Source organism: Paenarthrobacter sp. NPDC091711, from assembly GCF_044756605.1.
Lineage (GTDB): Bacteria > Actinomycetota > Actinomycetes > Actinomycetales > Micrococcaceae > Arthrobacter.
The window spans coordinates 112,155-342,840 of sequence record NZ_JBIVTF010000001.1 but is presented as its reverse complement, the minus strand read 5'-3'; the positions used below and the strand labels follow the sequence as shown (position 1 = coordinate 342,840).

Annotated in this window: 208 protein-coding genes and 1 tRNA gene (2 of these 209 only partly in view); 96 read left to right on the top strand and 113 right to left on the bottom strand. The window is 61.6% G+C overall.

Going from position 1 to position 230,686, the window contains the following annotated elements; translation table 11 throughout:
• Both ACIQH5_RS01625 and ACIQH5_RS01620 read left to right on the top strand, forming a co-directional pair.
• On the top strand, positions 1-1,095 hold the 3' portion of the coding sequence (locus tag ACIQH5_RS01625; protein WP_400399673.1) for a hypothetical protein. It extends 90 nt beyond the left edge of the window; the window shows 1,095 of its 1,185 coding nt (coding positions 91-1,185); its start codon lies beyond the left edge, outside the window; the stop codon is at positions 1,093-1,095.
• Positions 1,092-3,053, top strand: coding sequence for an ATP-binding cassette domain-containing protein (locus ACIQH5_RS01620; RefSeq protein WP_400399671.1), 1,962 nt, complete (start codon positions 1,092-1,094; stop codon positions 3,051-3,053). Before ACIQH5_RS01625 ends, ACIQH5_RS01620 begins: the two co-directional genes overlap by 4 nt.
• A gap of 6 nt (positions 3,054-3,059) precedes the next feature.
• Here ACIQH5_RS01620 and ACIQH5_RS01615 read toward each other — a convergent pair whose 3' ends face one another.
• From ACIQH5_RS01615 to ACIQH5_RS01605, 3 genes are read right to left on the bottom strand one after another with little or no spacing between them, the layout of a single operon-like run.
• Positions 3,060-4,004, bottom strand: a complete 945-nt coding sequence (locus ACIQH5_RS01615) for a heme A synthase (RefSeq protein WP_400399669.1) — start codon at positions 4,002-4,004, stop codon at positions 3,060-3,062.
• A gap of 48 nt (positions 4,005-4,052) precedes the next feature.
• Positions 4,053-4,817, bottom strand: a complete 765-nt coding sequence (locus ACIQH5_RS01610) for an ABC transporter permease (protein WP_400399667.1) — start codon at positions 4,815-4,817, stop codon at positions 4,053-4,055.
• On the bottom strand, positions 4,814-5,779 hold the full coding sequence (locus ACIQH5_RS01605; RefSeq protein ID WP_400399665.1) for an ABC transporter ATP-binding protein: 966 nt from the start codon (positions 5,777-5,779) through the stop codon (positions 4,814-4,816). The genes ACIQH5_RS01610 and ACIQH5_RS01605 overlap by 4 nt, the downstream gene beginning before the upstream one ends.
• 109 nt (positions 5,780-5,888) lie before the next feature.
• Here ACIQH5_RS01605 and ACIQH5_RS01600 point away from each other — a divergent pair, with 109 nt between their 5' ends.
• Genes ACIQH5_RS01600 through ACIQH5_RS01575 form a run of 6 tightly spaced genes read left to right on the top strand, consistent with a single transcriptional unit; the run spans position 5,889 to position 11,039 of the window.
• A complete protein-coding gene (locus ACIQH5_RS01600; RefSeq protein ID WP_400399663.1) occupies positions 5,889-6,707 on the top strand; it encodes a helix-turn-helix transcriptional regulator in 819 nt (272 codons plus the stop codon).
• Positions 6,707-8,170 (top strand): Fe-S cluster assembly protein SufB, encoded by a 1,464-nt coding sequence (gene sufB, locus ACIQH5_RS01595; protein WP_062068692.1) that lies wholly within the window; start codon positions 6,707-6,709, stop codon positions 8,168-8,170. Before ACIQH5_RS01600 ends, sufB begins: the two co-directional genes overlap by 1 nt.
• A 2-nt stretch (positions 8,171-8,172) precedes the next feature.
• Entirely contained in the window at positions 8,173-9,486 is a 1,314-nt protein-coding gene (gene sufD / locus ACIQH5_RS01590; protein WP_400399661.1) for a Fe-S cluster assembly protein SufD, read from the top strand.
• A 21-nt stretch (positions 9,487-9,507) separates the two neighbouring features.
• Entirely contained in the window at positions 9,508-9,864 is a 357-nt protein-coding gene (locus ACIQH5_RS01585) for a non-heme iron oxygenase ferredoxin subunit (RefSeq protein WP_089595076.1), read from the top strand.
• Positions 9,865-9,907: 43 nt separating this feature from the next.
• Positions 9,908-10,693, top strand: a complete 786-nt coding sequence (sufC, locus tag ACIQH5_RS01580; protein WP_014921882.1) for a Fe-S cluster assembly ATPase SufC — start codon at positions 9,908-9,910, stop codon at positions 10,691-10,693.
• 13 nt (positions 10,694-10,706) lie between these two features.
• Positions 10,707-11,039 (top strand): metal-sulfur cluster assembly factor, encoded by a 333-nt coding sequence (locus ACIQH5_RS01575; RefSeq protein WP_024816678.1) that lies wholly within the window; start codon positions 10,707-10,709, stop codon positions 11,037-11,039.
• A gap of 107 nt (positions 11,040-11,146) precedes the next feature.
• Here ACIQH5_RS01575 and ACIQH5_RS01570 read toward each other — a convergent pair whose 3' ends face one another.
• Positions 11,147-12,052, bottom strand: coding sequence for a neutral zinc metallopeptidase (locus tag ACIQH5_RS01570; RefSeq protein WP_400399659.1), 906 nt, complete (start codon positions 12,050-12,052; stop codon positions 11,147-11,149).
• Positions 12,053-12,113: 61 nt separating this feature from the next.
• Between ACIQH5_RS01570 and ACIQH5_RS01565 the strand changes: the two genes are divergently transcribed.
• Positions 12,114-13,505: a class I adenylate-forming enzyme family protein gene (locus ACIQH5_RS01565; protein WP_400399657.1), complete on the top strand. Its 1,392-nt coding sequence runs from the start codon at positions 12,114-12,116 to the stop codon at positions 13,503-13,505.
• 10 nt (positions 13,506-13,515) lie between these two features.
• Entirely contained in the window at positions 13,516-14,718 is a 1,203-nt protein-coding gene (locus ACIQH5_RS01560; protein WP_400399655.1) for a thiolase family protein, read from the top strand.
• Positions 14,719-14,731: 13 nt separating this feature from the next.
• Here the strand turns inward: ACIQH5_RS01560 and ACIQH5_RS01555 are convergent, their stop codons facing one another.
• The 3 genes from ACIQH5_RS01555 to ACIQH5_RS01545 are packed head-to-tail and all read right to left on the bottom strand — an operon-like array spanning position 14,732 to position 16,739.
• Positions 14,732-15,358: an energy-coupling factor transporter transmembrane component T family protein gene (locus ACIQH5_RS01555; RefSeq protein ID WP_400399653.1), complete on the bottom strand. Its 627-nt coding sequence runs from the start codon at positions 15,356-15,358 to the stop codon at positions 14,732-14,734.
• The gene (locus ACIQH5_RS01550) at positions 15,355-16,092 is read right to left on the bottom strand and encodes an energy-coupling factor ABC transporter ATP-binding protein (RefSeq protein WP_400399651.1); all 738 of its coding nucleotides are present in this window, start codon (positions 16,090-16,092) and stop codon (positions 15,355-15,357) included. Before ACIQH5_RS01550 ends, ACIQH5_RS01555 begins: the two co-directional genes overlap by 4 nt.
• Positions 16,093-16,109: 17 nt before the next feature.
• Positions 16,110-16,739 carry a biotin transporter BioY gene (locus ACIQH5_RS01545; protein WP_400399649.1) on the bottom strand — a complete coding sequence of 210 codons (630 nt, stop codon included), beginning with the start codon at positions 16,737-16,739 and terminating at the stop codon, positions 16,110-16,112.
• Positions 16,740-17,014: 275 nt separating this feature from the next.
• Here ACIQH5_RS01545 and ACIQH5_RS01540 point away from each other — a divergent pair, with 275 nt between their 5' ends.
• Complete coding sequence (locus ACIQH5_RS01540) at positions 17,015-18,613, top strand: ABC-F family ATP-binding cassette domain-containing protein (protein ID WP_062068715.1); 1,599 nt, start codon at positions 17,015-17,017, stop codon at positions 18,611-18,613.
• 81 nt (positions 18,614-18,694) lie between these two features.
• Here the strand turns inward: ACIQH5_RS01540 and ACIQH5_RS01535 are convergent, their stop codons facing one another.
• The 4 genes from ACIQH5_RS01535 to ACIQH5_RS01520 are packed head-to-tail and all read right to left on the bottom strand — an operon-like array spanning position 18,695 to position 20,800.
• Positions 18,695-19,180, bottom strand: coding sequence for a YbaK/EbsC family protein (locus ACIQH5_RS01535; protein WP_400399648.1), 486 nt, complete (start codon positions 19,178-19,180; stop codon positions 18,695-18,697).
• A complete protein-coding gene (locus tag ACIQH5_RS01530) occupies positions 19,164-20,030 on the bottom strand; it encodes an SURF1 family protein (protein WP_400399646.1) in 867 nt (288 codons plus the stop codon). Before ACIQH5_RS01530 ends, ACIQH5_RS01535 begins: the two co-directional genes overlap by 17 nt.
• On the bottom strand, positions 20,031-20,306 hold the full coding sequence (locus ACIQH5_RS01525) for a hypothetical protein (RefSeq protein ID WP_400399644.1): 276 nt from the start codon (positions 20,304-20,306) through the stop codon (positions 20,031-20,033).
• On the bottom strand, positions 20,303-20,800 hold the full coding sequence (locus ACIQH5_RS01520; protein WP_400399642.1) for a DUF3099 domain-containing protein: 498 nt from the start codon (positions 20,798-20,800) through the stop codon (positions 20,303-20,305). Before ACIQH5_RS01520 ends, ACIQH5_RS01525 begins: the two co-directional genes overlap by 4 nt.
• 154 nt (positions 20,801-20,954) lie before the next feature.
• Between ACIQH5_RS01520 and ACIQH5_RS01515 the strand changes: the two genes are divergently transcribed.
• From ACIQH5_RS01515 to ACIQH5_RS01505, 3 genes are all read left to right on the top strand, one after another.
• Positions 20,955-21,680, top strand: coding sequence for a beta-ketoacyl-ACP reductase (locus ACIQH5_RS01515; RefSeq protein ID WP_062068726.1), 726 nt, complete (start codon positions 20,955-20,957; stop codon positions 21,678-21,680).
• A gap of 116 nt (positions 21,681-21,796) precedes the next feature.
• Positions 21,797-22,549: an SDR family oxidoreductase gene (locus ACIQH5_RS01510; RefSeq protein WP_400399640.1), complete on the top strand. Its 753-nt coding sequence runs from the start codon at positions 21,797-21,799 to the stop codon at positions 22,547-22,549.
• A gap of 333 nt (positions 22,550-22,882) precedes the next feature.
• Positions 22,883-24,373, top strand: coding sequence for an ATP-binding cassette domain-containing protein (locus ACIQH5_RS01505; RefSeq protein ID WP_400399638.1), 1,491 nt, complete (start codon positions 22,883-22,885; stop codon positions 24,371-24,373).
• Between the two features lie 75 nt (positions 24,374-24,448).
• Here the strand turns inward: ACIQH5_RS01505 and ACIQH5_RS01500 are convergent, their stop codons facing one another.
• Complete coding sequence (locus tag ACIQH5_RS01500) at positions 24,449-24,964, bottom strand: hypothetical protein (protein ID WP_400399636.1); 516 nt, start codon at positions 24,962-24,964, stop codon at positions 24,449-24,451.
• Between the two features lie 379 nt (positions 24,965-25,343).
• A complete protein-coding gene (gene serB, locus ACIQH5_RS01495; RefSeq protein ID WP_400399634.1) occupies positions 25,344-26,231 on the bottom strand; it encodes a phosphoserine phosphatase SerB in 888 nt (295 codons plus the stop codon).
• A gap of 111 nt (positions 26,232-26,342) precedes the next feature.
• Between serB and ACIQH5_RS01490 the strand changes: the two genes are divergently transcribed.
• From ACIQH5_RS01490 to ACIQH5_RS01470, 5 genes are all read left to right on the top strand, one after another.
• The gene (locus ACIQH5_RS01490) at positions 26,343-27,128 is read left to right on the top strand and encodes an ABC transporter ATP-binding protein (RefSeq protein ID WP_400399632.1); all 786 of its coding nucleotides are present in this window, start codon (positions 26,343-26,345) and stop codon (positions 27,126-27,128) included.
• Positions 27,129-27,148: 20 nt separating this feature from the next.
• Complete coding sequence (locus ACIQH5_RS01485) at positions 27,149-27,934, top strand: sulfite exporter TauE/SafE family protein (protein ID WP_400399630.1); 786 nt, start codon at positions 27,149-27,151, stop codon at positions 27,932-27,934.
• A 7-nt stretch (positions 27,935-27,941) separates the two neighbouring features.
• Entirely contained in the window at positions 27,942-28,751 is an 810-nt protein-coding gene (locus ACIQH5_RS01480; RefSeq protein ID WP_400399628.1) for a TrmH family RNA methyltransferase, read from the top strand.
• A gap of 141 nt (positions 28,752-28,892) precedes the next feature.
• On the top strand, positions 28,893-29,150 hold the full coding sequence (locus tag ACIQH5_RS01475) for a type B 50S ribosomal protein L31 (RefSeq protein ID WP_017200906.1): 258 nt from the start codon (positions 28,893-28,895) through the stop codon (positions 29,148-29,150).
• 85 nt (positions 29,151-29,235) lie between these two features.
• Positions 29,236-30,336, top strand: a complete 1,101-nt coding sequence (locus tag ACIQH5_RS01470) for a biotin/lipoate A/B protein ligase family protein (RefSeq protein ID WP_400399626.1) — start codon at positions 29,236-29,238, stop codon at positions 30,334-30,336.
• 27 nt (positions 30,337-30,363) lie between these two features.
• On the opposite strand, the gene pepN is transcribed toward ACIQH5_RS01470, so the two are convergent.
• Both pepN and ACIQH5_RS01460 read right to left on the bottom strand, forming a co-directional pair.
• The gene (gene pepN, locus ACIQH5_RS01465) at positions 30,364-32,967 is read right to left on the bottom strand and encodes an aminopeptidase N (RefSeq protein ID WP_400399625.1); all 2,604 of its coding nucleotides are present in this window, start codon (positions 32,965-32,967) and stop codon (positions 30,364-30,366) included.
• A 4-nt stretch (positions 32,968-32,971) separates the two neighbouring features.
• Positions 32,972-34,021 carry a YeiH family protein gene (locus ACIQH5_RS01460; protein ID WP_400399623.1) on the bottom strand — a complete coding sequence of 350 codons (1,050 nt, stop codon included), beginning with the start codon at positions 34,019-34,021 and terminating at the stop codon, positions 32,972-32,974.
• Between the two features lie 110 nt (positions 34,022-34,131).
• Here ACIQH5_RS01460 and ACIQH5_RS01455 point away from each other — a divergent pair, with 110 nt between their 5' ends.
• From ACIQH5_RS01455 to ACIQH5_RS01445, 3 genes are read left to right on the top strand one after another with little or no spacing between them, the layout of a single operon-like run.
• Entirely contained in the window at positions 34,132-35,688 is a 1,557-nt protein-coding gene (locus ACIQH5_RS01455) for a circularly permuted type 2 ATP-grasp protein (protein WP_062068747.1), read from the top strand.
• Positions 35,689-35,743: 55 nt separating this feature from the next.
• Positions 35,744-36,670 carry an alpha-E domain-containing protein gene (locus ACIQH5_RS01450; RefSeq protein ID WP_062068749.1) on the top strand — a complete coding sequence of 309 codons (927 nt, stop codon included), beginning with the start codon at positions 35,744-35,746 and terminating at the stop codon, positions 36,668-36,670.
• A complete protein-coding gene (locus ACIQH5_RS01445) occupies positions 36,667-37,518 on the top strand; it encodes a transglutaminase N-terminal domain-containing protein (RefSeq protein WP_400399621.1) in 852 nt (283 codons plus the stop codon). Before ACIQH5_RS01450 ends, ACIQH5_RS01445 begins: the two co-directional genes overlap by 4 nt.
• An 85-nt stretch (positions 37,519-37,603) precedes the next feature.
• On the opposite strand, the gene ACIQH5_RS01440 is transcribed toward ACIQH5_RS01445, so the two are convergent.
• Together ACIQH5_RS01440 and glgC are read right to left on the bottom strand one after the other, a co-directional pair.
• The gene (locus tag ACIQH5_RS01440; RefSeq protein ID WP_400399619.1) at positions 37,604-39,055 is read right to left on the bottom strand and encodes an SDR family NAD(P)-dependent oxidoreductase; all 1,452 of its coding nucleotides are present in this window, start codon (positions 39,053-39,055) and stop codon (positions 37,604-37,606) included.
• 73 nt (positions 39,056-39,128) lie between these two features.
• Positions 39,129-40,541 carry a glucose-1-phosphate adenylyltransferase gene (glgC, locus tag ACIQH5_RS01435; protein ID WP_197412834.1) on the bottom strand — a complete coding sequence of 471 codons (1,413 nt, stop codon included), beginning with the start codon at positions 40,539-40,541 and terminating at the stop codon, positions 39,129-39,131.
• A gap of 93 nt (positions 40,542-40,634) precedes the next feature.
• Here glgC and glgA point away from each other — a divergent pair, with 93 nt between their 5' ends.
• Positions 40,635-41,831: a glycogen synthase gene (gene glgA / locus ACIQH5_RS01430; protein ID WP_400399617.1), complete on the top strand. Its 1,197-nt coding sequence runs from the start codon at positions 40,635-40,637 to the stop codon at positions 41,829-41,831.
• A gap of 122 nt (positions 41,832-41,953) precedes the next feature.
• Here glgA and ACIQH5_RS01425 read toward each other — a convergent pair whose 3' ends face one another.
• Together ACIQH5_RS01425 and ACIQH5_RS01420 are read right to left on the bottom strand one after the other, a co-directional pair.
• A complete protein-coding gene (locus ACIQH5_RS01425; protein WP_400399615.1) occupies positions 41,954-44,053 on the bottom strand; it encodes an acyl-CoA dehydrogenase in 2,100 nt (699 codons plus the stop codon).
• Positions 44,054-44,099: 46 nt separating this feature from the next.
• Positions 44,100-44,864, bottom strand: a complete 765-nt coding sequence (locus tag ACIQH5_RS01420; RefSeq protein ID WP_400400230.1) for a TetR/AcrR family transcriptional regulator — start codon at positions 44,862-44,864, stop codon at positions 44,100-44,102.
• Between ACIQH5_RS01420 and ACIQH5_RS01415 the strand changes: the two genes are divergently transcribed.
• Genes ACIQH5_RS01415 through ACIQH5_RS01405 form a run of 3 tightly spaced genes read left to right on the top strand, consistent with a single transcriptional unit; the run spans position 44,863 to position 48,501 of the window.
• Entirely contained in the window at positions 44,863-46,215 is a 1,353-nt protein-coding gene (locus ACIQH5_RS01415) for an acetyl-CoA C-acetyltransferase (protein ID WP_400399613.1), read from the top strand. The two genes, ACIQH5_RS01420 and ACIQH5_RS01415, sit on opposite strands and share 2 nt — an antisense overlap.
• A gap of 10 nt (positions 46,216-46,225) precedes the next feature.
• Complete coding sequence (locus tag ACIQH5_RS01410; protein ID WP_400399611.1) at positions 46,226-47,578, top strand: 3-oxoacyl-ACP reductase; 1,353 nt, start codon at positions 46,226-46,228, stop codon at positions 47,576-47,578.
• Positions 47,575-48,501 carry a MaoC/PaaZ C-terminal domain-containing protein gene (locus ACIQH5_RS01405; RefSeq protein WP_400399609.1) on the top strand — a complete coding sequence of 309 codons (927 nt, stop codon included), beginning with the start codon at positions 47,575-47,577 and terminating at the stop codon, positions 48,499-48,501. The genes ACIQH5_RS01410 and ACIQH5_RS01405 overlap by 4 nt, the downstream gene beginning before the upstream one ends.
• A gap of 187 nt (positions 48,502-48,688) precedes the next feature.
• Here ACIQH5_RS01405 and ACIQH5_RS01400 read toward each other — a convergent pair.
• Positions 48,689-48,774, bottom strand: a tRNA-Leu gene (locus ACIQH5_RS01400).
• Between the two features lie 269 nt (positions 48,775-49,043).
• Between ACIQH5_RS01400 and ACIQH5_RS01395 the strand changes: the two genes are divergently transcribed.
• Positions 49,044-50,348, top strand: coding sequence for a M20/M25/M40 family metallo-hydrolase (locus tag ACIQH5_RS01395; RefSeq protein ID WP_024816709.1), 1,305 nt, complete (start codon positions 49,044-49,046; stop codon positions 50,346-50,348).
• Between the two features lie 37 nt (positions 50,349-50,385).
• A complete protein-coding gene (locus ACIQH5_RS01390) occupies positions 50,386-51,546 on the top strand; it encodes an acyl-CoA dehydrogenase family protein (protein ID WP_400399608.1) in 1,161 nt (386 codons plus the stop codon).
• 33 nt (positions 51,547-51,579) lie between these two features.
• Here the strand turns inward: ACIQH5_RS01390 and ACIQH5_RS01385 are convergent, their stop codons facing one another.
• On the bottom strand, positions 51,580-51,813 hold the full coding sequence (locus ACIQH5_RS01385) for a DUF5703 family protein (RefSeq protein ID WP_024816711.1): 234 nt from the start codon (positions 51,811-51,813) through the stop codon (positions 51,580-51,582).
• A gap of 39 nt (positions 51,814-51,852) precedes the next feature.
• On the opposite strand from ACIQH5_RS01385, the gene ACIQH5_RS01380 reads away from it, so the two are divergent.
• The 13 genes from ACIQH5_RS01380 to ACIQH5_RS01320 all read left to right on the top strand — a co-directional run bounded on the left by ACIQH5_RS01380 (position 51,853) and on the right by ACIQH5_RS01320 (position 66,414).
• Positions 51,853-52,110: a hypothetical protein gene (locus tag ACIQH5_RS01380; RefSeq protein WP_400399606.1), complete on the top strand. Its 258-nt coding sequence runs from the start codon at positions 51,853-51,855 to the stop codon at positions 52,108-52,110.
• 268 nt (positions 52,111-52,378) lie between these two features.
• Entirely contained in the window at positions 52,379-54,058 is a 1,680-nt protein-coding gene (locus tag ACIQH5_RS01375; RefSeq protein WP_400399604.1) for a sugar transferase, read from the top strand.
• A gap of 57 nt (positions 54,059-54,115) precedes the next feature.
• Positions 54,116-55,225: a Gfo/Idh/MocA family protein gene (locus ACIQH5_RS01370; RefSeq protein WP_400399602.1), complete on the top strand. Its 1,110-nt coding sequence runs from the start codon at positions 54,116-54,118 to the stop codon at positions 55,223-55,225.
• Positions 55,222-56,229 carry an NAD-dependent epimerase/dehydratase family protein gene (locus ACIQH5_RS01365; protein WP_400399600.1) on the top strand — a complete coding sequence of 336 codons (1,008 nt, stop codon included), beginning with the start codon at positions 55,222-55,224 and terminating at the stop codon, positions 56,227-56,229. The genes ACIQH5_RS01370 and ACIQH5_RS01365 overlap by 4 nt, the downstream gene beginning before the upstream one ends.
• Positions 56,226-57,389 carry a DegT/DnrJ/EryC1/StrS family aminotransferase gene (locus ACIQH5_RS01360; protein ID WP_400399598.1) on the top strand — a complete coding sequence of 388 codons (1,164 nt, stop codon included), beginning with the start codon at positions 56,226-56,228 and terminating at the stop codon, positions 57,387-57,389. The genes ACIQH5_RS01365 and ACIQH5_RS01360 overlap by 4 nt, the downstream gene beginning before the upstream one ends.
• Positions 57,386-58,048, top strand: a complete 663-nt coding sequence (locus ACIQH5_RS01355; RefSeq protein ID WP_400399596.1) for an acetyltransferase — start codon at positions 57,386-57,388, stop codon at positions 58,046-58,048. Before ACIQH5_RS01360 ends, ACIQH5_RS01355 begins: the two co-directional genes overlap by 4 nt.
• Before the next feature lie 23 nt (positions 58,049-58,071).
• Entirely contained in the window at positions 58,072-59,118 is a 1,047-nt protein-coding gene (locus ACIQH5_RS01350) for a glycosyltransferase family 2 protein (RefSeq protein WP_400399594.1), read from the top strand.
• Positions 59,115-60,605: an oligosaccharide flippase family protein gene (locus tag ACIQH5_RS01345; protein WP_400399592.1), complete on the top strand. Its 1,491-nt coding sequence runs from the start codon at positions 59,115-59,117 to the stop codon at positions 60,603-60,605. The genes ACIQH5_RS01350 and ACIQH5_RS01345 overlap by 4 nt, the downstream gene beginning before the upstream one ends.
• A complete protein-coding gene (locus tag ACIQH5_RS01340; RefSeq protein ID WP_400399590.1) occupies positions 60,602-61,510 on the top strand; it encodes a DUF6492 family protein in 909 nt (302 codons plus the stop codon). The genes ACIQH5_RS01345 and ACIQH5_RS01340 overlap by 4 nt, the downstream gene beginning before the upstream one ends.
• A complete protein-coding gene (locus ACIQH5_RS01335; RefSeq protein WP_400399588.1) occupies positions 61,507-62,754 on the top strand; it encodes a glycosyltransferase family 1 protein in 1,248 nt (415 codons plus the stop codon). The genes ACIQH5_RS01340 and ACIQH5_RS01335 overlap by 4 nt, the downstream gene beginning before the upstream one ends.
• The gene (locus tag ACIQH5_RS01330; RefSeq protein WP_400399586.1) at positions 62,751-64,220 is read left to right on the top strand and encodes an O-antigen ligase family protein; all 1,470 of its coding nucleotides are present in this window, start codon (positions 62,751-62,753) and stop codon (positions 64,218-64,220) included. The genes ACIQH5_RS01335 and ACIQH5_RS01330 overlap by 4 nt, the downstream gene beginning before the upstream one ends.
• Positions 64,202-65,080 carry a chain-length determining protein gene (locus ACIQH5_RS01325; protein WP_400399584.1) on the top strand — a complete coding sequence of 293 codons (879 nt, stop codon included), beginning with the start codon at positions 64,202-64,204 and terminating at the stop codon, positions 65,078-65,080. Before ACIQH5_RS01330 ends, ACIQH5_RS01325 begins: the two co-directional genes overlap by 19 nt.
• A complete protein-coding gene (locus ACIQH5_RS01320) occupies positions 65,077-66,414 on the top strand; it encodes a hypothetical protein (protein WP_400399582.1) in 1,338 nt (445 codons plus the stop codon). Before ACIQH5_RS01325 ends, ACIQH5_RS01320 begins: the two co-directional genes overlap by 4 nt.
• Here the strand turns inward: ACIQH5_RS01320 and ACIQH5_RS01315 are convergent, their stop codons facing one another.
• The 4 genes from ACIQH5_RS01315 to rfbB all read right to left on the bottom strand — a co-directional run bounded on the left by ACIQH5_RS01315 (position 66,415) and on the right by rfbB (position 71,749).
• Complete coding sequence (locus ACIQH5_RS01315; RefSeq protein WP_400399581.1) at positions 66,415-67,251, bottom strand: glycosyltransferase; 837 nt, start codon at positions 67,249-67,251, stop codon at positions 66,415-66,417.
• Positions 67,248-69,164, bottom strand: a complete 1,917-nt coding sequence (locus ACIQH5_RS01310; RefSeq protein WP_400399579.1) for a WecB/TagA/CpsF family glycosyltransferase — start codon at positions 69,162-69,164, stop codon at positions 67,248-67,250. Before ACIQH5_RS01310 ends, ACIQH5_RS01315 begins: the two co-directional genes overlap by 4 nt.
• A gap of 173 nt (positions 69,165-69,337) precedes the next feature.
• Complete coding sequence (locus ACIQH5_RS01305) at positions 69,338-70,747, bottom strand: sugar nucleotide-binding protein (protein ID WP_400399577.1); 1,410 nt, start codon at positions 70,745-70,747, stop codon at positions 69,338-69,340.
• 3 nt (positions 70,748-70,750) lie between these two features.
• The gene (gene rfbB, locus ACIQH5_RS01300) at positions 70,751-71,749 is read right to left on the bottom strand and encodes a dTDP-glucose 4,6-dehydratase (protein WP_400399575.1); all 999 of its coding nucleotides are present in this window, start codon (positions 71,747-71,749) and stop codon (positions 70,751-70,753) included.
• Positions 71,750-71,802: 53 nt separating this feature from the next.
• Between rfbB and rfbA the strand changes: the two genes are divergently transcribed.
• Complete coding sequence (gene rfbA, locus ACIQH5_RS01295) at positions 71,803-72,669, top strand: glucose-1-phosphate thymidylyltransferase RfbA (RefSeq protein ID WP_400399573.1); 867 nt, start codon at positions 71,803-71,805, stop codon at positions 72,667-72,669.
• 6 nt (positions 72,670-72,675) lie between these two features.
• Here rfbA and ACIQH5_RS01290 read toward each other — a convergent pair whose 3' ends face one another.
• Positions 72,676-73,608, bottom strand: a complete 933-nt coding sequence (locus ACIQH5_RS01290) for an aldo/keto reductase (RefSeq protein ID WP_400399571.1) — start codon at positions 73,606-73,608, stop codon at positions 72,676-72,678.
• A gap of 52 nt (positions 73,609-73,660) precedes the next feature.
• Between ACIQH5_RS01290 and ACIQH5_RS01285 the strand changes: the two genes are divergently transcribed.
• Positions 73,661-74,494, top strand: a complete 834-nt coding sequence (locus tag ACIQH5_RS01285; protein ID WP_062068807.1) for an undecaprenyl-diphosphate phosphatase — start codon at positions 73,661-73,663, stop codon at positions 74,492-74,494.
• Between the two features lie 15 nt (positions 74,495-74,509).
• Positions 74,510-75,787 carry a cysteine--1-D-myo-inosityl 2-amino-2-deoxy-alpha-D-glucopyranoside ligase gene (gene mshC, locus ACIQH5_RS01280; protein ID WP_400399569.1) on the top strand — a complete coding sequence of 426 codons (1,278 nt, stop codon included), beginning with the start codon at positions 74,510-74,512 and terminating at the stop codon, positions 75,785-75,787.
• Positions 75,788-75,859: 72 nt separating this feature from the next.
• Here mshC and ACIQH5_RS01275 read toward each other — a convergent pair whose 3' ends face one another.
• Positions 75,860-76,765: a PAC2 family protein gene (locus tag ACIQH5_RS01275; RefSeq protein ID WP_400399567.1), complete on the bottom strand. Its 906-nt coding sequence runs from the start codon at positions 76,763-76,765 to the stop codon at positions 75,860-75,862.
• A 30-nt stretch (positions 76,766-76,795) separates the two neighbouring features.
• On the opposite strand from ACIQH5_RS01275, the gene ACIQH5_RS01270 reads away from it, so the two are divergent.
• The 18 genes from ACIQH5_RS01270 to ACIQH5_RS01185 all read left to right on the top strand — a co-directional run bounded on the left by ACIQH5_RS01270 (position 76,796) and on the right by ACIQH5_RS01185 (position 97,583).
• Positions 76,796-77,608: an HAD family hydrolase gene (locus ACIQH5_RS01270; RefSeq protein ID WP_400399565.1), complete on the top strand. Its 813-nt coding sequence runs from the start codon at positions 76,796-76,798 to the stop codon at positions 77,606-77,608.
• Complete coding sequence (locus tag ACIQH5_RS01265; RefSeq protein ID WP_400399563.1) at positions 77,609-78,775, top strand: site-2 protease family protein; 1,167 nt, start codon at positions 77,609-77,611, stop codon at positions 78,773-78,775.
• A gap of 117 nt (positions 78,776-78,892) precedes the next feature.
• The gene (locus tag ACIQH5_RS01260; protein WP_400399561.1) at positions 78,893-79,957 is read left to right on the top strand and encodes a tRNA (adenine-N1)-methyltransferase; all 1,065 of its coding nucleotides are present in this window, start codon (positions 78,893-78,895) and stop codon (positions 79,955-79,957) included.
• Between the two features lie 97 nt (positions 79,958-80,054).
• Positions 80,055-81,863: a proteasome ATPase gene (arc, locus tag ACIQH5_RS01255; RefSeq protein WP_400399559.1), complete on the top strand. Its 1,809-nt coding sequence runs from the start codon at positions 80,055-80,057 to the stop codon at positions 81,861-81,863.
• Between the two features lie 50 nt (positions 81,864-81,913).
• On the top strand, positions 81,914-83,533 hold the full coding sequence (dop, locus tag ACIQH5_RS01250; RefSeq protein ID WP_400400228.1) for a depupylase/deamidase Dop: 1,620 nt from the start codon (positions 81,914-81,916) through the stop codon (positions 83,531-83,533).
• 119 nt (positions 83,534-83,652) lie between these two features.
• Positions 83,653-83,856, top strand: coding sequence for a ubiquitin-like protein Pup (locus ACIQH5_RS01245; RefSeq protein WP_024816739.1), 204 nt, complete (start codon positions 83,653-83,655; stop codon positions 83,854-83,856).
• 79 nt (positions 83,857-83,935) lie between these two features.
• A complete protein-coding gene (gene prcB, locus ACIQH5_RS01240) occupies positions 83,936-84,745 on the top strand; it encodes a proteasome subunit beta (protein WP_400399557.1) in 810 nt (269 codons plus the stop codon).
• A gap of 1 nt (position 84,746) precedes the next feature.
• Positions 84,747-85,454 (top strand): proteasome subunit alpha, encoded by a 708-nt coding sequence (gene prcA / locus ACIQH5_RS01235; RefSeq protein ID WP_400399555.1) that lies wholly within the window; start codon positions 84,747-84,749, stop codon positions 85,452-85,454.
• 1 nt (position 85,455) lies between these two features.
• The gene (gene pafA / locus ACIQH5_RS01230; protein WP_024816742.1) at positions 85,456-86,820 is read left to right on the top strand and encodes a Pup--protein ligase; all 1,365 of its coding nucleotides are present in this window, start codon (positions 85,456-85,458) and stop codon (positions 86,818-86,820) included.
• A gap of 129 nt (positions 86,821-86,949) precedes the next feature.
• Positions 86,950-87,882 carry an FKBP-type peptidyl-prolyl cis-trans isomerase gene (locus tag ACIQH5_RS01225; protein WP_400399553.1) on the top strand — a complete coding sequence of 311 codons (933 nt, stop codon included), beginning with the start codon at positions 86,950-86,952 and terminating at the stop codon, positions 87,880-87,882.
• A gap of 69 nt (positions 87,883-87,951) precedes the next feature.
• Positions 87,952-88,347: an FKBP-type peptidyl-prolyl cis-trans isomerase gene (locus ACIQH5_RS01220; protein ID WP_017200957.1), complete on the top strand. Its 396-nt coding sequence runs from the start codon at positions 87,952-87,954 to the stop codon at positions 88,345-88,347.
• Between the two features lie 96 nt (positions 88,348-88,443).
• The gene (locus ACIQH5_RS01215; RefSeq protein ID WP_400399550.1) at positions 88,444-90,462 is read left to right on the top strand and encodes a helix-turn-helix transcriptional regulator; all 2,019 of its coding nucleotides are present in this window, start codon (positions 88,444-88,446) and stop codon (positions 90,460-90,462) included.
• A 9-nt stretch (positions 90,463-90,471) separates the two neighbouring features.
• The gene (locus ACIQH5_RS01210; protein WP_400399548.1) at positions 90,472-90,822 is read left to right on the top strand and encodes a hypothetical protein; all 351 of its coding nucleotides are present in this window, start codon (positions 90,472-90,474) and stop codon (positions 90,820-90,822) included.
• A gap of 36 nt (positions 90,823-90,858) precedes the next feature.
• Positions 90,859-91,128 (top strand): Sec-independent protein translocase subunit TatA, encoded by a 270-nt coding sequence (gene tatA / locus ACIQH5_RS01205; protein ID WP_062068833.1) that lies wholly within the window; start codon positions 90,859-90,861, stop codon positions 91,126-91,128.
• Positions 91,129-91,134: 6 nt separating this feature from the next.
• A complete protein-coding gene (gene tatC, locus ACIQH5_RS01200) occupies positions 91,135-91,971 on the top strand; it encodes a twin-arginine translocase subunit TatC (protein WP_400399546.1) in 837 nt (278 codons plus the stop codon).
• Between the two features lie 24 nt (positions 91,972-91,995).
• Positions 91,996-94,968 (top strand): DEAD/DEAH box helicase, encoded by a 2,973-nt coding sequence (locus ACIQH5_RS01195; protein WP_400399544.1) that lies wholly within the window; start codon positions 91,996-91,998, stop codon positions 94,966-94,968.
• A 48-nt stretch (positions 94,969-95,016) separates the two neighbouring features.
• Positions 95,017-96,675 (top strand): amidohydrolase, encoded by a 1,659-nt coding sequence (locus tag ACIQH5_RS01190; RefSeq protein WP_400399542.1) that lies wholly within the window; start codon positions 95,017-95,019, stop codon positions 96,673-96,675.
• A 164-nt stretch (positions 96,676-96,839) separates the two neighbouring features.
• Entirely contained in the window at positions 96,840-97,583 is a 744-nt protein-coding gene (locus tag ACIQH5_RS01185; protein WP_400399540.1) for a polyprenol monophosphomannose synthase, read from the top strand.
• Positions 97,584-97,693: 110 nt separating this feature from the next.
• Here ACIQH5_RS01185 and ACIQH5_RS01180 read toward each other — a convergent pair whose 3' ends face one another.
• From ACIQH5_RS01180 to ACIQH5_RS01165, 4 genes are all read right to left on the bottom strand, one after another.
• Positions 97,694-98,041: an RNA polymerase-binding protein RbpA gene (locus tag ACIQH5_RS01180; RefSeq protein ID WP_011774875.1), complete on the bottom strand. Its 348-nt coding sequence runs from the start codon at positions 98,039-98,041 to the stop codon at positions 97,694-97,696.
• 256 nt (positions 98,042-98,297) lie between these two features.
• The gene (locus ACIQH5_RS01175; RefSeq protein WP_141283521.1) at positions 98,298-99,275 is read right to left on the bottom strand and encodes an SPFH domain-containing protein; all 978 of its coding nucleotides are present in this window, start codon (positions 99,273-99,275) and stop codon (positions 98,298-98,300) included.
• 92 nt (positions 99,276-99,367) lie between these two features.
• The gene (locus ACIQH5_RS01170; RefSeq protein WP_105691804.1) at positions 99,368-99,829 is read right to left on the bottom strand and encodes an NfeD family protein; all 462 of its coding nucleotides are present in this window, start codon (positions 99,827-99,829) and stop codon (positions 99,368-99,370) included.
• A gap of 80 nt (positions 99,830-99,909) precedes the next feature.
• Positions 99,910-100,752 carry a putative RNA methyltransferase gene (locus tag ACIQH5_RS01165; RefSeq protein ID WP_400399537.1) on the bottom strand — a complete coding sequence of 281 codons (843 nt, stop codon included), beginning with the start codon at positions 100,750-100,752 and terminating at the stop codon, positions 99,910-99,912.
• Between the two features lie 68 nt (positions 100,753-100,820).
• On the opposite strand from ACIQH5_RS01165, the gene ACIQH5_RS01160 reads away from it, so the two are divergent.
• A complete protein-coding gene (locus tag ACIQH5_RS01160; protein WP_400399535.1) occupies positions 100,821-102,836 on the top strand; it encodes a S9 family peptidase in 2,016 nt (671 codons plus the stop codon).
• A gap of 33 nt (positions 102,837-102,869) precedes the next feature.
• Here the strand turns inward: ACIQH5_RS01160 and ACIQH5_RS01155 are convergent, their stop codons facing one another.
• Positions 102,870-103,544 carry a peptide deformylase gene (locus ACIQH5_RS01155; RefSeq protein WP_400399533.1) on the bottom strand — a complete coding sequence of 225 codons (675 nt, stop codon included), beginning with the start codon at positions 103,542-103,544 and terminating at the stop codon, positions 102,870-102,872.
• A gap of 54 nt (positions 103,545-103,598) precedes the next feature.
• Between ACIQH5_RS01155 and ACIQH5_RS01150 the strand changes: the two genes are divergently transcribed.
• A complete protein-coding gene (locus tag ACIQH5_RS01150; RefSeq protein WP_400399531.1) occupies positions 103,599-104,006 on the top strand; it encodes a nuclear transport factor 2 family protein in 408 nt (135 codons plus the stop codon).
• Between the two features lie 10 nt (positions 104,007-104,016).
• Here ACIQH5_RS01150 and ACIQH5_RS01145 read toward each other — a convergent pair whose 3' ends face one another.
• The 3 genes from ACIQH5_RS01145 to ACIQH5_RS01135 are packed head-to-tail and all read right to left on the bottom strand — an operon-like array spanning position 104,017 to position 106,986.
• Entirely contained in the window at positions 104,017-105,147 is a 1,131-nt protein-coding gene (locus ACIQH5_RS01145) for an FAD-dependent oxidoreductase (RefSeq protein WP_400400226.1), read from the bottom strand.
• Positions 105,140-105,853, bottom strand: coding sequence for a class I SAM-dependent methyltransferase (locus ACIQH5_RS01140; RefSeq protein ID WP_400399529.1), 714 nt, complete (start codon positions 105,851-105,853; stop codon positions 105,140-105,142). The genes ACIQH5_RS01145 and ACIQH5_RS01140 overlap by 8 nt, the downstream gene beginning before the upstream one ends.
• Complete coding sequence (locus tag ACIQH5_RS01135) at positions 105,850-106,986, bottom strand: type III polyketide synthase (RefSeq protein ID WP_400399527.1); 1,137 nt, start codon at positions 106,984-106,986, stop codon at positions 105,850-105,852. The genes ACIQH5_RS01140 and ACIQH5_RS01135 overlap by 4 nt, the downstream gene beginning before the upstream one ends.
• A 130-nt stretch (positions 106,987-107,116) precedes the next feature.
• Here ACIQH5_RS01135 and ACIQH5_RS01130 point away from each other — a divergent pair, with 130 nt between their 5' ends.
• Complete coding sequence (locus ACIQH5_RS01130) at positions 107,117-109,510, top strand: ATP-binding cassette domain-containing protein (protein WP_400399525.1); 2,394 nt, start codon at positions 107,117-107,119, stop codon at positions 109,508-109,510.
• Positions 109,511-109,570: 60 nt separating this feature from the next.
• Here ACIQH5_RS01130 and ACIQH5_RS01125 read toward each other — a convergent pair whose 3' ends face one another.
• On the bottom strand, positions 109,571-110,785 hold the full coding sequence (locus ACIQH5_RS01125; protein ID WP_400399523.1) for an FAD-dependent oxidoreductase: 1,215 nt from the start codon (positions 110,783-110,785) through the stop codon (positions 109,571-109,573).
• A gap of 120 nt (positions 110,786-110,905) precedes the next feature.
• Here ACIQH5_RS01125 and ACIQH5_RS01120 point away from each other — a divergent pair, with 120 nt between their 5' ends.
• Positions 110,906-111,388, top strand: coding sequence for a MarR family transcriptional regulator (locus ACIQH5_RS01120; RefSeq protein WP_400399521.1), 483 nt, complete (start codon positions 110,906-110,908; stop codon positions 111,386-111,388).
• A 92-nt stretch (positions 111,389-111,480) separates the two neighbouring features.
• Here ACIQH5_RS01120 and ACIQH5_RS01115 read toward each other — a convergent pair whose 3' ends face one another.
• On the bottom strand, positions 111,481-112,338 hold the full coding sequence (locus tag ACIQH5_RS01115) for an RNA polymerase sigma factor (protein WP_400399519.1): 858 nt from the start codon (positions 112,336-112,338) through the stop codon (positions 111,481-111,483).
• A gap of 102 nt (positions 112,339-112,440) precedes the next feature.
• Between ACIQH5_RS01115 and ACIQH5_RS01110 the strand changes: the two genes are divergently transcribed.
• Positions 112,441-113,430: an Lrp/AsnC family transcriptional regulator gene (locus tag ACIQH5_RS01110; protein ID WP_400399517.1), complete on the top strand. Its 990-nt coding sequence runs from the start codon at positions 112,441-112,443 to the stop codon at positions 113,428-113,430.
• A 75-nt stretch (positions 113,431-113,505) separates the two neighbouring features.
• Here ACIQH5_RS01110 and ACIQH5_RS01105 read toward each other — a convergent pair whose 3' ends face one another.
• Together ACIQH5_RS01105 and ACIQH5_RS01100 are read right to left on the bottom strand one after the other, a co-directional pair.
• Positions 113,506-113,934: a VOC family protein gene (locus ACIQH5_RS01105; RefSeq protein WP_400399515.1), complete on the bottom strand. Its 429-nt coding sequence runs from the start codon at positions 113,932-113,934 to the stop codon at positions 113,506-113,508.
• A gap of 86 nt (positions 113,935-114,020) precedes the next feature.
• On the bottom strand, positions 114,021-114,476 hold the full coding sequence (locus ACIQH5_RS01100) for a VOC family protein (protein ID WP_400399513.1): 456 nt from the start codon (positions 114,474-114,476) through the stop codon (positions 114,021-114,023).
• 155 nt (positions 114,477-114,631) lie between these two features.
• Here ACIQH5_RS01100 and ACIQH5_RS01095 point away from each other — a divergent pair, with 155 nt between their 5' ends.
• Entirely contained in the window at positions 114,632-115,021 is a 390-nt protein-coding gene (locus ACIQH5_RS01095) for a DUF3054 domain-containing protein (RefSeq protein WP_400399511.1), read from the top strand.
• 72 nt (positions 115,022-115,093) lie between these two features.
• Positions 115,094-115,372: an Lrp/AsnC family transcriptional regulator gene (locus ACIQH5_RS01090; protein WP_014921945.1), complete on the top strand. Its 279-nt coding sequence runs from the start codon at positions 115,094-115,096 to the stop codon at positions 115,370-115,372.
• Between the two features lie 18 nt (positions 115,373-115,390).
• On the opposite strand, the gene trpD is transcribed toward ACIQH5_RS01090, so the two are convergent.
• Positions 115,391-116,449, bottom strand: coding sequence for an anthranilate phosphoribosyltransferase (trpD, locus tag ACIQH5_RS01085; protein ID WP_400399509.1), 1,059 nt, complete (start codon positions 116,447-116,449; stop codon positions 115,391-115,393).
• A gap of 148 nt (positions 116,450-116,597) precedes the next feature.
• Between trpD and ACIQH5_RS01080 the strand changes: the two genes are divergently transcribed.
• From ACIQH5_RS01080 to ACIQH5_RS01065, 4 genes are all read left to right on the top strand, one after another.
• Positions 116,598-117,236: a heme-copper oxidase subunit III gene (locus tag ACIQH5_RS01080; RefSeq protein ID WP_081589141.1), complete on the top strand. Its 639-nt coding sequence runs from the start codon at positions 116,598-116,600 to the stop codon at positions 117,234-117,236.
• Positions 117,237-117,324: 88 nt separating this feature from the next.
• On the top strand, positions 117,325-118,113 hold the full coding sequence (locus ACIQH5_RS01075) for a c-type cytochrome (RefSeq protein WP_400399506.1): 789 nt from the start codon (positions 117,325-117,327) through the stop codon (positions 118,111-118,113).
• A gap of 95 nt (positions 118,114-118,208) precedes the next feature.
• Positions 118,209-119,279 carry a ubiquinol-cytochrome c reductase iron-sulfur subunit gene (locus tag ACIQH5_RS01070; protein WP_024816770.1) on the top strand — a complete coding sequence of 357 codons (1,071 nt, stop codon included), beginning with the start codon at positions 118,209-118,211 and terminating at the stop codon, positions 119,277-119,279.
• The gene (locus ACIQH5_RS01065) at positions 119,257-120,930 is read left to right on the top strand and encodes a cytochrome bc complex cytochrome b subunit (RefSeq protein ID WP_400399504.1); all 1,674 of its coding nucleotides are present in this window, start codon (positions 119,257-119,259) and stop codon (positions 120,928-120,930) included. Before ACIQH5_RS01070 ends, ACIQH5_RS01065 begins: the two co-directional genes overlap by 23 nt.
• A gap of 128 nt (positions 120,931-121,058) precedes the next feature.
• On the opposite strand, the gene ACIQH5_RS01060 is transcribed toward ACIQH5_RS01065, so the two are convergent.
• Positions 121,059-121,847 (bottom strand): GntR family transcriptional regulator, encoded by a 789-nt coding sequence (locus ACIQH5_RS01060; RefSeq protein WP_400399502.1) that lies wholly within the window; start codon positions 121,845-121,847, stop codon positions 121,059-121,061.
• A 157-nt stretch (positions 121,848-122,004) separates the two neighbouring features.
• Between ACIQH5_RS01060 and ACIQH5_RS01055 the strand changes: the two genes are divergently transcribed.
• Positions 122,005-122,298: an HPr family phosphocarrier protein gene (locus tag ACIQH5_RS01055; protein WP_400399500.1), complete on the top strand. Its 294-nt coding sequence runs from the start codon at positions 122,005-122,007 to the stop codon at positions 122,296-122,298.
• 120 nt (positions 122,299-122,418) lie between these two features.
• Here ACIQH5_RS01055 and ACIQH5_RS01050 read toward each other — a convergent pair whose 3' ends face one another.
• From ACIQH5_RS01050 to ACIQH5_RS01030, 5 genes are all read right to left on the bottom strand, one after another.
• Positions 122,419-122,820 carry a cytochrome c oxidase subunit 4 gene (locus ACIQH5_RS01050; protein WP_024816774.1) on the bottom strand — a complete coding sequence of 134 codons (402 nt, stop codon included), beginning with the start codon at positions 122,818-122,820 and terminating at the stop codon, positions 122,419-122,421.
• A complete protein-coding gene (gene ctaD, locus ACIQH5_RS01045; protein ID WP_011774899.1) occupies positions 122,817-124,541 on the bottom strand; it encodes a cytochrome c oxidase subunit I in 1,725 nt (574 codons plus the stop codon). The genes ACIQH5_RS01050 and ctaD overlap by 4 nt, the downstream gene beginning before the upstream one ends.
• A 10-nt stretch (positions 124,542-124,551) precedes the next feature.
• Positions 124,552-125,424: a cytochrome c oxidase subunit II gene (gene coxB / locus ACIQH5_RS01040; RefSeq protein WP_400399497.1), complete on the bottom strand. Its 873-nt coding sequence runs from the start codon at positions 125,422-125,424 to the stop codon at positions 124,552-124,554.
• 183 nt (positions 125,425-125,607) lie between these two features.
• A complete protein-coding gene (locus ACIQH5_RS01035; RefSeq protein ID WP_011774901.1) occupies positions 125,608-126,000 on the bottom strand; it encodes an iron-sulfur cluster assembly accessory protein in 393 nt (130 codons plus the stop codon).
• A 164-nt stretch (positions 126,001-126,164) separates the two neighbouring features.
• Positions 126,165-127,598, bottom strand: a complete 1,434-nt coding sequence (locus ACIQH5_RS01030; RefSeq protein WP_400399495.1) for a dipeptidase — start codon at positions 127,596-127,598, stop codon at positions 126,165-126,167.
• 135 nt (positions 127,599-127,733) lie between these two features.
• On the opposite strand from ACIQH5_RS01030, the gene ACIQH5_RS01025 reads away from it, so the two are divergent.
• Positions 127,734-128,327 (top strand): DUF3043 domain-containing protein, encoded by a 594-nt coding sequence (locus ACIQH5_RS01025; RefSeq protein ID WP_400399493.1) that lies wholly within the window; start codon positions 127,734-127,736, stop codon positions 128,325-128,327.
• A 72-nt stretch (positions 128,328-128,399) separates the two neighbouring features.
• Here ACIQH5_RS01025 and ACIQH5_RS01020 read toward each other — a convergent pair whose 3' ends face one another.
• Positions 128,400-129,479, bottom strand: a complete 1,080-nt coding sequence (locus ACIQH5_RS01020; protein WP_400399491.1) for a quinone-dependent dihydroorotate dehydrogenase — start codon at positions 129,477-129,479, stop codon at positions 128,400-128,402.
• Between the two features lie 68 nt (positions 129,480-129,547).
• On the opposite strand from ACIQH5_RS01020, the gene ACIQH5_RS01015 reads away from it, so the two are divergent.
• Genes ACIQH5_RS01015 through ACIQH5_RS01005 form a run of 3 tightly spaced genes read left to right on the top strand, consistent with a single transcriptional unit; the run spans position 129,548 to position 133,335 of the window.
• Positions 129,548-131,230 (top strand): FAD-binding dehydrogenase, encoded by a 1,683-nt coding sequence (locus ACIQH5_RS01015; protein WP_400399489.1) that lies wholly within the window; start codon positions 129,548-129,550, stop codon positions 131,228-131,230.
• A 9-nt stretch (positions 131,231-131,239) separates the two neighbouring features.
• Positions 131,240-132,265 carry an alpha/beta hydrolase gene (locus ACIQH5_RS01010; RefSeq protein WP_400399487.1) on the top strand — a complete coding sequence of 342 codons (1,026 nt, stop codon included), beginning with the start codon at positions 131,240-131,242 and terminating at the stop codon, positions 132,263-132,265.
• Positions 132,262-133,335, top strand: coding sequence for an alpha/beta hydrolase (locus ACIQH5_RS01005; RefSeq protein ID WP_400399485.1), 1,074 nt, complete (start codon positions 132,262-132,264; stop codon positions 133,333-133,335). The genes ACIQH5_RS01010 and ACIQH5_RS01005 overlap by 4 nt, the downstream gene beginning before the upstream one ends.
• 33 nt (positions 133,336-133,368) lie before the next feature.
• Here the strand turns inward: ACIQH5_RS01005 and ACIQH5_RS01000 are convergent, their stop codons facing one another.
• From ACIQH5_RS01000 to leuA, 3 genes are all read right to left on the bottom strand, one after another.
• Positions 133,369-134,193, bottom strand: coding sequence for an isoprenyl transferase (locus ACIQH5_RS01000; protein ID WP_400400224.1), 825 nt, complete (start codon positions 134,191-134,193; stop codon positions 133,369-133,371).
• 2 nt (positions 134,194-134,195) lie between these two features.
• On the bottom strand, positions 134,196-134,948 hold the full coding sequence (gene recO, locus ACIQH5_RS00995; RefSeq protein WP_024816784.1) for a DNA repair protein RecO: 753 nt from the start codon (positions 134,946-134,948) through the stop codon (positions 134,196-134,198).
• Between the two features lie 85 nt (positions 134,949-135,033).
• Positions 135,034-136,773: a 2-isopropylmalate synthase gene (gene leuA / locus ACIQH5_RS00990; protein ID WP_062069585.1), complete on the bottom strand. Its 1,740-nt coding sequence runs from the start codon at positions 136,771-136,773 to the stop codon at positions 135,034-135,036.
• 249 nt (positions 136,774-137,022) lie between these two features.
• Here leuA and ACIQH5_RS00985 point away from each other — a divergent pair, with 249 nt between their 5' ends.
• Complete coding sequence (locus ACIQH5_RS00985) at positions 137,023-138,975, top strand: M13 family metallopeptidase (protein WP_400399482.1); 1,953 nt, start codon at positions 137,023-137,025, stop codon at positions 138,973-138,975.
• 75 nt (positions 138,976-139,050) lie between these two features.
• On the opposite strand, the gene ACIQH5_RS00980 is transcribed toward ACIQH5_RS00985, so the two are convergent.
• The 5 genes from ACIQH5_RS00980 to ACIQH5_RS00960 all read right to left on the bottom strand — a co-directional run bounded on the left by ACIQH5_RS00980 (position 139,051) and on the right by ACIQH5_RS00960 (position 144,543).
• Complete coding sequence (locus ACIQH5_RS00980; protein WP_400399480.1) at positions 139,051-140,601, bottom strand: LCP family protein; 1,551 nt, start codon at positions 140,599-140,601, stop codon at positions 139,051-139,053.
• 106 nt (positions 140,602-140,707) lie between these two features.
• Positions 140,708-141,670 carry a GTPase Era gene (gene era, locus ACIQH5_RS00975; RefSeq protein ID WP_062069579.1) on the bottom strand — a complete coding sequence of 321 codons (963 nt, stop codon included), beginning with the start codon at positions 141,668-141,670 and terminating at the stop codon, positions 140,708-140,710.
• Positions 141,654-142,985, bottom strand: coding sequence for a hemolysin family protein (locus ACIQH5_RS00970; RefSeq protein ID WP_400399478.1), 1,332 nt, complete (start codon positions 142,983-142,985; stop codon positions 141,654-141,656). The genes era and ACIQH5_RS00970 overlap by 17 nt, the downstream gene beginning before the upstream one ends.
• Entirely contained in the window at positions 142,982-143,455 is a 474-nt protein-coding gene (ybeY, locus tag ACIQH5_RS00965; protein WP_024816790.1) for an rRNA maturation RNase YbeY, read from the bottom strand. Before ybeY ends, ACIQH5_RS00970 begins: the two co-directional genes overlap by 4 nt.
• On the bottom strand, positions 143,452-144,543 hold the full coding sequence (locus tag ACIQH5_RS00960; protein WP_400399476.1) for a PhoH family protein: 1,092 nt from the start codon (positions 144,541-144,543) through the stop codon (positions 143,452-143,454). Before ACIQH5_RS00960 ends, ybeY begins: the two co-directional genes overlap by 4 nt.
• 426 nt (positions 144,544-144,969) lie before the next feature.
• Here ACIQH5_RS00960 and ACIQH5_RS00955 point away from each other — a divergent pair, with 426 nt between their 5' ends.
• A complete protein-coding gene (locus ACIQH5_RS00955) occupies positions 144,970-145,842 on the top strand; it encodes a GerMN domain-containing protein (protein ID WP_400399474.1) in 873 nt (290 codons plus the stop codon).
• Positions 145,843-145,870: 28 nt separating this feature from the next.
• Here ACIQH5_RS00955 and ACIQH5_RS00950 read toward each other — a convergent pair whose 3' ends face one another.
• The 3 genes from ACIQH5_RS00950 to hrcA are packed head-to-tail and all read right to left on the bottom strand — an operon-like array spanning position 145,871 to position 148,832.
• Complete coding sequence (locus ACIQH5_RS00950) at positions 145,871-146,644, bottom strand: 16S rRNA (uracil(1498)-N(3))-methyltransferase (protein WP_400399472.1); 774 nt, start codon at positions 146,642-146,644, stop codon at positions 145,871-145,873.
• A 2-nt stretch (positions 146,645-146,646) separates the two neighbouring features.
• A complete protein-coding gene (gene dnaJ / locus ACIQH5_RS00945) occupies positions 146,647-147,774 on the bottom strand; it encodes a molecular chaperone DnaJ (protein WP_062069566.1) in 1,128 nt (375 codons plus the stop codon).
• Positions 147,775-147,824: 50 nt separating this feature from the next.
• A complete protein-coding gene (gene hrcA / locus ACIQH5_RS00940; protein ID WP_400399470.1) occupies positions 147,825-148,832 on the bottom strand; it encodes a heat-inducible transcriptional repressor HrcA in 1,008 nt (335 codons plus the stop codon).
• A 191-nt stretch (positions 148,833-149,023) separates the two neighbouring features.
• On the opposite strand from hrcA, the gene ACIQH5_RS00935 reads away from it, so the two are divergent.
• Positions 149,024-149,875, top strand: a complete 852-nt coding sequence (locus tag ACIQH5_RS00935) for a DUF3097 domain-containing protein (protein ID WP_400399468.1) — start codon at positions 149,024-149,026, stop codon at positions 149,873-149,875.
• 122 nt (positions 149,876-149,997) lie between these two features.
• Positions 149,998-150,411 carry a DUF4870 domain-containing protein gene (locus tag ACIQH5_RS00930; RefSeq protein WP_062069557.1) on the top strand — a complete coding sequence of 138 codons (414 nt, stop codon included), beginning with the start codon at positions 149,998-150,000 and terminating at the stop codon, positions 150,409-150,411.
• A 3-nt stretch (positions 150,412-150,414) separates the two neighbouring features.
• Here the strand turns inward: ACIQH5_RS00930 and hemW are convergent, their stop codons facing one another.
• Positions 150,415-151,644, bottom strand: a complete 1,230-nt coding sequence (hemW, locus tag ACIQH5_RS00925) for a radical SAM family heme chaperone HemW (RefSeq protein ID WP_400399465.1) — start codon at positions 151,642-151,644, stop codon at positions 150,415-150,417.
• The gene (lepA, locus tag ACIQH5_RS00920; protein WP_011774924.1) at positions 151,645-153,498 is read right to left on the bottom strand and encodes a translation elongation factor 4; all 1,854 of its coding nucleotides are present in this window, start codon (positions 153,496-153,498) and stop codon (positions 151,645-151,647) included.
• 159 nt (positions 153,499-153,657) lie between these two features.
• Between lepA and ACIQH5_RS00915 the strand changes: the two genes are divergently transcribed.
• Together ACIQH5_RS00915 and rpsT are read left to right on the top strand one after the other, a co-directional pair.
• The gene (locus ACIQH5_RS00915; RefSeq protein ID WP_400399463.1) at positions 153,658-154,224 is read left to right on the top strand and encodes a type II toxin-antitoxin system PemK/MazF family toxin; all 567 of its coding nucleotides are present in this window, start codon (positions 153,658-153,660) and stop codon (positions 154,222-154,224) included.
• A gap of 169 nt (positions 154,225-154,393) precedes the next feature.
• Positions 154,394-154,654, top strand: coding sequence for a 30S ribosomal protein S20 (gene rpsT / locus ACIQH5_RS00910; protein ID WP_024816801.1), 261 nt, complete (start codon positions 154,394-154,396; stop codon positions 154,652-154,654).
• A gap of 162 nt (positions 154,655-154,816) precedes the next feature.
• Here the strand turns inward: rpsT and holA are convergent, their stop codons facing one another.
• The 8 genes from holA to ACIQH5_RS00870 form a co-directional block, all read right to left on the bottom strand.
• Complete coding sequence (holA, locus tag ACIQH5_RS00905) at positions 154,817-155,833, bottom strand: DNA polymerase III subunit delta (protein WP_400399461.1); 1,017 nt, start codon at positions 155,831-155,833, stop codon at positions 154,817-154,819.
• A 48-nt stretch (positions 155,834-155,881) separates the two neighbouring features.
• Positions 155,882-157,426 carry a ComEC/Rec2 family competence protein gene (locus ACIQH5_RS00900; protein ID WP_400399459.1) on the bottom strand — a complete coding sequence of 515 codons (1,545 nt, stop codon included), beginning with the start codon at positions 157,424-157,426 and terminating at the stop codon, positions 155,882-155,884.
• Between the two features lie 55 nt (positions 157,427-157,481).
• Positions 157,482-158,345 (bottom strand): helix-hairpin-helix domain-containing protein, encoded by an 864-nt coding sequence (locus ACIQH5_RS00895; protein WP_400399457.1) that lies wholly within the window; start codon positions 158,343-158,345, stop codon positions 157,482-157,484.
• A gap of 72 nt (positions 158,346-158,417) precedes the next feature.
• A complete protein-coding gene (locus ACIQH5_RS00890) occupies positions 158,418-159,401 on the bottom strand; it encodes a DegV family protein (protein ID WP_400399455.1) in 984 nt (327 codons plus the stop codon).
• Positions 159,402-159,460: 59 nt separating this feature from the next.
• On the bottom strand, positions 159,461-161,989 hold the full coding sequence (leuS, locus tag ACIQH5_RS00885; RefSeq protein ID WP_400399454.1) for a leucine--tRNA ligase: 2,529 nt from the start codon (positions 161,987-161,989) through the stop codon (positions 159,461-159,463).
• Positions 161,990-162,294: 305 nt separating this feature from the next.
• Positions 162,295-163,809 (bottom strand): glycerol kinase GlpK, encoded by a 1,515-nt coding sequence (glpK, locus tag ACIQH5_RS00880; RefSeq protein ID WP_062069539.1) that lies wholly within the window; start codon positions 163,807-163,809, stop codon positions 162,295-162,297.
• Positions 163,810-163,879: 70 nt separating this feature from the next.
• Complete coding sequence (locus ACIQH5_RS00875; protein ID WP_062069535.1) at positions 163,880-164,632, bottom strand: MIP/aquaporin family protein; 753 nt, start codon at positions 164,630-164,632, stop codon at positions 163,880-163,882.
• Positions 164,633-164,801: 169 nt separating this feature from the next.
• Positions 164,802-166,583, bottom strand: a complete 1,782-nt coding sequence (locus tag ACIQH5_RS00870) for a glycerol-3-phosphate dehydrogenase/oxidase (RefSeq protein ID WP_400399451.1) — start codon at positions 166,581-166,583, stop codon at positions 164,802-164,804.
• Positions 166,584-166,705: 122 nt separating this feature from the next.
• Here ACIQH5_RS00870 and ACIQH5_RS00865 point away from each other — a divergent pair, with 122 nt between their 5' ends.
• Genes ACIQH5_RS00865 through ACIQH5_RS00850 form a run of 4 tightly spaced genes read left to right on the top strand, consistent with a single transcriptional unit; the run spans position 166,706 to position 170,633 of the window.
• Entirely contained in the window at positions 166,706-167,668 is a 963-nt protein-coding gene (locus ACIQH5_RS00865; RefSeq protein ID WP_159734070.1) for a sugar-binding transcriptional regulator, read from the top strand.
• A 34-nt stretch (positions 167,669-167,702) separates the two neighbouring features.
• Positions 167,703-168,599, top strand: a complete 897-nt coding sequence (locus tag ACIQH5_RS00860; RefSeq protein WP_400399449.1) for an aldo/keto reductase — start codon at positions 167,703-167,705, stop codon at positions 168,597-168,599.
• Between the two features lie 10 nt (positions 168,600-168,609).
• Positions 168,610-169,554 carry an alpha/beta fold hydrolase gene (locus tag ACIQH5_RS00855; RefSeq protein WP_400399448.1) on the top strand — a complete coding sequence of 315 codons (945 nt, stop codon included), beginning with the start codon at positions 168,610-168,612 and terminating at the stop codon, positions 169,552-169,554.
• The gene (locus ACIQH5_RS00850) at positions 169,551-170,633 is read left to right on the top strand and encodes a glycosyltransferase family 4 protein (protein ID WP_400399446.1); all 1,083 of its coding nucleotides are present in this window, start codon (positions 169,551-169,553) and stop codon (positions 170,631-170,633) included. The genes ACIQH5_RS00855 and ACIQH5_RS00850 overlap by 4 nt, the downstream gene beginning before the upstream one ends.
• A gap of 18 nt (positions 170,634-170,651) precedes the next feature.
• On the opposite strand, the gene ACIQH5_RS00845 is transcribed toward ACIQH5_RS00850, so the two are convergent.
• The 13 genes from ACIQH5_RS00845 to pyrR form a co-directional block, all read right to left on the bottom strand.
• Positions 170,652-172,754 (bottom strand): primosomal protein N', encoded by a 2,103-nt coding sequence (locus tag ACIQH5_RS00845; protein ID WP_400399444.1) that lies wholly within the window; start codon positions 172,752-172,754, stop codon positions 170,652-170,654.
• A gap of 171 nt (positions 172,755-172,925) precedes the next feature.
• A complete protein-coding gene (gene metK, locus ACIQH5_RS00840; RefSeq protein WP_024816815.1) occupies positions 172,926-174,155 on the bottom strand; it encodes a methionine adenosyltransferase in 1,230 nt (409 codons plus the stop codon).
• Between the two features lie 76 nt (positions 174,156-174,231).
• Positions 174,232-175,479 (bottom strand): bifunctional phosphopantothenoylcysteine decarboxylase/phosphopantothenate--cysteine ligase CoaBC, encoded by a 1,248-nt coding sequence (gene coaBC / locus ACIQH5_RS00835; RefSeq protein ID WP_400399442.1) that lies wholly within the window; start codon positions 175,477-175,479, stop codon positions 174,232-174,234.
• Between the two features lie 27 nt (positions 175,480-175,506).
• On the bottom strand, positions 175,507-175,767 hold the full coding sequence (rpoZ, locus tag ACIQH5_RS00830) for a DNA-directed RNA polymerase subunit omega (RefSeq protein ID WP_017197559.1): 261 nt from the start codon (positions 175,765-175,767) through the stop codon (positions 175,507-175,509).
• Between the two features lie 39 nt (positions 175,768-175,806).
• Positions 175,807-176,379, bottom strand: coding sequence for a guanylate kinase (gene gmk, locus ACIQH5_RS00825; RefSeq protein WP_400399440.1), 573 nt, complete (start codon positions 176,377-176,379; stop codon positions 175,807-175,809).
• Between the two features lie 21 nt (positions 176,380-176,400).
• Positions 176,401-176,727 (bottom strand): integration host factor, actinobacterial type, encoded by a 327-nt coding sequence (gene mihF, locus ACIQH5_RS00820; RefSeq protein ID WP_024816819.1) that lies wholly within the window; start codon positions 176,725-176,727, stop codon positions 176,401-176,403.
• 97 nt (positions 176,728-176,824) lie between these two features.
• Complete coding sequence (gene pyrF / locus ACIQH5_RS00815; protein ID WP_400399438.1) at positions 176,825-177,700, bottom strand: orotidine-5'-phosphate decarboxylase; 876 nt, start codon at positions 177,698-177,700, stop codon at positions 176,825-176,827.
• Entirely contained in the window at positions 177,693-181,001 is a 3,309-nt protein-coding gene (gene carB, locus ACIQH5_RS00810; protein WP_400399436.1) for a carbamoyl-phosphate synthase large subunit, read from the bottom strand. Before carB ends, pyrF begins: the two co-directional genes overlap by 8 nt.
• Positions 181,001-182,257 carry a glutamine-hydrolyzing carbamoyl-phosphate synthase small subunit gene (carA, locus tag ACIQH5_RS00805; RefSeq protein ID WP_400399434.1) on the bottom strand — a complete coding sequence of 419 codons (1,257 nt, stop codon included), beginning with the start codon at positions 182,255-182,257 and terminating at the stop codon, positions 181,001-181,003. The genes carB and carA overlap by 1 nt, the downstream gene beginning before the upstream one ends.
• Positions 182,238-182,759 (bottom strand): hypothetical protein, encoded by a 522-nt coding sequence (locus tag ACIQH5_RS00800; protein WP_400399432.1) that lies wholly within the window; start codon positions 182,757-182,759, stop codon positions 182,238-182,240. The genes carA and ACIQH5_RS00800 overlap by 20 nt, the downstream gene beginning before the upstream one ends.
• Positions 182,759-184,084: a dihydroorotase gene (locus tag ACIQH5_RS00795; RefSeq protein ID WP_400399430.1), complete on the bottom strand. Its 1,326-nt coding sequence runs from the start codon at positions 184,082-184,084 to the stop codon at positions 182,759-182,761. The genes ACIQH5_RS00800 and ACIQH5_RS00795 overlap by 1 nt, the downstream gene beginning before the upstream one ends.
• Entirely contained in the window at positions 184,084-185,091 is a 1,008-nt protein-coding gene (locus ACIQH5_RS00790) for an aspartate carbamoyltransferase catalytic subunit (RefSeq protein ID WP_062069492.1), read from the bottom strand. The genes ACIQH5_RS00795 and ACIQH5_RS00790 overlap by 1 nt, the downstream gene beginning before the upstream one ends.
• Entirely contained in the window at positions 185,088-185,672 is a 585-nt protein-coding gene (gene pyrR, locus ACIQH5_RS00785; RefSeq protein WP_024816826.1) for a bifunctional pyr operon transcriptional regulator/uracil phosphoribosyltransferase PyrR, read from the bottom strand. The genes ACIQH5_RS00790 and pyrR overlap by 4 nt, the downstream gene beginning before the upstream one ends.
• 155 nt (positions 185,673-185,827) lie before the next feature.
• Here pyrR and ACIQH5_RS00780 point away from each other — a divergent pair, with 155 nt between their 5' ends.
• Entirely contained in the window at positions 185,828-187,078 is a 1,251-nt protein-coding gene (locus ACIQH5_RS00780; protein ID WP_400399427.1) for a PrsW family intramembrane metalloprotease, read from the top strand.
• 54 nt (positions 187,079-187,132) lie between these two features.
• Here ACIQH5_RS00780 and nusB read toward each other — a convergent pair whose 3' ends face one another.
• The 14 genes from nusB to ACIQH5_RS00710 form a co-directional block, all read right to left on the bottom strand.
• Positions 187,133-187,543 (bottom strand): transcription antitermination factor NusB, encoded by a 411-nt coding sequence (nusB, locus tag ACIQH5_RS00775; protein WP_011774956.1) that lies wholly within the window; start codon positions 187,541-187,543, stop codon positions 187,133-187,135.
• Positions 187,543-188,106: an elongation factor P gene (gene efp, locus ACIQH5_RS00770; protein WP_011774957.1), complete on the bottom strand. Its 564-nt coding sequence runs from the start codon at positions 188,104-188,106 to the stop codon at positions 187,543-187,545. Before efp ends, nusB begins: the two co-directional genes overlap by 1 nt.
• A 154-nt stretch (positions 188,107-188,260) precedes the next feature.
• Positions 188,261-188,782 (bottom strand): tetratricopeptide repeat protein, encoded by a 522-nt coding sequence (locus tag ACIQH5_RS00765; RefSeq protein WP_400399425.1) that lies wholly within the window; start codon positions 188,780-188,782, stop codon positions 188,261-188,263.
• A complete protein-coding gene (aroB, locus tag ACIQH5_RS00760) occupies positions 188,779-189,870 on the bottom strand; it encodes a 3-dehydroquinate synthase (RefSeq protein ID WP_400399424.1) in 1,092 nt (363 codons plus the stop codon). Before aroB ends, ACIQH5_RS00765 begins: the two co-directional genes overlap by 4 nt.
• Complete coding sequence (locus tag ACIQH5_RS00755; RefSeq protein ID WP_400399423.1) at positions 189,867-190,376, bottom strand: shikimate kinase; 510 nt, start codon at positions 190,374-190,376, stop codon at positions 189,867-189,869. The genes aroB and ACIQH5_RS00755 overlap by 4 nt, the downstream gene beginning before the upstream one ends.
• 47 nt (positions 190,377-190,423) lie before the next feature.
• Positions 190,424-191,623, bottom strand: coding sequence for a chorismate synthase (gene aroC / locus ACIQH5_RS00750; RefSeq protein ID WP_400399422.1), 1,200 nt, complete (start codon positions 191,621-191,623; stop codon positions 190,424-190,426).
• 26 nt (positions 191,624-191,649) lie between these two features.
• Positions 191,650-192,504: a shikimate dehydrogenase gene (locus tag ACIQH5_RS00745; RefSeq protein WP_400399420.1), complete on the bottom strand. Its 855-nt coding sequence runs from the start codon at positions 192,502-192,504 to the stop codon at positions 191,650-191,652.
• Positions 192,501-194,309: an endolytic transglycosylase MltG gene (gene mltG / locus ACIQH5_RS00740; protein ID WP_400399419.1), complete on the bottom strand. Its 1,809-nt coding sequence runs from the start codon at positions 194,307-194,309 to the stop codon at positions 192,501-192,503. The genes ACIQH5_RS00745 and mltG overlap by 4 nt, the downstream gene beginning before the upstream one ends.
• The gene (gene ruvX / locus ACIQH5_RS00735) at positions 194,306-194,896 is read right to left on the bottom strand and encodes a Holliday junction resolvase RuvX (RefSeq protein ID WP_400399418.1); all 591 of its coding nucleotides are present in this window, start codon (positions 194,894-194,896) and stop codon (positions 194,306-194,308) included. Before ruvX ends, mltG begins: the two co-directional genes overlap by 4 nt.
• Positions 194,897-194,898: 2 nt before the next feature.
• Complete coding sequence (gene alaS, locus ACIQH5_RS00730) at positions 194,899-197,577, bottom strand: alanine--tRNA ligase (RefSeq protein ID WP_400399417.1); 2,679 nt, start codon at positions 197,575-197,577, stop codon at positions 194,899-194,901.
• 115 nt (positions 197,578-197,692) lie between these two features.
• A complete protein-coding gene (locus ACIQH5_RS00725; protein ID WP_400399415.1) occupies positions 197,693-197,923 on the bottom strand; it encodes a hypothetical protein in 231 nt (76 codons plus the stop codon).
• A gap of 53 nt (positions 197,924-197,976) precedes the next feature.
• The gene (locus ACIQH5_RS00720; RefSeq protein WP_400399414.1) at positions 197,977-198,351 is read right to left on the bottom strand and encodes a DUF948 domain-containing protein; all 375 of its coding nucleotides are present in this window, start codon (positions 198,349-198,351) and stop codon (positions 197,977-197,979) included.
• A 158-nt stretch (positions 198,352-198,509) separates the two neighbouring features.
• Entirely contained in the window at positions 198,510-199,130 is a 621-nt protein-coding gene (rpsD, locus tag ACIQH5_RS00715) for a 30S ribosomal protein S4 (protein WP_011774968.1), read from the bottom strand.
• Between the two features lie 204 nt (positions 199,131-199,334).
• Positions 199,335-200,825: a replication-associated recombination protein A gene (locus tag ACIQH5_RS00710; protein WP_400399413.1), complete on the bottom strand. Its 1,491-nt coding sequence runs from the start codon at positions 200,823-200,825 to the stop codon at positions 199,335-199,337.
• A gap of 41 nt (positions 200,826-200,866) precedes the next feature.
• Between ACIQH5_RS00710 and ACIQH5_RS00705 the strand changes: the two genes are divergently transcribed.
• Positions 200,867-201,469 (top strand): Vms1/Ankzf1 family peptidyl-tRNA hydrolase, encoded by a 603-nt coding sequence (locus ACIQH5_RS00705; RefSeq protein WP_400399411.1) that lies wholly within the window; start codon positions 200,867-200,869, stop codon positions 201,467-201,469.
• An 11-nt stretch (positions 201,470-201,480) separates the two neighbouring features.
• On the opposite strand, the gene ACIQH5_RS00700 is transcribed toward ACIQH5_RS00705, so the two are convergent.
• The 3 genes from ACIQH5_RS00700 to hisS all read right to left on the bottom strand — a co-directional run bounded on the left by ACIQH5_RS00700 (position 201,481) and on the right by hisS (position 205,600).
• Positions 201,481-202,278, bottom strand: coding sequence for a GNAT family N-acetyltransferase (locus ACIQH5_RS00700; protein WP_400399410.1), 798 nt, complete (start codon positions 202,276-202,278; stop codon positions 201,481-201,483).
• Between the two features lie 71 nt (positions 202,279-202,349).
• Positions 202,350-204,143, bottom strand: a complete 1,794-nt coding sequence (aspS, locus tag ACIQH5_RS00695; RefSeq protein ID WP_400399409.1) for an aspartate--tRNA ligase — start codon at positions 204,141-204,143, stop codon at positions 202,350-202,352.
• Between the two features lie 110 nt (positions 204,144-204,253).
• Positions 204,254-205,600: a histidine--tRNA ligase gene (gene hisS, locus ACIQH5_RS00690; protein ID WP_400399407.1), complete on the bottom strand. Its 1,347-nt coding sequence runs from the start codon at positions 205,598-205,600 to the stop codon at positions 204,254-204,256.
• A 205-nt stretch (positions 205,601-205,805) separates the two neighbouring features.
• Between hisS and ACIQH5_RS00685 the strand changes: the two genes are divergently transcribed.
• From ACIQH5_RS00685 to ACIQH5_RS00675, 3 genes are all read left to right on the top strand, one after another.
• Complete coding sequence (locus ACIQH5_RS00685; protein WP_400399405.1) at positions 205,806-206,600, top strand: peptidylprolyl isomerase; 795 nt, start codon at positions 205,806-205,808, stop codon at positions 206,598-206,600.
• A gap of 66 nt (positions 206,601-206,666) precedes the next feature.
• Complete coding sequence (locus ACIQH5_RS00680) at positions 206,667-208,175, top strand: DUF349 domain-containing protein (RefSeq protein WP_400399403.1); 1,509 nt, start codon at positions 206,667-206,669, stop codon at positions 208,173-208,175.
• 100 nt (positions 208,176-208,275) lie between these two features.
• A complete protein-coding gene (locus tag ACIQH5_RS00675) occupies positions 208,276-208,884 on the top strand; it encodes a hypothetical protein (protein ID WP_400399401.1) in 609 nt (202 codons plus the stop codon).
• On the opposite strand, the gene ACIQH5_RS00670 is transcribed toward ACIQH5_RS00675, so the two are convergent.
• The 9 genes from ACIQH5_RS00670 to pdxT all read right to left on the bottom strand — a co-directional run bounded on the left by ACIQH5_RS00670 (position 208,881) and on the right by pdxT (position 218,760).
• A complete protein-coding gene (locus tag ACIQH5_RS00670; protein WP_400399399.1) occupies positions 208,881-211,274 on the bottom strand; it encodes a RelA/SpoT family protein in 2,394 nt (797 codons plus the stop codon). The two genes, ACIQH5_RS00675 and ACIQH5_RS00670, sit on opposite strands and share 4 nt — an antisense overlap.
• Before the next feature lie 165 nt (positions 211,275-211,439).
• Positions 211,440-212,435, bottom strand: a complete 996-nt coding sequence (secF, locus tag ACIQH5_RS00665) for a protein translocase subunit SecF (protein ID WP_400399397.1) — start codon at positions 212,433-212,435, stop codon at positions 211,440-211,442.
• Positions 212,435-214,186, bottom strand: a complete 1,752-nt coding sequence (gene secD / locus ACIQH5_RS00660) for a protein translocase subunit SecD (protein ID WP_400399395.1) — start codon at positions 214,184-214,186, stop codon at positions 212,435-212,437. Before secD ends, secF begins: the two co-directional genes overlap by 1 nt.
• Before the next feature lie 114 nt (positions 214,187-214,300).
• Positions 214,301-214,684 (bottom strand): preprotein translocase subunit YajC, encoded by a 384-nt coding sequence (gene yajC / locus ACIQH5_RS00655; RefSeq protein WP_197412852.1) that lies wholly within the window; start codon positions 214,682-214,684, stop codon positions 214,301-214,303.
• Between the two features lie 143 nt (positions 214,685-214,827).
• A complete protein-coding gene (gene ruvB, locus ACIQH5_RS00650; protein ID WP_024816851.1) occupies positions 214,828-215,904 on the bottom strand; it encodes a Holliday junction branch migration DNA helicase RuvB in 1,077 nt (358 codons plus the stop codon).
• A complete protein-coding gene (gene ruvA, locus ACIQH5_RS00645) occupies positions 215,897-216,541 on the bottom strand; it encodes a Holliday junction branch migration protein RuvA (protein WP_062069427.1) in 645 nt (214 codons plus the stop codon). The genes ruvB and ruvA overlap by 8 nt, the downstream gene beginning before the upstream one ends.
• A 114-nt stretch (positions 216,542-216,655) precedes the next feature.
• The gene (ruvC, locus tag ACIQH5_RS00640; RefSeq protein ID WP_400399393.1) at positions 216,656-217,234 is read right to left on the bottom strand and encodes a crossover junction endodeoxyribonuclease RuvC; all 579 of its coding nucleotides are present in this window, start codon (positions 217,232-217,234) and stop codon (positions 216,656-216,658) included.
• Between the two features lie 65 nt (positions 217,235-217,299).
• Complete coding sequence (locus ACIQH5_RS00635) at positions 217,300-218,055, bottom strand: YebC/PmpR family DNA-binding transcriptional regulator (RefSeq protein ID WP_062069420.1); 756 nt, start codon at positions 218,053-218,055, stop codon at positions 217,300-217,302.
• Between the two features lie 3 nt (positions 218,056-218,058).
• Positions 218,059-218,760: a pyridoxal 5'-phosphate synthase glutaminase subunit PdxT gene (gene pdxT / locus ACIQH5_RS00630; protein WP_400399391.1), complete on the bottom strand. Its 702-nt coding sequence runs from the start codon at positions 218,758-218,760 to the stop codon at positions 218,059-218,061.
• A gap of 102 nt (positions 218,761-218,862) precedes the next feature.
• Between pdxT and ACIQH5_RS00625 the strand changes: the two genes are divergently transcribed.
• A complete protein-coding gene (locus ACIQH5_RS00625) occupies positions 218,863-220,191 on the top strand; it encodes a MurT ligase domain-containing protein (RefSeq protein WP_400399389.1) in 1,329 nt (442 codons plus the stop codon).
• Positions 220,188-220,946, top strand: coding sequence for a type 1 glutamine amidotransferase (locus ACIQH5_RS00620; RefSeq protein WP_400399387.1), 759 nt, complete (start codon positions 220,188-220,190; stop codon positions 220,944-220,946). Before ACIQH5_RS00625 ends, ACIQH5_RS00620 begins: the two co-directional genes overlap by 4 nt.
• A gap of 3 nt (positions 220,947-220,949) precedes the next feature.
• On the opposite strand, the gene ACIQH5_RS00615 is transcribed toward ACIQH5_RS00620, so the two are convergent.
• Entirely contained in the window at positions 220,950-222,215 is a 1,266-nt protein-coding gene (locus ACIQH5_RS00615) for a CapA family protein (RefSeq protein ID WP_400399385.1), read from the bottom strand.
• 73 nt (positions 222,216-222,288) lie between these two features.
• Here ACIQH5_RS00615 and ACIQH5_RS00610 point away from each other — a divergent pair, with 73 nt between their 5' ends.
• Positions 222,289-224,298, top strand: a complete 2,010-nt coding sequence (locus ACIQH5_RS00610; protein ID WP_400399383.1) for a M3 family metallopeptidase — start codon at positions 222,289-222,291, stop codon at positions 224,296-224,298.
• Positions 224,299-224,359: 61 nt separating this feature from the next.
• Here ACIQH5_RS00610 and pdxS read toward each other — a convergent pair whose 3' ends face one another.
• From pdxS to ACIQH5_RS00585, 5 genes are all read right to left on the bottom strand, one after another.
• A complete protein-coding gene (gene pdxS, locus ACIQH5_RS00605) occupies positions 224,360-225,286 on the bottom strand; it encodes a pyridoxal 5'-phosphate synthase lyase subunit PdxS (protein ID WP_017197521.1) in 927 nt (308 codons plus the stop codon).
• A 254-nt stretch (positions 225,287-225,540) separates the two neighbouring features.
• Positions 225,541-226,170 carry a phosphatidylinositol phosphate synthase gene (gene pgsA / locus ACIQH5_RS00600; RefSeq protein WP_400399381.1) on the bottom strand — a complete coding sequence of 210 codons (630 nt, stop codon included), beginning with the start codon at positions 226,168-226,170 and terminating at the stop codon, positions 225,541-225,543.
• Positions 226,160-226,753 (bottom strand): HIT family protein, encoded by a 594-nt coding sequence (locus tag ACIQH5_RS00595; RefSeq protein ID WP_400399379.1) that lies wholly within the window; start codon positions 226,751-226,753, stop codon positions 226,160-226,162. The genes pgsA and ACIQH5_RS00595 overlap by 11 nt, the downstream gene beginning before the upstream one ends.
• Positions 226,754-226,772: 19 nt before the next feature.
• Positions 226,773-228,782, bottom strand: a complete 2,010-nt coding sequence (thrS, locus tag ACIQH5_RS00590; protein ID WP_400399377.1) for a threonine--tRNA ligase — start codon at positions 228,780-228,782, stop codon at positions 226,773-226,775.
• A 119-nt stretch (positions 228,783-228,901) separates the two neighbouring features.
• Positions 228,902-230,686, bottom strand: partial view of a DNA polymerase III subunit alpha gene (locus tag ACIQH5_RS00585; protein WP_400399375.1) — the 3' portion only. 1,716 nt of this gene lie beyond the right edge of the window; only the last 1,785 of its 3,501 coding nucleotides appear in the window; its start codon lies off the right edge, out of view; its stop codon occupies positions 228,902-228,904.

Sequence of the window (230,686 nt, the reverse complement as noted above, 5' to 3'; positions counted from 1 at the left end):
GCGGGCCTTGGCGCTGCGTACTGGACGGGCGCGAGCAGCGTTGCCGGCACAGAACCATCGGCGGCAACCCCCACGGTGATCCCCGTCTCCGCGACCGTAGAGCGTCGCGCCGTCATCAAACAGGTGGTGCTCTCAGGGAAGGTTGTGGCGGGTACGCAATTCGCGATCAAAGCGAGCCCCTCCGAAGGTGTTGACAGGTTGGTCCTAACGGCGACTCCAAAGGCGATCGGAAGCGTGGTGACTCCCGGCCAGCTGGTGGCCGCTGTGTCAGGGAGGCCGTTACTCCTGCTGCCCAGCAGTGTGCCGCTGTACCGCGACATCGAGCTGGGTGATTCGGGCCCGGACGTCACAGCATTGCACACCGCCCTGGCCAGTTTTGGCTACACCGTTTCCTCAACGGATACGTTCGACACGAGCACGCGACATGCCTTGATCGACTGGTATAAAGCCGCCGGTTACAAAGCGCCAACCGCGGCACCTTCGTCGAAAGCGATCAAACCCGGGGACGCGGACCCTCAGCCCCTTTCTATCAAGGAGTCTTCTGACGGCGTGGTTTTCCGATGGAAGGAATTCGTTCAAGTGCCTGGAGATACAGGGACAATCGCTGCCATGGCAGGCAACGGATCGGTCCTGGGTGAGGATGGCATTGTTGCCCAAGTGAGGATTGCTGACGACTCCATTGTTGCCCGTGCCGACGTTGTCCAGTCCGAGAGTTTTCCTGTAGGCGGGGCCGTAACTGTACGCGCCGGCTCCGCAGTACTCGAGACCAAGGTGGCGCACGTCAGCGACTTTTTAGAGGGAGACCACAGCAAGAACGAAATCCCCGGAAAGGACATTACGATTGCAGTCCCACCAGGCGCGCAGGGATTCGCCGCGGACCAGTCCGTCACCGTGACCGCAGGCAGCGCCGCCGCGGAGTCCCTGGCCGTACCCCTGATCGCGGTCCGGCAGGAAGAAGGTGCACCCTATGTGGTGCTGCAAAAGAGCGGTGAGCCGCAAAGAGTGAAGGTAAAGGTGTTGGCGCAGGCGGACGGGTGGGCGGCCATTGCCGACATTGACGGTTTGGCGCCCGGAGACGAAGTCCAGTTGCAATGACTTCACAGAGCCATGTCCGCGAAGTGGCCGCTCAACCACCACGCTGTCCGATTCTCAGCATGCGGGACGTCGAGCGCGGATTTTCCGGCGCGCAGGCCCTGGCCGGACTGCACCTCGACATTCATCAGGGCGAGTTCGTAGCCATTGTTGGCCCCTCCGGCTCGGGAAAGTCGACGCTACTCAATGTCCTCGGCCTTTTGGACACGGCTTCGGCAGGAACCTACTTGGTGGAGGGTAAGGACGTATCGGGCCTGAGCGAGCGGCAGAGAGCTGAGCGACGCGCAAGTCTCTTCGGTTTCGTTTTTCAGGACTCGCACATGGTGGGACGCGATACGGCCGCCCGTAATGCCGTCCTCGGACTCCGGTCACGGGGGATTGGTCTGTCCATCCAAAAGCGACTGGTGATGCCCGCACTTCACAGGTTTGGCCTAGCGCACAAGGCGGCCATCCCCGCTTCCCTGCTCTCCGGGGGCGAACGGCAGCGACTGGCAATTGCTCGTGCCGTCATAGGAAGCCCGAAAGTTGTGCTCGCTGATGAACCAACAGGCAGCCTGGACACCGTCAACGGCGGGATGGTCCTGGACCATCTCCGCGAGCTTCACGCCACAGGAACCACCGTTGTCCTGGTCACCCATGACCCTGGCATCGCTGCTGCTGCTGATCGGGTCGTCACCATGCGGGATGGGCTTATCGTGGGTGACACGCTCTCCGTTGCAGCCCACATCGAGGCGCCAATAGCGCCAAAGGACAGTTCTGCTCCCCATCACCTTGTCCGGCACATCCACCACGAAGCTGCAGATGTGATTGCGGACGCGCTTTCTGCTTTGACGGTCCGCCCGGCCAAGGCCCTTCTGCTGGTGCTGGCTTTCCTGCTGGGGAGCGGAGGACTCGTAGCGGCCATGGGGCTGAGCGAGAGTGCAGCCATCAAGGTGTCCGCGCGGATCGACGCGGCCGCCAGCGACGAAGTGCGGGCTACGCGTGAGGGCGGATACGCCTCGTGGGAAGAAGTGACCGCAGATCTTGAGCGGTCAAAGAAGCTGCCCGGTGTTCTGGAAGCCGGAGTCATTGCCGAGCTATCGGCGTCCATAGTGCAGCCTTCCACCTTCCGTCCTGGGTCTTTTCCCGGACAGCCTGTCTTCACCGGAGCAGTCCGGGTGGCAGATTCCGCCTATCTCCGACTCCAAGGGGCCACCATTTCCTACGGGGTTGCCAGCCTGCTTGATCAGTCTTTCGGAGGCCCGGTCGCGGTCCTTGGTCAAGACGCTGCCAGCCAGCTCGGAATCGCACGCCCGGGTCCCGGCGTCGTCTTGTGGCTGTATGGTGAGCCGGTACCGGTGGTGGGCATCATTGAGAATCCGGGGAGGGACCCGATACTTCCGGGGTCAGTGGTGGTGGGTGTCGGGTCTTATCCCGTGACCAACAAAGTTGCAGCCAGCTTGGTCCTCCGGACAGATCCCGGCATGCCGGCGGCCATCGCGGAGGCACTGCCTAAGGCTTTGAGCCCTACGGAGACAGGCGCCGTGAAAGTGCAGACCGTGGCAGACCTTAGGGACCTCAAACAAGGGATTGACGCTGATCTTGGCCGTCTGATTGCCATCGTCTCAAGTGTCCTTCTCGCCATCGCCTGCCTGAGCGCCGGAACCACGATGTACCTTGGTGTTTTGGCGAGATCGCACGAAATTGCGTTGCGGCTTGCCCTGGGCATGAGAAGGGGACCACTGGCCGCGATGTTCCTGCTCGAAGGTGCCGTGGTTGGCGTTTTGGGTGGTGCCGCCGGGGCAGCAGTGGGGATGGGCTCGGTCCTGCTCTATGCCTCCGCAGAGGGCTGGGCTGCCGTCATCCCTTGGTACGCCTCATTGTGGGGAATAGGAGCCGGCATGGCCAGCGGAACGCTGTCCGCTCTATACCCGGCTCTAGTGGCGTCGCGATCCAATCCGGCCCAACTCATCCGGGCCTAGAGAGAGCTAGCCAGCCGGGCTATGCTTCGCTAGGTCAGCCGCGTTGGTGGCTGCGCTCATCAGGACAGCGGCACCGAACATGTGTGCACCCACCAACAGTGCCGGGATGCCGTTGTAGTACTGGGTAAAGCCAATGACAGCCTGCAGCAAGGTCACGCCCAGCAGCAAATAGGCCGCCGTCCGGAACGGACCGCGGATCTTGTGGCGGAACACCAGGTAGACCGCGAGGAGAGTTCCAGCGGTGATGAGGTAGGCCGGTACTGCGTGGATGTGTGAGAAGAGGTCCCAGTCGAGATCGTTGCGGGGCGCGTCTGCGTCTCCGGCATGTGGTCCGGCTCCCGTCACGACGACGCCCAGCATCACCGAAAGCGCCGAGAAAATTGCAACGGCGAGCATCAAAGGGCGGGCGACCGACGGAAGGGACGGCAGGGTGCGGTTCATGAAGCGGCCGGTCCGCCCGTAAGCCCTGTTAACAAGGAGTGTTGCAAAGACCACCAGGGCCATGGAGACGAGGAAGTGCAGGCCGACAACCCAGGGGTTGAGGCCGGACAGAACGGTGATTCCGCCGATTACGGCCTGCGCCGGGATGCTGGCGAGCAGTCCCAAGGCGAGCATGAAGAGGTCTCGGCGTTCCTTGCGAAGGTTCCACAAGTACACCAACATCATGGCGGCAACAGCGGCGAGGGCAAAGGTCAGCAGGCGGTTGCCGAATTCAATGAACCCATGAATGCCCATTTCCGGCGTGTTGACCAGGGAGTCGCTGGTGCAGCGCGGCCATGTGGGGCAGCCCAGGCCGGAAGCGGTGAGTCGCACGGCGCCACCTGTTACCACCAGGACTGTCTGCCCAATGAGTGAGAACAATGCCAGGCGGCGCACGGTCTTGTTGACCTCGGTCGGCAGCTTGGACGTCAATCGCTGGACGGTTTTCGGTAGGCGCGATGCCGTGCTCACAGTTTTCTCACTTCTCAGTTCTGCGTTGGTGGTTGGTGCCTGGATTGGTTAGTTCCACTTGAACCATCGGATGGCCGCGGCTCCGGCCAGTACGGTCCACAGCAGGAGGACTAGAACGGCGGGGAAAGGAACGCTACCCAAGAGGAAGGCGTCCCTGAGTGCTTGGCCCAAGGCCCCGGAAGGAAGGAAATGGACCAGGCCCTGAAGCAAGGAGGGCAATCGATCGGCCGGAACCACAATGCCTCCCAAGGCCCCGAGGAGGATCCATAAAAGGTTGGTGATCGCCAACGTAGCTTCCGGGCGCACAGTACCAGCCACCAGCAAGCCCAATGCAGTAAAGGCGGCTGCGCCGAGAACCAACAGCCCAAGCCCCGGAAGCCATGCCTCTAACCGTGGTTGCCACCCCAGGAGACCGGCGACTGCACCCACTACCACTACCTGAAGAAGAAGGACTACCAGCACGGCGAGGATCTTGCCCGCGATGAGTCCGCCCCGGCCCAGGGGGGTGGTGGAAAGGAAGCGAAGAACTCCGTATCGCCGATCAAAACCGGTAGCGATTCCCTGGCCGGTAAATGCGGTGGACATGGCGCATAGCGCCAGAATCCCGGGCGTGGCGACGTCCACGCGGGATCCGCCGAGACCGTCAAGCAGTGGAGTCACGGCCAAGCCCACGAGTGCCATCAAAGGCAGGACGACAGCGAGGATGAGTTGCTCACCATTGCGCAGCATGGTGATGGTTTCGTAGCGCCCCTGCTGCATGATCCGGCGCGGCAGCGAAGCTGGTCCGGCGTTGGGGGAGAGAAGCTTGCTCATCGGAGGTCCCTTCCGGAAATGTCCAGGAACACGTCTTCCAAGCTCCGGGCTTCCAACCGCAGCGAGGCAGGCATGATGTTCCGTTCAGCCCACCACGCTGTCAGTGATGCAAGGTCTTTAGGTGTGATCGCGCCTGTGATGGAGTAGCTTCCGGATCGAGTCTCGGTCAGCTGGAGGCCGGCTCCCAAGGCTCCGGCAAAGTCGAGTCCGCCGGGCGCGTCGAAGTAGAGGGTCCTGTCCGTGATGGCAGAGTCCGCGGCGTGATCGTGCCGGAGCAGCTCGGCCACCGTTCCCTCCACCACGTTGTGACCGCCGTCGATGATGTAGACGTAGTCCGCCAGACGTTCCGCATCGTCCATCAGGTGGGTCGTCAGGACGATGCCCATCCCGGCGTCCCTGAGCTCGGCAATGAGGTCAAACACCATCTGCCGGGACTGTGGGTCCAAACCGGCGCTGGGCTCGTCGAGGAACAGGATTTCAGGATTGCCCACCAGTGCTGCAGCCAGTGCCAGCCGCTGCTTTTGGCCACCGGAAAGGCGGCGAACGCTGGTCCGGCTGAACTGGTTGATTCCCAACCGTTCCACCAAGGCGTCAACGTTCATGGGCTTCTGGTACATGCCGGCGACGTGCCGTAACAAGGGAATGGGACGGGCCGACGGCGGGAGGCCGCCGTCCTGGAGCATCACACCTACGCGGGATCTCAAGTCGGCACCGGCGGTATCCGGGTCCGCGCCAAGCAGGGAGATGTTGCCGCCGGTTCGCTTCTGCAGGCCTTGGGCGCATTCCAGGGTGGTTGTTTTTCCTGCACCGTTTGCCCCGAGCAAGGCAGTTACCTGCCCGCGTTCGGCCACGAGGGACAGTCCGCTGACCACCCTGAGCATTTTGCCGTCAAGAGAGGCCAGGGGGCCTACATCCTTGGTGAGTCCATCTATGGTGAGGACAGGGGAATCGGGGGATCGCACCAGAGTATTCTACGGGAAGTAGTACGGTCACAGTTGGCGGCTTGCTCAGGTCAGTCTTGCCTTACTGGATGCATGAAACAAATTACGACATGATTGTGTTGTGTATTCCATGAGCAGTCCACCATCCATGCCCTCACGGCATGCTGCAGCGGCAGAGGCATTCGTTGCCCCGCCTGCGCTGCCGGACGCGGATGACCGCACAAGGGACCGGGTCCTGAGCGCCGTTCTTGAGAACGGTCCGGTGAGCGCCGCGGAACTCGGCGATCTCCTCGGCTTCACCCCGGCTGCAGTCCGCCGCCACCTTGACCATTTGGAGCGCAACGGCGTGATCGAAGTCAAGCGCGTGGCCAAGGCCGGTTCCGGTGCGGGACGTCCCGCACGACGCTACGTACTGAGTTCCCAAGGGCAGTCCACTCTTGGCGATGACTACCTGAATATTGCCAGCTCGGCGCTCCGCCGCCTCCAGGAACTCGCCGGCGAGGAAGCAGTCCGTGAATATGCGGAGGAACGCTTCTCCGACATGGAAAGGCGGTACGCGCCCGAGGTCGAGGCCGCCGGAGATGACATCACTGCCCGGGCCATGGCACTTTCCAAGGCGCTCAGCCGCGATCGTTTCGTGGCTTCAGCCCATTCCATTGAGGCCAAGTCCCCGTTGCCCGCCGCATTGTCCAGCGTCCAGCTGTGCCAGGGTCACTGCCCGATTCAGCGGCTCGCCGCGGAGTTCCCGGTGTTTTGCGATACCGAGACCAAGGTTTTCTCCCGCCTGGTAGGCGTCGATGTCCGGCGCCTTTCCACGCTCGCGCAGGGCGGACACGTTTGCACCACCCACATACCTACCGGGCGCCCGGCTGCCACGGCATCTCCGGATGTCGCAGAGCAGTCCGGGAGTCCGTACCAGGAATCAAACAACCAGCAAGAAAGGCCGTGATGACGGACCAAATAGCAGAGAAAGCGGTAGCCGAAGGCACTGTGATCTCGGAGATTCTGGAAAAGAATCCCGAACTGCACGGTATCGGAAACTACGAGTACGGCTGGGCCGACAAGAACGACGTAGGCGCAAATGCCCGTCGTGGCCTCAACGAGGAGGTTGTCCGCGACATCTCCTCGAAGAAGAACGAGCCCGAATGGATGCTCGATCTGCGGCTTAAGGGCCTGAAGTACTTCGACCGCAAGCCCATGCCTACCTGGGGTGCAGACCTCTCAGGCATCGACTTCGACAACATCAAATACTTTGTGCGTTCCACCGAGAAGCAGGCGGCAACGTGGGAAGACCTTCCGGAAGACATCCGGAACACCTACGAAAAGCTGGGTATCCCCGAAGCTGAGCGCAGCCGCTTGGTTTCCGGTGTCGCAGCCCAGTACGAGTCCGAGGTTGTCTACCACCAGATCCGTGAGGACCTGGAAGCCCAGGGTGTCATCTTCCTTGATACTGACACTGCACTGCGCGAGCACCCGGAGATCTTCCAGGAATACTTCGGCACCATCATCCCGGTGGGCGACAACAAGTTCGCCTCATTGAACACGGCTGTATGGTCCGGCGGTTCGTTCGTGTATGTGCCCAAGGGCGTCCACGTGGACATCCCGCTGCAGGCATACTTCCGTATCAACACGGAGAACATGGGCCAGTTCGAGCGCACGCTGATCATTGCCGATGAGGACTCCTACGTTCACTACATCGAAGGCTGCACGGCTCCGATCTACACCTCGGATTCGCTGCACTCGGCTGTTGTGGAGATCATCGTGAAGAAGGGCGCCCGCGTCCGCTACACCACCATCCAGAACTGGTCCACCAACGTGTACAACCTGGTCACCAAGCGCGCCATCTGTGAGGAAGGCGCCACCATGGAGTGGATCGATGGCAACATCGGCTCCAAGGTGACCATGAAGTACCCGGCCGTCTACCTTGTTGGCGAGCACGCCAAGGGTGAGACGTTGTCCATCGCTTTCGCAGGCGAGGGCCAGCACCAGGACACCGGCTCCAAGATGGTGCACATCGCACCGAACACCAAGAGCTCCATCATTTCCAAGTCCGTGGCCCGTGGCGGCGGCCGTGCTGCTTACCGCGGCCTGGTCCAGGTGCGCGAAGGCGCCAAGCACTCGGCCAACACGGTCCGTTGCGACGCCCTCCTGGTGGACACCATTTCCCGTTCGGACACGTACCCGTACATCGATATCCGCGAGGATGACGTTGTCATGGGTCACGAGGCCACCGTTTCACGCGTCAGTGAAGAGCAGCTCTTCTATCTGATGTCCCGCGGAATGCCTGAAGACGAGGCCATGGCCATGATCGTGCGCGGCTTCATCGAGCCGATCGCCCGTGAACTGCCCATGGAATACGCTCTCGAGCTGAACCGCCTGATTGAACTGCAGATGGAAGGGTCCGTCGGTTAACAATGACTGATATCACTACTGAAAAGGCGCGCATCGGCGCGCCCTCGGCCCAGCCGTTTATTAACGGCTTCACCGAGGAAGGCGAGAACCTTTCGCCCGTCAACACCGGAACGAACACCAGCACGACGTCGGAACAGCCTTCGGCGGGTCCCCTCGGCGGCGCTTCGGCCAAGAGCCACTCACATGGCGGCGGCGTAGGCATCCCGGACAGCTCCCGCGCGGGCCGTCTCACCTCGTACAGGCTGGCGGACTTCAAGCCGTTGAACGGCCTTGAGGAAGACTGGCGCTTCACCCCGCTGAAGCGCCTGCGTGGCCTTCACACCGACGTCCTCAACGGTGCAGCCCCGGCTGTCAGCGTCACCGCACCGGCAGGCGTCGTCGTGGAAACCGTTGGCCGCGATGACCAGCGAATCGGCCAGGCGGCCATCCCGGAGGACCTTGTGTCTGCCAACGCCTGGGAGAACTTCGCCGAGGCCACGGTTGTTACCGTACCCGCTGAGTTGCAGGCCGAGAGTGAAGTTTCTGTCCTGATCACCGGTGCCGGCGAGGCACCGTCTGCACAGCACATCGTGATCGTCGCAGAGCGCTTCTCCAAGGCCGTTGTGGTTCTGGATCACCAGGGCTCCGCAGTCGTCTCCGAGAACGTGGAGATCATTGTTGAGGACGGTGCCGAGCTCACCGTTGTCTCCTTGCAGGAATGGGCAGACAACGCAGTTCACGCGTCATCGCAGCAGGCAAAGATTGGCCGCGATGCCAAGTTCAAGCACATCGTGGTCAGCCTTGGCGGCGACCTCGTTCGTGTCACGCCCTCCACGCGCTTCACGGCTCCCGGTGCCGACGTCGAAATGTTCGGCCTCTACTTCGCCGACGCCGGACAGCACCTTGAGCAGCGCCTGTTCGTTGACCACGCAGTGGCCAACTGCAAGTCGCGCGTTCTGTACAAGGGTGCCCTTCAGGGCCGCAACGCCCACAGCGTGTGGGTGGGAGACGTCCTGATCCGCAAGGAAGCAGAAGGCACGGATACTTACGAGGCCAACCGCAACCTGGTCCTCACGGACGGTGCCCGCGCGGACTCAGTTCCCAACCTTGAAATCGAAACCGGTTTGATTGAGGGCGCAGGCCACGCCAGCGCCACCGGACGTTTCGATGACGAGCACCTGTTCTACCTCATGGCCCGCGGCATTCCTGAGAAGGTTGCCCGCCGCCTGGTGGTCCGAGGCTTCCTCAACGAGATCATCCAGCAGATCAAGGTCCCGGCTATCGAAGATCGCCTGACCGCAGCTGTTGAGCGCGAACTCGCCGCGACCGACAACTAAGACAGGCCAGGCAGAGCAACAATGAGTGAAGAAACCAAGGGCGAACTGGTATGCAACGCCAATGACATCCAGGTCAAGCAAGCGCTGCGCGTCCTGATTGATGACTACCCCGTAGCCATCGTCAAGGACTCGATGGGCGAGATCCACGCCATCGCCGATACCTGCTCGCACGCGGACATCTCGTTGTCCGAGGGTGAGGTTGAAGGCTGCGCGATTGAATGCTGGGGACATGGTTCCCAGTTCGACCTCCGCAGTGGACAGCCCCTCCAGCTGCCTGCTTATGACCCCGTCCCGGTTTTCGCCGTCACCATCGACGGAGACGACGTTTACGTGGACGTGACCAACGTTGTGAACGGCGCGTCGGTAGATCACTACTGAGCGCCCAGTACCGCCAGACTTACGAACGGAAAGAAAGAAGAGCATGTCAACTCTTGAAATCAAGGACCTGCACGTCAGCATCGAGACGGAGCAGGGCACCAAGGAGATCCTGAAGGGCGTCAGCCTCACCATCAAGACCGGTGAAACGCACGCCATCATGGGCCCCAACGGCTCGGGCAAATCCACCCTCGCCTCCACCATCGCCGGACACCCGCGCTACAACGTCACCAGCGGCACCATCACGCTGGACGGCGAAGATGTGCTGGAAATGAGCGTCGACGAACGCGCCCGTGCAGGCGTCTTCCTGGCCATGCAGTACCCGGTGGAAGTTCCCGGCGTCACCATGACCAACTTCCTGCGCACCGCCAAGACCGCAATCGACGGCGAAGCACCCGCCCTGCGTACTTGGACCAAGGACGTCAAGGCCGCCATGCAGCAGCTCCGTATCGACGCCGACTTCGCACAGCGCAACGTCAACGAAGGCTTCTCCGGTGGTGAGAAGAAGCGTGTTGAAATCCTTCAGCTCGAACTCTTCAAGCCCAAGTTCGCCATCCTCGACGAGACCGACTCCGGCCTTGACGTGGATGCTTTGAAGGTTGTCTCCGAGGGCGTCAACCGCGCCCATGAAGAGGGCAACATGGGCACCTTGCTCATCACCCACTACACACGCATCCTGCGCTACATCAAGCCGGACTTCGTTCACGTGTTCGTTGACGGCAAGGTTGTTGAAGAGGGCGGCCCGGAGCTCGCAGACCGTCTCGAAGACGAGGGCTACGACCGCTACGCTCCAGGCGCCGGCGTTGCCGTTGCTCCTGCAGTGCAGGCCTAGTTAGGATCGTTCCATGACCGAAATCAACACGGCGCGAACCAGCCTCGAGGACGTCGAGGAAGCGCTCAAGGACGTCATTGACCCGGAACTCGGGGTCAACATTGTGGACTTGGGCCTTCTTTACGGACTCAAGTACTCTGACGACGACGGCGCGCTCCTGATCGACATGACACTGACCACTGCGGCTTGCCCGCTGACGGACGTGCTTGAAGAGCAGGTGGGCAAGTCCTTGGACGGAGTGGTTGATGAATGGCGCCTGAATTGGGTATGGATGCCGCCATGGGGTCCTGAGCGGATCACCGATGACGGCAAGGACCAGATGAGGGCCCTCGGCTTCAACATCTGATCAGCTTTCGCCTGCTCAGCGGGAAAAGGAAGGGTTCCGGGTACATCACCCGGAATCCTTCCTTTTTGTTGTACTGCTTTATGACGTGCTGCTGTTTTCGTCTTGCCTTAGGGCGCAGCCACACCGAAGGTGTCGCACTTGTTGATATCGCCCGTGGTGTACCCCTGGTAGAACCATTTCTGCCGTTGAGCGCTTGAGCCGTGCGTCCATGACTCAGGTGAGACCCGGCCCGTCGCAGCTTCCTGGATGCGGTCGTCTCCGACGGCGGACGCGGCGGAGAGCGCATCCTGCAGGTCCTGCTCGGTCAGGGGATCAAGGAAAGGTCTGCCGCTGGCGTCCGTCTGAGTCGTAGCGTGCCGGACCCACAAACCCGCGTAGCAGTCAGCCTGTAGTTCCACCCGGACGGCTCCTGATTGAGGCCCTTGAGGGTCCTGCTGTGCTTGGTCGAGGTTGCCGAGAATGTTTTGGACATGGTGTCCGAACTCGTGGGCCACCACGTACTCTTGCGCCAGCGGTCCTCCGGAAGAACCAAAGCGGGTCACCAGGTCATCGAAGAAGCCGGGGTCGAAATACGCTTTCACATCAGCAGGACAGTAGAAAGGGCCAACGGCAGTGGTGGCGGTCCCGCAACCTGTAGTGGTGGCTGAATCAAAGATGACAGTGCCGGGCCGTGTGTATTTCACGTTGTAGTCCGCCAGGTAATCAGGCCAGAACGCATTGAGGCTGTTCACCGTGCCGGTGATCCGGCAATCCAGCCGCTTGTCTGCGTCGGCTCCGGTCTGGCATTCCTGAACGCCTCCTGCTCCGGCGCTGCCACCTTCGACGGCGGGTGGCTGGCCTCCGCCCCCGGTCAGGTCCCCGAGGATGTTGGGATTGATACCGAAGAGTGCCAGCAGCAGCACCACTATGCCACCGCCAATGCCACCACCGATCTTGGTGCCGCGGCCCATACCTCCGCCACGTCGGTCTTCCACTTGCGAGGGGTCCAGCTGCGCGCCGTCATTGAAACTCATACAGTCAGAATAGACGTCACTTTTGGTGCCTGGTGCCGGACACTGCCGTAAAATTGTTTGGATGCCTTTCCTGGATAAACTTCAGCTCTGGGCCGAGGAGCGCCCCCACGACACCGCCGTCGTTGTGGGCAGCGACCGGCTCACCTGGGCGGGACTCCGCGACGCCGCAGCAGGCCTTGTTGGGGTCTCCGCTGCCACCACAGTCCTTGCCGAGCCCAACTCTGTTAGCTTCGTGGAGCACTACGCGGCCGCGGTGGCAGGGGAGCGGCGCTGCGCTGTGCTGGACCCCGAATGGCCTGCCCCCATGATCGAAGAAGTTTCCTCACGCATCCTGGGCACCCACACGCCAGCCGAGGCCGAACTGGTGGACGGGGACCCGTCAAGCACTTTCCTGGTGGGTCTCACCTCCGGAACCACGTCCGTCCCCAAAGCCTTCACCAGGTCCCGCCGTTCCTGGCAAGTGTCCTTCGATGCGTCCATCGGGTTTTTTGGCCTCTCACAGGATGACCGGACCCTTGCGCCGGGTCCCCTGTCGGCCAGCCTGAACTTGTACGCCCTCTCGGAGTGCCTGTATGCCGGTGCAGCTTTTCACACCTTTGAAGCCTTCGACGTCGGCGCCGCCCATGCTGCCATCAGTCACGACGGCATTACCCGCCTGGTCCTGGCGCCCACCGCGCTTAGATTGCTCAGCGAGCGGGGACTGGCAGGGGACGTTGATGCTTCCGGCATCCGCAGTATTATCTGTGCCGGCTCAAAGTTGGACGCCCGGACGTTGGAGGCAGCCCGGCGGTGGGCACCCCGTGCGGCCATCTACGAGTACTACGGCGCCTCGGAGTTGAGTTTCGTTTCCGGTACCCGCCTGGCCGCCGGTGAGCCGTTGGACGCTGGCGGGACCGGCATTGGGTTGCCTTTTCCGGGGGTTGAAGTGACCATACGTGACGACGCCGGCAGCCCTCTCCGGGACGGGGAACACGGGAATATCAGCGTTCGCAGCGGGATGGTCAGCAACGGCTACCTGTGGGGCGACGATGGGCAGGCCCTGCGGTGCCTTGATGGGTGGTACACCGTGGGGGATCAGGGCTTTCTGGAGAACGGCACCCTTCACATCCTTGGACGGCGCTCGGACATGATCATCACCTCGGGAAAGAACGTCTACCCGCATGAGGTTGAGCTGGCCGTTGCTTCCGTGCCGGGTGTGGAAGGGGCGGTTGCTGCCGGAGTGCCGGATGACATCCGCGGTCACAAGGTGATCGCCGGCGTCGTTCCTGCCTGTGGTGCGATCACCGCCACCCAGCTCCGCACAGGCCTGGATGGCCTGCTGGCGCGCGACAAATGGCCGTTGCAGTACTACGTGTTGTCAGAGCTGCCCATGACAGACCGTGGCAAGGTCAGCCGAAAGGTGCTCCTGGACTGGATCAAGAACCACGACCCCCGGGCGCGAGCCCTTGGATAGCCACAAGCCCTTGGATAGCGGGACCGGCTCAGCCCGAGGGTTCGACGAATCCCGCCAGCCTGTCATTATTGCCGCGCTCCGATCTCCTATTTGCCGTGCCAACGGTCAGTTGAAGCAGTTACGTGCTGCCGACCTCCTGGCACCCGTGCTGGCTTCCCTGGTTGAAAGGGCTGGCGTGGACCTGGCGGAGGTGGACGATGTCATTGTGGGCAATGCTGTGGGCGGCGGCGGGAATGTTGCCAGGTTCGCAGCTCTCCAGGCCGGTTTGCCCATCAGCGTTCCGGGCATCACCGTTGACCGGCAATGCGGTTCCGGCTTGGACGCCATCGCGTTGGCATCCAGGTTGGTGGCAGCCGGTGGTGACCCCCTGTATTTGGCCGGCGGCGTTGAAAGCATCAGTACCGCTCCGGCCCGGGCCAACAGAACCGACGACGGCGAACTCGACTTCTACTCGAGGGCCAGCTTTGTGCCGCCGCAGTTCGGCGACCCGGACATGGGTGTTGCGGCGGAGAACGTCGCCCGCGAATTCGGCGTGACACGTCAGAGGCAGGACGATTACGCGCTCCGGAGCCATCTCCGTGCCGTTGAAGCTGCCAGGACGGGGCTCTTTGAGGATGAAATTGTTCCGCTCAGGAGCAAGGGGAAACAGGTGGCGCTGGACGATGGTCCCCGAGCTTCACTGCGGGCCCCGCTGATGGCGAGGTTCCCAGCAGCATTCGTGGCGGGCGGATCGGTCACGGCAGCAAACTCATGCTTTGACGCGGACGCAGCGTCCGCCGTCGTCATGACGTCCCTGAAACGGGCACGCGCTCTGGGCGCGACGCACGGGATGCTGGTGCTGGGGTGCGACACCGTAGGCGTTGATCCGGAATTTCTTGGCATAGGGGCAGCCCACGCGGCCAAGCGGCTCCTGGACCGCCATGGTGTGGACGCAGATGACATTGATCTGGTGGAGTTCAATGAGGCATTCGCCTCCCAAACCATCGCATGCCTGGAGTATCTGGGCGTAGAGCCTGAGAAAGCCAACCTTGATGGCGGCGCGCTTGCCTTGGGTCATGGCTACGGAGCTTCGGGAGCGGTCCTGGTGACGAGGTTGATGGCTCAAGCGCGCCGCAGCTACGCAGAGCGGGGCGAGAGTTTGCTGGCATTGGCCATGATCAGTATTGCCGGGGGCATGGGAACCGCAGCGCTCTTTCAGTACGCCAAGCTCTAGCCCCCGCGCCGGTTTAGTCCCTCTCCGGTTCGCCCAATCCGCGGGCCGCCAAAGCATCACCGGTTTGGCGTGCATACGCAACAGTGGTGATGAAGACAGGGAGAACCAGTGCGCGGGGATTGCGTTCAAGCCCGCGTGCCCGCGCTGAGTCCCTTACGTCAGAGAAGGCACCGGCTATGAAGGGAATGCTCCTGAGCATCACTGCGATGGTCAAAGCGAATCGTTCAGGATCGGCACCGAAACGCCGGAACGGTTTTGCCAACGCCACCACGCCGTCCAGCAGATCCTGCACGGGAGTAGTTGCGGTGAGGACCGAAGCTGCCACTACGCAGACCAGCACATTCAACACGATGCGTGACGCGGTGGGCCCGCCGAGTTGCCACCATTGGAAGAGTCCGATGACCAGCAGGATGGGCGCCACCAACCAAATGGCCCTCAGCAGGCGGCCGAAACCGGCTCCCGTCAGCATGAATAATCCACACATGACGGCGAAGATCACCAGCGACACGGCCCAGTCCACAATGAGGAAAGACGCCGCTCCGCAGGCTGCTACAACCAGAAATTTCAGCCACAGTGGAGTGCGGTGGATGATCGAATGTCCACGGACGTAATTCGCAATCAGGAAGCCATGCCCTCTCACCTGGACACATCGCCCAAGCCGGCACCGGGCAGGGGAGCCGCGCAAAGCTCGCGGTAACGGGCGACGCCCTCAGCAGCGCCGCCGTCGAACACGATGCGGCCGGCCTCCACTACCAGCACCCTGTCCATGTCCAAGGCCAAGTCGAGATCGTGCGTGGACATGATGACTTGTTGATCCAGGCCAGCGACTGTGCGGCGCAGGAGTTCGCGGTTCCGGAGATCCAGGAGGGTGGACGGTTCGTCGAGAACCAGGACCGTGGGATCCACTGCAAGGACTGCGGCCAAGGCCAGTAGCTGCCTTTCACCACCGGACAGTTCATAGATGCTTTGATCGGCCAGATGCAGCAGGCCGAAGCGATCCAAGACGGCTTCGGCCCGGGCCGCGCGCTCCTTGGAGTTCTTGATTGAACGGCGCAGGGAAAGCTCAACGTCCTCCCGCCCCGTGGGCATGACCAGCTGGGACAGGGGATCGGTAAAAACAAAACCTACATTGCCCCGCACACGGCGGACGTCGGCAAGAGTGTCATCTCCGTGGACTACTACCGTGCCTTCGCTCGGTTCAACCAAGCCATTCACGAGCCGCAGCAGCGTGGACTTCCCTGAGCCGTTGGCGCCGATGACTCCGATCCTGCGTTCTGTGAGGTCCAGGGAAAAATGGTGCAGCAGGGTTTTGGGGGTGTCACTGCCATCGACTGCGACACGCACCGAAACCCTGCTGAAACTGATGGAATTCATGGAGTGATTGTTCCCGCTTACTTGACCCGGCGTACCAAGACATCCGGGAAGGCTTTGTGGATTGCCACGGCGATGATCACGGCCAGGACGTTCTTAATGATATCGCCGGGGACGAAGGGGAGGTCTGCGAGGAAGGCCTTGGTGAAATCCAACTTGGCATTGACCATCATGCCCAGGACGCCGAGGGCGTGAATAACTACGATGCTGCTCACCATCGTCGCTGCGAAGAGCCACAGCGCACGGAACTTGACCGTCCTGCGGATGACCACTGATGCCAGGTAGCCGGTCGCGGCTGCCGCCAGCGGGAACGCAATGATGTAACCGGCGGAGGGCGTGGCAAGGATGCCCAAACCGCTGCGGCCGCCACTGAAGATCGGCAGGCCGGCGAAGCCGAGCAACACGTAAAGCCCGACGGCGGCGAAACCGCGCCCGGCTCCGAGCACCAGTCCACTGAGCATCACCGTCAACGTCACCAAAGTGATGGGAACCCCAAGGGCACCTACCGGGATGCCCGGGACGATCGCCGAGGCCGCTACGAGGGCAGCGAAAACTGCGATGAGGCCCAGGTCTGTGGCGTTCCAGCGTTTTCGCGAGGACGCGGTTCGCTGCGGTGTGGCAGCGGAAGTGGAAGAATTGGTCTGGCTCATGACGGTCCTATCGGGTGTAATGCGATGCGATGAATGTTCTTGTTTCCCCTGTTGTCGAGAGTACGGAGGGAACGGATTCGGAATTTTGGAGTCTTTCCACAACACTGACCCGGAATTCTTTGGCCGTCAGCACAGTTTCCTGCTGGAAGGCCCGATGTCAGGCCGTGGCCTTGGTACCGGTAGACTTGAACAGGCTGTTCTCACGGCCGTCCCCGCCGCACTTATTGGACCCACCGGTCCCCGCGAGCGTTCCCCATTGAAAGGCATCACCCGAATTGATTACCGTCCAGGACCTCGAACTCCGCGCCGGCGCACGCCTGCTCATGGACCAGGTCAACTTCAGGGTGGACAAAGGGGACAAGATTGGACTCGTCGGACGTAACGGTGCCGGCAAAACCACCCTTACCCGGGTCCTCGCCGGCGAAGGGCTCCCCGCAGGCGGTAAGGTCACCCGCAGCGGTGAGATCGGCTACCTTCCGCAGGATCCACGGACTCCGGACATGGAACAGCTCGCCCGGGACCGCATCCTTTCGGCCCGCGGCCTGGATGTGGTGGTGGGCAAGCTGAAGAAGGCCCACGAGGATATGGCAAGCGATGACGCGGCCGTCCAGCGTAAAGCCATGAATCGCTATGACCGCCTGGAGGCCGAGTTTCTCTCAGGCGGTGGCTACGCAGCGGAAGCTGAAGCTGCTGCGATCTCCTCCAACCTTGCGTTGCCGGATCGCCTCCTCAACCAGCCGCTCAAGACCCTTTCCGGTGGCCAGCGCCGCCGTGTGGAGTTGGCGCGCATCCTGTACTCCGACGCCGAGACCCTGCTCTTGGACGAACCCACCAACCACCTCGACGCCGACTCCATCACGTGGTTGCGCGACTTCCTCAAGAACCACCAGGGTGGCCTGATCGTGATCAGCCACGACACGGACTTGCTCGAGGCGACGGTGAACAAAGTGTTCCTGTTGGATGCCAACCGCGCCCAGATCGACTACTACAACATGGACTGGAAGCGCTACTTGCTCCAGCGCGAAACAGACGAGCGCGCCCGGAAGCGCGAGAGGGCCAACGCCGAGAAGAAGGCCCAGGTCCTGATTGACCAAGCCAATAAGATGCGCGCCAAGGCCACCAAGGCCGTGGCTGCCCAGAACATGGCCAAGCGTGCTGAGCGGCTTCTGAGTGGCTTGGAAGCAGTGCGCGAAAACGATCGCGTAGCCGCACTGCGGTTCCCGGATCCCTCACCCTGCGGCAAGACCCCCTTGACCGCGGAAGGTCTGAGCAAGTCCTACGGTTCGCTGGAGATTTTCACCGACGTGGATCTGGCAATCGACCGTGGGTCCAAAGTGGTCATCCTCGGCCTCAACGGTGCCGGAAAAACCACCCTCCTGCGCATGCTCGCCGGTGTGGATAAGCCGGATACCGGCGACATCATCCCCGGCCACGGCCTCAAGGTGGGCTACTACGCCCAGGAGCATGAGACGCTCGACGTCGACCGCACGGTCCTCGAAAACATGCGGTCATCGGCTCCTGACATGAAAGACGCCGAAGTCCGCGGAATCCTGGGTTCGTTCCTGTTCTCCGGCGACGACGTGGACAAGCCCGCCGGCGTCCTCTCCGGCGGTGAAAAGACACGCCTGGCTCTGGCCACCATTGTGGCTTCCAGCGCCAACGTGCTGCTCCTTGACGAGCCCACCAACAACCTGGACCCTGCCAGCCGCGCAGAAATCCTGGGGGCGCTCAAGAACTACAGTGGCGCCGTCGTCATGGTCAGCCACGATGAAGGTGCCGTGTCAGCACTGAACCCGGAGCGCGTTGTGCTGCTCCCGGACGGTGTTGAAGACCACTGGAACGAGGACTACCTGGATCTCATCACGCTGGCGTAAGACTCGCTTGGCGGACCGCTGCGCGGCGCGCATGATCTGCCGCGTGCTCGCGATTGGATCACCCCCCGCAGGCTGATGCAGCTAACGGACTTGGAGTTCCTCAGCGTTGGTGATGGTCTTTAGTTCCTCGTAGCTGATGGAGAACATCGAGTTGTGATCTCCTGCGCCGGCCCAGAGGACCGGGTGCGCCACGAGTGAGACGTCCAGAAGCGTCCTGATCTTTCGGGGATGGCCCACTGGCGCTACTCCGCCTACTTCCTGGCCTGTGTGTTCCAGCACGAAGTCGGGTTTTGCGCGGCGGATCTTGCCGGTCCCCAGTTTCTCCGCCACAAGCCCCGTGTCCACCTTCGCCGCACCGCTGGCGAGGATGAGCAGGGGCTCGCCATCGAGTTCGAAAATCAGGCTGTTAGTGATCGCCGCTACATCGCAGCCCAGCGCCAATGCTGCGGCGGCCGCTGTAGGGACCTTGTCCTCGAAGGTCCGGACGGTGTCCTCGGCGCCGGCGGCGGTCAATGCGGACCGGACGTTGAGCACCGGATCGTGAACCGGATCAGTAGCCTTGTGCATCCAGAATTGCGTCTTCCTCTTCCTCGGACGTGGGACGTTTATTCTTCCGGGGAGCCGGCGCGCGTTTCTTGGGCGTGCCGCCTGCCGAGATGATCTGCTCGTCCTCTTCGTCTTCGGCATCGATGGCTGCGTTGCGGGCTTGTTGCCGTGCAGCGTATCCGAAGCCGATGAACATCAGGACTCCGAAAGCGAACCACTGCAGGGAGTAGGAGAGGTGCGTGCCCTCTTCAGTCGCTGGCTTGGGGAAGGGCGTGGGCATGGGCTGCACCGCAGGGCTTTCGCTGGCCAACTGTCCGTATGCACCTGTGGCGATTGGATAGGGGAGTTCTCCTGCGAAACTTGCGAGGTCGATGGAGGCCAGTTGGCCATCCACAGCGCCACGGTCCAGCTTGGGTTCGGCGGGCTTGAGGCGTGCCACCACAGTGATCTCGCCCACCGGAGGAGCAGGGATGACGTCAGGACGGCCTGGTGTGTTGTTGCCGATGGGCAGCCACCCGCGGTCGATCACTACGGCTTCTCCTGTAGTCAGCCTGAAAGGAACCACGACGTCGTAGCCTGGCTGGCCGTTCAACGGCCGGTTGCGCACAACCCGCTGCCCCTCGAGGTCGTAGCTGCCGCGCAGTTCAACCTGCGTCCATTCCCGCTCAGGGTCCAAGGCATTGAACTCGTCCTTGATCTCCGCGTAGGGCACCGGGGTGGCCGAGTAGTTACTCACCACGCGATTGATTTCCGCCAGCGTCTCAGCCCTGCGGTCCATCTGCCAGCGCCCCAGGAAAACGCAGGCTGTGGCGAAAATAACAGCCAGCACGAAGTACCCCAGCCATTTGCTGGAGAACAGAAAACGGTACATTCAGCCGGCCTCATTCACTGTTGCATCATTGGCCGCGAACGGCAGTGTTTCTTTCCAGAGCCCACGCGTCTGCAGGTAATCCTCAAGCCAGTCCCGGTGTTCGCTGCACGAAAGCCACACCTTGCGGCGGTCCGGGGTGTGGATGCGGGGATTGTTCCACAGAAGTTGCCACTGCGCGCCGGCCCGGCAACCTTTCCGGGAGCACAACGCCGGCCCGGTGGCGCGTTCGGAATCCCGGCCGGCCGAACTTGTGCCGCCGAGGTTGAAGATGTTCATGAAGCCGCCCGTTCGTCGCCGGGATCTCCGGCATCGCTTGCAAGACCCGTGCCAGGGTCAGATGGTTCGTCTGGTGCTTCGTCATCCACCAGTTCGCCTTGGAGCACTGTTGGCGCGTCCACAGAAGGTTCTTCAGGCTCAGGGGAACGTTCTATTTCAGGGACGGCCACGTAATCCAGCAAGGACTCGCTATGGTCCTCGGCTTTGTCGTTGCCGTTCGCTATGACCACCGCAATCCACGGCAGGAAGACAGCACCCGCGATCGCAATGATCTTGAACCAGCCGTCAACCACGAAAATCAGGACGATACAGACCATGCGGATACCCATGGCTACGGCGTACTTGATCATGCGATCACGCATGTCTTCGGAGTGCGCGGCAGCGGCATCTGTGATGCTGTGGACTTCGGGGTCGCCGGAAACAGCGTCCGGTTCCCCGGGCACTTGCTGCAGGGGACTGTTTTCTCGTGTCACAACTGAATCATCACGCTCCAAAGGCCTTCCTCAATTCTCTCACCAAGGCCCTAACCGCCCAAACCACGTTGATGGCCGGTTACCCGCGGGTTGCACCAGGCTGCAGATAGGATCAACACAGGAAAATCCCTCTCTCATAGCGGCATGGCATTGCCGCGGAACCTGGAGCGAAAGTATGTCTGAAGCAGTATCCACCGGCCGCAGCGTTCTTATTACCGGCGGCAACCGGGGCATCGGCCTCGCCATTGCCGAGTCCTTCCTTGCCAACGGCGACAAGGTTGCCGTCACCTACCGAAGTGAATCAGAACTGCCTGAGGGCATCCTGGGGGTGAAGGCCGATGTCACGGACGAGGCATCAATTGACGCTGCCTTCAAGATCGTCGAAGAGGCCCACGGGCCGGTGGAGGTGCTGGTTGCCAACGCTGGCATCACCAAAGACACGCTGCTGTTGCGAATGAGCGAGGACGACTTCACGTCAGTTCTGGACACCAACCTCACCGGCGCCTTTCGAGTCATCAAGCGCGCCTCGAAGGGCATGATCCGCTTGAGGAAGGGCCGCGTTGTCCTCATTTCCTCCGTCTCCGGCCTTTACGGCGCTCCCGGACAGATCAACTACTCCGCTTCCAAGGCAGGCATGGTGGGCATCGCCCGCTCCCTGACGCGTGAACTCGGCAGCCGCGGCATCACGGCCAACGTCGTTGCTCCCGGTTTCATCAACACAGACATGACTGCCGAATTGCCGGAGGATACCCAGAAGTCCTACCTGGCCAATGTTCCGGCCGGACGCTTCGCCGAAGCCTCCGAGGTAGCCAACGTTGTGCGCTGGGTTGCGAGTGACGAAGCCGCGTACATTTCCGGCGCCGTTATTCCGGTGGATGGCGGCTTGGGGATGGGCCACTAGGCAACTAGCTTGCAGAGCAGTTTTTGTGCGGGCCCGACAACGGATTTCTGACATGCCGCTGGCATGATGGAACCCGAGCCCATGGAATTTGGATGAAGTGAACAAAAGGAGCACGAATGGGAACGCTGGATAACAAGACTGCAATCGTCACGGGATCCTCCCGTGGAATCGGCGCCGAAGTTGCCAAGATCCTCGCCGGCCAGGGTGCCGCCGTCGTGGTCAACTACCGCCAGAAGGCCCCTCGCGCCAATAAGGTAGTTGCCGGGATCCAAGCAGCGGGTGGTCGTGCTGCCGCGGTCGGCGCAGACCTCACTACCGATGAAGGTGTTCACGCACTGGCAAGCACCGCCATGGAGGAATTCGGCTCCCTGGATATCCTGGTCCTCAACGCCTCCGGCGGGATGGAATCCGGCATGGAGGAAGGCTACGCACTCAAACTGAACCGCGATGCCCAGGTCAACATGCTCAATGCGGCAGTTCCCCTTATGCCCGAAGGCTCCCGGGTGGTCTTTGTAACCAGCCACCAGGCGCACTTTGTGGAGACCGTGCCCACCATGCCCGAGTACGAGCCTGTGGCGAAGAGCAAGCGCGCCGGTGAGGACGCCCTGCGCGCCCTTCTGCCCAACCTTGCAGACAAGGGCATCTCACTGGTGGTTGTATCCGGCGACATGATTGAGGGCACCGTTACGGCCACCTTGCTTGATCGCTCCAATCCAGGAGCCATCGAAGCGCGCCGCGCAGAAGCCGGGAAGCTGTACTCCGTAGAGGAGTTTGCTGCCGAGGTTGCCAAAATGGTGACCGCCGACGTCGAATCCGGCCACACTGAATACGTGGGCGGAGCCGACTACTTCGACAAGACGGCCGAGTAGCCGGCACACACCTTCAGCAGCGGCCCGGGACATGAGTCCCGGGCCGCTGCTGTTTCTCCAGCCCTGGGCCATCGAAAATGACAATTTCATAAATTATTCCAATTTTCGCGTCACGAATTGCGAATTGTTGTTCTACTTATGCCGCTTTGCATTAAGGGAATTCATCTGATTGACTCTCAAAGGCGCCCTCGTCCTTGATTACCAGACGGCAGCCCAATCCCGGGTGGGGAGTTTATGCCGCATCGGCCACCTTAGGCAGCAGATGGAAGCTTCAGGGTTGACGCAGGGGCGATTTTTATCCCTTTGCATTAGGAGCTTTCTTTGGACCTGTTATTGCACGCAGATGATATTCATGCCTCGTATGAACATCGGCGAATCCTCAAGGGCGTCGGGCTCTCGGTGCGACGCGGCGAGATACTGGGTTTAATCGGAACCAACGGAGCTGGAAAAACCACTCTGATGGGAGTGGTGGCCGGCTCGCATCAACACGACGCCGGGCTGATGACGCTCGCGGGGGAAAAGTACCGGCCGGAAACCGTTGAGGAAGCGCAAGCGTGCGGCGTCGGACTCATTCCGCAGAACTTCAGGATCGACCCCCAGCTAACCATTGCAAGCGCTATTTTTCGTGGAACTTTTCAAGCAGCCAAGCCCCACGCCGAACTCCGCGACCAAGCAAGCAAGCTGATACGGGACATCGGCGTCAGCTTGGATCCCGACACCAAGGTTGGTTCGCTCATTCGTGCCGAGCAAGCCCTCGTGGAGGTCCTGAGGATGGTTGCCGAAGAGGCCCAGCTGGTCATCATGGACGAGGTTGCCGCCTCGCTTCCGGACCATGACGTCGCCGTGCTGCATCAGGTGCTGCGCATGCTGGTCAGGCAGGGACGGGCCATCATCTACATCACGCATCGCCTGGATGAGGTCCGATCCATTGGGCACCGCATAGCTGTCCTTCGGGAAGGCCGGGTGCACAAAATTCTGGAAGCCAGCCATACCGACGTTGACGAACTTGCCTTCCTGTTGCTTCAGCACGAGCTGGAGGGCAGCCCCAGGCCCAGCGACCCCGCCGAGGGGGATGAGGTCCTGCGGGTAGTGAGCCTCAGTACGGGGGACAGGGTTCGGGACGTTACCTTCAACGTGGCCAAGGGCGAAATTTTTGGTTTGGTGGGAACGCATCGCTCGGGCGTCTACGAGTTGGTCGAAGCCCTGGCCGGCGTCCGCCCCAGTACCTCTGGGCAGATCCTGATGCACGGTCAAGAAGCGAAGATTCGGACCGTCCAGGATGCCCGACGTCTGAACATCGGCTATCTTTCCGACACTGTGAACGATGGCGAGGCTACGGGGACCATCGTTGAGGGCCTTCAGCGAAGTGGTGAAGAAGGGGAGCCGAGTCTTCGGGACGAGATCACACAGCTTCGTGGAGTTGCCGACCTCGTTCAACGCATGCGCATCAGCACTACCAACATCCATGGCAACCTCAGCACGCTTTCCGGCGGCGACCGCCAGAAAGTGCAGCTTGCCAAATGGATGACCACAGGTTGTGACCTCTTGATCCTCAGCCATCCGAGCCGCGGAATCGACATCGGCGCAAAGGAAGCCGTCTATCAGATGCTCAAGGAGCTCAGCCAGACAGGCGTAGCCGTCATACTCCTGTCCTCTGACTTGTCCGAACTGATCAGCTGGTGCCACCGGGTGGGCGTAATGCGCGACGGCGAACTTGTCACTATTGAAGCCAATGCCAATACCAATGAGGACGTCCTGGTGCACCATATGCTGGGTGTGAAGTTCGAATCGGGCCGCAGCGAGGCCCGCCGCGTGAGGACTTGACGTCTTGCATTCCCGAGACGGGAAAGGGGCGGTGGCGCATCATGCGCCACCGCCCCTTCGCCTTTACACCGGAAATCAGATGGTGATGTCCTTGGCCAGATTCTTGAGCTTGTGCCGGGCCAGCGCCAGGTTTGCGTAGGTACGGTCAAGCACCAGGTAGACGAAAAGGCCCTTGGATGCCGTTGAGTTCAGCACATTGATGAGGTGGTACTGGGTACCCAGGGTAATAAGAATGTCTTCGATGTCGCTGTCAAGACTTAAGTCGGCCATGGTCCGCAACTTGGCGCTCACCACGTTTGAGTTGCCCGCAGCAGCAACGCCGAGGTCGAAACCGGGATTTCCACCCTGGGCCAAGGCCATGCCGCTGGAGTAGTCCACCACCGCAGCACCAGTGGATCCTTCGATGGCCAGCAGTTGCTTAATAGCTTCGTCCAGTGTGCTCATATCGGGTTGTTCCTGTTCTGTTGAGTAATCAGCAGTGCTCGTGACGTTGGCAATTCGGGTCGGGTCATCTCCGTAGAGATCCAGGTGGAGAATCTCGTGGAAGGGTGATGGATACCCGTCAGGCTCGCCTTGGCCGGAGGCAGTCACTTCGAATCCTTCGTCGCGTTTCCACCATTTCCATGTACGCTCCGAACGATTCACTTCCTGCCCTCGCATTTCGTCATTCCTGACTGCCGCTTACTATGCGGAGATATTGATAATGGTCTTCACATTACACAACTTTTACCTCAACAGAACAAAAATCTATTGCAGTCCAGGCCAGGAATGAACCCATCAACAAATGAGCGAAAAATTAATTAATTCTTGCTGTTTTCGCGTCACGAAATTGGCTTTACTGACACACAGTTGCATTCCTACTTCGAGTGGACGTGCTGCAGCCTCCGGGTACGCGAAAGCACCGGCGGGTAACCGCGCCGGTGCTTTGGCGAGAGGAAATATGGTGACGTCAGGCTGCGACGCCGTGGGTTCAGACGTTGGCTATGTGCCGGACGGCGTCCAGATACGGCATGGTAATCACAGCGTCGGCCACCGCACGGACAGCAGGTTTTGCATTGAAGGCGACTCCGATGCCGGCAGCACTGAGCATGTCCAGGTCATTGGCACCGTCACCCACCGCAATAGTGTGCTCAAGGCTGATTCCTTCAGCGGCCGCCCACTCGCGCAAGTACTTTTCCTTGGCTGCTCTATCGATGACCGCACCCAGCACCTTACCGGTCAACGCGCCGTCGACGATTTCAAGCTCGTTGGCGATCCAGTAGTCCAAGCCGAGTTCATCAGCGATAGGACCCAGGATTTGGTTGAATCCTCCGGAGACAACCGCCACCACATGGCCTGCCTTCTTGAAGGCCGCCACAAGTTCTGCCGCGCCCAGGCTGAGGCGCACCTCCTGGCGAACAGAATCGACGACGGCGGCAGGCAGGCCCGCAAGGACGGCAACACGGGCGTGGAGGCTCTGGGCAAAGTCCAACTCGCCACGCATTGCAGCTTCGGTAACGGCAGCGACTTCCTCGCGTTTGCCTGCGTGCGCTGCCAGCAGTTCGATGACTTCTTGTTGTATCAGCGTGGAATCAACATCCATGATCAAGAGCTTCCGGGCGGCTTCGCGCAGGGCTTCAGGCACTATGGCTGTATCAACCCCTGCTTCTGCGGCCTCTGCCACCAGCCGCCGCAGGGTCCTGAGCTCCGTATCCGTCCCCACCGTGAGACCGGCCGTGTGTACTCCGAAGCGCTCGTCTCCACCATGTGATTCCGATGACACTGCCGCGCCGGCTTCGGCCAGCGTCTTCCGCACATTGTCGAGGGATTCGGGGGACAAGTTCACGCCATAGCTGACTGCAGCCAAGTTCGAAGTCATGGCCCCAATCCTACTGAGGGCGCCGCACGCGCCCGAATTCGTTTCGCGATACAAAGCCTGCACCGCCACCGGTTATCAGTCATATGGATTTTTGTCCTAGTGTCTACTGCTATGAGTGATGTTCTGGAATTGGCTTCCGTCAGCGTTGTCCGAGGCAAGAAGACCCTGCTGGACAAGGTTGACTGGCAGGTCAACGAAGGCGAACGCTGGGTCATCCTGGGACCCAATGGAGCCGGTAAAACCACCCTCCTCCAGATTGCCGCCGCCCGCCTGCACCCAAGCAGTGGCAAGGCCGGGATCCTCGATGAGACCCTGGGCCGCGTGGACGTGTTTGAGCTGCGGCCCCGGATCGGACTTTCCTCGGCAGCACTTGCCAACCAGATCCCCGAACACGAGAACGTTTTGAACGTCGTGGTCACAGCTGCCTATGGCGTCACCGGCCGCTGGCGTGAGGGCTACGAACGCGACGACGAACGCCGCGCCTTCGCTTTGCTCAACGACTGGGGGATGGGCCCCCTCTTGAACCGCACCTTTGCCACCCTGTCCGAGGGTGAGCGCAAGCGCGTCCAGATTGCCCGTGCACTGATGACCGACCCCGAGCTTCTGCTGCTCGACGAACCCGCAGCAGGCCTCGACTTGGGTGGCCGTGAAGAATTGGTTCATAAGCTGGGCGAACTCGCCAGTGACGAAGCAGCGCCTGCCATGGTCCTTGTTACCCATCACCTTGAGGAAGTGCCGCCGGGATTCACGCATGCCATGCTGCTCCGCGAAGGCGGAGTGGTCGCTGCCGGCACCATCAAGGAAGTCCTCACCGACGAGCACCTCAGCAACACCTTCGGCCTTGCCCTGGATGTTTCTGAAAACGCCGGCCGCTACACGGCCACTGCCCGACGCTAGGCGGGGTTCGGTAACTTACTGTGGAGATTCTTAGCAGCATCCTGATCTTTTTCGCGGGCTTGTGGGCCGGTACCATCAATGCCGTAGTCGGCTCCGGCACACTGGTGACGTTCCCCGTGCTCATAGCACTGGGCGTGACACCGGTTGTCGCGTCCATGAGCAACGCCATGGGCCTGGTGGCTGGAACGGCCGCAGGGGCATGGGGCTATCGGCGTGAGTTGGCAGGCAGGGGAAGGCAGCTGATGAAGCTGCTTCCGGCCTCCCTGCTGGGCGGCATCACGGGCGCATGGCTTTTGCTGCATCTGCCGGAGAAGGTCTTCCATTACGTGGCCCCCGTCCTCTTGGTGCTGGCCCTCCTGATGGTGCTGTTCCAGCCCAAGCTGCAGGCTTGGGTTCGCAGCCGGGAACAGAACCCCGAGCATGCCATCCGGGACCGGAGCCATGGCGTTCTCCTGGTGGTCCTGGTCTACTTCGCCGGTGTCTACGGCGGCTACTTCGTGGCTGCACAAGGGATCCTGCTGGTGGGGATTCTGGGTGTGTTCCTCTCCGGGACCATGCAAAATGCCAACGCCATGAAGAACTTCCTGGTGCTGGGCGTGAACATGGTGGCTGCCATTTCGTACCTGATCTTCGCCTTTGACCGCATCAACTGGCTGGTAGTCCTGCTCATCGCCGTAAGCTCCACCATCGGGGGGCTTGTGGGTTCCAAAGTGGGCCGGAAGTTGTCGCCCCGGGTTCTCAGGGCAGTCATCTTCACCCTCGGCATCGTGGCCCTTGGCTTCATGATCGCCAACCTGCTGAAATAATCAATCGGTGACGTTCCACTATCTCGAGTCCGCCAACGACCCCCGGGTGACGGACTACACCACCCTCACAGATGTACACCTCAGGAAGTTGCGCGAGCCACGCGAAGGCATGTACATCGCCGAATCCTCCAAGGTCCTCCGCAGGGCACTGGCGGCAGGCCATCAGCCCCGTTCCTTTTTCCTGGCGGAGAAGTGGCTGGAAGATCTTGACGACGTCTTCAAGGCCCATCCTGACGTTCCCGTATTCATTGGCAAAGCTTCGCTGTTGGAAGAGATCACCGGCTTCCACCTGCATCGCGGAGCGATGGCTGCGATGCACAGACCTGCCCCGGTCCCGCTAAAGGACCTCTTGGTCAACGCCAGGAGAATCGCCGTGCTGGAGGACATCGTGGACCACACCAACGTGGGCGCCATCTTCCGCTCAGCTGCGGCGCTGGGTGTGGACGCCGTGCTCGTCTCGCCCAGGTGCGGCGACCCGCTGTACAGGCGCAGCGTCCGCGTCAGCATGGGCACGGTCTTCCAAATACCGTGGGCACGCCTGGAAAGCTGGCCCGCCGGCTTGGCAAGCCTGCAGGAGCAAGGCTTCACGGTGGCCGCCATGGAGCTGACTGATGATGCGCTGAACCTGGACGAACTCGCCGCCAAGAACTACCCGAAACTCGCCTTGGTGCTGGGGACCGAGGGTGCCGGCATGAGTGAAGAGACGCTGGCCGCCGTCGACCTCGCTGTGAAGATACCCATGCGTGCAGGGGTGGACTCACTTAATGTCGCCGCCGCTTCGGCAGTGGCATTTTGGGAGCTTCGGCCGCAGGATTGACTCCGGTTCGTCGGGCATGGCCGTTTCGGCTATGATTGGTTGTTGGCCCGCCCGCTGGAATGTTCACATTGCAGCCAAGGACCACCTCCATTCATACCTGGCAGCTGGCAAAATCCAGTTGCGTGAACAAAAGGTCCCATTATGAAGTCTGATATCCACCCGAAGTACGAAGCTGTTGTCTTCAACGACCTGGCCTCCGGTACGCAGTTCCTGACCAAGTCCACCGTGTCTTCCTCGAAGACCATCGAGTGGGAAGACGGAAACACCTACCCGGTTATCGACGTCGAAATCTCTTCGGAGTCCCACCCGTTCTACACGGGCAAGCAGCGCATCATGGACTCCGCAGGCCGCGTCGAGCGCTTCAACGCTCGCTTCAAGGGCTTCGGCGGCAAGAAGTAACCACTTCACCCCAAGGCTTTTCGAAGGCCCGCATCGCCGGATTCCGGCAATGCGGGCCTTTGCGTTTTCCGGCAAGATGGGAAGCATGACTTCCCACCCCGCTCCGCAAGCACACCATCACGACGACGACACCCGCCTTCACGGGGAATATAAGGTCCCCGGGGGCAAACTCGTGGTGGTGGACCTGGAGGTGGCGGGCGGACGTTTCTCCAACGTCTCCCTGAGCGGGGATTTCTTCCTGGAGCCTGATGAGGCCCTGCAGGACATCAACCAGGCATTGACGGGACTCCCGGAAACCTCCACAGCAGCAGACATCGCCGCGGCTGTGGCAGGAGGCCTGCCCGAAGGGGCTGTGCTCTTTGGGTTCTCTGCAGAAGCCGTGGCTGTGACGGTCCGTAGGGCACTGTCCAAGGCGACGAGCTGGGCGGACCATCAGTGGGAAGTCATCCCGCCGTTAGTCCTGCCCACACAGGTTAATGTCGCCTTGGACGAAGTTCTCACCGAGGAAGTGGGCGCGGGGCAGCGGAACCCCACGCTGAGGTTCTGGGACTGGGAGGAGCCTTCCGTGGTGATCGGCAGCTTCCAATCCGTTCGGAACGAGGTGGATCCGGACGGCGTCGCGCGGCACGGTATTTCCGTGGTGCGTCGCATAAGCGGTGGCGGTGCCATGTTCATGGAGGCTGGCAACTGCATCACCTATTCGCTGTACCTGCCTCAGACGCTGGTGGACGGCATCAGCTTTGCCGACTCCTACGCTTTCCTGGATGCCTGGGTCATGGCCGCACTGAAGAAGCTGGGTATTACGGCCTTCTACGTGCCCCTGAATGACATTGCCACGGATCAAGGCAAGATCGGCGGCGCGGCACAGAAACGGCTCGCCAACGGCGGCATGCTCCATCACGTCACCATGAGCTATGACATCGACGCGGACAAGATGGTGGATGTCCTGCGCATCGGCAAGGAGAAGCTCTCGGACAAAGGAACCAGGAGCGCCAAGAAGCGCGTGGATCCCTTGCGTCGCCAGACGGGTCTCGCAAGGTCGGCAATCATCGCCGCCATGCAGGAAGTCTTCGCCGAGCGATATGGTGCGGTTGAATCCCGGCTCACCGACAGTGAACTCGACGAAGCCAGGAAGCTCGTGGAGGACAAGTTCGGCACAGAGGAATGGTTGAACCGGGTTCCCTAGGACATTTCCGCACAACGGCCTGTGCGGTCACCCAGCCGCTTGTGCGGTCAACGCCCTCAGCAAGTGGCTCCGTTGCTCGATGATGATGCGCCGCAGGGCACGGGGAGCACCTGGATGCTCATGAAGCCAACGATCCGTCCTCAGCAGGACCGGGTGCTCGGCGGGCCGCATGCCTTCGGTGAGATTCTGTGCTCCGGGAAAGAGGCCCCGGACAATCCGGCCCGCGATTTCAATGCTGCGTTCGGACCAAACACGTTCAAGGCAATCAAAGTAGGGCTCCACATAGCGTTCCAGGAGATTTCCGGGAGCAGCAACGAACCCCGCGATCGTGGCGCTGAGGATCTCGTTGGAAAGACCAGTGCTGTTGACGGTGGAGTCCCAGGCGGCTGCCTTGATTGATGCCTCCGGACGGGCGGCCGAGGCCAGAGCATGGCCTTCCCTGCCCGAGGCCGTGGTATCAGCGTCAAGCTCCCGGTCCAACTCAGCGAGAGTCGCCTGCCCATGGGCTGCCAGCGCCTGCCACAGGCTCCAGCGCAGTTCAGCGTCCACGGCCAGGCCTTCCACCACGGTGGTCCCTTCCAGGATTCCCCGCACCAGGGGGAGCTGGCTGTCACCGTGCCTGGAAACCTCGGCCACGGTCCTGGCCCAGGCAAGTTGCTGGTCAGAGCCGGGAACAGCAGTCATCAACTGCTCAGCGGCTACGCCCAGAAAATCCTTCCGCACGCCCTCGCGCGTGGCCGCGGGGACGTAGCGCTCGATGGCACTGGCAGCGTTGCCCAGCACGTTAAGCAGGACACCTATACCCGTTTCCGAAGGCGCGAATTGCTCGACGGCGGTCACGTAACGGGCCGCCGGTGTCACGCCATCCCTGGCCGAATCCCAGAGCGCAGTCCAGCAGAGAGCACGTGCCATAGGATCCGAAATCCTGTTCAGCGACGTCCGGACCGTGTGTTCGGACCCGCTGTCCAGCCGGACTTTGACGTAACTGAGGTCATCATCGTTAACCAGGAGCAGCGCCGGCCGGCGCTTTCCGCGCAATTCCGTCAGCAATGTGCTGGGCCCTGCAACGTCAACGTCGATGCTTTCGGTCCTTACCAAGGCACCGGTTGAATCGGCGTCATACAGGCCCAGCCGCATACGATGCGGGCGGAGTTCCTGGTGACCGGTGAGGGGATCTATGGCGTCCTGCCGGAGCGTTACCGCACCGAGCATCCCGTCGTCTTCCACCATCTCAGCCGAAATAGTGGAGATGCCGGATGTCTGCAGCCATTGCCGTGCCCATCCGGAAAGATCCCTGCCTGAGGCTACACTGAGGGCCGCCAGGAGATCCTGAAGGGAAGTGTTCCCGAAGGCATGATCCCGGAAGTACTGACGGGACCCCGCGATGAAGGCATCAAAACCGACATAGGCCACGAGCTGCTTCAGGACCGAAGCGCCCTTGGCGTAGGTAATGCCGTCGAAGTTTTGTTTGGCTGCCTCAAGGTCCGGGATGTCCGCCACGATCGGGTGGGTGGTGGGCAGTTGATCCTGCAGGTAGGCCCAGGCTTTGCGCTTGCTGGCGAAATTCACCCACGCGGTGTCCCAGTCCGTGGCGCGGTCCACGCCCAGGGTCCCCATGTAGTCGGCGAACGACTCTTTGAGCCAGAGGTCATCCCACCAGTTCATGGTCACCAGGTCCCCGAACCACATGTGGGCCATCTCGTGCATGAGGGTATTGGCGCGGGCTTGGTACTGGGCGTCGGTGGCCCGTGAGGCGTAGACGTACTTCTCTGTGAACGTCACCAGCCCGGGGTTTTCCATGGCACCGAGGTTGTATTCGGGCACAAACGCCTGATCGTATTTGCCCCAGGGATAGGGGTAGGCGAAGAGGTTGTTGAAGAACTCCAGTCCGCTCTTGGTCAAACGGAACAGCTGATCGGAATCGAACGAGCCGGCCAAGGAAGCCCGGCAGAAAAGTGCCAGCGGCACGTCCAGCCGGGTGCCGTCGTCGAGGTTTGCTCCCCAATGATCGGTGGCCTTGAAGTAGGGACCGGCCAACACGGTGGTGATGTAGGTGGACATTCGCTTGGTAGGGGCGAAATCCCACTGCGCGGCGGTGGGATGTCCCGGTACCGGTGTGCGTGCCTCCTCAACTCCGTTGGACGCAACTTCCCAACCGACGGGGGCAATCACGTGGAAAGTAAATTCGGCTTTGAGGTCCGGCTGTTCGAAATTGGCGAAGACGCGGCGGCTGTCCGCAGGTTCGTACTGTGTGTAGAGGTAGCACTGGCCGTCCGCGGGGTCCACGAAGCGATGCATGCCCTCGCCGGAGCGGCTGTAGAGCGCCGTCCCGGTCAACGTCACGGTGTTCTCGGCGGCGAGGCCTTCCAGGATGATCCTGTCGCGGTCCACCACTGACTCCACGTCCAGTCTCCGGCCGTTCAGCACCACTGACTCGACGCCGCCGCTGATGAAATCCAGGAAGGTGGCGGAGCCAGGTTCGGCTGAGAAGGTAACAGTGCTGGTGCTCGAATATCCGGCGACGGCGGGATCTGCCGCGTCGCGGACATCGAGTGTGACGTCATAGCTGTGGGTGGTGATCAGGGCTGAACGGATTGCGGCGTCATCGCGCGAGAGATTGTGATTCGACACACAGCTATCTAATCATGATCCACGCGGCCCCCAGGCCCAAAGAGGCGATGAGCAGCCAAGAGCCCAGCGCCACCAGGACGGCGCGGCCTCCCGTGTGAATCAGGGTGCGTACCCGCACCGCCGAACCCAGCCCGAACAGGGCCGTTGCCAGCAGAATATCCTGGACAACAGCTGCAATTTCCAGGCCCGCCTGCGGCAACCACCCCAGGGAACGGAGTGCCACCATGGCGAGGAATCCCACCACAAACAGGGGGACAATCGGCGGGAACCGCCCGTCGACACCATCAGCCGGATCGTCCCCGCCGTTGCTGCGCTTCCTCACATGGACGATTCGTTGGTGCACCCCGGCGGCAGCGGCAACCGGTGCCAGCAGGACCACGCGCGTCAATTTGACGACGACGGCCACCGCCAGCGCCGATGTACCAGCTGTTTGCGCCGTGGCCACCACCTGGCCGACGTCGTGCACCGAGGCGCCGGTCCAGGCTCCGAATTGTTCGGGATTGAGATTCAGGGGGTGCATGAGCAGCGGCAGTACACCGATGGCAAGAGTTCCGCAGAGCGTTACGAGCGCCACGGGGAGCACGGTGTCTTGATGCTTGATGCGGCGCACGGCCGCCATCGCACCGATCGCGGAGGCGCCGCAGATGGAAAAGCCGGTGGCGATGAGGATGGCGGCTTCGCCGGGGAGGCGAAGCAAACGCGCCAGCCCATAGGTTCCCGCGAAGCTGATCAGGACAACACCTGCGATCAGGAGCAGGGACAGCCACCCCAGGCCGAGGACGTCACCGATGCTGACCTTGAGGCCCAAAAGCACGATCCCGGCACGCATGAGGTGCTTTCCGGCGAAGTCCAGGCCCGGCCGGGCGCGCCCCGCGGTCAAGACAGCCGTGCCCGGTATATTGGCTGAGAGCAAACCCAAGGCCACGGCGAGTGTCATGGCAGGTACCGCCGGAAAAACGCCGTGAATGGCGAAGGCAAGACCCGTTGCGGCGATGCTCAGGACCAACCCGGGCCCCAGCCGGGACAGCTGGGGCGCAAGACTCTTGTAGGGCATGCCTCAACCCTGCCGGATGGGGGCACGGAAGGCGAACCGGGAGGACCCGGAAACGGCGACACAACCAGCGCGTAATGCGCTCGACTCAAAAAGGTGATTACCTGAATCCCATGTCTGACCTATTCCAGGATTACTCCGAGGCCGCTGCCCGCAGTGGCGCCTATGACGAGATGTTTACCCAAGGCCACGTAGCCAGAAGATCCTACGGTCAGGTTTCCGGGGCTCTCCGCGAGCTTTCCCTGGCCGATGTCACCGCCCGTGCCGACTCCATGGCACGCACGTTCCTGGACCGTGGCGTGACCTTTGACTATGCGGGGGAGGAGCGGCCGTTTCCCCTGGATATTGTCCCGCGCGTCATTCCCGCCGATGAGTGGGATGTGCTGGAGCGCGGTGTTGCCCAGCGCGTCAAAGCCCTGGAAGCTTTCCTCAATGACGTTTACGGACGAATGGCCGTGGTCACCGATGGCGTGATTCCGCGGCAGTTGGTGACAACCAGCGCGCATTTCCACCGCGCGGTGCACGGCTTTGAGCCCTCGGGTGGCGTTCGCGTCCATGTCTCGGGCATTGACGTTGTTAGGGATGCAGCCGGGACCTTCCGCGTGCTGGAGGACAACGTCCGCGTACCTTCAGGCGTCAGTTACGTCCTGGAGAACCGGCGCGCCATGGCTAAGGGCTTGCCCGAGGCGTTCGGCCAACAGCACATCAGGCCGGTGGAGGAGTATCCCCGGCGGCTCCTCTCCGCTCTGCGCAAAACCGCTCCCGCCGGCGTGGACGATCCCACCGTGGTTGTCCTGACACCTGGTGTCTTCAACAGCGCCTACTTTGAGCACACCCTCCTTGCAGGGCTCATGGGCGTGGAGCTCGTTGAAGGCCGTGACCTCATTTGCCGTGGCAACCGTGTCTACATGCGGACCACTGCCGGCGAGCAGCGGGTGGATGTCATCTATAAGCGCATCGATGACGACTTCCTGGACCCGCTGCAGTTCCGCTCGGATTCCATGCTCGGTTGCCCGGGATTGGTCAACGCCGCACGTGCCGGGGGAGTGACTATTGCCAACGCTGTGGGCAACGGCGTAGCCGACGACAAGCTCGTGTACAGTTACGTGCCTGACCTGATCCGGTACTACCTTCACGAAGAGCCGATCATCGCCAATGTTGACACTTTCCGGCTTGAGGAAAAGGAAGCCAGGGAGCATGTTCTGGACCGCCTCGACGAATTGGTGGTCAAACCCGTGGACGGTTCCGGTGGCAAAGGATTGGTCATTGGACCGGACGCCACCAAGGATGAGCTGGACGCCCTGCGCAAGCGCGTCATTGCCGATCCCCGGGGTTGGATCGCACAGCCGGTCCTGCAGCTCTCCACGGTCCCCACGCTCTCCGGAGACAAATTCGGACCACGCCACGTGGACCTGCGTCCCTTCGCAGTCAACGACGGCGACGACGTTTGGGTCCTTCCTGGTGGCCTCACCCGGGTGGCGCTCAAGGAGGGTTCCTTGATTGTGAACTCCAGCCAGGGCGGCGGTTCCAAGGACACCTGGGTTCTGGCCGACTCACCGCAACTGCCGGCTGAGATCATTCCCCGCCAGTCCGTCACGGTCCGTGAGCAAGTATCTGTGTGGCCGGTGGAAAGTAACTGGCGTGACCGCCAAACGGAGCAGCAGCAGTGATAGCACTCCACCAACACTTGAACTTCGATATGCACCACGCGAAGGAGGCAGTTCCATGCTGAGCCGCATTGCTGAGTCACTCTTCTGGATCGGACGCTACGTTGAGCGTGCCGACGGTACCTCCAGGATTTTGGATGTACACCTTGAGCGCTTGAACCACCTGCCCCTTGAGGAACAGCGAAGCGTCGCCCGGGAGCTCCTTGCCGTGATGGGCGCCAAGCCGCAAGGTGAGGAGTTCGGCCTCCCTGAACTCCTCCATGCGCTTGCCTATGACAAGCACAGCGCGTCCTCCATTGCAGGTTCGCTGGGCGCTGCCCGTGAGAATGCGCGGCGGGCGCGTGAGACTGTCTCCCAGTCACTCTGGGAAAGCCTCAACACCACCTATTACGGCCTCAATCAGCACCGCAAAGATGTTGTGGGAACCTACCGGTTCTGCAATTGGGTCTTGGAACGCACAGCCATGGTCCGTGGGCTCGCGGACACCACGGTCAGCCACGATGAGAGCTGGTTGTTCATGGTGCTCGGCCGCTCCCTGGAACGCGCCGATATGACTGCCCGCATGTTGTCCACCCGTGATGTCCAGTCCGCTGGTATGTCCTGGGTCAACATGCTGCGGTGCGCGGGAGCGTATGAGTCGTTCATCCGGACCCGCAGGGCCGCGTTCGGGGACCAGCACGCGGCGGAGTTCCTGCTCCTGGACCGTTTGTTCCCGCGTTCGATTGTCTATGCCTTGCGTGACGCCGATGAATGCCTCGCCAAGTTGGACCCTTCGGCGCAGCGCGTCGGATTCATCAACGATGCCCGGCGGATCGTGGGCCAGGCCCGCACGTTCCTTGAGTTCCACCGCACGGACGATCTCATGTCCGAACTACCCGAGCATATGGAACGTGTGCAAAAGGCAGTGACTCAAGCCTCGGACGCAATTTCCCGTAAGTACTTCAATCAGGCTGATGAACACGCCTGGGTGGGAGAAGTTTCATGACCCGGCTGAGCATTGTTCACAAGACCGCGTACAAGTACAACCGCCGCGTGACCCTGTCCTATAACGAAGCCCGGATGACCCCGCTGACCGATGGTCAACAGGTGGTCCTGGAAGCCTCACTCAAAGTTTCGCCCCATCAGGCCTCAGTCAGTACATACCGTGACTATTGGGGAACGCGGGTCACAGCGTTTGACATGCAAATGCCGCATGAGAGCCTTGAGGTCCTCGCTACAGCCACCGTTGAAGTGCACCGCACGGAACGGGTGGCAACTGAGGACGACATTGTGGGATGGGACGTCATCGCCTCTGACAAGGTCCAGGACGAATTCAGCGACTGGTTGCCGCAGTCCCGGCTCAGCGGACCGGGTGAGGAAGTCCTGGAGATCGTTCCGGGCGTGGTCAAAGGCAAGAACCCCCATGAGGCTGCGCTTGCAGTATTCGCGTGGATGGCCGGTGAGATGACCTACATGAAGGGCACAACAGGGGTCACCACTAATGCCGAACAAGCATGGTCACAACGTCAAGGCGTTTGCCAGGACCTGGCGCATCTGGCGATCGGCGCCCTGCGGTCCAGCGGCATTCCGGCGCGGTACGTGTCCGGGTATATCCACCCCCGTTCCTCGGCGGACATCGGCGAGACTGTAGCCGGCCAATCACACGCCTGGTTGGAATGGTGGGATGGAGAATGGCGCAGCTGGGACCCCACCAACCACAAGCCCGCAGGGGATTACCACGTCACAGTGGCCCGCGGCCGTGATTACCGCGATGTTCCCCCGTTGAAGGGGGTCCTGTCAGGTGGGGGCGGTTCGGGGCTTTCGGTTTCCGTTGAGATTACCCGCCTCGCCTAGTCTCCGGACGTAGGAGTTTTTGTACAGATAAGGCCCTTAAGAGTCGCTCTTAGGGGCCTTATCTGTACAAAAACTCGGGATCTTCCTACCAGGGTGAGGGTTTGTAGTCCTTGAGGAAGACACCGTACTGGTCCTCACCCTTTTCGCCCATCACAATGGGGTCGTAAACACGCGCAGCGCCGTCCACCAGGTCCAAGGGAGCATGGAATCCTTCTTCCATCAGCCGGACCTTGGTGTAATGCGGCCGTTCGTCGGTGATCCATCCGGTATCCACGGCGGTCATGAGGATGCCATCAGAATCCAGCATTTCCTGGGCGCTGGTGCGGGTCATCATGTTCAGCGCAGCTTTGGCCATGTTGGTGTGGGGATGTCCGGGGCCCTTGTAGGCACGGGAGAACTGTCCCTCCATGGCCGAGACGTTGACGATGTACTTCCTCTTGGCTGTGGACCGCTTCATGGCTTCGCGAAGGCGGCTGACCAGCAGGAAGGGCGCCGTGACGTTGCACAGCTGCACTTCGAGCATCTCGAGGGGATCCACTTCGTCCACCACCTGGGTCCAGCTGTTGATCGAGGCGAGGTCAGGAACGAGGCCGCCGGCGTCGATCGCCGTTCCGGACTCAATCCGTTCCAGCGACGCCGATCCTGTGGAAAGAGCCAGGGAGGTGATCGCATCGCCGGCCAGGACGGGGTGTTCGGTGACACTGCTGGCAAGGGCAAGCGGGTGCTTGTCATGTGCGTGCCCGAAAGTCACCAGCTCGGGGCCGCCGTTGGCAGCTTCGAGGGCCTCGGGCAAGGCCTCGTCCTCTGCGTCGACCAAGGGCTTGTAAGCGTTGCCCGAGCGCCGCACGGTCTGAGCTGCGTTGTTGATGATGATGTCCAGCGGACCGGCCTCGTTGAGTGAGTCCGTCAAGGCCATCACCTGTGCCGGGTCGCGGAGGTCAATGCCAACGATGCGGAGCCGGTGCAGCCACTCGCCGCTGTCTTCCATGGCAGCAAAACGACGCGCAGCGTCTTTGGGGAAGCGGGTGGTGATGGTGGTGTGGGCGCCATCCCTGAGCAGCCGCAAGGCGATGTACATGCCGATCTTGGCTCGTCCGCCGGTCAGCAGTGCCCTGCGACCGGTGAGATCCGTGCGGGCATCGCGCTTGCTATGGCTGAAGGCTGCGCATTCCGGGCAGAGCTGGTGGTAGAAAGCGTCTACCTGTGTGTAGTGCTTTTTGCAGATGTAGCAGGGCCGCGAGCGGATGAGGTGGCCTGCTACCTCACCAGTGGCGGAAGGGGCCAGCTTGTTGCCGCGGGTTTCGTCGTCAATGCGGTCCGGCGCGGCGGTGGCAGTGAGGGCGATGACGGCACGATCGGCCTCGGCAATGGAGTCGCGTTTGGTGACACGGCGGTGGCGTTTGACGGCTTTGAACATCTTGCCGGTGGCACGGCGGACAGCAACATAGTCCGGGTGCTCTTCGTCATAGACGTGGATCGTGGTCAGAACCTTGAGGCAGGCCTGGATCTCTTCAGGCGTCAGATCGGTGGAGCTCATTGACCTGATTTTACAGCCTTGGGAGCCAGTGGCCTGCCTCGGGTTCTGTTTGTGCCGGGGTGCGACTTACCGGCTAATGAGAGGCACCCTGCGCCGCGGCGTCCGCCACGCGTGATTGGATACCCGCTGCTACCTTTTCAGCGGAGTCGCGGATATCGGGATCGTCATGGGTAGCTGCCTTGACCGCTTCCGGCAACGCACGGCGATGCTGTGCGGACAACGCCAGCTCTGCCTCCCCGGGCTCGGGGACAACCTGGCCCTTTGCCAGCACGGTGATGCCGGACTCCGTGACTTTGTAACCCCGGGCCTTGTCCAGGGCGGGGTCCAGGCCGATGGCCGCACCGGCGGGGACCTTGACGTTCTTATCAAGGATCGCCCGCTTGATCACTGCGCCTTCGCCCACACGGACCTTGTCCATCAACACCGAGTCCTGGACCCGGCTGCCAGCGGCCACATAGGCGTCGTTGGAGAGAACGGATCCTTCAACAATGCCACCGGAAATCACCACACCGCTGGCCACAATGGAATCGAGCGCGGTGCCCACGGTGTTGTTATCTCCGCGGACGAACTTGGCAGGCGGAGAAATGCTCTGGCGGGTGTAGATGGGCCACTCGGAGTTGTACAGGTTAAACACCGGCACAGGTGAGATGAGATCCATGTGGGCGTCGTAGAACGAGTCGATGGTGCCGACGTCGCGCCAGTAGGTCCGGTCGCGATCGGTGGCGCCAGGGATGTCGTTAAGCGTGAAGTCGTAAACACCGGCTTCGCCTTGGTCCACGAAATACGGAATGATGTCTCCGCCCATATCGTGCTTGGTATCGAGTCGTTCCGCGTCCACGTGCAACGCCTCAACCAGGGCATCTGCATTGAAGACGTAGTTGCCCATGGAAGCCAGGAACTGCGTGGGATCAGCTGCCAGCCCGGGGGTGCTGGCGGGTTTCTCCACAAAGGCGGCGATCTTCTGGGGATCGTTCTGGTCTACCTCGATCACGCCGAACTGGTTGGCCATGTTCAGCGGCTGCCGGACTGCGGCAACTGTTGCTTTGGCACCGCTGGCAATGTGCTGCTCCACCATTTGGGAGAAGTCCATGCGGTACACGTGATCAGCGCCGACCACTACCACGATGTCCGGGGCGTCATCATGGATAAGGTTCAGCGACTGGTAAATTGCATTGGCACTGCCAAGGAACCAGCTCTTGCCCACCCGCTGCTGCGCGGGAACAGAGGCCACGTAACGGCCCAGCTGGGTTGACATGCGCCAGGTTTCCGAGATGTGCCGGTCAAGGCTGTGCGATTTGTACTGCGTCAGCACCACGATTTTCAAATATCCCGAATTAACGAGATTGGATAATGCAAAGTCAATCAACCTGTAGCCGCCTGCAAACGGAACCGCGGGCTTGGCCCGGTCCGCCGTCAGCGGCATGAGTCGGTTGCCTTCTCCGCCTGCCAATACGATTGCCAGAACTTTCTTCAACGCCATGGTCACAGCTCCCCGTACGTCTTCGTATCCCCCAAAAGTCCGATTTTCCGGACTCTTTCACACTAGAACACATACGCCGGAACGACTACGTTGGTTAGCGTGCGAATAGACATTGTGACTAAAGAATTCCCTCCGGAAATTTATGGCGGTGCCGGTGTCCACGTTGCCGAGCTCAGCCGGGTGCTGGCAAAGCACGTCGACCTTCACGTCCGGGCGTTTGGAGCGCCCCGTGATGCCGACTATCACGGGGCTACGGTGGCGTCCTACGCCACGCCCGAAGACCTCGGCGATGCCAATGCCGCCATTCAGACCCTCGGCGTGGACTTGAGGATTGTTCCGGACATTGCGGGAGCGGACGTTGTCCACTCGCACACCTGGTACGCCAACATGGCCGGCCACCTCGCCTCGCTGCTGCATGGCATTCCGCACGTGCTCAGCGCGCACAGCCTCGAGCCCCTGCGCCCGTGGAAGGCTGAACAGCTTGGCGGCGGCTACGCGTTGTCCTCCTGGGTTGAGAAGACAGCCTATGAGGCAGCCGCGGCGATCATTGCCGTCTCCGATGGCATGCGCCAGGACATCCTCCGCAGCTACCCCAGCGTGGATCCGGACAAGGTCCGTGTGGTCCACAACGGCATTGATGTCTCCCTCTGGGAGCGTGATGAAGAGGACGATGCCATCCGTGCCCTGGGCATCGATCCCGCCAAGCCCAGCGTGGTGTTCGTTGGCCGTAACACGCGTCAGAAGGGTGTGCCGTACCTGCTCCGTGCCGCGTCAAGCCTGCCCGAGAACGTTCAGTTGGTCCTCTGCCTCGGGGCTGCGGACACTCCCGAGCTCGCCGCCGAAACCGCACGCCTCATTGAGGAACTGCAGGCCAAGCGGGAGGGCGTCATCCTTATCGAACGAATGCTTCCCCGGAAGGAGCTCATCCAGGTTCTCAGCCATGCCACGGCCTTCGCCTGCCCGTCGATTTACGAGCCTCTGGGCATCGTGAACCTCGAGGCCATGGCTTGCGGTGCCGCCGTTGTGGCCAGTGCCACCGGAGGCATCCCGGAAGTTGTCCAGCACGGCGAGACCGGGTTGTTGGTGCAGCTGGAACAGGTCACCGACGGAACCGGTACTCCTTTGGATCCGGAGAAGTTCGTCAGCGATTTCGCCGCTGCCCTCAACGAGGTTGTTGCCGATCCGGCACGCGCCCGCGAAATGGGCAAAGCAGGACGGCGTCGGGCAGAAGAGCATTTCTCCTGGGAGTCCATCACGGAAACAACGCTTGAGGTCTACCGCTCAGTTCTTCGCTGACCTCACGCTTGATGTTCTGACAGCAGCCCAAACGACGACGGCGCCGCCCCCTTTGGTGGGGACGGCGCCGTCGTGCTTGACCAGAGTTCCGTGACTATTCACCGTCTGGCAGCGGTGGAGTGCTAACGCGACTTGTTGGCCTTCTGCGCAAGGAGCGTCTTTTCGTCTGCAGGCGCGCTTCCGCTGGCACGCTGCTCGCGGAAGTGTTGGCGCGCTGCATCTTGACGGGTCGCTTCTGCGCCCGTCGCAATGGAGGCACGGAGGTGCTCAGGGCCGTAGCCAAAGGCGTCCACGAGGTCCACCGCGTGCGGGCGGATCTTTACCAGCAGGCGGTTGATGTACGTGCCTACAGTGCGGCCACGCTGCATCGACAGGCGGCCGTTCATGAGGTACCAGGACAGGTGCTTCTCAATCAGGGACAAACCGAACAAGTCTCGAAGCCAGGTCAGGACCCGCTTCGTTCCTTCGTCCGTAACCTTTGCGAGGGCCTCAGTGAAGGCCTCCCACTGAAGAAGCTCAGCGTGCGCCTGGGCAGCTTCGATGAGTTCATGTTGGTGCTGGTTGAACAGCGCGGCGGCCTGGTGCTGGGGAAGCTTGTTGGCCCCCTTCAGTGCGGCACCGACCTCAGCCACCATCGACTGCACGCGGTCGGCCAGGAGGGTGCGCTGGCCTTCTTCGTCCCGCAAGGCCAGAGCCGCTTTCTGAACTGAACCGGTATCGGCTACAAACTGGGCAACTTGCCGCAGGCCTGTTCGATGCAGAGCCACGCCGGCTGCCTGATCAACCACGTAGCGGGCAAGGACACCAAAGTCCGCGCTGCGGAATTCCTTGGCATAGTCTGCAAGCAGCCGCTTGGCGACCAGCTGCAACAGGACGGTGTTGTCGCCTTCGAAGGTCACATAGACGTCAAGGTCCGCTCGCAGCGAAGCAAAACGGTTCTCAATCAGGAAACCAGCACCACCACAGGCTTCGCGGCACTCCTGCAGTGTGTCCAGGGCATGCCATGTACTGAGCGGCTTGAGCGCGGCCGCCAGCGTTTCCAAGTCCTGACGGTCGGCGTCGGTGTCGTGCGCACCCGAGAAGACGTCGTCGAATTTCTGCAGCAGCTGCTCGTGCGCAAAGCTGGCCGCATAAGTGGTTGCCAGCCGGGTGAACAAGCGGCGCTGGTGCCGCTGGTAGTCCAAAAGTACTTCTTCATCCGTGCTGGAAGAAGCATTGAATTGACGGCGCTCTGTGGCGTACTGGATGGCCGTCTTCAGTGCCACCTTGCTCGCAGCCACCGCGGCACCGTCGAGGGAAACGCGCCCCTGGACCAGTGTTCCAAGCATCGTGAAGAAACGACGCCCCGGGCTCTCAATGGGGGAGGAGTAGGTGCCGTCCACGGCCACGTCACCGTAGCGGTTCAGAAGGTTCGTGCGGGGGATCCGGACCTCGGTGAAGTGCAACCGTCCGTTGTCGATGCCGTTCAATCCACCCTTGATGCCATCATCTTCGCCGCCGATCCCCGGGAGGAATTCCTTGGTAGCAGGATCACGGAGTTCCACATAGAAAGCGTGAACACCGTGATTGACATTCTTGGTGATCAGTTGCGCAAACACCACAGCGGCAAGGCCGTCGTTGGCTGCGTTGCCGATGTAGTCCTTCCACGCCGCACGGAAGGGGGTGTTGATGACGAATTCCTGGCTGGCTTCGTCGTACGTGGCTGTGGTTGCAATGCTGGCCACATCGGAGCCATGGCCGGTTTCGGTCATGGCGAAGCAACCGGGAATTTCCAGGCTCATGATCCCTGGGAGCCACTTGTCCTGATGTTCCTCTGTGCCGAGGTGCATCACTGCCGAGCCGAACAGGCCCCACTGCACGCCGGCCTTGATCTGAAGGGACGGATCGGCGGTGACGATCTCTTCGAAGCCGGCGATGTTGCCGCCGTGGTCGTCCGAACCTCCCAGGCGGGTGGGGAAGGCACGGTGGACAGTGTTGTTGTCCACCAGGAACTTCAGCTGCTCAAAAACCCGGGCCCGGTGCTCGGTGTGGTGCAGGCCTTCGATCTTTTGGACCGCCGGGTTGCCTGCCACCTTCCGGGCTTCATGGCGGATATGGGCCCATTTTCCAAGGAGTTGCTCGCCGAGGGCGGCAACGTCCACTACCGGCGCCGCACCGGTGGTGGCGTCATCGCGGCCGGAGGGTTGCTGGGCGGATGAAGCCCGGTCCACTACTTCAGTCATGTTGCTTCCTTCTTTGGTTCCTATAACTGATGAGTCATTGCTGATGTCAGGTGGTGGTCTTGAGTGCCGGGGCTATACCCAGGCACAGCCAATCGGTGATCTGTCCGGCCATGGTTGCTTGATCGGGCTTCCCACTCCCGGCGGGGGTGCCCAACCACATCTCGCCGGCATTGCGTACGAGTCCGATGGCCGCGGTGGGCCAGTAGACGATCACCGCTTCCTTCTCGTCGCCAAGGTGTTCCCGCATGGGCGTCGCGATCATGTCCGTGATTTGTTCGAAGAAGTTGCCCAGCGCGCCCGATGCCGCAATGGCGTCCTGTGCTGACGCTTCCCCGGGACTGAGCCGGGTGATGAACGCGTAGACGTTAGGGCTGGATTCGGCCATCTGGAGGTAGGCGGAAACCATGGCCAGCAAACCCTCGCGCGGGGTTTGTGCCTGCTGGGTGGCCTCGAGCATGCGCCGCTGCATTTGGCCCAGGACAACCTCGCCCATTGCCTGCTGAAGACCGGCCTTGTCACCGAAGTAGCGGTAGAAGACCGACTTGGAGGTTCCAGCTACGCCGGCAATGTCCTCCATGGAGGCGTCGCTTCCGAGCCGGTGGACGGCCTTGCGCGCTGCTTTGATGAGTTCACGACGCCGTTCCTCACGGTGGGATTGCCAGCGGGCAGCCCGTCCGTCAACAACAGCAGTGGCGGTCCCTTCAGGGGCATCGGCGGTGCTGGTGAATACTTCGTGGCGACTGTTCACGATACTCAGCGTATCAGGTACGCTGGGTATCAGTAACTGGCATTGATCGAAGGAGACAAGCATGGCTGCAGCAGACGTGACCACGGACGGGCCCTTGGAATCGGCTACCCACCCTCGAACAACGCGCTCCGCGGTGATCGTGGGCGGCAATCGCATTCCGTTCGCACGGACTGGCGGAGCCTACGTAAAATCATCCAACCAGGACATGCTCACGGCGGCACTGGATGGCTTGATCGCCAGGTTCGGGCTGCAGGACGAGCGCATTGGTGAAGTCGCGGCAGGGGCGGTGCTCAAGCACTCGAGGGACTTCAACCTCACCCGCGAGGCCGTGCTCGGCTCTGCATTGTCTCCGGAAACGCCGGCTTATGACCTCCAACAAGCTTGTGCAACCGGCCTGGAAACGGTCATCGGGTTGTCCAATAAGATCAAGTTGGGCCAGATCGATTCAGGAATCGCCGGTGGGGTGGACTCGGCATCCGATGCCCCGATCGCCGTCAGCGAGGGGCTCCGCGACATCCTGCTGGACCTGAACCGGGCAAAGACCACAGTGCAGAAACTGAAGATCATCAGCCGGATCCGACCCAAGGACCTCGCTCCCGATGCACCGAACACAGGGGAGCCCCGCACTGGGCTGTCCATGGGTGAGCACCAGGCCCTGACAACCGCACAGTGGAAAATCTCCCGGGAAGCCCAGGACGAGCTTGCCTACAACAGCCACCGCAACCTGGCGTCCGCGTACCAACGGGGCTTCTTTGATGACCTCATCACTCCGTACCGCGGCCTGAACCAGGATTCAAACCTGCGCGCTGACACCACACTGGAGAAGCTCTCCACTCTCAAGCCGGTCTTCGGCAAGACCCTTGGCTCCGAGGCAACCATGACCGCGGGCAACTCCACACCCCTGACGGATGGCGCATCGACTGTCCTCCTGGCTACAGAAGAATGGGTGGACGCCCACGGGCTGCCCAAACTCGCCACAGTCCTGGATGGCGAAGCGGCCGCCGTTGACTTCGTGCACGGCAAGGACGGCCTCCTCATGGCACCGGTCTTCGCAGTTCCCCGCCTCCTGGCCCGCCACGGGCTCACGTTCGAGGACATCGACTTCTTCGAAATCCACGAGGCCTTCGCCGGAACAGTGCTCAGCACCTTGGCGGCGTGGGAAGACGAAGAGTTCGGCAGGACGCGCTTGGGCCTTGGAGGCGCGCTGGGAAAGGTGGACCGCGCCAAACTCAACATCAATGGATCCTCGCTGGCCGCTGGCCATCCGTTTGCCGCAACAGGTGGCAGGATCGTAGCCTCTCTTGCAAAAATGCTGCATGAGAAGGGGACAGTTGACGGCCGTCCGGCCCGGGGCCTGATTTCAGTGTGCGCCGCCGGTGGCCAGGGTGTCGTAGCGATTCTGGAAGCAGCTTAGGGGGAACGCGATGACTGATAAGTACACACAGCTCGTAAGCCAAGGATTGGGGAAGGACGTCGCCAAGAAGCTCGGCCTGCCTCAGCCGGTGGTGCTTCGACGTCACCATCCCGGCGCACCGCTCGTTACCGGCCCGGTTCTGGTCAGTGGCGACAGCGCAGGGGCAGACGACCTCGCCACCACCATGCTTGGATGGGGCTTGGACGTCCGACGCAACGCGTTGCCCAAGGAAAAGCTGGGGGCCATCATTCTGGTCCTTGACGCCGTCCAGCACCCGGCGGACTTGGGCAAACCCGTCCTTACCGCAGGTGCCTCATTGCGCGACCTTTCGCCCAACGCCCGAGTCATCACCATTTCCCGGACATCAGAGTCAGCCCGGACCCCGGCTACTGCAGCCGCCCGGCAAGGCATTGACGGGCTGCTGCGCTCCCTTGCCAAGGAATTACGGGCGGGCGCCACAGCCAACGGCATTCTGCTGGACGAGCACGAGGATGAGCACCTGGCAACAACCAGTCCATCAGCGCTGGGTGCCCTGAGGTTCTTCCTCTCGGGCCGATCCGCCTACGTGGACGGACAGTTCCTCACCATCGGCTCAGCGTCAGGCAGCTTGCCGAACGACGCCGACAAGCCTCTCGCCGGCAAAGTGGCAGTTGTTACCGGCGCGGCCCGCGGGATCGGTGCAGCGATCGCCCGGACCCTGCACCGCGACGGTGCCAGGATCGTGGCCGTGGACATCCCGGCAGCCGGGGATCACTTGGCAGCTGTAGCCAACGAAGTACGCGGGACAGCCCTTCAGCTGGATATCAGCCGTGACGACGCAGGACACCGCATCATCGAACACGCAGTGGAACGCCATGGCCGGCTGGACATCGTGGTCCACAATGCAGGAATCACCCGGGACAGGCTCCTGGCCAACATGGACGAGGGCCGCTGGCAGTCAGTCATCGCCGTCAACATCGCAGCTCAATTGAGAATCAACGAAGCTCTTTTGGCGTCGGAGCACTTCAAGGATTCGCCCCGCATTGTTTCAGTTGCTTCCACCAGCGGCATTGCCGGCAACAGGGGGCAAACCAACTACGGTGCATCCAAGGGTGGCGTCATCGGCATGGTGAGGTCAACGGCGGCACTGATGGAACCTTTTGGCGGGACCATCAACGCTGTAGCCCCGGGTTTCATTGAAACGGAGATGACTGCCAAGATGCCCTTTGCCATCCGCGAGGCTGCCCGCAGGCTCAACTCCCTCAAGCAGGGCGGCCAACCCGAGGACGTGGCCGAAGCCATCGCATTCCTTTCAAGTGACTCTGCCGGCGGGATCTCCGGAGAAGTATTGCGCGTGTGCGGGCAACAACTGGTGGGGGCATGAACCATTCCCAAGCTGTTGTCCTGGGCGAGATGCCATCTCTCTCCAAGCTGTATGTCAATGCAGCAGCCTCGGCAGCCCGCCGTCGGCTCCTCGGAGCATCCAGCGGCAAGAAGCGGCTTCCCGCTGTCAGCCACGAAGTCAGGGGAGTGCGGGCCGACGTCGAAAATCTCACCGCCTACCAACATCTGGTAGGGGAGACAGCCAGCGATACCCTCCCCGCCGGCTATGTGCATTCCCTGGCGTTTCCCGTGTCCATGAGCGTCATGAACCGCGAAGACTTTCCGCTGCCGCTTCTTGGCATGATCCATCTGAGAAACCGCATTGAACAGCTGGTGCCCATTCAGTTCGCCCAAGAACTGGACGTCCGATCCTGGGCGGAGAATCTTGCCGGGCACAGAGCCGGAACGCAACTGGACGTTGTATCCGAAGTCCGGGCCGGTTCCAGCGAAGACCTGCTGTGGCGCGGGGTCTCCACCTACTTGGCCAAAGGCGTCTTCCTGCCAGGCATCGACAAGCCGGGCAGCCCTAACGGCGCCACAGGGGCCAGTGAATTTGTCCCGCCGAATCCCACCGCATTGTGGCAACTGAATCTGGACGCAGGCCGGAACTATGCGGCGGTTTCCGGCGATTTTAATCCGATTCACTTGAGTGTCCTCTCGGCAAAGGCCCTGGGCTTGCGGGGCTCCATCGCCCACGGCATGTACCTGGCCTCGCGGGCGCTGGCCGACGTCGGAGCCGTCAAAGCGGAATCGTTCGCCTGGAACGTTACTTTCGAAGCGCCGGTCTTCCTTCCAGCACGTGTTGCCCTGGACATCACCACCGTGCAGGCGGACTCGGGAAACTGGGAACGTTCGGACTACGTCGCGTGGAATCCCCGCAGCGGCAGACGGCACTTCACCGGAACTGTGGCGGCCTTGACCTGAGTCAAGGCCGGAAATGGCGGCGACCACCATCGGGTGATCGCCGCCATTCCTTCTTAACCACAGCTGAAGAAACAGTGTTTAACGACAACTGAAGAAACAGATGTGACGAAGCTCGCACCGCCCTGGGGGCGCTTCGATGCCTACAAACAAAACAAGGCCCGAAATCCATGGATTCCAGGCCTTGCGATGGTGCGCGGAGGGGGACTTGAACCCCCACCCCCTTTCGAGGACTAGCACCTCAAGCTAGCGCGTCTGCCATTCCGCCACCCGCGCAGGTGGTGTTCAGAAGATTGGTTTTGCACCTTGCGGCGCTTCACTTTCCTCCGAAGCAGCGAGAAAAACTCTAACACGGTTTCAGGTCGCTGAAAAATCGGCACTCGTCCGGGCGTCCATTGCAGGCCCCCGGACCAATGCGGGAGTGCCTCTACCGGACGTCGGCGACCACTGATGGGTAGGCTGATGGAAAAGGGGACATCAGGCGCCGCGAAGACCGCAGCCTTCGTCCCCCGGACCTGCAGCCCAGCCACGCTAGGAGAGTTTCCATGTCTGTCATCCGCCCCGAAGACGAAGTTGTCCGGATCTGCCAGGAGCTCATCCGGATCGACTCCTCTAACTTTGGCGACGACACCGGCCCGGGGGAGCGGGCAGCAGCAGAGTACACGGCCGGGCTGATCACCGAAGTGGGACTCGAAGCCGAAATATTCGAGTCCGCTCCGGGCCGCGCGAACGTGGTGACCCGCATGGCCGGCGAGGATCCCTCGGCCGACGCGCTGGTAGTTCACGGGCACTTGGACGTTGTTCCTGCCCTCAAGGATCAATGGAGCGTTGATCCCTTCAGCGGCGAACTGAAAGACGGCCTGGTCTGGGGTCGCGGCGCCGTGGACATGAAGGACATGGACGCCATGATCCTTTCAGTCATGCGCAACTTCGCCAGGACGGGCCGCAAGCCCAAGCGCGACATCATTTTTGCTTTCTTCGCCGACGAAGAGGCCGGTGGCACCTATGGCGCGAGGTACGCCGTCGAACACCGACGCGAACTTTTCGACGGCGCTACCGAAGCGATCTCGGAAGTGGGTGGCTTCTCCGCCACGATCGGTGGTCAGCGGACCTACTTGCTACAGACCGCCGAGAAGGGATTGTCGTGGTTGCGTTTGGTCGCGCATGGACGCGCCGGCCACGGCTCACAAATCAATACTGACAACGCTGTTACCCGGTTGGCAGCAGCCGTCACCCGGATCGGGGAACACAAATGGCCTGTGGAACTGACACCCACCACCCGACAGTTCCTGGACGGCGTCACTGAACTGACCGGCGTCGAATTCGACGCCGACAACCCGGACATCCTTCTGAAAGAGCTTGGTACAGTAGCCCGGTTCGTGGGTGCCACCCTGCAAAACACCTCCAACCCCACGTTCCTTCGCTCTGGCTACAAGCACAACGTCATTCCGGAGTCGGCAGAGGCGTTCGTCGATTGCCGCACGCTTCCGGGCCAGCAGGAGCTGGTGTTCGAGACCATCAAGGAACTCGCCGGCGACGGCATCGAGATCAGCTACGTCAACAAGGATGTCTCCTTGGAAGTGCCCTTTGCGGGGAACCTGGTGGATTCGATGATCGATGCACTGCACTCCGAAGACCCGGGCGCGAAGGTCCTTCCCTACACCCTGTCGGGGGGCACCGACAATAAGTCGTTGAGCAAGATCGGGATCACCGGATACGGCTTCGCCCCCCTGATGCTGCCCGATGAGCTCGACTTCACGGGGATGTTCCACGGGGTTGACGAGCGCGTGCCCGCCGAGTCCCTCCAGTTCGGCGCCCGGGTCCTGAACACCCTGCTCAGCAACTACTAAGGGATAAGCAACTACACAGCACAAGGAGGTTCCCGCCGTGAGTCCCGAAGAGATCCTTCCCGATGAACTGCTCGAACGGCTCCGTGGCCGCGCCGCCGGCTACGACCGCAATAACCAGTTCTTCCATGAAGACCTTGAAGAGCTGGCCGCCGCCGGTTACTTGAAACTGTTCGTGCCGGAGGCCGACGGCGGATTCGGGCTTGGGCTCGAATCGGTGGCTGCCTTGCAGCAACGTCTCGCTACGGCGGCGCCCGCCACGGCGTTGGCCGTCAACATGCACCTGGTATGGACCGGCGTGGCGCAGGTCATGGCCGCGCGCGGGGACTCGTCCCTGGATTTCGTGCTGAAAGAGGCGGGGCAGGGCGAGGTCTTCGCTTTCGGAATTTCCGAGGCCGGCAACGATTCCATGCTGTTCGATTCCGGCACGCTTGCCGAGCCGCTGGCTGACGGAAGCTACCGCTTCACTGGCCGGAAGATCTTCACCAGCCTCTCCCGGGGCTGGACCCGGCTGGGGACGTTCGGCAAGGATGCTGACGCCCGGGACGGCGAGGGTGAGCTCGTCTTTGGCTTTCTCCGGCGTGATGAGCCGGGCCATGAAACCCTGAGCGACTGGGACACCTTGGGAATGCGGGCCAGTGCGTCCAACACCACCCTCCTTCACGGGGCCGTGATCCCGCCGGAGCGGATCTTCCGCAAGCTGCCCGTGGGTCCCGGCAAGGACCTGCTGTTCTTCGCGATCTTCGCGTGCTTTGAGACCTTGCTCGCAGCCGTGTACACGGGCGTTGCCGAGCGCGCGTTCACCCTTGGTGTGGCCAACGTCAAGCGCAGGGTTTCGGCAAAGCACGGGGGCCGCAGCTACGCCCAGGACCCTGATATCCGCTGGAAGGTGGCGGATGCTGCCTTGGCCATGGACGGGATCTCACCGCAAATTTCTTCGCTGGCCCGGGACGTGGACAACCTGGTGGACCACGGCGCCCAGTGGTTCCCCAAACTTGTGGGACTCAAATCCCGGGCTACGGAGAACGCACGCCAGGTGGTGGATTTGGCGATCCGCGTCACGGGAGGATCCAGTTACTTCCGCGGTTCTGAGCTGGAGCGGCTGTACCGCGATGTCCTGGCAGGAATCTTCCACCCCTCCAACGACGAATCCGCCCATAACACTGTGGCGAGTGCCTGGCTGGGACCTCTGGAGGATTAGCTGCTCCACCCCGGCCAGGTGGCGCCGGCGGGGTCAGACGGTTCGCTGGACGGAATAAACCTTGCGTCGCAGCCAGAAGCGCCGCCCGCCTCCGAGGTAGAGCACACTGCGCTCGAGTTCCCACTTACCGTATTCGGAATGTTCGGCGAGCCGGCGCCGGGCTTCCGGCAACGAATCGTCAGGGGCCACCGTCAGAACGAGGTACTCGTACTGACGTGCATAGTCTCTTTGGCGCTCAACGGAGCTGCCCGGAAATTGTTCTCTCATCCCTCTCCATTTTCGTCTTTTTCCGGCTAACGTGAAGTCATGAGCATCGATCCGCGTGTCGCGCTTCAATCACTGACCGCCGCCCTGGAAGAACATCTGGCTGCTGCATCGGCCCGACGAGGTGAAGGTGACCCCAACGTCGAGGCGGCATTCTTCGCCGTCGCTGATGCCTTCGAGGTTTATGAAGATGCACTCTACGAGGCCTACTCCGAGGTTACTCCGCTGCAGGTCTTTGATGACGAGGATGAAGAAGAAGACGACGTCCTGGACGAAGATCTGGAAATCGTGGAGGACTGAACACCTGATGAACCGGCCACCCTGGGGTGGCCGGTTTTTTTGTGCCCTTTCCCCGGCAGAACATGTGCCGTTTCCAGCCCGTGGTTCGGCTGTTTTCCCCTCCTGGACAGGTACAAAAACACGTAGTCCCACAGTCGCCGGCTAGGTACTCGCACGTAGGGGTGATGGGTAATCCTGCGCAAATTTGAGTACCGACTACTGGTGCGCCACCAGAGCCCCGCCGGTTCACTGATGAGTAGGCAATGACAGGTCTGCAAAGAAGGCTGACATGGTGAAAGTTCCAGTCTTGCGTACGGGCAAGGTAGCAGCACCCCAGGGTGCGGACCATGCCCCGGCGCAGTCAGTCTTTCCCGCAAAAACTGCCATCGTCAACGTCAATCCGCCGGCGTCTCCCTGGATTGACAAGTCCGTTGCTGCACAACGGGCTGAAAAGGCGGGACTGGCGGCACCAAGGTCAGAGGTAACCCTGGACTTCGTGCCGCCAGTCACCCGCAAGGCTCCGCGGAACACGCCCGCCCGCCGTGGCCGCTCCGATTGGACGCACTCACTGACCAACAGTCTCCGCATGACGGACACTGCCCTCGTAGCCGCCGCGGTCTTCGCGGGCTTTGTTCTCAACACCGACGGACTGTCCCTGTCCGCCGAAAGTCCTGGTTACACACGCCACGTGGCGATGGGCTTGGTACTGGGGCTCCTCTGGTTGGGGTCATTGGAGGTCTACCGCACCCGGGATCCCAAAGTCCTCGGCGTTGGGCCGGAGGAGTACAAGCGCGTCCTGTCAGCCAGTTTCCGCGTCTTTGGCTTCCTGGGCATTGTGGCCGTGGTGTTCCGGCTTGATGCCGTCAGTTCATTCGTTCTCGTTTCCCTGCCACTTGGCTTGGTGGCGCTGACCGGCAGCCGGTGGAGTTTCCGGCGGTGGTTGAGCCACGAAAAGTCCCGTGGCCGCTGTCTTTCCCGCGCGATCGTTGTGGGTGAACCTCAAGACGTCCGGTATGTCATCAAGCAGATCAATCGAAAGTCAGGCACCGCCTACCACATCCTCGGAGCATGCCTCCCGGGCGCCCGGCGTGGTGCTGTCTTGAAAGTGGACCACCTCCGCGTTCCTGTCCTGTCATCGATCTACGGCATTGCCGAGACGGTCCGGCATACAGGAGCCAACGCAGTGATTGTGGCTGGCCCTGTGCCCGGGGGAAACCAGTTCATTCAGGAGCTTGGTTGGCGGTTGGAGGAGAATGCCGCCGAACTTGTCCTTGCGGCCGCCCTGACCAACGTTGCCGGCCCCAGAATCCATTGGCGGCCGGTCGAGGGACTTCCTTTGATGCACGTCGACATTCCGCACTACTCCGGGGGGAAGCACACGCTTAAGCGATTGATGGACCTTACAGTCTCGGCGTCAGCATTGCTGATCCTGTCGCCGATCCTGCTGCTCCTCGCCGCCATAGTTCACTACGACAGCCCCGGACCCGTACTTTTCAGGCAGGAACGGGTTGGCCGGAGAGGCACCACCTTCCACATGTTGAAATTCCGTTCCATGGTGGTGGACGCCGAATCCCGCTTGGAGGAGCTCAACACCCAGGATGAGGGAGCAGGCGTCCTTTTCAAGATCCGCGGGGATCCACGGATCACCCGATGCGGACGCTGGATGCGCAAATACTCCCTCGATGAGCTACCCCAGTTCTGGAATGTCCTGGTGGGCAATATGAGCCTGGTGGGGCCGCGTCCGCCGCTGGCCCGGGAAGTCAGCGGATACGAACGCCACACGCATCGCCGGCTCCTCATCAAACCCGGTATCACCGGGCTGTGGCAGATCAACGGGAGATCCGACCTGCCATGGGACGAAGCCGTCCGGCTGGATCTCTACTACGTCGAGAACTGGTCCATTGCTGGAGACCTCATGATCATGTGGCGGACTTTCAGGGCAATGATCCAACCGACCGGAGCCTACTAGCCAAGAGCTGAAGCACACCCAACGAATCGGATTCTCAACACAGAAGCAGAGCGGGAAATGACCATACGAACCATTCCATCAGGACAACTGAACGGCCACGGACTACAGCCCAGGCTCCGCATCGCTGTGGTGGGAGCAGGGTATTGGGGCCCCAATCTTGCCCGGAACCTCAAAGCCAGCCCGGACTGGGACCTCGTTGCCATCTGCGACCTCGACGTCGAGCGGGGAATGAAGCTCGCCGAGACTGTCGGCGGGGTGGCCGTCGTCGAATCTTTGGACGAACTTCTGGACACCTACAACCTGGACGCCATAGCGGTCGCGACTCCGGCCCACACCCACCACGGGGTGGTGATGACGGCCCTGCGGGCAGGCAAACACGTCCTGGTGGAGAAACCGTTGGCTGACAGCCGTGCCAAGGGCCTGGAGATGGTGGAGGAAGCAAAGGCCAGAGGGTTGGTGCTCATGGCGGACCATACTTACTGCTTCACGCCAGCTGTCCTCAAGATCCAGGAATTGGTAGCGAGCGGCGCACTGGGCGACATTCTTTATGTCGACTCCGTCCGCATCAACCTTGGCCTGGTCCAACCGGACGTCAACGTTTTCTGGGACCTGGCCCCGCATGATCTGTCCATCCTGGACTTCGTCCTGCCCGGCGGCCTGCACCCCACTGAAATATCCGCCCACGGCGCTGATCCACTGGGAACCGGTAGGGACTGCGTTGGACACCTCACCTTCGGCCTGCCCAACGATGCCATGGTCCATATTCACGTGAACTGGCTCAGCCCCACCAAAATCAGGCAAATGATCATCGGCGGGTCCAAGAGGACCCTGGTGTGGGACGACCTGAATCCCCAACAGCGCCTGAGCGTGTACGACCGTGGCGTGAGTCTGGAGCACCAGCCCCGGTCTGCCGCCGACAAGCGGACCTCAGCCATCTCCTACCGGCTAGGGGACACCTGGTCACCGGCTCTGCAGGAACGGGAGCCCTTGGGCCAGGTGGTCAGCGAACTTGCCTCCTCAATCCGCAACCGGACCACGCCACGGACCAGCGGCGAGTCCGGGCTCCGGGTGTTGTCCGTCCTCGAAGCCGTCACCCAAAGCCTGAGTACTGACGGACAATCCACCATTGTGGCCGGGAATGAAGTCGCTCTCCAGGTTGCACGATGAACGAGCTTCCAGGGGCACGCGTTCTGGTGACCGGAGGCGCCGGGACCATAGGATCTACGCTGGTTGACCAACTGCTCGACGCCGGCGCGGCGCACGTAGACGTACTGGACAACCTCGTCCGCGGCCGCCGCGCAAACCTGGACGAAGCCCTCGCCACTGAAAGGGTCCAGCTGGTTGAAGGCGACCTGCGTGACCGCGACCTCGTTAACGATCTCACCCGGGGCAAGGATCTGGTCTTCCATCAGGCGGCCATCCGCATCACCCAGTGCGCGGAAGAACCACGGCTGGCCCTTGAAGTACTGGTGGATGGGACTTTCAACGTCTACGAGGCGGCCGCGGCCCACAAAGTGGACAAGCTCATCTCAGCATCAAGTGCCTCCGTCTATGGCATGGCCGAGGAATTTCCCACCAAGGAAGGCCACCACCACCACAACAACGACACCTTCTACGGCGCGGCAAAGTCCTTCAATGAAGGTATGGCGAGGAGCTTCCGCGCCATGTCAGGGCTGGACTACGTCCTGCTGAGGTACTTCAACGTTTACGGTCCCCGCATGGACGTGCACGGCCTCTACACCGAAGTCCTGGTCCGCTGGATGGAGCGGATAGTTGATGGCCGGCCCCCGCTGATTTTCGGAAGCGGTCAGCAGACCATGGACTTCATCCATACCGCGGATGTTGCCAGGGCCAATGTCCTCGCTGCCGTCAGCAATGTACGCGAAGGCGCCTATAACGTGGCCAGTGGTACCGAAACCAGCCTCGCTGAACTGGCACAAACGCTGCTCAAGGTCATGGACTCACCTCTTCATCTGGAACATGGCCCGGAACGGGCCGTTAACGGTGTTGCCAGACGCCTGGCTGATGTCACGGCGGCACGCGAAGACCTGGGGTTCGAGGCTGCAGTCGGTTTGGAAGACGGGTTGCGTTCGCTGGTGTCCTGGTGGAGTCCGCTTCGGGAAGAGATCGCCGCAGGTCGGCCGACAGCACCGGCAGTTGGTGCGCGATGACCATCTCCGAAACCCGGATGGACCGCATCGATGTCATGAAGCCATGGCTCGGCGAAGAAGAGGCACAAGCGCTCGCTGACGTGATCGCCTCCGGTTGGGTTGCACAGGGTCCCAAGGTGCGGGAATTCGAGGAAGCCTTCGCGGCCACTCAACATGCTGGATTTGCCGTCGCAACCTCGAGCTGCACCTCGGCATTGCACTTGGCGCTCGTCGCCGCCGGCGTTCAAGCGGGCGATGACGTCGTGGTGCCGTCATTTTCCTTTATTGCTACTGCGAATGCAGCTGCCTACGTGGGCGCACGGCCGGTTTTCGCCGACGTCGATCTTCATACGGGCTGCGTCACCGCGGCAACCATCAAAGCTGCCCTGACTCCCGCTACCCGGGCGGTGATTGCTGTTGACCAGGGCGGAGTCCCGGTTGACTTGGAACCCATCCGGGCTCTCTGCGATCCGCTCGGGATCATGGTGGTGGAGGACGCGGCATGCGCTATCGGTTCAAGGTACCGCGGACAACCGGTGGGTTCCAACGCTGAGCTGGCTGCGTGGTCCTTCCACCCGCGCAAAATCCTGACCACCGGGGAAGGTGGCATGCTCACCACTGCGCGTCAGGACTTCGGTGACAGGGCACGGCGGCTCCGCGAACATGCCATGAGCGTTTCAGCCGCTGACCGGCACGCCAGCCTGCTCGCCCCCTCGGAGGAGTACCTCGAAATCGGGTTCAACTACCGCATGACCGATCTTCAGGCCGCCGTCGGAATCGTCCAGCTGGGCCGCCTCGAAACGGCTGTCCGTCGGCGGCGGGAACTCGCCGCCACTTACGCAAGTGCTTTTGCCGGCGTGGAGGGTCTCCGTCTGGTGGGCGATCCGGAGTACGGCATGAGCAACTTCCAATCGTGCTGGCTGGAGGTGGGTCCGGCTTTTCCTCTGGGACGTGAAGCTCTCATGGCACATTTGGCCTCGGACGGTATCTCCGCCCGTCGCGGGATCATGGCGGCGCATCGGCAACCTGCATATGCCGGAACGGACACGGGGACCGCTGAGCTGGGAGTTACTGAATGGTTGTCCGATCACACACTTATCCTCCCGCTGTACCACGAGCTGGCACTGCACGACCAAGTCCGCGTCATCGACTCCGTGCTGCGCGCCGCGGGACAGCCATGACCGAGCTACTCCTCATTGCTGCAAGCGGCCTGGCTCGGGAGGTACTTGCCATGGTCCGCAGCAGCGGGCCCTTCGACGTCGTAGGGATCCTTGACGACGACGAAGACAAGCTCGGCCGCGTCGTGGACGGGGCCCACGTCCTGGGTCCGGTCCGTGAGGCCATGAACTACCCCCACGCTTTGCTGCTGATCTGCATTGGATCAGGCAGCGGCCGGGAAAGCGTCGTGATGAGGCTTCGTGCCCTGGGTCTGGCTGAGGACCGCTATGCCACAGCGGTGGACCCGTCGGTGTACGTTCCCGAGGGCTGCGTGATTGGCCGGGGAAGCATCATCCTCGCCCACGTGAGCATTACAGCGTCCGTGACCATCGGCAACCATGTTGTCGCCATGCCGGGGGTCACTTTCACCCACGATGACGTGATCAGCGACTACGCCACGTTGGCTTCCGGCGTATCCCTGGGAGGCAACGTCCGCATCGGCAGGGCCGCCTACCTCGGAATGAACGCCAGTGTCCGCGAGCGCCTGAGCATTGGCGCGAAAGCGACCATTGGCATGGGGGCTGCTGTCCTGGCCGATGTTCCTGAGGATGAGACCTGGGCGGGTGTGCCCGCCAGGGTGATCCGGCGGGGAAACAGTCCGGAACTGGAGGGTGTCCAGTGAAAGTGATGCGGCCAAGGCCTCTGGTGAACAGGCCGGGCGTTACGGTGGTCATTCCTTGCTACAACTACGGCCGGTACTTGCCGGAGGCTGTGAACAGTGCGTTGTCGCAGGAGATGGTGGACGTGGACGTCATCGTGGTGGATGACGCGTCCACGGATGGCAGCGCGGCGATTGCGTGGGGGCTCGCGGCGGCGGATCCACGGATCTCGGTGGTCCATCACGGGCAGAACCAGGGGCATATTGCCACCTACAATGACGGGCTTTCACGGGCCAAGGGCCGTTACGTGACGTTGCTCTCCGCCGATGATGTGATCGCTCCCGGCGCGCTGGGCCGTGCTGTGGCTTTGATGGAGGCTAACCCCAGGGTGGGGATGGTTTACGGGTTACCGAAGGACTTCGTGGATCAGCCTCCGCCGGTTGCCTTGCGTGGGCCCACCACGTGGACGGTGTGGGAGGGGAGCCGGTGGATCGCACTGGCTTGTGCCCGCGGGCGGAACTTCATTCTTTCCCCCGAGGTGGTGATGCGGACCGAGACGGTGTTGAGCGTTGGTGCTTACAGTGCTTCGCTGCCGCATTCCGGGGATTTGGAGTATTGGTTGCGTGCGGCTGCTTCCTGGGATGTCGGGCGGATCAACGGGCCTGTGCAGGCGTTCTACCGGGTTCACGGGAGCAACATGCACCAAACTGAGTTCGCTGCGGCGGCAGTGGACCTCCAGCATCGGCTTGAGGCTTTCCGTGTTCTTGAAGACGCCCGGTTTCCGATCAACCCCGAGAAGCGGGTACGCCAGTTGCGTCGGGCCAAAGGTGCGCTCAGCAAGGAAGCCTCGCATCTGGGGGCCAGGGAAGTCATCCGTGGTGGCTCGTTGGAGACGGCCGTTGAACTCCGCAAGTTCATTGAGTGCTTGCAGGATGTCCCCGGGAACATCCATAGGGCGAACGCGCTTCAGGCCAGGATCACCCGTGTCTCACGTGGCGGCAGGCCCGGGCCGGCACAGTCTGCCGCCGAGTATGTGCGGAGCCAACTTGAGCGCGTCCGCTGGCGTGTGTGGGCCATGACAGGAATTTCATGACGACGGCCAGTGGCGGGACTACTCTGGGCGCGCGGTCCGCGAGCGCGACGCTCTGGGGCGGGGTGAACATGGCGCTCGGAAGAGTGGTGCAGTTTACTACCACCATCATCGTGGCCAGGCTCATCGCCCCGGAGCATTTCGGTGCGCTCGCCGTGGCTATTGTGGTGCAGACCATTGCCACGAACATGGCTGAGCTGGGCGCTACGGCGGCCTTGGCCAGGGGCAATGGTGATCCGAACCGGATAGCACCGACTGTTTTCACCATTTCTTTGGTGACCAGCGCAGTGATGACTGCGGGAGCCTTTGCCTTGGCTCCGGCCTTGGCCGCAGCCTTTGACGACCCCGCTGCGACTCCTGTGATCCAGGTGCTCTCTTTGACCATCCTGCTCCAAGGTATTGGTGCTGTTCCGTCCACTATGGTGTGGCGTGAGTTCCTGCAGAAGCCGCGTGTGGTGGTTGACCTGTGCGGCTTGGTGACAGTGCTGGTATTGGTGGTTCCCATGGCCCTGGATGGTTGGGGTGCCATGGCGTTGGCGTGGTCCAGGGTCGGCGGGCAGGTTGTTGTTTTGGTGGGGTATTGGATCATCACCCCGGCGAGATACGCTCCCGGGTTTGACCGTGGCCTGGCGGTGGAGATCTTGAGGCTTGGGATGCCGCTCGCCATGGCCAACCTGGTGGTGTTTGTCACCCTGAATGTGGATTACCTTCTGATCGGCCGGATGATGGATCCGGCCGCGCTGGGTCTATACCTTCTCGCCTTCAACCTGGCGGGCCTTCCCAGCTCGGTGATCACTGCGGTCATCCGGGCCACCGCCGTGCCTACGTTTGGCAGGCTCTTCGCCGAAGGCACCTTGGGGGAGTTGGCCGGACGGTTTGTGACCGGAGTTTGCTATTGCGCGTTCCCTATTTCGGCAATGGTCATAGCACTTGCCCAGCCGCTGATTGTCACCGCTTACGGGCAGGCATGGGCCCCGGCGGGCATCGCGCTGGCCACCCTGGGGGTTTTCGGCGCAACCCGCATTCTGGTGGAACTCTTCGCCGATCTGAGCGTGGGCGCCGGCAAGACGGTATGGCTCTTCTGGGTCCAAGTGGCCTGGCTTGTTGCCCTGACACCCGCCCTGTACTTCGGTATCCGGTGGTGGGGGATCGCCGGAGCCGGTGTAGCCCATGCCGTGGTGGCATCCCTGGTGGTCATTCCGCTCTATGTAAGGGCATTGACCTTAGTACTGCACATCAGTTCGTGGAGTCTCCTCAAAGGCAGTCTCCGGTCGTTGCTTGGCGCGGCTCTGGCCGGAGCGGCGGCATGGATGGGCACTCACTGGATGGACCAGCCCTGGGCTGCCCTCGGAGCCGGCCTCCTGCTGGGAGCAGCCGTGTACGGCCTGGTGACTTTCCGTCAGGGAAAGCAACTGGCGGCAGAGGTCCGGATCCTTGTGAAGCCACACCATCCTGCCCTGCAGCAGCCGGCCGGGGAAGGTGCACTATGAACAGCGGCACGGTTGCGGACCTGGCGGTTGTCACGCCGAGCTATCTGCCTGACCTGGAGCTATGCGAGGACCTGAACCGTTCAGTGATGGAGATGACCGCTACGGAGGTCACGCACCACATCATTGTCCCGGCAAAGGATCTTCCAGCTTTCCGGCATCTGGCCAATGGGCGTACGCAGATTCATGACGTCAGGGAGTTCTTGCCCCGCACGTTCTTCAAGGCCCCTGGCGTCAACGTTTGGGTCAACGCCGCGAGGCCGTGGCCGCCCGTGCGGGGGTGGATCACCCAGCAGGTGGTCAAACTGGCCATTGTTGCCCGCCTCGATGTCCAAGGAGCGCTGTTGCTGGACTCGGACAGTGTCCTCATCAGGCCCGTGACACTGGATAGTTTCCGTATCAACGGCCGGATCGGCATGTACCGCCTCCCGGCAGGAGTTGACCGGTCCCTTCCCGGCCACCGCTTGTGGCACGGCTCGGCGCGTGAGCTCCTTGGCCTTGCCCCGCCGCCGGAGGGGGATTTGGCTGACTACATTTGCTGGCCCTGCCTCTGGGAGCCTGCGGTTGTGCGTGGCCTCATCGACCACATTGAGGAAACCACGGGGATGCGGTGGACCACGGCTGTTGCCAGGCAGTTGCGCTTCTCCGAAATGATGCTTTACGGCGTCTACGTCGATGAAGTCCTGGGTGGGAAGGATGCCACCTTCACTCAGATGCAGGGGATTGTGCATAGCGACGAAGTGGCATTGAACCTTCCCCAGATAAGGGATCTGCTGAATTCCGCTCCAGGCAACAAATTGCTGGTGATGCTGTCAGCTAAAGCCGGAATTCCCCTGGCAACCCGGCGTCAGGCAATCCAGGAATTCCTGGACCAACTCAGTGACACCAGCAGGACGGCCGAGCAATGATCATCTCCCAGGCCACGATGCGACACATCGGTCAAAGGATCCAGCAGGACGGTTGGGCTTCCGCGGGCCGGCAGGCAACGCGAAAAGCTGCGCGCCTTCTGCTGGACAAGTGGGCCTTGGCCGAGCCTGAGCTTCCCCTGCGCCCCGGGGACATTGTTGATTCCTCCCGGGAAAGCCGTGACTACTACCCGGACCCGGCAACAGGACCGCTGAATATTGGGTGGGTGTGTGCGCCCCCCGGCCCCGGTTCGGGAGGGCATACCACCTTGTTTCGTATGGTCCGTGCCATGGAAACCCGCGGGCACCACTGCACCTTGTTTCTCTATGACCGCAACTCAGATGATTCTTCGCGACACGTCGAAACCATCAGGCGGCACTGGCCGGACATGAACGCTGATGTGCGAAGCGCCACTCACGGGCTCGAAGGGGTTGACGCGCTCGTGGCGAGTTCCTGGGCGTCTGCCCACGTCATCGCTTCGCGGGCACCTCGCAGTGTCCATCCTTTCTATTTCATCCAGGACTACGAACCCTATTTTTATCCGCGGGGAGCCCTCTATGCCTTGGCTGAGGACAGCTACCGCTTCGGATTCACCAACATTGCCCTGGGCGCGATGATTGCCGAGGTGATGCAGTTCGAGTTGGGACAAGCACCTGAGGCTGTTGTCCCTTACGGCTGCGACACCTCCACGTACCATCTGATCCGCGGTGATAAGGAGATCCCGCGATCAGGAGTGGTCTATTACGCGAAGAAGAACGTGGACCGTAGGGGCTACCTCTTGGCCAAAATGGCTCTGGAACTCTTCCATGAACAATGTCCCGAACAAGAGATCCACGTATACGGCGACGTCGTCACGGGCTGGACGGTCCCGGTCATCAACCACGGAAACCTCCCACCCCGGCAACTCAACGCCTTGTACAACCACACCATTGCAGGACTGGCGATCTCGTTCACCAACATCTCCTTGGTGCCGGGGGAATTGCTCGCCTCCGGCAACGTCCCGGTCCTCAACCAGGCTCCCTTCGCCTCAGGTCTCCTCACAGACCCGGACGCTGTATGGGCGCCTTCAACTCCGGGGGGTCTCGCCGCTGCACTCACCGCAGTGGTCAGGGCTCCGAACATCAACGGCCGCGCGGCCACCATAGCCAACAGGAAGCGGTTGGATTGGGACGTCTCCGGGGAGGCATTCGCTGATGTGCTTCACTCCACCTGTGCCGGTGCACGGAGGAGGGTCAGCCAACCATGAAAACACTCGGGGCCAAAACGCTGATCATGCGGCCACACACCGAAATCCATGCCGTCGACTTGGAGATCCAGCCAGCCAAGGGGACCACAGTCAGCCTCCTGGTCAGGTTTGCGGCCTTCAGCATCTTCTTCTTCCCCGCAAACATGGTCCTGAAGCCGCTCGGGGCAATCGGCACCGTCCCCTTGATGCTTGCCCTCCTGCTTCTGGGGCTTTGGCTGTGCTCCGTACTGTTCGGCCTGCACCATCCCCTCGCGGCAAGGCACCCGGGCCGGTTGGGAATCGGTTTGTTGTGGTTGGGAACGTGTGCCTCCTACGTTGCAATGTTCTCCGGGCTTACCGGGAACACCAGCATCGCTTCCCAAGCCTCAGCTGACCGTTGGCTCGTTCTTATCCTGGCCAGCGCCGGAATTGTCCTCTCTGTGGGAGAAGCCGTCCGGACGCTCAACGACGCCATGGCTTTGGTGCGAGCGCTTCTTGCAGGAGCCTTATTCTGCTGCCTCGTGGCCACGGTCCAGTTCGTCCTGCGCATCAATCCCATGCTGTGGATACAGGAAATCATGGTGGGATTCACTGACAACGGCGGTGAGACCGCCTTCCAAGTCCGCGGCCTCCTCACACGCGTTGCAGGCAGCACTTTCCATTCCATAGAGCTGGCAGTGGTGTGCTCCATGCTGCTTCCACTGTCCATTTGGCGCGGAATCTATGACACAACCGGCCGGAAATGGATCCATTGGGCAGGGACCGCACTACTGGTCTTTGCCATCGCCTCCACAGTCTCCCGTTCCGGGGTGCTGGGGCTGGTGGTGTGCATGGTGGTCTTCACTCCCTTCCTGCCCAAAGCGGCACGCCGTTGGGCCCTGGTCATGGCCCCCACAGCGCTCGCGGCCCTGTTCCTCACAGTCCCGGGCCTGATCGGAACCCTCACCTCACAATTCGCGGCCGGAAGCAGCGACCTCTCGGTCAGTACACGGACCAATAACTATCCGAGGGTGGCCCGGCTCTTTGGCGAGCTGCCCTTCCTCGGCCTGGGTCCAGGCAACTACCGGCCAACAGATGCCCTGCAAATCCTGGATAACCAGTACCTGAACTCCTTGGTGACACTGGGCCTCGTCGGGCTCCTGGGGATCATCGCCTACCTGACGCTGCCGGCCATCTCGGCCCTGCTCGCCGCCCGGGCCTCCCGCATACCCGCCCTGCGTGCCCTCGCCGGCGCACTTGCCGCCTCAGGGGCAGTAGCCGCCGCGTGTTCGCTGACGTTCGATTCCATGTCCTTCCCCGTCTTCGCTTTGTTGTACCCCTTCATTGTTGGTTTGTCCGGGGGGACGTGGATCATGGTCCACCGCGAACTGGAACTCCGGCCAGCAGAAGAACCCGTCCACAACACCAGCAGTCCCTATCAGTCCGGAAACAACCCCAAACCCACAATCCATGGAATGGAGGGAACGCAATGGACCCGCTCGCAGTAATCAAGGCACTCTGGCACCACAAGTTGGTGGTCCTGCCGGTCCTGATCCTGACGGCCTTTGCCGCCGTCTACGTCTATTCGTTCGCTCCGAGGTCATACGAGGCCCGCGCAACCTACGCGATCGTCAACCCCAAAGTACCCAGCGCCAGCGACCTGGAGCGGGACCCCCAACTCCTGGAACTAAACTCAGACAACCCCTACCTCCGGTCCTCGGACTCATCCCTGATCGCACAGGTTGTCGCCACACGGCTGAAGGATGATTCCACTGGCGATGCTTTGCTACGGCAATCCCTGAGTACCGACTACTCCGTGGAACGGCCCCCGAACTCCTTCCTCATAGACGTCTCAGCTGTTTCGGAGAACAAGGAGACCGCCACCGCTACAGTGCGCGCCTTGGGCACAAGAATGGAAGAGGACCTCCGCCAAATCCAACTGGTCAACGGAGCAGCAGATCGGTTCCTCTTCACCTCAATACTGGTGACGTCACCCGATAACGCCACCGAGCTGTTCTCCAGCAGGTTGCGCTCACTGATCGTCGTCGTAGTCGGAGGCCTGGTCCTGACCTTCGGTGCTGTCTCCGCCGCACGGGCCCTGGAAACAGCCCGGAACAAATCACGCCTGGATGGCCGCCCCAAACGGGAGAACCGCAAGGCACGGCGGGGCGCCACTGAAGACGCCGTCAAGAAGGAGCCACCCACAGTCAGCCTCGAGGAACTCGAAGGACTCGCCGTAAGCCCTCTCCCTCACAGTGAGGCCAACAATGAATCACCGGCAAGAAACACCGAGAGAGGCCAAGAAGCACCTCGCGGTGTTCTGGATGCCAAACGCTACCCGGGAATGAAGAGCCCTGTGGGTAAATGATGAAAACCCGGACAGCACTGGCCGGTGCAGCAGTGGTGGTGGGCATCCTTGCCGCTGCCGCAGCCGCAGCCAGCGGCATAGTGCCCATGACAGGGCCCACCGCCACGGCTTCTGCATCAGAGGCACCGTCGTCCACAGCACCAAGCCCAACCGGAGTCACCCTGCGCCCCGTAGATGGCGGCCCTGATTACTACTCCCGGTTCACCGGGGGACTGCCAACGGATTCGGCATTCTTCCCCCTTGGAGTCTGGCTGGAAAGCGTTGTGGACCGCAGCAACGTCACCCTCGACGTCGAGGCCGGACTGAACACCTATGTTGAACTCACCGCCGATTCCGACGTTCAACTGGCCCGCGACTCCGGAATGTACGCCATCCCCGCCTTTGCCCACCCATCAGCATCCGGTTTCGTCCTCAGCGACGAAGTGGACATGTGGGCCGGCCCCGGAAATGCAGCCTGGTCCGGCAAGTACCCGGGAGAGGGACCCATCTGCCCGGCAGAGAACACAGAGTGCGGCTACACCATCCAAAAGGAACGCCGAGCAGCCGCCACCCCCGGGACCATGCTCTACGCCAACTACGGAAAGGGCGTTGCCTTCTGGGAATCCGACGAGGAAGCCCTGGGCTTTTTCAACGGAACCCAGGATCTCGTCTCCGCCGATACCTACTGGTTCACCGACCCCTACATTTGCGCCCGGACCGAAGGCGGAGCAGTCATCGGCTACACCCGCGACCTCACACAAGAAGAATGCAGGCTCGCAGCCAACTACGGCTGGACCGTGGAAAGGATCAGGAAGCTGAACAACGCTGCCTCACCCGTCTGGGCCTTCGTTGAGGTGGGACACCCTTTTGAAAACGCACCCGACGCCACCACCATCACAGGCCCGCAAATCCGTGCAGCCGTCTGGAGCAGCCTCATCCACGGCGCCCGCGGAATCATCTACTTCAATCACAGCTTCGGCGGACAGTGCCCAACCCAACATGTACTCCGCGACTGCAAAGGCGACGTCCGGCAAACCGTCACAGACCTGAACAAACACCTCAAAGACCTCGCCCCTGTCCTCAACGCCCCCTTCCTCGACGGCGCCACCACAGTCACCGGAGCCGCGGACGTCGCCACAAAACTCCACAACGGCAAGGTCTACCTCTTCGCGGGAGCGAACAAGAACACCGGCGGAGCGGTCACCTTCACCGTAAAATGCGGCGGCAGCACCGCCGTCGTCATCAACGAAAACCGGACCATTCCCGTAGTCGACGGAACCTTCACCGATACCTTCGCCGACGGCAACGCAGTCCACCTGTACAGCATCGAAGGCGGGACCAGCTGCGGCCACTGACTAGCGGCTGCTGTTATCCCGCTCCCAAGCAGGCGGGGCCTGACGGCCAAACAGCGGACGACGGCGGCCCGCACCGGCAAAGGCGACGTAGACAACGGCATCAAAAACGCTCACAGGCCCCCTCACCGAGGCAAACAACTGCCGCAAGGTCCGCGCCGTGGAAGCACCCCCGGACACCCGATCCTGCTCCGCATTCCCCCGATACGTCCGCCTGAGAACAGACAACAACGCCGCACACGAGCGGGGAGTCCGCACCACCACGGGCTCAGTGGGAAGCACTGCTTTCTCCTGGGGTGAGAACAGCCGATCCACGTAGTAGTCATCACCGGTTAGTGCAGGGAATGTCCCCAACCGCTGATGCCCGGAGAAGCTCAGCGCGTAGGCACCTGCACCCCACAGGCCCTCGGCGTTACCCGGTATACGGGAACGGGCTCGGTAGTAGGCCCTTACCAAGGCCGACGCACCCCGGGTGTCATATCGAAAAGCAGGACGGGCAGCCAGCAAAGTGTCCCCTTCAAGAGCAACGAAAACCGCGCGCAGCGTAGGGGCACTGACTTCAATATCAGCATCCAGATAAAGGCGCGGCCACCGATGCGTCGCCTGATCGGCAGCGTTTAAGGCAGCAATCTTGGACGCCTCGGACACGCGAACCACGTGAACCCCTTCACACCTGGACGCAATAGCCTCCGTGGCATCCACGCACCCGTTACAGGCCACCACAACATCAACGGTGCCCCACTCGATAACCTCCCTCAACGCCTCAAGCGTCCTGCCGATAACAGCGGCCTCATTATGCGCCGGAATGATCACGGCACCCGAAGGATGGGTCACTGTCATGACACGACGTCCGAGGTAGTCCGCGTCGCATGGGGGAGCGCCTCCCAACGACGCTGGCTCAGAACCGCCAAAGCAGCATCCCGATGCCCGGGCTTATTCAAGCGGGCCACCTCGGCCGCCAGGACAGCACCCCGGAAAGCCAGCGCCCGCCCACGCCCCAGGTACTTCACTGCATACCGGACCCTGTTGACCGACATCAAAGCAGCCAACTGCGGCGAGGACCCCGACCCCCCACGCTCATGCCACATCCGGGCAGCGGGTTCAAACCAGATGGAAAAGCCTGAATCCCTCACCCGATGGCAATAGTCCGTCTCCTCCGAGTACAAAAAGAACCGCTCATCCCAAGCACCCACCGCTTTCGCAGCCGCAGCACTGATCAGCAAAGCCGCACCCGTAGCCCAATCAACCCGGTGACCGTGCACATAACTTTCGGGGTCGAAATCCATCTCCGACAACCACCCCGGCCTGCCCTTGACGTGACTTCCCAAAGCCGCGTCTCCCAGCGCTCGCAGTACGGCCGGCTCGCGGCGCAGTGACGGGTAGATGCTGCCGTCATCGTCCAACAAAACCGGTACCACCACACCGGCGCCATGGTCCTTCATGCGCTTAATCATGGCGGCCACTGCACCCCGTTCCACCCGGAGGTCCGGGTTCAGGACGAGGTAGCTGTCGGCTTCTCCGGCCACAGCCAACGCGGCATTGATTCCGCCGGCGTAGCCGAGATTTCCTCCGGTTCGTGCGGATGTGATGTCGGGGTGGTGCGCGAGTTCCAGCACGGTGCTTTCGTCCGGGGAGTTGTCCGCCACCACCACTTTGAGCGAAACATCAGCCGCTTCCTTGCGCAGGCTCGCCACCAGAGGCCCGACGTCCTCAGCGTTGTTGTAGGTGACAACCACGACGGCGACGTCCGCCCTTTCGGTGACCGGAACAAATGATCCCGGAGCCCGGCTGGGCTCGGGTTCCGGGACGGTGTAGGCAGCGGTGGACATCGGACTGTTTGGCTCGATGTCGCAACTGCTTGAGGTCCGCAACTTCACGTACGCCTCAGGCCCCTCCACCAGGTAGCGCCGCGCCAACCGGCGGGGCTCCAGCATGAGTCGCCATGCCCATTCGAGGCTGTGCGAACTGGCCCATTGGGGAGCGCGACGGACATTCCCCGCCAGGAAATCCACCACAGCACCGAACGCCAGCAGGACCCTGGCCCCGGTCAGGTGACCGTACTCGGCTATCCACAATTCCTGACGGGGTTTCCCCAAGCCCACCACCAGGACGTCAGGGGCTGCCTCCCGTATCTCCTCGGCGAGCTTGCGGGAGGCTGCGGCGTCGCCCAGCGTGGACCTGGCAGGAGCCCACCATCCCACTACTGCCAGCCCGGGCCGCTCTGTCTCCAATTTCCCGGCGATCAGTTTCTGGGTTTCCTCGGAACCTCCCAGGAAACCGAGGCGCAATCCCCGCGTCGATGCGCCGGTCAGGAAGGGGTGTATGAGGTCGCTGCCGGCAAGCCGGGCCCACGTTTTCGACGTGAGGCGCCGGGCCTCGGTGGCCAAGGGTGCGCCGTCGATCAGGGTCAACCATTCAACGTGCGCTGGCTGGTCCAAGGTGCCAATCCAGCGGCTTCCCGCTCCAAAATGCCGGACGTGGTCCAGATTTGCGGAGCAAACGCCCAAAGGAGGCCCGCCGGGGGAACTGGCACGATCCAGAATCTCCCGAAGTGCGCCATCGGCCTCCATGAGCCTCACCGGGACCCCACCCAGATTCACCCACGGCGACTCCGACTCTGGCTCACCGGATCCGGCCACACTTTGGTGTGGCTGGAGACGAAGGCTTTCCACCGGCACACCGCGTCGGGGGTAAAGGTGGGGGACTACCCTGTGGAGGAGATCTCCCGTGGGCATGATTTTCGGTAGCAGCATTCTCGGCTCCAACTCAAGGCATCACCATGTGGCCGACGATCCGAGGCTGCTGCACTGCCTGGATCGTCGGTGGCGGACCTGTGCCGCCGTGTCAACATGTTCATTTGAGTTGTCTCCCGGCCTCCTGCAAGAGGCTGCCGTACGGCTACTTTAGGACGATTCGACGGACTCCGCTAGAGTTCCAGGCCTTTGAGGTATTCAGCCAGGCGCGGGGTTGCCTCGGGTGGATCAAATCCGGCGGCTCGGATTCCGGACAAATCCAAGACACTGCTGCGCGGTCTCGGAGCAGTGCCGGGTTTGGCATAGTCCGCAGTGTTGATGGCTCGCACCAAGTGTGGATCTGCGCCCAGAAGCCGGTACACCTCGCGGGCGATCTGGTGCCAGGACTGTGGCTTCCCGCTATTACTGAGGTTGTAGGTCCCGTATGGGGCCTTACTGAGGAGCAGGTGACGAATGCCCGCGGCGATGTCGGACGCGAAGCTCAGCCGACCCCACTGGTCATCCACCACCGACGGCGAAACGCCCTTTCCGGCCAAGGAGGCCATGGTGCGAACAAAATTCCGTCCTTCACCCACCACCCAACTGGTCCTGATGATGTAGTGCTTTGGCACGGTGGCCGCCGCAAGGTCCCCGGCGGCCTTGCTTTGACCATAAACGCCCAGGGGAGCGGGAACCTCATCTTCGAAGTGAACCTCAGCTGTGCCGTCGAACACGTAGTCGCTGGAGATGTGGACCAGAGTCAGGGAATGCTCCACCGCAGCACGCGCCACCCGGGACACGGCAACGGCGTTGATGCTCCAGGCAGCCGCCCGGCCCTCCTGGGTTTCGGCGGCATCCACCGCCGTGAAAGCGGCCGCGTTGATGATCGTGGAGTATTCGTGCCAGTTCACTGCCTTGTACGAGTCTCCGGCGGTGATGTCGAAGTCCGCGCGGCCGGCGAACTCTACCGTCGGGTCGCCCTCGAAGGCTTGCCGAAGGGCGGTTCCCAACTGACCGTCCGCGCCGAGGACCAGCGTACGCCTCCCGATCATGGGAACAACGTCCCCCAGCCGCGGATGTTTCCTATCCTGTGCCGAGACAATGGCCTGCTCCAAGGGAATCGGCCACGGCACCGCTACGTCTTCATCGGCAAGGTTGAGGAACGTGTAGTCCTTTTGTGATCCCGCGGTCCAATGGTCGTTGACCAAGTAGGTGTAGGCGGTGTCATCCTCCAGTGTTTGGAAGGCATTGCCCACACCACGCGGGACGAAGACGGCCTCGCCAGGGGTCAGTTCCGCGGTGAATGACGTGCCGAATGTTGGCCCCCTGCGCAGGTCCACCCATGCCCCGAAGATCCGTCCCGAGGCCAGCGAAACGAATTTGTCCCATGGCTCTGCGTGTATCCCGCGAACCGTTCCGCGTATTGCGTTGAAGGAAATGCTGTTCTGCACGGGGCCGAAGTCCGGCAGCCCGGCAGCCACCATTTTGGCGCGGTGCCAGTTCTCTTTGAACCAGCCTCTGTCATCCCCGTGAACAGGAAGCTCAAACAGCAACAGGCCAGGGATGGGCGTGGTTCTCGAAATTAGCTGACGTTCCTGTTCCACCCTCTAGTGCCCCTGACCGGCGTATTTGGACTCCGTGGCCGCCTTCTGCGGTCGCCACCAGTGTTCGTTGTCCCTGTACCACTGGACCGTGTCAGCCAGTCCGGCGTCGAAGTCCGAATACCGGGGAACCCACCCGAGCTCGCGTCGGAGTTTGCTGGAATCGATGGCGTACCGGAGGTCGTGGCCTGGCCTGTCCGTCACCAAGTCGTAGGCGTCGCGGGGTTGGCCGGTGAGGGAAAGCAGCATCTCAACCACCTCCCGGTTGTTCCGTTCGCCGTCTGCGCCGATCAAATACGTTTCGCCCACGCTGCCGCCCTCCAAAATGGCCAAGACTGCGGAGGAATGGTCTTCCACATGGATCCAGTCACGAACATTGTTCCCCTTGCCGTAGAGGTGGGGCCGGTTCCCGTCCAGGATGTTGGTAATCTGCCGCGGAATGAATTTCTCCACGTGCTGGTACGGGCCGTAATTGTTGGAACAATTACTGATGGTCGCTTTAAGGCCGAATGATCTCACCCATGCGCGGACCAACATATCGGAGCCGGCTTTCGTTGCCGAATAGGGACTCGTTGGCCGGTAAAGGGAGTTCTCCGTAAATCGGTGGGGGTCATCCAGAGCCAAGTCGCCATAGACCTCATCGGTGGAAATGTGATGGAAGCGCGTGCCGTGACTTCGCGCCGCTTCGATTAAGGTGAACGTCCCCAAAAGGTTTGTGTCAAGAAACGGGCGGGGATCTTGCAGCGAATTGTCGTTGTGTGACTCTGCTGCGAAATGCACCACCGCATGAACGGATTCCGTCAGCCCGTCAACCAACCCGGCATCACAAATGTCGCCCTTGACGAAGGTGAAGCGCTCCTGCGGCAGCCCGGAGAGGGATTCGATGTTTCCGGCATAAGTCAGTTTGTCCAACACCGTGACATGGAGGCCGGTGTGCTCCATGATGTAGTGGACAAAGTTGCATCCGATGAATCCGGCCCCGCCGGTGACAAGGATTCTCTGCATGGCCCTAGAGTAACCGCCCGCGGCGCTACTGGGCACAGGTGAGGACGGCAGGTTTGCGAGGAATTATTCTTGCAGGTGGAACGGGTTCAAGGCTTCACCCCATCACGCTCGGAATCAGCAAACAGTTGGTTCCGGTGTTCGATAAGCCGATGATTTACTACCCCCTGTGCACCCTGATGCTGGCAGGAATCCGCGACATTCTGATCATCACTACGCCCGGAGATGCCGCGCAGTTCCAGCGGCTCCTCGGAGATGGTTCACAGTTCGGCATCAACCTCAGTTACGCAGAACAACCGACGCCGGACGGGCTGGCCCAGGCTTTCATCCTGGGGGAGGACCACATCGGAACGGGCAACGTGGCGCTGATCCTGGGTGACAACATTTTCAACGGACCCGGCATGGGCAACCAACTCCGGCACTATAACGACGTCGACGGCGGTGCAATCTTTGGCTATTGGGTCAAGGACCCGTCCGCCTACGGTGTGGTGGAATTCGACGATCAAGGAATGGCCGTTTCCATTGAGGAAAAGCCCGCAGTCCCCAAAAGCAACTATGCCGTTCCAGGGCTCTATTTTTATGACAACAACGTGGTCGCCATGGCGAAGGACCTGCAACCCTCTCCCCGAGGGGAATTGGAGATCACGGATATCAACCGGAAATACATGGAGCTTGGCCGCCTGCACGTACAGAAGTTTCCGCGGGGCACAGCTTGGCTGGACACCGGTACGTTCAGCGACCTCAACGATGCTTCAAACTACGTCCGCACCACGGAGAACCGGCAGGGCTTGAAGATTGGTGCGCCCGAGGAAGTGGCGTGGCGCATGGGCTACCTGAACGACGATGAGCTCCGCCAGCAAGCTGCCAAGCTCGCCAAAAGCGGCTACGGAAGCTACTTGTTGGACATCCTGGACCGCCAATAGGCGAAGCTAAGCGGCCGAGACGTCTTCGAGTGCGCGAGCAATCTCAGCCGGCAGAACCGTCAACTGCGCGTCCATCAGTTCCTTGAGTTGGACGGCGTTTCTTGGTCCTACGATGGCGGTGGCGACACCCGGCCGGGAGAGCAGCCAGCTGAGGGATACATCCATCGGGGTCCGGCCCAGTCCGCGCGCTGCCATCGCCACGGCTTCCACCACGCGGGATGCCCGCGATTCCAGATACGGCTCAATATAACCAGCCAGCCGGCTTTGCGCGGCACGGGAATCAGCAGGAATCTGTCCACGGTATTTGCCACTGAGTACCCCACGGCCCAGCGGCGCCCACGCCATCAGCCCCAGTCCGGCGTCTTCCACTGCAGGGATGAGTTCTTCCTCTGCTTTGCGTTGGACGAGGGAATATTCGGATTGGTTTGCCACGAGGGTGAAACCTGCCACGGCCGCTGCCTTGGCCGTCTGCCAGCCGTTGTAGTTGGAAATCCCCACATAGCGGGCACGTCCGCTCCGCTGGGCGAGTTCCAAGGCAGAGAGAGTCTCCTCCAGGGGCACGTTCGGATCCCACTCATGAGCGAACCAGATATCGATGTAGTCAGTGCCAAGCCTGGCGAGGCTGGCATCAAGGGCGGACAGCATCGCGCCCCGGGATGCGTTGACGCTTCGCCGGGAGTCCGACGACGACACGCCGGCTTTGGTGGAAATCACAATCTCCGAACGGGCAACCACATCACCCAGCATGGAGCCCAACATTGCTTCTGCCCGGCCTTGGGAATATGACGCTGCGGTGTCCACCACGGTGCCTCCGGCAGCAACGAAAGCGTGTAGCACTTCTGCAGCGTCCTGTTCGTCGGTCTCCTGGGCCCAGGACATGGTTCCGAGGGACAATGAGGACACACGGAACCCGCTGTTTCCGACATAACGCTGCTGCATAGCAGTTAGCTTACGGGGAGTTAGAGGACTTCATGACGTAGGGTCTATTCACGTGAACTGGATAGAAGCAGCCTTGCTGGGCCTGGTGCAGGGCCTCACCGAATTCCTCCCGATTTCCTCGAGCGCACACCTGCGGATCGTCGGCTCATTCCTTCCGGGGGCAGCAGACCCCGGCGCCGCGTTTACTGCGATCACGCAGCTGGGGACCGAGACCGCTGTCATTGTGTACTTCTGGCGCGACATCGTTCGCATCGTCCGCGCGTGGTTCGGGTCCTTGACCGGAAAAGTGGAGCGCAACAATCCGGACGCCCGCATGGGGTGGCTGGTCATCCTGGGCAGCCTGCCGATCATCGTCCTCGGCCTGTTATTCCAGGACCAGATCGAGTCAGTACTGCGCAGTATGTGGATCGTTGCCACCATGCTGATCGTGTTCGGCATGATCCTTGCTGTTGCCGATGCCATTGGCCGGCAGGAGAGGGACCTCACCCAACTGACCTACAAGCACGGCATCCTCTACGGCTTCGCCCAAGCCATGGCCTTGATTCCGGGCGTATCGCGTTCCGGCGGCACTATTACGGCCGGCCTGCTCATGGGTTACACCCGCGAGGCCGCTGCCAGGTACTCGTTCCTCCTGGCCATTCCTGCCGTGTTTGGCAGCGGGCTGTACCAGCTGTACAAAACAGTGTCGAATGAAGGCCTGTCCGGTCCCTACGGCCTTCCGGAGACCGCGCTGGCTACAGTCATAGCGTTCGTGGTGGGCTACGTCATTATTGGTTGGTTCCTGAAGTTTGTCTCCACAAGGAGCTACCGGCTCTTCGTTTGGTACCGCATCCTGCTCGGCTTGGCCCTGTATGTCCTGCTCGGTTTCAATGTGATCAGCGCCTAGCACTAAGGTTGAGTCGTGAAATCGTGGATCTCCCGCCCTGTTCCTGAGCTGCCCGGCAGCATGCCGCAACTACGGTTGTTCGATACCGCCCTTGGCCGGGTGGTGGAGGTTGAACGGCAACCAGAGCAGTCAATGTACGTCTGCGGCATTACGCCCTACGACGCGACGCACATGGGCCACGCGGCCAGTTACGTTGCGTTCGATCTCCTCAACCGGGTCTGGCGCGACGCAGGTATCCGGGTGTCCTATGTCCAGAACGTGACGGACGTCGATGACCCGCTCCTGGAGCGGGCCACGGCCACCGGTGTGGACTGGCGCGAACTGGCGCAGAGCCAGATCGACCTCTTTCAGACAGACATGGACGCGCTCAACGTCCTGGCGCCAAATCATTACATCGGCGCAGTAGAGGCAATTCCGGACATTGTCCCCGCCATTGAACGCCTCATTGCCGACGGCGTTGCCTACCGCGTTCAAGGGAGCGATGGCGAGCCGGACGGCGACGTGTATTACGACGTCGAAATGGCCGGCAAACGCTCCGACGCCACCGATGCCTGGACCCTTGGCGACGTATCCGGGCTTGGCGAAACGGAAATGCTTGCACTCTTCGCCGAACGTGGCGGTGATCCCGCCAGGCCGGGAAAGCGCAATGCCCTTGACCCCCTGCTCTGGCGTGTCGCCCGTGACGGCGAACCCAACTGGCCCGGAGCGACCCTCGGCGACGGACGGCCGGGCTGGCACATTGAGTGTACGGTCATCGCCCAGAAGTACCTGCCCGCGCCCTTCACGGTCCAGTGCGGAGGATCGGACCTCGTTTTCCCGCACCACGAAATGGGTGCCGGCCACGCGTACTCTCTCTCCGGCGTACCCCTGGCACGCCACTATGCACATGCAGGCATGGTGGGCCTGGACGGGGAAAAGATGAGCAAGTCCAAGGGCAACCTGGTTCTGGTCTCCAAGCTCCGTGCTGCCGGTGAGGATCCTGCAGCCATCCGCCTTGCCATCCTCGCCAACCATTACCGTTCGGACTGGTCGTGGACCGATGAGGAGTTCTCCGTAGCCAAGGACCGGCTTGCTCGGTGGCGTGAAGCCATTGATCGCGCGCCGGCCGGTTCGGCGGGGCCATTGGTGGCCGCCATGCGTCATGAGCTGTCCAACGACCTCAACGCTCCCGGCGCCATCGCCGTCGTCGACCATTGGGCGGAAGAAGCGATTCGCTCCGCCGAGGACAACTCAGCGCAGGATACTGCGCTTGTCAACGATGCAATCGATGCTTTGCTCGGGGTTGAGCTCTAAGCAACATCCAGAAAAACGGCAACGGCCCTGACTTCACGTCAGGGCCGTTGCTCGTTAGCGGGGCTCGACCTCTTAGGGCCGTTCCTTGCCGCGCCGCTTCAAATACCGTTCGAATTCCCGGGCAATGGACTCACCGGACGCCTCCGGAAGATCTGCAGTGTCTTTTGCTTCCTCCAATTGCCGCACGTAGGCAGCGATTTCGGGGTCCTCGGTAGCGAGTTCGTCAACTCCGCGTTCCCATGCCTCAGACTCTTCAGCCAATGCCTGACTGTCCATGGGAACCTGCAAGAGGTCCTCGATCCTGTGCAGGATGGCCAGCTGTGCCTTGGGGGAGGGCGGTTGGGCAACGTAATGCGGAACCGCTGCCCACAACGAGACTGTCGGCAGACCCGCCAGCAGTGCGAACTCGGCGAGAACACCCACAATGCCTACCGGTCCTTCATACTGGGAGGCCTCCAAATTGAGGCGCTCCCGCAAGGAATTGTCCTCGGTGGTGGTGCTCACCGGAATGGGCCGGCTGTGCGGAACGTCGGCAAGCAGTGCGCCCAGCAAAATCACTGAGTCCACTTTGAGCGCTTCAGCATGCACCAGCAGCTCAGTGGTGTAGGCGCGCCAGCGGTAGGAGGGTTCGGTACCGAGGACCAGCAACACATCCACGTTGCTGTCAGGAACTTCGGCCTTGTAAATCCGTGTTGACGGCCATTTCACTTTTCGGCCACCCGAGGACGTACGCCGCACCGTGGGCCGTGTGAACTGGAAGTCGTAATATTCCTCGGCGTCCACCGTGGCAACCTTCTTGCCGTCCCAGAGCTTGTTCAAGTAGTGCAGCGCATCGCTGGCGGCCTCACCGGCGTCGTTCCAGCCCTCAAACGCGGCGAGCATTACGGTGACACGCTGGCCGTCCGCGGGTTCCTTGAGGAAACGCTCGGGCTCCGCTGTGATGTCCTGCCCTTCGGGGGTCCCGTCCACACTGTTCATCCACTCACCCTACGTCCAAGACCCTGATGGATGCATGGCATTTCACGCCGAAGCGTGTCCGCGATTCGCCCACAGCGCAACCCGCGGACAGCCGCCCGCCAGGTTCCACGTAGACTGGAAACCATGCATTCCTCACCCAGCCAGCCCCTCCTCAAAGCCGTGCTCTGGGATATGGACGGCACACTCGTGGACACCGAACCCTATTGGATCGCGGCCGAGCGTGCGCTGGTGGAGTCCCATGGTGGGACCTGGTCCCACCAGCAGGCCATGCAATTGGTGGGGCAGTCCTTGCTGCATTCAGCGGCAGTCCTCCAGCACGCAGGCGTGAAGCTTGAGGCCCGTGAAATCGTTGACACTTTGAGCGCCCAGGTCATCGCCCAGGTCCGTAAAGAGGTCCCGTGGCGGCCCGGCGCCCGCGAACTGCTGGATCAGCTCCACGAGGCAGGAATCCGCTGCGCCTTGGTGACCATGTCCGAGGGCCCTCTGGCCGGAGTCGTCGTGGAGAGCCTTCCGAAGCCTTACTTCGAATTCCTGGTCACTGGCGATACCGTCACCCATGGAAAACCGCATCCGGAGGCCTACCTCACGGCGGTGGAACGGCTCAAATTGGAAGACCCCTCGGTGAGCATCCACCACTGCGTCGCCCTAGAGGATTCCATCCCTGGTGCCACGGCGGCCATTGCATCGGGCGTGATCACTGTGGGAATTCCCCATCAGGTGCCCCTTCCCGAAGACCCCCGAATGATCATGTGGCCAACGCTGGTTGGCCGGACAGCACCGGATCTGCAACAGCTGGTGGCTGACCGCTTCGCCACGGCCAACCTGTTTGAAGGGGCCAACTAGGTGACCAGCCCCTCCACACCGCATCACTCGCAAGGCAAGAAGCGCGAAGGCATTCCGCTCGGTAAGATCGCCGGTATTCCGGTCTACCTGGCGTATTCGTGGTTCATCATTGCTGGCTTCACGGTCATCGTTTATGGTCCGGCGCTCCTGGTTCGAACACCCGAACTCGGCATCGGAGCGTACTTCGTGGCCTTGGGATACGCCCTCCTTCTTGCCGTGTCTGTGCTGGTCCATGAACTCGCCCATGCACTGAGTGCAAAGGCCTTCAACTGGCCTACGGAAAAAATTGTGCTCAACCTTTGGGGCGGCCACACTCAGTTTGAGAGTTTCACCGCTTCGCCGGGTCGCTCAGTAGTGGTGGCATTGGCCGGACCTGCGTCCAACTTCGTCTTGGCCGCCGGGATGTGGGCCGTGCTTTCCACCGGCGCCCTCAGCGGTGTCCCGGACACCCTCGCGAACATCCTCATGTGGGCCAACCTCCTGATCGGCCTGTTCAACGTCCTTCCCGGCTTACCCCTGGATGGCGGCCGCTTGGTGGAGTCCGCAGTGTGGAAAGCCACAGGCAGCCAGGACAAAGGCACCATCGCCGCAGGCTGGTCCGGCCGCACCATCGTCGTCGCATTGGTGATCTGGGTCATCGGCCTGCCGGTCCTCAACGGCACGCCCTTGGACATCAGCCTCATCCTTATCACCGTCCTCGTCTGCGGTTTCCTCTGGATGGGCGCCTCAAGTTCCATCCACCACGCGAAGCTGCGCAGCCGTCTTTACCTGGTGAGCGCCGCTGGCCTGGCTGAACGCGCAGTGGGCGTGCCTAACTCGGCCACCGTGGCTGACGTCCTGGACATTTCCCCGGCCGGTAGTCCCGCCGTCGTCATCTGCGGTCCTGACGGCAAGCCTCAGGGAGTGGTGGACTTCGAGGCAACGCTCGGCGTGCCCGCCGCAAACGCGACCACCACTCCAGTCACGGCCGTTGCGCATGCCCTGGCGGCCGGGGCCTACGTCCCGGAATGGTCCAAGGGGCAGGAGCTGATCCAGTACTTGGCTCGGCTGGACGGCGGCGAATACGCTGTGGTTGACCACAACGGAATCGTCACCGGGCTGCTTCGGCAGCAAGCAGTAGTGACTGCCATAACAGGTAAGGAAGCACGCAGGAGCGGGCGCTCCTGACCGCGTTGCCGGTAGAGTTACATGCCGGCGGTTACACAAAAGAGACCCATCGATTTTTTGGCGCCCACCAGCCGGTCACACACCGCGGCCCAGCCGTACAGGAGCGAGGAACACCACATGAGCAGCGAAACCGCCGCCCCCGCAGCAAGCACAGGCACTGACGGGCCAGCCATCGGCTCGGCTGTACAGCCGACGGGCTCTGCACGACGCCGCGGGCCTTTCCGTGTGGGCGAGCGGGTCCAGCTCACTGATGAGCGCGGGCGGATGAACACCATCACGCTGGAAGTGGGCGGCGCTTTCCACACCCACCGCGGTTTCCTGAACCATGATGAAATCATCGGCAAGGTGGATGGCTCGGTGGTCAGCAACAACGTTGGCCAGCAGTACCAGACCTTGCGACCTTTGCTCTCTGACTTCGTCCTGTCCATGCCCCGTGGCGCGGCAGTGGTTTACCCCAAGGACGCCGCCCAGATTGTCACCATGGCGGACATCTTCCCCGGTGCGCGGGTTGTCGAAGCGGGCGTGGGTTCAGGGGCACTCTCCATTTCCCTGTTGCGCGCGGTCGGCGACGACGGTTACCTCCACTCGTTTGAGCGCCGCGAAGAATTCGCGGCCATTGCCCGCGGAAACGTTGAGACCATCTTCGGCGGTCCCCATCCCGCATGGCAGATCTCCCTGGGCGACTTCCAGGACGAGGTGGTCAAGGCTGAAGCCCCGGGTTCGGTTGACCGGGTTGTTCTGGACATGCTCGCCCCGTGGGAGTGCTTGGATGCCGTAGCCACTGTCCTGGCTCCGGGCGGTGTCTGGATCAACTACGTGGCCACCGTAACGCAGCTGTCCCGCACCGCCGAGGCCATCCGCGCTGACGGCCGCTTCACTGAACCGGACGGCTGGGAATCGATGGTTCGTGGCTGGCACCTTGAAGGTTTGGCCGTCCGTCCGGACCACCGCATGGTTGCCCACACGGGTTTCCTCCTGGTTACCCGCCGTCTCGCTGACGGCGTCACTGGAATTTCCGTGAAGCGCCGCCCGTCCAAGACTGAATTCAGCGAAGAGGACCTCAACGCCTGGACCCCTGCAGCAGTGGGGGAGCGCTCCGTGTCTGACAAGAAACTGCGGCGTGCAGCACGTGACGCAATCGCCGGGACCAACGTTCAGGATGATCCCCCGGTCACAAACTGACAAAGGTCACAATAGGGTTCGCATTCCGAATGTCACCCGGCACCCTGAGCTTTTCGGGACTAAGGTCTTGTTAAGCGCAGGAAGGGGCTGATGAATCGTGGATACGTCAAACAACGACCTTGGACGGCCAACGCCGGAAGATGCAAACGACGCAGCGGAGAATACGGCTGGCAGGAGGCTTGGCGCAGTTCAGCCGCCGGAGACCTCAAGTGAACTGACTGTTGCCGAACGGCAGATCAACATCCTTCGGGACAAGCTCCGCCACATCGACCGCCAGCTGGCAGCCGCCACCCAGAACAACAGCAAACTAGTCAGCATGCTGGAAACGGCGAAAGCTGAGATCCTTCGCTTGAAGGGCGCCTTGGAGCAGGAGGGCCAACCTCCCTACAGCTTCGGTACCGTGGTGCAGATCAACCCGCGGAAGCAGCCCGCCGCCGGCAGTTCAGGGCAGGCAGCCACCGAGGAATCTGTGGACATCTTCAACGCGGGCCGCAAAATGCGTGTGGGTGTCAGCCCGCTCGTGAACCTCAACCAGCTCGCCGTCGGGCAGGAAGTCCTGCTTAACGAGGCCCTGCTGGTAGTAGCGGGACTCGGCTACGAACGCGCCGGTGAACTGGTCACGCTCAAGGAAATGCTGGGCAAGGACCGTGCACTGGTGGTTGGACGCGCCGATGAAGAGCGTGTGGTCCGGTTGTCCGGTGCGCTCCAAAGCGTCCACCTGAAGGTGGGCGACGCGTTGTCGCTCGATTCACGGACGGGCTACGCGTTGGAGAAGGTCCCGCGCGCCGAGGTGGAGAACCTCGTCCTTGAAGAAGTTCCGGACATCACTTACCAGGATATCGGTGGCCTTGGCCCGCAGATCGAGCAGATCCGTGACGCCGTCGAGTTGCCGTTCCTCCACCCTGACCTTTACCGGGAGCATGGCCTGAAGGCCCCCAAAGGCATTTTGCTTTACGGCCCTCCAGGCTGCGGCAAAACCCTCATTGCCAAAGCAGTGGCAAATTCCCTTGCTGCCCGGGCAGCAGAGCGGGCTGGCAATACCGATCTCAAGAGCTACTTCCTGAACATCAAGGGTCCCGAACTCCTGGACAAGTATGTGGGTGAGACTGAGCGCCACATTCGGTTGATCTTCTCCCGCGCCCGCGAGAAGGCGTCAGATGGCAGCCCCGTGGTGGTCTTCTTCGACGAAATGGACTCGTTGTTCCGCACCCGTGGCACCGGTGTTTCTTCGGATGTCGAAACCACCATCGTGCCTCAGCTGCTGAGCGAGATCGATGGCGTGGAGCGTTTGGACAACGTGATCGTCATTGGCGCCTCCAACCGTGAGGACATGATCGATCCCGCCATCCTTCGTCCCGGTCGACTCGATGTGAAGGTCAAGATCCAACGGCCCGACGCCGAAGCCGCAGCGGACATCTTCGCCAAGTACATCACCACTGACTTGCCCTTCCACCCCCAGGATTTGGCTGAGTATGGCGGTGATGTGCAGGCCACTGTGGATGCCATGGTCCAGCGCACGGTGGAGGCCATGTACTCCACCGAGAAGTCCAATGAGTACCTTGAGGTCACCTACGCCAACGGCGATACGGAGATGCTGTACTTCAAGGACTTCAACTCCGGTGCCGTGGTCCAGAACGTGGTGGATCGTGCCAAGAAGTACGCCATCAAGGATTTGCTGACCACGCAACAGAAGGGTCTGAGGATCGATCACCTGCTCCGGGCCGTTGTGGATGAGTTCCGTGAGCACGAGGACATGCCCAACACCACCAACCCGGATGATTGGGCAAGAATTTCGGGCAAGAAGGGCGAAAGGATCACTTACATCAGGACCATCGTTCAGGGTAAGGCGGGCCAGGAGCCGGGCAAGTCCATCGAAACCACTGCGAACACGGGTCAGTACCTGTGACAGCAAGGCCCGAGGGTGTACCCGCAGAGAAACTTCCCCCAGGCGGCGCCATGCGCGTCATGGGCTCGGAAACTGAATATGGGATCCATGCGCCGTCAGCTCCGGGGGCCAACGCCACCATGATGTCTGCCCGGATCATTCAGGCATATGCCACTGTTACCCGGCAACGGGCGGCCGGCGGTGCGGAGACCCGGTGGGACTACACGGACGAGGAACCGCTGCACGATGCCCGCGGTTGGACCGTGGACAGGGCCGCGGCGGATCCAAGCCAGCTCACGGACCAACCGCCAGTGCTCGACGCCGAAGCGGTGGCCTTGGCCTATGGCCGCCAGGAGTTGGAACTGGACGGTGCGGACGAGTCCGGTTCCCTGCTGATGAACATGGTGCTCGGAAATGGTGCACGCCTCTACGTGGACCATGCGCACCCTGAGTACTCCAGCCCGGAGGTCACCAACCCCCGCGATGCCGTGGCCTGGGATGCGGCCGGCGATCTGGTTGCCTTGGCCACCGTCCGGAAGGTGGCAGCGGACATTTCCCTGCCGCCCATCAACCTGTACAAGAACAACACGGACAACAAGTCCGTGTCCTATGGTTCGCATGAGAACTACCTCATGCCCCGCTCGGTGCCTTTTGGCGACATCATCCGTGGGCTCACGCCGTTCTTCGTCACCCGCCAGGTGATGTGTGGTGCAGGACGGGTGGGGCTGGGACAGGACAGCTCGACGCCCGGTTACCAGATCAGCCAGCGGGCGGATTTCTTCGAAGCAGAAGTGGGGCTGGAGACAACCATCCGCCGCCCCATCATCAATACGAGGGACGAGCCACACGCTACAGCGGACAAGTACCGCCGCCTGCACGTGATCATCGGGGACGCCAACCTCAGCCAGGCCTCCAACTTCCTGAAGTTCGGAACCACAGCCATGGTCCTGAGCCTCATCGAGGCGGGGCAGGCTCCCAAAATTGAGGTTCATGAACCTGTCCAGGCGCTCCAGTCAGTCAGCCACGACACCACGCTCACCACCACCATCAGGCTCCTTGACGGAAGGCGGGTGACCGCCCTCGATCTGCAGTGGATGTATTTCGAGGCAGCCGCCAAACTGGCCCAGGAGACAGGGGTGGCTGATTCGGTCACCGGTGATGGCCACACTCACCAGGTCCTTGCTCATTGGGAGTCCACACTGACAACTCTGGGGACTGATCCTGATGCTGCCGCCTCGTCAGTTGAGTGGGTGGCCAAAAAGTCTCTTCTTGAGGGCTACCGAAACCGCGACGGACTCGCCTGGGACGACGCCCGTCTGGGCTTGGTAGATCTTCAATGGTCCGATATCCGCCCAGAGAAGGGCCTCTATTACAGGCTCCTCTCCAGGGACCGGATGATGCGCATAGTGGACGACGCCGACATCACCAGGGCGGTGACCGAACCGCCGTCGGACACCCGGGCATACTTCCGCGGGCGGTGCGTTTCCAGGTTCGGCAGGGACGTAGTGGGCGCCAGTTGGGACTCGGTGATTTTTGATGTTCCGGGGCTGGGGAAACTGCAGCGGGTGCCCACGCGGGAGCCTTTGAGGGGAACCCGGGCTTTGACCGGCGCCCTCTTTGACCGTCACACGGATGCGGCCTCTTTCCTGGCTGAATTGTTGGGTCAGAAGCCACCGTCTGCCAGGAGCTGAGGGACGCCCGCCACAGTATTATTCGTCGTCGGCCAAAGCCGTCCGCAGCACCGGTCAGCGTGGCAATATGGCAGTAGGAAGTCTCCGTCTTCCGGAGACTGACAGTAGGGAGAAAGAAAATGGCAGCACAGGAGCAGCAACAACCACAGTCACGGGAAACCGAGACCGAAGTGGACGTACCGGAGGCACCACCGGCAGCACCGGAGGCACAGGCCTCTGACGCCACCCAAGGCGTGGATGACCTCCTTGACGAAATCGACGGCGTTCTTGAATCCAACGCTGAAGAGTTTGTCAGGGCGTTTGTCCAAAAGGGTGGCCAGTAGGCAGACCCGCCAGAGGATGTACTGCCCGGCAAGCGTGAGGCCGCCGGGCATCGGAATGCAGAGTCGAAGGAGTGCAGCAATGCAGGACCCATCAACCGGCCCCCTGGCCACCCAGGCAACGTCTTCTTTCACGGAGCATCTTCAACGCTCGCGTCCCGAACTTCTTCCTTATAATCAATCGTTACCCGCCGGCATGGTGCCGGCGTCCCCACATGCCACCACGATCGTTGCTTTGACGTACGCCGGTGGCGTGCTGATGGCTGGAGATCGCCGTGCCACCATGGGCAACATCATCGCCAGCCGGCACATCGAGAAAGTGTTTCCGGCTGACGAGTATTCGGTCCTCGGCATTGCCGGTACCGCCGGCCTGGCAATTGATATCACACGGCTTTTCCAGGTGGAGCTGGAGCATTACGAAAAAATCGAGGGCACCCTCCTCAGCTTGGTAGGCAAGGCCAACCGTCTGGGCGCCATGATCCGTGGAAACCTGCCGATGGCGATGCAGGGGATGGCAGTCGTTCCCTTGTTCGCAGGATTCGATCTCGGTTCCGGCGTGGGCCGCTTGTTCTCCTACGACGTCACAGGCGGCCGCTACGAGGAACAGGAGCATCACTCTGTTGGTTCCGGGTCAGTGTTCGCCCGTGGTGCCCTGAAGAAGCTGTGGAAGCCTAATTTGTCTGAAGAGAACGCCGTGGCGGTTGCTGTTGAGGCACTGTACGACGCCGCCGATGACGACTCCGCCACCGGTGGCCCTGATCCCGTCCGCCAATTGTGGCCGGTGGTATATACCGTCGATCGATCCGGCAACCGCCGTGTCCCTGAACGGGAGCTGGCTGCGATCGCCGGCGCAATCGTCGAATCGCGGACTGCCGCCGGACGGGAGGCCTGATATGACACAGCAGTTCTATGTCTCACCTGAGCAGTTGATGAAGGACCGCGCGGACTTTGCGCGGAAGGGCATTGCGCGTGGGCGCTCTGTTGTGGTGATCAGCTGCGCCGATGGCATCGCGTTGATCGCCGAAAACCCTTCACCTTCGTTGCACAAGATCGGTGAAATCTACGACAAAATTGCGTTTGCCGCGGTGGGCAAATACAACGAGTTTGAAAGCCTCAGGCAAGCAGGAGTCCGTTACGCAGACGTCCGCGGCTACTCCTACGATCGCGAGGACGTAACGGCCCGCGGCTTGGCTAGTGTCTATGCTCAGAGCCTTGGAGCGGTGTTCACAGCTGAGCAGAAGCCGTTCGAGGTGGAATTGGCAGTTGCCGAGGTTGGTCTAACCCAGGCGCAGGATCACCTGTACCGCCTGACCTTCGACGGATCAATCGCCGATGAGAACGGTTTCGTCGTCATGGGCGGTCTCGCTGACCAGATTTCCGACGTCGTCAGCGGGGCTTGGGAATCGGAGCTCACCTTGGCGGGGGCCATGCAATTGGCTCTGCGGGCTCTGGCCACAAATAAGGACGTTGACGAATTGCCCGCCACCGCCGTCGAAGCTGCCGTGCTGTACCGCGCTTCGGAAAGCAACCGCGGGTCCCGCAGGGCATTTCGCCGGCTGCTGCCGGAAGACATGACCCGGTTGCTCACAGAGGAGAGCTGAGATGGATAAGCGGATATTTGGCATCGAAACCGAGTTCGGAATTTCCTATTCCAGCCCTGATTCCCGCCCCTTGGCGCCTGAGGAGGTGGCACGCTACCTCTTTCGCAAGGTGGTCAGTTGGGGCAGGTCCTCCAATGTTTTCCTCACCAACGGTTCACGGCTCTACCTCGATGTGGGCTCGCACCCGGAGTACGCCACCGCGGAGTGCGACGACCTCGCCCAGCTGATCGCCCATGACAGGGCCGGCGAACTTATCCTGGACGACCTCGTGGATGAGGCCCAGGCAAGGCTGGCCGCCGAGGGCTTCAACGGCACGGTGTACCTCTTCAAGAACAACACCGATTCGGCGGGAAATTCTTACGGCAGCCATGAGAACTACCTCATACCGCGGCGTGGGGAATTTTCGCGCCTTGCCGAGATCCTGATTCCTTTCCTGGTCACCCGGCAGCTGATCGCCGGTGCCGGAAAAGTTCTGAAGACGCCCCACGGCGCCACGTTCGCTTTCTCCCAGCGGGCCGACCACATCTGGGAAGGCGTGTCCTCGGCCACCACCAGGTCAAGGCCGATCATCAACACCCGCGATGAGCCGCATGCGGATGCTGAGTTCTATCGCCGCCTGCATGTGATTGTGGGCGACTCCAATATGTCTGAGACCTCGGCGCTGCTCAAAGTCGGCACGGTGGACCTTATCCTCCGCATGATCGAGGCCGGCGTCATTATGCGTGATATGCGCATGGAGAATCCCATCCGCAGCATCCGCGAAATCTCCCACGATCTCACCGGCCGTGCGCTGGTCCGTTTGGCCAACGGACGGCAGCTGACCGCCCTGGACATTCAGCGGGAGTACCTCAATAAGGTCACCGAGTTCGTGGCCGCGAATGGCGCCCATAACGCCCACGTTCCACTCATTCTGGATCTGTGGGAGCGGACGTTGAACGCTATCGAGAGTGGCGACACCAGCTCCATCGACACTGAAGTGGACTGGGCTATCAAGAAGAAGCTCATGGATGGCTACATGCGCCGGCACGATCTCAGCCTTGATTCGCCCCGGATAGCGCAACTGGACCTCACGTACCATGACATCTCGAGGCAACGCGGTATCTTTTTCCTGCTCCAAGCACGTGGGGCAGCGCGAAGGCTGGTTACTGAAACCGACGTCAAGGACGCCGTGGATGCCCCGCCCCAGACAACGCGAGCCAAGTTGCGCGGAGATTTTGTGCGAAGGGCACAGGAGCTGGGCCGGGACTACACGGTTGACTGGGTACACCTGAAGCTCAATGACCGCGCACATCAGACCATCCTTTGCAAGGATCCGTTCCGCAACGTCGACGAGCGGGTGGATGCCCTCCTCGAATCCATGGGCTAGAGGGCTCTATAAGCTGGCTCCCAGCTTCGCGAGCTATTCTGGATAGTGGTCTCTTCCCGAGACTCGCCTCGCTTGGATGCGCTACGCGCCTTTCCGAGTGCCCCCTTGCCCCGACGAAAGTGTCTTTTTGTGCGCCGACTCCTAGCAATCCTCCTTCCCGCCCTGCTGCTGATGACCGCATGCGGTGGCGGAGACACTCCGGCCGCCGAGCCCACCAGCAAATCAGTAGGTGACGTCTCCAAGCTCGACTCCCTGAAGGTGACGGACAACGGCAATGACAAAGCGCCCGGAATTGAATTCTCCAAGCCCCTCGCCGTGACAGGACCCACCGTCAAGGTTGTCAGCGAAGGTGACGGGGAAACGGTCAAAATGGGTCAAATCGCCGAACTTGTGTATGTAGCGGTTGATGGTACCGATGGCAAAACGCTTGAGGACGGCTACACCAAGGGACCCCAGCCGATCGAGCTCTCCGAGCAGATGAAATCCGGCAACGAGCTGATCTTCGACGCCATCATCGGCGCCAAGGTAGGCAGCCATGTGGCCATTGCTGCTCCGGGCAGCGCCTCCGCTTCGGCGCCGGCCTCCTCCCAGCTGGTGATCTTCAAGATTGCCTCCGCCAAGGACGCACCCGGTCTTTTGAGCAAGGAAGAGACCGATCAGCTGGACAAAGACGGCAAGCTTCCCAAGGTGACCTTTGATGACAAGGGTGCTCCGTCCGTGGAGATTCCCAAGACTGATGCACCTGCCGGCCTTTCCGTGAAGGTCCTTTCCGAGGGCACCGGCGAGGAACTCAAAGACACTGACACGATCGACGCCAACTACACCGGCTGGCGCTGGGAAGACAGCACAAAGTTCGACTCCAGCTACGACCGCGGTGAAGCCGCTACCTTCGGCCTGAACCAGGTCATCAAGGGCTGGACGCTCGGACTTACGGGCCAGAAAGTTGGCTCCAAGGTCCTCCTGACGATTCCCACGGATCTCGCGTATGGTGCAAGCGCCGCCGCCCAGGGCAAGCCCGCAGGCCCACTGGTCTTCGTCGTTGAGATCACCGGCAAAAAGTAAAACCTTGCGCGGGTTCTGGCTAAGCTGGTTCCTGAAAACTTCTCCGTTCCCAAAACCCAAGGAGTAACCATGTCATTTGGTCAGCGTGACTTTGACCGTACCAAGCCCGAAATCGACTTCCCGGAAGGCGACGTCCCCACGGACCTCGTCATCACGGACCTTATTGAGGGCACCGGCCCCGAGGCCAAGGCCGGGGACACCGTGTCTACCCACTACGTGGGCGTTGCCTGGTCCACTGGCGAAGAATTTGACGCTTCCTGGGGTCGCGGAGCACCTCTGGACTTCCGTGTGGGTGTCGGCCAGGTCATTCAGGGCTGGGACCAGGGCCTGCTGGGCATGAAGGTGGGCGGCCGACGTCGCCTGGAGATTCCCTCCGAGCTTGCCTACGGCTCGCGCGGGGCCGGTGGAGCCATCAAGCCCAACGAGGCCCTGATCTTCGTGGTGGACCTCGTAGCTGTTCGCTAGGACATCAGCTTTTCGCAAGGCGCGTTACCTTCCGGTTTTTGCCGGTCGGTGACGCGCCTTGCTGCTTTCGGGCTGGTCTTTAGTAACGTAGCAACCGTGTCCGCATCCCGCACTGAACGTCTCCTGAACCTTCTCCTGGCTTTGCTCAATACCAAAGTGGGCCTCCCACGCGCTGTGCTGCGCGAAAAGGTTTACCACGATTCCGCGGAGAACGATGTCGCCTTTGGGCGGATGTTCGAGCGCGACAAAGTGGATCTGAAGCATTTCGGTTTTGACATCGAAACCGTGATGGACCCCCGAAACTTCGGTGCGGACGATCCCGCCTCGGCGCGCTACCGGATCGGCAAGGACTCCAACCGGCTTCCTGATGTGAACCTGACGCCTGCAGAGGGCACCGTCCTGCTGCTCGCTGCCCAGCTCTGGGAACGCGCAGCCCTAGGCACGGCAGCCGCCAACGCTGTACGGAAGTTGCAGGCGGCCGGAGGCTTTACGGACGTGGACCTCCCCGCAGGCGTCCAACCGCGAATCAAGCCTGCAGGACAGGCCTTCGACGACGTCGTTGCAGCGATGCACGGCAAGCACCCGGTCCGGTTCGGCTACCTTGCGGTCAGTACGGGGCGGGAAGAAGTCCGCGACGTTGAACCTTGGGGCCTGGGTAGTCGCTTCGGTCAGTGGTATCTCGTTGGCTTGGACCGGGGGAGAGGGGCCAAGAGGCTGTTCAGGCTCTCCAGGATGACCACGGCAGTAGAAGTGGTCACCACGGGCAGCTTCCACCCGCCGGAAGGCTTCAACGCCCGGGCTGAGCTGGACGAACTCAACGAGCTCCCCGTCCGGCAAGCCACCTTGGACGTGGATAAGGACAGATTGCTTGCCTTGCGCAAGAAGGCCACCTCCCTCGAAGAGTCCCCGGATGCAAGTGGCCGTGACCGCCTGACGGTGGATTTCCGGGATCCGGAGCAACTGGGCGAAGAGCTGGCATCCTATGGACCCCATCTGAGAGTCTCTGGCCCAGCGGAACTGCGCGCCGCCGTCGTACGCCGCCTCAAAGCTGCCGCAGACTTTGATGACGCCCCGCCGGTACCCATCGAGTTTCCCGAGGCGGCCCGCGCGCCCCGGGCGCGCAAGCGCACCTCCGAAGACCAGTTGGCCAGGATGCTGCAACTGGTGCCGTTCCTGGTCCACCACCAAGGCCTGCACATCCAGCAGGTGGCTGATCACTTCGGCATCAGCCGCAAGGCCCTGATCGATGACCTGAAGATCCTCATCTGTTCAGGCCTGCCCGAGGGTTATCCGGACGACCTTCTGGACATCCAGTGGGAAAACGATCACGTGTACATCTCCGAGCACTTGGACCTGAACCGGCCGGTGCGGTTCAGTGAAGATGAAGCGGCGGCGCTGCTGACCGGCCTGGCGATGCTGGGGGACCTGCCTGCCCTGGCCGGCGTGCCTGAGGACGAGTCAGGCAGTGCCTTGGAATCTGTCACCATCAAGCTGACGGGCGCGGCGGGACAGGCAGCACGATTGGCCGGTTCCGTGTCGGGCCAATCCGTGGCGCCGGAACAGTCACGGGCTTTTGCCGCCGTAACCCAGGCCATCAGGGAAGGCCAGCAGTTGCGGCTCAGGTACTTCTCCTTGCAACGCGACGAAGTGACCGAGCGCGACGTCGACCCCCTGCGGCTCTACTCCCTGGACAGCACGTGGTATTTCGAGGCTTATTGCCACAGCAAGGCCGGCGTCAGAAACTTCCGGCTGGACCGGGTGGAAACCCTGGAGACCAATGGCCGGGCTGTCTCCGGAGCAGCCACAGCAGGGCCGGACTTTCCGGCGCGGTTGTTCACGCCCGGAGACGACGACGTACTGGTGACGCTCCAATTGACCCGCCAAGGCGCCGGGCTTGCCGATGACTACTACGCCGAACGCACCGCCCAACTCCCCGACGGCGGACTGCTCGCCGAGGTGCGGTTTGGCGACGCCGGATGGTTGCCGATGTTTGTGTCCCAGCATGGGGGTGCCGTCCGGATTCTCGAACCGCGCGCCGCGCGGGAGGAAACCCGCAGGTGGATTGACGCGGCCCTGGCTCAGTACGACTCACCTTCGGGCACCAAGGCTGGCTAGACTACTCAAATGCCTTGGTGGTTCTGGATCCTGTTGTGGATCGCGCTCATAGCCCTTTCGTTGCTCCTTCACCTGACACTGGGTTACCGCTTGTACAGGAAATTCATGTCAACTGTTCATGAGCTGGCTGCTGCGGGTAAACGTTTCAGCAATCTTTCACCGGCCCCGGAAACCTCCGACGTTGAGGCAGCGGAACCGCGCCCTGAGCCAGGGTCCGCAGTTTTTGCCTCCCCGGATCAGATGCGTCATGATTACCTGACGGCCAAAGCCTCCCGGCAGGAAGTTCGTCGTCAGCGGCGCGTCAAGCGCAAAGCCGAGCGGGGGCAGCCACAATCCCTGCACGACATTGAATTCAGATAGACGTAGGATGTATCCAAAAGGAAAGGACCTCCCCACATGAGGCTCGAAGGCTGGCATCTCATCATCATCATCGTTCTAGCTCTGGTGCTCTTTGCAGCGCCGAAGCTGCCGTCCATGGCGCGCAGCATTGGGCAGTCGATGCGTATTTTCAAGTCTGAAGTCCGGGAGATGAAGAAGGATGGTTCTTCCGAGGCCAAGGACTCCCAGGACGCTTCCGACGCCGTTGAAGGCAAGGTTGTGGGCCACCCGGACGTCAACACCAAGAACAACGGCGAGACTGACGTACCGCCCGCTAACCGCGTCTAAAGAGAAGTGGTAGAAACGAAGGGGCGCAAGGCCAACCCCGAAGCCCGGATGGCGCTCCTGGATCACCTCAGGGAGCTGCGTAACCGGCTCTTCAAGGCTGCAATCGGCGTCATTGTGGGAACAGTGGTGGGCTTCATCGTCTACCAGCCTCTCCTGGAAGCATTGATCAAGCCGATCAAGGACCTCAACGAAAAAGAGGGACGCGCTGCCACACTGAACTTTGATGGCGTAGCCAGTTCTTTCGACCTGATGGTCCAGGTTTCGGTCTTTCTCGGAGTGATCCTTTCAAGCCCCGTCTGGATCTACCAGCTTTGGGCCTTCATAGTTCCCGGGCTTCACAAGAAGGAGCGTCGCCTGGCGCTGTCCTTCGTGGCAGCCGCGGTGCCACTGTTCATCGGTGGCGTCCTGCTTGCGTGGCTGGTGTTGCCCAATGCCGTTCGTGTGCTGACCGATTTCACTCCGGTGGGCGGCTCCAACTTCATCAGCGCTGAAATTTACCTGGCCTTCGTCCTGCGGCTCCTGCTGGCCTTTGGGATTGCCTTCCTGGTTCCGGTGGTCCTGGTGGGATTGAACCTTGCCGGAATTATCAAGGGCAAACAGCTCATCAAGAGCTGGAGAATCACCATCTTCCTGGTGTGCCTTTTTGCTGCGATGGCCGCTCCCGGCGCTGACGCCATGAGCATGTTCTACCTTGCAGCGCCCATGCTGATCCTGTTCTTCGCGGCCATTGGCGTTTGCCTCTTGAACGACCGCCGTCGTGAACGCCGGGCCATCAAGCGGGCAGCTGAGACGGAAGCCACTGCAGACATCGCAACCCCGGCCACGGATCTGGAGAATCTCTAGACCTTGGCCCACTAGGCTTGGTGCATGTCCTCCATTTCCGGGTCTTCATCTCCATCAGACCGTTACCAGGCGGCAGCCCAGCGGGCAGCTGAGTCCAAAACTTACCTTGGTGCATTCGCGCGTTCCTTGGACTTTGAACTGGACGACTTCCAACGGGAAGCGTGCAGGTCGCTCCAAGAGGGCCGCGGTGTTCTGGTAGCAGCTCCCACTGGTGCCGGAAAGACGATCGTTGGCGAGTTCGCGATCTATCTTGCCCTGGAACGGGGACTCAAAGCTTTTTACACGACGCCCATCAAGGCGTTGAGCAACCAGAAGTACTCGGAACTGGCGGCAAAGTACGGCTCGGCCAACGTCGGCCTGCTGACGGGCGACACCACCATCAATGGTGAAGCTCCTGTGGTGGTGATGACCACCGAAGTTCTTCGGAACATGTTGTACGCCGATTCTGAGACCCTCGGAGACTTGGGCTTTGTGGTGATGGACGAAGTCCACTACCTGGCAGATCGCTTCCGCGGCGCCGTGTGGGAAGAAGTCATCATCCATTTGCCCAGCGAAGTGCAGGTTGCCTCGCTCAGTGCAACGGTGTCCAACGCCGAAGAATTCGGCGCCTGGTTGGACACCGTGCGCGGCGATACTGACGTGATCGTCTCTGAGCACCGCCCCGTGCCGCTGTGGCAGCACGTCATGGTGGGCCGGGAAATAGTGGATCTTTTTGCCGGCGACACCACCTTCGACGAAATTGCACCCCAGGCCCCTGGAGCACAGGAAACCGAGGTGCCCGACCTCTCCGAATCAGACGAGGTCCTGGCGGAGCCGTCCACCCCTGAACGACGCGTCTCAGCCAAACGTTCATCGGCGAACACGGCGCGTCAGGCAGTTACCGGGCCCGAATTCGAGGTCAACCCGGACCTGCTGGCCATGGCCCGCTCGGAGAGCCGGATGAACATGAGTGGGCGCTTTGGACACGGTGGCAGGAGCCGGCGGCGTCAAGACCGCTATCGTGATGAGCGGCAACAGTCCGAGCAGCGTAGTCCCGTCCGGAAAGCCAGCCGCCCCCAGGTTATTGAGAGCCTCAGGCGCCAGGATCTCCTGCCTGCCATCACCTTCATTTTCTCCAGGGCTGGTTGTGACGCGGCCGTAGCGCAGTGTGCAGCATCGGGTCTTTGGCTGACCACCGAGCAAGAACAGCACATGATTGCCCAGCGTGTGGATGAGGCCAGCCACGAAATTCCTGCGGATGACCTCGACGTCCTCGGATTCTGGGGTTGGCGGGACGGACTCATCAGGGGCTTCGCCGCCCACCACGCGGGCATGCTCCCCACTTTCAAGGAAGTGGTGGAAAAACTCTTTGCCGATGGCTTGGTCAAGGCCGTCTTTGCCACGGAGACGTTGGCCCTGGGGGTCAACATGCCCGCACGCTGTGTGGTCCTGGAAAAGCTGGAAAAGTTCAATGGTGAAGCGCACGTCAACATCACTGCGGGGGAGTACACCCAGCTGACCGGCCGCGCCGGCCGCCGTGGAATCGACGTCGAAGGCCATGCCGTGGTGCTGTGGCAGCCAGGGACAGATCCCGCCGCCGTGGCCGGGCTTGCCTCCCGACGCACCTACCCTTTGAACTCCAGTTTCCGGCCAACGTACAACATGAGCATCAACCTGATTGCCCAGTTCGGCCGGGTCCGGGCCCGTGAAATCCTTGAGTCCTCCTTCGCCCAGTTCCAGGCTGACCGTTCCGTAGTGGGCCTTGCCCGGCAGGTCCGTGGGCGTGAAGAGTCGCTGGCGGGCTACGCCAAATCCATGCAGTGCCATCTGGGTGACTTCACAGAATACGGAAAACTCCGGCGTGAACTCAGCGATGCCGAGAATTTCGCCGCCCGCGACCACCAACGCGCCCGGAAGTCCCATGTTGCGGATTCCCTCACACGGTTGATCCCCGGCGATGTGATCAGCATTTACAGCGGCCGGCTGGCAGGACATGCCGTGGTGCTGGAGGTGGACCGCAACGCCCGCGAACCGCGGCCCTCGGTGCTCACCTCTGACAACCAGCTGCGACGCATCGGCGTCCACGACCTCGATGGTCCGGTGTCGCCGGTGACGCGCATCCGTATTCCGAAGTCCTTCAACGCCAAGGTTCCCAAAGCACGCCGGGACCTTGCTTCGTCCATGCGGCACGCTATCAGCGAGGACGCCCCCCACAGCCGGCGCAACAGCAGGCACGAGGACTTCGGTCTCGGAGCCCGTCTACCGGATCAGGAAAAGAAGATCGCGGACCTCCGGCGGGCGCTGCGGGCCCATCCTTGCCATGGCTGCAGCGAACGCGAGGACCATGCGCGGTGGTCCGAGCGTTGGTGGAAGCTGCGCAGGGAGACAGACGGCCTGGTCCGGCAAATCCAAAGCAGGACCAACACCATTGCCAAGACGTTCGACCGCGTGTGCGATGTTCTTTCGGTTTACGGCTACCTGGAAACCAACGACGCCGGACACGTCACCATCAGCGCCGACGGGCAAAGGCTTCGCCGGATCTATGGCGAGAAGGACCTTCTCATCTCCCAGACGGTCCGTCGCGGCGCCATCAACGACCTCGACGCCGCTGAACTGGCCTCACTGGCGAGCACCTTGGTGTATCAGGCAAAACGGGAAGACCGGGGGCTTCGGCCCAAGATGCCTTCCGTTTCCTTGGAATCGGCCGTAGACATCGTGATCCGCGAATGGTCACAGCTCGAAGATACCGAGGAACGCAACAGGTTGCCTTTGACCGGTGAACCGGAACTGGGGCTCGTGTGGCCCATGTACAAGTGGGCCAGGGGGCGCCACCTTCAGGACGTGCTCAGCGGAACCGACCTCGCGGCCGGAGACTTTGTTCGGTGGGCCAAACAAGTGGTGGACCTCCTTGACCAGCTGGCCAAAATCCCGCAACTGGACCCACGTTTGGTTCGTGTGTGCCGGGAATCCATTGACTTGGTCCGCCGCGGTGTGGTGGCTTACTCCACCGTGGCTTAGGCCGTCCCTTTTCAGATAGATAGTTTTCAACGCTCAGGAGCACAACGCATGAACCAGCCAGGCGTGCAAGCCGGCCCGGACCGCAACACCACAGACCGCAAGGTCACGATGTACCGCAATGGTTCGATCTATACCGCGGCAGATCCCTTTGCCACAGCCATGGTGGTGGACGGCGATACCGTAGCTTGGGTTGGCTCCGAGCAGGCAGCGTCCTCCATTGCCGATTCCTCCATGGACATCATCGACCTCAAGGGTGCGCTGCTCGCCCCGGGCTTTGTCGACTCTCATGCGCATCTGACTGAGACGGGCCTTGCCCTGTCCGGGCTGCAGCTCTCCGGGGTACGTTCAGGAACGGAATTGCTCGACGCCGTTGCTGCTGCTGGCGGCACGGGCGCAGTTTTGGGCCACGGTTGGGATGAAACGATGTGGAACGATCCCACACTCCCTACCCTGGAAGAGATCGAAAGGGCAGCTGCCGGACGGCACGTCTACCTCTCACGCATTGACGTTCATTCAGCTCTTGTTTCATCATCGCTCGCCACGGCAGCAGGGCTGAACAACCTCGACGGGTTCTCCGGGACGGCCCACGTGGTCCGGGCGGCACATACCGCTGCCCGGCTGACTGCCCGGAATTTCACCGAGCCAGAACGGCGAAGCTACCAGGCATCGGCCCTGAGGGAGGCCGCTTCCCATGGCTATGTTGCCGTCGCCGAAATGTCTGCGCCACACATTTGCGGTCCTGAGGACTTGAGGATGGCCGCGTCATGGAACGAGGACCTGTACACGCCTGAGGTTCTTCCGTACTGGGGCGAGCTGGCCACCTCACAAGAGCACGCGCAAGCCATTCTGGACGGCCTGGGCACCAAGGTCCTGGGCCTTGCTGGTGACCTCAATATGGACGGTTCCATCGGATCCCGTACGGCGGCCCTCATGGACGACTATTCCGACGCAAAGGGCCAACGCGGCAGTTTGTACCTTTCGGTGGACGACGCCGCCAAACATCTTGTTGCCACGTCCCTGCTGGGAGTCCAAGCAGGATTCCACGTCATCGGCGACGCAGGCCTCGGCGCTGTGCTGGACGCCTTTGACGCAGCAGCCGCCGAAGTGGGGGAGCAGCGTATCCGGGCAGCCGGCCATCGCCTTGAACACGTGGAAATGGCCCACCAGTCCGCCATCGACCGTCTGGCCAAGTACTCCATCTCGGTCAGTGTTCAGCCTGGCTTCGACGCCGCGTGGGGTGCCGCAGGTGGTCTCTACGAACAGCGCTTGGGCGGCCGCAGCCAGACGATGAACCCCTTCGCGTCCTTCTACTCGAGCGGGGTACCCATAGCCTTCGGAAGTGACAGCCCGGTAACCCCTCTCCACCCGTGGTCCAGCGTGCGGGCCTGCTTGGAGCACAGCAGCCCGGACCAGAGAATATCGGCCCGGGCGGCGTTCCTGGGGCACACCCGTGCGGGGTGGCGGGCTACCAAGCACCGGAACCCCCTGATGGGACAACTGGTCCCGGGCGCTCCGGCAAGTTTCGCCGTGTGGGAGGTGGACGAACTAATGGTGCAGGTAGCTGATAGCAGAGTGCAGTCCTGGAGTACGGATCCCCGGGCGCGGACGCCACTTTTGCCGGCCCTTGACACCGGCAGCGACCCCCGCTGCCTGCAGACGGTGCGCGAGGGCCACGAGTTGTTCGCTCACGAGTCCCTGAGGGTCTAAAGTCACCGCAGTCCAAGGCGAGCGGCCGCAAACCGCGCCTTGTGACCGCCACCACAGGCGCCAAATGCTTCCCTGTCGTCGTCCTATAATGGAGAGTTGCGCCAGAATGCCAGCCGCCAGGCTGCTCCGGCACACTGACCGCTCCATCAAGGAAAGGCCTCTTCTTGCGTGTCCTGACGATCATTCCCACTTACAACGAGCTGGAATCGCTCCCCGTGACATTGGGACGGCTGCGCGCAGCAGTGCCGCACTCCGATGTCCTGGTAGTGGACGACAACAGTCCAGACGGTACGGGAAAGCTGGCCGACGACTTCGCCGCTGAGGACAGCCAGGTACATGTCCTTCACCGCAAGGGGAAGGAAGGCCTCGGAGCTGCCTACATCGCAGGTTTCAAGTGGGGACTTGCCGCAGGCTATGACGTCCTGGTGGAAATGGACGCCGACGGTTCGCACAAGCCGGAGCAGTTGCCGCTCCTCCTCGATGCCGTGGAGGCCGGGGCAGATCTCGCCATGGGCTCCCGCTGGGTTCCGGGTGGCAGCGTAGTTAACTGGCCGCTGTACCGTCAGGCGATCTCCCGCATCGGCAGCACCTACGCCCGCATCATGCTGGGCGTCAAGATCAAGGACGTCACCGGCGGTTACCGGGCCTTCCGCCGCAGCACGCTGGAGGCTCTGAACCTGGACGAGGTGGAGTCGGTTGGTTACGGCTTCCAGGTTGACCTGGCATGGCGCGTAGCCAAGCTTGGGCTGCGCATTGAAGAGCGCCCTATCACGTTCGTCGAGCGCGAGCTCGGGGCATCCAAGATGAGCGGCAATATTGTGGTTGAGGCCATGATCAACGTCACCAAGTGGGGACTCGCGGCGCGGTGGGCCAAACTCACCCGCAAGTCACCGGCAGTTGCCAATTAACGCCTAAGCTTTCTCAAAGACAACGACAAAGGCCGGGTCCGGCTCCCAAGAGGGGAGCCGGACCCGGCCTTTTCGCTACATCGATGCCCGACTGTACACCGGACTACCGACTATGCGGAGCGGCGCTCTCCACGGCGCTCACGCAGGATGTTCAGACGATCCTCAAGGATCTGCTCCAGCTCGGGAAGGCTGCGGCGCTCCAAGAGCATGTCCCAGTGGGTGCGGACGGCTTTTTCGTTGGCGTCCACGGGACGCTCGCCATCAACCAGCAGCGCTTCCTTGCCAGTCTTGGATACCCAAACGGGGGGAATTTCGGCTTCTGAGGAGAAGGTTACGAAGACCTGCTCGCCATCCTCGCAACGGTACTCGACCCGCTGGCGCGGTGCCGGTTCAACGCCGGATTCTGTTTCCATGCTTTGGGCGCCAAGACGCATACCCCGCAGGCTGCGATCGCTCATGATTACTCCCTCTGTCTGTTCGCGGAGCAGGAACCCCGCGCTAGCCGTAAGCCGTTTTCACGATCCTTACGGACTACTTCTGCACACCTTGCATCACTAATTGCAACGCCTGGCAAAGCTTTAATGTTCCATCCACACTGAACCAGCCGGACAAATATCCCATTATACGCGGATCCTCGCCCACTACTCAAAAGGAGGGAGAAACAACGAGCGGCCAGCCTGGATGGCTGACCGCTCGGAGTCACTGCACGTTGCTTTATTCAGCGGGCCGCGGCTGGGCGGGTGTTCCCGCCGGCTCGGACGACTTGGACTCATCCGAGCCGCCGAAGAGGCCAACGGGGGAGTCCCCGTTGTTACCTCCGAGCGCGCCTCCGATGCCTTTGAGTGCCTCGCCGACTTCGCTGGGAATGATCCAGAGCTTGTTTGAGCTCCCCTCTGCGATCTTGGGGAGGGTTTGCAAGTACTGGTATGCCAGGAGCTTTTGGTCCGGGTTGCCCTTGTGAATGGCATCGAAGACCTTCTGGATGGCTTGGGCTTCACCGTCTGCCCGCAGAATGGCTGCCTTGGCGTCACCCTCAGCTGCAAGGATGGCGGCTTGGCGCTGGCCTTCGGCGGTGAGGATCTGCGACTGCTTGGTGCCCTCAGCGGTCAGGATAGCTGCGCGGCGATCCCGCTCTGCGCGCATCTGCTTCTCCATGGAGTCCTGAATGGAGTGGGGCGGATCAATCGCCTTCAGCTCCACGCGGGATACCCGGATTCCCCAACGACCCGTTGCTTCGTCTAGGACGCCGCGCAGCTGGCCGTTGATCTGGTCACGGGATGTCAGGGCTTCTTCAAGGTTGAGCCCACCCACCACGTTGCGAAGCGTGGTGGTGGTCAACTGCTCCACGGCCTGAATGTAGTTGGCGATCTCGTAGGTTGCGGCCCTGGGATCGGTCACTTGGAAGTAAACGACGGTGTCAATCGAGACCACCAGGTTGTCCTCGGTAATGACCGGCTGCGGCGGGAACGACACCACTTGTTCGCGCAAGTCGAGCAACGGCAGGAGCCTGTCGACGAACGGTATCAGGATGGTTAGTCCCGGGTTGAGTGTCCGCTGATACTTGCCCAGGCGTTCAACGACGCCGGCACGTGCCTGCGGGATGATCCTCACCGAACGGACCAACACGATGATGACAAAAATGACGAGAACAATCAGCACAATTGCTGCTGCTGTTCCTCCTAAGCCGTCCATACATCTCCTTCATTCCCCAATTGCGTGGTGTGATGCGGCTGAACGCGGGCAGGCTGCCCGCACCGGCAACCGCTGAAATTCAAGGGCGCGCCTTAGCGCGGGCTGTTCTCGGCAGGCGAGGCTACAACCGCCGTCGCGCCGTCGATTCTGGTGACCTGGACTGTTGCACCGGCGTCGAGGACACCGGCTGTGCTGCGGGCGCTCCAGACGTCGCCGCCGATTTTGACCAGCCCACTGGTTCCGCTCACGGCTTCGATGACGAGGGCGGACTGACCGATAAGCCGGTCTATATTGCTGCGCTGTTCTGCCGGCCCCTTATGCAGGTGCTTCATGGCGACAGGACGGACGAAGACGATCATCAGGAGGGAGACCACGGAGAAAATCACGATTTGAAGCCAGAAATCGGCCCCTGCAAAGTCAGCTATCAGTCCGGCCAGGGCACCGCCGCCCAGCATGATGAAGAAGAGGTCGAGAGTAAGCATCTCCACCACCGCGAACGCGAGGAAGACGGTGAGCCAGAGTGCCCACCAATTTTCGCCGAGCCATTCGAACATCTTTTCCCCCTTGGTCCCGGATCCCGCAAGCAGGATCACAGTCGCTGTTCTTCCATCCTAGCCCGAGGTTCCGCCCCACGTCAGGACACGGCGAATTCGCTGATCCTGAACTTCGCGGTTGCGGCCACTGGACCTTCCAACGCGGCCATGTCGGCCAACTCTTCGCGCTTCAGGTGGTGTCCGGCCGGACCCATGTAGGCGAGGTCGGCAACCTCGGAGCCGGACAACATCAAGGGAAGGTCGAGGCTCTTGCTTGTGCCGGGGTCGAAGTATTCCCGCATGGAGTCCACCAGACGGTCTTCTTTCCCCTCCTCAATGCCGAGCATGCCTGTCCGGGCTGCGATCTCGGCAAGATGGCCCGGACGTGGCGTCACAACAATCAAGGAGCCGCCGGGCCGAACCACCCGGGCAAACTCAGCGGGGTTCCGCGGGGCGAAGACTACTGTGACCACGTCCGCGGTGTTATCTGCGATTGGCAGCGGGCGCCAAATGTCCCATACGAGGTTGGCTGCCTGCGGGTTGAGACGTGCGGCTCGCCTTAGCGCGAATTTGGAGATGTCCATGCCGATTCCCGTAGCACCGGACCTCTCAAGCACCGCTTGCAGGTAGTGGCCCGTGCCGGTGCCGGCGTCGAGAACCAGGGCGTCGGGGCGCTGAAGTGATCCGGCAGCTGCGTCTGCAACGGTCCGGGCGAGGGCGGAGTAGTGTCCGGCCTCCAGGAACCGGTACCGGGCGGCCACCATTTCTGCAGAGTCTGCTTCGAAGACCGTACCTTTGCCCGTCAGAAGGTTGAAGTAGCCTTGTTTGGCGGCGTCGAACAGGTGCCCGGCTTCACAGGCAAGTGTCTGCTGCCGGCTTTCACTGAGCTGAAGCGCCCCTCGGCAAACAGGACAGCGGAGGGCAGCAACAGCATCGGACAACATGGCTCCAATCCTACGGTGGACGGAGTGTCTGGTGCCGGGGACCGAGCTGCCGGGCTAGGCTCACCAACGTGAAACCCGAGCAATTGCACCTGCTGAACTCCGTGTCCGCCCCGGCTATCCACCCCGATGGCACCAAGGCGGTGGTTTCCGTCACCAGACCGGACTTTGATGCAGACAGCTATGTGGGTCAGTTGTGGAGCATCCCTTTGGATCCCACCAAGTATTCCCGGCGCATCACCCGCGGATTCAGGGATAGTTCCCCGGCGTTCTCTCCCGATGGCCTGGTTCTTGCCTTCCTGAGGAGCGATCCGGACGGTAAGCCACAACTGTTCGTGGTGGAAGCCGCAGGCGGCGAGCCGCAACAGATCACCGATCAGCATGCCGGCGTGGGTGGCTTTGTGTGGGCGCCTGATTCCCACCGCATTGCCTTCGAGGCCCGCGTACCGGAACAGGGCCGCTACGGCACGGTGGACGGCGTCACGTCCGGGGGAGAAGACGCCCGGATGGTCACGGGCAACCAGTACAGAATGAATGGCATCGGTTATACCGCTGACCAACGCCAGCAGTTGTTTGTCCTTGACGTGCCTGAATTGGGTGGCGAGCCGGCAGTCACTCTTCGCGGGAGGGCCGCCCACGAACAGCCCGCACGCCCTGTTGCAGGAATCCCCTCTGCACGGCAGGTCACGTTCGGAGACTCAGACCATGAGTCACCATGCTTTTCAGCCGACGGCACGAACCTCTACTTCATCGCTGCCCTCCATGAAGGACACGACGACGACCTCGTCACCTCCGTCTACAGGGTGGATGCCAGCGGCGGCCAGCCAACCGCCGTCGAACCTTCCAACAGAAAGCCGCAAACCGTCACTTCTGTGCGGGCCTCCACGGATGGCCGCTGGCTCTTCTACGTCGCCCAGGACCTGGGTGACACCGGCAAGGACTTCGTGGCACGAAATTCCGTTCTGTACACCATGCCGATTACCGGGGGAGAGGCCACGGGCTTGACCGACGTCGAGCACCTGGACGTTTCGGGACCACTGGAGCCCAGCGGACCGGCCAGCGTTTTGGTGCTGAACACAGCGCTGGGAAGCGTCGAACTGCTCGATGTCACGGCTGACGGTGAGATCTCACCCCTGGTACATGGAGCCAAGGTGGTCAATGGGGCTACGGTGGCTGCCAACGGGGAAATTGCGGTGAGCTTCTCCGACGCCTCCACGGTGGGGGACGTCGCCTCCCTTGAACACGGCGAGATCCGCCTCCTCACGGACTTCTCCGCCCCTTTGCGCAACAACACCCGGGTCACGGAGCCCCTGGACTTCGACGCGGAATCCGCTGATGGCCATCCTGTCCACGGCTGGGTGGTTTTCCCTGACGGCCCCGGCCCCCACCCGGTTCTTCTCTCCATTCACGGCGGCCCCTTCGCCCAATACACAGGTGCTTTCTTCGACGAAGCCCAGGTCTATGCCGCCGCCGGATACGCCGTTGTCATGTGTAATCCACGGGGTTCATCCGGTTACGGACAAGCCCACGGCCGCGCCATCAAGGAGCGCATGGGGACCGTGGACATGCAGGACGTGCTGGCGTTCCTCGACTCTGCGTTGGCCACGTTTGATGCCCTGGATGAAAACCGTGTGGGAATCATGGGGGGCTCCTACGGCGGCTACCTGACCGCGTGGACCATTGCCCACCACCATCGGTTCAAGGGTGCAATTGTGGAGCGTGGCTTCCTGGACCCCGTCAGCTTTGCAGGTTCGGCTGACATCGGGTGGTTCTTCGGGACCGAGTACACCGGAGGAACACCGGAGCAGATGGCCGCCCAAAGTCCCATGGCGGTAGTCTCAGGCGTCGATACACCCACCCTGGTGATTCACAGCGAGAACGATCTTCGGTGTCCCATCGAACAGGGTCAGCGCTACTACGCGCACCTGAAGGCGCAGGGCGTGGAAACTTCCTTGTTGATCTTCCCCGGGGAGGATCATGAGTTGTCACGGTCCGGCACGCCCCATCACCGAAGGCAGCGCTTTGAGCACATCCTCCGCTGGTGGGCACGTTACCTTCCTACGGACGTCAATCGACTGCAGGACTAGTTCTCCTGCCGGTTGTACTGCCCGCATTCAGCGTCAGCGAAGGAAGCCAAGAGCCCGGCGGGCCTCGTCAATCTCCGGAGCGGACCAGCGGGCCGAATGCTCGGCGTTGCTGGACAATGAGCGCAGCTCGGCCCGGTCCAAATACAGGACGCCATGGAGGTGGTCCGTTTCGTGCTGCACAATGCGGGCCTGCCATCCTGAGAACCAGGCTTCCGTGGGCTCGCCCGCAGGACTGGTGTAGCGCAATTCCACGTTCCGGTGGCGCGTCACGACGGCCTGGTACCCACTGACGGACAAGCACCCTTCAAAGAACGAGGCCGTCTCTGTTCCGAGCGGGCGGTACTGGGGGTTGATGACAGCAAGGAACTCCAACTGTTCCCTGTGACGCACCGCAGCTGACTCTGGTTCCACCGGGTATTTGTCTTCCAGCACGGCCAGTTGCAACGGGATGCCCAGCTGCGGAGCGGCCAGGCCGACGCCCGGGGCGTCATGCATGACATCCCTCATTCGGTTTATGAAAGCCGCCAACTCAGCGTCATCAACCTGGCCGTCGTAAGGCGCGGCGAGCTGACGCAACACAGGGTGCCCGGCTTGCACAATGGGCGGCAGCTCTTCAGCATCCAGCAGCCGGCGAACAGCATCACGGATGCGGATGGGGTTGTAGTCCGTAGCAGGGCTCGTGGCCTCCGGATGAGGTTGGTGCGTCATACAGTGAGCCTAACGCGCAATCGGGCATCGCCGAGTGTGGGCTAGGCTCGATGAATGATCGATTCCACCCCTTTGGATTGTGTACTCGGGTTTGTTCGAACGGTTGAAGCCGGCGGCGGAGCTGCTGAAATCCGGCCCTTCCTCGCTGACGATTTCAAGCTCACGGAATGGCCGCACGCATTGTCCAAAGCAGGCTCAACACGGGATCTTGCCGAGACCCTGGCCGGCGCAGACCATAGCAAGGACATCGTCTCTGATCAGCGCTTTGACGTGGTCCGCACAACGAGCCAGGACAACCGTGTGGTGCTGGAAATGAACTGGTCCGCCACCTTGCTGCTGGACCTTCCGTACTGGGACCGCGGCGATACCATCCGAGCCAGGAGCACGGCGGTCTTCGAGCTGCGGGACGGACTGATCATCAGCCAGGACACGTACGACTGCTATTACACAACCGCCGAATAGCCCAACTCACCTAACGCATGGTGAAGCGCCGCTCCACCAGCCCTGAAATTGCCGGTACTGCCAACGCGGTTGCGAAAACTGCGTTCCTGGCTGACATCGCTGGAGGCGGGAGAGGTCTTCCCAGAGCCATGTTGAGTCCCGCCTGGCGCGATGCGCGTAGCGCCGCCTTTCTGCGGGACTTCTCAAAACCTGCCAGGTCGGGCCCGACGTCGGCACCCCGGAAAGAAGCATCGATGATCGGGGCCAGCGCCGCAGCATCCAACCAGCCAAGGTTCATGCCCTGCCCTCCGATGGGGCTGATTTCGTGGGCTGCGTCCCCCAGCAACACCACTCTGCCGTGAACCATGCGTTGAGCCAACCGCGACCTTACTTCGAATGCGCTCAGCATTGAGTTGCCCGGAACATGGAGCACCTCACCGGTCCTGGCAAGGACCAAGTCGGCCAGCTTATCCGCCGTCGGCCCCTTTGCCGGCGCACCCAGTCTCACCACCCATCTGCGGACACCTCCCGGCAGGGGAAAGGACTCAACGATTCCGCCGGGTTCCAAGTACAAGACGGCTTTGGAGCCGTGGCCGGTGTTATCCGGGAAATCGCCCATGATGTAGCTGTCCGGATAGCTCCGCGCCGTCAGGCCCGGCAGATGGTGCCTGCGGATGGTTGAGTGCGCGCCGTCGGCAGCCACCACTAACCGGCTGCTGAACTCCTGAACACCTGCGGGGCAATGCGCGATGGTGCGGACGTGACCGAGTTCTTCCACAACCTCCCGAACGTCGGCACCCCGGACGATGGCATCTGCGTCCATATTCTGCACAGCCAGCTCCAAGGCTTCCTCCGTAACCGGCTGGGGGACGGCAAGGATGAAGGGAAAGCCGGGGTCGCCGTCGAACGCCAGCTCGGCCACCGGACGCCTCCGGCTGTAAGCGACACCCCGCTTGATACGGACCCCGGCTGTTATCAGGGGATCGGCAACTCCCGCCCGCGCCAGCCCTGCAAGTGCCGGCGGGTGGATTCCGATGGCCCTTGAACGGTTACTCCTGGAACTCCGGCGCTCCAGGATTCGGACCTGATGCCCCCGCTGAAGCAACAGCAAACCCATGAACAGGCCCACGGGCCCAGCGCCAACAATCACGACGTCAGGCATCATTCTCCCGAGAGTCATGAACGAGCAGGTGGTGCCAAGGCCCGTTTCTTTCCACCGACCATGAGTCCGGAACAGCAGCCGTTAGCTCCGGCGCAGTGTAACTGCGCCGGATGGACGTCAACCCATCCCCACAGATGTACGAGCCCACGCCCAAAGGCCAGAAACCTGCCAGGAACAACAGGTATGCGACGTTGCTGCGGTTGAGGTCGTTATGGAGGCACAGGCCCTGGCTCAGCGCTTCGGAATCACGCAGGACAGCTGCGAGTTGCCCGGGATCAAGGTGGTGAAGGATGTGGTTGGAAATGACGACGTCGAACGTCCGGCCCTCAGCTACCAGCTCGGAGCTGTGCGCTTTGCGGTAACCAACACCTTCCATTGGAGGTGTTTGGGATGCGAAAGCGAAGGCTCGCTCATCCGGATCGATCGCCGTCACAGAGAGACGGAAACCATCCTGCCGCGCCCACCCCACCAGGCTCCGTGCCACATCCCCGCTGCCACATCCAATGTCCAGCACTGACGCCGTGCTGTTCGCAGCCAGCAGTGGGCGGAGCCGCTGACGGTACGTCCCGTGCCATCCAGACAACAACCCGTTAACCACAGGAAAGCGTGCGTAGGTCCTGTGGAGTCGCCTGGGGTCGCAGTCGGCCCTGTCCATCTCCTCAACAGCTTGCACATCCCTCGTTTGGAGGGACCCCCATGGACTCACAGAGCAGGCGAGACCAGCGTGAAGAGTCCCGTTTCCACCGTCAGGCCGGGGCCAAATGCCATGGAACAGATCCGTTCTTCCTGCTCAGTTGCCCCCTTCTCCAGCATGTACTTGAGGACGAACAGCACGGTGGCGCTGCTCATGTTGCCGTAGTCCCTCAGGGTCTCGCGGGCAGGCACCAGCTGCTCCTGCGTCAGTTCCAATTTGGACTCCACCTTGTCCAGGATGCTTCGGCCGCCGGGGTGGATGGCCCAGTGGGTGATGTCCCGATAGGGCAGGCCCGCCAGGGAAGGATCTTTGGCGAGCAGCGGCTCCAAGGCACCGGTGATGTGTTCTTCAATGATGTGGGGGACGTAAGAGCCCAGCACCATTTCGAATCCTTCGTCCCCGATGTTCCAGGCCATGGCTTCCTCGCCAACCGGCGTCAGGACAGTCTCAAAGTGATCGAGCCTGAAGGCCGGCTCCGGCCCTTCCAGCTCACGGGCACTCACGACCGCCGCCGCCGCCCCGTCGCCGAAGATGGCCGACCCCATGATCGTGTCAGGGTCATTCGACGTCCTGACATGCAGCGAGCAGAGTTCAACACAGATCACCAGGACAACCGCAGTGGGATCAGCAACACAGAATTGTTTGGCTGCCTTGAGCGCGGGAAAAGCCGCATAGCAGCCCATGAATCCGAGGTGGTACCGCTGCACAGCGGGATTGAGGCCCAAAGCCCTCACTACCTTGTAGTCCGGACCGGGGTTGAAGAATCCTGTGCAGGACACCGTAATGACGTGCGTGATGTCATCCAGATCGATCCCCGGTGCCTGGGCTACTGCGGCTTTGCCGGCTTCGACGAACAACTTGGTGGCTTCGGTGGCAAAGATCTCGTTCCGGACCTTGGTGCTGGGGCTCAGTACCCGGTTGGTTTCGGGGTCAAAGAACTGGGGATTTTCGGGATGGGAGTCAAGGCTGAGCTCGGCCACGGCGGTGTATCGGGTGTCTATGGCTGCTGAGTCGAAGCAGGTATTGACCAGTCGGGTTCCCAGCCGCGTCAGTCCTGGCTGTGAAGCGAAGACGTCCCGGGCTTGCTGCTGGACAAGAATTGTTTGCGGAACTGCGGTTTCAAGTGACCTCATGTATACCGGCATGCTTCATTCTTAGCGAGTAAACCTTGGAAGACAATGGCAGAATCGAAGCTACTGGCCGAGGCTGGCCAGTGAGAGCAGGCGACGCCGACGGGGGACTGTTGGGCAGCGCCGCCTAACAGATGGAGAAATCATGACTATTGCCGCGAGCACGGACACGCAATCTCCGGGGTCCCACGTTGCGGACACCCACGATCTGATCCGGGTCCAGGGTGCACGTGAAAATAATCTCAAGGACATCAGCATCGAGATCCCGAAGCGCCGGCTCACGGTCTTCACGGGTGTCTCCGGCTCCGGGAAAAGTTCATTGGTCTTCGCAACCATTGCCGCAGAGTCGCAGCGAATGATCAACGAAACCTATAGTGCCTTCGTGCAGGGTTTCATGCCCTCCCTGGCACGGCCGGACGTCGACGTTCTTGAAGGATTGACTACCGCGATCATCGTGGACCAGGAACGGATGGGCTCCAACCCGCGCTCCACCGTGGGTACAGCCACAGATGCCAACGCCATGTTGCGGATCCTGTTCAGCCGCCTTGGCCAACCCCACATCGGCTCGCCCAACGCCTACTCTTTCAACGTGCCCACAGTGAAGGCCAGTGGCGCCATCACCGTGGAACGCGGCGAAGGCAAAACCAAGACCGAGAAAGCCTCGTTCAATCGCCTCGGAGGCATGTGTTCCCGCTGCGAGGGCATGGGGGCTGTTAATGACTTTGATCTCACGGCCCTGTATGACGACACAAAATCCCTGAGCGAAGGCGCCCTGACCATTCCCGGCTACACCATGGACGGCTGGTATGGACGGATTTTCAGCGGCTCAGGGTTCTTCAACATGGACAAGCCCATCGCCAAGTTCACCAAGAAGGAACTCCACGATCTCCTTTACCGGGAGCCCACCAAAATCAAAGTGGAGGGCATCAACCTTACCTACGAAGGCGTCATCCCGAAGATCCAGAAGTCGATGCTCAGCAAGGACGTGGATGCCCTGCAGCCCCACATCCGTGCGTTCGTTGAGCGCGCCATCACGTTCACTACGTGCCCGGAGTGCGACGGTACCCGGCTGAGCCCTGAAGCCAGGTCTTCCAAGATCAACGGTAAGAGCATTGCTGACGTCTGCACCATGCAGATCAGTGACCTCGCGGAATGGGTCCGCGAGCTTGATGAACCCTCCGTAGCCCCTTTGCTCAAGGGACTCCAGCATCTTCTGGACTCGTTCGCTGGAATCGGCTTGGGTTATCTGTCCCTGGACCGGCCTGCCGGCACGTTGTCCGGGGGAGAGGCCCAGCGGACCAAGATGATCCGGCATCTGGGTTCGTCACTCACCGACATCACCTATGTCTTCGACGAACCCACCATTGGCTTGCACCCCCACGACATCGAGCGCATGAACCAGCTGCTGCTGCAGCTTCGGGACAAGGGAAACACTGTGCTGGTGGTGGAGCACAAGCCGGAAACCATTGCGATCGCCGACCACGTGGTCGACCTTGGACCTGGTGCCGGTACCGGCGGCGGCACAGTATGTTTCGAGGGTGACCTGGAGGGATTGCGGGGGAGCGACACCATCACCGGGCGCCACCTTGACGACAGGGCATCCATTAAGGACAGCGTGCGTACGCCTGCCGGCCATCTGGAGATCCGGGACGCCTCAACAAACAACCTCAAGAGCGTCGACGTCGACATTCCCCTTGGCGTTCTCTGCGTCCTGACCGGCGTAGCCGGCTCCGGCAAGAGCTCATTGATCCACGGTTCAGCTGCCAAGCGCGACGGCGTCCTGGTAATCGATCAGGGCGCAATCAGGGGATCGCGCAGGAGCAATCCGGCCACGTACACAGGGCTGCTGGAGCCTATCCGTAAGGCGTTTGCCAAAGCCAACGGGGTCAAACCTGCGCTCTTCAGTTCGAACTCCGAGGGTGCATGCCCCACGTGCAATGGCGCGGGTGTTATTTACACGGATCTTGGAGTGATGGCAACCGTGGAATCGCCCTGTGAAGAATGTGAGGGAAAGCGATTCCAGGCCGCCGTCCTGGAGTACCGGCTGGGGGGACGCAATATTGCAGAGGTGCTTGCAATGTCCGTTGACGAGGCTGTGGTCTTCTTTAGCGACGGTGACGCCAGGACCCCTGCGGCCCATAAAATTCTCGATCGCCTGGCCGATGTCGGGCTGGGTTATCTGACGCTTGGCCAGCCGCTCACCACGTTGTCCGGCGGTGAGCGCCAGCGTCTGAAATTGGCGACGCAAATGTCTGAAAAGGGCGACATCTATATCCTCGATGAGCCAACCACCGGCTTGCACCTCGCCGATGTCCAAAACTTGTTGGGCATGCTTGACCGTCTGGTTGAGTCCGGGAAATCCGTGATTGTCATCGAACACCACCAGGCTGTGATGGCGCATGCGGACTGGATCATTGACCTCGGCCCCGGCGCCGGTCACGACGGCGGCAAGATCGTCTTCGCCGGAACGCCGGCTGAGCTGGTGGCCGGGAAGTCGACGCTGACGGGCAAACATTTGGCTGCGTACGTCGGTGTCTGACTCGCGCACGCGCTGCGGGTCGGCAGTCAATGCCGGCCCGCAGTTCCGTTGCCAGGTGGCTTATTCACCATTTGCCGTGTCCCACTCAATGTGATGCCGGTAGACCCAATCAAAGTTGTCTTCCGACTTGCGGGCGATTCCGCGGAAGACCGCGGGCAGCACCAGGTCCTCAATAACACGCTTGAACTGGCCGCGGGCTTTTGGCGCCGCATTTCTGCGTCCCCATTCGACCACCAATTCCGCCCGCGTCCTGCGTTCGTCCTCATAACGGGCCAATGCTTCCGATATTGAGTCCGGCTGCAGCCCTTGGAGCGAACGACCCAGCGTGACTGCGTCTTCGATTGCCATGGAAGCTCCCTGCCCGGACGACGGCGAAGCTGCGTGCCCGGCATCGCCCACCAGAACGAGCCTCTCGCGCTGCCAGCGTGGAATGCTGGGAAAATCCGAGGTCGTGTAGGGCCTGATGATGTCTTTCGTGGCGCCCACGATGGCCGCCATGATGGTGCGGTCCCCGGCGACGAGTTTGCTTAACCAAACCTTTCGGGCCCCTGAGTCCAAGGTGGAGGGATCTTCAGAGGACCGCTGCAGTGGATTGGCAAACCACCAGGTCCGGCCTTCTGGATCCTGCATATAGCAATAGAAGCAGCGCTTACCAAACACCATCTTCATCCGCCCGGGTTCGACGTCAACCAGTCCGGGCGCCAAAACCCCGGCAGGGACTATGCCGCCTGTGTTGAGCAGCGGAATGTTCCTGGGAGCCGGTGATGTGGGGTCGATCAACCTTCTGACCTGTGAATGAAGGCCATCGGCACCCACCACAATGTCCCCATGCTCAGAGGTGCCGTCGCGGAAAACCGCCCTCACGCCATGGTGGCTTTCTTCCACAGTGGTCAGCAGCTTGCCGTAAACAATGCGAATCCCGCGCCGGTGGGCTTCTTCCCGCAGCATGCCGTACAGCTCGGAGCGCGTCATGGTGCGGGCGGTGGTGCCGTCGGGCAGGGACCCGCCGAATTCGAAGTCCATGAGGTGTTTGCCGTTGCTTCCCAAGTACATGGACATCAGGGGAGTGCTGAAACCCAGCTTTGCTGCCGCCCCTTTGAGGCCGAGAGTGTCCAAAGCATCAAAACCATTCACGGCTACCGTCAAGAACCCGCCGATGCCGTCTGACGGCGCTCCGTAGGCTTCAAAGATGACAGGTCGATGACCGGCCTTATGCAGCGCTATGCCACTCGAGAGTCCGGCAATACCGGAGCCAATAACCATGCAGTTCATCATCGAAACCTCCAGATACTATTTCGTTCAGATACTATTTCGTTCGGTCGAACGAAATATATCGCTAAGAATCCGGGTGGTCAATCCTTTCGGAATCGCGAAATAACTTGCTAGCCTCTGTTCATGCACCCAGACAGTGAATCGGACGCCAGAAAGGCCCTGGTGGAAGACGTTTTCGCCTCCGGGCGGGAACTCTCGACGGCGGCCGTGATGTTCCACGCGAAGGTCTCCGAACTCCGCGGATTGTCTGCAACGGAAGGCAAAGCCATTGATATCCTGCTGCGCTTCGGACCCATGACAGCAGGACAATTTGGACAGCACTCGGGGCTGGCGCCAGCCTCGGTGACCGGCCTGATGCAGCGACTGGAAACCAAAGGTGTAGCCCGCAGGGTCCGGCATGACGAGGATAAGCGGAAGGTCCTGATAGAGCTGATCGGCGACCAAGTAACCGCCGCGACGCCATACTTCGTGGATTTCATGAGCGGACTAACCGGCTTGCTGGAGGGTTACAGCGACGACGAACTACGTGTCATCGCCGACTACTCAGCGAAGGCCGCGGAAATCCAGAAGAAAGCAGCTGCGCGCCTGGGTAGCGATGCGCACTGACGCCAAACCCAGCACCCCTCCCAGGCGCTCCTACATAACGCCGATAATCTACATTATGTAAAGTAGTTGCTTGTTGAGCCTCTCCCGGCCGGTCACACGACTCCCTTCATAGCCCTTCGCATCTCGTGCAAGGAAGCCAGCGCCTCCTCGCACCAAGAGCATTGATTGACGTGGCGATGAATCTTGGCGGCCCCTGCCATGTGCCCATCATTGAGGACGAACTTGCCGAAGTTCCGTGACACTTCCGTACACGAATCCATGGATGCCGCCCGGACGTGAACCTGGAGGTAGGCCTGCCGTAGACCTTTGCGCGCGCGGATGAGCAGCGCCGAAACGCTGTTCGGGGTCAATCCCATGATCGGCGCTACCGCCGCTGGTTTCATGGTTTCCACTTCGCTATACCAAAGCACTGCCTGCCAACGATTCGGCAGGGACCTGAAGGCTTCAACGAGGGCAGTAGCCTCCAAGGCGTCCAGGTAGCGGTCGTCATAGCCCACCCCGATGTCCATGACGGGGAAATCGCTCTGAAAGCCGGCGCGCCTGGCTTGTACGTTTCGACGATGCGCGGTTCTCCGCACCGTGGTCAGGAGATAGGCCCTGAAAGACTCCGCGGGTCCCCCGCCAACGACCAAAGCCTGGAGGACAGACGCAAACGCTTCTCCCACGACATCGTCCACGTCGGATGGATTATCGGACTCCACCCGCGCCACGTACGCGGCAAGGTTTCTGTACCTCCGAAAGAGTTCGGCAAAAGCAGAAATACGCCCCGCTCGCACCATGGACAATTGCGATGCGTCACACCACCCGGGCGGTTCGTCGAGCTCCACTCCCGGTGCCGGGTCCTTTAGGGGCGCCCCACTCCCCTGCCATCGGTCATCATATTGCCCGGGATCGTCACAAGGCGCTCCTACGGAGACCATCTCCGGGTGGAACGGGTTCGCAGCAGTCATGGCCCCTCATGGTCGTCAGTGATCTTCGCGGACCCTAGAATCTAGGCAGCGAGACAAAGTACCCACGGAAAATGCAGCCAATTGCCGGGAAGGGGATGCCAAATGCAGGAATACGACCTGGATGAACGTGACCTGAGGCTTCTTCATGCCCTTCAGATTCGGCCACGCGCCCCCTGGGCTGTCCTGGCGCCGGTAGTCGGAGCTGACGCGGTTACCCTCGCACGGCGCTGGACTGCTCTTCAGGATCAAGGGCTGGCCTGGTTGGCAAGCTATAGGGGCGTAGGAGCGAAGTATGTGGGCGCAATCGTGGAGGTGGAATGCACACCTGCACGCATTTCCGAGGCTACGGAGGATCTTGCCCGCGACGCCGAAGTGCTCTCCATTGACCAAACAATCGGCGGCCGTGACATGGTGGTGACGCTGCTGTGCCGGACAGATGCCGAACTGGCCGGGTTTGTCTTGGACAGGCTCTCCAACATCGCCGGCGTGACCCGCACGCGAACACACCGCGGTATACGGCTCCTCGCCGATGCGCAGCTCTGGCGGCTGCGTTCCCTCCAGGATGAGGAGGCGTTGCACTTGGAGTCGAGCCTCCCCCTGCCCGCGGCCGCACCCAGAGGGGTCTCAGCCGACGCAGAGGACCAGCTTGCCGGGATTCTACAAACCAACGGCCGGGCTTCAGTTGCCGAAATTGCCGAAACCCTGGGAATCAGCACCACCAAGGCAAGGAATGCGCTGGCCACCATCCTTGCCGAGAAGCGGTTGGTGTTGCGCTTGGAGATGGCGCGCCCCTACTCCCCCTGGCCTGTCGCCGTGTGGTACTTCCTGCGCGTTCCGGCCACCAAGGTGGAGTCCGTAGCAGAGAAGCTCGTTGGCTTGAACGAGGTCCGCCTGGTGGCCACTACCGGTGGCCTGTATTCAATCCTGATGCTGGTATGGCTTCGTCGGGTTGAGGATATGACGGTGCTGGAGAGGCAGCTCGGCGAGAGACTTCCCTTCGCGGAAATCATGGACCGCTGCATAGTACTGCGCACTCCCAAGCACATGGGCAACCGGCTCACACCTGACGGAAGGCGCATCACCGCGTTGTGAGCACCCAATCTCACGAAACTGCCCCGCAGAATTTTTCTGCAGGGCAGTTTATGTATTTCCGGCGTCCCGGAACGACTACTGCTGCTGCTGGGCTCCTGCAATGTTGACCAGCCAGCCAATCCCAAAGCTGTCAATGCACATACCAAAAGTGTCACCCCAAGGCGCCATCTCCAGCGGAACCGTGACCGTGCCGCCGTCGACAAGCTTGTCCCAATACCCGCGGAGTTCCGCTTCATCCGAAGAGTCCCCGCTCAAGGAGACGGAGATATTGTCACCGGGGTTGTACGCCATGCCGCCCGGGGTGTCAGCCGCCATCAGTGTCAATCCACTGGGGGTTTCCAACATGGCATGCATGACCTTGTTAGCTTCGGCTGGATCATCGCTGGCCTGGTAGTCGCCGAAAGTGCTGATGTTCAGTTCACCGCCGAACACGGATTCGTAGAAAGTGATTGCTTCCCGGGCGTTGTCCAGAAAGGAGATGTAGGGATTAAGGCGGGTTGTCATTGGTCGGTTCTCCTCATTGTCGAGATGGTCACGCATCACCGTGCGGCAATGCTAACAGCGCCACCGGGCGCCTGTCCCCCATGCCTTCAGTCGCCGTCGTACGCCCTTTGAAGAACGTTGACGTCGAGTTTCCGCATTTTCAACATCGCCTCCATGGCCCGCTGTGAACCTGCGGGATCCGGACCAGCCAAGAGACCGGAGAGGGCAGTGGGAACGATCTGCCATGACAAGCCGAACCTGTCCTTCAGCCAACCGCATTGGCTCTCCTGTCCCCCAACGAGCAGCGCTTCCCAATACCTGTCCACTTCTTCTTGGGAGTCGCAGTTCACCACCAGCGAGACAGCCTCGTTGAACGCGAATGCCGGCCGCCCATTGAGGCCCATGAACTGCCGGCCCTCAATCTCAAACTCAACGGTCATGGCGTTGCCATCGGGCCCGGGCACTACCGGACCCATGGACGAATTATCGAAAATCGATGTGTAGAGTTGGGCGGCATCCGCCGCTTGACCGTCGAACCACAAACAGGTCGAAATCTTCTGCATCTGCCGCTCCTCGAGGTAAACAGGAACTTCTTGTCCCCCGTCAGAGGCTAATACCGAGACATCGCTCACACAACGGTCGACGGCGAAGCCAACCATGACCGCTACGGCAGTTGGGATTTCGCGCAGGAGGGAAGCACCCGGATAGTGTCATGAGTATGTCTTCACCCTCACGACTATGGATTCCCGCAGCCATCGCCGATCTTTTGTTAATTGTTCTTTTCGCCGCCATAGGGCGGGACGCGCACGCCCGCGGTGACGTCATCGCGGGAGCTCTTGCCACAGCTTGGCCGTTCCTGGCTGGAGCGAGCTTCGCATGGTTGCTCACGCGTGCTTGGAGGGCGCCCCTGGCTGCATGGCCCTCCGGAGTTGGCATATGGATTGGCGCAGTGACCGTGGGAATGCTGCTGAGGGCAGTCACCGGCCAAACCGTCGTGCTGCCGTTTGTGCTGGTGGCTTTGGTGACGCTCGGCGTTTTCCTGCTCGGGTACCGGCTCATCGCCGCGCTGCTGCTGCGGGCATCGCGCAAACGGCAACGCGGAGCGTGATCAAGTCCCCGCCCGCGGCGATGCACTAGGCTGGAAATCGACCGCAACGATGCATTTCCGGAAAGGCCCCACGTGATCACCGCTTTCGTCCTGATCAAGACCGACGCCTCGCGCATCCCGGAGACGGCCGAACAGATATCGGCCATTCAGGGCATTAGTGAGGTGTACTCCGTCACCGGCGAGTGGGACCTCATCGCAGTGGCCAGGGTAAGCAAACATGACGAGCTTGCCGACGTGATCGCAGACCGCCTGTCAAAGGTTGCCTCAGTGGTTCACACCACCACCCACATAGCTTTCCGTGCCTATTCCCAGCACGACCTGGATGCAGCGTTCGCTCTCGGATTCGAGTAGCAGGGGGAGGGCTGGTCCTTAGCTTTGGCTAAGAGCCGTCCACTTGGCGAGCACTTCGGCGGCCTTGCCGGAGTCAACGGATTCCGCCGCCCGGGCGAAAGCGGTCCGCATCCGGTCCACGAGGCTCCCGTCGGCGTCGAGATCGATGGAAACCAAACCAGCGGCCGCATTCAGCAGTACGGCGTCGCGCACCGGACCCGGCTTGCCATCGAGGATGTCTCGAACTACCGCTGCATTGGCGGCGGCGTCACCTCCGCGAAGGTCTGCCACCGTGGAAGCACGGATTCCCAGATCCCCAGGCGAAAAGACTTGCTCCCTGACCGTCCCATTCCTGATCTCCCAGACGGTGGATGGCCCCGTGGGGGTCAGCTCATCCAAGCCGTCATCGCCGCGGAACACCAGTCCCCGACTCCCGCGGCGTGCCAGTACCCCCGCCACCAACGGCGCCATACGGGCATTGGCTACGCCCACAGCCGAGGCTTGCACATGCGCCGGGTTGGTCATCGGGCCAAGGAAATTGAAGGCGGTAGGTACAGCCAGCTCACGGCGCGGGACAGCGGTGTGCCGGAACGAGGGGTGGAAGACCTGGGCAAAACAGAAAGTGATCCCTGCCTCTTCGGCGTTCCGGGCCACCTGCTCGATCGACAGGTCCAACCGCACGCCCAAGGCCTCCAGAACGTCGGCCGAACCCGACGTGGAGGATGCAGCCCTGTTGCCGTGCTTGACCACCTTGGCCCCGGCCCCGGCTGCCACGAGTGCGGCCATGGTGGAGATGTTCACAGTGTTCAGCCGGTCTCCGCCGGTTCCCACTATGTCCAGCTTCTCACCCGAGATCTCGATCGGATTAGCGTGCTGGACCATGGCCTCAACAAGTCCGGCCAGCTCTTCGACCGTCTCGCCCTTGGCTCGGAGCGCGACCAGGAAGCCGGCGATCTGCGCCGGTGTCGCCTCACCGGACATGATGGTGTTCATGGCCCACTCTGTGTTGCCCACTGCAAGGTCGTCGCCATTGATCAGTGCTGAGATGAGCCCTGGCCAGGTATTGCTGGCTGCAGGTGCCGTTACCGGAGAAGTCACTCCCTGATGCTATCGAGCCAGCCACGCCGATGACCAATGTGAACGCGACCGGGAACTTTTCCGCGCGAATTCGCGTCTTTGTAGAAAAAGTCTCCCGAATCGGTGGTTTGCATTGGGAAGTCTGGACTTTTACAGACATAATGTCCTTGTGACATCTGCGACCCATGCCCCCAGTACCCCGGCGCACCCGACGCTGAACCGCCCCAACTTGGTTTCTGTTGGAACCGTTGTTTGGCTGTCCAGTGAGTTGATGTTCTTCGCCGGCCTCTTTGCCATGTACTTCACCCTGCGCTCCACATCCGGAACGATGTGGGCCGAGGAGACGGCCAAGCTCAACTTCCCGTTTGCGCTCGTCAACACCATCGTCCTTGTGGCAAGTTCCTTCACTTGCCAGATGGGCGTCTTTGCCGCCGAGCGGCTCGAGCCGCGCCGTACGGGTGGGCTCCTGCAGTTCACACGTTGGGGCATGACCGAATGGTTCTCCCTGACGTTCGTCATGGGTGCCTTCTTCGTTGCCGGCCAGACCATGGAATACGCCATGCTCGTCTCTGAGCATGTATCCCTGTCGTCCAACGCTTACGGCTCCGCCTTCTACATGACCACCGGCTTCCACGGCCTGCACGTCATCGGCGGCCTGATCGCGTTCCTGTTCATCATTGGCCGCGCGTTTGCAGCCAAGAAGTTCGGTCACTTTGAAGCGACCTCGGCGATCGTCACCTCGTACTACTGGCACTTCGTCGACGTTGTGTGGATCGGCCTCTTCCTGGTCATCTACGTCCTCAAGTAAGCCCGGCTTTGACTCTTTTTCTACAAGAGGCAGAATTTCAAGAAGCGGCTCGCGGAGCCGACGCAGGATCGAATAAAGGAACCACCACGTGAAGGCACTATCGCAGAAGCGACGTCACCCACTGGCAGCCATTGCGCTGTTGCTGATGGGCCTCCTCCTCACTGGTGGGCTGTACGCCGTTGCCACAACTGTCAACCAGGCCAAGGCCGACACCACAAGCTTCAGTGCAAGTGACGTAGAGGAAGGCGGCAAGCTCTTTGCCGCCAACTGCGCCACCTGCCACGGCATGGGTGCCAGCGGAACCCAGGACGGCCCCTCGCTGGTCGGCGTGGGTGCTGCTGCAGTTGACTTCCAGGTTGGCACCGGCCGCATGCCCATGCAGATGAGCGGCCCGCAGGCCCAGCAGAAGCCCGCCCAGTTCAATGCGGAGCAGACAAAGCAGCTCGCTGCATATGTTGCATCCCTCGGCGCAGGCCCGGCCATTCCCGAGGAACACCTCCTCGACGGAAAGGGAGACGCAGCCAACGGTGGCGAACTCTTCCGAGTGAACTGTGCCATGTGCCACAACGCTGCTGCTGCAGGCGGCGCCCTGACCCGCGGCAAGTTTGCCCCCGCCTTGGCAGGAGTAAGCGCTGAGCACATTTATGAGGCCATGGTTACCGGCCCGCAAAACATGCCCGTCTTCAGCGACTCAAACGTCACCCCTGAGGACAAGCGCGACATCATCACCTTCTTGAAGACCATCGAAGCCAACGGTTCACCCGGTGGTGCCGATCTGGGTTCACTTGGTCCGGTATCTGAAGGTCTGTTCGTTTGGGTTGCCGGCTTGGGTGTCATCATCGCATTCACGATTTGGTTGACGTCCCGCACGTCCTAGCCCGGACACACAAAACTTCTGCTGCATGGTCAGCAGTTTGAAACTGAAAATAACTCGGCCCCGGCCGAGACAACGAGAGAAGGATGAGGCGAATTATGGGCAACCATAGTGACGGCAGTCCGAACCACTCGGGCACCGTAGCTACGGCTGGTCAGAATGAGGTGGAGAAGTTCCAGGATCCTGGACTCCCTCCGCATCGTTTGCGCCTGGCTGACACGGACCCGGTAGCCGCAAAGCGAGCCGAGCGTCAGGTAGCCATTCTGTTTGGCACCTCCGTCATCGGTACGCTGGTGTTCCTGGTGGCATACTTTGCCATCGATTTGGGCGACGACACCTCCATTGCGACCATCCGCACCCAGAACCTCCTTCTGGGTCTGGGCACTGCGTTCGCAATGCTGGGAATCGGCACCGGAATCGTGCATTGGGCCAAGGCCCTGATGCCCGATCACGAAGTATCGGAAGAGCGCCACGCTATCCGTACTGAAGAAGATCGCCAGGCTGCTGTGCGTATCGTCGACGACATCGTGGACGAAACCGGGATTAAGCGCCGCCCGTTGATCCGCAACACCCTTCTTGGTGCCGTTGCACTTGCTCCCCTGCCAGCCCTCGCCATCTTCGGCGATCTGGGTCCACGGCCGGACAATGCCCTGGCACACACCATGTGGGCGCCTGAGGGCGACAAGCTCAAGCGACTGACCCGTGATCCGGATGGCACCCCCATCAAGGCTTCGGATGTCACCATCGGTTCGGCCTTCCACGTGATCCCCGAAGGACTCAACGAACTCCACGAAGGCAAGCTGAACGAGAAGGCAAAAGCCGTCGTTCTCCTGATGCGCCTGGACCCGGATTCGTTGAACCCCTCCGAGGGCCGCGAAAACTGGAGCTACAACGGCATCGTTGCTTACTCCAAGATCTGCACGCACGTTGGTTGCCCGGTTGCTCTTTACGAGCAGCAGACGCACCACCTCCTGTGCCCCTGCCACCAGTCCACCTTTGACCTGACGCAGGAATGCAAGGTCATCTTCGGACCGGCCAGCCGTCCGCTCCCCCAGCTGCCCATCGCAGTTGACGCAGAGGGCTACCTCGTCGCCACCAGCGACTTCAGAGAACCTGTAGGACCGAGTTACTGGGAGCGTGACGAGCATGAGCGCCTCATCAACAGCTGAAGCCCCCTTCGTTCCGAAGACCAAGGTTGGTAGTTTCACCAACTTCGTGGACGAGCGTGTTGGCGGCTCCGGCATCCTGCGCGAGTTCGGCCGGAAGGTCTTCCCCGACCACTGGTCGTTCATGTTCGGTGAGGTGGCGCTGTACTCCTTCGTCATCTTGCTGATGTCAGGTACCTTCCTGACCTTCTTCTTCGATCCGTCCATGGCGGAAACCCACTACCAGGGTTCCTACACGCCGCTGTACAACGTCGAAATGTCCGTTGCCTACAGCTCGTCGCTGAACATCTCGTTCGACGTCCGCGGTGGCCTGTTCATGCGCCAGGTTCACCACTGGGCAGCTCTGCTGTTCGTGGCCTCCCTCGGTGTGCACATGCTGCGTGTTTTCTTCACGGGCGCTTTCCGCAAGCCCCGTGAAATGAACTGGGTAGTGGGCGGCGTGCTGCTCATCCTGGCAATGGCCGCCGGCTTCACCGGCTACTCCCTCCCCGATGACCTGCTGTCCGGCAACGGCCTGCGCATCATCGATGGTGTGATCAAGTCCATTCCGGTCATCGGAACGTACACGTCGTTCTTCCTCTTCGGTGGAGAATTCCCGGGTACGGCCATCATCGGCCGTCTGTACGTCCTGCACATCCTGCTGGTACCGGCCCTCATCCTCCTGATGATCGTCATCCACCTCTTTATGGTGGTTGTCCACAAGCACACCCAGTACCCCGGCCCCGGACGCAATGACGGCAACGTCGTTGGCTACCCTCTCGGCCCGGTATACGCAGCCAAGGCCGGTGGCTTCTTCTTCATCGTCTTCGGTGTCCTGGCCCTCATGGCGGCAGCGTTCACGATCAACCCGATCTGGAACTATGGCCCTTACGATCCCTCACCGGTTTCGGCTGGTACCCAGCCTGACTGGTACATCGGGTTCGTTGACGGTGCCCTGCGCCTTATGCCTGGTGTCATCAATGACTTCCACTTCGAATGGGTCATCTTCGGACGCACCCTGACACTGAACGTTCTGCTTCCGGCGCTTGTGCCGGCTGGCATTATCTTCACCGTCTTGTTCATGTACCCCTGGATTGAACGCTGGGTCACCAAGGACAACCGCGAACACCACGTCCTGGACCGTCCGCGCAACGCCCCCACCCGTACGGCGATTGGTGTTGCTGGCTTCACCTGGTACTGCGTGATGTGGGCAGCGGCAGGATCCGACCTCATCGCAACGCACTTCCACGTGTCGTTGAACGATGTGACGTACTGGCTCAGGACGCTGTTCTTCATCGGCCCCATTATCGCGTTCATTGTGACCAAGCGAATTGCGCTGGCCCTTCAGCGCAAGGACCGCGAAATCGCACTTCATGGTCGCGAAACAGGCCGCATCGTCCGACTCCCCCACGGTGAGTTCATCGAGGTTCACGCCCCGCTGGATGAGTACAAGCGCTACAAGCTCGTCGGGTTTGAATCACCCGCACCCATCCCGGCACAGCCGAACGAGCATGGCGTCGTCACCGGCAAGGAGAAGCGTCGCGCGGCGCTATCCCGCTGGTTCTTCGAAGACCGTGTTGCCCCCGCAACGCCGGCGGAACTCGAAGCAGCGCACGCTCATGGCCACCACGAGGCCATTGCAGCTGACGAAGACCAGAAGAGCCTGAGCCACTAGCGGTTTAGCACTCACACATAAGGGAAGGGCCCGGTCCGCATGGACCGGGCCCTTCCCTTATCTCGTCTAAGCCCTGCTGAACGCTTCCAACGCTTTCAGAAACTCCTGCGACTCAGAAACTCCAGAGACTAGTGCGTGCGATACCCCGAGGAATAGTTCCGTGTGGGGCGAATGCCCGGCCGCTGCAGGGGCACCCACAGTTTGTATCGGTCGGCCCGGTAGTAAGAGACGGAATAGTCCACCATTGCACGGGCAACGAAGGCGTGGCGTTGAATCTTGAGCAGAGGTGAGCCGACGTCAACGTTGAGGAGCCTGGCGGTGGAGGGAGATGCCGCAGTGGCCTCGATCATGTCCTCACCCCACTCCATCACCAGCCCGAAGCGCTCACTCAGGACGTTGTACAACGAGGTTGGAGGTGCTTCATCGAGCAGCCCGGGCACCCGGTGGGCGGGAATGAAGTTTTCATCCACGCTCATGGGCTCATTGTCTGCCAGGAGAAGACGACGGAATCTCACCAGCGGTGTGCCTTCGTCCAGCTGCAGTTCCCTGGCCAGGAACGCGCTGGCGGCAATTTGCTCAAAGCTCAGGACCTTGGCGGCAGGCACCATCCCGCGACGCTGCATCTCTTCGCTATAGGAGGTCAACTTCACCTGCAGATCCAGCTTGGGCTTCCTGACGAAGGTTCCTAGTCCGACAACCCGCTCAATGACTTCTTCACCAACCAAAGCATCAATTGCTTGGCGGACGGTCATGCGCGCAAGCCCAAATCGTTCGGATAGGTCCCTTTCCGAAGGGAGCGCGGACCCGGGTGGGCAGGACTGTGCAATGAACGTCCGAAGGATCTCTCGGAGCTGAACGTAGATGGGGGTGCTGCTGGCGCGGTCAATCTCACCGGCAATGCTTGCTGCCTCAGCCACGGCAGACTTCCAGCGATTGAGTCATGATTCAAGGATAAATCAGCAAGACCACAGGTCTAGACCACCCATGCCGAATGTGGAAGACGCCCAGCCGCGCGGCTACGCTGGTGTGGAAGATTTTTAGAGACGGAATCCGTCGCGTATCAAAGGAGCAGGGTTGCCGGAACAGAAGACCTTCGTTGCCGCCGAAATCGGCTTGCACGCGCGGGCGGCCGCAGTGTTTGTTCGTGCCGTCACTGAAACCGGCCTTCCGGTAACCATTCGTAAGCACGACGGTCCTCCGGTTGACGCCCGGTCCCTCCTCGAAGTCATGACAGAAGACTTTGAGCAGGGTTGCGAGGTCTTCCTGGCAGTGGCCCCAGACGCCCTGAGTGGCGATCAAACCCTCCGACGGGCACAGGCAGCACTCCTCGCACTTTCGGCCGTCCTGGAGGGCACACAGGCCCACTGAGAGCCGCCTCTGGAAATCCACAAGGCAGGACCGGCTCGTTCTGGTAACTGCCTCTCCCCCGGATCTTAACAACGATGGGCCCCACCAAAAGGTGGGGCCCATCGTTGTGTTAGCAGTTAATTAGTGTGCGTGGTCGCCACGGCTGTACTCGAAAACCCAGCCAACCAAAGCAATCAAGGCGAGGCCACCAGCGACATACGTCACCCAGAAGCCAATCGCAAGGCCGAGGAATCCACCGGCACAAGCCAAACCAAGAACCAGCGGCCACCAGCTCCAAGGGCTGAAGTGCCCCTGCTCGCCGGCGCCTTCGTGGACCTCGGCGTCGGGGCGGTCTTCGGGCCGCAGACCGATCCGCTTACCCGTGAAGCCGAGGTATGCGCCGATCATGCCAGCAAGGCCACCGACGAGGAGGATGCCCAGGACACCCACCCACTCGTTCCATTCCGTCAGGAAGCCATAAGCGATGGCTACAGGGACGAAGAAGAAGACTCCGGCTCCGAAGAGCCACGATTCAATTTTCATTTGCTGACGTCCCTTTGGTCGGCGTTACCCAGAACGGCTGCTGCGGGTGACGGAGCCTCGGCAGTGTGAACCTGGGCCAACTCAGGGTGGTGCAGGTCCAGGGCCGGGCGCTCGGAGCGGATACGGGGCAAGGAGGTGAAGTTGTGGCGGGGCGGCGGGCAAGACGTTGCCCATTCGAGCGAAGCGCCGAAGCCCCACGGGTCATCCACTTCAACCTTCTTGTTGCTGCGCCAGGTGATGTAGACGTTCCAGAAGAACGGCAGGAGCGAAGCACCCAGGACGAAGGAGGAGATGGTGGAGAACTGGTTCATCCAGGTGAAATTATCCTGCGGCATGTAGTCGGCGTAACGACGCGGCATACCCTCAACACCCAACCAGTGCTGGATCAGGAAGGTGCCGTGGAAGCCGAGGAACAGGAGCCAGAAGTGAATCTTGCCAAGGCGTTCGTTGAGCATCTTGCCCGTCCACTTGGGCCACCAGAAGTAGAACCCTGCGAACATGGCGAACACAACGGTACCGAAGACGACGTAGTGGAAGTGAGCCACCACGAAGTACGAGTCGGACACGTGGAAGTCGAGCGGCGGTGAGGCCAGGATGATGCCGGTGAGGCCACCAAAGAGGAATGTTACAAGGAAGCCGATGCTCCAGAGCATGGGAGTCTCAAACGTGATGGAGCCCTGCCACAGGGTTCCGATCCAGTTGAAGAACTTCACGCCTGTGGGTACTGCGATGAGCATGGTCATGAAGGCAAAGAACGGCAGCAGCACTGATCCGGTCACATACATGTGGTGGGCCCACACGGTAACGGAGAGGGCGGCGATGGCGATCGTTGCGTAGACAAGACCCTTGTAACCGAAGATCGGCTTTCGGCTGAAGACCGGGAAGATCTCCGACACGATACCGAAGAACGGCAGGGCGATGATGTACACCTCAGGGTGTCCGAAGAACCAGAACAGGTGCTGCCAGAGGACCGCACCGCCGTTCTCGGGATCGAAGATGTGGGCACCAAAGCGGCGGTCGGCACCAAGTGCGAACAGGGCAGCTGCCAGCGGCGGGAAGGCCATCAGGACCAGGATCGCCGTAACGAGCGTGTTCCAGGTGAAGATCGGCATACGCCACATGGTCATGCCCGGAGCACGCATGCAGATGATGGTGGTGATGAAGTTGACGGCACCAAGAATGGTTCCGAAGCCGGACAACGCAAGGCCAAAGACCCAGAGGTCACCACCCACGCCGGGGCTGAACGTCGTGTTCGACAAGGGTGCATACGCAAACCAGCCGAAGGATGCAGCACCCTGAGGGGTGATGAAGCCGGACACGGCGATGGTGGAACCGAAGAGGAAGAACCAGAATGCCAGAGCATTCAGGCGCGGGAAGGCGACATCGGGTGCGCCGATCTGCAACGGCATGATGACGTTCGCGAAGCCGGCAAACAGCGGCGTTGCGAACATCAGCAGCATCACAGTGCCGTGCATGGTGAACATCTGGTTGTACTGCTCTTTGGTCTGCAGGATCTGCATGCCGGGTTCGAACAGTTCAGCGCGGATCAACAGCGCCATGACGCCACCGAGGCAGAAGAACACGAAGGACGCAATCAGGTACATGTACCCGATGGTCTTGTGGTCGGTGGAGGTGATCCAGTTGACGACGATGCGCCCCTTGGATTTAGGAACTACCGGAGCTTCGAGGACCCCCGGTGCGGATTGAGTGTACGTAGCCACGTCGCTTCCCTTACTTGGATTCGTTCAGGTTCGGGTTGCGGTCATATTCCGCACCGAGGAGGCCCGTGTTGCCTTCCTGGCGAAGCTTGTCCATGTGGGCCTGGAATTCAGACTCGGAGACAACCTTGACGCGGAAAAGCATTTCGGAGTGGTATTCACCGCAGAGTTCGGCACACTTGCCATCGAAGGTGCCCTCCTTGGTGGGGGTGAACCTGATGTAGTTCGTCTTGCCCGGGATCATGTCGCGCTTCTGAAGGAAGGCGGGTACCCAGAATGAGTGGATGACGTCGCGGGAGTTCAGCTCCAGGTCCACGGACTTGCCAACGGGCAAGTACAGGGTGGGAAGCAGTTCCTTGTCGACCTCATTGCCGGTCAGGTGAGCCTGAACGCCGGCCTCGTGGAGATCTTGATTGATGACCTCACCCTGCTTGTAGTTGAAGTCCCATGCCCACTGCTTGCCACGGACGTCAACAACGACGTCGGCAGGCTGGGAACGGTCATCAATTGCACGCTGGTCCTGGTCGGTGAAGTAGAAGAACACCAAGACCATGAACAGCGGGATGGTCAAGTAGAAGACCTCGAGCGGCAGGTTGTAACTGAGCTGCTTCGGGAAACCCGTGGTGCCCTTGCGGCGACGGTAAGCGATGATGCACCAGACCAGGAGGCCCCACGTGATGATACCGACTGCCAAGGCGGCGATCCATGAGTTGACCCAGAGGTCCATGATCCGGTCAGTGTGGTTGGTCGTGCCGCGCTCTGTAGGCAGCCAACCCTTCTCTACCTCTGGTGAACATCCGGTCAAAACCAACGCGCCGGCTAGTGCCAAGCCAGTGATCGATGTGATCTTTATGCGTCGGCTGCCGGTTCGGTTCTGCGAACTCACAGACGGCCCTTCCTCTTGTTGCTGTCTCCCGGCAGGCCGAAGGCTCACCGGGCACACTAAAAGTTTTACTACCCGATGTAGAGCTTACCGCTATCAGGCGGCTTTCGCGCACATGTCAGCGCCGTGGCTCCGAACGATTTCAAACACGTTCGAAGGGGCGCCGACATGCGGCGATGGCTCACATCAGTGGAATGAATCGCCACAGGCGCAAGACCCGCCGGCGTTCGGGTTATCAATGGTGAAGCCCTGCTTCGAAATAGTGTCTTCGAAGTCGATGCTTGCGCCGCTGAGGTAAGGAACGCTCATCTTGTCCACTACGACCTCAACGCCGTCGTAGTCGCGCACAGCATCTCCGTCGAGCAGGCGCTCATCGAAGTAAAGCTGGTAGATCAAGCCCGAGCATCCTCCAGGCTGGACTGCAACGCGCAGCCGAAGGTCTGTGCGCCCTTCCTGCTCGAGGAGGCTGCGGACCTTGCCCGCGGCGACGTCGGTCAGATTGACCTCGTGCGTGGCCAGTTCGTCGTCGTTGGTGACGAGCTGTGCTCCGGTGCTGTTTTCGTTGGTTGCAGTGCTCATTGGCCTACCTTCTTATGAAGCTCTTGGCGGCGGCGCCGGAACGCTGCCTGCCCTTACCCAATTACGTACGGGTTACAGCTAATGCTACGTCGCGCAGACGCTTAGCTATAACTTCTGACGTAACCACGGAGAGCATTTGGTTGTTCCCGGCGCGCCGCCGGAGCTTACTCCGCCAAACCTTCGGCGTTGAGCCGGGCCAGCATGAGGGTCTCAGCCAGCACGGCATGCCGGAAGTCTCCGATGTGCAACGATTCGTTGGCGCTATGCGCACGGGAATCGGGATCCTCAACTCCGGTCACCAGGATCTGGACATCCGGATACATCTCCAGGAGATCGGCGATGAAGGGAATGGAGCCACCAATTCCCATTTCCACCGGCTTGACACCCCACGATTCCCCCAGTGCCCAAAGCGCCATCCGTGCCGCGGCCGATGTTGTATCGGTGGAGAAGGCATTGCCGCTCTCCCCCGGTGTAAACGTGACCCTGGCACCAAAAGGCGCATGGGATTCAAGGTGCTGCTTCAGGGCGGCCATTGCGGCTTCGGGGTCCTGGCCCGGCGCCAACCTCATGCTGAACTTCGCCCGGGCCGCCGGTATAAGGGTGTTGGATGCGACGTCAACGGCGGGCACGTCCATTCCAATGATGGACAGTGCGGGCTTGGTCCACAAACGCGAGGCGATGGTTCCGCTGCCGGCAAGCCTCACGCCGTCGAGCACTGAAGCATCAGCCCGGTAGTCCGCTTCGGTAAGGTCCACAGCCACCTCGTCCCGGCTGACGAGGCCGGCCACTGCTACATTGCCGTCGTCGTCGTGAAGCGTCGCAATAAGCCGCGACAGGAGAGTGGGAGCATCGAGTACGGGACCGCCAAACATTCCCGAATGGACGGCGTGCTCCAGGACACGCACTTCGAACGTCCCGTCCACCAGGCCACGAAGGCTGGTGGTGAGGGCCGGCACTCCCACCTTCCAGTTGCTGGAGTCCGCAACTACGATCACATCGGCCCGGAGAAGTTCCTGGTGCTCCTCAAGGAACGCCCGGAAAGTGGGCGACCCCGCTTCTTCCTCGCCTTCGAAGAAGAAGGTCACGCCCAGCCCGAAGTCTTCCCCCAGGACCTTCGTCACGGCGCTGTAAGAGGCAAGGTGGGCCATGATGCCTGCTTTGTCGTCGGCGGCGCCACGACCGTACAGGCGGCCATTCCGCTCTTCGGCGACAAACGGTTCCGAGTTCCAGAGGCTTCGGTCTCCCGGGGGCTGGACGTCATGGTGGGCGTAGAGGAGGATGGTCGGCTTGCCTTGGGCGGCAGGTCGGCGCGCGACGACGGCAGGACCACCGGGCGTACCGTCCGGCTTGTTGCAGCGAAGGATACGGACGTCCTCCATGCCGGCCTCCTTAACCAAGGAAGCAACGGCGTCGGCGCTCCGATCCAGGTCCTTGGGATCGAAGCTTGCCCACGCAATCCCCGGAATGGCCACCAGGTCTTCCAGTGACGCGAGCGTGGCGTCGAAGGATTCGTTGACCGCCGCCGTCAGTGCCTCGACCGGAGTTGAGCCTGGATGCCCTTGCTTGTTCTGCGGGATCTCCGCATGTGCTGAAGTCATGGGCCACACTTTACCGCCGGGAATTCTCCCTCCGAAGCAGGCACAGCCGGAACCACGGGCCCGCACGCAGGTCACAGGGCACCGGTAAACCGGACACGTAACGTGCACCACCTTCCAGAGGGGTATTCTGTATGGGTGTTCGGACGCAAAAAGGAAGAGCCCAGCGCTCAATCAGTAGTAGATCAGGCCTACGCCACCGCACCGGAGCCCGGTGCAGGAAAGGGCGCCCCAACGCCCAAGCGGAAGGACCAGGAAGCGGCCCGCAAGCGCCCGTTGGTTCCCACCGACCGCAAGGCTTCCAAGGCAGCCGAAAGGGTAGCCATTCAGGATCAGCGGCAGAAAATGCGGCAGGCCCTGGACACAGGCGACGAGAAATTCCTCCCCCTTCGGGACAAGGGCCCTCAGAAGCGGTACACACGTGACTACGTCGATGCCCGCTTCAGCCTCGGTGAGTACCTCATGTTCGGCGCATTGCTGTTCGTGGTGATTTCCCTGATCATTCCGCCCACCAGCGCCGGCATCAGCTACGTTCTCATTGGCTTCTGGATCATGTTCCTCGCGGTCTTCGTGGACGTCTTCATCCTCTCGCGCAAACTTCGTAAGCGCCTGACGGAGAAGTTCGGCGAAGTGGAACGTGGCTCGATTTGGTACGGCTGCATGCGCGCCCTTCAATTCCGCAAGCTCCGCCTTCCCAAACCACAGGTAAAGCGCGGACAGTACCCCGACTAAGCGCTACAGACTCTTATGCAACAAGAAAGACCCCGGACCGCTGGTCCGGGGTCTTTCTTGTTGTGGCCGGCCTTAGCGGGATGCCTGTTTGCGAAGCTTCACCAGCCCCTTGTTGATCCGGGAAGCCCAGAAAGGGCCTTCGTAGAGGAATGCTGTGTAACCCTGCACCAACGTGGCCCCGGCATCCAAGCGATCCTGAACATCCCGCGGGGTCTCAACACCACCCACCGCAATAAGGACAAGCTGGTCCCCTACCGAGTCCTTGAGCCTGCGCAAAACCTCCAAGGACCGCTGCTTAAGGGGCGCACCGGACAAGCCGCCGGCGCCAAGAGACTCCACTTTTGCTGCGTCCGAGACGAGCCCGTCACGGGAAATCGTGGTGTTGGTAGCGATGATGCCGTCAAGTTTCAGGTCCAACGCAAGCCGTGCGACGTCGTCGACATCCTCATCGGAGAGGTCGGGCGCAATCTTGACCAGCAGGGGAACGTGCCGTCCGGCGGCTTCATCGGCAGCGTCGCCAACAGACCGGAGCAGGGGCCGCAGGCTTTCCACGTTCTGCAGCAAACGAAGCCCAGGGGTATTGGGCGAGCTCACGTTGACCACCAGGTAGTCGGCCGCCGGCGCCAGGCTGCGGGCGCTGACCAGGTAATCCTCGGTAGCGTCATCGAGCTCAACCACTTTGGTCTTGCCGATATTGACCCCGATGATCGGCCGGACGTCCGGGTGCAGCCGCTGTAATGCAGCCCGTGCTGACTTGAGCCTCGGCGCGACTGCTGCGGCGCCGTCGTTATTGAATCCCATGCGGTTGATGACCGCCTTGTCCTCAATCAAGCGGAAAAGGCGCGGTTTGTCATTTCCTGGCTGCGCTTGGCCGGTGATGGTGCCAACTTCCACATGCCCGAAACCGAGCTCGGACAACGCTTCGATGCCGTGCCCTTCCTTGTCGAAGCCTGCCGCCAAGCCGAAGGGTGAGGGAAAGACAAGCCCCAGAGCCTCCGTGCGAAGGGAAGCGTCAGGAGCGGTGATCCGGGCAAGGATCCTCCCGGCGCCGGAACGGTGGGCCGCCCGGATTCCTTGGAATCCGATCTTGTGGGCCTTCTCGGCATCCATCCAGGAGAAGGCCAACTTGAAGAATGTGGGGTAAACACGCATGGTCCTAGTTTTCCCGGTTACCGACAACTCACCAAACCCGTGACCATAGCTGCCGCTAGCATGTAGGCATGCCGATGGAGAATCGTGACGCACATCATGGGAACCACAAGGTCACTGCCGACATCGTGGTGGTCGGTGCAGGCTTATCCGGACTGGTTGCCGCAGCCACAGCGTATGCCGCCGGCAAGACAGTGGCCATCCTGGACCAGGAGCCGGGGGCTTCTGTTGGTGGCCAGGCGCACTGGTCTTTCGGTGGCCTTTTCATGGTGAACACGCCGGAGCAACGGCGATTGGGTGTGAAGGACAACGTTGAGCTTGCCCTGTCCGATTGGCTTGCGTCGGCAGATTTCGATCGGTCCCAGGACCGCACCGCCCGGGAATGGGCTGAGGCCTATGTCCACTTCGCCGCTGGTGAGAAACGGGCTTGGCTGCGGAGTCTGGGCGTTGGCATCTTTCCCTTGGTGCAATGGGCTGAACGCGGTGGCTACGGGCCCCAGGGCCACGGCAACACTGTCCCCCGATTCCACGTCACATGGGGAACCGGTCCGGCGCTTGTTGAACCGTTCCTCGCCAAGGTCCATGAAGGCATTAGGGCGGGCAAGGTCAGCGTGCACTTCCGGCATCGGGCGCTCTCCCTCACCACCACTGCGGGCAGGGTCACCGGTATTTCCGGCGAAGTACTGGAACGGTCGACGGCGGTGAGGGGCCAAGCGACCGGGCGCGGCGCCGTCGGGAGCTTTGAGGCAAGGGCAGATGCCGTTGTGGTGACGACCGGCGGCATCGGTGGTAATCACGCAGCAGTGCGCCGGCAATGGCCCGGGGACACTGCACCCGACTACATGCTCAGTGGCGTTCCCGCGTCCGTTGACGGCGAGTTCCTGTCCGCCGTTGAGTCGGCCGGTGCCTCCTTGATCAACGGCGACCGAATGTGGCACTACCCCGAAGGGATCCACAACTACGATCCGGTGTGGCCCCACCATGGAATCCGAATTCTGCCCGGGCCTTCTTCACTATGGCTGGACGCAGACGGACGTCAGCTGCCGGCGCCACTCTTCCCGGGCTTCGACTCTCAGGGTGCACTGAGGCACATAGTGGGTACGGGACACGGATACTCTTGGTTTGTCCTTAACCGCACCATTGCCTTGAAAGAACTGGCGCTCTCGGGGTCCGAGCAGAACCCGGATCTGACGGGTAAGGATGTCCGGCTGCTCGCATCGCGTCTTCGACCCACAACGGACTCCCCCATTCAGCGCTTCATGGACCAGGGCGTCGATTTCCTTCAGGCATCAACGCCTGCTGGTCTAGCAACACGCATGAATCAACTCACTGGAACTTCCTTGATTGACGCCGCCGCGCTTGAGGTGGTGATCCTGGCACGGGACAGCCAAGTAAGCAGCGGCTTGGGCAAAGATCCTCAACTGGCTGCGATCAGGGCGGCGCGTCGATTCGCTACGGACAAGCTCATGCGGGTTGCTCCCCCGCACCGGTTGACGGACCCACAGCATGGACCCCTGATGGCCATCCGCCTCTCGGTGTTGACGCGGAAAAGCCTGGGCGGCATCACCACGGATCTACACTCAAGGGTGCTGGACGGCGAGGGTATGGCTGTCCCGGGCCTCTATGCTGCAGGCGAGGCGGCCGGCTTCGGAGGCGGCGGCATCCACGGGTACCGGGCGTTGGAAGGAACCTTCCTGGGGGGTTGCCTGTTCACCGGGAGGGCTGCGGGCCGGCACGCCGCTGCCAGTGTCTAAGCTGAAGCCATGGAGTGGACCGCTGACATACTTGGACCCGACTTCCAATCCTGCGGCGTTGACGCCACGGGACCGGATGGTGTGATCAGGCACGCCACCTTGATCCGGCACGATGCCCACCCCAAGAGGCAGAGCAACGACGACGGCCAGCCGCCGCCGAAGCGTTACGGCGCCATACTCTTCCTGCACGGTTGGAGCGACTACTTCTTCAATACCGAGCTGGCCGGCTTCTGGGCAGGGCATGGTTACGACTTTTACGCCTTGGATATGCACAACCATGGCCGGAGCCTCCGTTCCGATTCGCCCGGTGGCTACGTAGGGAATCTGACCGACTACGACGCCGAGATTCAAAAAGCCATCGACATCATCCATGGCGATCGTGGTGCCTCCCCGAAGGGGAGCCTGACACTGATGGGCCATTCAACCGGAGGGTTGGTGGCCGCGCTGTGGGCCAGCCGTCATCCAAAGGAGGTCCAATACCTGGTTCTCGACAGCCCGTGGCTGGAGATGCACGGCAGTTCACTGGTGCGCCGCGCCGCGCAAGCCATGGTGTCCCCCATCGCAAGAATCCGGCCCGAGGCTGTCCTCAGGTTGCCGGAGCGTGGCTTCTACTTCCGCAGCATCAGCAGCACCGCCGAAGGGGAATGGACCCTGGATGAGAACTATCGGCCTCCGCTTGCGTTCCCGGTCCGCGCCGGCTGGCTCAGTGCTGTCTTTGCCGGCCATTCACAAGTTGCCCGAGGCCTGAAGCTGGAGATGCCGGTCCTTGTACTGACCTCTACCACCAGCGCCAATGGCATGGTGTGGCAGGAATCGATGCGCCGTTCGGATGCCGTGCTGGACGTCAGCGTCATCGCCTTGCGAGCCATGGCCTTGGGACGGACAGTTACCTTGGAACGCATCGATGGTGCCCTCCACGACGTCTTCCTTTCGGCTCCAGCCGTGCGGAAAGACGCCTATGCACGACTTGCGCGGTGGGTCAACGGATTCATGGATAACAACGAGCCTGAACATTGGCGGGAAGGAGACGCATGACCACCACGGAGGAGTCGGTTTCACTGTGGCAACCCGACGTTCTCGGCCACGGCTACGAGTGCATGGATCTGCCTTTGAAAGCCGACGAAGAGGGGCCGGTCAAAGCGACCCTCATCCGGCATGCACCGCCAGCGGCCCATCCGTCTCCGCAAGGCGTGCTGGATTTTCTAGCGTCCTTTACCAAGCGCACGCGCCGCCCCGCACCAGCTGACCCCGGCGGCGCACCGAGAGTAGTTCTCTACTTGCACGGGTGGGCTGACTACTTCCTGCAAACCGAACTGGCCGAGTACCTGACGGCGTCGGGCTTTCATTTCTATGCCTTGGATCTGCGGAAGTTCGGTCGCAGCCTGTTGCCGGGACAGACCCCTGGCTACACCTCGGATCTGGGTGTTTACGACGAAGACCTCGCCGCGGCCATCCGTGAGATCGAACAGGACATCGCACTAAGAACCAGAAACGCCACTCCGCCCACAATCCACATGCTCGCCCACTCCCTGGGCGGATTAATCGCGGCTTTGTGGGCCGACCGTCATCCCGGCCGGCTGGGTACCCTGATACTGAATTCGCCGTGGCTTGAACTTCAGGGAAGCAGTCTGGTCCGAAGTATTGCCATGCACCTGGTGGAACCCTTTGCACGGACCGATCCAAAGCGTCCGTTCAAATTCCCGGAAATGCCGGCGTATTGGGAAAGCGTCAGCAATGAAGGACATGGCGAATGGATCTTGGATCCCGTGTGGCGGCCGCGGGCTTCTTTTCCCATCCGGGCCGGCTGGACAAAAGCGGTTCTGGCGGGCCACGCAGCAGTGGAGCGCAAGCTCACCATCGATGCTCCCGTGCTGGTGCTCCTGTCCGGGCGGACCCGTATCCAGGCCGAGTGGGCTGCTGACCTGATGCGGGCTGATGCGGTTATTGATGTCGAGGAAACCGCACGAAGGGCACTCGGCCTTGCCCGGCGGACTGCCGTCTTCCGCTATCCCGGCGCCCTGCACGACGTCTTTCTCTCAAGGCGCACCGTCCGCCAACAGGCCTATCGTGACGTAGCTGTATGGCTGGCGGCTTATCCCTACTGAGTTCACAAGCGCATTCTATTTAGCTGATGCATGCTACTTAGCTGCCGGCGCCGCATCGACGGCCCCTCCGTAGCGACGGTCGCGTTTTGCATAAATCTCGACGGCGTCCCAAAGGGTCCGCCTGTCCACGTCCGGCCACAACGTGTCCATGAAGACGAACTCCGCATATGCGGATTGCCACAGGAGGAAGTTGGACAACCTCTGCTCCCCCGAGCTCCGGAGAAAGAGATCCACATCGGGTAGGTCCGGCTCATCCAGGTACTTTTGAATCGTCTTCTCCGAGACCGAACCTGGCTTAATCCGGCCGGCGGCGACGTCGTGCGCGATGGCTGAGACGGCGTCGGCAATTTCCGCGCGGCCGCCGTAATTAACGCACATGGTCAACGTGCAGGTGTCATTGGCGCGGGTATATTCCTCGGCCTCTTCCAGCTCCTTGATCACCGATCCCCACAGGCGGGGGCGGCGGCCGGCCCAGCGGATCCGGACACCCCACTCATCCAATTGGTTGCGCTGGCGGCGTAGTACATCCTTGTTAAATCCCATCAGGAATCGAACTTCTTCAGGCGACCTGCGCCAGTTCTCGGTGGAGAACGCATAGACGCTGACGTACTTGATTCCCAGCTCGATAGCCCCGGCCATGACGTCCAGGAGGGCTGGCTCCCCCGCCTTGTGCCCCTCTATCCGCGGGAGGCCACGCTGATTGGCCCACCGCCCGTTGCCGTCCATGACTATCGCCACATGCTGCGGGATCAGCTCACTTGGAATGCTTGGCGGTACCGCCCCGGAAGGGTGTCCATAGGGGGCCACCACGGGAGTGGTCCTTGCCACGATTGACTTACTTTTCTTTCCAAGTACCACTGTCAGCTTCGCTCCACGTGTTTGAGTGATTTCAAGGCCCGTTCGAGGTGCCATTGAAGGTAGCTTGCCACCAAGCCCGCGGCCTCCCGCCTATGCCGCGGGTCTGAAGCATCGGCGACGCTCCATGTACCGGTCAGCAGGGCACCGAGAAGCACCACAGTCTCCGGCGCCGGCGCCGGCGAACCCGGGGGCCTGCAGTCGCTGCACACCATGCCGCCTACGGGAGCGGCAAATGCCGTGTGAGGACCGGGACGGCCACAACGTGCACAATCGGTGAAGCTTGGCGCCCAGCCACCGGTAGCCAAAGCCCGCAATAGATAAGAATCGAGAATGAGCTCCGGCGGATGGTCCGAACGGCTCAGCGCAGCCAGAGCCCCAACCAGCAGATTGTAGTGTGCGGTGCCTGACTCAGTATCGGCATCCGTGAGCTTCTCGGCAGTCTCGGTCATGGCTGCGGCCACAGTAAAGCGGCCATAATCGGCAGCGATGCTGCTTCCGTACGCGCCCTTCGCCACGGCCTGGGTCACGATGTCCAAGGTCCGGCCTTGAACAAGCTGCAGATCCGCCACCATAAACGGCTCCAGGCGGGCTCCGAAGCGGCTGCTGGTCCTCCGGACGCCCTTGGCAACGGCACGAACCTGCCCGTGGTGCTTGGTCAGCAACGTGATGATTCGATCCGCCTCACCCAACTTATGGGTGCGGAGAACTACGGCATCGTCCCGATAGGAGCGTGCTGCAAACGACGGATTGGCCACAACTAATCTTCGCACTATGCCGGGGTCCGGCAGTGTTCGCCGGACCGTGTGGTGACGGGAATTCCCGTCACCACACGACGGGTGCTTACGCCTGGGCGTCCCGAACAGCCCGGTTTACAGCCGAAATCAGGGCCTTCAGGGACGACGTGGTGGTGCTGGGATCAATACCCACACCCCACAAGACTCGCTCTCCAACGGCACATTCAACATATGCTGCCGCGCTTGCGCTGCCGCCTTCGGAGAGGGCATGCTCGCTGTAATCCAGCACCCGCACGTCAACGCCGTCATGGTGCAGTATGTCCAAGAGGGCCGCGATAGGACCATTGCCGTGGCCGGTCCGGCGGACTTCCACGCCGTCGATCCGCAGGTTTGCGTTCATGGTCATTGCACCGGACTCGTCCGTCTCAGTGCTCACGCTGCCCAATCCATAGCGACCCCACTGAGCTTGCTCCTCGTCAGAGGGCAGGTATTCGTCCTGGAAGATCTGCCACAGCTGGGCGCCACTTACTTCCCCGCCCACGGCGTCGGTACGGCGCTGGATGACTCCGGAGAACTCAATCTGGGCACGGCGGGGCAGATCCAGGTTGTGCTCGTTCTTCAGCAGGTAGGCAACGCCGCCCTTGCCGGACTGGGAGTTGACCCGGATCACGGCTTCGTAGCTGCGGCCCAGATCCTTGGGGTCGATGGGCAGGTACGGCACTTGCCAGGTGAAGTCGTCAACCGGCTTCCCGGCTGCAGCAGCGTCCTTCTCCAACGCCTCGAAGCCCTTCTTGATGGCATCCTGGTGTGAACCGGAAAAGGCGGTAAAGACGAGGTCGCCGCCGTAGGGTGAACGCTCCGGAACCGGCAACTGATTGCAGTACTCCACGGTGCGGCGGATTTCATCAATGTCGGAGAAATCAATCATGGGGTCCACACCCTGGACGAACATGTTCAAGCCCAGCGTTACCAAGTCCACGTTGCCCGTACGTTCGCCGTTGCCGAACAAGCAGCCTTCGATGCGATCGGCACCGGCCAGGTAACCGAGTTCAGCAGCAGCGACGCCGGTGCCGCGGTCATTGTGCGGGTGGAGGGAAATGATGATTCCCTCGCGAGGGTGCAGGTTTCGGTGCATCCACTCGATGGAGTCTGCGTAGACGTTGGGCGTTGCCATTTCGACAGTGGCCGGCAGGTTGATGATGACCTGTTTGTCAGCCGATGCCTCGAAGACGTCGGCAATGGCGTTGCACACGCGAGCCGCGTACTCAAGCTCGGTTCCGGTGAAGGACTCCGGCGAGTACTCATAGGTAATATGCGTGTCCGTCAGGGTCTCTTCATACTTCTTGCACAAACGAGCACCTTGCAGGGCAATGTCCAGAATGCCGTCCTCGTCCTGGTTAAACACCACACGACGCTGCAGTACCGAGGTGGAGTTATACAGGTGAACAATCGCCTGCTTGGCTCCAACCAGAGACTCGTAAGTGCGTTCGATCAAATGCTCACGTGCCTGCGTCAGAACCTGGATGCTGACATCATCCGGAATATGGCCACCCTCAATGAGTTGGCGAACAAAGTCGAAGTCGGTCTGCGACGCTGAAGGGAAACCAACTTCGATCTCCTTGTAGCCCATCTTGACGAGCAGCTGGAACATCTTCAGCTTGCGAGCCGGGCTCATGGGATCGATCAGCGCCTGGTTGCCATCCCGCAGGTCTACTGCGCACCAGCGCGGAGCCTTGGTGATGACTTTGTCGGGCCAAGTACGGTCCGGGACCTCGACGTTAATCAGGTCTTGGAACGGCAGGTAGCGGTGAATCGGCATACCGGAGGGCTTTTGTGCATTACGCATGACGTGTGGCCTTTTCTCTAAGAACTAAGTGAAAGCTTAGCCGGACACAACGGAACTCCGCGGCGAGGATGGCCCAGCTTCAGATAGCTTTCAGGCCTCGCCGCGGCAGCTAAGAAGAAGCATCGCCGTACGCACAAATTCACAGTAACACGATGCGTATGATGACAGTGCAACACCTCATGCAACGTCCACTATGCAGACGCCGCGACGGTGGCAACGCCGGCTGCAGTGTCCACACAAGGAGCCACAGTGCCACAATCGGGGATCTCTCTTTCGAATATCGATCACAGCGTCCGGCCCCAGGACGACCTTTATCAGCACGTCAACGGCGCGTGGCTCAACAGCACAACGATCCCCGACGACAGGCCGCTGGAAGGTACCTTCACCGCCTTGCGGGATGGCGCCGAATTGGCCGTCAAGGCGATCATCGAAGAAGCGGCCGCCAAGGGAGAGTCAGCCACCGGCGTCGAACAGAAAGTCGGCGGTCTCTACGCCAGCTTCATGGACGAAGAAGCAGCCGAAGCAAAAGGCATGGACCCCGTGCGAAGCCGCCTTGAAAAGGTTCAAGCGGTGGGCTCTGTGGAGGAACTGGCTGCCTTGATGGGACGTTTGTTCCGCTCAGACGTCTCCGGGCTCTTCTCCATCTACCCTGCTCCGGACGCCGGCAACCCCGAACGCATCCTCCTGTATATCGGGCAGGGAGGCCTGGGCCTGCCGGACGAGTCCTACTACCGCGAAGAAAAGTTCGCGGGCATCGTGTCTGCCTACGGCGATTACATTGCAAAGCTTTTCAATCTCGCGGGTATCGCGGACGCGCAAGCTTCCGCACAGCGCATCGTCGCACTGGAAACCGCCTTGGCGTCCCACCACTGGGACAACGTCACGCTGCGCGACCCCCAAAAGACCTACAACCTCAAGTCCGCAGATGAAGCAGTGGCAATCTTCCCCCTGCTCGACACGTGGTTCCAGGCAGCACGGGTAGACGCAGCAAAGCGGAGTGAAATAGTGGTGAGCACTCCGGACTTCTTTGCGGGCGCTGCGGCTTTGCTGGAATCCGAGTCACTGGAAGCCTGGAAGGAATGGCTGACACTCCGGGTTCTCAGCTCGGCCGCCCCGTACCTGTCATCAGGGTTCGTCTCCACGAACTTCGACTTCTACGGCACCACGCTCAGCGGTACGCCACAGAACAAGGAGCGGTGGAAGCGGGGGGTGGCAGTGGTCGAAGCAGCCCTCGGCGAGGCCGTGGGCCAGATCTATGTTGACCGGCACTTCCCTGCGGGACACAAGGCAAGGATGGAGACGCTGGTCTCAAACCTGATCGAAGCTTACCGGGAGAGTATTTCCTCCCTGGCGTGGATGGGCGAGGACACCAAAAAAGAGGCGCTCAAGAAGCTGGACGCATTCCGGCCAAAGATTGGCTTCCCGGAAAAGTGGATCGACTACTCCGCCGTCGAGATCGACCCCGCGGATCTCCTCGGAAACGTGGAGCGCGCCCATGACGCAGATGTTGACCGCCATCTGGACGAAATCGGTAAGCCGGTTGATCTGACAAAGTGGCTCATGACGCCTCAGACAGTCAATGCCTATTACCATCCCATGCTCAATGAGATCGTCTTCCCTGCGGCCATCCTTCAACCTCCGTTCTTCACCGCGGATGCTGATGATGCTGTGAATTATGGTGGCATCGGGGCGGTAATCGGCCACGAGATCGGCCATGGCTTCGACGACCAAGGATCCCAGTTCGATGGCAGCGGCGCGCTTCGCAACTGGTGGACAGAGGACGACCGGAAGGCCTTCGAGGAACTGACGGCGAAGTTGGTTGCCCAGTACGATGCTTTGTCGCCTTATGCGGCGCCGGACCATAAGGTCAATGGCAAGCTGACCCTGGGTGAAAACATCGGCGACCTCGGCGGCCTGACGATTGCCTACAAGGCCTACCTCCTCAGCCTGAACGGAGCCGAGCCGGAAGTTATTGACGGATTTACGGGATTCCAACGGTTCTTCATGTCGTGGGCTGCCGGCTGGCGCCAGGTGATCCGCGCCGAAGAAGCCATCCGAAGGCTGGCTACCGACCCCCACTCCCCCAACGAGTTCCGCACCAACGCCATTGCCCGCAACCTCGACGCGTTCCATGAGGCATTCGCCGTAAATGCTGGCGACGGCATGTGGATGGAACCAGGGGAACGCGTCAGCATCTGGTAGTTCCTGGAAACGCAAAGGCCGGGCCAGTGAGAACTGGCCCGGCCTTTAGCTTGCGCCTCAAGAGCTGAAGCTACGTTACTGGTCGATGTACAGGGGATTCACCTGTTGGCACACGGCGTCATTGGCTGTCTGGTTAACCACATCGGACGGTACTGAGGCTGCACCGTAGGTGGTTCCGGTTCCAAAGTCGGTACCGACATAAAGTTGCACGCCCGCTACGCCCGGTGCTTCTTGGACCTGCGCGGCAGGAATGCCGAACAGTGCAGCCACGTCCGCAGCCACGTCCGCAAACCCAGGCCCGTAGTAGAGCACCGTCTGGTCCACGGGGTTGGCCAAGTAGGACACTGCCTGCGCGAATCCGTTCCCGGTAATCACCGTCATGAGCTCCTGGGCCCTGGTGGCAACGCCGCTGCCGTTGGCAACAGCCACTGGTTGGATCGCTTTGTCATATGCCGGTGCCACAGCCGTGGGCTGCGGGGCCGGGCTTTCGCTGGGCGCGGGAGTAGACGTTGCACCCGGCGTTGTGAGGTCAAGGTCGGCACGAAGCGCGGCAAACAACTGTGAGGCCTGGGGCTCGATGAGTTCCAACCTGTTCGGGTCAACCGCGGCAGCTTGAGTGGGCACCGCGACGAAGGCCACCTTGGAAACGTCAATGTCCTTGAGTCGCCCACCGATGGTGAGCAGTGAGGGAACGGACGCCAGTCCCTCATCGACTGTCAGGTTCTGGGTAACCACATCTGCGATCTGCAACAGCCTCTGCGGATTGCCGAGTGTTCCCTCGTCCTTGAGCTTCCTCGTGAGGGAAGAAAGGAACGCTTGCTGACCCTTGATGCGCCCGAGGTCACCTCCATCGCCGAAAGCGTGCCTGGTCCTCAGGAACGCCAAAGCCTGCTCGCCTTCAACCAGGGAATCACCCTTGGCCAAGCGGAGCCGGGAATCCGGGTCAAACACAGGATCACTGACGCAGACATTGACTCCGCCCACAGCGTGGGAAAGCTCCTTGACTGCGTTGAAATCGGCCATCATAAAGTGGTCAATTTCCAAGCCGGTAAGTTTGTTGACCGTATCCACGGCACAACCGATTCCCGCCTCAGCCATGGCCTCGTTGATCATGACGCCACTGCGGGCGGGGAAAGTCTGGTTGTTGGTACGGTCAGTACACTGCGGTACATCCACCAATAGATCCCTGGGGAAACTCAAGACATTGACGCGTTTGTTATCCGCGGAGATGTCCAGCAGCATCATGACGTCGGAGTGGCCGTACCCGGTGGAGTCTTCAGTACTGCCGTACTCGGCGTTTTTCCCGTCGCGTGTATCGGAGCCGAGAATCAGGATCTGCAAGCGATCCGTCTTGTCATTGACCAAGGGGTCACCAGCATTGCGCGTTTCCGCGGCGCTCAACGGTGCCTTGGTGATGTTGGTCTGCAGCCGGATAAACCAAAAAGCAGCAAAGGCCACACCGGCGACCAGCGCTACGGAGACCACGCCAGTAACGATCTTCAACCACAGTGGCAGGCCTTTGGGCACCTTCATATGGCGAGGGGTACCGTCGGCATCCTCTCCATGGCGTGCCCCGGCGGGGCCAGCGGTGCCGGTGCCCTGCGGGCGGGCGTCACGACGTCGCACTATTTGGTTTACCTTTCATCAAACAGCTGGATCCCCGCAATCATAGTTGCCGATTCTGGGAAGTTCCTTATCGGGCCCGAAACCACGCCGGATCCAGTAGTGCCAATTAGAACCCGAGTTTGACCAACTGCTTGGGGTCGCGCTGCCAGTCTTTGGCGACTTTCACGTGGAGATCGAGGTAGATCCGCGTGCCGAGCAGCGTTTCAATGCCCTTACGGGCGTTGGTCCCTACCTCACGCAAGCGACTTCCCCCCTTGCCGATAATGATGGCCTTCTGCGAGGGCCGCTCGACGTAGAGATTTACTCGAACATCCAACAGGGGGTTGTCCTCGGTCCGGCCTTCACGAGGCACAATTTCCTCCACCACTACTGCAAGGGAGTGGGGAAGTTCGTCGCGCACGCCCTCGAGGGCCGCTTCGCGAATCAGCTCTGCGATCATGACGGCCTCGGGCTCGTCAGTCAGCTCGCCGTCAGGATAAAGCGGCGGCGACGACGGCATGTGGCTGATCAGAACATCTGCAACAGTGGAAACCTGGAAACCATCGGCGGCGGAAACAGGCACGATATCCGCCCAACCCTGCTCACCAAGAACGTCGCGTCCCAAAGCGGCCACCGCGAGGAGTTGCTCAGTCAACGCCTGACGGTCCACCAGGTCGGTTTTGGTCACCAATGCCACGATTGGCTTACGTCCGACGGCGGCCAGCTGGGCCGCGATGTATTTGTCGCCGGGGCCGATCTTCTCGTTCGCCGGCAGGCAGAAGCCAATGGCGTCCACTTCCGCCAAAGTATCGGCCACAAGTTCGTTGAGGCGCTTCCCCAGCAGCGTACGGGGCCGGTGGAGACCCGGGGTGTCCACAAGGATCAATTGGGCATCTTCGCGGTGGACAATGCCGCGGATGGTGTGCCGTGTTGTTTGCGGTTTTGCCGAGGTGATGGCCACCTTCTGCCCCACCAGGGCATTGGTCAGCGTTGACTTACCCGCATTGGGCCGGCCCACAAGCACCGAGAAGCCCGCGTGGAAGCCACCGAAATCTGCGTCGGCGTCGAATTTCTTATCTTGCTTGCTCACGTGGAACTCCCTGTTGCGTTGAGTCGGCGTCATCGAGTAGGTCTTCAAAGTCAGTGTCTTCCTTTGGCATGGCTGCCGCAATGATGTGGCTGACCCTGTTTCGGCGACCCTCCAGCCTATCGGCCCGGAGCGATATTCCGTTCACCTCAACAGCGCTGCCCACAATGGGAACCTGACCAAGGGCTTTGGCCAGCAGGCCACCCACTGTGTCGACTTCGTCGTCGTCAAGATCGATGTCGAAAAGTTCACCCAGGTCATCGATGCTCATGCGGGCACTGACGCGGTACGTGCCATCGCCAAGATCGACTGCCTCTTCGGCGGCGGCGTCGTATTCATCCACGATCTCACCAACGATCTCCTCGATCAGGTCTTCCAGCGTGACCAGCCCGGCGGTACCGCCATACTCGTCGATGACTATGGCCACGTGAGTGGACTCCTTCTGGAGTTCCCTGAGGAGATCGCTCACCGGCTTGGACTCCGGGACATAACGCACGTCGCGTGCCAGCGAGTCGACGTCGTGGGCTTGTAGTCCGGGTTCCCTCCGATGCATGGCGGCAGCCACGTCCTTGAGGTAGAGGATTCCGCGGATCTGATCGGTGTTCTCCCCGATCACCGGGATCCTGGAGTAGCCGGACCGGAGGAAAAGACCCATCGCCGTTTCGAGATTCGAGCCCGTACCGATACTGACAATGTCGGTGCGCGGAACCATGACGGAACGCACCAAAGTGTCACCGAAATCGAACACCGAATGAATGAGTTCTGCCTCGTTGTCTTCGATCATGTCCGACTCCGCGGCACGATCGACGAATTCGCGGAACTCTTCTTCGCTGACAAAAGCATCGTCACCGCTCGGGGCGCCAGGTGCCACTGCCTGCCCCAAAGCCACCAGCCAGCCGGGGATGGGCCCCAGTATCCAGCAAAGGAACCTGATAAGCGGTGCGGTGAAGCGAAAAACGGGGCCGGAATGCGCCCTGCCCAGCTGCCTGGGCGAAACGCCCACCAGGACGAAACCGATCACCGCCATGATGCCCGTGGCTGCAAGACCGGCGAGCCATACGCTGTCCAGCAAACTGTGCAGAACAACCGCGACGGCGACTGCTGCCGCCATTTCGAACCACACGCGCCAAAAACGCAGAGCGCGCATGTGCGCGATCGGGTTCTTGAGGATGCCCCCCAGCGCCTTGCCCTTGCTTCGCACAATGGACTGCTCGGCCTCATGCCGGGGCAGGAAGTTAAAAGCAGCCTCAGCTGCGGTCAGCAGTGCAACGAAGCTGAGGAAAACCAGCGCCATGCCGACCAGGATGATCGAGGTCACTGCATGGTCTCCATGGGGGCATCCTTGCCCAGGAATTCAGACAGCAGTTCCCGCTGCAAACCGAACATCTCTTCTTTTTCCTCCGGCTCGGCATGGTCGAAGCCAAGCAAATGGAGAATGCCATGGGTGGTCAGGAGCAGCATCTCGTCCTGCGTGGCGTGGCCGGCGTTGCGCGCCTGAACCTCGGCCACCTGCGGGCAGATGGCGATGTCCCCCAACATGCCTTGCGGTGTGGGCTTGTCCGGAGTGCCCGGCGTAAGTTCGTCCATGGGGACGGACAAGACGTCCGTTGCGCCGGGCTCGTCCATCAGCTCAATGTGCAGTTTCTCCATGGCCGGTTCATCGACGAGGAGAATCGACAGTTCCGCCTGGGGGTGGATGAATAAACGCTCAAAGATGAAGCGTGCCAACGTCACCAGTTGCGCTTCGTCCACCGCTACACCGGACTCGTTGTTTACTTCAATGCTCATTTACGTTCTCCACGGTTGTACTGTGCGCCGGCTTTGTTTGCGACATCGCTGCTGTGCGCGTCATCCCACTTGCTGTAGGCGGAGACGATGTCGGCAACCAACCGGTGGCGCACTACGTCGGCTGCTTCCAGGATGGAGAAGTTGACGTCGTCAATTCCCTTCAGGATTTCCCTGACAATCCGCAAGCCGGACGTCGACCCGGACGGCAGGTCGATCTGCGTGACGTCGCCGGTCACCACCATTTTTGAACCGAAACCCAGACGCGTGAGGAACATCTTCATCTGCTCCGGGGTGGTGTTCTGTGCTTCGTCAAGGATGATGAAGGCGTCGTTCAGAGTGCGTCCGCGCATGTAAGCCAAGGGAGCTACCTCGATAGTCCCTGCAGCCATCAGACGCGGGATGGACTCGGGGTCCATCATGTCGTGCAACGCATCATAGAGCGGGCGAAGATAGGGGTCGATCTTGTCGCTCAGCGTGCCGGGGAGGAAGCCCAGCCTCTCCCCCGCTTCCACGGCAGGCCGGGTCAGGATGATCCGGCTCACTTCCTTCGTCTGCAGGGCCTGCACTGCTTTGGCCATTGCCAGATACGTCTTGCCAGTACCCGCCGGACCTATTCCAAAAATCACAGTGTTGTCATCAATGGCGTCAACATAGTTCTTCTGGTTCAGGGTTTTGGGCCGTATGGTCTTACCCCTGCTGGAGAGGATGTTGTGCGTCAGGACATCGGCCGGATTCTGCACGGACTGGGCCCTCAGGAGGGACACGAGCTGCTGAAGGATGTCCGGAGTGACCACGGTCCCTTTCGACACAAGCCCACGGACTTCTTCCAAAAGGCGCATGACACGTGGAATAACGGTGGAAGGACCCGTCATGGAGAGCTCGTTGCCCCGGACATGGAAACTGACGTCCTGGAATTGCTCCTCGATGTACCGCAAGGCTTCGTCGTGGCTGCCCAACGAATGAACCATCTGGTCGGAGTTGTCGAACGTGACAACTTCCGTGCGCGTACCCGGTAGTGTGTGCGGGAACTCGGTGGGCGGCTGGTTGCCGTTTCCGGTCCTGAGACGCCCGTTCAAAGATTCACTCATAGTGCTGGCCTAAGGGCCTTTTCTCCTCCGGTTGGTCATATTAACGCCATCGATTCGACATTCGCGGCCACTAAAGCGCCTGTCCGGATGCCGGAATTTCTTCAATCCTACGCCAGCCCTGCGTCCGCGGAACTGAAAGCGTCGCCACCATCAGAGCCTCAGAGCCATGTCATACATTTTGTCTCAACTCGGCATCAAGCGGGTATCAATCATGTTTCAGTTGGAGCCGGTCCGCCCAATCCCGGCCGACCGGCGTCGGCGATGTGCCAAGCTGGCATAGCGGGTGGCATCGGCACCCTTGCGGTCCCGCCTCTGCGGCAGGGGCCGCCACGAAACACATGGTAAGGCAGGACACCCATTTCAGAGCCAGTAAGCATCGGAGATGGCGCGCGCAGACGGACCAAGTCCGTCATCGCCGTGCCTGCGATGCTTGCTGTCCTGCTTCTGACCGGTTGTATAGCCAACGGCGGCGGCACCCAAGCCACCACGAGTCCGCCACCGGTCACGCTTCAGGACGCCCCGGCCAGCCACGCACCGCTGGAAACCACGCAGGCCTCCACCAAGATCCCGGTCTACTGGATTGGACGCAGCAAGGAAGAGGTTTACCTCTACCGCGAGTTCAGGGACATCTCCAGCGACGGAAACCCCGTGACCACCGCGCTCCGGATCATGATGTCCGAAAAACCCTTGGACCACGACTTCTTCACGCCGTGGCAGGCCCCGGAGAGCTTGGCAACGTCCATCTCCGGCAAGAACGTCATCACCGTTGATATTTCGCGGGATGCCTTCAATTCGAACCTCGACGCCGGAATGGCGCAGCGCGCCGTCCAACAATTGGTCTACACAGCAACCGCGGCAGCCTCGTCCTCGGGACTCATCAACTCCGGCCAGCAAATCCAGGTTGTCATCCTGGTTGACGGACACACTGACTACATGGCCTTCGGGCAGGTAAAACTTGGCCAACCCATGGAACGGAACGCGTCTTTGGTGGCACCTCTGTGGATCATCGATCCGCAGGAGGAAACAACCCTGCCGGTGGGTGTGGTCAAGTTCAATGGCCGCAGCACCGACAGTTCAAGGCCCGTCAGCTGGCAGATCCTGCAAGAGAACAGCAAGGGCGAAAAGACCGGCCTGTTCACGGGACAAACCCAAGCAACCGGCGAGCCGGGTCAGTACGGAGTTTTCACCTTCACCGCCACGCTGAAGGCCGGAAAGTATGAGTTGCGGGTCTCACAAGTCGACGAAGCCGGGGCGACCATCGAGACGAGCACTGACACCCGCTTGTTCAATATCGGATAAGTCCGGGGTCGGATAAGTGCGGGGCTGACTACCAGCGGCCCAATACGTCACTGGCAAGAACGACGGCGGCAGGTCCCGCCGTCGACGACCTCAAAACGTGGTGACCCAGAAGCGCCGTTACGGCTCCTGCGTCGCTGAGCCGCGTTACCTCGCGTGGTGAGATTCCACCCTCGGGCCCAACGATCAAGAGGACCTCGCGAGGGGTCCCATCCTCTCCAGTCCGGACCGCAACTGACTCTTCAAGGACAGTCCGCAGGGGGTTCTTGGCGTCTTCATGCAGGATGATGGCCACATCAGCGGCCGCGACGGCCTTCGCCAAAGCGCCTGTGTCCACTATGGACCGCACCTCAGGAATCCAAGCACGCCTGGCCTGTTTGGCGGCCGCAGTGACCACCGACTGCCATTTCGCATGCGCTTTAGCGGCCCGATCGCCTTTCCAACGCACGATCGCCCGCTCGGACTGCCACGGAATGACGGCGTCTATTCCGAGCTCCGTGGCAGTCTCGATGGCAAGTTCATCCCGATCGCCCTTAGCAAGGGCCTGAACCAGCACCAGGCGGACCTCCGGCTGGTGCTCGAGGAATACCTCGGATGCCTCCACTGTGAGGGTGCCGGAACCGGCGTCAACCACAGTGCCAGTCAACCGCATGCCCGAACCGTCAGCGATATCCACGGGCTCCCCCACGGCCAATCGCTTGACGGTGACGGCATGCCGGGCCTCAGCACCTTCCAACACAAACGTGGCCCCGGGGATCAGCTGGTCAAGGCTTCCCGCCGGTGTAAAGAAAACCGGATTGCTCACCGCTACAGGTTACCGAGCTTGTCCCGAAGCTTCGCGAACATTCCGCCGCTTGCAACAAGCTTTCCCTCGGTAAACTGCTCACCGCGCAGCTTGGCGAGCTGCTGCAGGAGTTCCTCCTGGGCGGGGTCGAGCTTGGTTGGGGTCTCCACGTGCAAGTGCACCTTGAGGTCGCCGCGTCCATACCCCCGGAGGTGCGTAACACCCAAGCCGCGCAGGGTAATGATTTCTCCGGATTGGGTACCGGCCTTCACGTCCAGGTGCTGTGCGCCGTCGAAAGTGTCCAACTGCAGTTCCGTGCCCAGTGCCGCCGCGGTCATGGGCACGCTCAGCGTGGCGTGGAGGTCGTCACCTTCACGCATGAACATGGAGTCGTTGTTGACCCGGATCTCCACATAGAGATCGCCTGCGGGGCCGCCTGCGGGTCCTGCTTCACCCTGCCCGGACAGCTGGATGCGTGTACCAGTGGCAACGCCGGCGGGGACCTTGATGGTGAGGGAACGGCGGCTGCGGATGCGGCCCTGTCCATTGCACTCGTTGCAGGGGTCCTTGATGACCGTGCCGAAGCCTTCACAGGATCCGCAAGGGGCAGCGGTCATAACCTGGCCGAGGATGGAACGGACAGCGCGCTGGACCTGGCCGCTGCCACCGCAAATGTCGCAGCGTTCCGGGTGGGTGCCCGGGCGGCAGCAACTGCCATCGCAGGTGGGGCAGATCACGGCAGTGTCCACTTCGAGCTTCCTGTTGACGCCGAACACGGCGTCCTTCAAGTCGATGCGGACGCTGATCAGCGCGTCCTGGCCGCGACGGACACGGGAGGCTGGTCCACCGTGGCCGCCGCCTCCACCAAAGAAGGTGTCGAAGATGTCCTGGAACGCGAAACCCTGGCCGGCGTAACCTCCACCGAAACCGTTGTCCGTGCCGTTCTCATTGCCCGTGGCATCGTAAACGCGCCGCTTCTGGGGATCAGACAGCACCTCGTAGGCGTGCGTCACGGCCTTGAACTGTTCCGCGACATCTTCACCGGGGTTTACGTCAGGGTGCAGTTTCCGCGCCAACTTGCGGTACGCCTTTTTGATCTCTTCCCCGGTGGCTTCCGGCGAGACTCCCAAAACGTCATAGTGGCTGCTCAAAGTCGGTATCTCTTCCTTGTTGTACTGCGGATGTTTCCTCGGACCGGCGTTCAGCCGCCGAGAATGCGGGAAAGGTAACGGGCCACGGCGCGAACGGCTGCCATGGTGGTGGGATAGTCCATGCGGGTGGGGCCAAGAATTCCCACTTTGGCACCGGAGCCGTAGCCCGTAGCCACGACGGAGGCCTCCGCCAAGCCGTCGTATGGGTTCTCACGTCCAATGCTCACGGTGACGCCGCGGGGATCATCCCCCATGTCAGACAACAACCGGAGCATCACAACTTGTTCCTCAAGTGCTTCCAGCACCGGTCCGATGCTCAGGGGGAAATCCACGTTGGAGCGGGCCAGATTTGCCGTTCCCGCCATCAGGATTCGCTCTTCCCGGCTGGTGTCACTCAGCGATTGGAGCCCCTGGGCCAACGTCTGCGCCAGGCTGCGCAGTTCCGGCGGACACAGGGCAACAACGGAGGGAAGCACTTGTGGCAAAAGAGCCAATTGGGTGCCGGCAATGTTGCCAAGGAAGCGGGACCTGAGGAGCATCAAGGCCTCATTGCTGACGTCTGAGCCAGCGTCGATAACCTTCTGACCAACACTGCCGGTGTCCGCGATCAGGACCACCAAGATCTGTTGAGGGGCCAACTGGACGAATTCCACGTGCCGGACCAAAGCGCGGTTGGAATGCGGGTACTGCACGACGGCGACCTGATTGGTCAGTTGCGACAGGAGCCTTACGGTCCGCTCCAGAATGTCATCAACATCATCCGGGCCCTCAAGCAACGAATGGATGGCCCTGCGTTCGGCCGCGGAGAGAGGTTTGACCTGCGAAATGCGGTCAACGAATAAGCGGTAGCCCTTGTCGGTGGGGATTCGCCCTGCGCTGGTGTGAGGCGCCGCGATCAGGCCTTCCTCTTCCAGGACGGCCATGTCATTCCTGATGGTGGCGCTGGAAACGCCAAGATGGTGCCGCTCCACGAGGGCCTTCGACCCCACAGGTTCCCTGGAATGTACGTAATCCTCAACGATGGCACGCAGCACTTCGAGCTTGCGCGGCTCACTCATAGCACCACCTCCTGACGACTGCCATGGTCGCTTCGACCGGTCAACGCGGGATCTCAATCGGACTCCACACTTAGCACTCAACATGCCCAAGTGCTAACAAGTCTAGTATGAGCCACCCCGTTGTTAGCATTGAAACCTGCCGCGGCCGGCTTCGGCCCGCACCACAAACCAGCACAAAAGGTAGGAATCCCTTGGCTTTGAACAATTGGGGTCCGCAGGATCTGTCCGCTCCGGCCAAAAAGCAGCTGCCGGAAGTCGCCGTCCAACGTGGAATGGTCCTCGAGGACGTGCAGTCGGGCTGGGTGGGCGAAGTCACGCGTGTAGAGAAATCGGGCGGCATGCACGTGGTGACCCTCGAAGACCGGCGGGGCAAGACCAAGTCATTCCAACTGGGATTTGGCTTCCTGCTTGAAGGGCAGGCCATACGGTTGATGCCTCCCGCCCCACGCGCTGCCGCGTCCGCCGTTCCGTCCGGCCGGACGGCTTCAGGATCCGTGAGGGTCCAGGGGCAACGGGCACAGGTAGCCAAGGCCAGCCGCATCTGGGTGGAAGGAAAGCACGACGCCGAGCTCGTCGAGAAAGTTTGGGGAGACGACCTCCGGGTGGAGGGCATCGTGGTGGAGCCACTGCATGGCGTTGATGATCTGAAGTCCGCCATCGCCGATTTCAATCCCGGCTCAGGGCGCAGGCTTGGCATCCTCGTAGATCATCTTGTCCCCGGTTCCAAAGAGTCCCGCATCGCCGCCGACGCCATGACAGTGCCGGGGGCTGCAGGAAACGTCCTCATTGTTGGACACCCCTACGTGGATGTCTGGCAGGCAATCCGGCCCAAAGTCCTGGGCATTGACGCATGGCCCGCCGTGCCTCGAGGAATCGATTGGAAGACGGGAATCCTCAGGGCCTTCGGCTGGCCTCACGAAACCGCAGAGGACGTAGGCTTGGGCTGGCAACGGCTCCTGGGGGCAGTCCGCACGTACGCAGACCTCGAGGCATCACTGTTGGGCCGCGTCGAAGAAGTCATTGATTTCCTGACTGTTCCTTGAGGCGAAGACCCTCCGGTATCAGCAAGTACCGTGTCAACGGGGCGTTTGTCCCGGGAAGAGCGTTGGGGCCGGTATTCTGGGACAGCAACACCGCAGCATCTTTACAGCAAAGGGAAGACACCGTGGCAGATAACGCTCCTGAAGAACCGGGCAGCGCCGCAGGCCGGCCCCAGTACCACGGCGCGCCTGCCAACGCACTACCGTTGACGGCCGGCGAGGACAGGCAATGGGCCACTCTGGCCCACTTTGGCGGCATCCTGGGGTGCCTGCCGTCCCTTTTGATCTACTTGATTTTCAAGGATCGCGGACCGTTCACAGCGCAGGAATCCAAAGAAGCACTGAACTTCACGTTGCCTCCCACCATTGCCGCCGTGCTGGCAAACATCCTGGTTTTGCTGCCTGTTGTTGGCAACATCTTCGCCGTCATCGCTACCGCAATCTGGGTGGCCCTGACGTGCTTCTCCGTTTCGGCGGGCATCCGCGTAAACCACGGGCAGCCTCACCGCTATAAAATCAACCTCCGCTGGATTAAGTAGCGGTCAGTCGGGCAGGAGCCTTCGGACTACGGCGTCAGCCAGGAGCCGACCCTTCAGCGTCAGGACGAGCCTGCCCTTGAACGCCTGTACAGGGTCCACCAGTTGGTCGGCAATGAGCCCGGCTACCGCGTGCCGTCCGATCGCGCCCAAAGCACCCACGGACAATCCTGTGCCAAGCCGGGCTTCAAGCATGATCCGCTCGACTTCCCGGGTTTCGGCGTCGAGAGTTTCCCGCCCGGCAGCCGGAGAGCTTCCACTTCCAAGCCTTGAGGCGTACGCCGTGGGGTGCTTGACGTTCCACCAGCGGACGCCTCCCACGTGCGAGTGCGCGCCCGGCCCGATGCCCCACCAGTCATCTCCCCGCCAGTAGGCAAGATTGTGCCGGCAAGCCTGCTCCGGCGTACGTGACCAATTGCTGACCTCATACCAGGTCAAGCCCGCTGCGGAGATCAATGAGTCTGCCAGCTCGTACTTGGCGGCGTGGTCGTCGTCGTCAATGCCGGGTACCTCACCGCGACGTATCTGGGCGGCAAGTTTGGTGCCCTCCTCCACGATCAACGCGTAGGCACTGATGTGGTCAGGTTGGTAGGACAACGCCGTTTCGAGTGACAGCTGCCAGTCAGCCATGGACTCTCCGGGTGTGCCGTAGATGAGGTCCAGGCTCACAGCAAGGCCTGCTTCACGTGCCCACTGCACAACAAGGGGCACCCGGCTCGGCGTGTGGGTCCGGTCCAGCACTTTCAGAACGTGCGGGACGGCTGACTGCATGCCAAAGGAGACCCGGGTGAAGCCTGCATCGGCCAGAACCTGCAGGGATTCCGGAGTCACAGAATCAGGATTGGCCTCGGTAGTGACCTCGGCGCCGGGTTCAAGACCCCAGTGGCCGATTGCGGCCTTCAGGATCCGTGCCAGGTCCTCTGCCGGGAGAAGCGTGGGAGTGCCACCACCAAAGAACACAGTGCTGAGGGGACGTCGGGGCAACCCTGAGGCGTCCAGTGCCAGCGAAGCGAAATCCAGTTCAGAGACCGCCGTAGTGGCGTACGTGTCCTGAGAGGCGCCGCCACCGAGTTCCGTGGCTGTGTAGGTGTTGAAATCGCAGTAGCCACATCGCACTGCACAGAACGGTATGTGGACATAGAGCCCGAATTTGCGGTGCTCGACGCCGGCCAACACCTGCGGAGGCAAGATGCCATCCGCAGGTGCCGGGTCGCCCAAAGGTAGGACGCTGGGCATTTACTTCTTGGCCTTGTCCTTGGACTCATCGGTGGTCAGGGCTGCGATGAATGCCTCCTGGGGCACCTCCACGCGACCCACCATCTTCATGCGCTTCTTGCCCTCTTTCTGCTTCTCGAGCAGCTTGCGCTTACGGGTGATGTCACCGCCGTAGCACTTGGCAAGAACGTCCTTGCGGATGGCCCGGATGCTCTCGCGGGCAATGATGCGGGATCCGATGGCGGCCTGGATAGGCACCTCAAATTGCTGCCTGGGAATAAGTTCACGGAGCTTGCCCGTCATCATCACACCGTAGGCGTAAGCCTTATCGCGGTGGGTGATGGCGCTGAAGGCGTCCACTTGTTCACCTTGCAGCAGGATGTCTACCTTGACGAGGTCAGCCACCTGCTCGCCGTCGGCCTTCCAGTCCAGCGAGGCGTAGCCGCGGGTCTTGGACTTCAGGAGGTCAAAGAAGTCGAACACAATCTCGGCCAGCGGGATCCAGTAACGAAGCTCCACGCGGTCCTCGGACAAATAGTCCATGCCGCGCATCTGGCCGCGCCGGCTCTGGCACAGCTCCATGATGGAACCCACGAATTCGTTGGGCGCCAGGATGGTGGCGGAAACCATCGGCTCGCGGACTTCAGAGATCTTGCCCGTGGGGTATTCGCTGGGGTTGGTCACGTGGATGACCTTTTTGTCCTCGAGCGTTACCTCGTACTCCACGTTGGGAGCCGTGGAAATGAGGTCAAGGTTGTACTCCCGTTCGAGGCGCTCACGCGTGATCTCGAGGTGGAGCAAACCCAGGAACCCTACACGGAAACCGAAGCCCAGTGCCGCGGACGTCTCGGGCTCGTAGACCAGTGCGGCATCGTTGAGCATCAGCTTTTCGAGGGCGTCACGGAGTACCGGGTAATCCGTGCCGTCCAACGGGTAAAGACCGGAGAACACCATCGGCTTGGCGTCGGCGTAACCGCTCAACGACTCCGACGCCGGCTTGGCAAGGTTAGTGACAGTGTCTCCAACCTTGGACTGGCGGACATCCTTCACACCCGTAATCAGGTAACCCACCTCGCCCACACCAAGACCCTTGGACGGCGTGGGCTCCGGGGAGCTGACACCAATCTCCAGGAGCTCGTGCGTGGCCCGCGTGGACATCATCTGAATGCGTTCGCGCGGGTGGAGCATGCCGTCCACCACGCGGACGTAGGTCACCACGCCGCGGTAGGTGTCATAGACGGAGTCGAAAATCATGGCGCGGGCCGGAGCATTGGGATCGCCAACGGGCGCGGGAAGATCGCGGACAATCTTGTCCAGCAACGCTTCCACGCCCACGCCGGTCTTACCCGAAACCTTGAGGACGTCCTCGGGGTCGCCGCCAATGAGATTGGCAAGCTCTGCCGCATATTTCTCGGGCTGGGCAGCCGGGAGGTCGATCTTGTTCAGCACAGGAATGATGGTGAGGTTGTTTTCCATCGCCAGGTACAGGTTGGCAAGAGTCTGGGCCTCGATGCCCTGGGCAGCATCCACCAGCAGTACAGCGCCTTCACAGGCCGCCAGCGAGCGGGAAACCTCGTAGGTGAAGTCGACGTGGCCAGGGGTATCGATCATGTTCAGCGCGTAGCTGTTGCCATCCAGTTCCCACGGCATGCGGACAGCCTGGGACTTGATGGTGATGCCGCGCTCACGTTCGATATCCATGCGGTCCAGATACTGGGCCTTCATGTCGCGTTGCTTAACGACGCCGGTGTACTGCAGCATGCGGTCGGCCAAGGTGGACTTACCGTGGTCAATGTGGGCAATGATGCAGAAGTTCCGGATGATGGCCGGATCTGTTGCGGCGGGCACCGGTGCGGTGCGGGCCATGGGAGACACGCAGGATCCTTACTGTCGACACTCACACGGCAATTCCTGTAACTGGGCATAGGCCAGCCGGAACACGCCGCGCATCTGATCCTCTAGTCTCCCATGAACCGGCGCTTCGCCGTACATTGCGCATCCGGCTCTGGCAGCATCCGGCTGTAGCGTTGTCACATGGCTTTCGACTTGCGCCCCGTTGGCAAACTCCTCCTGCGATCACTCAAGGCGCTCCGAGGCAGCACCACCAAAGCCGGAGCCCCGTCAGGCTCGTCCAGGCAGGCCCCGTCCAGGCAGGCCCCGTCCAGGCAGCGAACCCGGCAGGCCGCCGTCGGGCGTCAGCCCGGCTCCTACCCGGGCGACTTTCGCGGTTCGGTCAAGGTCACCTACTCCCCCAAGCCGGATGGCCAGCCCGATCCCGGAGAGATCGTGTGGAGCTGGGTCCCGTACGAAGAGGACCACACGCAAGGCAAGGACCGGCCCGTCCTTCTGATTGGCCGGGACGACACGTGGCTCCTAGGCCTCATGCTGACGTCCAAGGACCATGACAACGGCAACAGGGCTCGGGACTACGTCGACATTGGTGCGGGTTCCTGGGATCGACAAGGCCGGCCCAGTGAGATCAACGTCGGCCGCATCATCCGCCTGGATCCCCAGGCTGTCCGTCGCGAGGGCGCCGTCCTGGGAAAGCCGCAATTCCAAGAGGTGGTCCGTGCCCTTCAAGAGCAGGGACACCGAGGCTGAGCCCCGGGGTCTGCGCTGGCCCCGACTTTCTGCTATCCTTTATAGCTGTGTGTCCGTGCAGGTCGACGGCCACGCATGGTTGGCTGCCATAGGCATCCCCACGCCGCTCAGTCGATGGCCAACCTGAAAACCCTCTAGACCATTTCCGCATTAAAAAGAGAGTTCATACGTGGCTAATATCAAGTCCCAGAAGAAGCGCATCCTCACCAACGAGAAGGCTCGCCTGCGTAACAACGCCGTCAAGTCTGAGCTGAAGACGGCCATCCGCGCCGTCAGCACCGCCGTTGAGTCTGCCGACAAGGATGCTGCTGGAACTGCACTTGTTGCTGCCAGCCGTAAGCTGGACAAGGCTGTCAGCAAGGGCGTTATTCACAAGAACAACGCTGCAAACCGCAAGTCGGCGATCTCCAAGAAGGTCAACGCACTCTAAGGTTTTCCAGTTCGACTGAGCTGATCAAAAGGCCGGCGCCCATGGGGCGCCGGCCTTTGGGTTTAAGGCGCCGGCCTTTGGGTTAACAAGCAATTCCGTGATTTAGCAGGGCACTCAGTGCCTGCGCGAGTCAGCGTTGGGCGACAACGACGTTGAGCGACATCAGCGGCGGCTGGCCGAGGTGGCTATCACCGTGACCGCGTGCTCCACTGCGTAAACCGGATCACGCGACTCGCCCTTCACCTGGGCATCCGCTTCTGCGATGACCTGGATGGAGCGGATCAAACCTTCAGGGGTCCAGCGGCGCACGTCACGCTGTGCCTGCTCCACAAGCCAGGGCTGCATTCCCAGATTTTTGGCGATGGTGGCCGGAGAACCATTGGCACCGGCAACTTTGGCCAGCGTCCGCAGCTTGGCCGCGAGTGCCGCAACCAAGGGAACCGGATCAACGCCAGTGGCCAGGGCGTGACGAAGGGTGGACAATGCCACAGGTCCGTTGCCGGCCATGGCAGCGTCGGCAACCTTGAATGCCGTGGCTTCAACCCGGCCACCGTAGTAGCGCTCCACAGTTTCAGCCGTGACAGCAGTGGTGGCATCGGCAATGAGCTGGTTGCAGGCCGCAGCGAGTTCTGAGAGGTTGGCGCCCACCGCATTGACCAACGCCTGGACAGCCTCTCCTTCTATGCGGCGCCCACCTGCTCTGAACTCAGAGACGACGAATGCGGTCTTGTCCGAGTCCTTCTTCAGGGGCTGGCAATCAATGACGGGCCAGCCGGCGGATTTCACGGCGTCGAGCAGCTTCTTGCCACGCACTCCCCCGGCATGGCGCAGGACGAGCACAACGTCCTGGTCCGGATGCTGAAGATAGGCTAATCCGTCGGCCAGAAAAGCATCGTTCATGGCTTCAAGGCCCTCAACCTCAATGAGCTTGTCCTCCCCGAAGAGGGAGGGCGTGACGGCCATAGCCAAGGAACCGGCCTCGTAGGAGCCCGCATTCAACCGGCTGAGCTCGACGTCCGGAGTAGCGGCCCGTACGTGGCTGCGGATGCTATCCATGGCGCGGATACCCAGGTACTCTTCCGGGCCCATGATCAGGACTACGGCGGCCGGCGTCGCCTCCCGCCAGCTGACGTTGTTCGCCGCGACGCTTTTGGCCCGGGTGTTTTGGGCAGCAGCCACAGGTGGTTCCTTCCGGACGTTTTTTTGCAGGCTTCAAGTCTGCCATGTTTACGCCGTCCGCCGTGCTCCAGTATCAGCATTACCCCGCGATGCAACGTCATGACGTGATACATCACTCCTGACGGGTGCAGCAACATCCAGACCACGAGGACGGATAGGAGTGAAAGGGCCACCATGGCTGACACCCCCCGCTGGACCTTCCGCCCACGGCAGGGCAGCCCCGGGCAGATGGGCGAAGAACCGGGCTATGCCGGCCACAATTCCGGCGCATCCCCCGGCCACAGCCACGGGCACCACCGCCAGCCAAGGAAAGACGACCGCCAGCGGTACGGCAACGGTTCCGAAGATCGTTATCGGCGCTACCAAAGGACCAGCCACCACGTTGGCGATCAGAGCGTACGGTGTGAACTGCGGTTGGAGGGCCACGATGACCGGGCCACACAGCAATTGGGCGGACAGTGGTACGGCACATCCGGCAGCCAGCCAGCGCGGCACGACGGAAGGTACCCACGACGCCATGCGGCTGGCCAGCAAGACGATACCCAAGGTTGCCAGGACGGACAGGAGGAAGCCGAGATTTGCAGCCATGCCCGGATCCAGCAGCAACAGAATGATGGTGGCGAGGCAGAGGAAGGTCAGGGATCGACCCCGCAGGCCTCCAACCAAGGCAGCCAACCCCACGGTCCCCATGACAGCGGCTCGTAGAACACTCGGATCGGGACCGACCATCACAACAAAAGCCGTCAGACCGCATGCCGCAAAAGCTCCGGCCAGCGGGCGGGTCAACCTGAGGCATCTCGCCAAGAGAACGAAACCTCCCATGACCAAGCTGCAGTTGGCACCACTGACCGCAGTTAGATGAGTCATTCCCGTTGTCTTCATATCTGCCTCAAGACTTTCCGGCAGCGCGCTGGTGTCTCCGGTGACCATCCCCGGCATCAGACCGGCCGGGTCCGGAGGCAACCAACCCGATGCTGCGACGAATTGCCTCCGCACATCGAAGGCTGACTGCCGGACATCAAAAGCGGAGCCGATGACAACGGGAGCAGAGGAAGCGGACAGGAGTGCCGCCTGCGATTGTCCTTCCCGAACAGCCTTCAACGTTCCTGACGTTCTGACGTGCTGCCCCGGCCGCACGTTCTGCCAGCCATTTCCACCGACCACCATCACGTCTGCGGTGCCTTGGGTGACGGAACCCTTGGAGGTGACTTTAATCAAACCCGCAGCAACGGACCACCGATTTCCACCGGAGTGTCCCGGCACAGGGACCTCAGCAGGAACTCCGGTGATCTGCACTTCAATCAGGACACCGCTTCCGCCTGACACAGCTTCAGCGAGCGGGCCCAGCTCCCGCGTGTTGGCCGTGACGGCACAACTAACCGCCACTGCCGCGCCCAGGACGGCTGCCAAGGCGAGGGTTGCAGAAATCGTCCTTGCCCGTTGCGCGGCTGACCTATGACGCCGTGCCCTTGCCAGCAGCAGAAGCCCCGCCAGGGCCAGGACTCCCGCCAGCGCTGCGGACCACATTGCGTCGATCAAGGACCCGACCAGAGCAACGGACCAAGTGACCAGCACAGTAGGGACAAGCCTCAAATCCGTGCGTATCGGCGACGCTGAGCCGCCCGCACGAGCAGGCGCCCCCGCCGACTTAGCCACCCTGCACCGTCACGAGATCCTTGAGGGACTCCATGAGCTTGGGCCCGATGCCGTCAACGGCATCGAGTTCATCAACAGAAGCAAAGGAGCCATGCTCTTTCCGCCAGTCAATGATTCCTTGTGCAGTCACGGGCCCGATTCTGGGCAGAGTGCCCAATTCTTCCAGTGACGCAGTGTTGATGTTGACCTTCGCTCCTTTGGCCGCGGGGGCCGCGGCGCCATCGGAGCTACCAGAACCTTCGGCCAGCGGGCTGGGCTGGGGCTGCACCTCCCCGATCACCGGTACGTGAATTTTGACGCCGTCACTGAGCACCTCTGCAAGATTAAGCCCATTGAGTTCCGCGTTGGGCCCAGCACCCCCGGCTGCCTCTATTGCCTGAAAGACCCTGCTGCCCTGCGGGAGGGACACCACACCGGGCTTCTGCACGGCACCGGCGACGTGCACCACCACGCTCCCGCCGTCGCCTGTGGCTTCTGCCTGCGGAGATACCGGGGCCTCCTGCACTGTATAGCCTGAAGAAACTGTAGGGCCGGAAGAAACTGCGGGGCCGGAGGAAGATGAAGGACTGAGGGGTTCGGAACGCGATTGCCCAACAGCAGACTGCCAAAAGTGCCATGCAATGATGCCAACTCCTACGATGGCCACGAGGGCAGCAACCCGCCACGGGGTCCTCCACCTGGTTCGCGGGTGACTCGCAGGGGTTTCCGGATCTGAATCCTCAGGGTAAGGGCCAGGCTCGGGAGGCAACTCCAAGAGCGGCGGGGATTGGGGGCCGGTGCCCAGACGGGAGGCAAAGCGCTGCCGGGCTGCCTGCGTTGCGGCATCTTGGGAGGCGTCCCGGTTCCGGCGTGGCATCTTTCGAGCCTATGGCTCCTCCACGGTAACGATGGCGACAAGATGCTCTATGTGGATAAGGGGAGTAAAGCCTCAGCCCGTAGGTGTACTGCTCTCACCCACGATGACTGCGAGCACTCCCAATCCGGCATGTGCCGCCAAAACAGCCGGGAGGGCGCTGATTTGGGGTGGAGGGCAATCCGGGAATTTCTCGTTCAACCGGGCCGCCAAGGCTTCGGCCTCCAGCTGGTTGCCAAAGTGGTGCACCGCCAATCGTTGCTGGCCGGCGGGGCGGGAGGCTACGTCGTCGGCGACGATCTCCTCCAGGCGGGCTATGGCGCGCACAGTGGAACGGACCTTTTCCAGCGGTACTATCTTGCCGCCGTCGACCGCCAGGATGGGCTTGATAGCCAGGACGGTACCGAACAGGGAAGCCGCCGCGCCAATGCGGCCACCGCGCCTCAGCTGTTCGAGGCTGGGTACGTAGAAGTAGACCTTGGTGCGCTCCATGCGCTTTTCGGCGAAGCCGCGGACTTCAGCCGCCATTTGGCCATCGGCTGCCGCCACAACGGCACTCTGCACGCCCATTCCCTGGGCCATTCCCACTGTGCGCGAATCCACTATTTCGACCGGAATGGTGACCCTCGCTGCGGCCAGCCTGGCCGCGTCAGCGGTCCCGGAGAGTTCGGACGAAATATGGATGGACACTACAGACTCGAAGCCGTGCCGCTGCGCAGCGAGGTAAGCCTGCTCAAACTGCCCGGGCGACGGCCGCGACGTTTTCACCGGGGCACCGGAAGCGAGAGCCAAGGACAGGGTCTGCGTGATGTCGTCTTCACCCTCGCCGTAGATTTCAGTCCCGACCATTACAGGCATGGGAACAACAGCGAGGCGTCCGTCGGCCGTAAAGGCCGACACCCAATCCGGTGGGAGGGCAGCTGCGGAATCGGTGACGATTGCTGTCTTGACGACGGCGGCCAGCGGCACGTCCGCGGCAGCAACCGGTGCGGTGGGCTGGCGGAGACGCGCCACTCTTTCCTTGAGCCAAATCCATGCGGGTGGTTCTCGCTCAGGCACGCGACCTCCAAAGATGATGGCCGGCCGCCGGCAAAGTGCCGGCGGCCGCACAATTCCTGCTAGGCAGGAACGATGTTCACCAGTTTAGGTGCCCGCACGATGACCGTACGGATGCCGCGGCCATCCAAGGCCCGCTGGACATTCTCCGAGGCCAAGGCGAGCTCACGCAGCTCGTCCTCAGTGATGTCCGGCGAAACGTCCAGGCGGTCGCGAACCTTGCCCTGGACCTGAACCACGGCGGTGACGGTGTCCTGCACCAGCAGTGCGTCGTCGTGCTTCGGCCAACCAGCATTTGCTACGGAGGCAGGGTGGCCGAGGGTGTTCCAGAGGTCTTCAGCGGTGTAGGGCGCAAAAAGGCTCAGGATCACGGCAACGGCTTCCACCGCTTCACGAACAGCTGGATCTGCGGCACCCGCACCCGAATCAATGGTCTTGCGCGTGGCATTGACCAGTTCCATCAGGCGGGCAACCACAACGTTGAACTTGTTGTTGTCCAGGAGATCAGCGGCGTCGGCAATGGTCTTGTGCGTCACGGTGCGCAGGGCACGGTCACCCGTAGCAGGATCAACACCGGGCTCGCTGCTGACGTCTTGGCCGAGGCGCCAGGCACGCGCCAGGAACTTGGCCGAACCCGACGGCGAAACATCCGCCCAGTCGACGTCGTCCTCCGGCGGGGAGGCGAAGACCATGGTGAGCCGTACGGCGTCGACACCGAACTTGTCCAACTGCTCGCCCAGATCCACACCGTTGCCGAGGGACTTGCTCATGGCCTTGCCGCCGTTGAGTACCTGGCCCTGGTTGAGCAGGGCCGAGAACGGCTCGTTGGCTTCAATCAGGCCGATGTCCTTGATGACCTTGGTGAAGAAGCGTGCGTAGAGCAGGTGCAGGATGGCATGCTCCACGCCGCCCACGTACTGTCCAACCGGCATCCAGTTGTTGATCTTTTCGGGATCAAACGGGCCCTCGGTGTAATCGGGCGACACGAACCGCAGGAAGTACCAGGACGAGTCCACAAAGGTGTCCATGGTGTCTGTATCACGCTGGGCAGCCCGTCCACAGTTGGGGCACTCAACGTTGACCCACTCGACGGCGGAGGCCAGCGGGGAAGTGCCCTTCGGCGACAACGCCTCACCGCGCAAATTGTCCGGCAACCTGACCGGAAGCTGGTCATCGGGGACAGGGACTTCGCCACATTCACCGCAGTGGATGATGGGGATGGGGGTACCCCAGAAACGTTGGCGGCTCAGCAGCCAGTCACGCAGCCGGAAGTTGACGAACTTCTCTCCGGTTCCCAGCTTCTCGAGGATCTCAATCGCTGCGGGAATGCCTTCGGACTTGGTGAGCCCGTCCAGTTCGCCGGAGTTCTTGAGCGTGCCTTCGCCAGCACTGGCGATACCAGTCTCTGCCGGATCTTCGGCGCCGGTGTCCAGTACTGCCCGGACAGGCAGGTTGAAGGCCTTGGCGAAGTCGAGGTCGCGCTGATCGTGTGCGGGCACGGCCATGATGGCGCCTGTGCCGTAGTCGGCCAGGACGTAGTCGGCGGCCCACACCGGGAGCTTTTCGCCGTTGAGCGGGTTGACGGCGTAGCGGCCGGTGAAGACGCCGGTCTTCTCACGCTCGGTGGACTGGCGCTCGATTTCGGAGAGAGCCTTGACCTTCTCCCGGTAGGCCATGAGTTCATCGTGTTGTTCCGGAGTCACCAGGTCCAGCGCCAGGTGCGCATCCGCTGCGACCACGAAGAACGTTGCGCCGTAGAGAGTGTCCGGCCGCGTAGTGAACACGGTGACCTCGCGCTCGGCACGGTCTTGCGTGGCTTCGATGACGAAGCGCACGTGGGCGCCCTCTGAACGGCCGATCCAGTTGCGCTGCATGGCCAGAACGCGCTCGGGCCAGTGGCCCTGGAGCTGGTCCATGTCCTCAAGGAGACGGTCGGCGTAGTCGGTGATCTTGAAGTACCACTGGTTCAGGGACTTCTTGGTGACAGGTGTGCCACAGCGCTCACAAGCACCGTTGACTACCTGCTCGTTCGCCAGGACGGTGAGGTCCTTGGGGCACCAGTTAACGGGCGAGTCCTTGCGGTAGGCCAGGCCACGCTCGTAGAAGCGCTTGAACAGCCACTGGGTCCACCGGTAGTACTCGGGGTCTGAGGTGTGGATGCGGCGGGACCAGTCGGCAGAGATGGCGTATCGCTTGAACGAGGCAGCCTGGGTGTCGATGTTGGCGTACGTCCACTCGCTGGGGTGGGCGTTCCGCTTGATCGCGGCGTTCTCCGCGGGAAGTCCAAACGAGTCCCAACCGATGGGGTGCAGGACGTCGAAGCCCTTCTGGCGCAGGTAGCGCGCTACGACGTCTCCCATGGCGAACGCTTCTGCGTGGCCCATGTGGAGGTCGCCGGAGGGGTAGGGGAACATGTCCAGCACGTAGCGGCGTTCCTTGGAACCGTCGTCGGCAGGGGTGAAGACTTTGAGGTCCTCCCACACCTGCGGCCACTTGGCTTCCATCGCAGCGAAGCTGTAGACGCCCTCTTCAGGCACTTCGGCTGCGGCTGTTGGTGCTGTTCCGGTCTCTGTCTCCGGCTGAACGCTCACTGCTGCCCTCTTCTGTTCTTCGATGGCGGTTTTGACTCCTGCTTGGCACCGGAATGTCCCGGACACACAAAAGCCCCTCAACAATGGAGGGGCGGCCGCACGGCTAGTGAAAGCCGAGCGGCTAGCTAAGCAGAAGGATCGCACGCATAGATCTACAATAGCGCACGTCTACCCATCCTCCCGCCGACAAGACCCATGGTCTGAGACGTCCCCTCATACATCGAAAAAGGGGCCGATGACTCCCCGCCATGGTGTGGTGGGCACCGCGAAGCGGGCAGGCGGGAGTCATCGGCCCCTTTTTTGAACTACTTCACATCCTCGTCGACCCAGTCCATGGACTTTGTGACGGCCTTCTTCCAGAGTCGCAACTGACGCTCCTGCTCTTCTGCCGGCAGTTGCGGTTCCCAGCGCTTGTCTTCGTTCCAGTTGGCACTGAGCTCGCCGAGGTCTTTCCAGAAGCCGACGGCGAGGCCGGCGGCGTAGGCAGCGCCGAGGGCCGTGGTCTCGACTACTTTAGGACGGACTACGGGTACGCCCAGGATGTCAGCCTGGAACTGCATGAGTGCCTCGTTGGCGACCATACCGCCGTCGACCTTCAACTCGGTGAGCGGGACACCCGAGTCGGCGTTGACGGCGTCGAGCACCTCGCGGGTCTGGAAAGCAGTTGCTTCCAGGGCTGCGCGGGCGATGTGGCCCTTGTTGGCGAAGCGGGTAAGGCCAACGATTGCTCCGCGTGCGTCTGCACGCCAGTACGGTGCAAACAGTCCCGAGAATGCAGGGACGATGTAAACACCACCGTTGTCCTTAACGCCGGCGGCAAGTTCCTCTACCTCGGGGGCGGAGCTGATCATGCCAAGGTTGTCGCGGAGCCACTGGATCAGGGACCCGGTGACGGCGATGGATCCTTCGAGGGCGTAGTGCGGTTTGGCGTCTCCCAGTTTGTATCCGAGGGTGGTGAGCAGGCCGTTCTTGGAGTGAACGATCTCTTCGCCGGTGTTGAAGATCAGGAAGCAGCCTGTGCCGTAGGTGTTTTTGGCTTCGCCCGGCTGGAACGCGGCTTGACCGAAAGTTGCTGCCTGCTGGTCACCGAGGATGCCGGCTACTGGCGTTTCGCGAAGCAACTGCGAGGTGTGGACGTGTCCGTACACCTCGGAAGAGGACTTGATGGCAGGCATCATGGAGGCTGGAACACCGAAGACGTCCAGGATTTCCTGGTCCCATTGGAGCGTTTCGAGGTCCATGAACAGGGTGCGGGAGGCGTTGGTGACGTCGGTGACGTGCACACCGCCGTCCACGCCGCCGGTCAGGTTCCAGAGGACCCAGGCGTCGGTGTTGCCGAAGAGGAGGTCACCGGCTTCGGCGCGTTCGCGGGCGCCGTCCACGTTGTCCAGGATCCACTTGATCTTGGTGCCGGAGAAGTATGTTGCCAGCGGAAGGCCCACCTTCTGCTTGAAACGCTCCACTCCCCCGTCCTGTGCCAGTTCATCGACGATGGGCTGCGTGCGGGTGTCCTGCCAGACGATGGCGTTGTAGACAGCTTCGCCGGTGTTCTTGTCCCAGACGACGGCGGTTTCGCGCTGGTTGGTGATGCCGACGGCGGCTATGTCGTGCCGCGTCAGGTTCGCCTTGGACAGGGCTGAGGCAATAACTTCCCGGGTGTTGTTCCAGATTTCGGCGGGGTTGTGCTCCACCCAGCCGGCCTGAGGGAAGATCTGCTCGTGCTCCATCTGGCCGGTGGAGACGATGTTGCCCGTGTGGTCAAAAACGATGGCGCGGGAGCTGGTGGTGCCCTGGTCGATGGCGATGACGTATTGATTCATGGTGACGTCCTTGTCTTAGTTTGCTAGCTATTCAGTGTTTGTCGAATGTGCGGTTGGGTGTGGTGCAGAATCAGCCGGCGATGGCGGGCATGATGTCCGGTACCCACAGGGCTACCAGACCGGCAAGGGCGCCGCCTACCAGGGGGCCGACTACGGGGATCCAGGAGTAGGCCCAGTCGCTGGAGCCTTTGCCCTTGATGGGAAGGAGGGCGTGGGCGATGCGGGGGCCAAGGTCACGTGCAGGGTTGATGGCGTAGCCGGTGGGGCCACCGAGGGAAACACCGATACCGACAACAAGCAGTGCTACTGCCAGCGGGCCGAGGCCTGAGGGGGTGCCGCCGAAGGTCAGGATGACGAAGACCAGGACGAACGTGCCGATGATTTCGGTAACGAGGTTCCAGGGAGTGGAACGGATGGCCGGGCCGGTGGAGAAGGTGCCCAGCTTGTTTGCTGCAAGGGGTTCTTCATCGAAGTGCTGCTTGTAGGCGAGCCAGCAGACGACCGCACCCAGGAAGGCGCCGAGCAGTTCAGCACCGAAGTACGTCAGGGTGGAGGCGAAATCCACAGGGACGCCGGGAGCGTATTCTGCTTTGCCGTTGACCAGCAAGCCCAGGGTGACGGCCGGGTTAAGGTGCGCGCCGGACTTTGCGGCCACGAAAACGCCCGCGAAGACCGCAATACCCCAGCCCCACGTCACCATCAAGAATCCAGCGTTGTTGCCCTTGGTGCCTTTGAGCGCAACGTTTGCCACAACACCGCAACCCAGCAGGGTCAGCATCATGGTTCCGAATACTTCGGAAAGGAAAACAATTCCAAGAGACATCTTTGACTCCTCATTTTTCTGTTGTCAGCCCCCTCGCGGGTGAAGAGGCTGTTGGGACGGTTCCGTTGTCTCCGGAACCGTCCCGGTGTGGTGTTCCCCTGGCGGGTCCACCTACCCCATTCCGCCCCCACCGCACTCTGGGACGGTCAAGCTTTTCCGCTGCTTGGTGTCAGGCTACGAGACTGTGCACGTCAACCTTGTGGAACCTCTGCAGGACTTCCTGGGCGTGGCGGATTTCCGCCTCGCGGGCAGTCGCGTCCCAGCCGAGCGGTTCTGCCAGTGCCGCGGCGATCTCATTGAGCAGCTCCCCGGTAACCAAGCCACGGAATGCGAGCGACGTCCGGCGGATGAGCACATCCACCAGGTGCCCGATCTGCTCGTGCTCAGCCATGAAGGCCAGTTCCCGGACGCTTAGCTCGCGGGTGGAACGCAGCGGTGCGTCGTGTCCGGCATTGAGGTACTCAATGACGGCGTCTGCCCGGGTTCCGTAGCGGGTCAGCAGGACGGCTACGCGGTCAGCGTCCAGGCCCGGCCCCATGTGCTTCTTGATCCATTCCTGTTCGCCCTGTTCGGTGGCAGGGAAGCCGGCACCGCCGCCGATGGCGAGTTTCGCCGTCGAGACTTTGCGGTCCATGCCCAGTTCGCGCAGGACGTCGTTGGTCATGTGCTCGGCCAAAGCGCGGAACGTGGTCCATTTGCCACCCACCAAGCTGAGGACGACGGCGGCCTTACCGCCCGGGGTTGCGACGGCGTCGCTGCCGGAACGGACGCTGCGTTCAATGCGGTAGTCGCGTGAGACGAATCCGGGCTGTGTTTCGTCGTGGCGCGGCAAGGGACGGACACCGGCGAAACTGTAGACGATCTGTTCGCGCTCCACCTTGATGGTGGGGAACACGTGGCCAACCAGGTCGAAGAAGTAGTCGATCTCTTCGTCGGTGCAGACAGCATCCTCGGACATATCGGCGTCCACGTCGGTAGTGCCAACAAGCACCCGGTCACCCATGGGGTAGATCAGGACGATGCGACCGTCTGTGTGCTCAAAGAAGATTTCGCGCCCGTTGCAGGCCGCGAGCAGTTCCGGGTGGTCCAGGACGATGTGCGATCCCTTGGTACCGCCCATGAACTTGCTGACGGCGCCCATGGCCTGGTTGGTGAGGTCCACCCATGCGCCCGTGGTGTTGACGATCACGTCAGCTTGGAAGTCGAATTCCTTGCCGGTCAGTTCATCGCGGAGCCGGACTCCGTCCGAGCCCATGGAGACGAGCGAGACGTAGTTGCTGGCCCGGGCGCTTCCTCCCGGAAGTCCGCCACCACGGCCCGCTTTCTCGCCATCCTGCAAGACGTCCAGGGTCAGGCGTTCCGGGTTGTGAACGGAAGCATCAAAGTAGGTGGCCGCGTATTTGATTCCGGAGTGCAGCTTGGGGAGCTCAGCAAGGGCCTTCGTCCGGCCACGGAACTGGTGGCGGGGAACGCTCCCGCCGTCACGGGAGAAGAAGTCGTACATGCTCAGGCCCACCTTGATGAGGAACGCTCCACGTTCCTTGGGCTTACCCTGCTTGTGGGTGAGGAACCGCATGGGCGCAGACAGAATTCCGGAGAACGTGCTGAAGATCGGGATGGTGGTCTGCAGGGGCTTCACGTAGTGCGGAGCGATCCGCAGGAGCCTGTTGCGCTCAACCACGGATTCCTGGACCAGCCGAAACTCACCGTTCTCGAGGTAGCGGATGCCGCCGTGGATCATGTGGGACGAAGCTCCACTGGCGCCCTGGCAGTAGTCACCGCGTTCAACAAGTGCGACGTCCACGCCTTGGAGGGCGAGATCGCGGAACGTTCCCACACCGTTGATGCCTCCGCCAATGATGAGCACCTTGGCCGAGGGCCGCTCCTGCAGTGCAACGACGGAGTCGCGCTGAGTGTGCTGTGAGGTACCGGAAATCTTGTTGTGTCCCAAAACTGCTCCCTTGGGCTTGGTTCGTGCGCCGCGCCACTCGCTGCTGCACCGTTCACCACTAATCTTGCGAAGGTGGAAAATGGAGTCAAGCTATTTGCACAAACGTGCAGGAAGGAAATGAGATGGCACGATCACGTCACTCTGATGCGCTCCGGGCTGCACAGATGTATTACCTGCAAGACCTGACCATGGATGCGATTGCCCGAGAGCTCCGCACGTCCCGATCCACGGTGTCCAGGCTGCTGTCCTCGGCGAGGGAAACTGGGCTGGTTCAGGTCCAGATTCGCAGCCCGTTTGATACCGGTCCTGAGCTGGAGAGCCAGATCAGGAACCAATACGGCGTGGACGTCCACGTGGTCCCGGTACTGGATACTCTCAACGAGGCTGAGACCTTGGACCGCGTCGCCATGCAGGCTGCACGAACAATCGGCCCCCTGGTGGACTCCAATGCCATCATCGGCGTGGCCTGGGGCGCGACGCTGAGCGCGGTGAGCCGGCACCTCACCCGCAAGGTGACGCACGACAGCATCGTGGTTCAACTCAACGGAGCCGGAAACATGCAAACCACCGGCATTACCTATGCCAGTGACATCATGCGGCGCTTCGGCAGCGCCTACGGTGCCCGTGTGGAGCAGTTCCCTGTTCCGGCATTTTTTGACCATGCCTCCACCAAGACGGCCATGTGGAATGAGCGCAGCGTTCAACGCATCCTGGACTTGCAGGCCCGCATGAGCATCGCCATCTTCGGCGTCGGATCGGTGGATTCCGATTACCCGAGCCACGTGTACGCCGGTGGATACCTCGATGAACACGACCTCACCATGCTGGCCGCCGACGACGTGGTTGGCGACGTCGCAACGGTCTTCTTCAGGAGTGACGGGTCCTCGGACGGCATCACCCTCAACGAGAGGTCAACCGGTCCCGGCCATGAACAGTTGCGTCAAGTCAGGCGCCGGATCTGTGTGGTCTCCGGGGCATCCAAGATCAATGGACTCCAAGGAGCCCTGGCAGCCGGGCTGGCAACTGACCTTATTCTGGACGAAGCCTCAGCCCGACGCCTGGTGAGTTTCAACGGCCATTCCTGAAGTAATCGTGCAAGGAATGGGTAGAGTCGTTGCTATGAGATCCCCTTCCAAGCTGACATCGAGCAAGTTGGCGCTTAACAACGGCGTACAGATGGACCGCATGGGATACGGACTCTATAAAGTTCCTGCCACCGACGCAGAAGCCTTGGTTGCCACGGCCTTGGGCGAGGGCTACAGACGATTTGATACAGCCGCCATGTACGGCAACGAAGTGGGGGTGGGCCGGGCGCTTGGCGGTGCGATCGGAGACGCCACCGAAGCGAACAGAGGCACCGGCGGCTCCGGCGAATCCGTAAACGCACTTGCACGGGAGGACCTCTTCGTCACCACCAAGGTCTGGAACGACGACCACGGCTACGATGCCACACTCCGGGCGTTCGATACCTCCATCTCCAACCTTGGGCTGGACTTTGTGGACCTCTACCTCATCCACTGGCCCTGTGCCGGGCGGGGACTCTTTGCAGAGACATACAAAGCCCTGGAGACCCTGTACCGGGAAGGCAAAGTGCGGGCCATCGGCGTGTCCAACTTCCAGCCCGGACACTTGGAAGAGCTGATGCAGAAGGCTGAAGTTGTTCCGGCGGTGAACCAGATCGAGCTGCACCCCTGGCTACAGCAGACCCGGTTGCGGACTTTGCACGAACAGCTCGGCATCGCCACAGAAGCCTGGAGTCCGCTGGGCCGCGGACAGGTCCTGGCCGACCCCGCCATTACCGCACTGGCGGACAAGTACAACCGGACACCCGCGCAGGTCATTCTCCGCTGGCACCTCCAAGTGGGAAATCTGGTCATCCCCAAAGCAAGCTCTGCCGGGCGGATCAAGGAAAATTTTGCCGTCTATGACTTCGAACTGGATGCTGCCGACATGGACGGCATCGCAGGACTCGAACGCCACCATCGGACCGGGTCGCACCCGGACAACGTGAAGTAGGACCATCCGTATGGAAACAGTGGACACCGCGCACACACCTGACGGAGCGCAGGCCCCCAGCCAATTCTTCAGCACAGCCCTGCCAGGCCGCACGCACGCCTCGGATGTGGACGTGGACGGCAGCAATGTTGCCTACTGGACGTACGAGCCCGTGTCCGCCACGCCCGCGACCCGGACCATCCTGGTCATCCACGGGTTCCGGGGCGACCACCACGGCCTGCTGCGTGTAGCGGACCAGCTTCCGGAGATGCGCATCATCATGCCGGACCTGCCGGCTTTCGGAAGCTCCGAACCCTTCGTCGATGGCGAGCACTCTGTTGAACGCTACGGCCAGTTCATCACCGGCTTCATGAGCGCCCTCGGCTTGGGCCCCAAGACCGTACTCCTGGGCCACTCCTTCGGGTCGATCGTGGCCAGTCACTTTGCCGCCTCGCATCCGGGCGCCGTCTTTCCCTTGATCCTCATCAATCCCATAGCCGCACCGGCACTTGAGGGTCCCAAGGGAATCATGACCAAACTTGCCGTGCTGTACTACCAGGCCTCGGCGAAGCTTCCCCGCCCTCTGGGGCTGGCGGTCCTGCGGAATCGCGTGATTGTCCGCGTCATGAGCATCACCATGGCGAAAACCAAAGACAAAAACCTGCGCCGTTTCATCCACGGCCAACACGATGCCTACTTCAGTGCCTTCGCAGACCGGAAAAGCCTGTTGGAGTCCTTCAAAGCCTCTGTCTCGGGACACGTCGCCCAGGTAGCGGAGGAACTGACTCTCCCCGTGCTCCTGATCGCAGGGGAAAAGGACGAGATCGCCACTCTTCCCAACCAGTACAAACTCATGAAGCGACTACCCGAGGCGAAGCTGGAAGTGATTCCCGACGTCGGGCATTTGATCCACTACGAGACGCCGGTTCCGGCCGCCGAAGCAATCCGCACCTTCCTGGAGGAACATCCCGCGTGAAAATTGTCATCGACGCCCGCTTTACCCGAACGGACCATCACGATGGCATCAGCCGCTACGGTTCCAGCCTCATAGCCGCAACGTCCAAAATCGCCGACGTCACGATGCTGATCAGCGACAAGCGCCAACTGGCCCTCCTCCCCGACGTCCCGTACGTACTGATCAACAGCCCACTGTCGCCCATGGAATTGTTCGTGGCCCGCAAGGTCAACCCCCTTGGTGCCGACGTGGTGGTCTGTCCCATGCAGACCATGGGCACCCTTGGCCGCAAATACGGGCTGGTGCTGACCCTTCACGACCTCATTTACTACGAACACCCGACTCCCCCGGGCTTCCTGCCCGCACCCGTGCGGCTGCTGTGGAGGCTTTACCACAAGGCGTTCTGGCCGCAGCGGCTCCTGCTCAACCGCGCTGACATCGTGGCTACCATCAGCCGCACCACCGAAGCCCTCATGGCCAAGTACACGCTGACGAAGCGCCCCGTACGCATAGTGGGGAACGCACCCCAACCAGGTCAAACACCTCGCAACCCTGAAGCAGGGGCAGACAAGTCGATCCTCTACATGGGTTCGTTCATGCCGTACAAGAACGTGGAAACCATGATCCGGGGCATGTCCGGGCTGTCCGGGTACACCCTGCACTTGCTCAGCAGGATCACCCCGCAACGCAGAGCTGAGTTGGAGGCCCTGGTTCCCGACGGAGCCAAGGTGGTGTTCCACAACGGTGTCACGGACGCCGAGTACGACGAACTCCTGCTGCGGGCAACTGCCCTGACCAGCCTTTCACGAGCCGAGGGATACGGTTTGCCGCTGGTGGAGGCCATGGCCCTGGGTACTCCCGTCATCGCGAGCGATATTCCCATCTTCCGTGAGGTGGGCGGCGACGCCGTCAGCTACGTCCACCCTGAATCTCCGGCCGAGTTCGCGGCGGCTGTCACTGCACTGGGCGAGGACTCACTGTGGCAGGAGCGCTCCCGAACATCGGTGGAACGCGCTGCAAAATTCAACTGGGACGAGTCGGCACGTCAGCTCCTGGCCGCGGCCGAAGAAGTCATGGCTCGGCGTCGACCCAAGGCGTAGCCGAGGGGACAGCCGGGGTCAGAGGACGTCGACGCCATCCAAACGCAACTGCACCGGGCCCGACGTCCGCTTGGCGGCGTTGGCCACCTTAACGGCCCGCATGGCCCGGGTGGTCTCGGCGGCGTCTGCGTACGGAATGAAGTAGAGCGTCCGGACCTCCGCATGGCTCTCCACCGTGCTGGCGGAGACCTGATTACTGCCGGACAGTTGCACGGGTGCAGGTCCGGCTTTGCGTAGCCTGGCTATCGAGGCCAGCTCGGCATTGGCTTCCAAGGCGTCACTGAAATGCACGACGTCGGCCCTGGGGCCGGTCACGGAAGCCACCCGGACTGCCGGGGGCAGCTGTAGTTCCTTCCGCAGCGCCAGTTCCCGTGATGCAAATCCGGCGGCGTCCCACCGCAACAGTGCTCCCGTCGCCGCGGTATCGTCCGCAGTGATCACCACGAGTCCCCCCTGGCTGGCCGGCTTCACAAGGGAAGCGGCATTGAACCACCGGCGGACGGTATCCTCCCCTGCGCGGAGGTTCTCACGCCGGAGCAACGAGTTGCCGTCCAGCAACAACGCTGCCGCGTATCCGTTGGACGCAACCGGCTCAGCACCGACCGTTGCGACCACCAGCGCAGGGGCATCCGGGACAGTTGCCTTGATGTGCTCACCGGATGACGTGACTACGGCCTTGCCGGGGAAGGCCCGCCCCAGCTCCTCTGCCGTCCGCATGACTCCTGCCGCCCCCCGGCGCAGTCTTGTTCCGCTACAGTGCATGCAGCGCCATTGTGGGGCTGGCGTGGAACACCACCGGCACGCTGGCATGGCCGAACTGCTGGACACTGCCAGCGGCCCCTGACAAGCGTTGCAGCGCGCAAGTTCCCGGCACGTCTCGCACACCAGCGACGGCGCGTATCCGGCCCGGGCCACTTGGACCAAAACCGGGCCGCGTTCGAGGCCTTCTTTGGCTGCCCGCCACGCCGCACCGGGCAATCGTGCAATACGCGCCAGAGGATCACGTTCTTGTTCGTAGCTGTCAGCGGTGTTGAGGACCCGGGGCGCCGTGGCGCGGACAGTACTTCGGGGTGCCTCAATGGGCACCGCCCATTGCATTTCCACAAGGCGTTGGAGTTCGGTGCTTCGGTTATGGGAGGCCATAAGGCAAGCGGCGTTCTCCTGCTCGGCACGCAACAGAAGGACTTCCCTGGTGTGCGCATAAGGCGCCCTTTGCTCGATGTGGAGGTCATCGCCGTCGTCCCAGCACACCACCAAACCAAGGTCGCGCACAGGAGCATAGGCCGCTGAACGAGTGCCGATGGCCACTCCCGCTGTCCCGCTCAGAAGCCGCAGGAAGTTTCTGTAGCGGGGCGTTTGCCCGTCATCCGCCGTGAGGCGGGCAATGTCCGACGACGGCAGGACGTTGGCAAGCGCTGCCTCCAACTGCTCCAGATCCCGATAATCCGGTACCACCACTACCGCGCCACGTCCCGACGAGCGAACGGTGGCAACTGCCGTAGCCACCAGGGCCGGCCAGCCATCAGGACCGAACCCCTGAAGGGCCGTGAGGACAGCTTTTGGTGAACCGCCATTGGCAAGGTGCTGCAGATAAGGCTCACCATTGCTGTAAGAAGCCCAAGCGCGAGCATCTGTGGCCGGTTTCAGGTCAGCGACCCCGGCCTCGAAGTCTCCGGCCAGAAGTTCCTTCTCCACCTTGGCCACCCGCGGAGGAATTGCCGTTCGAAGGACATCGCTCAGGGTTCCGGCGTAACGGGCAGCCACTGTACCGGCCAGCTCCATAGTGGCCGGGGTCAGTACCGCAACCGGGGACACCACTTTGTGCAGGGTATTCAAGGGCGCCGCAGCATCCGAATCTGCACGCCGTTCAATGATGTATCCGTTGAGCTCCTGGCCGTTGAACTTGACCTTCACCCGGACGCCGGGCGCAGCAACCTCGGCGAGCTCTGCAGGAACGCTGTAGTCGAAGGGCCTGTCCAAATGCGGCAGGGACGATTCGAGCGCCACCCGCGCCACGGGATTCTCAGCGGCAAGCGGCGGCCCATTGACCGGCGCGCGATCCGGAAAACCTTGAAGCAACGAGGGTTGAAGCAACGACGGCTGGGCCTCGTGTCCTGCCATGCACTTCACCTCCAACTCTGATCGCGGAATAACACCAGGCAGTATTAACCCGGAATGCCCGCAGCGGGATAGACCCGCTGCGGGCATCTCTCTGGCACCAGCCAATCACGGGCCACTGACAATACAACAACCTGAGGTTGATGCGTCTGCTGCCAGCCGATCGTTGTGGGCTCAGGCGTTGAAGTATTCCTTCAGGTCGGCCACGCGGTCCAAGCGTTCCCACGTGAAATCCGGGTCATCTCGACCGAAGTGACCGTGCGCAGCCGTCTTGGCATAAATGGGCCGCTTGAGGTCCAGTGCGTCAATGATGGCGCGCGGACGGAGGTCGAACAGCTCGTCGATCGCTTCACTGATGCGGGCCGGGTCAACCGTTTCCGTGCCGAAGGTCTCAACGTACGTTCCCACCGGGCGTGCCTGGCCGATGGCGTAGGCGATTTGAATCTCAGCCCTCTTGGCCAGGCCGGCCGCCACCACGTTCTTGGCAACCCAGCGCATGGCGTAAGCGGCTGAGCGGTCCACCTTGGACGGATCCTTGCCGGAGAAAGCTCCACCACCGTGGCGCGAGAATCCCCCGTAAGTGTCCACAATGATCTTGCGGCCCGTGAGCCCGGCATCGCCTACAGGACCGCCGATAACAAAAGCGCCGGCAGGGTTAAGAATGTTGGCAGCATGTGAGATGTCCAGGTTGGACGCCGACATGACGGGATCGATCACGTAGCTGGCCAGGTCCGCGCGAAGCTGCTCAAGGCTTGCCTCTTCGGCGTGCTGGCTGGAGATGACCACCGTTTCCACGGAAACCGGCCGATCGCCGTCGTATCCTACGGTGACCTGCGTCTTACCGTCCGGGCGAAGGTAGGCCAGCTCGCCGTTCTTACGGACTTCCGTGAGGCGTTCTGACAAACGGTGGGCGAGCCAGATGGGCGTAGGCATGTAAGAGGCCGTCTCATCGCTGGCGTAGCCAAACATGATTCCCTGATCGCCCGCACCCTGGAGGTCGTAGTCGTCCTCCTGGCGGCCTTCACGGGCCTCAAGTGAGTTGAACACGCCTCCGGCGATGTCGTTGGACTGTTGGCCGATGGACACGGACACACCACAGCGGGCGCCGTCGAATCCGTTGGCCGACGAGTCGTAGCCGATGCCCAGGATGGTCTCGCGGACAATCTGCGGAATTTCCACGTAAGCGTCGGTGGTAACCTCACCGGCCACGTGCACCAAGCCGGTAGTGGCCATGGTTTCAACGGCCACGCGGGATTCCGGATCAGCAGCCAGCAGCGCGTCCAGGATGGAGTCGCTGATTTGGTCGCAGATCTTGTCCGGGTGCCCTTCCGTGACCGATTCGGACGTGAAGAGCCGGAGCTTGGACGGGGTGCCATGGTGTTCATGGTGCAGCGGTAAAGTCACTCGACCACCTTACTGGGTTGCGGGACGGCGGGATCTGCCGTGTGTCCCTTTGCTAAGAATTCGGGTGTGGGCTCAGTTACATAGCCGGGAAGACGCGGGTCAGTTCGGTGCCCACCCGATCAATCACAGCAGCCGCGACGTCGGCCTTTGAGCCGGCGGCCGACTCGGGGTCGGCACCGTGACCGGACAGAACAATCACCGAATTGTCATCCTGGCCGAATACCCGGCCGATGCCCACCTGGTTCACTACCAAGAGGTCGCAGCCCTTGCGCTTGAGCTTGGCGGTCGCATGGTCCAGGACGTCGCCCTGGGCATCGCCCGTTTCGGCTGCGAAACCGACAATCAACTGCTGACCGCCGTCGGCATTACGACGTTCCACGAGCTCATGCAGGATGTCCGGGTTCCGGATCAACCGCACTACTGGAGCGTCCTCGCCGTCGACCTTCTTGATCTTGGTGTCCGAAACCTCTGCGGGACGGAAATCCGCAACAGCAGCGGCCATGATGACGACGTCGGAATCCACTGCCGCTGTCAGCGCGGCTTCGCGTAGTTCCAGGGCCGATTCAACGCGTACAAGCTCCACTCCGGCAGGCGGCTCGACGTCCATGTGTGCGGCAAGGAAACGAACTGTGGCTCCGGCAGCCAGGGCGGCAGCGGCCAACGCCGCACCCTGCTTTCCGGAGGACCGGTTGCCCAGGAAACGGACAGGATCCAGCGCCTCCCTTGTGCCGCCGGCGGAAATGGTGACGATACGTCCCGCCAGGACACCGGAATGGCTGCCCTGGGCCGGTGACGCTTCCGAGCCGGCAAGAGCCATGGCAGCAGCAAAAATCGCCTCCGGCTCCGGTAAGCGCCCAGGCCCGGAATCCGAGCCCGTCAGGCGACCGGAGGCAGGCTCCAGCACGGTGATGCCACGACTGCGCAGCGTCTCTACGTTGGCCTGGGTTGCCGCGTGCTGCCACATTTCCGTGTGCATCGCAGGAGCAAACAGAACCGGCCCATGGGCCATGAGAAGCGTGTTGGTAAGGAGGTCTCCCGCTTGTCCGGTCGCTGCTTTGGCCAAGAGGTCTGCGGTGGCAGGAGCCACCACCATAAGATCCGCCTCATGACCCAGACGGACGTGATTGACCTTCTCGACGTCGTCAAAGACGCTGTTGCTCACAGGGTTACCGGAGAGGGCTTCCCATGTGGCCACTCCGACGAATCGGGTAGCGGCTTCCGTGGGGATGACCGTCACCTTGTGACCGGCTTCAGTAAAAAGCCGGAGGAGCGATGCAACCTTATAGGCTGCGATCCCTCCCCCGACTCCGAGGACTATGCGCACGTGACCTCCGTCAACAGGCAGTCTTTATTATTCTGCGGGCTCAATCGGCGTGGAAACCAGCAAGCCTTCGTTGATCTCGCGCAGGGCGATGGACAACGACTTCTCGTTCAGCTTGGTGTCAACCAACGGGCCGACGTACTCGAACAGGCCCTCGTGGAGCTGTGCGTAGTAGGCGTTGATCTGACGGGCGCGCTTGGCGCCGAAGATGACCAGGCCGTACTTGGAATCAGCAGCCTCAAGCAGCGAATCGATCGGCGGGTTGATGATGCCTTCAAGGTTCGTGGACACGAATTCTCCAAATTTTAGCGGGCCAACAAATGCAAGCGCTTAGCGCTGGTGCGGGGTAAGCCCCATGAGTGAAACAAGCTCGTCCGCTGCCCGGCGAACGTCGTCATTGATGACGGTGTGGTCAAACTCCGGTTCAGCAGCAAGTTCCAGTTTAGCGGTTTCCAGCCTGCGCTGCTGTTCCTCGGGAGTTTCCGTGCCTCGGCCCACCAATCGACGGACCATTTCGTCCCAGCTGGGCGGTGCCAGGAACACGAAATTCGCGTCCGGGACCGCTGCTTTGACCTGCCGCGCACCCTGGAGGTCAATCTCCAGCAGGACAGACTTGCCATCAGCGATTGCCGCGTCAACAGTGCTGCGGAGCGTACCGTAGCGGTTGTGGCCATGCACCACAGCCCACTCCAGGAGTTCACCCTCGGAGACCAAGGAGTCAAACTCCTCGGCGGACTTGAAGAAGTAGTGGATGCCATCCTTCTCGCCCGGACGCGCAGCCCGGGTGGTTGCCGAGACCGAGAGCCAAACCTCTGGATAGTTGTCCCTGATGTAGGTGGATACGGTTCCCTTGCCAACGGCAGTGGGGCCTGCAAGGACAGTCAGTCCGGGTTTCTTGCTCACGGATTCCTTCGGGGAGATGCGTCAAACGCTTTGCTGGGTATCCATAAAATCTACCAGCGCCCGGGCCTGGTGAATTCCCAGCCCCCGGATCCGCCGGGATCCGGCAATGCCAATCTCAGCCATGATTCCGGCTGCCCTGACCGGACCAATGCCCGGCAGGGCCTCCAGCAATTCCACCACCCGCATGCGCGCAATCGCCTCATCGGTAGTACCTGAGGAGATCAACTCGGCAATGCTCACCTCGCCACGCTTGAGGCGTTCCTTGGCTGCAGCGCGTACAGCCCGCGCCTTCGCAGCCTTCTCGAGGGCATCGGAACGCTCCTGCGGTGTCAGCTCTTTAAGGCCCACTGCCAAACCCCTGTCAGATCGCGATTGTGATCCAGATCACGCGGACTGATCCTGAACCTACCGGCAGGGGCCCGGTTGCGCAATGAGGGTGCGCAACTTACTCCGAGCGAAGCCCGTCCAGTGTCTCCTCCGTTGCGGCACGCAGCCCTGCCAGGGACGGCCCGGCGGCCAGGATCCCCCGGCTGGAAGTCGCCAGGACAGTGGGGTACGCAGCGCCGAAAGTCGCTCGAAGGTCGGCTGGAGTGGCACCCTGGGCACCTAGGCCAGGAGCAAGGATGGGACCGCGGACAGCCTCAAGATCGATATCCAAGTCAAACAGGGCAGAACCGATGGTTGCCCCCACCACCAGGCCAACAGACCCGAGGGAACCACCGTAGCGCTGGTTTTCGACGGCGGCGGCGGCGGTAATTCTCCGGGCCACGGAATCGGCCCCGCCCACGTGCTGGACGGACTTCCCCTCAGGGTTCGATGTCAGCGCAAGCACAAACACTCCCCTGCCGTACTGCGCAGCGAGGTCCAGTGCCGGGCGCAGCGACTCAAAGCCAAGGTACGGGCTCAGCGTCACCGAGTCCGCAGCCAAGGACGAACCGTCCCGCAGCCAGGCATCCGCGTAAGCCGCCATGGTGGAGCCGATGTCGCCACGTTTCGCGTCAGCGATGCTGAGGACGCACGCCTCCGCGGAGGCAGCGAGGGTACGTTCCAGCACAGCCATGCCGGCGGAGCCGTGACGCTCATAGAGCGCCACCTGGGGCTTGACTGCGGCAGCGAGGGAAGCGACGGCCTCCACCACTGTCAGCGAGAAGCGTTCCAGGCCGGCGACGTCGTCGTTCAATCCCCATTCAGCCAAGAGCTGTGGGTGGGGGTCGATACCGACGCACAGCGGACCGCGCGCGGCCATGGCCGCAGCCAGCCGGGAGCCAAAGGACTCCCGGGCCGGCTGCTGCCCTTGCTGTGATGCGGCAGACTCAGGCATTGGCTGCTTCCACTGCTGCTGCCAGGTTGGCCGCGTGCTCCTGCAGGCTGGTCACCGACCACTCATAGGTGCGCAGCGCCTCAATGGCCTGCACTGCGGCGTTGAACTCGGCAACCGTAGTGATGCAGGGAATGCCGATGGACGTTGCCGCTGCACGGAGTTCGTATCCGTCGCTGCGGGCTTCTCCGCCCGACGGCGTGTTGAAGACCATGTCGATCTCGCCGGCGATGACGAGATCAGCGATGGTGCCCTCACCCTCGGCGCTGCTGCCCTCGGCCACCTTGCGAACCGGAGTCGCCTGGATGCCGTTGCGGCGCAGGACATCTGCTGTGCCACCGGTGGAGACAATCTCGAAGCCAAGGTCCGAGAGGCGCTTGACGCCCATGATCACCGAACGCTTGTCACGGTTGGCTACCGAAACGAAGATCTTGCCTTCGGTGGGCAAAGCGTTGTTGGCGGCAGCCTGGCTCTTGGCGAACGCCGTGTCAAAGTGCTTGTCAATGCCCATAACTTCACCGGTGGAGCGCATTTCCGGGCCGAGCAGGGAGTCCACAACCTTGCCTTCGGGAGTGCGGAAGCGGCTGAACGGAAGGACTGCTTCCTTGACAGCAACCGGGGCGTCCAACGGGAGGGTGGAACCGTCACCGCTTTCCGGCAGCATCTTGTAGGCACCGCGGAGCTGGTTAATGGTCACCCCTGTACCGATAAGGGCTGCCGCCTTGGCCATCTGCACACCAGTTGCCTTGGAGACGAACGGAACCGTACGCGAAGCACGCGGGTTGGCCTCAAGGACGTACAGGACGTCGGAGGCCAGGGCGAACTGAATGTTGATGAGGCCGCGGACGCCCACGCCTTCGGCAATGGCGCGGGTTGCCGTGCGCACACGCTCGATCACGTTGTTGCCCAAGGTGATCGGCGGAAGCACGCAAGCAGAGTCACCGGAGTGGATACCGGCTTCTTCGATGTGCTCCATGATGCCGCCGAGGTACATATCGGTGCCATCAAAGAGAGCATCGACGTCGATTTCGACGGCGTCTTCAAGGAATCGGTCAATCAGCACCGGGTGGTCCGTGGTGATTTCCGTGGCATTGGCGATGTAACGGGAGAGGTTGGCTTCGTCATAGACGATCTCCATGCCGCGGCCGCCCAGGACGTAGGACGGACGAACCAGGACCGGGTAGCCGATTTCGTCGGCGATCTTCTTGGCGTCCTCGAAGGAAACGGCGGTGCCGTTCTTCGGGGAGGTCAGTCCGGCCTCATCCAGCACGCGGGCGAAGGCGCCGCGGTGCTCTGCCAAATCGATGGCTTCGGGCGATGTGCCCAAAATCGGCACCCCGGCGTCGGCAAGCTGCTGTGCCAGCTTCAGCGGGGTCTGGCCGCCGAGCTGCACGAAGACGCCCATGACGCCGCCGGTGCGCTCTTCCGCGGCGATGACCTCGAGGACGTCCTCAAGCGTCAGCGGTTCGAAATAGAGGCGCGTGGAGACGTCGTAGTCCGTGGAGACCGTCTCCGGGTTGCAGTTGACCATGACCGTCTCATAGCCGGCCTTGCGCAGGGCCATCGAGGCGTGGACGCAGGAGTAGTCGAACTCGATGCCCTGGCCAATACGGTTGGGCCCGGAGCCAAGGATGATGACGGAGGGCTTGGCGTGCAGGCCTACTTCATCTTCCTCGTCATAGGACGAGTAATGGTACGGGGTGTAGGCGGCGAACTCAGCGGCACAGGTATCCACCGTCTTGTAGACCGGGCGAATGCCCAGGGCCTGGCGGACGCCGCGAACCACAGCTTCGTTGTTGTGCGTCAGGGCACCGATCTGCTCATCGGAGAAGCCATGGCGCTTCGCGTTGCGCAGCATTTCCTCAGTGAGCACGCCGGCCTTGCGGATCTCCTGCGCGGTCTCGTTCAAGAGCTGCAGCTGATCCAGGAACCAAGGATCGATCTTTGTGGCGTCGAAGACCTCTTCCACCGTGGCACCGCCCAAGAGCGCGCGCTGCACCTGGTGCAGGCGGTCCGTGGTGGGACGCTTGGCCTTCTCAATGAGCTCGGCAACCTCGTATTCCGGCACGGAGCTGAAGTCCAGCTGTGAGCCCTTCTGCTCCAGGGAACGGAGGGCCTTCTGCAGGGCCTCGGTGAAGTTGCGGCCCATGGCCATGGCTTCACCCACCGACTTCATGGTGGTGGTGAGGGTGTTGTCCGCTGCCGGGAACTTCTCAAAGGCAAAGCGCGGAACCTTGACCACAACGTAGTCCAGCGTGGGCTCGAACGAGGCCGGCGTCTTCTGCGTGATGTCGTTCGGGATTTCATCCAGGGTGTACCCAAGGGACAGCTTGGTGGCGATCTTGGCGATGGCAAAGCCGGTTGCCTTGGAGGCCAGGGCGGAGGACCGGGATACGCGCGGGTTCATCTCGATGACCACTACACGGCCCGTGGCGGGGTCAATGGCGAACTGGATGTTACACCCTCCGGTGTCCACACCCACTTCGCGGATAACAGCGATGGAGACATCGCGCAGCTTCTGGTACTCGCGGTCCGTGAGGGTCAGCGCCGGGGCAACCGTGATGGAGTCGCCGGTGTGGACACCTACGGGGTCGAAGTTCTCGATGGAGCACACAACAACGACGTTGTCGTTCTTGTCGCGCATCATCTCCAGCTCGTATTCCTTCCAGCCGAGGATGCTCTCTTCGAGCAGGACCTCGGTGGTGGGGCTGTACTGGAGGCCTTGGCCAACGATGCGGCGGAGGTCGTCCTCGTTGTACGCCAGGCCTGAACCCAGTCCGCCCATGGTGAAGGAAGGACGGACCACCATCGGGTAACCAAGGTCTTCCGCAGCAGCGAAGGCCTCCTCCATGGTGTGGATGATGTGGCTGCGGGCAGATTCAGCGCCGCAACGCTCCACGACGCCCTTGAACTTCTCGCGGTCTTCACCGAGCTCAATCGCTGCGATGTTCGCGCCGATGAGTTCCACGTTGTACTTCTCCAGCACACCGTTCTTGTCCAGCGCGATGGCGGTGTTCAAGGCCGTCTGGCCACCCAAGGTGGGCAGGATGGCGTCCGGACGCTCCTTGGCGATGATCTTCTCCACCACCTCCGGGGTGATGGGCTCAACGTAGGTGGCATCGGCGAACTCGGGGTCCGTCATGATGGTGGCCGGGTTGGAGTTCACCAGGATGACCCGCAGGCCCTCCTCCTTGAGGACGCGAAGCGCCTGGGTACCGGAGTAGTCGAACTCGGCCGCCTGGCCGATGACGATGGGGCCGGAACCGATGACAAGGACGCTCTTGAGATCTGTACGCTTGGGCATTACTTCTTGTCCTCAGTCTTGGAGTCGGTGTTCTTTGCGGCGACGGCGCCTGTGGCCTGGGCCTTGGTGTCGGCCATGAGGTCGATGAAGCGGTCGAAGAGGTACGCGGCATCGTGCGGGCCGGCCGCGGCTTCAGGGTGGTACTGGACCGAGAACGCGGGGATGTCGAGGCAGGCGAGTCCTTCAACGACGTCGTCGTTCAAAGAAACGTGGCTGACTTCCACCCGCCCGTAGCGCTCTTCCGGCGCCACGGTGGAACCGTTCAGCGGCGCATCAACGGCGAAGCCGTGGTTCTGCGAGGTGATTTCCACCTTGCCGGTCCGGCGGTCCATCACGGGCTGGTTGATGCCGCGGTGGCCGTAACGGAGCTTGTAGGTCCCGAAGCCCAGGGCGCGGCCCAGGATCTGGTTACCGAAGCAGATGCCAAAGTACGGAAGTTTCTCGTCCAGCACTGAGCGCAGGAGGGAGACCTGGTGGTCTGCAGTGGCGGGGTCGCCGGGCCCGTTGGACATGAAGAAACCGTCGGGCTTGACCGCGTTGACGTCTTCCAGGGTGGACGTGGCGGGCAGAACGTGGACGCGGACGCCTCGCTCTGCAAAGCGCACCGGTGTCATTGCCTTGATGCCAAGATCAACGGCCGCGATGGAGAAGCGCGGCTCGCCGTCCCAGCCGTGGTCCTTGGGTTCCACCACGTAGGCCTCATCAATGGAGACTTCCTCAGCCAGCGCTGCGCCTTCCATGGGAGCACTGGCCAGGACGGTTTCCAACAGTTCCTTGTCCGTGGCCTGAGCGGCCTCGCCGGAGAAAATGCCTGCGCGCATGGTCTTGTGCTCGCGGAGGTGGCGGGTGATGGCACGCGTGTCCACACCCTGGATGCCGACGATTCCCTGATCAACGAGTTCGTCATCGAGGCTGCGTTCGGAGCGCCAGTTGGACGGGCGGCGTGCGGCATCGCGCACAATGTACCCCGCAACCCAGATGCGGCGGGACTCAGCATCTTCGCTGTTCACGCCGGTGTTCCCGATATGCGGCGCAGTCTGAACCACCAATTGGCGTGCGTAGGAGGGGTCGGTGATGGTCTCCTGGTAGCCGGTCATGCCGGTGGCGAAGACTGCCTCACCTAGAGCGGTTCCCTGGGCTCCGTAGCTGCGGCCGCGGAACATGCGGCCGTCTTCGAGCACGAGTACTGCTGCTGAGGGGGTGGGGGTGGTGGCTGCTTTACTATCCGTCACTTTATTACTTTCCACTATCGGCATCTGCCTGAGGGGCTGCGGAGATCAATTCTTGAAGGGCATCGAGGAGGAGCTGCTTGTCGCTTGCGTGCCTGGATCGGAAGCCGGTGTCGAGTTCACGGGAGCCAAGCTTCCAGTTGATGACCAGGAGTCCGTCCTTTTCAACGAACTTTCCAGCCATTCCGTTGGTTTCGCGGCTATCCACCAGTGCGGAGCGCGGGATGAACACCGGGGCGGCACCCGAACGGTCGAACAACACGCCTTCAGCATGGATGCTCAGCTCCGCGTTGGTCCGGATACCCAGGCCCTGGACTGCGATCCGGTCCAGCCAGTCGCCGGCCGTGGTGGTGGCCACGTACTGGCCATCTGCCACCACGGTGGCCGGGGTCAGCTGCTCCGGAACCTCAGGGAGACGTTCGACGTCGGCTTGTCGCCTCAGCCGGTTCCGCCATCCCAGCCAGATCATCGCCAGGACGACGACGATCAACGGCACCGTGATGAGCACGGTCAGTGTTTGGTTGTCCATTAGTTGCCGCTGACTGCCGGGTACCTGTAAGGCCTGTTGAGCTGACCATTGAGGACCGTGGGGTGGCCTTTGAAGAAGGTCGCCACCACGGATCCGGGCAGCTCCTTGCCCTTGAACGGTGAATTGCGGCCCATGGTTGCCATTTTATGCGGGTCAACGGTCCAACGCGCAGCCGGGTCCACCAGGATGACGTTCGCAGGTTCGCCAACCTCCAGGGGGCGGCCCTGATCCGCGACGCGTCCTATCACTGCAGGCGTGAACGAGGTAACCCTGGCGAAATCCGCCCAGGTCATGAGGCCGGTTTCGATCATGGTCTCCTGCACCACGGACAAGGCGGTCTCAAGACCGGTCATGCCCATTGCTGCTTGCGCCCACTCACATTCCTTATGCTCGCTGGGGTGCGGTGCGTGGTCGGTTCCCACGACGTCGATGGTGCCATCGGCCAGGCCCTCACGGAGCGCCTGGACGTCGGAATCGGTGCGCAGCGGCGGGTTGACCTTGTAGACGGGGTCGTAGCTGCGGACCAGTTCGTCGGTCAGCAGCAGGTGGTGCGGTGTGACCTCGGCGGTAACGTTGATGCCCCGTGCCTTGGCCCAGCGGACAATTTCCACGGATCCTGCAGTGGAAACGTGGCATACGTGGAGGCGGGAACCCACATGCTGGGCCAGCAGGACATCCCGGGCAATGATGCTTTCCTCGGCGACGGCGGGCCAGCCGGTAAGTCCCAGCACGGCGGACACTGCGCCTTCGTTCATCTGTGCACCGGCGGTCAGGCGGGGCTCCTGCGCGTGCTGGGCCACCACGCCGTCGAACGCTTTGACGTACTCCAGGGCGCGGCGCATGATGACGGGATCGTGAACGCAGATGCCGTCATCGGAGAACATCCGGACCTGGGCGCGGGAATCCGCCATGGCGCCGAGCTCTGCCAGTTGTTCCCCGGCCAAACCTACGGTGACTGCACCAACAGGGCGTACATCCACCCAGCCGGACGCCCGTCCCAGGCTGTGAACCTGCTCCACAACGCCCGCAGTGTCCGCCACCGGGTTGCTGTTGGCCATCGCGTGGACGGCGGTGAAGCCACCCAGCGCCGCGGCGCGGGTGCCGGTCTCCACCGTTTCGGCGTCTTCACGGCCGGGTTCGCGCAAGTGGGTATGAACGTCCACCATGCCCGGCAGTGCAACGAGGCCCTGGGCGTCGATGACGGTTGCGTCCTCCGCGGAAAGGTCCTTGCCGCGAGCTTCAATGACGCCGTCGCGGATCAAGAGGTCTTCAGCTTCGCCGCCGAGGATGGCGGCCCCACGAATCAGGTAGGTGTTCTCGGCCATCAGTTGGTCTCCTTGCTGGACTGGCTTAAGTTCGGGGCGGCTTCACGGGAATCCCCGGAGAGCAGCAGGTAAAGGGCGGCCATACGGACCGAGACACCGTTTCGCACCTGGGCGAGAACGGTTGAACGCGGCGAATCGGCGGCTGCCGAGGAGATCTCCAGGCCACGGTTCATGGGGCCGGGGTGCATGATGATGGTGTCCTTCATGCCGAGATCGTCCAGCGCGCGGAGCCTTGCGTCGTCGAACCCCCAGCGGCGGGAGTACTCGCGGGTTGACGGGAAGAACGAGGCGTTCATCCGCTCACCCTGGACGCGCAGCATCATCATGGCGTCGATGCCGGCTTCCAGTGTCTCGTCCAGGTTGTAGCTGACCTTGCAAGGCCAGTGCTCGACGCCGATGGGCAGCAGCGTGGGTGGCGCCACAAGCGTGACCTCGGCACCAAGGGTCTTGAGCAACCACACATTTGAACGGGCAACACGCGAGTGCAGGACATCGCCGGCAATCGCTACCCGCATGCCTTTGAGGTCTGCCCCCGTGGACTCAATGCCGTTGACCTGTGACCAATGCCGACGCATGGTGAAGGCGTCCAGCAGTGCCTGCGTAGGGTGCTCATGGGTGCCGTCGCCAGCATTGATGACGGCTGCGTCGATCCAGTCGGTGGCAGCAAGCCGGTGCGGCGCGCCGGAGGCCCAGTGCCGGATAACGACGGCATCCGCACCCATGGCTGCAAGTGTTTGCGCCGTGTCCTTGAGGGACTCCCCCTTGGAGACCGAAGATCCCTTGGCAGCGAAGTTGATGACATCGGCTGACAGTCGCTTGGCTGCCGCCTCAAAGGAGATGCGGGTACGGGTGGAGTCCTCGAAGAAGAGGTTCACCACCGTCCGGCCGCGCAGTGCCGGGAGCTTCTTTACTTCACGCTCGCCGACGGCGGACATTTCCTCCGCGGTGTCCAGAACACGGATGGCGTCGAAAAGACTGAGGTTTTCGGTGGACAGAAGGTGCTTCACTTGCCGGCCTCGATAACAACCTCATTGACGGGCACGCCGTCTACGGAATCGATCTCCTCGAGATGGACCCGGACCTTCTCCGATGAGGAAGTGGGCAGGTTCTTGCCCACGTGATCCGCGCGGATGGGAAGCTCACGGTGTCCCCTGTCCACCAGCACCGCAAGACGGACGATGCGTGGGCGGCCAAGATCAACCAAGGCATCCAGGGCCGCGCGGATGGTCCGGCCGGAGTACAGGACGTCGTCAATCAGGACAACAACTTTGTTATCTATGCCTGACAGCGGGAGCCGGGTGTGGCGTGGGGGCCGGGTGGGCTGATGGGAAAGATCGTCACGGAACATGGTGACATCCAACTGACCAACCATGGTGTCTGCGTTAACCGTGGGGTCGGCGGCAGCGATCTTGTTGGCAAGCCGCACAGCCAAGGGATAGCCGCGGCTGGGAATGCCCAACAGGACCAGGTCCTGGGAGCCTTTGTTGGCTTCGAGGATCTCGTGGGCGATACGAGTGAGCGCACGATCAATGTCCGCCTGATTGAGAACAACCCGCGACGGCACGTGCGCTGAAGTGACTTCAGTCATCGCTCGTCTCCCCTTTCCCCGCCTCACGGGACGGAATTAAAAAAGGAATATTTGCTTTTCAAAGCTACCACAGCGCCCCTTTTCCACCTCACCCGAGGCGGCTGTGACCAGTGAGTTTAAGCTCACAGTCCGTGCTGTGGAATAGGCTCTTGGCCATGACCATGAACCACCACGGCCAACCCGGCGGACAGCCCTATCCCCGGCCATATCTGGAACCTGGCGCGAACCCCACCTGGATCGGCCGCGTCCAGCCCGGGAATTATCAACCGGCCCCTGGTAATCCGACGTCGCTCCCCCGTCAAACATGGGCCATCCCACCAGCGCCGCAAGCACGCCCGTCCTGGGGGACGCTTCCCTTGCTCATCGGTGCAGTTGTACTGGTTCTCGGCAGCCTGTTCCTGGTGGTTCCGTTTCTGTTGGGCAACACCGGCGTCACCGGATTTGTGATCGGCTTCATTGCCTCACTCATACCTCTGTCCGTGGTGCTCTTGACGGTACGCCTGATCGATCGCTGGGAGCCCGAACCAAAGAGGCTCCTCTGGTTCGCTTTCACCTGGGGTGCCGCCGTTTCCATTGCCGGGACGCTGCTCATCCAGCCACTCTTCGCCCTCGCCGCCCCCACCTCCAGCGAAGAAGCATTCAGCTACTTCATGGCCACGGTCCAAGCCCCCATCGTGGAGGAATTCACCAAATCGCTCGGCTTGCTGGTCCTGATCCTCGCAGCACGCAAGTACTTTGATGGACCTGTTGACGGCGTCGTTTTCGCCTTTACCATCGCCGCGGGTTTCGCTTTCACGGAGAACATCCTCTACTTTGGCCGCGAAATAGCCTCGTCCACCGATCCAAGTACTGACCTCATCCGGATTTTCATCCTCCGGGGCGTCATGTCGCCTTTCGCGCACGCAGTATTCACGGGAACCACCGGACTGATCATGGGCTTCGCCGCACGAAAATGGCACTCGGGCTATGCGGTCCTGGCCTTCTTCATCGGCTTGCTGCCCGCGATGTTCCTGCACAACCGATGGAACAGCATGGGCCAGAACTTCCTGGTGGAGTACTTCGTGGTTCAGGTACCGATCTTCCTGGTGGCAGCGGTGGGAATCATCCTCCTCCGGGTCGCTGAAGGCAAACTCACCCGCCAGCGGCTGCTCGAATATGCCCGGGCAGGCTGGTTCACTCCAGCAGAAGTGGAAATGCTGGCTACTTCCCGGGGCCGGAGGCAGGCCATTCGCTGGGCAAACTCGCGCGGGCGCGGCAGCACCATGAAGTCCTTCATCAAGGAGGCCACAGCATTGGCGTTTACCCGGCAACGGATACTCAGCGGCCGCGACATCCACGTCCATCAGCAGGACGAGCTTGAGCTCCTCAGGAAGATCCCAACGCTTAGGGCAGCGGTCCTCCAGTAAACACAAAAGAACCCGCATCCAGTGGATGCGGGTTCTTCAGCGGCCAACAACTCCTTATGCCAGGAGCGAGGGCTTGAGCTTCTGGAGCCGGCCAAGCAGCCCATTGATGAAGGCAGGCGACTCGTCCGTGGACATGGTCTTGGCCAGAGCCACAGCTTCGCTAACAGCTACGCCGTCCGGAACTTCATCATTGTAGAGAAGCTCCCACGCGCCGATGCGGAGGATGATGCGGTCAACCGACGGCATCCGCTCCAACGTCCAGCCCTGGGCGTAAGTCTGCAGGAATTCATCGATGGTTGCCTGCATGGAAACAACGCCTTCCACGATTTCCACCGTGTAGGGGTTGATGACAAGATCGGTCTTCTCCCGGCGCGCTGTCATCGCGTCGAAAGCCGAAACGGAACGCTGCTCCGCCTCGAAAAGTACTTCAAGTGCCCTGCTACGGGCTTTACCGCGTGCGCTCACTAGTCGTTGACCCGACCCAAGTAGCTGCCATCCCTGGTGTCAACCTTGACCTTGGTGCCCTGCTCAACGAACAGCGGAACCTGGATTTCGTAGCCTGTCTCCACTGTGGCCGGCTTGGTACCTGCCGAGGAGCGGTCGCCCTGAAGGCCCGGCTCCGTGTAGGTGATTTCGAGGACAACGCTCGGGGGCAATTCGATGTACAGCGGGGTGCCCTCGTGGATGGCAATGTTCACCATCTGGTTCTCGAGCATGAAGTTGGTGGCGTCGCCGACGGTGGCACCGGAGACGGTGATTTGGTCGTAGTCCTGGGTATCCATGAAGACGAAGTCTTCGCCGTCCTGGTACAGGTACTGGTAATCGCGGCGGTCAACCGTAGCGGTTTCGATCTTAAGACCGGCGTTGAAGGTCTTGTCCACCACCTTGCCGGACATGACGTTGCGCATCTTGGTACGGACGAAGGCGCCGCCCTTGCCAGGCTTGACGTGCTGGAACTCGATGATGTTCCAGAGCTGGCCCTCGAGCTTCAGTACGGTCCCGTTCTTGATGTCGTTTGTGGTTGCCACTCGTATCCTCTGGTTATCGCACTGGTTCTAGCTGCCAGCTATCTATGCCAAGCAGGCGTACCAATCGGCCCGCCAGCGCGTATTTATCAAAAATCCAAGAACCATTCTACCGGCAAATGCGGGTGTGCCTTGCGGGCGGGGTTTTGGAACGGCCCTACGAGGCCAGTTCCAGTACATTCCGGGCCCGCTGCAAGGCGACTGCAGAGGAGTAGATGAGCGCAGCATCGGCGGCCATCGCAACGCGCAAGTCCAAGGCCCTGGCGAACTCCTCGGATGCTGCCAGGGCGTTGCCGCTGACGAAGTAGGCCCGGCCCAGGTACTGGTGAACAATGGCTTCTTTGGGGCTGCCCTGGACGTCCTGCAGCAGGTGCCTGAACAACTGGATGGCACGGTCCAAACGGTTGGTAGCCCGATGGACTTCTGCCTCAAAAATCCTCAACCGGAACGACTCCGGATCTTTATAGCGCGCTTCAGCCAAAAGCTCCGCAGCCTCATTGGGCTGGTTATCCAGCAAGAGGGCCATGATGCGATCCGCAGGGTCCTCAGAAGCCGCAAGGGCGGACTCCATGATTTCCTCATTGACAATCACCGGAAGCAGAGTGTCCGGGTTCATCCGGACGCCGGGGAACCCGGCAGTTGGCCAGTCGCTGACGCCTTCACGAAGTGTGACGGTCATGATGCGATCTCCTGGTAAGCGGCAAACAGGAGCGAGGTGTCAGGGACTTCCAGGATGCCGGGCTTCGCCACGCCATCCAGGACCACAAACCGGAGTAGGTCACCGCGGGACTTCTTGTCCCGGCGCATCCCGTCCAAGAGGCCCTGCCAGCGGTCCTTACGGTACGTAGTGGGCAACCCGAGGCTTTCCAGAATGGTGCGGTGCCGGTCAGCGTCAGCATCGGACAGACGGCCCACGCTGCGCGACAGCTCGGCAGCAAACATCATTCCCACCGAAACAGCGGCGCCGTGACGCCATGAGTAGCGTTCCACCAGCTCAATGGCATGGCCCAAGGTGTGCCCGTAGTTCAGGATTTCGCGAAGGCCCGATTCTTTGAGGTCCTGGGAGACAACATCGGCCTTCACGGAAATGGCACGTTCAATAAGCTCGCGGATAACGTCCGATCCCGCGTCCATCACGGCGTCGGTGTTCTTTTCCACGAGGTCCAGGATCACAGGATCGGCGATGAAGCCGCACTTGATGACCTCGGCCATTCCGGAAATGAGCTCGTTCTTCGGGAGAGTCTGGAGCGTGTCAAGGTCCACCAGGACTGCGGCCGGCGGGTGAAAGGACCCCACCAGGTTCTTGCCTTCGGCCGTATTGATACCGGTCTTGCCACCGACCGACGCGTCCACCATGCCCAGCAAACTGGTGGGCATGTGAATTACTTTGACTCCGCGAAGCCAGGTTGCTGCCACAAAGCCGGCGAGGTCAGTTACTGCGCCGCCGCCTACTGCCACAATGGCATCAGATCGCGTGAAGTCATTCTGGCCCAGCACTTGCCAGCAGAATGCTGCCACTTGGATGTGCTTGCCTTCTTCTGCATCAGGGATTTCAGCCGTGAGCGCAGTGAAGCCTGCGGCTTCGAGTTCGTCCCGAACAGTATCGCCGGTCAGCCGGAGGGCCCGTGGGTGAATGACCAGAACACGCCGGACACGTTCGCCAAGCTTGGCGGGCAGGGTGTCCAGGAGTCCACGACCCACCACGACATCGTAGTTTTCGTTGACGGATTGGCCGGTCACCTTGATGACAGTTGCTTCGTTGCTCACTTTTCAACTTCCTCTTTCAAGGCTGCATGCTGGAGCAGCCGCTCCTCCAAATGGAGGCCGATTTCCGTCACGGATCCGGAACGGACGTCCATGACAATGTCCGCAAGACGCTCATAGACGGGGCGCCGGGTAGCGAACAACGCTTCCCATCGGGTCATTGCGTCACCCTGCAGCAAGGGCCTCCCGGTGTTCCGCGCAATTCTGTCTGCGACGGTTTCCGCGTCACACTCCAAATAGACCACGGTGCATTCCCCCAACAATTGCTGGGTTCCGGAGTCAAGCACCGCTCCCCCGCCGAGGGAAATAATGGCCGGTTCGATCTTGGCGGACTCGATGGCCTTGGCCACAGCCCGCGCTTCAATCTCCCGAAACGCGTGTTCCCCCCTGCCGGCAAAGATATCGGCGATGCTGCCGTGAGCAGCCACAACCACCGCGTCTGTGTCCACAAAAGGAAGACGGAGCTGATGGGCCAACTGCTGGCCTATCGCCGACTTTCCGACCGCCATGGGGCCAACGAGAACAACAGGCCGGCCATCCGGGATAGCGCGGACCACTAGCGGCCGACCGAGTCCAAGGTTGCCGGGATGCTTTCAAGGTAGCCCTGCAGGTTGCGCTGGGTCTCGGCCACAGAGTCACCACCGAACTTCTCAGCAACAGCCTCAGCCAGAACCAACGCCACCATGGCTTCGGCTACCACGCCCGCTGCAGGCACAGCACAAACATCTGAACGCTGGTGGTGCGCCTTGGCGGGCTCGCCCGTGCTGACGTCAATAGTCCGCAGTGCGCGCGGGACGGTGGCAATGGGCTTCATTGCAGCCCGGACACGCAGCACTTCACCAATGCTCATGCCGCCTTCAATGCCGCCGGCCCGGTTGGTCTGGCGAACAATCTTGCCGTTGTCATCCTTGAGAATCTCGTCATGGGCCGCAGATCCACGACGAGCCGCCGTGAGGAAGCCATCGCCCACTTCTACGCCCTTGATGGCCTGAATACCCATGAGCGCGGCCGCCAGGCGGGAGTCCAGACGACGATCCCAGTGGACGTAGCTGCCCAATCCCGGCGGAAGCCCGTAGGCCAGTACCTCCACCACACCACCCAGGGTTTCGCCTTCCTTGTGGGCGGCATCCACCTCGGCCACCATGGCGTTCGAGGTCTCACGGTCGAAGCAGCGCAAAGGATCGGCGTCCAGCGCGATGACGTCCCTGGGCGACGGCAGGGGCCTGCCCTCGGGGACAGTCACACTGGCAATGGAAACGGTGTGACTTACCAACTCAATGCCCAGTTGCTTCAGGAACTGGGCGGCGACGGTACCAAGGGCCACGCGGGTGGCGGTTTCACGTGCGCTGGCACGTTCGAGGACTGGACGGGCTTCGTCGAATCCGTACTTCTGCATGCCCGTGAAATCGGCGTGCCCCGGGCGCGGACGGGTCAAAGGTGCGTTGCGGGCCTGATCGGCAAGGACTTCGGGGTCCACGGGGTCAGCAGACATAATCTGCTCCCACTTGGGCCACTCCGTATTTCCAACCTGGATGGCCACAGGGCCGCCTTGGGTCAGTCCATGGCGGACGCCACCCATGATGGTGACCTCGTCCTGCTCAAACTTCATGCGGGCACCACGGCCATAGCCCAGGCGCCTGCGCGCCAGCGCGTCACGAATCTGCCCACTGGTGAGTTCAACACCGGCGGGCACGCCTTCAACAATTCCGATCAGGGCCGGACCATGGGATTCACCGGCAGTCAACCAACGCAACATATAACCAATCCTGCCATGTAGGGCGTCTAGAACACTCGCCGGGGAAGCCCGACTGAGTCGCACATCACATCTATGACGGCGGCGTTGACATCACAGCCGCTAAAGCGCCTGATCTGCTCGGCCGCCTGATACATCAGCATCTCCAGGCCCGGGACTACCGCTCCCCCGTGGCCGTGCCACACTTCCGCCAGCCGGCTGGGCCAAGGATCGTAGGCCACGTCCAACAGGACGCCGGCGCCGGTACCTGGCAGCCCTGCAAGCTCTTCCGCCAAGGAATCGGCGGCACGGGGTGGAAAAGTGGAGATCACCAGATCCGTCCCTGCCACAGCGGTGGCCGCTTCCGTCAGCGGCCGGACGGTGAGGGAAATTCCGACGGCGTCGGCGGCGGCTTGCGCATCACCCGCACGTCCGGCGTCACGAACGAAAACGTCGACGTGGCGGGCGCCGAGTTCCTGCGCAGCAGCCACGGCCGCGGCAGACGTGCCACCGCCACCCAGGATGGCGGCGTGGGGTGCAGCAACCACACCTGCGTAGCGGACTGCTTCGACGATGCCAGCCACATCAGTGTTGTACCCCACCCGACGTACCCGCCCGGCGTCGTGCTCGAAAACCACCGTGTTGATGACGCCTAGGTGAGCGCCGGCGCCGCGGACTTCATCCACTTCCCTGACCATGGCCGACTTCAACGGCATGGTCACCGAAAGGCCGCACCAGGCGTCGTCACCACGGATCGAGTCCATGAAGGAAGGAAGCCGGTCCACCGTGACGTCGATCGCCGAGTATTCGATGTCCACACCCAGCGTGGCGTAAGCAGCAGAGTGCAGTGCCGGAGACTTCGAATGTGAAATCGGGTGCCCCAGGACTGCGGCACGACGACTCACACACACCGTCCTGCGTTAGCCAGGCACCACGCGTTGTATTGCTCAACATAGGTGTTGTGCTCGGCCAACGTCTTGGAGAACTTGGTCTCCTTGGTGTCCAGGTTGATGGTCACCCAGTAGAGGTAGTCGTTCTGTGTCGGTTTGGCTGCAGCATCAATCGCCGTCTTGCCCGGCGAGCCAATGGGCCCAACCGGCAACCCCACGTTGGCGTAGGTGTTGTAAGCGTTGGACTTATCGGCCTTTTCTTCCTCGGTGAGGTGGAACGACTTCTTGCCCAGGCCGTAGGTCACCGTGGCGTCGGACTGGATGAGTCCACTGGTCTCGATGTTGTTCGGCTTAAGCCTGTTGTAAATTGCTCCAGCCACATTTCCGTAGTCCGCCTGCCCGCCTTCAGCCTGAACAATGCTGGCGATGGTCACGGTGTCGTACTGCTTCGCGGGGTCGGTGACTCCTTGGGCCTTGAGTTCATCGAGGGTGGTGGTCACCAGCTTCTGGATGATGTCCTTGGCGGGGGTGCCGAGTTCGAACCGATACTCGCCGGGGGCGAGGAAGCCTTCCAGGTTCTTGGCCTTGGCCGGAACACCGAACTGCCCGGGTGCCTGGTTCAGGGCGTTGAGCTCTTGCAGCGGAATGCCCGAACCCTTGGAGATGGCCTCCAGCGATTCGTTGATACGGAGGCCGGCACTCAAGGCAAAGTACATGACTTTGGATGCGTCCTTGTTCACAAGGACCGCCACGGCATCCGAATTCTTCATCTCCGTGCGGAAGGTGAAGGCGCCCGGTGAGAGTTCGCCGCCTTCGTTGAGGAACTCCTTCACGAAAGCATCAGAATCTGCCACCACTCGATTTGCAACGAGGTCGTTGGCCACAGCCTTGGGACCGGACCCCTCGGCCACAGTGATGGTTACCGACCCCGTGCCCGGGCCGGGGTAGTCGGTGACCCTGTCCATGCCCAGCAAGGGTTTCAGGAACTGCGCACCGATGGCGATGGCGGCGACGAAGACACCCAGCGTGATCAGAAGGGCCAGCACACGACGACGGCGGCGCGCCTTCTTCGCGGCGGCCTTGGACGCCGGACTAGCAACAGGGGCTATGAGATCGTGGGGATGCTCATCATGAAGCAGAACGTCATTGTGGAGTTCTTCATGGATGCCCAGCTGGTAGTGCGCATCGTGTTCGGCGTACTCATGGCCGTCGGCGGGGCCTTCGGGATGTCCCGCGGAAACAAATTCGTGTTCCATCTCACCCTGATGGACCTCATCGGGGTGGATGTGACCGTCCGAAGGATCTCCGTGGCCAAGCTCTCCATGTTCAACGACAGGATGTTCAACGACAGGATGCTCAGCGGCAGGGTGCTCAACGAGGGCCTGCTCACTGGCGGTGTCCTCATGGAGGTGGCCGTCCTGCTCATGCAGGTCTGGCTCATGGGGGTCCTGAAGGTGACTTTCCGGCTCACGTTGCACTTCATCCGCGTGAAGCGAGGCCTCATCAGCAGGTACCTCGCGCTGCGTCGGAGACGCCGCGGGTGCAGGAGGCGCTACGGGCGTAGGGGGTGCCACCGGTGTGGGCGGCGCAACGGGTGTGGGCGGTGCAACGGGGGCAGGCTGAACCGCAGGGACCGGTCGGGGCAACTCGGGCTCACCCTCCACCGAGGGAGCCGCCTCCCCCGGGGTCGCTTCGGGAACGGGCACCACGTTGTGGTTCTGCGTGGCGAGGAATCGTTCACGCGCCCGCAGCTCTTTGCGGGTGAGCGGCATACCGCCGCCGGCGGTACCGCTGGAGGGGTCGTTGTTGACCGGGCTCACAATTGCAGTCCCCTCTTAGAAGAATCGGATTCACTGCCGGAGGCAGCCCGCAGCGTTGGGGCACTGCTGGGTTTTTCGGACTGCACCGGTGCCTGCACTCGGCGGCCAACGTCCGTTCCTCTGGCTTTTTGCATGTCGATTGCGTGCTGCAGTATTCCGGCAGCGGCAACCTGATCAACCACTTTACGGTGGTTCTTGCTGCTCATGCCAGCTTCGTGCAGGTTGCGGTGTGCCGTAACAGTTGAAAGTCGCTCATCGACGAGGTTCACGGGAACGTCCAAACCGGCGCGCAGAAGCTCGCTGGTCAGCAGGTCCGCGTAGTCCATGGCCATTTGTGCAGAGGCCCGCTCTTCGCCCTTCATGGTGCGGGGAAGACCGACGAAAATCTGCACCGCCGGTAATTCAACAGCGTGCTTGACCACTACACGCACATCAGAGTTTTTCTTGGTATCCCGCCCTACCGTCTTCAACGGTGTCGCCAGGATCCCGTCCGGATCGCAGATGGCCAGACCCACCCGAACGGTACCGACGTCTACCCCCAGCTTGATGCCGTGGGGGTAGACGCCACTGTCAGTACTGGAATCCACCGTCAGCGCTTGGCAATCGCATCCACCACCGCTGTGAGGGCCTCAGAGACCTTCCCAGCGTCGGTGCCGCCGCCTTGGGCGACGTCATCCTTGCCGCCACCGCCGCCACCGAGGATCCCCGCGGCCAAACGCACCAGCACTCCGGCCTTGACGCCTGCTTCGCGGGCAGCCTCGTTGGTGGCGATCAGTATGACGGGACGGTCATTGCTGACACCTGCAACAGCCACAGTGGAAGCTTCCGAGCCAAGGCGGTTACGGAGATCGAGGGCAAGGTTGCGCAGATCATCAGCGCCTCCCACCTGACCGGCGTCGTGGGCTACAACCCGAACACCCGCGGCGTCCTTGGCGGTTCCCACCAGGTTGGCGGCCGCTGCCGTGAGCTGCTCTTTACGGAGGCGATCAAGCTCCTTCTCTGTGGCCTTGAGCTTGTTCAAGGTGCTGGAGATACGGTCAGCAAGCTGTCCGGACGGAACTTTCAAAAGATCCGTGAGCTCTGAAACCAGGGCCCGCTCGGCTGCCAGATGACGGAAGGCATCCAAGCCTACAAAGGCCTCGACACGGCGGTTTCCCGAACCAACAGACTGTTCGCCCAACAGGGAGAGGCTGCCGATCAGGGACGTGTTGGCCACGTGGGTGCCACCGCACAACTCGCGGGACCACGCGCCGTCGATCTCCACCACACGCACTTCGCTGCCGTAGTTTTCGCCGAAGAGTGCCATGGCGCCCAGCGCCTTGGCCTCAGCGAGGCCCATCACCTTGGTGTCCACCCGGTAGTTGTTCCGGATGGCGATGTTGGAAACTTCTTCGATTTCGGAGCGGGTAGCGGTGCTGAGACCTTCACCCCAGGCGAAGTCAAAGCGCAGGTATCCGGCCTTGTTGTAGGAACCGCGCTGAGTGGCTTCCGGGCCGAGGATCTGGTGCAACGCAGCATGGACAATGTGCGTGCCGGTGTGGGCCTGCTCGGCGGCATGACGACGTTCACGGTCGACGGCGGCGCGCACCAAGGCATCGGAAGCGATCTCACCTTCGCGAACAATTGCCTTGTGAACGCTGAGTCCCTTGATGGGACGCTGAACGTCCACCACTTCAACGACGAAACCGTCGCCGGTGATGAGGCCCGTGTCAGCGGACTGACCGCCAGCTTCGGCATAGAACGGGGTTTCGTTGAGGACCAGCTCGATTTCCTCGCCAGTGGACGCATGCGCTACCGGCCGGCCACCGCTGACGATGCCGCGGACTTTAGCTTCACCCTCAAGTTCGTCGTAACCGGTGAAGACGGTTTCGCCTTTACCCAGAAGCTCCTGGTAGGCGCTGAGGTCGGCGTGCCCACCCTTCTTGCCCTTGGCATCGGCCTGGGCACGCTGACGCTGCTCCAGCATGAGAGCGCGGAAGCCTGCCTCATCCACCTTGAGGCCGGCTTCTTCTGCCATTTCCAGGGTCAGATCAATCGGGAAGCCGTAAGTGTCGTGCAGGGCAAAGGCGTCGGCTCCGGACAACGGAACGCCGGCAGCCTTCGACTCCGCCACAGCATCTTCCAGGCGGGCTGTACCGGAAGCAATGGTGCGCAGGAATGCTTTCTCTTCGGCGTAGGCAATCCGGCTGATACGGGCAAAGTCGGTCTCCACCACCGGGTAGACACCCTTCATGGCGTCGCGGGATGCGGGAAGCAGGTCCGGCAGGCATGCCTTTTCGACGCCGAGCAGGCGCATGGCGCGAACAGCGCGTCGGATGAGGCGGCGCAGCACATAGCCACGGCCCTCATTGGACGGCGCAACACCATCAGCAATGAGCATCAAGGCGGAACGAATGTGGTCGCCGACAACGCGCATACGGACATCGTCCGTGTGGTGCGGGTCTTCCGGGGACTCGGCCGAGGTGTACTCGCGGCCGGACAATTCAGCGGCTTTATCGATCACAGGACGGACCTGATCGGTCTCGTACATGTTTTCAACACCCTGGAGGATCATCGCCAGACGCTCCATGCCCAGGCCGGTGTCGATGTTCTTCTGCGGCAGTTCACCCACGATGTCGAAGTCCACCTTGGAGCGGACGTTCTCGATCTGGTACTGCATGAACACGAGGTTCCAGATTTCGATGTAGCGGGTTTCGTCGGCCAAGGGGCCGCCTTCGACGCCGTAAGCAGGGCCGCGGTCGTAGTAGATCTCAGAGCAGGGACCGGCGGGGCCGGGCTGTCCGGTGGACCAGTAGTTGTCGGCCTTGCCCATGCGCTGGATACGCTCGGCAGGAATGCCGGTGTTCTTGAGCCACAGTTCTTTGGCTTCGTCGTCCTCTTCGTAGACGGTCACCCAGAGGCGCTCGGCAGGAAGCCCGTAACCGCCGTCGTCAACGCTTGTGGTGAGCAGCTCGAAAGCAAACTTGATGGCGTCTTCCTTGAAGTAATCTCCGAAGGAAAAGTTGCCGCACATCTGGAAGAACGTGCCGTGGCGGGCTGTCTTGCCCACTTCTTCGATGTCTCCGGTGCGGATGCACTTCTGGACACTCGTTGCCCGGCTGTAGGGCGGCTCTTCGCGCGCGGTCAGGTACGGAATGAAGGGCACCATTCCGGCCACAGTGAAGAGTAGTGACGGGTCGCTGGAAACGAGCGACGCGGAGGGAACGGCGGTGTGACCCTTATTGACAAAAAAGTCCACCCAGCGCTTGGTGATCTCCTGCGACTTCATTAGCTGATTACTTACCCTTCTCAATTCACTGCACACGATGTGCGCGGAACCGGCTGGTGCCGTTCCGCAGCTTTCCATTCTGCCCTGTTGAGGGCCCGGGGGCGAACCGCTCCCGCTAGCGGCGGGTGGAGACGGCGTCGTCCATCCCCAACGCTGCCCGCAAATCTTCTTCGCGTTGGTGCATCCCTGAACGCACGGCGTCGGCAAAGTCGAACAGGCCATCGGCCATCCGACCAACAGCCCGATTCAGGCCCTCAGGCCCAAGGTTGGCTTGGGCTTCGGTGATCTTACGGAACGCAATGAAGCCGATAGCGACGCCTATGCCCATCCACACAATTCTTTTCATGAGGTTTTGGTCTCCCTGTAGTTCGCGGCCAGCTGGTTCAGTGGCTGGTGAGGTCAGCGGCTGCGGCGGCCGGAAGAAGGTGTGCGACGTCCAGCGAACGCAGAACGCACCCCATAACTGAAAGCTGCCACCTTGATCAACGGGGAGCCCACCGTCGCCGCAACAAGAGAGGACAAGGCGGAGATGTTGGCCGAGGCGTCGGAGACGTTGGAGGCGATGCCGTCAACCTTCTTCAGCTGTTCGTTGGTGGTGGTAACGGTTGCTGTCACTTCATCCATCAGGGGCGTGGCGCCGTCGCTGAGGGAACGGATGGAGGTCCGCACTTCGTCAAAAACGCCGCCCAGCTTCAAAATGGGCACGGCCAAAAGCAGGACGAGGAGCGCGAACACTCCTGCTGCGATGAGGCCGGCGATGTCGCCACCAGACATAGAACTCTTCTCCTTGGATCGTTTCGCTGCCTCGCACCAGCCGGTTCCCGGCTTTGGGCAAGGCCTCCCCAAGTACCTTACCTATAGTGGCCCGGTACCTTACATACAAAGAAGCCCGCGGCGTGTGCCACGGGCTTCTTTGTATACGCTGCTGGAATTTAGCGAGCGTAGAATTCGACGACGAGCTGCTCTTCGCAGATCACGGGGACCTCGGAGCGCTTCGGGCGACGAACCAAGCGGGCCTGAAGGGCGTCGATCTTGACGTCCAGGTATGCCGGCACGTTGTTGAGCACGTGTGCACCAGCGGCTGCCACCTGGAACGGGGGCATGACCTCGGAGCGGCTGTGAACGTGGATGAGCTGACCTTCGCCAACGCGGAAGGACGGGCGGTCCACGCGGATGCCGTCAACCATGATGTGGCGGTGAACAACCAGCTGGCGGGCCTGTGCGATGGTGCGGGCGAAGCCTGCACGGAGCACGAGGGCGTCCAGACGCATTTCGAGGAGCTCAACCAGGTTTTCACCGGTCAGGCCCTTGGTGCGGCGTGCTTCTTCGAAGGCACGGGTCATCTGTGCTTCGCGGATGCCGTACTGGGCGCGCAGACGCTGCTTTTCGCGCAGACGTACGGCGTAGTCGGAGTCCTGCTTCTTGCGGGCACGGCCATGCTCGCCGGGGCCGTACGGGCGGCGCTCCATGTACTTGGCGGCCTTGGGGGTCAGAGCAATGCCGAGTGCACGCGAAAGGCGTGCGGTACGGCGAGCACGAGTGTTGTTAGCCACTTGTGTCCTTCCAATTACTGCGGTGTGTCAGTGTTACTGGCCTCCATCAGGGAGAGCATCGGCCAACCGCTGCCTCTTGCTACTAGCCCGGGCGCACAGCACTATTGAAGGAATCTTCAGTGGGATTGTGCGTCAGGCCATGCCAGACAAGCAACTAGCCTACCATGGGCCGGCTCGCCACCCCTAGCTGGCGTCCGCTTGGCCCTACTCTCCGCGCACGATCTTGCGGAGCCGCTCCAACCTGGCGGCAATATCGCGTTCAGCTCCGTTATTGGTGGGCTGGTAGTAGTCCTTGCCCACCAGGTCATCCGGCGGGTACTGCTGGGTTGCCACGCCGTGTGGTTCGTCATGTGCGTACTTGTAGCTCTTCCCGTGGCCCAACTGCTTTGCGCCCGGGTAGTGCGCATCGCGCAGGTGCATGGGGATGCCGCCACCGAACCCCGCGCGAACATCGGCCACCGCCTTGTTCAAACCCATATACGCTGCGTTGGACTTGGGCGCGGTGGCCAGGTGGACCACAGCTTCGGCCAGCACGATCCGCCCCTCCGGCATGCCGATCAGTTGCACTGCCTGCGCTGCGGCCACTGCGGTTTGGAGCGCGGTGGGATCTGCCATTCCGATGTCCTCGGCGGCGGAGATCACAATCCGCCTCGCGACGAACCTTGGGTCCTCACCGGCTTCAAGCATGCGTGCCAAATAGTGCAGGGCGGCATCGACGTCCGAGCCCCGTATGGACTTGATGAACGCGCTGGCCACATCGTAGTGCTGGTCGCCGGCACGGTCGTAGCGAACGGCCGCTGCATCCAGGGCACGCTCTGTGTGGCGGAGTTCCACCAGCACGGGAGCGTCAGGAAGGTCGTCGTTCGCGAGCCCGGTTTCGCCGTCGTCGCCGTCTTCTTCAGTCCCTGGTGCATCGGCGTCGGAGATTTCGACGGCGTCGGAGTCACCGAACGCGACGCCGGCGGCGGCTTCCAACGCTGTCAGCGCTCTGCGGGCGTCGCCTCCGGATAGCCGGACCAGATGGTCCAACGCCTCAGGGCTTAGCTCCACGCGGCCGGCAAGGCCGCGGGCGTCCGCCACGGCCCGCTGCAGCAGACCGGAAATGTCGTCATCGGTCAGCGGCTTCAACGTAAGCAGGAGCGAGCGGGACAGAAGTGGCGACACCACGGAGAAGGACGGGTTCTCGGTGGTGGCAGCCACCAGCACCACCCAACGGTTTTCCACTCCAGGGAGCAGGGCATCCTGTTGGGCCTTGTTGAAACGATGGATCTCGTCGAGGAAAAGAACGGTGGTCTTCTTGTAAAGATCGCGGGCTGTCAATGCCTCGTCCATGACGCGGCGTACATCTTTGACGCCTGCCGTGATGGCTGACAATTCAACGAACTTACGCCCGGGCCCTCGTGCGATCACGTGGGCGAGCGTGGTCTTCCCGGTCCCGGGAGGGCCCCAAAGGATCACCGAACTGGGACCTGCAGGGCCGACAGCCTCAGCACCTGCTGCCAGCTGTCGCAAGGGCGAGCCCTGCCCCAGCAGATGCTGCTGCCCCACTACCTCGTCAAGGGAACGGGGGCGCATTCTGACGGCAAGCGGACTCCGCTGGGAAGCCATCCAGCGGGCGTCGGAGGGACCCCCTGACACGGGCAGATCCTCGGAGTCGTCGTCATCCACTGCACCGGCACCAAAGAGATCTTCCACATGGATAGGCTACTCATAGTTCCAGCAAAGGAGACATCGACGTGGATCGCCGAGCATCTGCCCCTCTTCAGAGTCCCGGCAGCCGGACCGCCTTAGTGGCCGCTGCCAGGTTGCAAGGTTGGGTGGAGCGGTTCGCGGCGAGCCACGGTCCGGTTACCGAAGACCTCGACGACGGCGGGGTTCTTCTGAGGGCAGCCGATGGTGCGACTGCCCTCATGAAAGCACCATGGCCCGCCGACGGACGTCCGGGCCGCGGAGCGACTGAAGTGGACCGCTTGGCTTCGCTGGCAACCCAGGAACGGGGGCTTGGCCTGCTGCTGGTTCGTAGGGGCGGTTACGCCATAGCCGCTGCAAGCGGGTCCACAATCCTCGCTTCGAAGAGTGGCAACCGCTTCCTGGAGGCCAAGGCCACAGCAGAACACGCTGTGCGCATCTTCACTGAACACCGCATTGAATACCTCGTCCCCGGCGGCGACCGTGTGCTGGTGGAACAGGTCCTTGCCCAGCCGTTACTGAGGGCCATAGCCGGGCGGGAGCGCTTGGCCTTTCTGGATGTTCAAGCTCCAAAGACCGCTGCGTTGGCGAAAGCCGCTGCCGATGCCTGCGCCGTTCGCGTCACGGTGACTGATCCGACCCGGGAGTAGCAGCCCAGGAACTAACAGCCGCCGGGCGCACGCCGCAGTGGCGCCTGCCGGTAAAGGTAACTGCCGTGGTCGGTGAAACCAGCTTGCGAGTAAAGTCGCTGCGCTCCGTGATTGGCCTCCGTGACCAGCAGCCAGAATCCCTCAAGATCTTGTTGGATCCCGGCGTTCACCAGCGCGGCCAGAACCTCGGTCCCATAGCCGCGCCTCCGGTGCTCTCCGGACGTCGCCATGCTGTAGATACCGCCCCAGCCGTCCACCAAGGCGAGACGTCCGACGGCGGCGGGGACGCCGTCGTCGTCCCTCACCACTGCGTACAGCGCAGGGCAGGCGCTGAGAATCTTGTGAGCGACCGACAGTTCAGCGTCGCCGCCACGGCCGTCGACGGTCCACCACACGCGAAGCCATTCCTCAGACGGTTCATCGGCCATTTCAACGGTCCGGCCCGACGCGCTGAGGGGCAGCCCCGCCGTGCCCCGAACCATGATCTTCGTTGCCGACTGCCTCGTGTAGCGCTGCTCATCCAGGTAGGCATTCAGGGCGGCGCTGCGGGAGTCGTCAAAGACCTGGAAGATCAAGGGAAGCCGGCGAAGCCTGTACCACTCCGCCGCTGCACGTACGGACCGCGCGATGCCAGGGCTTTCCTCCTGCCCACCGGCAGGGTTCCTTGGCCACACGGAATTAGCCCTCTGAGTCACTCCGCCCGAAGCACGCAGGACCCACTCCCCCAACACATCATGCTCAAGTTCTTCACGTTCAAGTGCAGGCCAGGCCTTATCCATGAGCGATTCCAGGAATGCTTGCTCCACCATTCAGCAGCACCTTTCTTTTGGCGGGAACGCCAAAGGCTCCCCACCGCAGTGGAGAGCCTTTGGCAGTTGAACTACTCGGCCTTCGCCTCTGCCTTGGCGGCAGGCTTGGCCTCGGGCTTGAAGTCGACGCCCGCTTCCTTGCGCTGCTGCGCCGTGATGGGAGCAGGAGCTGCGGTCAGGGGGTCATAGCCGTTGCCGGACTTCGGGAACGCAATGACGTCGCGGATGGATTCCACGCCGGCGAGCAGAGCCACCACGCGGTCCCAGCCGAGGGCCATGCCGCCATGCGGAGGGGCGCCGTACTTGAAGCCCTCCAGGAGGAAGCCGAACTTCGTTTCGGCGTCTTCCTTGTCCAGTCCCATGAGCTGGAAGACGCGTTCCTGCACTTCGCGCTCGTGGATACGGATGGAGCCGCCACCGATCTCGTTGCCGTTGCAGACGATGTCGTAGGCGTAGGAAAGTGCCGACTCCGGGTCTTTGTCGAACGTGTCAAGGAACTCCGGCTTGGGCGAGGTGAAGGCGTGGTGAACGGCCGTCCACTGTCCCCCGCCCACTGCGACGTCGCCAGAGGCAACAGCAGCGGCAGCAGGCTCGAACATGGGAGCGTCCACGATCCAAACGAACGCCCAGTCCTTGGGATCGATCAAGCCGGTGCGGTGGCCAATTTCAACACGTGCGGCACCCAGAAGGGCACGCGCCGCGGTCTTCTCGCCGGCAGCAAAGAAGATGCAGTCGCCGGGCTTGGCGCCAACGGCGTCAGCAAGGCCGGCGCGCTCTTCATCCGTGAGGTTCTTGGCAACGGGGCCGGCGAGTTCGCCGTCCTCCTTGAAGAGGACGTACGCCAGGCCCTTGTGTCCACGCTGCTTGGCGAATTCCTGCCAACCGTCCAAGGTACGGCGTGGTTGGGAAGCGCCACCGGGCATGACCACTGCGCCGACGTAGGGTGCCTTGAAGACGCCGAAGTTGGTGTCTTTGAAGAACTCGGTAAGTTCAGTCAGCTCCACACCAAAACGCAGGTCGGGCTTGTCCGAACCGTATTTGGCCATGGCGTCCAGGTACGTCATGCGGCGGATCGGGGTGGGGATCTCGACGTCGATCAACTGCCACAAGGCCTTGACGATTGCCTCGCCCAATTCAATGACATCGTCCTGGTCAACGAAGCTGGCTTCGATGTCCAACTGCGTGAACTCCGGCTGACGGTCGGCACGGAAGTCCTCGTCACGGTAGCAACGGGCAATCTGGTAATACTTCTCGAAGCCGCCCACTTGGAGGAGCTGCTTGAAAAGCTGCGGCGACTGCGGCAGGGCGTACCAGGAGCCCGGGGCAAGACGAGCCGGAACCACGAAGTCGCGGGCGCCTTCCGGCGTCGAACGCGTCAGCGTAGGTGTCTCGATTTCGACGTATCCGCGCTGGTGCAGCAGTTCGCGTGCCACACGGTTTGCCTCTGAACGCAGGCGCATGTTGCGTGCGGGGCCGGGGCGGCGAAGGTCAAGGTAACGGTGCTTGAGCCGGGCTTCCTCGCCGACCTCCACGTGCTCGTCGATCTGGAACGGGAGAGGCTCGGAGGTGTTGAGGATAACAACGTTGTCCGCGATAACCTCGATTTCACCCGTGGCCAGAGCCGGGTTCTCGTTGCCTTCAGGACGCTTGTTGACGGTACCCGTCACCTGCAGCACGTACTCGTTCCGAAGGCCATGGAAGACCTCTTCCTCACGGACAACCACCTGGGCGACACCGGAGGCGTCACGCAGGTCAACGAATGCAACGCCACCGTGATCACGGCGGCGGCCCACCCAGCCGGCCAGGGTAACGGTTTGTCCAATGTGCTCGGAGCGAAGGGATCCGAGGTCATGTGTGCGCAGCACAGCATTCCTTTCAGCATGAAATTTAGAGGGACCGCTGCAAAGCGGTCCCGTCCGAGTTTACCCGCCCCGGCCACGGCTCCCGCCACCAGGCAGGACAAGGTATCGATCTTTCAGGCGGTGGTGATCCTGACGCGCAGATCCTCTTCCGACGGTGCCCAGCTCGCAGGGTCCGCGTCTACCTGCTCGCCGGAGCGGATGTCCTTGACCTGGTGCTTGCCGTCGTCGTCAGTGAACCACACGAACGGAATGCCTCGACGATCCGCGAACTTGATCTGCTTGCCGAACTTCTCGGCTTTGGCTGCAACTTCCGTGGCAATGCCGCGGCCGCGCAACTGGGCGGCGATGTCCTGCGCCGCGGACCAGCTGCCGTCTGAGTTCAAGGCAACCAACACCGCCGTGGGCACCGATCGGGAGGCCGTGGCCAATTCCTGGCTGAGGATGCGCGAGACCAGCCGTGTCACGCCAATGGAAAGCCCGACGCCGGGGAACTTGCGGTTGCCCTTGCTCGCCAACGCGTCGTAGCGGCCTCCGGAACAAATGGAACCCAGCTGCTCGTGGCCCACCAGCACCGTCTCAACCACGGTTCCTGTGTAGTAGTCCAGGCCGCGGGCGATGCTGAGGTCGGCAACCACCTTGCCAGGGGCCCGCTGGACGGCAGCCTCAATAACCTGCTGAAGCTCATTCAGGCCCTCTTCCAGGAGGTCGTCCTTGACCCCAAGTGCACGCACCCGTTCCACGAAGGATGTGTCTTCCGTTCGGATGCCGGCCAATTCCAGCGCCAGCGCAGCCTGCTCGTCCGTGGCTCCGAGCTCGCTCTTCAGCAGCTCAGCCACCTTGGCGGCGCCTATTTTTTCCAGTTTGTCGATGCTGCGCAGCACCCCGGCCGTGTCAGTGAGCCCAATGCCGCGATAGAAGCCTTCAGCCAGCTTGCGGTTATTGATCCGAAGCCGGAAGTCCGGGATCGGGAGGGCGCTCAAGGCCTCGGCGATGACCAACGCGATTTCGACGTCGTAACGGAACGGCAGTTCGCCGTCGCCCACAACATCGATGTCCGCCTGAGTGAACTCACGCGCACGGCCTTCCTGCGGACGCTCGCCCCGCCAGACTTTCTGGATCTGGTACCGGCGGAAGGGAAACGCCAGGTAGCCGGCGTTCTCCACCACATAGCGGGCAAAGGGAACGGTCAGGTCGAAGTGAAGGGCCAAGGCGTTCGGGTCAGACTTGTCCGACTTGGCAGCCTCACCTTCATCATCCTGAAGCCGGCTCAGGCCGTAGACTTCTTTGTCGATCTCGCCTTTGCGGAGCAGCTGTCCCACGGTTTCAACAGCACGGGTCTCAATGGAGGAAAAGCCGTGGAGCTCGAACGTCTTCCGGAGCGTATCCAGCACATGGAGTTCCACCAACCGCTCCTGGGGAAGCCACTCGGGGAATCCGGACAGGGAGGCGGTACGTGCCATGGTGGAAAGTCTCCTCAAAGAAAGCTGACGCTGGCATCACACCGCAGCTTTAAAAGCGCTTTCGGCGTTTACAGGGCGGACGACCAGCCGGTCATGCATAAACTATGTGCGGCAGCCAGTTTATGCTTTCCGCGCGTGCACATCTAATGCAGCATGCCCGGTTCCTGTCGGCAGCCACCAAAAGTGGACACAATCAGGAGGACTCTTGGCAACAAGGTCGCGGGATGACCGCGAAGCGAAACGGCGCATCAGGCAGATGGAAGCCAAGCGTGCCCTGCGGCAGGAACAGGGCAAGCGACGCAAACGCGACAACACCATCGCCGTGAGTGCAGCCGGCGTGGCGGTTGTATTGGCCGTTGTGCTGCAACTGACAGTCTTCAGCTCCAACCCCACCGAGGCGGAGTTCGCCGCTGCCGAAGCAGGGCTCAGCTCACCGTCCGCTTCCCCGGCAGCATCGAACAGCGCCGACGTACCCGGTCCGGAAACGGCTGCTGGAAAGACCTTCACCGGCGAACTCGCCTTGAACAGTGGCGTACTCGGCATCGAATTGAACGGAACTGCGGCACCGCAGGCTGCTGCCGTCTTCAAGTCCCTGAGTGACGCCGGGTACTACAACGGGAAGTTCTGCCACCGCCTGACGACGTCCGAAACGTTCGGGCTCCTGCAGTGCGGCGCCACCGACGAAAACGGGACGGACGATCCCAACTACCGATGGGGTCCACTGGAAAACGCGCCTGCGGACAACAACTACCCTGCCGGGACCATTGCCGTGGCCCGCACCGGAAACAACGCATTCGGCAACGGCCACCAATTTTTCATTGTGTACAAGGACACCACCATTCCGGCTGATACGGCCGGTGGATACACCGTGGTGGGTAAGGTGACCAGCGGCCTGGACGTCGTTGCCAATATTGCGGCAGCAGGCCTTAAACCCGGTGAAAACGCCAGCGACGGCGCCCCTGTGGCACCTGTCACGATAGACTCGTTTTCTCTGAAGTAACCAGCTCCCGGCCCGGCCCGGAGTGCATTACCTGAGCAGTTCCCTCCAAGCGAAAGACTTTTAGCGGTGACAGACAGTCAGAAATCCGACGAAACAGCAGTAGTGGCCAACGAAGAAGCAGTCGAGGCAACCGGCGCCAATGATTCCGAGGCGCCAGCTCCCGTGGAGAATGCTCCAGCCAGCGAAGCAGCAGCAGCAACGCCCGCGGCACCGGCTGCTCCCCGTCCGACGCCGTCCGCAGCGCCGTCCCCAGCCGCCTTCGCGGCTCGCCCCAAGGCTCCCGCCGCCGTCGTTCCTGCCGCCCCTGCGGTATCTGCGGCGTCACTTGCCGAGGCAGCCAAGTGGGGGCGCGCCGAAGGTGACGGCCACGTCTTCCTGACGCTGGACGGTGAAGAGATTCCGGTTGGTCAGTACCCGGGCGTCAGCACCGACGAGGCCCTTGGCTACTTTGCCCGCAAGTTCGACGACGTCATTGCACAGGTAGTCCTCCTGGAACACCGGGTGGAGTCCAAGGCACCCGCCACGGACATGCAGAAGACTGTCACGCACCTGCGTGAGCAGCTCGCGGAGCGCAACATGGTGGGCGACATCCGCGCTGCCGAGGCACGCCTGGACACCCTGTCAGCCCAGGTCGTCGAGCTGGAAAAGTCGGAGAAAGCCGCCCACGAGGCGGTGCGCGCCAGTGAACTCGCGGCCCGCGAAGCGATCGTTGCCGAAGCTGAAACCATTGCCGGCCAAGACCCCGCTCACATCCAGTGGAAAACTTCCAGCGCGCGAATGAACGAGCTGTTTGAAACGTGGAAGGCCGCGCAGAAGAGCGGGGTCAGGCTGGGCCGCAGCAACGAGGACGCGCTCTGGAAGCGTTTCCGCTCTGCCCGCACGGTCTTCGATCGTCATCGCCGCGCCTATTTCTCCCAGCTGGACAGCAACAACTCTGCGGCAAAGTCCGCAAAGGAAGCCCTGATTGCAGAGGCCGAAGCGCTCTCCACCTCCACCGACTGGGGATTCGCTGCCGGCGAGTACCGCAGGTTGATGGACCAGTGGAAGACCACTCCGCGTGCAAGCCGCAAGGATGATGACGCACTGTGGGGCCGCTTCCGCGCTGCCCAGGACGTCTTCTTCAGCAACCGCCAGGCCGCCAACGACCAAATCGACCAGGAGTACACGGCCAACCTGGTCGTGAAGGAACAGCTGGTGGCTGAGGCGCAGGCACTCCTGCCCATCAACGATCTCAACGCTGCCAAGAAGGCCCTCCAGTCCATCAGGGATCGTTGGGAAGATGCCGGTAAGGTTCCCCGCGCCGATATGGGCAGGATCGAAGCCGGGCTGCGCAAGGTTGAAGACGCGGTCCGTGAAGCCGAGGAAGAAAAGTGGCGCCGGAGCAACCCTGAAACCAAGGCCCGCACCAACAGTGCCTTGTCACAGCTTGAATCCGCCATCGCAGGCCTGAAGGAGGATCTGGAGAAGGCTGAAAAGGCTGGCGACCAGCGCCGCATCAAGGCTGCCCGCGAAGCACTGGAAGCACGTCAAGCATGGCTCGACCAGATCCAGCGTTCCGCCAGTGACCTCGCCTAGGGGTTTCTAAGAAAGCACCGACTACAGGCTCCGTCCGGGTTATCCACATAACCCGGACGGAGCCTGTACTCGTAGGGCGGCTACACGGAATGATCGACGAATGGACCCCGCTGTCACCGCCCCGCTCTTGCAGGAGCCGGTCATCTCCGAGCTCTACTCCCCCAGCCACATCTTTTCGTGGAACGAGCTGCAAGGTATGGCATTCGATGGCATCCTGCTGCCCCTGTACGGGAAGAGTTATGCGTCCCCGGGCGTGGCTGTCACCCACCGCCTGAGAGCCCGTGCAGCGGCCCTGACAGTCCCGGAACGGATAAGGACCAAGGTGGTGGCCGGACGGCTCACTGCCGCGTGGATCTATGGCTGCGCCAAACCACCCGAGCACTTGTCACTTTTGGTGGATGCGAAGCACCGCATCTCCAGCCTGCGGGGAAGCACCGCATGCAGCCTGCACGAAGTCCGGCTGGGCCAAATGGACGTCGTGAGCCTGGGCGGATTGCTGGTCAGCAGCCCGCTCCGTACCGCGGCGGATATCGCCCTCCACGTTGAAACGGATCGCGCGTTGCCTGCATTGAAGCGCCTGCTGGCGCGGGAAGAGCTTGGCATCAAGCTCCGGCTCCTCATTCTTGCCGTCGAGGCCACCCCACGGGTTCCGCACAAGAGACGTGCCTTGGCAACGTTGGCCCAGCTGGCTCCGGCAGAGCCGCGTTAGCTCCGCCGGCGGTTGCCAGTGGTGCGATAGACATCGAAAACACCGTCGATCCGGCGCACTGCGTTCAAAACATGGTGCAGATACTTGGGATCACCCATCTCGAAGGCAAATTTCGAGATCGCCACCCTGTCACTTGAGGTATGAACAGATGCTGCGAGGATGTTGACGTGGTTTTCGGACAAGATACGGGTGACGTCGGAGAGAAGTGACTTTCGGTCCAAGGCTTCCACCTGAATCTCCACCAGGAACACACTGGACTGGGTAGGCGCCCACTCCACTTCAACAATTCTGTCCGGCTGGTCGCGAAGACCCGAGACGTTCGTGCAGTCCGTCCGGTGGACGGAAACTCCTGAACCGCGGGTCACAAAGCCAAGAATGGGATCCGGCGGTACCGGGGTGCAGCAGCGGGCCAGCTTGACCCAGACATCGCCCACGCCCCGCACAATGACGCCGGAGTCAGAGAACTTCGACTTCGCAACCTGGGTGGGGATACTGACTTCATCCAAGTCCTCGTCGGGAGTCTCATGACCGCCCAGGTGCTCAACGAGCTTTTCCATGACGGACTGAGCTGACGTGTGCCCGTCACCAACACCGGCATACAACCCGGAGATGTCAACGTAATGGAAGTCCTCTGCCACGGCTGACAGGGCGTCATGCGTCATCAGGCGCTGCAGAGGCAGGTTCTGCTTCCGCATGGCCCTGGTGAGCATGTCCTTGCCACGCTCAATCGCTTCTTCGCGGCGTTCCTTGGTGAACCACTGGCGAATCTTGTTGCGCGCGCGGGCAGATTTGACGAAGTGTTGCCAGTCCTGGCTGGGGCCTGCGCCTTCTGCCTTGGAGGTGAAGATCTCAACCCAGTCGCCGTGGTTCAATTCGCTGTTGAGGGGAACCAGCTTTCCGTTGACGCGGGCGCCAATGGTTCGGTGGCCCACCTCGGTGTGAACGGCATAAGCGAAGTCCACAGGCGTTGACCCGGCCGGAAGAGCCATGACCTCGCCCTTGGGGGTGAAGACGAAAACTTCCCGGGCGTTGATCTCATAGCGCAGTGAATCCAGGAACTCTCCGGGATCGGAAGTCTCCTGTTGCCAGTCAACCAGCGACCGCAGCCAACCCATGTCGCCGTCACGCGGGCTGCCGGGCCCTTGTGCGGTCCGGTTGGGCTGGTCTTTGTACTTCCAGTGGGCGGCCACACCGTATTCTGCACGCCGGTGCATCTCGTGGGTGCGGATCTGAATCTCCACGGGCTTGCCGCCGGGGCCAATCACCGTCGTATGCAGGGATTGGTACATGTTGAACTTGGGCATGGCGATGTAATCCTTGAACCGGCCCGGAAGCGGGTTCCACCGTGAATGCAAAGTCCCCAGCGCGGCATAACAATCACGCACTGAATCAACCAGAACGCGCACGCCCATGAGGTCGTTGATGTCGTCGAAGTCTTTGTCGCGGACGATCATCTTCTGATAAATCGAGTAGTAGTGCTTGGGCCGGCCTGTGATGGTGGCCTTGATCCGAGCCGTCCGAAGGTCATCTGCGATCTGGTTGCGGATGACGCTGAGGCTCTTTTCGCGCTCTGGCGTACGGTCTCCCACCATCCGCACGATTTCCTCGTACACCTTGGGGTACAGCGCTGCGAAGGAGAGATCTTCAAGTTCCCACTTGATGGTGTTCATACCCAGGCGATGGGCCAGGGGTGCGAAGATCTCCAAGGTTTCACGGGCCTTGCGTGATGAGGACTCCGCGGAAACGAACCGCCAGGTCCGCGCATTGTGGAGTCGGTCCGCCAGCTTGATCATCAGGACACGGATGTCCTTGGCCATCGCGACGACCATCTTACGAACGGTTTCCGACTGGGCAGCCTCACCGAAACTGACTTTGTCCAACTTGGTGACACCGTCAACCAGCATGGCAACTTCAGGGCCGAAGTCCCGCGTCAGGTCTGCCAGCGTGTACGGAGTATCTTCCACGGTGTCGTGCAGCAACGCAGCCGCCAGGGTTGTCCCTGTCATGCCGAGTTCAGCCAGGATGGTGGCCACTGCCACCGGATGGGTGATGTAGGGATCACCGCTCTTGCGCTTTTGTCCCTGGTGGCTCTGCTCTGCCACCGCGAAGGCGCGTTGGATCAGATCGAAATCCTCTTTGGGATTATTTGCCCGGACTGTACGCAGCAGTGGTTCCAAAATGGGCGAGTACGGGGCAATGCCCCGGCCCGTCAGGCGGGCAAGCCGGGAACGGGTGCGTTCCCTCCGCCCGGGGAAGGTGGGACGCACGCCGGGAGCATCGACCGGAACCGCCGCTGCGGTCCGTCCGGGCACACTCGTTGCCGGAACTGCCACAGCCTCACGGCTGTCATCCCCGCCCGCCGGTGGTGCCGACGTCGCACGTTCTTCCACAGAAGTACCCCTCACAACCGATTTAATTCTCCCAGTCTATTCCCGCAGGTGAATGCTTCTGCAACCGGGCAGCACATGACGATGACACGGGCAAGTCAAAAAGCCGGCCCCCGCACTGGTGCGGAGGCCGGCTCAAGGCAACCCAAGGGTCTTTTAGGAGGCTGTTCAGCCCTGGACTGTGGCTTCAGTCCTGCGGTGAGCAACCTTCTTGGCTTGCTTCACCAGCTCAGGCTCGCTCTGGCGCAGCCATGCGTACAGCGGTGCCGCGATGAAAATCGTGGCAGCGGTTCCGATGAGGATGCCCACGAACAGTGCCAGGGAAAGATCGCGCAGCGTACCGGCACCCAGGAGCCCGGCACCAATGAAGAGGATTGCTGCAACCGGGAGGATGGCCACCATCATGGTGTTGATGGAGCGGACCAAGGTTTGGTTGACAGCAAGGTTGACCTCTTCGCCGAACGTGCGGCGCGTGGACGTGGAGATGTCCGCGGTGTTTTCACGGATCTTGTCGAAGACCACCACCGTGTCATACAACGAGTAGCTGAGGACGGTCAGGAAACCGATGATTGCCGACGGCGTGACTTCAAAGTCGCTGAGGGCGTAGACACCCGCCGTGGTGAACATGGTGACGAGCATGCCAACAAGTGCCGACAACGACATCTTCCAGGTTCGGAAGTACAGCGCCATCAAGACAGCTGCCAACCCAACGAAGACCACCAGGCCGATGAGGGCCTGTCGCGTGACATCCTGGCCCCAGGTGGGTCCCACGAAGTTGGACGTCACCTCGTTCTCCGTCACCCCGTAGGCGCTGGTGAGGCCATCCTTGATGCGGTTCGTCTCGTCATCGGTCAACTGGTCCGTTTGAATGCGCATCGTGTTGCCTGCCACGTTGGCAACACGCGGAATGGCACCCGGCACAACATCATGGACGGCCTTTTCGCCGAGGGCTGCATCGGTGGTGCTCACATTTGAAACAGTGAATTCCGAACCGCCGCGGAACTCGATTCCAAGGTTGAAACCGCCCTTGGCGACAGGAACCAGAATGGAGAGCGCCACGGCGACCGCGGCAATGATGAACCAGATCTTTTTCGACTTGACGAAGTTGTACGAGCGTTTGCCCGTGTAGAGCTCATGGCCGAAGGTTGCGAAGCTCGTGGTCATTACTTCTCCTCCTTGGTGCCGTTGGAAGAACCAGTGAGTTGGCCCTTCCCGGCAAGGCGCCTCTCGGCGATGGTCATGCGACGTTCCGCTTCAGCAGCCGCACCGGTGTTGCGTGCGCGGACTACAGCCGGCTTTTCGGCAGGCGTCCGAAGCCGGCCGGCCCCGCGGTAGAGCGGAACTGCGCCAAGGCGGTCAGGAGAAAGCCCCGAGAAACGGTGTCCTTCGCCGAAGAACTTGGTGCGCGCCAAAACCTGGAGCATGGGGTGCGTAAACATGAACACAACCAGGAGGTCGGCCAGGGCGGTCAGGCCAAGGGTGAAGGCGAAACCGCGGACGTTACCAACAGCAACGAAGTAGAGGACCAATGCCGCCAGGAGGTTGACGGCCTTGGAGGCCAGCACGGTGCGCTTGGCCCGCTTCCAGCCGTTCTCCACGGCGGATACCAATCCGCGTCCCTCGCGCAGCTCATCCCTGATGCGTTCGAAGTAGACAATGAACGAGTCCGCAGTTTGGCCAATGGCCACGATGAGACCTGCCACACCGGCCAAGGAGAGACGGTAGTTTTCCGTCCATCCAAGGATGGCGATCGCCAAATAGGTCAGCACACCCGCAACCACGAGGGAGGCAATAGTCACCAAGCCCAGGGCACGGTATTGGAAGAGGGAGTAGACCACAACGAGCAACAGGCCGATCATGCCTGCCAGCAGCCCCAGGCGAAGTTGGTCGCCACCGAGCGTGGCGGAAATCTGCTCTTGTGATTGGATCTCAAAGCTGATGGGCAGCGCGCCGTAGCGAAGCTGATCGGAGAGGGCCTTCGCAGACGCTTGGGTGAAGTTACCCGTGATCTGGGGTTTTCCATCGGTGATAACAGCCAAGGCGCGAGGGGCGGACAGCACTTTGTCGTCCAGGACAATCGCGAACTGTGACTTGGGATCTTCGGTCCCCTGGGCCTGTGCCGCAGCATAGAACTGGTTGAGCCGTTCGGTTACTGCTTTGAACTTCGCCGTCGCATCTGCGTTGAAGACAATGTTCACGCCCCAGGTGTTGGTCACGGAGCCTTGGGCACCCTGAACCTGGGTAAACGTGGAATCGCTGATGTCCTGGCCCTTGACCTCAACGGGCCCAAGAATGTATTTGATGGCCGGAGTCTTGTCCGTGGCCGCCTCGCAGGTTACCAGCGGCTTGGCCGGATCCGAACGATCACGCTTCTCCGGTGACGGATTTACACAGTCGAGGGCTTCAAATTCCTTGACGATGTCCGCAGTAACCCAGTTGATGTCGCTGGCGTTGGCGGGCTCCGCGGTGGGCTTGGGAAGCTGGTCCTCAGGGGTGCGCTGCTCGGCGGGAACAGCTGCCGGGTCACCATAGGTGATGACCGGGCGGAAGTTCATGTCGGCCGAGGCCTGAATGAGGTCGCGGGTCTCCTTGGAGGGCGTTCCCGGAAGACTGACCACAACGTTCCGGCCCGACTGGGTGCTGATTTCGGCTTCGGCAACACCGGAGCCATCCACACGCTGCCGGATGATGGCAACTGCCTGATTGAGTTGCTCCTCATTGATCTCGCTGGAACCCTCTACCCTGGGCGCCAGGATCATCTGGGTTCCGCCTTCGAGGTCCAGAGCAAGCTTGGGAGCCCAACTGGCGTTGCCAGTCACTACTCCGCCAGCCAGGACAGCGGTTAATACAACGAAAATTGCTCCAAGCCAGGTCAGCACCCTGCGGGCTGAGTTTTTGGGGCCGGTCCGTGCCATTATCGATCTTCCTGTTATCGCCGGACAGCCGCCGGCCGACGCTGGTAAGCGTCTGCCGGCGGCTCTCCGCTGCCGTAGAAGTTGCCTTGCGCGGTGTCGCCGCGACTGACGGTGCTAGTTGTCCTTCTTGTCCTCTTTATTGAGGCGCGCGATGGTTTCTTCCGGTGTTTCGACGGCGGTAGGCGCTTCGGTCTGCGCGGCAGTCAAAGAAGAAGCGTCATCAGGAACAACCGGTGCTTCCTCGGGGGTGGTCTCCACTACCTTGGTGACAGCCTGACGGTGAACCGTGGCCTGGTTACCCGGGGAGAGTTCGATCACGACTTTGTTCTCGGCTTCGTCGATGGACACGATGCGGCCAAAGAGACCGAAGCTGGTCATGACGTCGACGCCCGGCGCGAACTTTGACTGCATTTCAGCCTGCTGCTGCTGGGTCTTCTTGTTGCGGCGGAACATCATGAAGACAAAGAGTCCAAGCATGACGAACAGCAATATGGTCATTGGATCCACAGGGAAGTTCCGTTCTGTACTTACGTTTTGGTTCACGGCAACGTCCCTGGCAGATCCGCAAAGCGGGCATTGACCGAGGACTCGAACGTGCCGAGCGTCATACCAGTCTAGAGGGAAAAGGTGAACAGAGGGTGCTAACCGACCGTATCCACGCTTTCGGCGTGGTTTTCATCCTCGCCGAACAGCGCCAGTGTCTCCTGGCCAAAGACTCCGGCCGGGACAGCATAACCAAGGTGGGTCCACGCCGATGCCATCGCGATCCGGCCACGCGGCGTGCGTCCCAACAGCCCTTCACGGACCAGGAACGGCTCAGCAACGGTCTCCACCGTTTCGGGTTCCTCGCCCACGGCAATAGCCAAAGTGGACAAACCCACGGGGCCGCCGTTGAACTTGGTGATCAGGGCTTCAAGAACCGAGCGGTCAAGCCTGTCCAAGCCACGCTCGTCCACTTCATACATATCCAGGGCCGCTGAAGCGGATCGGGCGTCGATCTGCTCAATGCCATGAACCAGCGCCCAGTCACGGACCCGACGCAGGAGTCTGTTGGCAATACGCGGCGTTCCCCTGGACCGGCCGGCTATCTCCGTGAAGCCCGCGGAGTTCACCTTCAGGTCCAGAAGCCCCGCAGAGCGCCTGAGGACGAGTTCGAGCTCTGCGACTGAATAGAACTCAAGGTGCCCGGTGAAACCAAACCTGTCCCTCAACGGACCCGGGAGAAGACCTGCCCGTGTAGTGGCGCCCACCAGCGTGAAAGGCGGCAGCTCCAATGGAATGGCAGTTGCACCTGCGCCCTTGCCCACCACGATGTCCACGCGGAAGTCTTCCATGGCCATGTACAGCATTTCTTCCGCCGGCCTGGACATGCGGTGTATTTCGTCAAGGAACAGGACCTCACCCTCTGAGAGGGAGGAAAGGATGGCGGCGAGATCTCCCGCGTGCTGGATGGCGGGCCCGCTGCTGATACGCAGCGGCGCGTTCATCTCCGCTGCGATGATCATGGCAAGGGTGGTCTTGCCTAGTCCCGGAGGCCCGGACATCAGCACGTGATCGGCACTGCGACCACGCATTTTGGAGGCCTCCAGTACCAAGGCAAGTTGCTTGCGGACCCGATGCTGTCCGACGAAATCGTGCAGGTTCTTGGGACGGAGCGCGGCTTCAATGACCCGCTCTTCCGGTTCCTCTCCCCCGCTGACGAGTGACTGCTCAGCCACGGCTGCCTACACGATTGCCTGCGCGCGCCCCGTCCTGGCCCAGCCAGCGCAGAGTGGCCCGGAGAATCTGGGCCACATTTCCAGCGTCGACGAGTTCCGGAGAGTCAGCCATGGCTTTGTCGATGCTGCCGTTGGCGTCCTTCTCTGACCATCCCAGACTGGTCATGGCTGCGACTACCTGGGGCTTCCATTCGGCGTTGGGGGCTGCGGCCGGAGCAGCACCGGTTCCGGTTCCGTGGGGAACCAACTTACCGGCAAGCTCAAGGACAATCCGGCCGGCCACCTTGGGGCCGATACCCGGCACCTTGGTGAACGTTTTGCTGTCACCGGTGTGCGCCGCCACTCGGATGGTCTCCGGTTCATGGACGGCCAGGACGGCCAAGGCCAAACGCGGCCCAACCCCGCTGACGCTGAGGAGGACGTCGAAAACTTCGCGTTCGTCGTCGTCGGCGAAACCGAACAGCGTGAGGGAATCTTCGCGAACGATCATGGAAGTGAAGAGCTTGGCTTCAGTCCCCGTTTTGAGGTGGCTCAAGGTCTGCGGCGTGGCGAAGACACTCATTCCCGCACCGTTGAGGTCGATTACAGCGGTGGACAAACCAACGTGGGCTACGGTTCCACGGAGAAAACTGATCAAGACCCGGCTCCTGAAATACTGCCTGCTTGGTTGCCGTAATACTGCTGTCAGTATTGCGGCCGAAGCGGACTATCCGAACATATCTACGAATACCCTAGCAAGGGGAGCTGACAATCACCGCTTGCGGCGCGCTTTTGCTTCAGCGTCAGCCCAGGCTTTCTGGGCGGGAGTGAGACCGCCCTTGCCGTTCTCGCCGCTGGCCGGGCCCATTCCACTGCCTGCGCGCCATGCATGGGTGAGGGCCAGTGCCAGGGCGTCTGCAGCATCAGCCGGCTTCGGCGGAGCATCCAGGCGCAAAATCTTGGTCACCAACTTGGTCACGGCATCCTTGTTGGCAGTGCCGCTGCCGGTGACTGCCGCCTTGACTTCCGAAGGCGTGTGCATCGCGACGGGGATCCCACGACGCGCGGCCGCCACGATGACCACGCCTGAAGCCTGGGCGACACCCATCACCGTGCTGACATTCATCTGCGAGAAAACACGTTCGACGGCGACCACGTCCGGCTTGTGCAGGTCCAGCCACTCATCGATGGCTTGGGCAATGACCAGAAGCCGCTGATCCAGCGTCAGCTCAGCAGAGGTACCCACCACTCCAACTGCCACCATGGTGGCCCTGCGGTTCCGCTCAATGTCCACTACACCTATGCCGCAACGGGTGAGGCCCGGATCGACTCCCAATACGCGAAGAGTCAAGTCCGGGCCTTCCTGGTGGCTGTAAACCTGCTGAGTGAAAGAATTGCGCGCTGCGTCTTAGCCGACTATTCGGCGTCGAGGGCGGCCTGAACTTCCTCGCTGAGGTCCGCATTGCTGTAGACGTTCTGGACATCGTCCAGTTCTTCGAGGGCGTCCACGAGCTTCATGAACTTCTTGGCTCCGTCAACATCCAGGTCCACCTGCATGGACGGAACGAACTCGGCTTCATCGGTGTCGTAGTCGATGCCCGCTTCCTTCAGGGCGTCGCGGATGGCCTGAAGGTCAGAGGGCTCGGAGTGGATTTCCCAGTTCTCACCACTGTCCTTGACTTCCTCGGCTCCGGCTTCCAGGACCGCCATCAGGATGTCGTCTTCGCTGAGGCCGTTCTTGGGCAGGACAACAACACCCTTGCGGGCGAACAGGTAGCTCACGGAACCGGGATCGGCGATGGTGCCGCCGTTACGTGAGATCGCCAGGCGCACCTCGGAAGCAGCGCGGTTCTTGTTGTCGGTCAGACATTCAATCAACAACGCCGAACCCTGCGGACCGCGGGCCTCATACATAATCTCGGTGTAGTCCACCACTTCACCGGTGAGCCCGGCCCCACGCTTGATGGCGCGATCGATGTTGTCATTGGGAACCGAAGTTTTCTTGGCCTTCGTGACAGCAAGTTCAAGGCCAGGGTTGCCGGCGAGGTCCGGGCCACCCATGCGGGCAGCAACTTCGATGTTCTTGATCAGTTTCGCGAACGACTTTGCACGCCTGCCGTCAATGATGGCTTTCTTGTGCTTGGTGGTCGCCCATTTGGAGTGGCCTGACATGCTTTACGCTTCTCCTCTGATCATTCGAATAAAGAGTTCATGCACGCGTTTCTCTCCCGTCACTTCCGGATGGAAGGAGGTAGCCAGCAACTGGCCGGAACGCACTGCAACAATTCTAGCCACTCCATGCAAAGTGGCCGTGTGGCTGGCGTGGTCGGGGTCAACCTGGGCAAGGACTTCCACATCCGGCCCCACACGCTCCACCCAGGGGCCACGGATAAATACCGCGTGGACAGGATCCACGCCGGACTCCCCTGCGCTGAAATCAAGGCCTTTGAAATCGAGATCGGTTTCAAAGGACTCGCGTTGCCGTCCAAAAGCATTTCTGCGGACCGTGATATCCAGCCCACCAAAAGTCTGCTGGGGATTTCCGTCCAGGTCCGTTGCCGGGTCGGCAATCTCATTGGCCAACAGGATCATGCCGGCACAGGAGCCGTAGACCGGGAGGCCGTCCGCGATGCGCTTTTGAAGAGGGTCACGGACTTCAAAGATGCGGGACAGCTTGTCGATGGTGGTGGATTCGCCGCCGGGGATGATCAGGCCGTCAATGTCGTCAAGCTCTGCAGGACGGCGAATACCCACGCCGGTGGCGCCGGCCGCCTCAACAGCGTGGATATGCTCGCGGAAGTCGCCTTGGAGAGCCAGCACGCCGATCCGGAGTCCTGAACCCACGCGTGACGAAGCGTCGGAAAGGGGGTTGGTCATTCGACCATCATAGTAGCCATGAGCCTCGGTGACGCCGCCCGCAGTTACCCGAAGCGTCCGCCAGTCGGGGTTCCATGCCTTGACTGGGATATATTACAGAGCATGCTTTCCTTCAGCGTTCCCCTCGGCAAGCTGGTCCGCACACTGTCCCGGCTCCGGGGCGGAGGCTCAGCTTTTCCTGGCTTGGTGGTCGAGAAAATCGATCCCGGCTTCATGCAGCGAACGCTGGCTTCGCTTCCCCTTGGTGTAGCCGTAGTCAGCGGCACCAACGGAAAGACGACCACCACCAAGATGGTGGTGGAACTCCTTGAAAGCCAAGGCCTGAAAGTCTTCACCAACCGCAGTGGCAGCAACTTCACGCGAGGCGTCGCCGCTTCCCTCCTGGGCGACGTGGACTGGCGTGGACGGCTCCACGCAGACATTGCCATCCTGGAACTTGACGAAGCCCATGCCGTGCACTTCGTCAACAAAGTGGAGCCCCGTTACAGCCTCCTGTTGAACGTCCTGCGCGACCAATTGGACCGCTTCGGTGAAATCGACAAGACCGCCAGGCTGCTGGAGCACATCGCCTCCAAGACCACCGGCACCGTTGTCCTCAACCGGGAGGACCCCCGTGTCGCCCGGATCGCCAACGCGCTCAATACCCTGGACGCCGTCCACCACCCCGAAGTCCGGTACTTCGGCCTCGACGAATCTTTGCGCAGCACCTTTCCCAACGATGACGAGATGCGCACGGGCAGTGGCCCGTCCCCGTCCGGCACCTCTGTTGCCGCCGAGACCGGTGACGATGTAGACCTGCCGGCTGCCGACGTCGTGCTCCGCCGGGTAGGTGCCCAGGACGCTGACTTTGAGTTCGACGGCGAAACCGTCACCACATCGATGAAATTGCGCGGCGTCTACAACATCTTCAACGCGGCGGCGGCTTTGTCCCTGGCGCGGTCCGTTCTGGGAACCGGGCCCGTTGATACGCCCAAACTTGTGAAGGCTTTGGGAGAAGTTGCACCCGCCTTCGGCCGCGGTGAAAGCCTCACAGTGGACGGACAGCCCCTGGAACTCGTGCTGGTGAAGAACCCCAGCGGCTTCCGGCTCGGACTGAAGTCCTTCCCCGCCGGCGGGTACGCCACCATGATCGCCATCAACGACAACTATGCCGACGGCCGGGACATGTCCTGGCTGTGGGACGTAGAGTTCGATTCCCTGCGCGAAGGCGGCGTGGAGGTCCTGACCGGCGTGCGCGCCTACGACATGGCGCTCCGTCTCCAATACGACGACGTGCACTTCGGCGTGGTGGAACCGGACATCACCGCGGCACTGCGGATTTTCATTGACGGCTCGCGGGGCAAACCCAAGCGGGTCTTCTGCACGTACACTTCCATGCTCGCCATTCGCCGCGAGCTGTCCAAAATCACCATAGTTGAGGTGGTCTCATGACCTCGGAAGCACAGCCCACGCCGGCAGCACAGCCCAGCAAGGGAACACTCCGCGTTCTCCAGCTCTACCCGCGCGAGATGAACATTTACGGTGACTGGGGCAACGCCCTGGTCCTCAAGCAACGGATCAAGTGGCATGGCTATACTCCGGAGTTGCTCGAGTACAACGTGGGTGACGAATTCCCGGACGACGTGGACATCATTGTGGGTGGAGGCGGGCAGGACAGCGGCCAGCTGGTCATTCAAAACGACCTTCAAGCGCGCGCTGCCACGTTGAAGCAGCTGGCGGACGGGGGTGCCCCTATGTTGGTGATTTGTGGGCTGTACCAGCTTTTCGGCAAGTTCTTCAAGACCAGCACCGGCCCGGTCATTCCCGGCATCGGCATCCTTGACGTCGAAACCCACGGAACTGACGAGCGACTCATCGGCAACGTGACCATGAAGTCCGCCGAGTTCGGCGACATCCTGGGTTACGAGAACCACAGTGGTCAGACCACGTTGGGTCCCGGCGTCGAGCCTCTGGGTACGGTGACCAAGGGCGCGGGCAACAACAGCAAAGACGGACACGAGGGCGCGCGCTACAACAACGTCGTAGCGAGCTACCTGCATGGCTCTTTGCTGCCGAAGAACCCGGCCATCGCGGATTTCCTGATCCGGACGGCTGCCGAACGCAAGTTCGGTGGCTTCGTGCCCGGAACGCCCGACGACGGTTATGCCCGCCTTGCCCGAGAACACGCCGCCCGCCGGCCACGCTAGGCGCTACTTTTCCTTGGTAATCAGCAGTTCATGCGCTCCTGCGGTTGCGGCGCCCATGGACTCAACCACTGCTTTGGTTCGCTGATGAGTCTCAGCATCGGCCGCTGGGGTGGCGCAGACTCCCTGTGGTGCATCGCTGGCCACGGAGCACCAACGATAGGGATCCCGAACGATCACGGACGGAGCCCAGGCGAGGTCTGAGGCAGTCCAAACGCCAGACGTGTTTTGGCTGAACTGCGCCCTCACCAGCAGTCCCTCGTTATTCAGGACATACCACGGTGACAATTCAGTGACACCGTTGCCGAGCCCATAGACAATCCACGTGCCCTTGTAATTCTCGATGGGCAAAACGGAGTGAGTGTGGTGCCCGTAGATCATGGTGAACTGCCCACTGTCCACCAACGCGTGCGCAACCTCCTGCTGCTGGGCGTTGGCTTCGCTGGCGTATTCGTCACCGGCGTGCATGACACCCAGGACGATGTCAGCTCCAAGCGCCTTGGCCTGTTTCGCCTTCGCGATCATGGCCGCTGGATCCAGCTCGTCAACCAGCCAAGGATATTCCGGAATCTGACCGTTGTGGCCGTACGTTCCAATGATGACGGCCACCTTGGCAGCGTCCGTCTGGAGCATGAGTATCTCCTTGGACGCGGCCTCCGTCCGGTAGGAACCCGTGTGCTTCAGGCCCGCCGCGTCCAAGGCATCCAGTGTCCTCAGCAAGCCGTCGGTCCCACGGTCAATGGTGTGGTTGCTGGCCGTCGTGCAGGCTTTGTAACCGACGTCCTTGGAGGCTGCGATGATTTGGGGCGGCACGTTGAATGACGGGTAGGCGGAGAACGGCCCTTCCGGAGTTGCAACCGGGGTTTCCTGATGGCAGATGGCGAGGTCGCTGTTGCGGATGTAACGGCGCTGCCCTTCGAGAAGCGGCACGAAAGTGTAGCCGGGCTGACCCGCCGCCGCTGCGTCAGCTCTGGCTTGTTGCCAGAGCTGGGTGTGAACCAGCATGTCGCCTGTCACCGTGATGGAAGTGCAGCGTAGCTCCGGACAAGCGGGACCCGTACCAGGGGTGGGGTTCGGTGCCGGGGTGCGGGTTGGGCTGGGGGTCTCGGCTGAGGGGGCAGACGTGGCGCTGCTGCGGTTCGCGTCATCGTTTTCTGCGATCACACCGCAGGAACCCAAGGAGACTGCCAAAGCCATGCCGCTCAGCACGATTGCGGCCTTGTGAGTACGGAACCGCCCCACGGAAAATGTGATATTGCCCATGACTTTCATCCTATGGTGGAAGCTCCTGGGAACCGGGCGTGCCGCTCTTGAGGACACGATTCTTACGTGAAAGAGTCACTTCATGACCAATCCACTCCTGAGCCCCAGCACTTTGCCCTACGGGCTTCCGCCCTTCGCCGGCATTTCAACGGAGCACTACGCCGAGGCCATAGAGGCAGGCTTGACCACGCATCTGAGTGAAATCGCCAGAATCACGGACAACCCGGAACCAGCCACCCTGGAAAACACAGCAGTGGCCATGGAGCGGTCCGGACTGCTCCTCAACAGGGCTGCTGCAGCGTTCTTCACACTCGTTTCCGCTGATGCTTCCGACGCCATCAAAGCGCTGGAGATCGAGCTTTCACCCAAGCTCTCAGCACATCAGGACGCCGTGTACATGAACCGCGGGCTCTACGAACGGTTCGCAGCGATCGACACCACCGTTCTGGATGCGGAGTCGTCCCGGTTGGTGCAGGAGTATCTTAAAGAATTCCGGCAATCCGGAATTCAGCTTGAGGACGCCGGGCAACACCGCCTGCGCGAGGTCAACGCCGAGTTGTCACGATTAGGCACCGAGTTTGGACAGCGCGTCAAGGACGCCATGAAGTCCGCCGCCCTGCTTCTTGACGACGCCGATGAGCTCGCCGGCCTGCAACCGGAATTGATCGCAGGCGCCGGGGAAGCAGCAAAGTCTGCCGGACACGAAGGCAAGTATTTACTAACCTTGATCCAACCCAGCAATCAACCCGCCTTGGCGTTCTTGGAGAACCGGACCATCCGCCGTCGACTATACGAGGCGTCCTTGGCGCGAGGCACTGGTGGCCCCTTGGACGTCCGTGACCTTGTGAAGGCGACTGTCCGGTTGAGGGCAGAGAAGGCAACTCTCTTGGGTTTTGCCAATTTCGCTGAGCTGGTGGTTGACCAGCAGACAGCGCCCGGGTTCAGTGAGGTCCAAGCGATGCTGGGTCGGATGGCCCCCGCTGCTGTGCGGAATGCCCAATCGGAGGCAGATGCCTTGGCGGAAGCAGCCGGCCACGAACTTGAGCCCTGGGATTGGGCGTATTACTCTGCCCGGGTTCGCAGGGATAAATTCCAGGTGGATGAACAGGCAATCCGCCCCTATTTCAGCCTTGAAAATGTACTCACCCACGGAGTCTTCCATGCGGCAACGCAGCTGTACGGGGTGACATTCCAAGAGCGGGACGATGTGGAAGGCTACCACCCCGACGTCCGCGTCTGGGAGGTGCGGAATGAAGACGGCACCGGGCTCGGCCTCTTCCTGGGCGATTATTACACCCGGGAGTCAAAGCGCGGGGGTGCTTGGATGAATTCCCTCATAGAGCAGTCCACACTGCTGGGCACCCAGTCCGTGGTGATCAATAACCTCAACATCACCAAACCGGCCCCCGGCGAGCCGACACTGTTGTCGTTGGACGAGGTTCGCACTGTCTTCCATGAGTTCGGCCATGCCCTGCACGGCCTGTTTTCCAACGTCACTTATCCTCGGTTCTCCGGAACGTCCGTGCCGCGTGACTTTGTGGAATACCCGTCCCAGGTCAACGAGATGTGGATCATGTGGCCAGAGGTATTGGCCAACTACGCACGCCACTACTCTTCCGGGGAAGTCCTCCCGCAGGACACCGTGGACAAACTCAACGAGTCGGTGCTGTGGGGAGAAGGGTTCGCAACCACGGAATATCTGGGCGCAGCACTCCTTGACCTCGCATGGCACGTGATCTCCGAGTCGGAGGTACCGGACGACGTTATGGCTTTCGAGGCCAAAGCCCTGGCGGATGCAGCAATCGCTCACCCCCTGATCCCACCGAGGTACCGGACGGGCTACTTCCAGCACATCTTCGCCGGCGCGGGCTATGCCGCGGGATACTACTCCTACATCTGGAGCGAGGTGTTGGACGCCGACACCGTGGAGTGGTTCAAGGAAAACGGTGGCCTGACACGAGCCAACGGAGACAGGTTCAGGTCTGAGCTGCTCTCGCGGGGTAACAGCCGCGACCCCCTGGAGTCCTTCCGCGCCTTCCGGGGCCGCGACGCCGAGCTGGAGCCCCTCCTCAAGCGGCGTGGACTGCGCTAGAACGACGCCGGGCCGGTCACCTTGGAAGGTAACCGGCCCGGCGTCGTACTGCTTTTTGCTTTTACCAGCCGCGCTCTGCGAGGCGGTGGGGCTGCGGGATGTCATCAACGTTGATACCGACCATGGCTTCGCCGAGGCCGCGGGAGACCTTGGCGATCACATCGGGATCGTCGTGGAACGTGGTGGCCTTCACGACGGCGGCAGCACGCTCTGCGGGGTTGCCGGACTTGAAGATCCCCGAACCGACGAACACGCCGTCCGCGCCGAGCTGCATCATCATCGCAGCATCAGCCGGGGTAGCAATACCACCAGCGGTGAACAGGACCACGGGGAGCTTGCCGGTAGCGGCAACTTCCTTGACCAGCTCGTACGGTGCCTGCAACTCCTTGGCCGCAACATACAGCTCATCCTCGGGAAGGGCGGCGAGCTTGGCGATCTCCGAGCGGATCTTGCGCATGTGCCCGGTGGCGTTGGAAACATCGCCGGTGCCGGCTTCACCCTTGGAACGGATCATCGCCGCGCCCTCGTTGATGCGACGCAGCGCCTCACCAAGGTTGGTGGCACCACAAACGAACGGGACGGTGAAGTTCCACTTATCGATGTGGTTGATGTAGTCCGCCGGGGTCAGGACCTCGGACTCGTCGATGTAGTCAACACCGAGGGACTGCAGGACCTGGGCTTCGACGAAGTGGCCGATCCTAGCCTTGGCCATCACCGGGATGGACACGGCAGCGATGATCGCATCGATCATGTCCGGATCCGACATCCGGGACACGCCACCCTGGGCGCGGATATCGGCCGGGACACGCTCGAGCGCCATGACGGCAACAGCACCGGCATCCTCAGCGATGCGGGCCTGCTCGACGTTAACGACGTCCATGATGACGCCGCCCTTGAGCATCTCCGCCATGCCCCGCTTAACACGGCTGCTGCCCGTGACGCTGTTCGCGGACGAACCGGCTTCGTTGCTTACATCTGGTGTAGACACAAAAACCCCTATGGGTAGATAAACGACCTTCATGCCGGAGGCGCGCGCAGCCACACGACCGCAATCAGCGCACACCGGGTTTCAGGTCAAGGTGACCAAGTACTAGTAATAGTAGTCGCACCTTGCATGCGGACAGTACATTCGTTACTGCCTTGGAGGGCAACAAAGCGGCCTTTGGTAGGTCAGGTGCACAACCAGGGCAGAGCGACTTTGGTCGGTTGCCAGTTCCCCCGCACTGCGATATTTCCTAGGCGTTAGGCTGCAGCAGTTCCGTCAGCTTCGGCCATGGCCTGCCGCCTTACGGTGGACATCCGCTGAACGATGGTGATGATGCTCGCCAGCGCTAGCAGTATGAGGGTTACGAACAACGCAACCGGCGGGAGGCCCAATCCCGTAAGCCCGGCGATGAGCAGCACCGATGCCAGGCGTTCTGCTCGTTCAGCGATTCCAACGCTCGCCTGGTAGCCCAAGGACTCCGCCTTGGCCCGGGCGTAGGAAACAACCATTCCAAGAACCAGACAGACGACGGCAGCGGCCGCAATCGCAGGATCTTCACCTCCGGTGAAAAACCAAATGGTGAGGCCCGCAAAAATTGCACCATCCGCGAGCCTGTCCAGGGTGGAATCCAGGAAGTTACCCCAGCCACCGCTGCGGCCCTGCAGCCTCGCCATGATTCCATCCACCACGTCCGAGAATGCGAAGAACGCGATCACCACCGAGCCCCACCATAAGAAGCCCAAGGGGTAGAGGACGAGTCCGCCCAATATCACCCCTGCGGTCCCTGCAATGGTCACGGCGTCCGGAGACACACCGATCCTGAGGAGCCAACGCGCTAAAGGGGTAAAAAGTGAAGTGAAGAAGCCGCGCGCATGCCTATTGAGCATTCGACTCCCCCGGCCAGGCTTCGGCCACGAGTTTGCGGACCTCATCGAGCGTCTGCGTAATGGCCTTGGTCTGGGCGATGATGGGGAAGAAGTTTCCGTCCCCACCCCAGCGCGGAACAACGTGCTGATGGAGATGCGCGGCGATTCCCGCGCCCCCGGTTACGCCTTGGTTCATGCCAAGGTTGAAGCCGCTGGGGTTGGATACCTTCCGCAACACCCGCATGGCTGTTTGCGTGAGTTCTGCAAACTCCGCCGTCTCCTCCACGGTGATGTCCGTGTAGTCGGGCACGTGGCGGTAAGGGCAGATCAACAGGTGCCCTGGGTTGTACGGGAACAGGTTGAGGACCACATAGCAGGTCCGTCCCCGGTAGACGATGAGGGATTCCTCGTCAGTACGTGTGGGGCCTACACAGAACGGGCAGTCATCCTTGTTCTTGAATTGATCCTGCCCGCCCTTGATGTAGGCCATGCGGTGCGGAGTCCACAGGCGCTGAAAAGCGTCCGGAACGCCCGCGAGTCCGAAGTCATCGGTTACGTCGGCGTCGCCGGGAATGCCGGGGGCCGCGCCTGTGTTCTCCTGCACCGTCTATGTGTCCGTTCCGTCAGCTCTCGCGGTTCTTGACGGCATCCACGATCCTGCGGACCGCCTCTGCCACCGGCACGCCGTTGTCCTGGCTGCCATCCCGGAAGCGGAACGATACGGCTCCCGCCTCGGCGTCCTCACCACCGGCAATCAGGACGAAGGGGATCTTGTCCTTGCTCGCCGTACGGATTTTCTTGGGGAAGCGATCTGATGAGACATCAACCTCAGCCCGGATTCCAGCGGCCTTGAGCTGGTCCACGACGTCGAACATGTAGTCGTTGAAGGTCTCGGCCACTGGAATGCCAACAACCTGGACGGGCGAAAGCCATGCCGGGAAAGCACCTGCGTAGTGCTCGGTGAGAACACCCATGAAACGTTCCACGGAACCGAAGAGTGCGCGGTGGATCATGACGGGGCGCTGGCGGGTGCCGTCTGCAGCCTGGTACTCCAGTTCGAAGCGCTCAGGCAGGTTGAAGTCCAGCTGGATGGTGGACATCTGCCAGGTCCGTCCCAGTGCGTCCTTCGCCTGAACAGAAATCTTGGGGCCGTAGAATGCTGCTCCACCCGGATCCGGAACCAGTTCCAGGCCCGAGGCTGCCGCAACCTCGGAAAGAGTGCGCGTGGCCTCTTCCCAGGCGGCGTCATCGCCCACAAACTTTTCTTCGTTCTTTGTGGAGAGCTCCAGGTAGAAATCATCCAGGCCATAATCCTTGAGGAGGCCCAGGACGAAGTTCAAGGTGGTGGTGAGTTCGTCCTTCATCTGCTCACGTGTGCAGTAGATGTGGGCGTCGTCCTGTGTCATGCCACGTACGCGGGTGAGGCCATGAACAACACCGGACTTCTCGTAGCGGTACACCGAGCCGAATTCGAACAGGCGCAGCGGCAGTTCGCGGTAGGAGCGGCCACGCGACCGGAAGATGAGGTTGTGCATAGGGCAGTTCATCGGCTTCAGGTAGTAGTCCTGTGCCGGCTTTCGAACTGTGCCGTCTTCATTGAATTCGGCATCCACCTGCATTGCAGGGAACATGCCGTCCTTGTACCAGTCAAGGTGCCCGGAAACCTCGTAGAGGTGTCCCTTGGTGATGTGGGGCGTGTAGACGAACTCGTAACCAGCGTCCACGTGGCGCTGGCGGGAGTAGTCCTCCATAGCCTTGCGGATGATGCCGCCCTTGGGATGGAACACGGGCAAGCCGGAGCCGAGTTCGTCCGGGAACGAGAACAGGTCCAGCTCGACGCCAAGCTTGCGGTGATCGCGGCGCTCGGCCTCGGCGATGCGTTCCTGGTAGGCCTTGAGTGCTTCCTTGGTGGGCCAGGCTGTACCGTAAATGCGCTGCAGCTGCTGGTTGTTCTGGTTACCCAACCAGTACGCAGCTGAGGAGCGGGTCAACGCGAAGGCGTTGGCGATGATCTTGGTGTTGGGCAAGTGCGGGCCGCGGCAGAGATCGCACCAGACACTTTCGCCGCTTTTCCTCTCCACATTGTCGTAGATGGTGATGTCGCCAGCGCCGACCTCAACGTTGACGCCCTCAGCGGCGTCGCTTGCATCGTTCTTCTTGCCCAGCAGTTCCAGCTTGTAAGGCTCGTTGGCCATGGCTTCGCGGGCTTCTTCTTCGGTGACCACGCGGCGTACGAACTTCTGGTTCTGGTTGATGATCTTTTGCATCATCTTTTCCAGCTGGCGCAGGTCTTCCGGGGTGAACGGCTCAGCGACGTCAAAGTCGAAGTAGAAGCCATCCGTGATGTACGGGCCGATGCCGAGCTTGGCATCGGGGCGCAACTGCTGCACGGCCTGGGCCATGACGTGGGCTGTGGAGTGGCGGAGCACGTTGAGGCCATCAGGGGATTCGATGGTGACGCCTTCGATCTCGGCGTCGGCCGGCAAGACCTGATCGAGGTCCTTCAGCACACCATTGACACGGGCTACTACGACGTCGCGGCGCTCGAAGAAGAGTTCCGCGCCGGTAGTCCCTTCCGTCACCTTGGTCTCTTCGCCATCGACGATGAGGGTGATCTGTTGGGCATCTGACACGGGTGTCTCCTATTCATAGTTAAGGCTTCATAGCTTGTGGCGTACGGGGACCACAGCCAGCCACCGTCAATCGTATCTGCTTCAGCGAAGGCGGCCAAAGCAGCGCGCCGACGCTGGATTCAGCTGCCCAAACCGGTGATGGCGAGGTTCCTGGAGATGCCGTGAAGGGGGCCTTGATGAGTAAATTCATCAGGAAGGACACCTCCGGCCGGGAGGAGTTCTGTGTAGGGCAGCGTTTCCGGACGGCTAAGGTCCCACGCTTTGTTGGCACTCAGGCTGATTCCCTTGGGGCCTGTTCTCCTGGTGGTTCCACGGATCAGCAGCATCCGGGTACCAAACAGCAAGGGTCCGGATTCTTCCTGGGCCTCGTGGAAAAACACAGAGTCCACACAACCGGTGCCGTCGTCGATGCTGATGAAGACCACACGTCTTCCCCCACGCATGGGCGGGGTTTGGGTTGCGATCCGAACTCCAGCCACCAGGACTTCGGTCCCGTTGCGTAAGCCCAGGAGCTTGTCAGCCGTGGTGACCCCCAGCTTGTCCAGGAGTGGCCGGTGGCTGTCCATGAGGTGCTGGCTGACATCCACGGCCATGAGGTCAAGCTCGGCCCTGACGTTCTCCACCATGGATGGTTCGGGAAGTTCAGGAGCCAGATTCCGTAGCTCCACATCACCCAGAGCGAACGACAACTGTCCCTCGATGACATCCGTGGGCTTCCTTGCAGGGCTGCTTTGGAGCGCCTGCAGGTGTTGCACGAGGTCTGCCCGGTTCGCTTTCCCTCCGGAATCTTTGTGCAGGGAATCAAAGGCGCCCAGTTGAGCAAGCCTTTTGATGTTCGGTTTGCTGACTCTCGCCCGCGCCCGGAGGTCAGCCAAGGAATCGAAGGGTTGCCCTGCCACAATTCTCTTGAGTTCTGCCCCCGAAAGCCCATAGATCCCAGTGAGGCTCAGCCGGATGCCAAGCTTGCCTCGATCAGGCCCGTCCTGGATCTTTTCAACCCGGTATTCGGCATGGCTCCGGTTGATGTCCAGGGGCAGGATGGGGATTCCGAGCCTTCGGGCTTCAGCCACCAACAGTCGTTTGGGATACATCCCGGGATCGTGTTCCCAGAGCCCGGCAAGAAAGGCTTCCGGATGGTGGGTTTTCAGCCAGGCCGATTGATAGGTGGGCACGGCAAAGGCGGCTCCATGGGCTTTGCAAAACCCAAAGCTGCCAAATGCTTTCAAGGTGCCCCAGACCTTGTCCACAACCTCTGGAGAGTATTTCTTGATCGCGTCGCGGCGGAATTGCCTCTCCACTTCAGGCTCGTGCACTTCATCACCCAAGGCACGACGGAACTCATCCGCCCTATCCAAGCCACAGCCGGTCATGACATTAAAGGTCTTCAGGATCTGCTCATGGAAGACCGTGACCCCATGGGTCTCCTGCAGCACAGGCTTCAGGTCCGGGTGGGGGTAGACCTCCGGTGCGAACCCATGCCTGTGTTCCAGGAAAGGACGGACCATGTCCGATTTCATGGGCCCTGGACGGAACAGGGAGATGTCGATGATGAGGTCGTTGAATTCCCTGGGTGCCATCTTTCCAATGAGCTCCCGTTGGCCGGGTGATTCGATCTGGAAACAGCCAAGTGTGTGGGTGCTGCGGATCAACTCATAGGTGGGCTCGTCGTCGAACGGTACAGCGTTGAGGTCGATCCTCCCGTCGTCGGCAATGAAGTCCGGTCCGGAGCCACCCGGCTCCACCTGATGCCTGCCCGCCGCCACAACTTCTGCCTTCGAGGGGTGCAAGCGAATGACCTCACGCACAGCAAATGCCATGGCGCTTTGCATCCGCACCCCCAGGACATCGAGTTTGAGCATCCCCATGGGGTCCATGTCATGTTTATCGAATTGACTCATGGGCAG

Bases quoted from the DNA above. Each gene is read 5' to 3' on its own strand.
- ACIQH5_RS01620 (WP_400399671.1), top strand. From the start codon at position 1,092: ATGACTTCACAGAGCCATGTCCGCGAAGTGGCCGCTCAACCACCACGC.
- ACIQH5_RS01610 (WP_400399667.1), bottom strand. From the start codon at position 4,817: ATGAGCAAGCTTCTCTCCCCCAACGCCGGACCAGCTTCGCTGCCGCGC.
- ACIQH5_RS01600 (WP_400399663.1), top strand. From the start codon at position 5,889: ATGAGCAGTCCACCATCCATGCCCTCACGGCATGCTGCAGCGGCAGAG.
- sufB (WP_062068692.1), top strand. From the start codon at position 6,707: ATGACGGACCAAATAGCAGAGAAAGCGGTAGCCGAAGGCACTGTGATC.
- sufD (WP_400399661.1), top strand. From the start codon at position 8,173: ATGACTGATATCACTACTGAAAAGGCGCGCATCGGCGCGCCCTCGGCC.
- ACIQH5_RS01585 (WP_089595076.1), top strand. From the start codon at position 9,508: ATGAGTGAAGAAACCAAGGGCGAACTGGTATGCAACGCCAATGACATC.
- sufC (WP_014921882.1), top strand. From the start codon at position 9,908: ATGTCAACTCTTGAAATCAAGGACCTGCACGTCAGCATCGAGACGGAG.
- ACIQH5_RS01575 (WP_024816678.1), top strand. From the start codon at position 10,707: ATGACCGAAATCAACACGGCGCGAACCAGCCTCGAGGACGTCGAGGAA.
- ACIQH5_RS01570 (WP_400399659.1), bottom strand. From the start codon at position 12,052: ATGAGTTTCAATGACGGCGCGCAGCTGGACCCCTCGCAAGTGGAAGAC.
- ACIQH5_RS01565 (WP_400399657.1), top strand. From the start codon at position 12,114: ATGCCTTTCCTGGATAAACTTCAGCTCTGGGCCGAGGAGCGCCCCCAC.
- ACIQH5_RS01550 (WP_400399651.1), bottom strand. From the start codon at position 16,092: ATGAATTCCATCAGTTTCAGCAGGGTTTCGGTGCGTGTCGCAGTCGAT.
- ACIQH5_RS01545 (WP_400399649.1), bottom strand. From the start codon at position 16,739: ATGAGCCAGACCAATTCTTCCACTTCCGCTGCCACACCGCAGCGAACC.
- ACIQH5_RS01535 (WP_400399648.1), bottom strand. From the start codon at position 19,180: ATGCACAAGGCTACTGATCCGGTTCACGATCCGGTGCTCAACGTCCGG.
- ACIQH5_RS01530 (WP_400399646.1), bottom strand. From the start codon at position 20,030: ATGTACCGTTTTCTGTTCTCCAGCAAATGGCTGGGGTACTTCGTGCTG.
- ACIQH5_RS01525 (WP_400399644.1), bottom strand. From the start codon at position 20,306: ATGAACATCTTCAACCTCGGCGGCACAAGTTCGGCCGGCCGGGATTCC.
- ACIQH5_RS01515 (WP_062068726.1), top strand. From the start codon at position 20,955: ATGTCTGAAGCAGTATCCACCGGCCGCAGCGTTCTTATTACCGGCGGC.
- ACIQH5_RS01510 (WP_400399640.1), top strand. From the start codon at position 21,797: ATGGGAACGCTGGATAACAAGACTGCAATCGTCACGGGATCCTCCCGT.
- serB (WP_400399634.1), bottom strand. From the start codon at position 26,231: ATGACTTCGAACTTGGCTGCAGTCAGCTATGGCGTGAACTTGTCCCCC.
- ACIQH5_RS01490 (WP_400399632.1), top strand. From the start codon at position 26,343: ATGAGTGATGTTCTGGAATTGGCTTCCGTCAGCGTTGTCCGAGGCAAG.
- ACIQH5_RS01475 (WP_017200906.1), top strand. From the start codon at position 28,893: ATGAAGTCTGATATCCACCCGAAGTACGAAGCTGTTGTCTTCAACGAC.
- ACIQH5_RS01470 (WP_400399626.1), top strand. From the start codon at position 29,236: ATGACTTCCCACCCCGCTCCGCAAGCACACCATCACGACGACGACACC.
- ACIQH5_RS01460 (WP_400399623.1), bottom strand. From the start codon at position 34,021: ATGCCCTACAAGAGTCTTGCGCCCCAGCTGTCCCGGCTGGGGCCCGGG.
- ACIQH5_RS01455 (WP_062068747.1), top strand. From the start codon at position 34,132: ATGTCTGACCTATTCCAGGATTACTCCGAGGCCGCTGCCCGCAGTGGC.
- ACIQH5_RS01450 (WP_062068749.1), top strand. From the start codon at position 35,744: ATGCTGAGCCGCATTGCTGAGTCACTCTTCTGGATCGGACGCTACGTT.
- ACIQH5_RS01445 (WP_400399621.1), top strand. From the start codon at position 36,667: ATGACCCGGCTGAGCATTGTTCACAAGACCGCGTACAAGTACAACCGC.
- ACIQH5_RS01440 (WP_400399619.1), bottom strand. From the start codon at position 39,055: ATGAGCTCCACCGATCTGACGCCTGAAGAGATCCAGGCCTGCCTCAAG.
- ACIQH5_RS01425 (WP_400399615.1), bottom strand. From the start codon at position 44,053: ATGACTGAAGTAGTGGACCGGGCTTCATCCGCCCAGCAACCCTCCGGC.
- ACIQH5_RS01415 (WP_400399613.1), top strand. From the start codon at position 44,863: ATGGCTGCAGCAGACGTGACCACGGACGGGCCCTTGGAATCGGCTACC.
- ACIQH5_RS01420 (WP_400400230.1), bottom strand. From the start codon at position 44,864: ATGCTTGTCTCCTTCGATCAATGCCAGTTACTGATACCCAGCGTACCT.
- ACIQH5_RS01410 (WP_400399611.1), top strand. From the start codon at position 46,226: ATGACTGATAAGTACACACAGCTCGTAAGCCAAGGATTGGGGAAGGAC.
- ACIQH5_RS01405 (WP_400399609.1), top strand. From the start codon at position 47,575: ATGAACCATTCCCAAGCTGTTGTCCTGGGCGAGATGCCATCTCTCTCC.
- ACIQH5_RS01395 (WP_024816709.1), top strand. From the start codon at position 49,044: ATGTCTGTCATCCGCCCCGAAGACGAAGTTGTCCGGATCTGCCAGGAG.
- ACIQH5_RS01385 (WP_024816711.1), bottom strand. From the start codon at position 51,813: ATGAGAGAACAATTTCCGGGCAGCTCCGTTGAGCGCCAAAGAGACTAT.
- ACIQH5_RS01380 (WP_400399606.1), top strand. From the start codon at position 51,853: ATGAGCATCGATCCGCGTGTCGCGCTTCAATCACTGACCGCCGCCCTG.
- ACIQH5_RS01375 (WP_400399604.1), top strand. From the start codon at position 52,379: ATGGTGAAAGTTCCAGTCTTGCGTACGGGCAAGGTAGCAGCACCCCAG.
- ACIQH5_RS01370 (WP_400399602.1), top strand. From the start codon at position 54,116: ATGACCATACGAACCATTCCATCAGGACAACTGAACGGCCACGGACTA.
- ACIQH5_RS01365 (WP_400399600.1), top strand. From the start codon at position 55,222: ATGAACGAGCTTCCAGGGGCACGCGTTCTGGTGACCGGAGGCGCCGGG.
- ACIQH5_RS01360 (WP_400399598.1), top strand. From the start codon at position 56,226: ATGACCATCTCCGAAACCCGGATGGACCGCATCGATGTCATGAAGCCA.
- ACIQH5_RS01355 (WP_400399596.1), top strand. From the start codon at position 57,386: ATGACCGAGCTACTCCTCATTGCTGCAAGCGGCCTGGCTCGGGAGGTA.
- ACIQH5_RS01345 (WP_400399592.1), top strand. From the start codon at position 59,115: ATGACGACGGCCAGTGGCGGGACTACTCTGGGCGCGCGGTCCGCGAGC.
- ACIQH5_RS01340 (WP_400399590.1), top strand. From the start codon at position 60,602: ATGAACAGCGGCACGGTTGCGGACCTGGCGGTTGTCACGCCGAGCTAT.
- ACIQH5_RS01335 (WP_400399588.1), top strand. From the start codon at position 61,507: ATGATCATCTCCCAGGCCACGATGCGACACATCGGTCAAAGGATCCAG.
- ACIQH5_RS01330 (WP_400399586.1), top strand. From the start codon at position 62,751: ATGAAAACACTCGGGGCCAAAACGCTGATCATGCGGCCACACACCGAA.
- ACIQH5_RS01325 (WP_400399584.1), top strand. From the start codon at position 64,202: ATGGACCCGCTCGCAGTAATCAAGGCACTCTGGCACCACAAGTTGGTG.
- ACIQH5_RS01320 (WP_400399582.1), top strand. From the start codon at position 65,077: ATGATGAAAACCCGGACAGCACTGGCCGGTGCAGCAGTGGTGGTGGGC.
- ACIQH5_RS01315 (WP_400399581.1), bottom strand. From the start codon at position 67,251: ATGACAGTGACCCATCCTTCGGGTGCCGTGATCATTCCGGCGCATAAT.
- ACIQH5_RS01310 (WP_400399579.1), bottom strand. From the start codon at position 69,164: ATGCTGCTACCGAAAATCATGCCCACGGGAGATCTCCTCCACAGGGTA.
- rfbB (WP_400399575.1), bottom strand. From the start codon at position 71,749: ATGCAGAGAATCCTTGTCACCGGCGGGGCCGGATTCATCGGATGCAAC.
- ACIQH5_RS01290 (WP_400399571.1), bottom strand. From the start codon at position 73,608: ATGCAGCAGCGTTATGTCGGAAACAGCGGGTTCCGTGTGTCCTCATTG.
- ACIQH5_RS01275 (WP_400399567.1), bottom strand. From the start codon at position 76,765: ATGAACAGTGTGGACGGGACCCCCGAAGGGCAGGACATCACAGCGGAG.
- ACIQH5_RS01270 (WP_400399565.1), top strand. From the start codon at position 76,796: ATGCATGGCATTTCACGCCGAAGCGTGTCCGCGATTCGCCCACAGCGC.
- ACIQH5_RS01260 (WP_400399561.1), top strand. From the start codon at position 78,893: ATGAGCAGCGAAACCGCCGCCCCCGCAGCAAGCACAGGCACTGACGGG.
- dop (WP_400400228.1), top strand. From the start codon at position 81,914: ATGCGCGTCATGGGCTCGGAAACTGAATATGGGATCCATGCGCCGTCA.
- ACIQH5_RS01245 (WP_024816739.1), top strand. From the start codon at position 83,653: ATGGCAGCACAGGAGCAGCAACAACCACAGTCACGGGAAACCGAGACC.
- prcB (WP_400399557.1), top strand. From the start codon at position 83,936: ATGCAGGACCCATCAACCGGCCCCCTGGCCACCCAGGCAACGTCTTCT.
- prcA (WP_400399555.1), top strand. From the start codon at position 84,747: ATGACACAGCAGTTCTATGTCTCACCTGAGCAGTTGATGAAGGACCGC.
- pafA (WP_024816742.1), top strand. From the start codon at position 85,456: ATGGATAAGCGGATATTTGGCATCGAAACCGAGTTCGGAATTTCCTAT.
- ACIQH5_RS01220 (WP_017200957.1), top strand. From the start codon at position 87,952: ATGTCATTTGGTCAGCGTGACTTTGACCGTACCAAGCCCGAAATCGAC.
- ACIQH5_RS01210 (WP_400399548.1), top strand. From the start codon at position 90,472: ATGCCTTGGTGGTTCTGGATCCTGTTGTGGATCGCGCTCATAGCCCTT.
- tatA (WP_062068833.1), top strand. From the start codon at position 90,859: ATGAGGCTCGAAGGCTGGCATCTCATCATCATCATCGTTCTAGCTCTG.
- ACIQH5_RS01195 (WP_400399544.1), top strand. From the start codon at position 91,996: ATGTCCTCCATTTCCGGGTCTTCATCTCCATCAGACCGTTACCAGGCG.
- ACIQH5_RS01190 (WP_400399542.1), top strand. From the start codon at position 95,017: ATGAACCAGCCAGGCGTGCAAGCCGGCCCGGACCGCAACACCACAGAC.
- ACIQH5_RS01180 (WP_011774875.1), bottom strand. From the start codon at position 98,041: ATGAGCGATCGCAGCCTGCGGGGTATGCGTCTTGGCGCCCAAAGCATG.
- ACIQH5_RS01175 (WP_141283521.1), bottom strand. From the start codon at position 99,275: ATGGACGGCTTAGGAGGAACAGCAGCAGCAATTGTGCTGATTGTTCTC.
- ACIQH5_RS01170 (WP_105691804.1), bottom strand. From the start codon at position 99,829: ATGTTCGAATGGCTCGGCGAAAATTGGTGGGCACTCTGGCTCACCGTC.
- ACIQH5_RS01165 (WP_400399537.1), bottom strand. From the start codon at position 100,752: ATGTTGTCCGATGCTGTTGCTGCCCTCCGCTGTCCTGTTTGCCGAGGG.
- ACIQH5_RS01155 (WP_400399533.1), bottom strand. From the start codon at position 103,544: ATGACGCACCAACCTCATCCGGAGGCCACGAGCCCTGCTACGGACTAC.
- ACIQH5_RS01150 (WP_400399531.1), top strand. From the start codon at position 103,599: ATGATCGATTCCACCCCTTTGGATTGTGTACTCGGGTTTGTTCGAACG.
- ACIQH5_RS01145 (WP_400400226.1), bottom strand. From the start codon at position 105,147: ATGCCTGACGTCGTGATTGTTGGCGCTGGGCCCGTGGGCCTGTTCATG.
- ACIQH5_RS01135 (WP_400399527.1), bottom strand. From the start codon at position 106,986: ATGCCGGTATACATGAGGTCACTTGAAACCGCAGTTCCGCAAACAATT.
- ACIQH5_RS01130 (WP_400399525.1), top strand. From the start codon at position 107,117: ATGACTATTGCCGCGAGCACGGACACGCAATCTCCGGGGTCCCACGTT.
- ACIQH5_RS01125 (WP_400399523.1), bottom strand. From the start codon at position 110,785: ATGATGAACTGCATGGTTATTGGCTCCGGTATTGCCGGACTCTCGAGT.
- ACIQH5_RS01120 (WP_400399521.1), top strand. From the start codon at position 110,906: ATGCACCCAGACAGTGAATCGGACGCCAGAAAGGCCCTGGTGGAAGAC.
- ACIQH5_RS01115 (WP_400399519.1), bottom strand. From the start codon at position 112,338: ATGACTGCTGCGAACCCGTTCCACCCGGAGATGGTCTCCGTAGGAGCG.
- ACIQH5_RS01110 (WP_400399517.1), top strand. From the start codon at position 112,441: ATGCAGGAATACGACCTGGATGAACGTGACCTGAGGCTTCTTCATGCC.
- ACIQH5_RS01105 (WP_400399515.1), bottom strand. From the start codon at position 113,934: ATGACAACCCGCCTTAATCCCTACATCTCCTTTCTGGACAACGCCCGG.
- ACIQH5_RS01100 (WP_400399513.1), bottom strand. From the start codon at position 114,476: ATGCAGAAGATTTCGACCTGTTTGTGGTTCGACGGTCAAGCGGCGGAT.
- ACIQH5_RS01095 (WP_400399511.1), top strand. From the start codon at position 114,632: ATGTCTTCACCCTCACGACTATGGATTCCCGCAGCCATCGCCGATCTT.
- ACIQH5_RS01070 (WP_024816770.1), top strand. From the start codon at position 118,209: ATGGGCAACCATAGTGACGGCAGTCCGAACCACTCGGGCACCGTAGCT.
- ACIQH5_RS01065 (WP_400399504.1), top strand. From the start codon at position 119,257: ATGAGCGCCTCATCAACAGCTGAAGCCCCCTTCGTTCCGAAGACCAAG.
- ACIQH5_RS01050 (WP_024816774.1), bottom strand. From the start codon at position 122,820: ATGAAAATTGAATCGTGGCTCTTCGGAGCCGGAGTCTTCTTCTTCGTC.
- ACIQH5_RS01035 (WP_011774901.1), bottom strand. From the start codon at position 126,000: ATGAGCACTGCAACCAACGAAAACAGCACCGGAGCACAGCTCGTCACC.
- ACIQH5_RS01030 (WP_400399495.1), bottom strand. From the start codon at position 127,598: ATGACTTCAGCACATGCGGAGATCCCGCAGAACAAGCAAGGGCATCCA.
- ACIQH5_RS01020 (WP_400399491.1), bottom strand. From the start codon at position 129,479: ATGCGTGTTTACCCCACATTCTTCAAGTTGGCCTTCTCCTGGATGGAT.
- ACIQH5_RS01015 (WP_400399489.1), top strand. From the start codon at position 129,548: ATGCCGATGGAGAATCGTGACGCACATCATGGGAACCACAAGGTCACT.
- ACIQH5_RS01010 (WP_400399487.1), top strand. From the start codon at position 131,240: ATGGAGTGGACCGCTGACATACTTGGACCCGACTTCCAATCCTGCGGC.
- ACIQH5_RS01005 (WP_400399485.1), top strand. From the start codon at position 132,262: ATGACCACCACGGAGGAGTCGGTTTCACTGTGGCAACCCGACGTTCTC.
- leuA (WP_062069585.1), bottom strand. From the start codon at position 136,773: ATGCGTAATGCACAAAAGCCCTCCGGTATGCCGATTCACCGCTACCTG.
- ybeY (WP_024816790.1), bottom strand. From the start codon at position 143,455: ATGAGCATTGAAGTAAACAACGAGTCCGGTGTAGCGGTGGACGAAGCG.
- ACIQH5_RS00960 (WP_400399476.1), bottom strand. From the start codon at position 144,543: ATGAGTGAATCTTTGAACGGGCGTCTCAGGACCGGAAACGGCAACCAG.
- ACIQH5_RS00955 (WP_400399474.1), top strand. From the start codon at position 144,970: ATGCTTGCTGTCCTGCTTCTGACCGGTTGTATAGCCAACGGCGGCGGC.
- hrcA (WP_400399470.1), bottom strand. From the start codon at position 148,832: ATGAGTGAGCCGCGCAAGCTCGAAGTGCTGCGTGCCATCGTTGAGGAT.
- hemW (WP_400399465.1), bottom strand. From the start codon at position 151,644: ATGCCCAGCGTCCTACCTTTGGGCGACCCGGCACCTGCGGATGGCATC.
- ACIQH5_RS00915 (WP_400399463.1), top strand. From the start codon at position 153,658: ATGGCTTTCGACTTGCGCCCCGTTGGCAAACTCCTCCTGCGATCACTC.
- ACIQH5_RS00895 (WP_400399457.1), bottom strand. From the start codon at position 158,345: ATGCCACGCCGGAACCGGGACGCCTCCCAAGATGCCGCAACGCAGGCA.
- glpK (WP_062069539.1), bottom strand. From the start codon at position 163,809: ATGAATCAATACGTCATCGCCATCGACCAGGGCACCACCAGCTCCCGC.
- ACIQH5_RS00875 (WP_062069535.1), bottom strand. From the start codon at position 164,632: ATGTCTCTTGGAATTGTTTTCCTTTCCGAAGTATTCGGAACCATGATG.
- ACIQH5_RS00865 (WP_159734070.1), top strand. From the start codon at position 166,706: ATGGCACGATCACGTCACTCTGATGCGCTCCGGGCTGCACAGATGTAT.
- ACIQH5_RS00860 (WP_400399449.1), top strand. From the start codon at position 167,703: ATGAGATCCCCTTCCAAGCTGACATCGAGCAAGTTGGCGCTTAACAAC.
- ACIQH5_RS00855 (WP_400399448.1), top strand. From the start codon at position 168,610: ATGGAAACAGTGGACACCGCGCACACACCTGACGGAGCGCAGGCCCCC.
- ACIQH5_RS00845 (WP_400399444.1), bottom strand. From the start codon at position 172,754: ATGGCAGGACACGAGGCCCAGCCGTCGTTGCTTCAACCCTCGTTGCTT.
- pyrF (WP_400399438.1), bottom strand. From the start codon at position 177,700: ATGCCTGAGTCTGCCGCATCACAGCAAGGGCAGCAGCCGGCCCGGGAG.
- carB (WP_400399436.1), bottom strand. From the start codon at position 181,001: ATGCCCAAGCGTACAGATCTCAAGAGCGTCCTTGTCATCGGTTCCGGC.
- carA (WP_400399434.1), bottom strand. From the start codon at position 182,257: ATGCCGATAGTGGAAAGTAATAAAGTGACGGATAGTAAAGCAGCCACC.
- ACIQH5_RS00800 (WP_400399432.1), bottom strand. From the start codon at position 182,759: ATGGACAACCAAACACTGACCGTGCTCATCACGGTGCCGTTGATCGTC.
- ACIQH5_RS00795 (WP_400399430.1), bottom strand. From the start codon at position 184,084: ATGGCCGAGAACACCTACCTGATTCGTGGGGCCGCCATCCTCGGCGGC.
- pyrR (WP_024816826.1), bottom strand. From the start codon at position 185,672: ATGACTGAAGTCACTTCAGCGCACGTGCCGTCGCGGGTTGTTCTCAAT.
- ACIQH5_RS00780 (WP_400399427.1), top strand. From the start codon at position 185,828: ATGACCATGAACCACCACGGCCAACCCGGCGGACAGCCCTATCCCCGG.
- ACIQH5_RS00765 (WP_400399425.1), bottom strand. From the start codon at position 188,782: ATGACCGTCACACTTCGTGAAGGCGTCAGCGACTGGCCAACTGCCGGG.
- ACIQH5_RS00755 (WP_400399423.1), bottom strand. From the start codon at position 190,376: ATGGCGGTCGGAAAGTCGGCGATAGGCCAGCAGTTGGCCCATCAGCTC.
- aroC (WP_400399422.1), bottom strand. From the start codon at position 191,623: ATGTTGCGTTGGTTGACTGCCGGTGAATCCCATGGTCCGGCCCTGATC.
- alaS (WP_400399417.1), bottom strand. From the start codon at position 197,577: ATGAAGTCGCAGGAGATCACCAAGCGCTGGGTGGACTTTTTTGTCAAT.
- ACIQH5_RS00725 (WP_400399415.1), bottom strand. From the start codon at position 197,923: ATGAAAAGAATTGTGTGGATGGGCATAGGCGTCGCTATCGGCTTCATT.
- ACIQH5_RS00720 (WP_400399414.1), bottom strand. From the start codon at position 198,351: ATGTCTGGTGGCGACATCGCCGGCCTCATCGCAGCAGGAGTGTTCGCG.
- ACIQH5_RS00700 (WP_400399410.1), bottom strand. From the start codon at position 202,278: ATGGTGGAGCAAGCATTCCTGGAATCGCTCATGGATAAGGCCTGGCCT.
- hisS (WP_400399407.1), bottom strand. From the start codon at position 205,600: ATGGCACGTACCGCCTCCCTGTCCGGATTCCCCGAGTGGCTTCCCCAG.
- ACIQH5_RS00675 (WP_400399401.1), top strand. From the start codon at position 208,276: ATGGACCCCGCTGTCACCGCCCCGCTCTTGCAGGAGCCGGTCATCTCC.
- secF (WP_400399397.1), bottom strand. From the start codon at position 212,435: ATGACCACGAGCTTCGCAACCTTCGGCCATGAGCTCTACACGGGCAAA.
- secD (WP_400399395.1), bottom strand. From the start codon at position 214,186: ATGGCACGGACCGGCCCCAAAAACTCAGCCCGCAGGGTGCTGACCTGG.
- yajC (WP_197412852.1), bottom strand. From the start codon at position 214,684: ATGACCATATTGCTGTTCGTCATGCTTGGACTCTTTGTCTTCATGATG.
- ACIQH5_RS00635 (WP_062069420.1), bottom strand. From the start codon at position 218,055: ATGTCAGGCCACTCCAAATGGGCGACCACCAAGCACAAGAAAGCCATC.
- pdxT (WP_400399391.1), bottom strand. From the start codon at position 218,760: ATGACCAACCCCCTTTCCGACGCTTCGTCACGCGTGGGTTCAGGACTC.
- ACIQH5_RS00625 (WP_400399389.1), top strand. From the start codon at position 218,863: ATGCTTTCCTTCAGCGTTCCCCTCGGCAAGCTGGTCCGCACACTGTCC.
- ACIQH5_RS00620 (WP_400399387.1), top strand. From the start codon at position 220,188: ATGACCTCGGAAGCACAGCCCACGCCGGCAGCACAGCCCAGCAAGGGA.
- ACIQH5_RS00615 (WP_400399385.1), bottom strand. From the start codon at position 222,215: ATGAAAGTCATGGGCAATATCACATTTTCCGTGGGGCGGTTCCGTACT.
- ACIQH5_RS00610 (WP_400399383.1), top strand. From the start codon at position 222,289: ATGACCAATCCACTCCTGAGCCCCAGCACTTTGCCCTACGGGCTTCCG.
- pgsA (WP_400399381.1), bottom strand. From the start codon at position 226,170: ATGCTCAATAGGCATGCGCGCGGCTTCTTCACTTCACTTTTTACCCCT.